This is a genomic window from Kocuria soli, from assembly GCF_003797835.1.
Classification (GTDB): Bacteria; Actinomycetota; Actinomycetes; order Actinomycetales; family Micrococcaceae; genus Kocuria; species Kocuria soli.
The window spans coordinates 173,015-346,156 of the sequence record NZ_RKMF01000001.1; the positions used below are offsets into that span (position 1 = coordinate 173,015).

152 protein-coding genes, 3 tRNA genes, 1 other RNA gene, 2 pseudogenes and 3 riboswitches (1 of these 161 running past the window's edge) are annotated in these 173,142 nt (G+C 67.2%); of the genes and pseudogenes, 93 read left to right on the top strand and 65 right to left on the bottom strand.

Features of this window, described 5'->3' with window-relative positions; translation table 11 throughout:
• On the top strand, window positions 1–785 hold the end of the coding sequence (locus EDL96_RS00770) for a helix-turn-helix transcriptional regulator (protein WP_233568576.1). It extends 2,071 nt beyond the left edge of the window; the window shows 785 of its 2,856 coding nt (coding positions 2,072–2,856); its start codon lies beyond the left edge, outside the window; the stop codon is at window positions 783–785.
• A 51-nt stretch (window positions 786–836) separates the two neighbouring features.
• Here EDL96_RS00770 and EDL96_RS00775 read toward each other — a convergent pair whose 3' ends face one another.
• Genes EDL96_RS00775 through EDL96_RS00785 form a run of 3 tightly spaced genes read right to left on the bottom strand, consistent with a single transcriptional unit; the run spans window position 837 to window position 4,649 of the window.
• On the bottom strand, window positions 837–1,937 hold the full coding sequence (locus tag EDL96_RS00775; protein WP_123823550.1) for a mandelate racemase/muconate lactonizing enzyme family protein: 1,101 nt from the start codon (window positions 1,935–1,937) through the stop codon (window positions 837–839).
• Window positions 1,938–1,973: 36 nt separating this feature from the next.
• The gene (locus EDL96_RS00780; protein WP_123823551.1) at window positions 1,974–2,891 is read right to left on the bottom strand and encodes a LysR substrate-binding domain-containing protein; all 918 of its coding nucleotides are present in this window, start codon (window positions 2,889–2,891) and stop codon (window positions 1,974–1,976) included.
• Window positions 2,892–2,903: 12 nt separating this feature from the next.
• On the bottom strand, window positions 2,904–4,649 hold the full coding sequence (locus tag EDL96_RS00785; RefSeq protein WP_123823552.1) for a long-chain-fatty-acid--CoA ligase: 1,746 nt from the start codon (window positions 4,647–4,649) through the stop codon (window positions 2,904–2,906).
• Window positions 4,650–4,928: 279 nt separating this feature from the next.
• Here EDL96_RS00785 and EDL96_RS00790 point away from each other — a divergent pair, with 279 nt between their 5' ends.
• From EDL96_RS00790 to EDL96_RS00805, 4 genes are all read left to right on the top strand, one after another.
• Window positions 4,929–5,645, top strand: a complete 717-nt coding sequence (locus EDL96_RS00790; protein WP_123823553.1) for a LuxR C-terminal-related transcriptional regulator — start codon at window positions 4,929–4,931, stop codon at window positions 5,643–5,645.
• A gap of 53 nt (window positions 5,646–5,698) precedes the next feature.
• Window positions 5,699–7,000, top strand: coding sequence for a sensor histidine kinase (locus EDL96_RS00795; protein WP_123823554.1), 1,302 nt, complete (start codon window positions 5,699–5,701; stop codon window positions 6,998–7,000).
• Between the two features lie 97 nt (window positions 7,001–7,097).
• Window positions 7,098–8,081 (top strand): hypothetical protein, encoded by a 984-nt coding sequence (locus tag EDL96_RS00800; protein ID WP_123823555.1) that lies wholly within the window; start codon window positions 7,098–7,100, stop codon window positions 8,079–8,081.
• Window positions 8,082–8,200: 119 nt separating this feature from the next.
• The gene (locus tag EDL96_RS00805; protein WP_123823556.1) at window positions 8,201–8,821 is read left to right on the top strand and encodes a DNA-3-methyladenine glycosylase I; all 621 of its coding nucleotides are present in this window, start codon (window positions 8,201–8,203) and stop codon (window positions 8,819–8,821) included.
• Window positions 8,822–8,906: 85 nt separating this feature from the next.
• On the opposite strand, the gene EDL96_RS00810 is transcribed toward EDL96_RS00805, so the two are convergent.
• The 4 genes from EDL96_RS00810 to hisC form a co-directional block, all read right to left on the bottom strand.
• Complete coding sequence (locus EDL96_RS00810) at window positions 8,907–10,460, bottom strand: dihydrolipoamide acetyltransferase family protein (protein WP_123823557.1); 1,554 nt, start codon at window positions 10,458–10,460, stop codon at window positions 8,907–8,909.
• A gap of 81 nt (window positions 10,461–10,541) precedes the next feature.
• Window positions 10,542–11,540: an alpha-ketoacid dehydrogenase subunit beta gene (locus tag EDL96_RS00815; protein WP_123823558.1), complete on the bottom strand. Its 999-nt coding sequence runs from the start codon at window positions 11,538–11,540 to the stop codon at window positions 10,542–10,544.
• Window positions 11,537–12,802 (bottom strand): thiamine pyrophosphate-dependent enzyme, encoded by a 1,266-nt coding sequence (locus tag EDL96_RS00820; protein WP_233568577.1) that lies wholly within the window; start codon window positions 12,800–12,802, stop codon window positions 11,537–11,539. Before EDL96_RS00820 ends, EDL96_RS00815 begins: the two co-directional genes overlap by 4 nt.
• Before the next feature lie 101 nt (window positions 12,803–12,903).
• Window positions 12,904–14,019 (bottom strand): histidinol-phosphate transaminase, encoded by a 1,116-nt coding sequence (gene hisC, locus EDL96_RS00825; RefSeq protein ID WP_123823560.1) that lies wholly within the window; start codon window positions 14,017–14,019, stop codon window positions 12,904–12,906.
• A gap of 132 nt (window positions 14,020–14,151) precedes the next feature.
• On the opposite strand from hisC, the gene purB reads away from it, so the two are divergent.
• Window positions 14,152–15,594, top strand: coding sequence for an adenylosuccinate lyase (gene purB, locus EDL96_RS00830; protein ID WP_199732497.1), 1,443 nt, complete (start codon window positions 14,152–14,154; stop codon window positions 15,592–15,594).
• A gap of 22 nt (window positions 15,595–15,616) precedes the next feature.
• Here purB and EDL96_RS00835 read toward each other — a convergent pair whose 3' ends face one another.
• From EDL96_RS00835 to EDL96_RS00850, 4 genes are all read right to left on the bottom strand, one after another.
• Window positions 15,617–16,513: an FAD:protein FMN transferase gene (locus EDL96_RS00835; RefSeq protein WP_123823561.1), complete on the bottom strand. Its 897-nt coding sequence runs from the start codon at window positions 16,511–16,513 to the stop codon at window positions 15,617–15,619.
• A gap of 397 nt (window positions 16,514–16,910) precedes the next feature.
• Entirely contained in the window at window positions 16,911–17,729 is an 819-nt protein-coding gene (locus EDL96_RS00840; protein ID WP_199732498.1) for a di- and tripeptidase, read from the bottom strand.
• Window positions 17,719–18,621 carry a pyruvate kinase gene (locus EDL96_RS00845; RefSeq protein ID WP_123823562.1) on the bottom strand — a complete coding sequence of 301 codons (903 nt, stop codon included), beginning with the start codon at window positions 18,619–18,621 and terminating at the stop codon, window positions 17,719–17,721. Before EDL96_RS00845 ends, EDL96_RS00840 begins: the two co-directional genes overlap by 11 nt.
• Entirely contained in the window at window positions 18,618–19,778 is a 1,161-nt protein-coding gene (locus EDL96_RS00850) for a pyruvate kinase (RefSeq protein WP_123823563.1), read from the bottom strand. Before EDL96_RS00850 ends, EDL96_RS00845 begins: the two co-directional genes overlap by 4 nt.
• 191 nt (window positions 19,779–19,969) lie before the next feature.
• On the opposite strand from EDL96_RS00850, the gene EDL96_RS00855 reads away from it, so the two are divergent.
• On the top strand, window positions 19,970–20,806 hold the full coding sequence (locus tag EDL96_RS00855; RefSeq protein ID WP_123823564.1) for a spermidine synthase: 837 nt from the start codon (window positions 19,970–19,972) through the stop codon (window positions 20,804–20,806).
• On the opposite strand, the gene EDL96_RS13925 is transcribed toward EDL96_RS00855, so the two are convergent.
• From EDL96_RS13925 to EDL96_RS00870, 3 genes are all read right to left on the bottom strand, one after another.
• On the bottom strand, window positions 20,803–21,264 hold the full coding sequence (locus tag EDL96_RS13925) for an acylphosphatase (RefSeq protein WP_325049520.1): 462 nt from the start codon (window positions 21,262–21,264) through the stop codon (window positions 20,803–20,805). The genes EDL96_RS00855 and EDL96_RS13925 overlap by 4 nt on opposite strands.
• A gap of 6 nt (window positions 21,265–21,270) precedes the next feature.
• On the bottom strand, window positions 21,271–22,209 hold the full coding sequence (locus EDL96_RS00865) for a DsbA family protein (RefSeq protein WP_123823565.1): 939 nt from the start codon (window positions 22,207–22,209) through the stop codon (window positions 21,271–21,273).
• 212 nt (window positions 22,210–22,421) lie between these two features.
• Window positions 22,422–22,961 (bottom strand): type 1 glutamine amidotransferase domain-containing protein, encoded by a 540-nt coding sequence (locus EDL96_RS00870; RefSeq protein ID WP_123823566.1) that lies wholly within the window; start codon window positions 22,959–22,961, stop codon window positions 22,422–22,424.
• A gap of 172 nt (window positions 22,962–23,133) precedes the next feature.
• Between EDL96_RS00870 and EDL96_RS00875 the strand changes: the two genes are divergently transcribed.
• Window positions 23,134–23,316 (top strand): hypothetical protein, encoded by a 183-nt coding sequence (locus EDL96_RS00875; RefSeq protein ID WP_123823567.1) that lies wholly within the window; start codon window positions 23,134–23,136, stop codon window positions 23,314–23,316.
• 12 nt (window positions 23,317–23,328) lie between these two features.
• On the opposite strand, the gene EDL96_RS00880 is transcribed toward EDL96_RS00875, so the two are convergent.
• From EDL96_RS00880 to manA, 3 genes are all read right to left on the bottom strand, one after another.
• The gene (locus EDL96_RS00880; protein ID WP_123823568.1) at window positions 23,329–24,435 is read right to left on the bottom strand and encodes a hypothetical protein; all 1,107 of its coding nucleotides are present in this window, start codon (window positions 24,433–24,435) and stop codon (window positions 23,329–23,331) included.
• A 152-nt stretch (window positions 24,436–24,587) separates the two neighbouring features.
• Window positions 24,588–25,463: a shikimate dehydrogenase gene (locus tag EDL96_RS00885; protein WP_123823569.1), complete on the bottom strand. Its 876-nt coding sequence runs from the start codon at window positions 25,461–25,463 to the stop codon at window positions 24,588–24,590.
• A gap of 118 nt (window positions 25,464–25,581) precedes the next feature.
• Window positions 25,582–26,751, bottom strand: a complete 1,170-nt coding sequence (gene manA / locus EDL96_RS00890; RefSeq protein WP_123823570.1) for a mannose-6-phosphate isomerase, class I — start codon at window positions 26,749–26,751, stop codon at window positions 25,582–25,584.
• 144 nt (window positions 26,752–26,895) lie between these two features.
• Here manA and EDL96_RS00895 point away from each other — a divergent pair, with 144 nt between their 5' ends.
• A complete protein-coding gene (locus EDL96_RS00895; RefSeq protein WP_123823571.1) occupies window positions 26,896–28,293 on the top strand; it encodes a phosphomannomutase/phosphoglucomutase in 1,398 nt (465 codons plus the stop codon).
• A 105-nt stretch (window positions 28,294–28,398) separates the two neighbouring features.
• On the opposite strand, the gene EDL96_RS00900 is transcribed toward EDL96_RS00895, so the two are convergent.
• The gene (locus EDL96_RS00900) at window positions 28,399–30,258 is read right to left on the bottom strand and encodes a phosphoenolpyruvate carboxykinase (GTP) (RefSeq protein WP_123823572.1); all 1,860 of its coding nucleotides are present in this window, start codon (window positions 30,256–30,258) and stop codon (window positions 28,399–28,401) included.
• Between the two features lie 466 nt (window positions 30,259–30,724).
• Here EDL96_RS00900 and EDL96_RS00905 point away from each other — a divergent pair, with 466 nt between their 5' ends.
• The 6 genes from EDL96_RS00905 (at window position 30,725) to EDL96_RS00930 (ending at window position 35,959) form a co-directional block, all read left to right on the top strand.
• Complete coding sequence (locus EDL96_RS00905) at window positions 30,725–31,843, top strand: iron-siderophore ABC transporter substrate-binding protein (protein ID WP_199732499.1); 1,119 nt, start codon at window positions 30,725–30,727, stop codon at window positions 31,841–31,843.
• Entirely contained in the window at window positions 31,840–32,877 is a 1,038-nt protein-coding gene (locus EDL96_RS00910) for a FecCD family ABC transporter permease (protein ID WP_123823573.1), read from the top strand. Before EDL96_RS00905 ends, EDL96_RS00910 begins: the two co-directional genes overlap by 4 nt.
• Window positions 32,874–33,917, top strand: a complete 1,044-nt coding sequence (locus EDL96_RS00915) for a FecCD family ABC transporter permease (RefSeq protein ID WP_233568578.1) — start codon at window positions 32,874–32,876, stop codon at window positions 33,915–33,917. Before EDL96_RS00910 ends, EDL96_RS00915 begins: the two co-directional genes overlap by 4 nt.
• Window positions 33,914–34,801 (top strand): ABC transporter ATP-binding protein, encoded by an 888-nt coding sequence (locus EDL96_RS00920; RefSeq protein WP_123823574.1) that lies wholly within the window; start codon window positions 33,914–33,916, stop codon window positions 34,799–34,801. The genes EDL96_RS00915 and EDL96_RS00920 overlap by 4 nt, the downstream gene beginning before the upstream one ends.
• Window positions 34,798–35,766: a siderophore-interacting protein gene (locus EDL96_RS00925; protein WP_123823575.1), complete on the top strand. Its 969-nt coding sequence runs from the start codon at window positions 34,798–34,800 to the stop codon at window positions 35,764–35,766. The genes EDL96_RS00920 and EDL96_RS00925 overlap by 4 nt, the downstream gene beginning before the upstream one ends.
• A 120-nt stretch (window positions 35,767–35,886) precedes the next feature.
• Window positions 35,887–35,959 (top strand) — tRNA-Arg (locus EDL96_RS00930).
• A 78-nt stretch (window positions 35,960–36,037) separates the two neighbouring features.
• On the opposite strand, the gene EDL96_RS00935 is transcribed toward EDL96_RS00930, so the two are convergent.
• The 4 genes from EDL96_RS00935 to upp form a co-directional block, all read right to left on the bottom strand.
• Entirely contained in the window at window positions 36,038–37,033 is a 996-nt protein-coding gene (locus EDL96_RS00935) for an aldo/keto reductase (protein WP_123823576.1), read from the bottom strand.
• Window positions 37,034–37,041: 8 nt separating this feature from the next.
• Window positions 37,042–37,593 (bottom strand): SixA phosphatase family protein, encoded by a 552-nt coding sequence (locus EDL96_RS00940; protein ID WP_123823577.1) that lies wholly within the window; start codon window positions 37,591–37,593, stop codon window positions 37,042–37,044.
• 83 nt (window positions 37,594–37,676) lie between these two features.
• On the bottom strand, window positions 37,677–38,489 hold the full coding sequence (locus EDL96_RS00945; RefSeq protein WP_123823578.1) for a winged helix-turn-helix domain-containing protein: 813 nt from the start codon (window positions 38,487–38,489) through the stop codon (window positions 37,677–37,679).
• A 610-nt stretch (window positions 38,490–39,099) separates the two neighbouring features.
• Window positions 39,100–39,735 (bottom strand): uracil phosphoribosyltransferase, encoded by a 636-nt coding sequence (gene upp / locus EDL96_RS00950; RefSeq protein WP_123823579.1) that lies wholly within the window; start codon window positions 39,733–39,735, stop codon window positions 39,100–39,102.
• A gap of 105 nt (window positions 39,736–39,840) precedes the next feature.
• Between upp and tadA the strand changes: the two genes are divergently transcribed.
• From tadA to EDL96_RS00980, 6 genes are all read left to right on the top strand, one after another.
• Window positions 39,841–40,323 carry a tRNA adenosine(34) deaminase TadA gene (gene tadA / locus EDL96_RS00955; RefSeq protein WP_123823716.1) on the top strand — a complete coding sequence of 161 codons (483 nt, stop codon included), beginning with the start codon at window positions 39,841–39,843 and terminating at the stop codon, window positions 40,321–40,323.
• Window positions 40,324–40,372: 49 nt separating this feature from the next.
• A tRNA-Ser gene (locus EDL96_RS00960) sits at window positions 40,373–40,462 on the top strand.
• A 194-nt stretch (window positions 40,463–40,656) separates the two neighbouring features.
• Entirely contained in the window at window positions 40,657–40,989 is a 333-nt protein-coding gene (locus EDL96_RS00965; protein WP_123823580.1) for a 2Fe-2S iron-sulfur cluster-binding protein, read from the top strand.
• Window positions 40,986–43,877, top strand: coding sequence for an FAD-binding and (Fe-S)-binding domain-containing protein (locus EDL96_RS00970; RefSeq protein ID WP_233568579.1), 2,892 nt, complete (start codon window positions 40,986–40,988; stop codon window positions 43,875–43,877). Before EDL96_RS00965 ends, EDL96_RS00970 begins: the two co-directional genes overlap by 4 nt.
• A gap of 230 nt (window positions 43,878–44,107) precedes the next feature.
• Window positions 44,108–44,899 (top strand): DUF4232 domain-containing protein, encoded by a 792-nt coding sequence (locus tag EDL96_RS00975; RefSeq protein ID WP_123823582.1) that lies wholly within the window; start codon window positions 44,108–44,110, stop codon window positions 44,897–44,899.
• Complete coding sequence (locus tag EDL96_RS00980) at window positions 44,892–49,763, top strand: ATP-dependent helicase (protein WP_123823583.1); 4,872 nt, start codon at window positions 44,892–44,894, stop codon at window positions 49,761–49,763. Before EDL96_RS00975 ends, EDL96_RS00980 begins: the two co-directional genes overlap by 8 nt.
• 31 nt (window positions 49,764–49,794) lie before the next feature.
• Here EDL96_RS00980 and idi read toward each other — a convergent pair whose 3' ends face one another.
• Entirely contained in the window at window positions 49,795–50,364 is a 570-nt protein-coding gene (gene idi, locus EDL96_RS00985) for an isopentenyl-diphosphate Delta-isomerase (RefSeq protein ID WP_123823584.1), read from the bottom strand.
• A 131-nt stretch (window positions 50,365–50,495) separates the two neighbouring features.
• Between idi and EDL96_RS00990 the strand changes: the two genes are divergently transcribed.
• The 3 genes from EDL96_RS00990 to EDL96_RS01000 all read left to right on the top strand — a co-directional run bounded on the left by EDL96_RS00990 (window position 50,496) and on the right by EDL96_RS01000 (window position 53,341).
• Window positions 50,496–51,452 (top strand): pseudouridine synthase, encoded by a 957-nt coding sequence (locus tag EDL96_RS00990; RefSeq protein WP_233568580.1) that lies wholly within the window; start codon window positions 50,496–50,498, stop codon window positions 51,450–51,452.
• Window positions 51,453–51,518: 66 nt separating this feature from the next.
• Window positions 51,519–52,727 (top strand): glycoside hydrolase family 76 protein, encoded by a 1,209-nt coding sequence (locus EDL96_RS00995; RefSeq protein ID WP_123823586.1) that lies wholly within the window; start codon window positions 51,519–51,521, stop codon window positions 52,725–52,727.
• Window positions 52,728–52,798: 71 nt separating this feature from the next.
• Window positions 52,799–53,341: an NUDIX hydrolase family protein gene (locus tag EDL96_RS01000; RefSeq protein WP_123823587.1), complete on the top strand. Its 543-nt coding sequence runs from the start codon at window positions 52,799–52,801 to the stop codon at window positions 53,339–53,341.
• Here the strand turns inward: EDL96_RS01000 and EDL96_RS01005 are convergent.
• Window positions 53,338–54,417 carry an FUSC family protein gene (locus EDL96_RS01005; protein WP_123823588.1) on the bottom strand — a complete coding sequence of 360 codons (1,080 nt, stop codon included), beginning with the start codon at window positions 54,415–54,417 and terminating at the stop codon, window positions 53,338–53,340. The two genes, EDL96_RS01000 and EDL96_RS01005, sit on opposite strands and share 4 nt — an antisense overlap.
• Window positions 54,418–54,493: 76 nt before the next feature.
• Between EDL96_RS01005 and tgt the strand changes: the two genes are divergently transcribed.
• Genes tgt through EDL96_RS01020 form a run of 3 tightly spaced genes read left to right on the top strand, consistent with a single transcriptional unit; the run spans window position 54,494 to window position 57,153 of the window.
• On the top strand, window positions 54,494–55,828 hold the full coding sequence (gene tgt / locus EDL96_RS01010; protein WP_123823589.1) for a tRNA guanosine(34) transglycosylase Tgt: 1,335 nt from the start codon (window positions 54,494–54,496) through the stop codon (window positions 55,826–55,828).
• A gap of 9 nt (window positions 55,829–55,837) precedes the next feature.
• Window positions 55,838–56,338, top strand: a complete 501-nt coding sequence (locus tag EDL96_RS01015; protein ID WP_123823590.1) for an SRPBCC family protein — start codon at window positions 55,838–55,840, stop codon at window positions 56,336–56,338.
• Entirely contained in the window at window positions 56,335–57,153 is an 819-nt protein-coding gene (locus EDL96_RS01020) for an MBL fold metallo-hydrolase (RefSeq protein WP_325049521.1), read from the top strand. Before EDL96_RS01015 ends, EDL96_RS01020 begins: the two co-directional genes overlap by 4 nt.
• A 73-nt stretch (window positions 57,154–57,226) precedes the next feature.
• Here the strand turns inward: EDL96_RS01020 and EDL96_RS01025 are convergent, their stop codons facing one another.
• Window positions 57,227–57,847, bottom strand: a complete 621-nt coding sequence (locus EDL96_RS01025; protein ID WP_123823591.1) for a DUF4126 domain-containing protein — start codon at window positions 57,845–57,847, stop codon at window positions 57,227–57,229.
• 36 nt (window positions 57,848–57,883) lie between these two features.
• Window positions 57,884–58,666 (bottom strand): queuosine precursor transporter, encoded by a 783-nt coding sequence (locus EDL96_RS01030; RefSeq protein WP_123823592.1) that lies wholly within the window; start codon window positions 58,664–58,666, stop codon window positions 57,884–57,886.
• Between the two features lie 102 nt (window positions 58,667–58,768).
• Between EDL96_RS01030 and EDL96_RS01035 the strand changes: the two genes are divergently transcribed.
• Together EDL96_RS01035 and EDL96_RS01040 are read left to right on the top strand one after the other, a co-directional pair.
• Window positions 58,769–59,599, top strand: a complete 831-nt coding sequence (locus EDL96_RS01035; RefSeq protein WP_123823593.1) for a hydroxymethylpyrimidine/phosphomethylpyrimidine kinase — start codon at window positions 58,769–58,771, stop codon at window positions 59,597–59,599.
• Between the two features lie 52 nt (window positions 59,600–59,651).
• Window positions 59,652–60,320: a TetR/AcrR family transcriptional regulator gene (locus EDL96_RS01040; protein ID WP_123823594.1), complete on the top strand. Its 669-nt coding sequence runs from the start codon at window positions 59,652–59,654 to the stop codon at window positions 60,318–60,320.
• Between the two features lie 4 nt (window positions 60,321–60,324).
• Here EDL96_RS01040 and EDL96_RS01045 read toward each other — a convergent pair whose 3' ends face one another.
• From EDL96_RS01045 to EDL96_RS01055, 3 genes are all read right to left on the bottom strand, one after another.
• Window positions 60,325–62,223, bottom strand: a complete 1,899-nt coding sequence (locus tag EDL96_RS01045; protein WP_123823595.1) for an LTA synthase family protein — start codon at window positions 62,221–62,223, stop codon at window positions 60,325–60,327.
• A gap of 72 nt (window positions 62,224–62,295) precedes the next feature.
• A complete protein-coding gene (locus EDL96_RS01050) occupies window positions 62,296–63,738 on the bottom strand; it encodes a hypothetical protein (RefSeq protein ID WP_123823596.1) in 1,443 nt (480 codons plus the stop codon).
• Between the two features lie 136 nt (window positions 63,739–63,874).
• Window positions 63,875–63,959, bottom strand: a tRNA-Ser gene (locus EDL96_RS01055).
• A gap of 176 nt (window positions 63,960–64,135) precedes the next feature.
• Here EDL96_RS01055 and ffs point away from each other — a divergent pair.
• From ffs to EDL96_RS01120, 13 genes are all read left to right on the top strand, one after another.
• Window positions 64,136–64,232, top strand: an RNA gene (gene ffs / locus EDL96_RS01060) — signal recognition particle sRNA small type.
• 73 nt (window positions 64,233–64,305) lie between these two features.
• Window positions 64,306–66,999 (top strand): DNA polymerase III subunit gamma and tau, encoded by a 2,694-nt coding sequence (locus tag EDL96_RS01065; protein WP_123823597.1) that lies wholly within the window; start codon window positions 64,306–64,308, stop codon window positions 66,997–66,999.
• A gap of 37 nt (window positions 67,000–67,036) precedes the next feature.
• A complete protein-coding gene (gene recR, locus EDL96_RS01070; protein WP_123823598.1) occupies window positions 67,037–67,633 on the top strand; it encodes a recombination mediator RecR in 597 nt (198 codons plus the stop codon).
• Between the two features lie 105 nt (window positions 67,634–67,738).
• Window positions 67,739–69,031, top strand: coding sequence for an aspartate kinase (locus EDL96_RS01075; RefSeq protein WP_123823599.1), 1,293 nt, complete (start codon window positions 67,739–67,741; stop codon window positions 69,029–69,031).
• Between the two features lie 9 nt (window positions 69,032–69,040).
• The gene (locus tag EDL96_RS01080) at window positions 69,041–70,000 is read left to right on the top strand and encodes a 3-methyladenine DNA glycosylase (RefSeq protein ID WP_233568581.1); all 960 of its coding nucleotides are present in this window, start codon (window positions 69,041–69,043) and stop codon (window positions 69,998–70,000) included.
• Window positions 69,997–70,347 (top strand): Rieske 2Fe-2S domain-containing protein, encoded by a 351-nt coding sequence (locus EDL96_RS01085; RefSeq protein WP_123823600.1) that lies wholly within the window; start codon window positions 69,997–69,999, stop codon window positions 70,345–70,347. The genes EDL96_RS01080 and EDL96_RS01085 overlap by 4 nt, the downstream gene beginning before the upstream one ends.
• Before the next feature lie 152 nt (window positions 70,348–70,499).
• Window positions 70,500–70,769: a phosphoribosylformylglycinamidine synthase subunit PurS gene (gene purS / locus EDL96_RS01090; RefSeq protein ID WP_123823601.1), complete on the top strand. Its 270-nt coding sequence runs from the start codon at window positions 70,500–70,502 to the stop codon at window positions 70,767–70,769.
• 31 nt (window positions 70,770–70,800) lie between these two features.
• On the top strand, window positions 70,801–71,574 hold the full coding sequence (gene purQ, locus EDL96_RS01095) for a phosphoribosylformylglycinamidine synthase subunit PurQ (RefSeq protein ID WP_233568599.1): 774 nt from the start codon (window positions 70,801–70,803) through the stop codon (window positions 71,572–71,574).
• Window positions 71,571–73,874, top strand: coding sequence for a phosphoribosylformylglycinamidine synthase subunit PurL (gene purL, locus EDL96_RS01100; protein WP_123823603.1), 2,304 nt, complete (start codon window positions 71,571–71,573; stop codon window positions 73,872–73,874). Before purQ ends, purL begins: the two co-directional genes overlap by 4 nt.
• 36 nt (window positions 73,875–73,910) lie before the next feature.
• Window positions 73,911–74,426, top strand: a complete 516-nt coding sequence (locus tag EDL96_RS01105) for a GNAT family N-acetyltransferase (RefSeq protein WP_123823604.1) — start codon at window positions 73,911–73,913, stop codon at window positions 74,424–74,426.
• Window positions 74,427–74,690: 264 nt separating this feature from the next.
• Complete coding sequence (locus EDL96_RS01110; RefSeq protein WP_233568582.1) at window positions 74,691–75,359, top strand: succinate dehydrogenase cytochrome b subunit; 669 nt, start codon at window positions 74,691–74,693, stop codon at window positions 75,357–75,359.
• Between the two features lie 206 nt (window positions 75,360–75,565).
• Window positions 75,566–77,509, top strand: a complete 1,944-nt coding sequence (locus tag EDL96_RS01115) for a fumarate reductase/succinate dehydrogenase flavoprotein subunit (RefSeq protein ID WP_233568600.1) — start codon at window positions 75,566–75,568, stop codon at window positions 77,507–77,509.
• Between the two features lie 31 nt (window positions 77,510–77,540).
• Complete coding sequence (locus EDL96_RS01120) at window positions 77,541–78,293, top strand: succinate dehydrogenase/fumarate reductase iron-sulfur subunit (RefSeq protein ID WP_123823606.1); 753 nt, start codon at window positions 77,541–77,543, stop codon at window positions 78,291–78,293.
• A 92-nt stretch (window positions 78,294–78,385) separates the two neighbouring features.
• On the opposite strand, the gene EDL96_RS01125 is transcribed toward EDL96_RS01120, so the two are convergent.
• The gene (locus EDL96_RS01125; protein ID WP_123823607.1) at window positions 78,386–79,861 is read right to left on the bottom strand and encodes an anion permease; all 1,476 of its coding nucleotides are present in this window, start codon (window positions 79,859–79,861) and stop codon (window positions 78,386–78,388) included.
• A 232-nt stretch (window positions 79,862–80,093) separates the two neighbouring features.
• On the opposite strand from EDL96_RS01125, the gene EDL96_RS01130 reads away from it, so the two are divergent.
• The 5 genes from EDL96_RS01130 to EDL96_RS01150 all read left to right on the top strand — a co-directional run bounded on the left by EDL96_RS01130 (window position 80,094) and on the right by EDL96_RS01150 (window position 84,099).
• Window positions 80,094–80,480, top strand: a complete 387-nt coding sequence (locus EDL96_RS01130) for a hypothetical protein (RefSeq protein ID WP_123823608.1) — start codon at window positions 80,094–80,096, stop codon at window positions 80,478–80,480.
• Between the two features lie 98 nt (window positions 80,481–80,578).
• A complete protein-coding gene (locus EDL96_RS01135; protein WP_123823609.1) occupies window positions 80,579–82,111 on the top strand; it encodes a glycosyltransferase family 39 protein in 1,533 nt (510 codons plus the stop codon).
• A gap of 10 nt (window positions 82,112–82,121) precedes the next feature.
• Window positions 82,122–82,835 carry a succinate dehydrogenase gene (locus tag EDL96_RS01140; protein ID WP_123823610.1) on the top strand — a complete coding sequence of 238 codons (714 nt, stop codon included), beginning with the start codon at window positions 82,122–82,124 and terminating at the stop codon, window positions 82,833–82,835.
• Between the two features lie 65 nt (window positions 82,836–82,900).
• Window positions 82,901–83,602, top strand: a complete 702-nt coding sequence (locus EDL96_RS01145) for a 2Fe-2S iron-sulfur cluster-binding protein (protein ID WP_123823611.1) — start codon at window positions 82,901–82,903, stop codon at window positions 83,600–83,602.
• A 71-nt stretch (window positions 83,603–83,673) separates the two neighbouring features.
• On the top strand, window positions 83,674–84,099 hold the full coding sequence (locus EDL96_RS01150; protein ID WP_123823612.1) for a hypothetical protein: 426 nt from the start codon (window positions 83,674–83,676) through the stop codon (window positions 84,097–84,099).
• Between the two features lie 82 nt (window positions 84,100–84,181).
• Here the strand turns inward: EDL96_RS01150 and EDL96_RS01155 are convergent, their stop codons facing one another.
• The gene (locus EDL96_RS01155) at window positions 84,182–85,660 is read right to left on the bottom strand and encodes an alanine/glycine:cation symporter family protein (protein WP_123823613.1); all 1,479 of its coding nucleotides are present in this window, start codon (window positions 85,658–85,660) and stop codon (window positions 84,182–84,184) included.
• A 167-nt stretch (window positions 85,661–85,827) separates the two neighbouring features.
• Window positions 85,828–85,939: riboswitch (SAM riboswitch) on the top strand.
• 29 nt (window positions 85,940–85,968) lie between these two features.
• Here EDL96_RS01155 and EDL96_RS01160 point away from each other — a divergent pair.
• A complete protein-coding gene (locus EDL96_RS01160) occupies window positions 85,969–86,505 on the top strand; it encodes a hypothetical protein (protein WP_123823614.1) in 537 nt (178 codons plus the stop codon).
• 88 nt (window positions 86,506–86,593) lie between these two features.
• Here the strand turns inward: EDL96_RS01160 and ilvD are convergent, their stop codons facing one another.
• Entirely contained in the window at window positions 86,594–88,432 is a 1,839-nt protein-coding gene (gene ilvD / locus EDL96_RS01165; RefSeq protein WP_123823615.1) for a dihydroxy-acid dehydratase, read from the bottom strand.
• A gap of 131 nt (window positions 88,433–88,563) precedes the next feature.
• On the opposite strand from ilvD, the gene EDL96_RS01170 reads away from it, so the two are divergent.
• The 11 genes and pseudogenes from EDL96_RS01170 to EDL96_RS01220 all read left to right on the top strand — a co-directional run bounded on the left by EDL96_RS01170 (window position 88,564) and on the right by EDL96_RS01220 (window position 101,839).
• Entirely contained in the window at window positions 88,564–89,292 is a 729-nt protein-coding gene (locus tag EDL96_RS01170) for a hypothetical protein (protein ID WP_123823616.1), read from the top strand.
• A 98-nt stretch (window positions 89,293–89,390) separates the two neighbouring features.
• Window positions 89,391–90,302: a hypothetical protein gene (locus EDL96_RS01175; protein WP_123823617.1), complete on the top strand. Its 912-nt coding sequence runs from the start codon at window positions 89,391–89,393 to the stop codon at window positions 90,300–90,302.
• A 157-nt stretch (window positions 90,303–90,459) separates the two neighbouring features.
• Complete coding sequence (locus EDL96_RS01180; RefSeq protein WP_199732500.1) at window positions 90,460–91,992, top strand: gluconokinase; 1,533 nt, start codon at window positions 90,460–90,462, stop codon at window positions 91,990–91,992.
• Window positions 91,993–92,007: 15 nt separating this feature from the next.
• The gene (locus EDL96_RS01185) at window positions 92,008–92,583 is read left to right on the top strand and encodes a TetR family transcriptional regulator (RefSeq protein WP_123823619.1); all 576 of its coding nucleotides are present in this window, start codon (window positions 92,008–92,010) and stop codon (window positions 92,581–92,583) included.
• Between the two features lie 241 nt (window positions 92,584–92,824).
• A complete protein-coding gene (locus tag EDL96_RS01190; protein WP_325049523.1) occupies window positions 92,825–94,366 on the top strand; it encodes an amino acid permease in 1,542 nt (513 codons plus the stop codon).
• Between the two features lie 87 nt (window positions 94,367–94,453).
• A riboswitch (SAM riboswitch) is annotated at window positions 94,454–94,559 on the top strand.
• Between the two features lie 16 nt (window positions 94,560–94,575).
• On the top strand, window positions 94,576–95,784 hold the full coding sequence (locus EDL96_RS01195; protein WP_123823620.1) for a cobalamin-independent methionine synthase II family protein: 1,209 nt from the start codon (window positions 94,576–94,578) through the stop codon (window positions 95,782–95,784).
• Window positions 95,785–95,794: 10 nt separating this feature from the next.
• Window positions 95,795–96,989: pseudogene (locus tag EDL96_RS01200) on the top strand (cobalamin-independent methionine synthase II family protein).
• A 236-nt stretch (window positions 96,990–97,225) separates the two neighbouring features.
• Window positions 97,226–98,668: an MFS transporter gene (locus EDL96_RS01205; protein WP_123823621.1), complete on the top strand. Its 1,443-nt coding sequence runs from the start codon at window positions 97,226–97,228 to the stop codon at window positions 98,666–98,668.
• Window positions 98,669–98,962: 294 nt separating this feature from the next.
• Window positions 98,963–100,177 (top strand): thiolase family protein, encoded by a 1,215-nt coding sequence (locus EDL96_RS01210; RefSeq protein ID WP_123823726.1) that lies wholly within the window; start codon window positions 98,963–98,965, stop codon window positions 100,175–100,177.
• 4 nt (window positions 100,178–100,181) lie between these two features.
• Window positions 100,182–100,961, top strand: coding sequence for an enoyl-CoA hydratase/isomerase family protein (locus tag EDL96_RS01215; RefSeq protein ID WP_199732501.1), 780 nt, complete (start codon window positions 100,182–100,184; stop codon window positions 100,959–100,961).
• 14 nt (window positions 100,962–100,975) lie between these two features.
• A complete protein-coding gene (locus EDL96_RS01220; RefSeq protein WP_123823622.1) occupies window positions 100,976–101,839 on the top strand; it encodes a 3-hydroxyacyl-CoA dehydrogenase family protein in 864 nt (287 codons plus the stop codon).
• Window positions 101,840–101,963: 124 nt separating this feature from the next.
• Here EDL96_RS01220 and EDL96_RS01225 read toward each other — a convergent pair whose 3' ends face one another.
• Genes EDL96_RS01225 through pdhA form a run of 3 tightly spaced genes read right to left on the bottom strand, consistent with a single transcriptional unit; the run spans window position 101,964 to window position 105,719 of the window.
• Window positions 101,964–103,436, bottom strand: coding sequence for a dihydrolipoamide acetyltransferase family protein (locus tag EDL96_RS01225; protein WP_123823623.1), 1,473 nt, complete (start codon window positions 103,434–103,436; stop codon window positions 101,964–101,966).
• Window position 103,437: 1 nt separating this feature from the next.
• Window positions 103,438–104,481, bottom strand: a complete 1,044-nt coding sequence (locus EDL96_RS01230) for an alpha-ketoacid dehydrogenase subunit beta (RefSeq protein WP_123823624.1) — start codon at window positions 104,479–104,481, stop codon at window positions 103,438–103,440.
• The gene (gene pdhA / locus EDL96_RS01235) at window positions 104,478–105,719 is read right to left on the bottom strand and encodes a pyruvate dehydrogenase (acetyl-transferring) E1 component subunit alpha (protein WP_407656883.1); all 1,242 of its coding nucleotides are present in this window, start codon (window positions 105,717–105,719) and stop codon (window positions 104,478–104,480) included. Before pdhA ends, EDL96_RS01230 begins: the two co-directional genes overlap by 4 nt.
• 248 nt (window positions 105,720–105,967) lie before the next feature.
• Here pdhA and EDL96_RS01240 point away from each other — a divergent pair, with 248 nt between their 5' ends.
• Window positions 105,968–106,462, top strand: coding sequence for an Lrp/AsnC family transcriptional regulator (locus EDL96_RS01240; RefSeq protein WP_123823625.1), 495 nt, complete (start codon window positions 105,968–105,970; stop codon window positions 106,460–106,462).
• A gap of 92 nt (window positions 106,463–106,554) precedes the next feature.
• Here EDL96_RS01240 and EDL96_RS01245 read toward each other — a convergent pair whose 3' ends face one another.
• Entirely contained in the window at window positions 106,555–106,914 is a 360-nt protein-coding gene (locus tag EDL96_RS01245; RefSeq protein WP_123823732.1) for a PaaI family thioesterase, read from the bottom strand.
• A gap of 214 nt (window positions 106,915–107,128) precedes the next feature.
• Here EDL96_RS01245 and paaZ point away from each other — a divergent pair, with 214 nt between their 5' ends.
• Window positions 107,129–109,264 (top strand): phenylacetic acid degradation bifunctional protein PaaZ, encoded by a 2,136-nt coding sequence (paaZ, locus tag EDL96_RS01250; protein ID WP_233568583.1) that lies wholly within the window; start codon window positions 107,129–107,131, stop codon window positions 109,262–109,264.
• A 32-nt stretch (window positions 109,265–109,296) separates the two neighbouring features.
• Here paaZ and EDL96_RS01255 read toward each other — a convergent pair whose 3' ends face one another.
• The 4 genes from EDL96_RS01255 to paaI all read right to left on the bottom strand — a co-directional run bounded on the left by EDL96_RS01255 (window position 109,297) and on the right by paaI (window position 113,245).
• Window positions 109,297–110,577 (bottom strand): cytochrome P450, encoded by a 1,281-nt coding sequence (locus tag EDL96_RS01255; RefSeq protein ID WP_123823626.1) that lies wholly within the window; start codon window positions 110,575–110,577, stop codon window positions 109,297–109,299.
• Between the two features lie 7 nt (window positions 110,578–110,584).
• Window positions 110,585–111,199, bottom strand: a complete 615-nt coding sequence (locus tag EDL96_RS01260; RefSeq protein ID WP_123823627.1) for a TetR/AcrR family transcriptional regulator — start codon at window positions 111,197–111,199, stop codon at window positions 110,585–110,587.
• Window positions 111,200–111,479: 280 nt separating this feature from the next.
• Window positions 111,480–112,826, bottom strand: a complete 1,347-nt coding sequence (locus EDL96_RS01265; RefSeq protein ID WP_123823628.1) for a phenylacetate--CoA ligase family protein — start codon at window positions 112,824–112,826, stop codon at window positions 111,480–111,482.
• 11 nt (window positions 112,827–112,837) lie between these two features.
• Window positions 112,838–113,245, bottom strand: coding sequence for a hydroxyphenylacetyl-CoA thioesterase PaaI (paaI, locus tag EDL96_RS01270; RefSeq protein ID WP_233568584.1), 408 nt, complete (start codon window positions 113,243–113,245; stop codon window positions 112,838–112,840).
• A gap of 240 nt (window positions 113,246–113,485) precedes the next feature.
• Between paaI and paaA the strand changes: the two genes are divergently transcribed.
• From paaA to EDL96_RS01300, 6 genes are all read left to right on the top strand, one after another.
• Entirely contained in the window at window positions 113,486–114,460 is a 975-nt protein-coding gene (paaA, locus tag EDL96_RS01275; protein WP_123823629.1) for a 1,2-phenylacetyl-CoA epoxidase subunit PaaA, read from the top strand.
• A 140-nt stretch (window positions 114,461–114,600) separates the two neighbouring features.
• Window positions 114,601–114,867: a 1,2-phenylacetyl-CoA epoxidase subunit PaaB gene (gene paaB, locus EDL96_RS01280; RefSeq protein WP_233568601.1), complete on the top strand. Its 267-nt coding sequence runs from the start codon at window positions 114,601–114,603 to the stop codon at window positions 114,865–114,867.
• Complete coding sequence (gene paaC / locus EDL96_RS01285) at window positions 114,864–115,691, top strand: 1,2-phenylacetyl-CoA epoxidase subunit PaaC (RefSeq protein ID WP_123823631.1); 828 nt, start codon at window positions 114,864–114,866, stop codon at window positions 115,689–115,691. Before paaB ends, paaC begins: the two co-directional genes overlap by 4 nt.
• A gap of 8 nt (window positions 115,692–115,699) precedes the next feature.
• Window positions 115,700–116,308 carry a 1,2-phenylacetyl-CoA epoxidase subunit PaaD gene (paaD, locus tag EDL96_RS01290; protein ID WP_233568585.1) on the top strand — a complete coding sequence of 203 codons (609 nt, stop codon included), beginning with the start codon at window positions 115,700–115,702 and terminating at the stop codon, window positions 116,306–116,308.
• Entirely contained in the window at window positions 116,308–117,507 is a 1,200-nt protein-coding gene (gene paaE, locus EDL96_RS01295; RefSeq protein WP_123823632.1) for a 1,2-phenylacetyl-CoA epoxidase subunit PaaE, read from the top strand. The genes paaD and paaE overlap by 1 nt, the downstream gene beginning before the upstream one ends.
• 10 nt (window positions 117,508–117,517) lie before the next feature.
• The gene (locus EDL96_RS01300) at window positions 117,518–118,291 is read left to right on the top strand and encodes an enoyl-CoA hydratase/isomerase family protein (RefSeq protein ID WP_123823633.1); all 774 of its coding nucleotides are present in this window, start codon (window positions 117,518–117,520) and stop codon (window positions 118,289–118,291) included.
• 81 nt (window positions 118,292–118,372) lie between these two features.
• Here EDL96_RS01300 and EDL96_RS01305 read toward each other — a convergent pair whose 3' ends face one another.
• Entirely contained in the window at window positions 118,373–118,942 is a 570-nt protein-coding gene (locus EDL96_RS01305) for a hotdog fold thioesterase (protein WP_325049524.1), read from the bottom strand.
• Between the two features lie 201 nt (window positions 118,943–119,143).
• Between EDL96_RS01305 and EDL96_RS01310 the strand changes: the two are divergent.
• The 5 genes and pseudogenes from EDL96_RS01310 (at window position 119,144) to EDL96_RS01330 (ending at window position 123,154) form a co-directional block, all read left to right on the top strand.
• Window positions 119,144–119,692 (top strand): annotated as a pseudogene (locus EDL96_RS01310) (NADPH-dependent FMN reductase).
• Between the two features lie 122 nt (window positions 119,693–119,814).
• Window positions 119,815–121,890 carry a M13 family metallopeptidase gene (locus EDL96_RS01315; RefSeq protein ID WP_123823634.1) on the top strand — a complete coding sequence of 692 codons (2,076 nt, stop codon included), beginning with the start codon at window positions 119,815–119,817 and terminating at the stop codon, window positions 121,888–121,890.
• Window positions 121,891–121,953: 63 nt separating this feature from the next.
• A complete protein-coding gene (locus EDL96_RS01320; RefSeq protein ID WP_233568588.1) occupies window positions 121,954–122,358 on the top strand; it encodes a VOC family protein in 405 nt (134 codons plus the stop codon).
• Window positions 122,359–122,423: 65 nt separating this feature from the next.
• Window positions 122,424–122,831: a YidH family protein gene (locus EDL96_RS01325; RefSeq protein ID WP_123823635.1), complete on the top strand. Its 408-nt coding sequence runs from the start codon at window positions 122,424–122,426 to the stop codon at window positions 122,829–122,831.
• Window positions 122,828–123,154 (top strand): DUF202 domain-containing protein, encoded by a 327-nt coding sequence (locus tag EDL96_RS01330; RefSeq protein ID WP_123823636.1) that lies wholly within the window; start codon window positions 122,828–122,830, stop codon window positions 123,152–123,154. The genes EDL96_RS01325 and EDL96_RS01330 overlap by 4 nt, the downstream gene beginning before the upstream one ends.
• Window positions 123,155–123,194: 40 nt before the next feature.
• Here EDL96_RS01330 and EDL96_RS01335 read toward each other — a convergent pair whose 3' ends face one another.
• Window positions 123,195–124,685 carry an amino acid permease gene (locus EDL96_RS01335; RefSeq protein WP_233568589.1) on the bottom strand — a complete coding sequence of 497 codons (1,491 nt, stop codon included), beginning with the start codon at window positions 124,683–124,685 and terminating at the stop codon, window positions 123,195–123,197.
• Between the two features lie 321 nt (window positions 124,686–125,006).
• Here EDL96_RS01335 and EDL96_RS13405 point away from each other — a divergent pair, with 321 nt between their 5' ends.
• From EDL96_RS13405 to EDL96_RS01360, 5 genes are all read left to right on the top strand, one after another.
• Window positions 125,007–125,354: a hypothetical protein gene (locus EDL96_RS13405; protein WP_199732502.1), complete on the top strand. Its 348-nt coding sequence runs from the start codon at window positions 125,007–125,009 to the stop codon at window positions 125,352–125,354.
• 66 nt (window positions 125,355–125,420) lie between these two features.
• Window positions 125,421–125,741 carry a hypothetical protein gene (locus EDL96_RS01345; protein ID WP_123823637.1) on the top strand — a complete coding sequence of 107 codons (321 nt, stop codon included), beginning with the start codon at window positions 125,421–125,423 and terminating at the stop codon, window positions 125,739–125,741.
• Between the two features lie 6 nt (window positions 125,742–125,747).
• Window positions 125,748–126,392 (top strand): hypothetical protein, encoded by a 645-nt coding sequence (locus tag EDL96_RS01350; RefSeq protein WP_123823638.1) that lies wholly within the window; start codon window positions 125,748–125,750, stop codon window positions 126,390–126,392.
• A gap of 17 nt (window positions 126,393–126,409) precedes the next feature.
• Entirely contained in the window at window positions 126,410–127,228 is an 819-nt protein-coding gene (locus EDL96_RS01355) for an ABC transporter ATP-binding protein (protein WP_158609454.1), read from the top strand.
• Entirely contained in the window at window positions 127,225–128,694 is a 1,470-nt protein-coding gene (locus tag EDL96_RS01360) for a hypothetical protein (protein ID WP_123823640.1), read from the top strand. The genes EDL96_RS01355 and EDL96_RS01360 overlap by 4 nt, the downstream gene beginning before the upstream one ends.
• Before the next feature lie 59 nt (window positions 128,695–128,753).
• Here EDL96_RS01360 and EDL96_RS01365 read toward each other — a convergent pair whose 3' ends face one another.
• Window positions 128,754–129,482, bottom strand: a complete 729-nt coding sequence (locus tag EDL96_RS01365) for a response regulator transcription factor (protein WP_123823641.1) — start codon at window positions 129,480–129,482, stop codon at window positions 128,754–128,756.
• A gap of 199 nt (window positions 129,483–129,681) precedes the next feature.
• Here EDL96_RS01365 and EDL96_RS13330 point away from each other — a divergent pair, with 199 nt between their 5' ends.
• A complete protein-coding gene (locus EDL96_RS13330; RefSeq protein ID WP_158609456.1) occupies window positions 129,682–129,834 on the top strand; it encodes a hypothetical protein in 153 nt (50 codons plus the stop codon).
• 196 nt (window positions 129,835–130,030) lie between these two features.
• Window positions 130,031–131,125 carry a sensor histidine kinase gene (locus EDL96_RS01370; RefSeq protein WP_123823642.1) on the top strand — a complete coding sequence of 365 codons (1,095 nt, stop codon included), beginning with the start codon at window positions 130,031–130,033 and terminating at the stop codon, window positions 131,123–131,125.
• A gap of 1 nt (window position 131,126) precedes the next feature.
• Here the strand turns inward: EDL96_RS01370 and EDL96_RS01375 are convergent, their stop codons facing one another.
• Complete coding sequence (locus tag EDL96_RS01375) at window positions 131,127–132,413, bottom strand: adenylosuccinate synthase (protein ID WP_123823643.1); 1,287 nt, start codon at window positions 132,411–132,413, stop codon at window positions 131,127–131,129.
• Window positions 132,414–132,565: 152 nt separating this feature from the next.
• A riboswitch (SAM riboswitch) is annotated at window positions 132,566–132,658 on the top strand.
• 106 nt (window positions 132,659–132,764) lie between these two features.
• Between EDL96_RS01375 and metE the strand changes: the two genes are divergently transcribed.
• Window positions 132,765–136,226: a 5-methyltetrahydropteroyltriglutamate--homocysteine S-methyltransferase gene (gene metE, locus EDL96_RS01380; RefSeq protein WP_123823644.1), complete on the top strand. Its 3,462-nt coding sequence runs from the start codon at window positions 132,765–132,767 to the stop codon at window positions 136,224–136,226.
• Here the strand turns inward: metE and EDL96_RS01385 are convergent.
• Window positions 136,200–136,619 carry a DUF3151 domain-containing protein gene (locus tag EDL96_RS01385; RefSeq protein ID WP_123823645.1) on the bottom strand — a complete coding sequence of 140 codons (420 nt, stop codon included), beginning with the start codon at window positions 136,617–136,619 and terminating at the stop codon, window positions 136,200–136,202. The genes metE and EDL96_RS01385 overlap by 27 nt on opposite strands.
• A gap of 233 nt (window positions 136,620–136,852) precedes the next feature.
• Here EDL96_RS01385 and EDL96_RS01390 point away from each other — a divergent pair, with 233 nt between their 5' ends.
• From EDL96_RS01390 to EDL96_RS01415, 6 genes are all read left to right on the top strand, one after another.
• Window positions 136,853–138,103, top strand: coding sequence for an FUSC family protein (locus EDL96_RS01390; protein ID WP_123823646.1), 1,251 nt, complete (start codon window positions 136,853–136,855; stop codon window positions 138,101–138,103).
• Window positions 138,104–138,159: 56 nt separating this feature from the next.
• Complete coding sequence (locus EDL96_RS01395; protein ID WP_123823647.1) at window positions 138,160–139,554, top strand: galactokinase; 1,395 nt, start codon at window positions 138,160–138,162, stop codon at window positions 139,552–139,554.
• A gap of 111 nt (window positions 139,555–139,665) precedes the next feature.
• Window positions 139,666–140,403 carry a GntR family transcriptional regulator gene (locus tag EDL96_RS01400; RefSeq protein ID WP_123823648.1) on the top strand — a complete coding sequence of 246 codons (738 nt, stop codon included), beginning with the start codon at window positions 139,666–139,668 and terminating at the stop codon, window positions 140,401–140,403.
• A gap of 25 nt (window positions 140,404–140,428) precedes the next feature.
• A complete protein-coding gene (iolB, locus tag EDL96_RS01405) occupies window positions 140,429–141,382 on the top strand; it encodes a 5-deoxy-glucuronate isomerase (RefSeq protein WP_123823649.1) in 954 nt (317 codons plus the stop codon).
• A gap of 58 nt (window positions 141,383–141,440) precedes the next feature.
• On the top strand, window positions 141,441–142,466 hold the full coding sequence (locus EDL96_RS01410) for a Gfo/Idh/MocA family protein (protein WP_123823650.1): 1,026 nt from the start codon (window positions 141,441–141,443) through the stop codon (window positions 142,464–142,466).
• A 14-nt stretch (window positions 142,467–142,480) separates the two neighbouring features.
• A complete protein-coding gene (locus tag EDL96_RS01415; protein WP_123823651.1) occupies window positions 142,481–143,479 on the top strand; it encodes a sugar phosphate isomerase/epimerase family protein in 999 nt (332 codons plus the stop codon).
• 70 nt (window positions 143,480–143,549) lie between these two features.
• On the opposite strand, the gene EDL96_RS01420 is transcribed toward EDL96_RS01415, so the two are convergent.
• From EDL96_RS01420 to EDL96_RS01470, 11 genes are all read right to left on the bottom strand, one after another.
• A complete protein-coding gene (locus tag EDL96_RS01420; protein ID WP_123823652.1) occupies window positions 143,550–144,794 on the bottom strand; it encodes an MFS transporter in 1,245 nt (414 codons plus the stop codon).
• On the bottom strand, window positions 144,791–146,005 hold the full coding sequence (locus EDL96_RS01425) for a Gfo/Idh/MocA family protein (RefSeq protein WP_123823653.1): 1,215 nt from the start codon (window positions 146,003–146,005) through the stop codon (window positions 144,791–144,793). The genes EDL96_RS01420 and EDL96_RS01425 overlap by 4 nt, the downstream gene beginning before the upstream one ends.
• 70 nt (window positions 146,006–146,075) lie before the next feature.
• The gene (locus EDL96_RS01430; protein ID WP_123823654.1) at window positions 146,076–147,533 is read right to left on the bottom strand and encodes a sugar porter family MFS transporter; all 1,458 of its coding nucleotides are present in this window, start codon (window positions 147,531–147,533) and stop codon (window positions 146,076–146,078) included.
• Between the two features lie 160 nt (window positions 147,534–147,693).
• Window positions 147,694–148,569 carry a sugar phosphate isomerase/epimerase family protein gene (locus tag EDL96_RS01435; RefSeq protein WP_123823655.1) on the bottom strand — a complete coding sequence of 292 codons (876 nt, stop codon included), beginning with the start codon at window positions 148,567–148,569 and terminating at the stop codon, window positions 147,694–147,696.
• A gap of 51 nt (window positions 148,570–148,620) precedes the next feature.
• Window positions 148,621–149,643: a Gfo/Idh/MocA family protein gene (locus EDL96_RS01440; protein ID WP_123823656.1), complete on the bottom strand. Its 1,023-nt coding sequence runs from the start codon at window positions 149,641–149,643 to the stop codon at window positions 148,621–148,623.
• Between the two features lie 188 nt (window positions 149,644–149,831).
• Complete coding sequence (locus EDL96_RS01445) at window positions 149,832–151,337, bottom strand: CoA-acylating methylmalonate-semialdehyde dehydrogenase (protein WP_123823657.1); 1,506 nt, start codon at window positions 151,335–151,337, stop codon at window positions 149,832–149,834.
• 174 nt (window positions 151,338–151,511) lie between these two features.
• Complete coding sequence (locus tag EDL96_RS01450; RefSeq protein WP_233568590.1) at window positions 151,512–153,494, bottom strand: 3D-(3,5/4)-trihydroxycyclohexane-1,2-dione acylhydrolase (decyclizing); 1,983 nt, start codon at window positions 153,492–153,494, stop codon at window positions 151,512–151,514.
• Window positions 153,491–154,450, bottom strand: a complete 960-nt coding sequence (locus EDL96_RS01455) for a Cgl0159 family (beta/alpha)8-fold protein (RefSeq protein WP_123823658.1) — start codon at window positions 154,448–154,450, stop codon at window positions 153,491–153,493. Before EDL96_RS01455 ends, EDL96_RS01450 begins: the two co-directional genes overlap by 4 nt.
• A gap of 8 nt (window positions 154,451–154,458) precedes the next feature.
• Entirely contained in the window at window positions 154,459–155,457 is a 999-nt protein-coding gene (gene iolC / locus EDL96_RS01460; protein ID WP_123823659.1) for a 5-dehydro-2-deoxygluconokinase, read from the bottom strand.
• A 51-nt stretch (window positions 155,458–155,508) separates the two neighbouring features.
• Window positions 155,509–156,465 (bottom strand): sugar phosphate isomerase/epimerase family protein, encoded by a 957-nt coding sequence (locus EDL96_RS01465; RefSeq protein WP_123823660.1) that lies wholly within the window; start codon window positions 156,463–156,465, stop codon window positions 155,509–155,511.
• 300 nt (window positions 156,466–156,765) lie between these two features.
• Window positions 156,766–157,425 (bottom strand): SDR family oxidoreductase, encoded by a 660-nt coding sequence (locus tag EDL96_RS01470; RefSeq protein WP_123823661.1) that lies wholly within the window; start codon window positions 157,423–157,425, stop codon window positions 156,766–156,768.
• Between the two features lie 214 nt (window positions 157,426–157,639).
• Between EDL96_RS01470 and EDL96_RS01475 the strand changes: the two genes are divergently transcribed.
• Together EDL96_RS01475 and EDL96_RS01480 are read left to right on the top strand one after the other, a co-directional pair.
• Window positions 157,640–158,107 (top strand): SRPBCC family protein, encoded by a 468-nt coding sequence (locus EDL96_RS01475; protein WP_123823662.1) that lies wholly within the window; start codon window positions 157,640–157,642, stop codon window positions 158,105–158,107.
• A gap of 29 nt (window positions 158,108–158,136) precedes the next feature.
• Entirely contained in the window at window positions 158,137–159,744 is a 1,608-nt protein-coding gene (locus EDL96_RS01480) for a helicase HerA-like domain-containing protein (protein ID WP_123823663.1), read from the top strand.
• Window positions 159,745–159,758: 14 nt separating this feature from the next.
• Here the strand turns inward: EDL96_RS01480 and EDL96_RS01485 are convergent, their stop codons facing one another.
• Window positions 159,759–160,361 carry a hypothetical protein gene (locus tag EDL96_RS01485; RefSeq protein WP_123823664.1) on the bottom strand — a complete coding sequence of 201 codons (603 nt, stop codon included), beginning with the start codon at window positions 160,359–160,361 and terminating at the stop codon, window positions 159,759–159,761.
• A gap of 822 nt (window positions 160,362–161,183) precedes the next feature.
• Between EDL96_RS01485 and EDL96_RS01490 the strand changes: the two genes are divergently transcribed.
• Together EDL96_RS01490 and EDL96_RS01495 are read left to right on the top strand one after the other, a co-directional pair.
• Window positions 161,184–161,390: a cold-shock protein gene (locus EDL96_RS01490; protein WP_047691429.1), complete on the top strand. Its 207-nt coding sequence runs from the start codon at window positions 161,184–161,186 to the stop codon at window positions 161,388–161,390.
• A gap of 191 nt (window positions 161,391–161,581) precedes the next feature.
• Window positions 161,582–161,935, top strand: a complete 354-nt coding sequence (locus tag EDL96_RS01495) for a hypothetical protein (protein WP_123823665.1) — start codon at window positions 161,582–161,584, stop codon at window positions 161,933–161,935.
• A 94-nt stretch (window positions 161,936–162,029) separates the two neighbouring features.
• Here the strand turns inward: EDL96_RS01495 and EDL96_RS01500 are convergent, their stop codons facing one another.
• The 6 genes from EDL96_RS01500 to EDL96_RS01525 all read right to left on the bottom strand — a co-directional run bounded on the left by EDL96_RS01500 (window position 162,030) and on the right by EDL96_RS01525 (window position 167,769).
• Complete coding sequence (locus EDL96_RS01500) at window positions 162,030–163,283, bottom strand: phospholipase D-like domain-containing protein (RefSeq protein ID WP_166835095.1); 1,254 nt, start codon at window positions 163,281–163,283, stop codon at window positions 162,030–162,032.
• A gap of 3 nt (window positions 163,284–163,286) precedes the next feature.
• Window positions 163,287–164,309, bottom strand: a complete 1,023-nt coding sequence (locus EDL96_RS13865; RefSeq protein WP_123823666.1) for an AI-2E family transporter — start codon at window positions 164,307–164,309, stop codon at window positions 163,287–163,289.
• Between the two features lie 86 nt (window positions 164,310–164,395).
• A complete protein-coding gene (locus EDL96_RS01510) occupies window positions 164,396–164,866 on the bottom strand; it encodes a hypothetical protein (protein WP_123823667.1) in 471 nt (156 codons plus the stop codon).
• A gap of 117 nt (window positions 164,867–164,983) precedes the next feature.
• Window positions 164,984–165,550 (bottom strand): hypothetical protein, encoded by a 567-nt coding sequence (locus EDL96_RS01515; protein ID WP_123823668.1) that lies wholly within the window; start codon window positions 165,548–165,550, stop codon window positions 164,984–164,986.
• 99 nt (window positions 165,551–165,649) lie between these two features.
• Window positions 165,650–166,933, bottom strand: coding sequence for an ABC transporter permease (locus tag EDL96_RS01520; RefSeq protein WP_123823669.1), 1,284 nt, complete (start codon window positions 166,931–166,933; stop codon window positions 165,650–165,652).
• A complete protein-coding gene (locus EDL96_RS01525) occupies window positions 166,930–167,769 on the bottom strand; it encodes an ABC transporter ATP-binding protein (protein WP_233568591.1) in 840 nt (279 codons plus the stop codon). Before EDL96_RS01525 ends, EDL96_RS01520 begins: the two co-directional genes overlap by 4 nt.
• Before the next feature lie 199 nt (window positions 167,770–167,968).
• Here EDL96_RS01525 and EDL96_RS01530 point away from each other — a divergent pair, with 199 nt between their 5' ends.
• Window positions 167,969–169,018: a TOPRIM nucleotidyl transferase/hydrolase domain-containing protein gene (locus tag EDL96_RS01530; RefSeq protein WP_123823670.1), complete on the top strand. Its 1,050-nt coding sequence runs from the start codon at window positions 167,969–167,971 to the stop codon at window positions 169,016–169,018.
• Between the two features lie 58 nt (window positions 169,019–169,076).
• Window positions 169,077–169,997 (top strand): PhzF family phenazine biosynthesis protein, encoded by a 921-nt coding sequence (locus EDL96_RS01535; protein ID WP_158609458.1) that lies wholly within the window; start codon window positions 169,077–169,079, stop codon window positions 169,995–169,997.
• 114 nt (window positions 169,998–170,111) lie between these two features.
• On the opposite strand, the gene EDL96_RS01540 is transcribed toward EDL96_RS01535, so the two are convergent.
• Complete coding sequence (locus EDL96_RS01540) at window positions 170,112–171,821, bottom strand: MDR family MFS transporter (RefSeq protein ID WP_123823672.1); 1,710 nt, start codon at window positions 171,819–171,821, stop codon at window positions 170,112–170,114.
• A complete protein-coding gene (locus tag EDL96_RS13525) occupies window positions 171,818–172,435 on the bottom strand; it encodes a TetR/AcrR family transcriptional regulator (RefSeq protein WP_233568603.1) in 618 nt (205 codons plus the stop codon). The genes EDL96_RS01540 and EDL96_RS13525 overlap by 4 nt, the downstream gene beginning before the upstream one ends.
• Before the next feature lie 129 nt (window positions 172,436–172,564).
• Here EDL96_RS13525 and EDL96_RS01550 point away from each other — a divergent pair, with 129 nt between their 5' ends.
• Window positions 172,565–173,032, top strand: a complete 468-nt coding sequence (locus EDL96_RS01550) for a Gfo/Idh/MocA family protein (RefSeq protein WP_123823673.1) — start codon at window positions 172,565–172,567, stop codon at window positions 173,030–173,032.
• Window positions 173,033–173,142: the final 110 nt, after the last annotated feature.

Below are 173,142 nucleotides of genomic sequence, written 5' to 3' on the forward strand. Positions count from 1 at the left end.
GCGCCATGGCAGTCCCCGCGGCGCTGGCCCGCGCCCGGTATCACGAGGCCCGGGCGGACTACGAAAGCGCCTACGAGGCCATTCACCCGTTGTTGACCTCCGACCCTCAGACGCACGAGCGCTCGTCGTTCTGGCCGTGGCAGGACACGATGGTCAACGTCTTGGTCATGACCGACCGGCTGGAGGCTGCGCAGGAGTTCTTGGGTTCGATCGAGGCCGCATCTCCGGAAACACAGTCGGATACCGACAAAGCACGTCTTGCCTGGGCCCGGGGTCGGTTGCTGGCAGCCCAAGGCGATGCCGACGAGGCGCGTGAACACTTCGAAAGAGCCCTCGAGTACCTGCACCCGCACCACCGGCCCTACCTCAAGGCCAGGATCTGCTTCGCCTTCGGGCAGAGCATGCGCCGGGCCGGCAAACGCCGACTGGCCTCCTCGGTGCTGCGGACGGCCCGGGAGTTGTACGTCGCACTCGGCGCCAAGACCTACGTCGCGCGCTGCGATCGGGAGCTCAAGGCCGCCGGTGTCGACACCGATGCCGGAGTCCTGGCCCAGGAACTCGGTGCCGACGGCCCTCGATTGTCGCAACGCCCGGACACCGTGTCCTTGACGCCCCAGGAGCAGGCGGTTGCGCAGTTCGTGGCGAAGGGCGCGACGAACAAGGAGGTGGCACGGGCGCTGTTCATCGCCGAGAAGACGGTGCAGTACCACCTGACGCGCATCTACGGGAAGTACGGCATCCGCTCACGCAGCGAACTCGCGGCGCTCTACCGGCCGCAACAGTGACACCCGCGTTGGGCCGGTCCGCGGCGGTGACCGCCGCGGGCAGCCCTGCCGTCAGCGCAGCCGGTACTTCTCGAGTTTGTCGGGATCGATCTGCGTCCCCACCCCGGCGACCTCCGGGACCCGGATGGCCCCGTCCTTGATGGTCAGGGGCTCTGCCAGCAGGTCGTCGGTCATGTCCAGGAAGTTGGACAGTTCACCGGCCCGGCGCGCGGTGTGGGCTAAGGCCGCCCCGAAGACGACGGAGGCCACGGTGCCGACCTGGGTGTCGATCTGGTTGCCCACGTAGACGTCCACACCGGCGGCTTCGGCGAAGGCCACGACCTTCGCGGACTCCGTGAAACCGGTCCGAGCGGTCTTCACCGCAAGCATGTTCGCCCCACCCGTGAGAATCTCCCGGGCGGCCTCCCCCATGTTCGGAGCCGATTCGTCCGCGGTGATGGGGATCCGGGACTGGGTGACCAGACGACGGCGACCGAGCACCTCGCGGGCGTCGTCGGGCTCCTCCAGGAACGTGAGGCCGAGGTCATCGGTGCGCCGCAGCACCTCCGCCGCGTCGTTGGCGGACCAGCCGCGGTTGGCGTCCATGTAGATCTCGACGTCCTCCCCCAGGCCTTCGCGCAGGACCCGCGCAGCCTCAACGTCCAGACCGATGGGGTGACGTCCGGTCTTGAGCTTGAACGTGGTGATGCCGTACCGCTCGCGGAACCCCAGGGCCAACTCCAGCAGTTCCTCTGCCGGTTTGAACCCGAGCATGTGTGACACGCGCATGTGATCGGTGAAACCACCGAGCAGGCGGCTCACGGGCTGTCCCAGAATCTTGCCGATGCAGTCCCACATGGCGATGTCCACGGCACCCTTGGCGCATTCGTTGTGAATCGTCCGGGCCATGATCCGCTGGGCCTTTTCGCGGTCGAAGACCGAGAGTCCGACCAATTCGGGCGCGAAGACGTCTTCGACTACGGCCACGATCGAGCGCTGGGTCTCCCCGTAGGTATACGGGCGCGGCGGGGCATCGGCCCAACCAACCACTCCGCCCTCCGTGGTCACCTTGACCAGGACGTGGTCGGCCTCGTGCACCGCACCGGAGGCAAAATGCAACGGCGTGCGGTACGGAATGGAATAGGAAATTGCCTCCACGGCCACGATCTTCATCGGTGAAGCGGCCTTTCATTCAGAGCTGTCGTCAGCTTATTGTTCTGGATTAAATACTGAATCCCCACCAACATCTAGGTTAGGCATATCAGTTGTTACCAGTGTGACGAAATTCGCCAGAAGTTGCGAGCGTTCTTCACGCCTCCAGGCAATTGCCAGCTCGACTTCCGGGGCCTCTTCCAACTGCCGGTAGTGCACTGAACGCAGTTGCACGGCGGCGACGCTGGCCGGAACCACCGCGACTCCCGCTCCCGCCGCCACGAAGGACAGGATCGTGGAGGTCTCCTGGGCAATGTGGGCAACTCGGTGCCGGAACCCGGCCTGCCTGCACAGTTCGACGGTCTGCCGATAGACGACCGAGTCGGGCGGGTAGGTCACGAACTGCTGGTCGGTGAGTTCCTGCATGGCCACGGGCCGGTCCTCGGCCAGGGGACTGTGGGACGGGATGGCCACGATCAGCGGCTCCCGCTGAATGATGCGGTACTCGATGTCCTGGCTGGTCACGGGCGGGCGCAGAATGGCCGCGTCCAGGCTCCGGTCCAACAGTGCGGCCTCCATGGCCGGCGTGAGCATCTCACCGTGGAGGTCCAGGTTGAGACCCGGGTACGACTCCCCGGCCAGACGGACCATGCTCGGCATCACGCTGTAGGTCGCCGACCCTGAGAACCCCACGCGCAGGACGCCCGTGGCGCCCGCGCCCACCTGGTAGACGTCGGCCTTGAGGGACTCGACCTCGTTGACGATGGCGCGGCCGCGTTCCAGCAGCAGCTCCCCCGCCGCCGTGAGATCGACCCGACGGGTGGTCCGGTCGAAGAGCCTGACGCCCAGTTGCTCCTCAAGCTGGCGGATCTGTTGGGACAGGGGCGGCTGGGCGATGTGCAACCGCTTGGCTGCGCGCCCGAAATGACGCTCCTCGGCCACCGCAATGAAGTAGTTCAGCTGCCGCAGTTCCATGTCCCCTGCCCCTCAGCCCTTGTGGCCCAGGTCGATCTCACGACCCTGCAGATCCTCCCTGACCAGACGGCGCTGGATCTTGCCCAGCATGGTCCGGGGAAGGTCGTCGACCGAGACAATGCGCCGCGGCACCTTGTATCGGGTGACCTTGGAATAGCAGTGCTCCCGCAGGGCGTGTTCGTCGAACTCGTGACCAGGAGTGGGAATCACGGCGGCCACCACGACCTCGGTGCCGTCATCAGCGCGCAGGCCCACGACGGCGGCGTCCTCGACCGTGTCGTTCATGCGCAGAGCCGCCTCGACCTCGCTCGGTGCCACATTGAAACCACCCGTGATGATGATTTCCTTGAGCCGGTCGACCACCTCGATGAAGCCGTCGTCGTCGATCTTCACGATGTCGCCGGTCCGCAGCCAGCCGTCGACCAAGGACTCGGCGGTGGCGTCCGGTCGCTTCCAGTAGCCCTGGAAGACCTGGGGGCCGGAGACCCACAGCTCGCCCTCCTCGCCCCTGGCGACGTCCTCGTGCGTCTCGGGGTTCACCGTGCGCAGGTCGGTCGACGGGAAGGCGATCCCGATCGTGCCGGCCTTACGCAGTCCGCTGAGCGGGTTGCAGGAGACCAACGGAGAACACTCCGTGAGGCCGTAGCCCTCCACGAGCATGCCGTGCGTCCGGGTCTCCCATTCGTTGACCAGGTGCACGGGCAGCGCCATCGCCCCGGAGACTCCAACCTTGACTCCTTCCAGGGATGCACCCTTCCGGTCCGCGAGCTCCATGACCTTCTGGTACACAGGCGGCACCGCCGGCAGCACCGTGGCCTGGCGCTTCTTCATGGCCCCCACGATCAGATCGGGTCGAGGGGTTGGGAAGAGAACCAGAGTCGCGCCCAATGACATCGCCAGGGTCATGCCCAAGGTCAGACCGAAGGCATGGAACAACGGCAATGCACCGTAGAAGACCTCCTCCGAACTCGCGTGGAGCCATTGGGAGCCCATGGCCGCGTTGGACTCGAGGTTGCGGTGGGTCAGCATCGCACCCTTGGGCAACCCCGTGGTCCCCGACGTGTACTGCAGGACCGCGAGGTCGTGGGCACCGGGATAGGGGTGGTCGTGAGCAATGGGTTCGTGGTCCAGTAGCTCCTTCCACGGGGTGGTGCCGGGCGCGACGGCTGTGAGACTCGCGCGCTGCTCACGAAGCTTCTTGACCGGCAGCCGAAGGGCCGCCCGCATCCGGCGGGGCATGGCCGCGGTGATGTCCACGGAGATGATGTGTTCCAGCTCGATGTCCTTGGGCAAGGACTGCACAGCAGCCGCCGCCTTGTCCCATACGATCGCGACTCGGGCACCGTGGTCCTCGAACTGGTGGCGCAGCTCCGGTGCCGTGTACAGGGGGTTGTGTTCGACGACGATCGCTCCCAGTCGCATGACCGCATAGAACGCCACGATGTGTTGGGGGCTGTTCGGCAACACAAGAGCGACCCGGTCGCCGGCCTTGACACCGAGCTCCCGAAGCCCCTCGGCAACCCGCTCCACGTCCCTGCCCAGGGAGTCGTAGGAGACGTCCGCCCCGAAGAAACTGACGGCCGCCTTGGGTCCGAACTGGGCAACGGACTTCTCGAACATGTGGCTCAGGGAGGTTTCGGGCAGGTCGAGGTCACGCGCCACGCCGTCGTCGTAGCTCTTGGTCCAGGGCCTCGTGGCCAGGAACTCGCGGGATGAGCCGGAAGCCGCGGAGTGGGGGGCGCTGTGGTGCTCAGACATGGGCACGAGCCTACCGCCGCAGTCGCCGACGAGCCCGCTTGCATGTCATCCAGATCGCCGACGCAGGTCAAACCCGATTTTGTGACAACTTCATCTATATGAAGGTATCAGCAGGTCATCGCACATCTGTGCGTCGTATAGTGAGCCCTATCCACGAGATCGGATCCAACCGTTTGGGAGACGGAGGGAACCGTGGGGGCTCGATGGAGTCGAGGTCCTCGGCACCACCGGGGCTCCGCACGTGCCGCTCGGCCTCCCCCAATCGACCCGAGGTGCAACATGCCATCCACCCTCGTTGCCGTCGTTGACGACCACGAAGTCGTTCGCGAAGGCATCCGCCTTGTCTCCATGACCTCCCAGGCGGACGTCAAGTTGGTGGGCGCTGCAGCCACCGTCCCGGCGTTGCTCGACCAGCTGGGGCGAGACCCGGAGAACGCCGCACTGACCGCCTACGGCGCCAAGCGCATCGAGTGTGAAGTGGTGTTGTTGGACCTCTCCCTCACTGACCGCTCACGCCCGTCCGAGAACGTAGAGAAGCTGCGCCAGGCCGGGATGAAGGTCCTGATCTTCTCCGTCGGGGAGAATGCCGCTCTGATTCGTGAGGCGTTGCGGGCCGGGGCCCTGGGGCTGGTCCGGAAGTCCGAACCACTCGAGCACGCCATCGAAGAGGCTCGGAACATCGCTGAGGGCAAACCAGTGATCACCAAAGAACTCGCGGCAGCCATTGACGGTGACATCGAGTTCGCCCGCGCGAACCTCTCGCCGCGCGAACAGGAGACACTGCGGCTCTACGCATCGGGCTTCGCCCAGGTACAGGTCGCGCGACGGATGGGGATCAAGCAGTCCGCGGTCAAGACGAACATCGACCGCATCCGCGAGAAGTACGCCCGCATCGGGCGCCCTGCACCGACCAAGATCGACCTTCGGATCCGGGCGATCGAAGACGGACTCGTGGAACCCGAGGCTGACATCAACACGTTAGAAATTCGCCACTGACCGTTCACGGATACGGAGAGGCATCCCCTTTCCGAACCGAGACAGCCGCCCACGTGAGTCATTCCAGCAGTCCTCCCCAGCTCAATTACAAACGGGTCCCGTCGCGACTTCGGCGTTCCGGCCTGCCCTCCACCACCTCGCCTGCAGCCCTGGGCCCGTACGCCTATCGCCTGTTCTGGTTGGCTGAGATCTGCGTCGCCGGGTTCTCGTTCAGCTTGATCATCGGGAGCCTGCCGCGGCTGCACCAGACAGGCGCCGGAGCCTCGTCCTGGAGTCTGGCGTTCCTCCTGGCCCACCTGGTGAACACCGTGGTCATGTTGTTCTTCGGCGTGCAACGCAAAGTGGTGGTCTGGCCGTTGACCGTGATCGCCACGTTGTCGTTGCTGGCCGTGCTCCTCATGCCGGTCACGGTCCCGCACGACGCAGCAGCCCTGCAGCCCTGGCTTCCCTCGTTCTTCATGGTCGCGTCGATGGCTGTGGTCTTCGTGTGGGGCCTGACCACTGCGCTGGTGTACGCCGCGGTGTCCACGGGCTTGTACGTGGTGTTCAGGATCGCCCTCACCGATCAGTTCGCCGATGTCCATTCCGTCGCGCAGCTGATCGCGCGATTGGGGTTCATGGTCGTTGCGATTGCGCTCATGGCCACCATCCGCCGGGTGGCCGACAACGCCGACGAGGCGTACAACGATGCATTGGCTCAGGCCACCGCCCTCAAGCGGTCGCACAGCCAGGCCGAGGACCAGGAGCGGCTGGACCGCCTGATCCACGACAACGTCATGGCGGCATTGCTCGATGCCTCCCGGACCACCGGGGTGGTCTCACGGCAGACGAAAGAGTTGGCTCAGCGTGCTCTCGGCGTGCTCGCCTTCGAGGAGAAGCGGGCCTCGGGCACCGCGACCACTTTGGTCCATCTCCTCGAGGACGAATTGCTCGAGGCCCTGACACCGTGGCGGGCCCGGGTGCGTTTCACCTCGCTCACCCTGAGCATCCGGCCGGACGGTCAGCCCCGCGCCTTCCTCTCGACCGAGATCGCCCAGGCCCTGGTCCAGGCCGTGACGGAGGCAGTGGCCAACAGTGCGCGGCACTCGGGTTCCGAGATCACCTACGTGACCATGGGCGGCAGTTCCTGCCCGCCGACCCGCTTGAACCCTCAGGGCTTCTACCTCAATTTCGAGGTCCAGGACAACGGGCGGGGATTCCAGATGCGCGCCATGGACGAACGTCGCCTGGGCGTCCGGGTCTCCATCATCGGCAACGTCCAGAACGTCGGTGGCGCCGTCCAGATTCATTCGCTCCCGCACCGCGGGACCCGTGTCTCCATCACCTGGCCTCGCGATGCCAAGCTCCCGCAGTGACTCACACAGGCGTGGAGGTCTGCGCCAACGGATCCAGCGCAGGTGGGAGCGCCGCCGAGCAGGCAGCGGTTTCGATGCGGCCTTCGAACAACCGTGGATGTATGCCGCGGCCGCCCTGCTCTTCTTCCCGCCGATCGCGGTGGGGGTGACCGAGATCCACACGGCTTTCAACCCGGCCGCCCAGGTGGCGGCGGTCGTCTGCTACTGTCTGAGCGTGCTCCTCGCGGCCACCCGTCCGGGACCACGCCAGATGGGCGATCTGGCGGTCGTGACGTCGTCGTTGTTGATGGTGCTCTGCGTGTGTCTGTCCTACGAGGCCTCTCCGTCCGCAATGCAGGACTGGAACGCGCCGTGGTACTCGCTGGGAATCCACTCGTACCTGGCCACTCTGGTGGTCCGCAAAAGAGCCGGGTGGGCCTGGGTGACCTTGTGCGTGGCACTCGCCTTCGCGGCGACCTACGGTGCCCGCACGGAGCGCGGTCCGTTGTACGGCGCACTGACCCTGGTGTCTCTGGTCGGTCTCCTGGCGGCCGCCCAGATCTTGACCTCCGAGATGGAGCGGCTGTTCACCCGGCGCAGGGAGGCCTGGTGCTTGGGGGCCTCGGCCAAGACCACGGACGAGGAGAACCAGGACCTGGTCAACGCCTCGATCCGCAGGATCCAGGAGGTCCGGCGTATGGCCGGCGGGTTGCTCGAGCGCATCGCGCAGGACAGCTCTCCCGTGACCGACTACGACATCAGCCAGTTCCGGTTGACCGAGGCCCAGCTGCGAGATTCGATCCGCGGGCGTTCCATCGCCAATCCCCGGTTGTTGGAGGTCACGCGCAACGCCCGTGCCCGCGGGGTCACCGTGGACATTCTCGACGAACGCGGGGTCCCAGTACCGCCGCACATCATGGAGATCGTGACGGACCAGGCGGTCGACGTGCTCGACGCAGCGCAGGCCGGTGCCGTGACCATCCGAGCCTTCCCGGAGGACGACCCCACCGCGGTGTTCATCGTTCACGACCCGGGTGACGAGGACTCGGATGCCGTCGCCATTGAAATCGCCCAAGGCACTGGCGAGGTCTCCGTGTTCTAGGCGGCCACGGTGGCACGAGTGGCTCCACAGGTCGCCATTGCCCTGAACCACCCGCACCTCCGTCCACATCCGAACTGTCCCGAGCCTTCTGTGCCGATTCCCGACCGTAATCTCCGGTCATGAACACACCCGAGCCGGGCACCGCCGACCTCCTGCGGACCGCACTCCCCGAAGACCCCTGGCCGACGTCGACCGCGGAGGGCCACCGCGTGCTGGATTATCCGGTCGTCTGCGCCGACACGCTCAGCCGATGCCCCTGGGCTCTCACCGGCCCGTCGGTTCTGCGTGACCACGACGAGCGCTGGGGCGACCGGCCGCGCGGCTCCCGGGAGTGGTTCGAGTCCTTGTGCTTGGAGATCTTCCAATCCGGGTTGGCCCCTGGAACCGCGGTCGCCAAGCACGGGGCGCTCAAGGAAGCGCTGCGGGACTTCCACCCGGACCAAACGGCGTTGTTGCAGGACGACGACGTGGACGAGCTACTGCTGGACCGGGGCCTGATTCGCAACCGAGCCAAGTTCGTGGCCGTGATCCAGGCGGCTCGCGTCCTGCAGGGGTGGGACACGGAGAATTGGGAGGAACTCACCGACTCCGCCGTGCGGGACACCGAGAATCCGGCTGCCCACGTGGCACAACGGCTGCGCGACCTGGGACTGAGCCACGTGGGCGAAGGAACCGCTGCGCGGTTCCTTGCCCGCACCGGCGCAACGGTGGCCCACGTCGAGGGATGTTTCCGCAGCTGACCCGGCCCCACCGAGGTCGGTCTGGAGGGAACGCAACGGCGCCCCGGTTGGTACCGGGGCGCCGTCGGGCAAGTCCAGCAGCAGGTCAGTCCAGCAACAGGGCGGGTTCCTCCAAGATCTTCGCCACGTCAGCCATGAAACGCGCCGACAGGTCACCGTCGACCACCCGGTGATCGAAGGATCCGCCGAGGGTCGTGATCCACCGCGGAATGATCTCCCCGTCGACCACCCAGGGCTTCTGCTTGATGGTGCCGAATGCCACGATCGCGACCTCGCCCGGGTTGATGATCGGGGTACCGATGTCGATTCCCAGCGAACCGATGTTCGTGATGGAGATGGTTCCGTTCTGCATGTCACCGGGCTGGGTCTTGCCGGCCCGCGCGGTCTTGGTCAGATCGTCCAGTGCAACGGCCAGTTCGCGCAGGTTCATGTCCTGGGCGTCCTTGATGTTGGGCACCATCAGGCCTCGGGGCGTGGCCGCGGCGATACCCAGGTTCATGTAGCGCTTGACGATGATCTCGTTGTCCGTCCAGGTCGCATTGACCTGGGGGTTGCGCGCGGTGGCCCAGATGATGGCCTTCGCCAGGATGAGTAGCGGGGTGACCTTGACGCCGTCGAAGTAGTCGGCCTGCTTGAGCCGCTTGACGAACTCCATGGTGCGAGAAGCGTCCACGTCCACGAAGATCGAGACGTGCGGCGCGCTGAAGGCGCTCTTGACCATGTTCTGGGCGGTCAGCTTCCGCACACCCTTCACGGGGATCCGCTGTGTACGGTCCCCAGCCCCCGGCGCGTTCGCCGAGACCCAGAACGAGTCCGGGCCGTCGGGGATCTCCCGCAGGTGGGCGGCATAGGCCAACAGATCGCGTTTGGTAATCTGCCCCGAGTCCCCGGTGCCCGTGACCTCCGCCAGGTCGATACCCATCTCCTTGGCGACCTTGCGCACGGGAGGTTTGGCCAGAGCGGGGGGCTTGGGTGCCTCGTCGGTTCGCGGCGTCTCCGCGGTCTCGCCACGGCGTCCACCCAGCCATGCGGGGCGGTCCGCGGCACCTTGGCCGCGTCTGGTCCGGGACAGCAGGTCGGCAATGCCTTCACCGAACGACGAGCGTCCGGCCACCGCCTCCGACCGATCGGCCTGCGACTGAGCCGCCTCCTGCGACTCGACGGGGCTCTGGGTCTGATCCCCGGTCCCCGGACGAGCGCGACGACGTCGTCGGACCACGGGATCCGCCTTGGGGCCGGATCCGACCAGCGCCTGGCTCCCGGCGCTCCCGGTCCCCTCCACCTGCTGTTGGTGGGATCCGGCCTTGCCGTCCTGGTTGTCACCGGATCGTTCGGAAGCCCGGGAGGCGGCGTCCACCTCGCCCGTGTAGCCGGGGTCGGGGACGTTGCCCGGGGCCTCGGCGCTGTCGCCGATGACGATCAAGGGAGTCCCGACTTCCACGGTCCGTCCCTCGTCGACCAACAGGTCCAGGACGGTGCCGTCCCAGGGGGAGGGCAGTTCGACCAGGGACTTGGCGGTCTCGATCTCCACCAGGACCTGGTCGACCACCACTTCCTGGCCGGCGCTGACCTTCCAACTGACGATTTCTGCCTCGGTGAGTCCCTCACCGACATCGGGCAGTGCGAAAACCTCAGACATTCAAGGCTCCTTCCGGACCACAGATTGCATCGCCACAGGCGACGGCCCGCAACACATCAACACGCGTCATGAGCACGGTCATCAGTACGCGAACGCTCGGTCGATCGCATCCAGGATGCGATCGAGATCGGGAACGTATTCCTCTTCGACTCCGGCCGGCGGGTACGGCAGGTGGTACCCACCGACCCGCTGCACCGGGGCTTCCAGGCTGTAGAAGCACCGGTCGGTGATCCTGGAGGCGATTTCCCCACCCAGGCCGCCGAAGACGGGGGCTTCGTGTGCGATCACCATGCGGCCCGTGTGGTTCACGGAGGCCTCCAAGGTGTCAAAGTCGACCGGTGACAACGACCTGAGATCCACGACCTCCACGGACCGCCCGTCCTGAGAGGCGGCTTCCGCCGCGGCCATGGCCACGGGCACCAGCGGCCCCCAGGCGACCAACGTCAGCTGTTCGCCTTCGCGGACCACCTGCGCGCTGAACGGGTCCGGCGTGTTCGGTTGGAGCAGGTTCACTTCGCCCTTGAGCCAGTAGCGGCGCTTGGGTTCCAGGAAAATCACGGGGTCGGGGCAAGCGATCGACTGTTGGATCATCCAGTAGGCGTCCTGCGGGGTCGACGGCGTCACGATGCGCAGGCCGGCCGTGTGGGCGAACAACGCCTCCGGGGATTCGGAGTGGTGCTCGACCGACCCGATCACGCCGCCGTTCGGGATCCTGATCGTGACCGGAACCGCGACGTCACCGTTGGTGCGAGCGTGCATCTTGGCCAGTTGGGTGGTGATCTGGTTGAACGCGGGGAACGTGAAACCGTCGAACTGGATCTCGCACACGGGCCGGTAGCCGCGCATGGCCATGCCGATCGCCGTGCCCACGATCCCGGCTTCGCCCAGCGGGGTGTCCCGCACCCGGTGCGCGCCGAAGTCGGCTTTGAGGCCTTCGGTCACCCGGTACACGCCGCCCAGGGACCCGATGTCCTCTCCCATGAGCAGAACGGACCGGTCCTCCGACATGGCCCGCCGCATTCCAAGGGTCAGGGCTTTGGCCATCGTCGTGCGCAATGTCGACTCCTTGGTGTCGCTCATGCCTGTTCCTCCCGCCCGAGTCCCCGGGGACCGGATGCGTCCGCGGCGTCGTCGTTGTCCTCCTCGACGAAGGAGTCCTGGTATTCGCGGTACCACCCGCGTTCCTCCGCCACGAGCGGGTGATCCGTCGCGTAGACGACGTCGAATCGCTGCTCGAGATCCACCGGCCCACCGGCCAGGATCCCGGCGCGCGTGGCCTTGATCCACTCGGAGGTTTCGTCCTCCACGCCCTGGAACCACACGTCCTCGGCACCGTACTCGCGTTCGAGCAGGTTCCGGGTGCGCAACAGCGGGTCCCGCGGGGCCCATAGCTGTTCCTCGTCCGTGCGACGGTACTTGGTGGGGTCATCGGCCGTGGTGTGCGCTCCGAGCCGGAAGGTTTCGGCCTCGATCATCACCGGGCCACGCCCCTGGCGGGCTTCCGCGAGGGCCCACCGGGTGACGGCCAGGACGGCCAGGGGGTCGTTGCCGTCCACGCGCACACCTTCGAATCCGTAGCCGGCGGCGCGGGTGGCCAATGGCACGCGGGACTGGGTGGAGAACGGCACGGAGATCGCCCACTGGTTGTTCTGGACGAAGAAGACCACGGGGGCGTCGTAGGAGGCTGCGAAGACCATGGATTCGTGCACCTCGCCCTCCGTGGACGCACCGTCGCCGTAGTAGACCAGCACGGCCGCCTCGGGCGGCGGGTTCTGCCCCTCCTCCGCGGCGAGCTTCTGGTCCTGGGTGATACCCATGGCATAACCCACGGCGTGCGGGACCTGGGCTCCCAGGACCAACGAATAGATCTGGGTCCGCGTCTCCGAGGGCTTCCAGCTCGAGGCCGTGTGTCCACGGAACTGCGTCATCATCTCCTCGGCCGGGATCCCCCGTTCCAGGATCACGGCGTGCTCCCGGTAGGACGGGAACACGTAGTCCTCGGTTCCGAGCGCCCGGGCGGATGCCACCTGCGCAGCTTCCTGCCCTCTCAGCGGCGGCCAGAGGACCATCTGCCCTTGACGCTGCAAGGACGTGGCCATCTCGTCCAGTCGCCGCGCGCGCAGCATAGAACGGTAGATCTCTTCGATCTCCTGCCGCCCGAGGTCCTCTATCCACGGGGAGAACCGGGAGTCCTGGACCCGGGCACCCGTCTCGTCCAACAACCCGACCACGGGCAACGTGGACTCAACGGTCGCGGGGTGCGCGCCGGTCCCCGCCGTTGCCCTCGCATCGTGGGGATCCGTGGGCTCGGGCTTCCCGGAGGTGTTCTCGGTTGGTGTCACAGGTGACTCCCGTTGGTGTGACGGTTGGATGGTCATGGCCGGTGCCACGCTTCGACCGAGCCGCAGTGGACCCGACCTGGACTTTCAGTGTGCATCGGAGCTTACGGGACGGCCACGGCCGGCGCGGACGGCAGGGGTGAGAACGCGGAACACACGGCGAGGAACCGGTCATTGGCCTCGGGCTCTCCGATGGTGACTCGCACGCCCTCGCCCGCGAAGGCACGGACCGCGAGCGCCTGAGCGGCACAGGCACGGGCGAACCTGTCCGTCTCGGCACCCAGTGCGAGCCAGACGAAGTTCGCCTGGGTGGCGGGAACCCAGCAACCCATGCGTTCGAGTTCGGCCTGGACCCTGTCCCGTTCGGAGGTGATCCGGTCCACGCGTTCCTGGACCTGATCGGGGTTGCGCAACGTGGCCACTGCCGCTGCTTGGGCCAGTTCGGTCACGGCGAAGGGGACGGTGACCTTGCGCAGTTGTTCCGTGACGGGCTGCTGGGCGAGGCAGAACCCCACGCGCAAACCGGCCAGGCCGTGGGCCTTGGAGAAGGTGCGCAGCGCCACGACGTTCGGGTGGGACCGGTAGGTGCGGATCCCGTCCACGACCTCCGGGTCGGACTGGAATTCCCGGTAGGCCTCGTCCACGACCACGACGACGTCCTCGGGAACCTCGGCCAGGAAGTCGTCCACGGCCGCCTGGGTCAGGGAGGGGCCGGTGGGGTTGTTGGGTGAGCACAGCAGGATCACCCGCGTGCGGTCCGTGACCGCGGCCAACATGGCCTGGAGGTCGTGAGACCCGTCCGGCAGGTTGGGCACCTGGACGTTTCTGGCCCCGGCGGTGGTCACCAGAATGGGATAGGCCTCGAACGAGCGCCACGCGTAGAGGACTTCGTCCCCGGCGCCGTCCTCGTCAGTTCCTGCGAACGCTGCCAGGATCTGGGCGAGGGCTCCCAGGCTCCCGGCGCCCGTGACGATGTCCTCGACGGGAACCTCGAGCGATTCGGCGATCTGCGCACGTAGTTTCACGGTGGCGGGATCGGGATAGCGGTGCACCCCGGCGGCCGCTTCGGCAATAGCTTGCTGCGCGGCGGGGACCGGTCCCCAGGGGTTCTCGTTGGAGGACAGCTTGTAGGGGGTCAGACCTTCGACGGGGGTCGGTGGCTTCCCCGCGGCATAGGCGGGCAGCGCTCCGAGGGCGGTGCGGGGGCGGATCGGGCTCATGGGCTCACTGTAGCCGTGCCCGGTGCCGCGTAACCCGTCACGGAACTTCAGATTCCTGCGCTCTTCGTGGGCCGGCCGTCACGAGGTGGCGCCATGACCGCCGACGCTGCCCGGGATGGAACAATGTCGACCATGGCCGAGACCTCACCTGCTTCCGTCCCCAGCCGTCGCCCGTTGGCTCAAGCCGATCCGCCCATTGCCCTGGGCGCTCTCGACGGGCGTTACCGCCCCGCCGTGGCACCTCTGGTGGAGCACCTGTCGGAAGCAGCGCTGAACCGCAACCGCATACACGTCGAGGTCGAGTGGTTCATCCACCTGTGTGCGCGGCAGGTTCTTCCCGGCCTGTCACCGCTGAGCTCCGAGCAAATCGAGGGCCTGCGCAGGATCGTGGCCGATTTCGACGCCGCCGCCGTGGCCGAACTGGCCGAGATCGAAGCGGTCACGGTGCACGACGTGAAGGCCGTGGAGTACTTCATCGGGCGGCGGCTGGCGGACCTGGGCCTGGAGCACCTCAAGCCCCTGGTGCACTTCGCCTGCACCTCGGAGGACATCAACAACCTGGCCTACGCCGTGGGCGTGCGCGACGCCGTCGTGGGGGTCTGGGCCCCGGCCGCCCAGGAACTGGTCGGGCAGATCAGGAACATGGCCGAGACGTCGTCCCAGGTCTCCATGCTGTCCCGGACCCACGGGCAGCCGGCCACGCCCACGACGCTTGGCAAGGAACTCGCGGTCTTCACGCACCGCCTGGGCCGGCAGCTCGAACGGGTGCGCGCCACTCAGTTCCTGGGAAAGATCAACGGCGCCACCGGCACCTACGCCGCCCATGTCTCAGCGGCCCCAACCGCGGACTGGCAGGACATCTCCCGGACGTTCGTGGAGGGCCTCGGACTCACCTGGAACCCCCTGACCACCCAGATCGAGTCGCACGACTGGCAGGCCGAGCTGTACGCAGACGTTGCACGGTTCAATCGGATCCTGCACAACCTGTGCACGGACATCTGGTCCTACATCTCCATCGGGTTCTTCCGCCAGGTGCCGGTCGCGGGAGCCACGGGCTCGTCGACCATGCCGCACAAGGTCAACCCCATCCGGTTCGAGAACGCGGAGGCCAACCTGGAGATCTCCTGCTCCCTGCTCGACACCCTGGGCGCCACGCTGGTGACCTCGCGGTGGCAGCGCGACCTCACGGACTCCTCCTCGCAACGCAACATCGGCACTGCCTTCGGACACTCCCTCCTGGCTATCTCCAACGTCGCCAAGGGTCTGGACCGGTTGGACGTCGCGGAAGACGTCATGGCCGCGGACCTCGAGGTCAACTGGGAAGTCCTCGGCGAGGCGATCCAGACCGTCATGCGGGCGGAAGCCATCGCGGGAACCGCGGGCATGGACGACCCCTACGAACGTCTCAAGGAACTCACCCGTGGGCACCGCGTGGACAAGCAACGGATGCAGGCGTTCGTTGCGGAGCTCGGGTTGAGCCCGGAGGCCGAGCAGCGTCTGGCCGAGCTGACCCCGGCGACGTACACCGGGTTGGCCTCGACCCTGGTGGGGCACGTGCGCGCCGACAAGTCCTGATCGGAGTGGGGAAGCCGGCGGCTCAGCTCGCCTTGGGCACCCACCCCGGGGTGCGCAGCAGTCGAAGGCGGGTTTCGGCACCGACGTACCCCTGGAATTCGGCCTCGGCTCCGCCGTCCACGATGTAGTCGAAGGCCTCCCCACCCAGGCGTTCCGCCATCATGGCGAAGGTCAGCGCCCGTACGGCGTCGTCTGCACCCACAACGGCGCTGTCCCACCAGCGGCCGTGAACAACGGCGCTTTCCGCGCGGACCGCGCCGGTAACCGCGTCGGGGGTCAGTGCTCGCGGGCTCGTGATTCGAGCGGTGGAGCCGAGGACGGCGAAGGACCGCAGGCCGCAGCGCAACGGCAGGTGCAAGGACGAGAATTCCTGCCCCAAGGCGTCGACGATCTCCCAGGCCGCACCGACCGACACGACCGCAGGCCCCACCACTGCCGCGAGCGCGGCGGCAGGGTCCGCCTGGAGAACACGGGAGACGATCTCTTCGGCCGCCCAGGCGCAACCGATGTCCCACAAATCCAGAACGGTGCCGCGGCGCAGGTAGAGGCGCCTCGTTGCGGCGTCGTAGGCGAACGGTTCATCCGGGTGCAACAGGTGGACCGCTCCCCCGGACTCCGTCGGGGCCATTTCGACGACGGGGTGGACCAGGCCGCCGCTGAGCCTGGACGCTTCCTGTGCGCGCTCCAGGATGGCCGCGAAGGCGCCGGACACCTCCATGACCACGTCGTCGTGATCCGCGAAGGCGTGAAACATGGTGAGTTCGGAATCCGCCCGGTCCGTTCCGACGGCGCGCGAGAGTTCGTCGAACACTGAATCCGCCACACCGCAGGCGATCAGATGCGTGAGCGGCTCGGTGGCGTGGACAGCTGGGGTCGCCGATTCCGGACCGCGGCTGCGGCAGGTGGCGGGGACGGTCATCGTGGCCCTCTATCAGCGACGGTGGAAGTCGGGGTGGACGGGGTCACCTGGCGGCACGTCCCGTTGACGCATCGCTCCGACCACACCTGCCGGCCATTCCCCCAGCCCCGTGTACTACGACGAGTTAGAATCTACCGAACTTGGAACTTCCTGGGAACCCCATAACCTACCCATCGGTATGTGATGTAACCAACTCGTAGGTATACCCGCTCAATACCGGTGTGACCTGCGCAGATACATGCATTTGATACCTATGCGTAGTCCCAGAGTAGTTTCTGGGCACTATTAAGTAGTTCTTCCAGTACCTCGTCGCAAACTAGGGTGCACGCCCTACACAAAAGGCGGGCGGCACCCGTGGGTGCCGCCCGCCTGACGTTCAGTGAACTCTCAGTGACATTCAGCCCTGCTTCTGTTCCCCACTCCCGAGTTCAGCGGTCTGTTCCTGCTGGGCGTCTTCCGACTGACCCTTCTCCTTGCCGTCCTTGAACTTCGGCGCACGGTCCACCTCCGCGAGCGCCTCCGGGAACGTCGGCCCCAGTTCGCCGAAGGCCTGATGGGTGGCCTTGACCACGGTGCGAGCAAGGGCGTAGTTCGCGCCCCCACCCACCACGGCCCCGATGCCGAAAGGCAACGCACGGCCCAGGATCGCGCCGGACTGGCGCTTGAGGAACCGCTTGATGAACATGTTGCGCAACGTGCGGCTCATCGAGGCGCCCTGCCCGCCGCCGCTGCCCAGGGCCATGCCCCAGTTCGAGTTCAAGGCCCCGGCCTTGCCCCCGTTGGCCAGCACCTGGGTCATGAGCGCCTCGCCGTCGTCACCGAGCATGAGAGCCATGACCATCGCGCGGGTCTTCTCCGGGTCCTCCGTGGAAACGCCGTGGAGCTCAGCGATGGCTTGGGCGAACAGCGCCGTCATCTCCAGGTAGGCACCCACGGAAGCGGCCGAGACGCCCAGGGAAGTCACCGTGCCGATGCCGGGAACCATGGCCAGCCCACCGGTCGCCCCACCACCTGCGGTGGTCGCGCGGATGTACTGCTTCTCCAGTCGCTTGGCGATCTGCGTGGGGGTCTCCTCCGGGTGCTCACGGCGGAGCCGCTTGACCCACCGCAGGACCACCGGTCGCTGGACACGCAACGTGGTGTCCATGAAGTTGGTGGTCGCCTCCGTGGGCTTACCGGAGTCGTCGAATGCGTGCTTGAGGGGATTAAGAACCACGAAGTACTCCTCGTCTTGGGATCACCTGGTCGGTGAGCACAACTCTGACTGTAGTCTCGCCGCAGGATCGGGACGCAGGAAACCACGCTACGGCAGAAACAATCAGCCCACTTGGTGGTTCGCGACTAGCGGAGTTGCGGATCCCAGGACTCCAGGCGGCGCAGCAGGTCGGCCTTCTTGGACAGGTGGCCGTCCATCCGTCCCAGGATCGAGTCAAGGGTCGCGATGGCTCCAGAAATGAAGGGCCCTTGTTGAGCATGACGCACTCTGCCCGTTGACCGGCACCCGCATCGGTCACCTCGGCGCGGGAGGGCAGACCGGAACGGGCCTGACTCTCCAGGACCTGCGTAGCCCAGACCACCGGGACACGCGCCGCCTCGCACAGCCAGATGATCTCCTCCTGCAGTTCCACCAGGCGTTCGAAGCCGGCTTCCACTGCCAGGTCGCCGCGAGCGATCATCACGGCGCACCCGGTCCTGCCCAGCATGCGCAGGAGCATTTGCGGCAGTGACTGGAATCCGCTCACCGTCTCGATCTTCAGGACGACATCGATCTCCGCCCCCTGGATGCGGGCCAATGCCTCCAGAAGATCATCGATGTCCTGTGGCGACCGGGCGAAGGACAGTTGGAGGATGTCGGCGTGCTCCGCGACGAACGGAAGTTTTTCGCGGTCCTGCGGCGAAAGGGCGGACAACCGCAATGACGTGTCGGGGAAGTTCAACCCCTTCTCCGCCTTGAGTTTGACCCCGCCAGGCCGGCACCGCGTGACCTCCACGACCATCCGATCGGGGTCGACCGAACGAATCACGGTGCCCAGTTTCCCGTCGTCGATCAGCACGCGCTGCCCGACCTCGGCGTCGTCGAAAGCCTCCGGGAGGGAGCAGCCGATCACGACAGGCGCGCCGTCGGCGGCATCGGTGGGGACGTGTCCCGGGTGAGGGTGATCAGGTCACCCTCACGGACCCTGAAGGACATCTCGGCAGCGGGTAGTTCGTCCACGATCGCGACGGCGCCCCTGACGTCCGTGAGCTCCAGGCCGGTGGCGAAGGAGACGGACTTCCGGGATTCGACCAGCACCCGGTCGGCGTGGACCGCCAGGACTCGGAGCCGACGTCGTGACCCGCGTGCCTCACGAATACTGACGTCCTCGCCGTCTCGGAGACCCTGCAGCCACAAGACGTCATTCAGCTGAATGCTCGACAGGTCCCCGTCCAGTGCCGCCGGGGTGGGATCGGTCGGGTGATCCCGGGGCACCAGCCAGGCGCGCGCCGGTTCCACGACCGCGCCACTGACGTCACGCCGTGGTTTGATCCGACGCACGCGCGGGCCGGGCAGGATCGGGCCCGTGCGCAGTTTCGGACCACCCAGGTCCATCGCAATCTTGACCCCACGACCGGCCGCTTCCCCCGCCGCCCGGCCGTTCCGGATCATCCGGGACCACCGATCGGGCCCGTCGTGGGCACAGTTGATCCGGGCGACGTCCATGCCCGATGTGACGTAGTCGCGGACCAGGTCGGGGTCCTCGGCCGCCTCGCTCGGCAGGGTCACCATGATCCTGGTGTTCCGGTGGGCCGAGGCCGGGCCGAAGATCTCCTCCGTGTTCTTGGCGAGCAACGCGGTTCCCGGACTGACCGATGGCACCGGGTCCACGGACACCGAGTCGGGCGCTGCCGAGGAGCTGCGCGTTCCGGCTTCCAGCTGACCGGTCGGCCGCTCGTCCGAGCCGTCCTGGGCGAGGACGGCGGCCAGCGTGGCACGGACCGCCACAAGGTGCTCCATGACATCGGATTCCATGGGCCCCAGGGAGGAGACCCCCAGGCTCGCCAACCCCCGTTGGAGGTCGCGGATGTCCAGTCCGCGCACCGCGACGTAATCCACCAGGTTCACGGCGGAGGCTGCGGCCCCGCCGGTGGCCCCTTGCAGATCGGTGAGAGACCGGCGGCGGGAGTCCCGGAGGTGCTCGATCAGGTCCCCGACCACCTCGTACAGTTCACCGGCCAGTTCCGTCCGGGTGGGCGGCGCGGGCATCGACGCGTTCGGCGCGGTCATCGCGAGATCGTCGATCCTGGCCTGGATCGCTGCCCGACCTGGCGTGCCGGACGTGGCCTCCTCTGCGGGCCTCGGTGCGGTATCCGGCGTGTTCTGCTGCGGGGGTTTGCGCACGCTGTCCTCTCACACGTGGAAGTCTTGGCACCAGCTTCGGGCAATGACATGAACAGGAGGTGGCCTTCGTGGAGCGCATGGGGCCAAAGCCCGCCCGCCGATTCCTGACTGCCGCCGACGCCTGGGCGGAGCTGACCCAGGACGAGGAGACCGAGGGGTGGATCCTGAGCATCGACGGCGCGGAGCAGTCCCACGTGGATGCCCGCAATCCCCGCCGGGTGTTCTACGAGTACCTCCGGCGCATCGCCAACGTGATCGACTGCGCCGCCCCAGCGGGGCACCCCTTGAAGGCAGTGCACCTGGGTGGAGGCGCCATGACCCTGCCGCGGTACGTCGCCGCGACCAGACCCGGCTCACAGCAGCTGGTCGTGGAACTGGCGCGTGAGTTGCCCGACTTCGTCCTGTCCCACATCCCGTGGCCTGAGGGTGCCGCCGTCGAGGTGATGCACGGGGACGCACGGGAGGCATTGCCCCGCATTGCGCAGAGCCGGGCGGCCCCGGCCGACGTCGTCGTTCTGGATGTCTTCGCCGGGGCTGACGCGCCACTCCACCTACGTGAACGAGCGTTCTACGAACAGGTACGGGACACCATGGCACCGGGTGGGGTCCTGCTGGTGAATGTCGGGGACGATCCCGGACTCAAGTTCTTCGCCGAGCAGGTCGAGGTCTTGGGCTCCCCCGACCGCAGCGGTGGGGAGCCCGTGTTCTCCGACCTGTGGTGCCTGACCGAACAGTCGATGCTGACGGGCCGGAACCCGGGAAACCTGATCCTGGTTGCCCGGGACCGGGCCGTACCGGATTCGTGGCGGGACGCTCTGGTTGCGGCCGGTCCCCATCCAGCGGCCGTGCTGGACAGGTGGGAACTGGAGGACTGGGTCCGCTCCCTCCGGAATCCGCGAGGGCCCGGGCACTAACCGGTCGTGAAACCGTTGAGCCCGCCCCGAGCGTCTTCGTAGTGGGCGTCCACCTTGAACACGGCCCCGGGGGCGTCCGGACCCTGGATTTCACGCAGGAGGTCGCGAACTGCCCACCGTGGCCCCTCGGCGACAACCTCGACGGAGCCGTCGTGACGGTTGACCGCCGAGCCCACCAGCCCTAACTTCTCGGACTGTCGCCAGGTCCAATACCTGAACCCCACGCCCTGGACCGTGCCCTGGACGAGCGCGGTGACACGGATCTGTTCATCGGTGTTCATGGCAACTCCCTGGTCGGCCAGGCGTGGGGCCTCGGCGGCGGAAGCATTGTTCCCACGCTTGACGGCGAAGACGGAATGTCCCGGGTGTTGGAGCGGGGCGGGACGCGGGCGTCGTCCGGTGAGGCGCGCAAGCCAAGCCATGACTCCGCGCCCTTCGGGTGTGTCTGCGTTGCCCATGGTGATTCAGTCCTCCGCGGGTGCCGTGGGAGCCGCCGTGCCACCGGCCGGCGTGCGGGCATCCTCCGGGGCGTCCTTCGTGGCGTCCCGGAAGGCGTTGGCCAGATCGTCGGCGGTCTGGACGTCATCGAGGTTGATGGACTCCTCACCGACGACGAAGCTCGGGGTGCCTTCCAGTTCCAAGTCCTCCGCCTGCGAGGCGTGCTCGTCCACGATCGACGCAACGGCACCCGAGCTGTAATCCTTGGAGAACTGGTCGGCGTCCAGTTCCTGTTCCTCGGCGGTCGTCTTGAAGTATTCGTCGAGCTCACTGCCGGAGAGTTCCGTCCAGTCATCCGGATTCTCGTACAGTGCGCTCGCGTAGTCGTCCGCTTCGTCCTGCATCGCCGCCGCTTCGACAGCGCGTGCGGCGGGCACGGCGTTGTCGTGCATGGGCAGCGGGAAGTTCTTGACCACCACGGTGACCTCGCCGTCCAGGCTGTCGGCCGCCTCCTCCACGAGCGGGTGGGCCGACTGACAAGCAGGGCATTCGTAGTCGGTGTACATGGTGACGACGGGAAGGTCGCCGACCTCGTTGAGGGCGTACCCGGCGCTCACCGCGTTCTGGACGTACTGCGCACCCTGGGAGGCGTCGGTCATCCCACTGTCCGCCGCGCCGGATTCCGAGGCTCCCGCGGATGCGGATTCGGAAGGTGAGGCCTCGCTCGAACCGGATTCGGAAGGCGATGCGGACTCCGTGCCCGACGCGGACTCACTGCTGGTCGCAGAGCCCGACTCCGCACCCGTGGCGGCCGCGCTCGTGGACTGCCCCGCCTCCTCGGAGGCCGACGAATCAGGCGAGTCACCACCGCCACAACCCGTCAGCAGCAGGGCCGAGGCACCGGCCGCTGCCGTGACGATCTGGAGACGCCGAGCCATGCTCAGGGGGCGACGGGGGATGGACATGAAGCTTCCTTTCGTCAACCGCATACGGCCTGTCAAAACCGCTGCACGGGCCCGGGGTGTCGGGCCGCGGTCCTACGGGTCACTGTCGCGACCTCTCCCGGAAGTCAACCACGGGCAGGCGCCCGGGTCAGGGCTGTTGCCGTCGGTGGCTTGGCTGTGGGTGGCGTGCCGGTCCGTTCGTCCCGACGGGCCAGCCACCCGGAGCCGGCACGTCAGTCCGCGGTCAGTCGCACCAGCTCACGGTTGAAAGCTTCAAGGTCGCCCGGATTGCGCGAGGTGATCAGGTTTCCGTCCACGACGACTTCCCGGTTGACCCATTGCGCACCGGCGTTACGCAGATCGGTGGCCACGGACTCGTAGGAAGTCATGGTCCGCCCGCGCACCAGGTCGGCTTCGACCAGGATCCACGGGGCGTGGCAGATCGCGGCAATCGGCTTCTGCGCTGCGTCGAACTCTTTGGCCAACCGCAAGGCTTCCTTGTCGAGCCGCATGGCATCGGCATTGAGTGTGCCGCCGGGAAGGACCAACGCGTCGAAGTCGGCAGCTTCGACCGTTTCCAGGGCTTCGTCGACGTCGTAGCTGCCGGAATGGTCCCAGTCCCCGCGCATGGCGGTGATCCTGCCCTTCCGGGTGGACAGGAGCACGGGCGTTCCACCGGCTTCCCGGACTGCGGCCCAGGGCTCGGTCAGCTCGGGCTCCTCCACACCGTCACCGGCGATGAATGCGATCTTCTTGCCGTTCAAGGACGTCATGGCCACTCCTGATTCGTGCGTCGGATCTGATTTCCTTCCCCACACTACGACGGCGTGGCGGGCTCGTCACCGGATCAGCCCTGGGCACAGCTGCTTGCCCTGGGTGAACTGCGGTGGTTGACTTCGGTGCTGCACGCGCACGCGGCAACGTCCCACATCACCAGGAGCCCCTTTGACACCCGTGATTCCCTTGCAGATCGGTCTGATCGTCGTGGGTCTGCTGGTGGTCGTTCTGGGCGTGGCTGTGCACGACGGGCTGCTCCTGCTCATCGGCGGGCTCATGACCGCGGTGGCCGTGACCGGCCTGGGCTTCGCTTTGCGGGCGCGCGGGCGATCCGAGCACAGGAGACCTTGAGCCGGAAATACCTCAGCTGTCCAACGGCGCCGGAGCGCCCAGGACCTTGTGGTCGAGCTGCAGTCCCAGCTCGCCGAGTGAAGTCTCGAGATCTCCCACCCGGGCGTCGGTGTCCGGGACCTTGGCGGGAGTCGCGCTGCGTGTACGGACTTTGAGCACAGGTCTGCCCTGCTTGTCCGTGGTGATCGACGCACTGACCTCTTTCACGTCGTCGGTTCTGCTCAGCTCCGCCAGGTCCTCAAGCACCTCGTCCGAGAGGTCGTCCTGCTGACCGGGCGCGTACGTCAGGGTCAACCCGTCGTCGGTGACCACGACCCTGTCCTGCCGGACCACCGGTTCCGTCGTGGCCTGGATCTTGGTGGATTCGGCCATGGCGGCAGCGACGTCGTCGGGGAAGCCGGCGGCGGTCACGTCGGCATCCAGGTAGGTGCTGAGGGTGAACTCCTCACCGACCTCCACGCTCCACCGGGACCCGGAGTCCGTCTGACGCAACTGGTCCAGAACGTGGATGCCTTCCACGGTGAGCGTTTCCGCCCCTCCCGCGGTCAGACCTTCGGCCGGGCCCTTCACGGAGGACCCGTCCGTGAGGATGATCGTGATGCCGTCCACCACCAGGCCTTGGGCCGGCAATCCTTGCTCGGTCGCTGCCGTGATCGCCGCCTGCCGCACGGCGCGCATGTTCTCCTCGGAAGTCTCGGAGTCCATGACCACCCCGATGTCCATGGCACCTGTCCGGATGTCGTCGACCTCGTCGTACTGACCCGCTGCCGAGGCCGACTGCACGCCGCTCAGGTTGCACAGGACGTCTTCGACCGCCGGCGCGTAGAACTGCACACCGCGGTCTCCGGCCAGTGGATCGGGTTCCACGAGTCCGGCCGAATCGGCAACCGGCCGCGGCTGGTCGCAAGTGGCGCTGTATCCCCAGGAGGGGAGTTCGACGTCGTCGCCCAGGACGAGCTGCGGCGATTCCTGGTTGGGCGGGCCCGCGATCTCGTTGGTTGTCGGACCGTCCTCGTGGTCCCTGCACCCCGCCACGCCCAGCGGCAAACTCGCCGCAAGCACCAGGGCGCCCCAGCGACGCAAACGCGGGGCGGTGGTGGTGCGGGGCGGGCGGCTCATGGACCGGACCTGACCTCTCCAGGCCCCGTGGGCCCTGCTGTGCGGACGGCTCGACGAACGACGACAGCGGGTGTTCGAGCACACCCGTTGCGAGGCGGGTCCGTCCCGCCCTCCGTGGCCTTCAGGATAGTGCTCCGCGACGCAGTGGACCGTCAGGGCTGTTGGTCCGCCAGCATCTCCAGGAAGTGAACCCTCATGCGCTGCCGGTCGGGTTCGACGCCGGTGATCAGGCGGAAGGCATCCACGGCTTGCCCCACGGCCATGGCCCCGCCGTCCAGGACCTGGCAGCCGAGTTCTCGCGCGCGGGTGACAAGAGGGGTGTCAACGGGCAGGTAAATCACGTCTGCAACCCAGTGCTCGGCCGTGATCAGTTCCAGGTCGATCGGTGCCCCCGGGTGGTGGTGCATGCCGATCGGGGTGCAGTTGACCACCCCGTTCGCCTGCTCGACAGCTGGTTCGAGTCCCGCGGCGTCGGTCGCCCCCACGCGAGCGGAGGGGAAGTGAGGCGCCAGAGCGGCTGCGCGCTCCTTCGCCCGGTCCAGATCGAGATCGAACAACGTGAGGTCCTGCACCCCGGAATCCAGGAGGGCGTAGGCGACGGCCGAACCTGCCCCACCCGTGCCCAGCTGAACCACCTTGTCCTTCGCCGCATCCGGGAGCTCGGCGGCCAAGGCAGAGGCGAACCCGCTCTGGTCGGTGTTCTCGCCGATGAACTTCCCGTCGCGAATCAGGACCGTGTTGACCGCCTGCAGAGCGGCTGCACGTTCCGGAATCTCGTCCAGATGCTCGAGGACGATTTGCTTGCACGGGTGCGTGATGTTGAACGCGTTGAAGCCGAGATCGCGGCCGGCCCGCATGAGCTCGCCGACGTCCTCCCCGGACCGCCCGATCAAGGCCAGGTCCACGGGGCGGTACAGGTAGTGGAGTCCCTGTGCGGCAGCTTCGGCTTCATGCATGGGTGGCGTCAGGCTGGCGGTGATGCCGTCCCCGATCAGACCGATCAGATAGGACTCCTGTGTTGTGCTCATGGCTTGGGGTGACCTCGGCTCATTCCCTCGACGTTGCGGGCAGGCCCACACGGTATGGCCTGGGTCACGTGTCACGTGGATCGGTTGCACGCTGTTCCACGCGAGCCCCATGGCACCCTCAGCCGACGAGCCCCACCGCGTAGACGGTGCCTTCTCCCGTGACGCTCACGGGAGCGCCGTCGGTGCGGCACCACACGGAATGTCCCGCGGACAATTCGTGAGAGACATCAGGGTCCGTCTGCAGTTCCACGGAGCCCTCCGTGCACAACACCACGGTTGTGTCCTCCGGCAACTGCGCGGGGCGACCGGCGGCGGCTGTCGCGGACACCAACGTCAGCCGGTCGTCCCACAACGGGTAGTGGCGGAGCCCGTATGCCCCCGCGGTGGGCTGGATCGGGTCGCTGTCGGCCTGTTCGGGGGTCACGATCTTGAGCAACTCGTCCACGTCGATGTGTTTGGGGGTCAGCCCGGCACGTAGCACGTTGTCCGAACAGGCCATGAGTTCCACCGCCGTCCCCCGGAGGTAGGCGTGCAGCTGGCCGGCCGGCGTGAAGATCGCTTCCCCCGGTTCCAACACCACGTGGTTCATGCACAGCGCCACGAGCAGGCCGCGATCGCCCGGGTGACGTCCTGAGATGTAGCGCAGTAGAGCACCGAGTTCGTCGTGGGTGGGCAACCGTTCGACCGCGGCCAGGAGGTCGGCAAGCGCCACCTGAGCCTGCTCATCGCTCATGCGCAGGACGGCGGGCAGCACGGGTTCTCCGGAGGCCAGGATTTCTCGCAACCATTGCTGGTCAAGGGCCTCGGCCAGAACCGCCAACTCAGCTTCCCCACGCACACCGCTCAAGGATTCGACGCGCGTGACGGCCACTCCGATCTCGGGTTTGGGCTGCCGGTCCTTGTAGTTGCGCCCGGCCGCCGAGACGTCCACACCCGCGGCCTCTTCCCGCTGCCAGCCCTCTTCCGCCTGCTCCGGCGAAGGATGGACCTGGATGGAAAGGGGTGCGTCGATGGCCAGGATCTTCAACAGGAAGGGCAGGTCCCCGTCGTGCAACACGTCGGCCCGCCGGCCCACCAGGCGCTTCGGGTCCTCAGCCAGCAGGTCGATGATCGACCGTTCCTGCCCGTCAACGGTCAGCACGGACGGACCCGACGGGTGGGAGCCGACCCACAGCTCCGCCTCGGGATCCACGGACGGAACCTCCCGAGACTGCATGCGCGCCAGCACGGAACGCGAACCCCACGCATAGTTCTGAATAGGGTCCGTCGTCGAAAAGAACTCAGCCATGTCTCCATGGAAGCACAACGGCTTGAACGAGCGGCCCGGGGCACGGTGGTTGCCCGGTTTTGTCCCCCCACCTGCGCGCCGATGCCCTGCGCGCCAGGCGCTGTCGCACGGATCGGACAGCTGGGGTGAACTAAGGTTCCGACTATGACAATTGAGCTTTCCGAGTCCTTCAAGGCCTACGACGTACGCGGAATCGTCGGGGAGACCATCACCGCAGACACGGTTCGCGCCACCGGTGCCGCCTTCGTGGACGCCCTGGAGCTGGCGGGATCCACGGTGTTGGTCGGTGGCGACATGCGCCCGTCATCCCCTGAGTTCATGACCGCGTTCGCGGAGGGTGCCACCGCCCGTGGGGCCGACGTGGTCAAGATCGGTCTGATCTCCACGGACGAGCTGTACTTCGCGTGCGGCGTCATGAACGCGGCAGGTGTGACCTTCACTGCGAGCCACAACCCGGCGGCTTACAACGGGATGAAGATGTCCAAGGCGGGTGCCGTCCCGGTGTCCTCGGAGACGGGTCTCTACGACATCCGTGACCGCGCGCAGGACTACCTGGCAAACGGCATTCCGGCCGTGGAGGCCGTCGGCACCGTGACTGAACGCGACGTCCTCAAGGACTACGCGGAGTTCCTGCGGGGGCTCGTGGACCTCTCGGGTATCCGCCCGCTCAAGGTCGTCGTCGACGCCGGCAACGGCATGGGCGGCAAGACCACCCCTGCCGTGCTGGGCGACACCGTCCTTCCCGGCCTCCCGCTGGAGATCGTGCCCCTGTACTTCGAGCTCGACGGCACCTTCCCGAACCACCCCGCGAACCCGCTGGAGCCGGAGAACCTGGTGGACCTGCAGAAGGCCGTGGTAGAGCACGGGGCGGACATCGGTCTGGCCTTCGACGGCGACGCGGACCGCTGCTTCGTGATCGACGACAACGGCGATCCCGTGACCCCTTCCGCCATTGCGGCGTTGGTCGCCGAGCGTGAGATCGCCCGAGCCCAGGCCGACGGCGAGCAGGAGCCCGTGGTGATCTACAACCTGATCACCTCAAAGGCCGTCCCCGAGCTGGTGGAGGCCCGTGGCGGGCGCCCGGTCAAGACTCGCGTGGGTCATTCCTTCATCAAGGCCGTGATGGCCTCCGAGGGCGGCGTCTTCGGCGGCGAGCACTCGGCGCACTACTACTTCCGAGACTTCTTCAACGCGGACACCGGAATGCTGGCGGCCATGCACGTCCTGGCCGCGCTCGGGGAGCAGGATCAGCCGCTGAGCCAGCTCATGGACAGCTACTCGCCGTACGTCGCCTCCGGGGAGATCAACTCGGAGATCGAGGACAAGGCCGCGGCCGTGGACCGGGTCCGGGCCGCGTACGCCGATCAGGACGTCATCGTCGAGGACTCCGACGGGACGACCTTCACCTCCGCGAGTGAAGGATGGTGGTTCAACCTTCGTCCGTCCAACACGGAGCCCTTCCTGCGGCTCAACGTCGAGGCCGCTGACCAGGCGTCCATGGAAGGCGTGCGCGACCACGTTCTCGGGCTCATTCGCGCCTGAGATCGGGCAACCGAGTCAGGTCCGGGGCATGCTCCGGACCTGACGGAAACGTCGAAGGGGGCGTCCGCATTTCTGCGGACGCCCCCTTCGACGTTTCCAGTCCGGTCAGCCTTGGGCGTTCAGCCGCTCGCTCAGGCCGGCTTCCTCCTCGGCAAGCGCGACCGGGACGTCACCGAGCTTCCCGAACCACTCGTGGATGCCGGGCAGTTCCGCCCGCCACTCGTCGGCATTGACCGCCAGCGCCGCCTGGATCTCCTCGTCCGTGATCTCCAGACCGTCGAGGTTCAGGTCCTCGGGCGCGGGGACCACACCGACGGCGGTTTCCACGCCCCCGGCCGTACCGTCCACGCGGCGGCAGATCCAGTCCACCACGCGGCTGTTCTCGCCGAAGCCCGGCCAGGCGAAACCGCCGTCGGGAGTACGACGGAACCAGTTCACGTAGAACACCTTGGGCATGTTGGCGGAACCGTGGTTCTCGCCCAGGTCCAGCCAGTGCTGCAGGTAGTCGTTGGCGTTGTAGCCGATGAAGGGCAGCATGGCCATGGGGTCGCGCCGCACCACGCCCACGGCACCCTTGGCCGCGGCGGTGGTCTCCGAGGACAAGCTGGCACCCAGGAACACACCGTGCTCCCAGCCGAAGGACTCGGCGACCAGGGGGACCGTGGTCTTGCGGCGTCCGCCGAAGATGATCGCCGAGAGCGGGACGCCGTTGGGGTCGTCGTACTCCGGTGCCAGGATCTCGGCCTGCTTGATGGGCGTGCAGAACCGGGAGTTGGGGTGTGCCGCCGGGCGACCGGAGTCGGGGGTCCAGTCGTTGCCCTTCCAGTCCACCAAGTGAGCGGGAACCTCATCGGTCATGCCCTCCCACCACACGCCGCCGTCGTCGGTCAGGGCCACGTTGGTGAAGATCGTGTTGCCCTTGGCGATCGCCTTCATGGCGTTGGGGTTGGTCGACCACCCGGTGCCGGGCGCGACGCCGAACAGGCCTGCTTCCGGGTTGACGACGTACGCCTGTTCACCACGGAACCGGATCCACGCGATGTCATCGCCGACCATCTCCGCCTTCCAACCGGGGATGGTCGGTTCGATCATGGCGAAGTTGGTCTTGCCGCAGGCCGAGGGGAAGGCCGCCGCGATGTACTTGGTCGAGGCATTGGGGTCCGTGACCTTCAGGATGAGCATGTGCTCGGCCAGCCAGCCCTCGTCGTGGGCGATCGCGGAGGCGATGCGCAGCGCGTAGCACTTCTTGCCGAGCAGTGCGTTGCCGCCGTAGCCCGAGCCGAAGGACCAGATGGCGCGGTCCTCGGGGAAATGCACGATATACTTGGTCGGGCTGCAGGGCCACGGAACGTCTTCCTGCCCCGGTGCCAGTGGCGCACCGAGCGAGTGCAGGCACTCCACGAAGAAGGCGTCAGCGGCTTCCATCTTCTTGAGGACGTCGGAGCCGATCGTGGCCATGATGCGCATGGAGCACACGACGTAGGGCGAATCGGAGATTTCCACGCCGTACTTGGGGTCGTCGGCGTCCAGGTGACCCATGACGAAGGGGATGACGTACATGGTGCGTCCACGCATCGACCCGCGGAAGTGCTCCGTGAGGATGCCTTTCATCTCCTCCGGGTCCTCCCAGTTGTTGGTGGGACCGGCGCCGTACTTCGTCTCGGTGCAGATAAAGGTCCGTTCCTCGACCCGGGCCACGTCGTCGGGGTCGGAGAACGCCGCGAAGGAGTTCGGGAACTTGTCATCGGCAAGGCGGACCAAGGTGCCCGCCTCGACCATCTCGTCGGTCAGGGTCTTCCACTCGTCCGCGGACCCGTCGACCCAGTGAATGCGCTCCGGCAGGGTCAGGCGGGCCACTTCGCTCACCCATTCCAGCAGGTGCTGGTGGGTCGTGGGGGCTTGCTCGATCCCCCGCTGAGCCTCGGCGGAGAGTTCATTCAATGTGTCTGTGGGTTTCTGAGCCATGGACGTGTCTCCTCGTTGAGGCCGTGCATTACTTCTGACCACCGACTTCTCGGCCACCTCCGGAACCTCACCGTTGAGGTCCCTGCCCAGCTGAACACCGCCTGGTTGCTCCGATCACATGAGGATCACCTGAGGTGTAAGCCGAGGCGGAGCTGGCCGATCTTGTGGTGTGGTCTAAGTCTACCTGTTCCGTTGGTCACGACCCCGGGCAAGGGTGGCCAGAATCACACGATCATGACGGGCGGCGTACGTCACGAGCGGGCGCCATCACCGGAAGTCACCAGGATGTGGCCAACCTCACGAATTAGCACATGTTCACTTTGCGTATGTGCTCCATCACCCCCTACAGTGATCACGCGGATAATTAGGGCAGCCTAACCTTGCATGACTCGCATCATCCTGGGCCGGCGGTCGCTTCCGCCGGCACACAGCCGCCGATCCGATTCGAGACATCACAGGGGTAGACATGACCGTTCCTCGCCGCAGCCCGAGCACCGACAGCTTCCTGACGGGATCCCTGTCCCGGCGAAGCGCCCTCACCGGCATGGCCGCTTTCGGGGCCCTCGCTCTGGCGGGCTGCCAGACCGGCTCCGGCTCCCCGGAGGACGGCGGCAGCGAGTCCTCGGAGGGTTTCCCCCGCACCATTGGCCACGCCTACGGTTCGACGACGATCGACGAAGCCCCCAAGCGCGTGGCCACGATCGCCTGGGTCAACCAGGACGTGGTCCTGGCGCTGGGAGTGGTGCCGGTCGGCATTGCCGAGACCGACTTCGGCGGCAACGAGAACAAGTCGACGGACTGGTTCGACGACGCCCTGGCGGAAAAGGGCGGGGAGCAGCCCACCAAGTGGTCCGAGACCGACGGTCTGGACTTCCAGGCCATCGCGGCAGCTGAACCCGATCTGATCATCGGCGTCTACTCCGGCATGACGCAGGAGGACTACGACAAACTCTCCGAGATCGCCAACACCGTTGCACCGCCGGCAGACACCGCACCGTTCGGCACCCCGTGGGAGGAAACCACTCGCTTGATCGGCGAGGCGCTCGGGCGTGACCAGGAGGCAGAGGACCTGGTGTCCTCCGTCGAGGAGAAGATCTCCAAGGCCGCAGAGGAGAACCCCGATCTGGCGGGCAAGACCTTCATCTACGGCACCGTGGACCCGTCCGCCGAGGAGCAGATCAGCATCTACACCTCCGTCGACAACCGGCCGCGTCTCATGACCGCGCTGGGCATGGAGCAGGCTCCGGTCGTCGTGGAAGCCGAGGGCGACGATCCGACCGAGTTCTTCATCGGCTGGTCCCCCGAACGCGCCGACGAACTGGAGTCGGATGTCCTGATCACCTGGGCGGCCGATGAATCCGTGCGCGAGGACATCGAGTCGGACGACCTGCTCAACAAGATTCCGGCGGTGGCCGATGGCCACATGGTCCTGCAGACCGACGGCCAAGAGACCCTTTCAGTCTCCGCCGCCTCGCCCCTGAGCATCCCGTGGGCCCTGGAGAACGTGATCCCGCAGATCTCCGAAGCGGTCGGGGGCAGCGGGTCCACGGGCGAGGCATCGGCCACGGAATCCGCCGCAGCATGAGCCGGTCCCTACGGGTCACCCCGTGGGTCACGTTGGCCGTCGCAGTGATCCTCCTGATCGCCGCGACGGCCGCGTCGCTGTTCTGGGGCAGTCGATCCATCGACCCCGGCACCGTGGCGACGGTGCTCGGGAGGCTGCCGGGCATTCTGACGGGGCAGGACTCCGGTGCCGGCGCCGACATGGACACGGCAGTGGTCCTCAACCGCATTCCGCGAACCGTGACCGCGGTCCTGGTGGGCGCAGCACTGGCCGCCGCGGGCGCGGGCATGCAGGGGGTCAGCCGTAACCCACTCGGTGACCCGGGTTTGCTGGGGCTGTCCTCCGGAGCTGCAGCCGGCGTCGTGCTCGCCCTGGGGTGGCTCGGGGCGCACAGCAGCTGGCAGATCGCCCTGGCGGCACTGATCGGCTGCACCGTCGCGGCCGGACTCGTCTTCGGCCTCTCCCAAATCGGAGGGGGCGCGCCGACGCCCATCGGACTGACGCTCTCCGGCGCGGCGGTCAACGCCGGATTCGTCGCCGTGACCTCCGCCGTCGTCCTGACCAACCAAGCCGTCCTGGAGCGGTACCGGTACTGGAACGTGGGATCCGTGTCCCGTACGGACACCGGCGACCTGGCCACGGCGGCACCGTTGGTCCTGATCGGAGTTGCGCTGCTGCTGGCCGGGGCATCGGGACTCAACGCCATGGCCCTGGGCGATGAACTCGCCCACGGTCTGGGTGTCGACCTCGGTGTCCAGAGGGGCCTGGTCTTCGTGGGGATCGTGGTTCTGGCGGGCTCGGCGACAGCGATTGCCGGCCCGATCGCTTTCGTGGGACTGCTGGTCCCCCACGCCATCCGCCGCGTCGTGGGGGGAGACTACCGCTGGTTGATCGTCCTGAGCCTCCTCCTGGGCCCGGCCCTGCTGCTGGTGGCGGACACTCTCGGCCGCGTGGTGGCGCCGCCCCAGGAGATCTACGTGGGGATCACCACGGTGGTCCTGGGGGTTCCCGTGTTGCTGGCCCTTCTTCGTCGACGACGGGGGGTCACGCTGTGAAGGCCGCTTCCGTCCAGACCATCCGCCGCAGGCAGTCCCACCGGGGCCGCCTGCTGCTCGCGTCCCTGCTGATCGCGGTGCTGGTCATGATGGGCGTGCGGGTGTTGCTGGGTCAGTACACCGTCACCCTCCCGGACTTCTTTCGCATCCTGGCGGGCGAGCGCATCCCCGGAGCCACGTTCATCGTAATGCAGGACAAGCTGCCGCGCGCCCTGCTGGGTGCCGCCGCGGGACTGGCTTTCGGCATGGCCGGTGCCCTCTTCCGCACCGTGTTGCGCAATCCCCTGGCCAGCCCGGACGTCCTGGGCATCAACGCGGGCGCGGCGGCCGGGGCTGTGGCATCCATCTACTTCCTGGGGACCTCGGGCGCAGGCGTGGCCTGGGCGGCGCTGGTCGGGGCACTGGTCGCCGCCGGTCTGATCGCTGCGGCCTCCACCTCCTTGCACGCCGGGGCGGGCGCATCCGGGATCGTCGGTGAACGCTTCCTGCTGGCCGGGATCGGCGTCGGAGCACTGGGGCAGGCCGTCGTGGTCGGCGTCATGGCCCGACTGTCCACGCAGAACGCCCAGGGGGCCGCGGTATGGACCGCCGGTTCCCTCAATTCGTCCACCTGGGACCGTCTGGTCCTGGTCCTGGCGGTGCTCGTGGTCGCGGTTCCCCTCGCGGTGATCCTGCACCGGGCCATGGAACCCGCGTCCCTGGGCAAAGAGCTCGCCGTCGGCCTGGGGTCCCGCCCGGGCCTGATCCAAACGGGAACCCTGGGCGTGGGCGTGCTGCTCGCCGCCGTCGCAACGGCCTCAACGGGACCGTTGTCCTTCGTCGCACTGCTCGCCACCCCCATCGCAGCGGCACTGCACGGTGGACGGATCTCAGTGCCTGCCAGTGGCGCCGTCGGTGCCCTGATCGTCGTGTCCGCGGACATGGTGGGAGCCGAAATGTTCGGCGACGCACGGCTCCCCGCCGGAGTGATCACCGGAGCGATCGGTGCCCCCGTGATGTTGTGGCTGCTCGTGAAGCAGCGGAGAGGAGCTCAGTCATGAGTGACCTGCAGAGCACCCCGGTGTTCCGGACCGAAGGCCTGTCCCTCGGGTACGGGCCCCGGACCGCCGTGTCCGACGTCGACCTGGTCATCAATCCCGGGGAGACAACAGTGCTGATCGGGGCCAACGGATCGGGCAAGTCCACCCTGTTCAAGGGGCTGTCCCGGCAGCTGCCCCCTCGTTCCGGAAGGATTCAGTTCCGGTCCCAGGACCTGGGGCAACTGCGCCCCAAGCCCTATGCCCGCCAGGTCGCCCTGCTGCCCCAGTCCCCCGTGGTGCCCGAAGGCCTCACGGTTGCCGAGTTGGTGGCGCGGGGGCGGCATCCGCACCGGCGGTGGTGGGGTGCGCCCTCCCCCGGCGACGACGAGGCGATCGCTCGCGCCCTGTCCATGGTGGATCTGGAGCAGTTGGCCGAGCGCCCCGTGGACGAACTCTCCGGTGGCCAACGGCAGCGCGTGTGGATCGCGCTGGTCCTGGCACAGGACACACCCACCGTGCTCTTGGACGAACCCACCGCAGCGTTGGACCTGGCCCACCAGGTGGAGCTGCTGGACCTGATGCGCTCCCTGCGCCGCCCGGACGGCAGCCGGACCACCGTGGTGGCCGTCCTGCACGAACTGAACCTGGCCGCGCGCGTGGCCGACCGGGTGATTGCACTCAAGGAGGGAGGGGTGCAGGCGGTCGGGACGCCGGACGAGGTGTTCACCGAGCAGACTCTCTGGGAGGTCTTCGACCTGGAGGCCGAAATCGTACGGGACCCCACGGAGGGGCATCCCGTGGTGCTCCCGCGTGGCCGTCGCCGCGCAGCCGCGGAGCCGGAAGGCGCGCGCACCGAGCCGGGCGAGTCCACCGTCGAGGTTCCCGTGGGGATGGAGGCATCATGAGCGCCGCAGCTCAGCCAGTACCCGTGATCGCCTGTGCCGAGGTAGAGGTCACCGGAGTCGAAGACCTCTCACCGACGTTCCGTCGCGTCCGCCTGGCCGGCCCGGAGTTGGCCGAGTTCTCTCGAGATCTCATCGGCGACGGTGATCCCGTGGCGTGCCGCGACGCCTACCTCAAACTCCTGCTGCCGCCGGAGGGCACCGAGCCGACTCGCCCCGACCTGAGCATGGGGTACCGCGGGTGGTTCGCGCTGCCCCAGGAGCAGCGCGGCTATCTCCGTACGTACACCGCCCGATCGGCACGGTGGGTGGAACTCAGGGGTCAAGTGGTACCGGAGGTCACCCTGGACTTCGTCCTGCACGCAGCGGATCAGGGCCCCGGCGGACGCTGGGCCGCAAACGCCCGCCCCGGCGACCGGACCTACCTGTTGGGGCCCGGCCCCGGAGAATCACCGTGGTCCGCCTGGGGTTCCGGTCGCGCCCGACGGATCGTGGCTGTCGGGGACGAGACCGCTGTGCCGGCACTGCTGTCGATCGTCGAAGAACTCCAGGCCGAAGAGCAGCCCATCGATGCGGACGTCATCATGGAAGTGCCGCTGGCCGAGGACCTTCCGCTCGCGGAGTCCTCACCTTCGGTCCGCGTGCACGCCCTCCCCCGTTCAGAAACCGGTGCCCACGGGACGGGTTCCGTCCGCGAGTTGGCACACGTGCTGGATCTGCCGACCTTCTGCGTGGCGGACGTCCTCGCGGGTCGACGCCCGGAACGCGCCGTCGAGGCCACCGCGACGGAGGCGACCCCCCTCTGGGAAATCGCCGATCCCCGATCCGAGCGGGACACCTACGTCTTCCTGGCCGGTGAGGCGGCCAGCGTCAAGGCGTGGCGGCGGCTGTGCGTGGACGCCGCGGGCATCCCCAAGCAGAACGTGTCCTTCATGGGCTACTGGCGGCGCGGGCAGGCCGAGTCCTGAGCGGTTCCCGCGTGATCGGGCGAACAGCCGTGCGATTTGCGCAATGGACCGCGGTCCGCGTAATGTAATCCACTGTTCGCGAGCCCGGCAGGGCGGCGAACATCGGTCTGTGAGACCGGCGCGCCACTAGCTCAACGGATAGAGCATCTGACTACGGATCAGAAGGTTGGGGGTTCGAATCCCTCGTGGCGCACTTTTCATGAGCGGCCTGACTTGGAGGATCCAGGTCAGGCCGCTTTGCTGTGCGCGGGCAGCCCCGAAGAGCGCTCGGTCAGTACCTCGATCCGGCCACCGGCAGGTGCTCGAGCAATGCCAGGTCCTCGTCGTCCAACTCGACCTCCACGGCCCGAGCGTTCTCGGCCAGGTGTTCCAGGGAGCTCGTCCCCGGGATCGGCAGGGACACGCCCCCGGCACGGGCGGGCAGCATGGTCCAGGCAATCGCCACGGCTGCCATCGGAACACCGTGCTTTGCCGCCACGCTCCGGATCGGCGGCAGTACCACGTCGTCGTTGGTGGCCCTGGCCTCATCCGTGAACCGTGGATTGCGCGCACGGAAATCCCCCGCCGGGAACTGACGTCCACCCAGTGCGCCGGTGAGGTACCCGCGGCCCACCGGTGAGAAGGGAACGAACACCGCGCCGTTGTCCCGGCACCAGCCGATCACGTCGCCGGCAGGGTCACCGTCCGAGGTGTGGCCGGACCCGTCGGGGTCGCGGGTCCAGAGGGAGTATTCGGACTGGACCGCGGCCACGGGGTGGATCGCCTGGGCGCGCTGCAACTGCTCCACGGAGACCTCGGAGAGCCCGATGCTGCGCACCTTCCCCGATGTCACAAGTTCCGTCATGGCACCCCAGGTGTCCTCGAGCGGCACCTCCGGATCGATGCGGTGCACGTAGTAGAGGTCGATGACCTCTGCCCGCAGTCGCCTCAGGCTGTCGTCGATCGCGGTGCGGATGTATTCCGGGTCGCCGCAGCGTTCGGTCTTGGGCGGCTCCAACTGCTCGGCACGCAGTGCGACCTTGGAGCACAGGAACGTGCTGTCGCGGCGGTCGCGCAGAGCCGCCCCCACGAGTTCTTCGTTCGCCCCGCCGCCGTACAGGGTCGCGGTGTCCACGAAGTTCATCCCGGAATCCACCGCCTCGCGCACGACGTCCAGCTTGGCGCGCTCGGTCAGATCCGTCCGGTCCAGCACCCAGCTCAGGCCCATGGCCCCGTAGCCGACGGCCCCCACCCGATCACCGGTGGGGGTGAAAACGACTTCTCTCATGTCTCTCCTCAGATCCGTTCCGCGCGCGGGACGGTGAAATCGGTCAATCGTGCATCTGCTCCGTCCAGCAGGCCCCAGCCGCGGGTGGTCCTGAGGACCGCCAGACCGCTCGTCGGATAGCCCCCGGACAGGTCCATGACCGCGTCCATCTCCGAATCGGCGCCCGCCAGTCGCATGGCAAGGTCCTGGACGGCGGGTTGGTGGCAGATCACCATGAGCACCCGAACCGAATCCGGCACCGCGTTGATCTCCGCCAGCACCTGGGCCGCCGACGCCTCGTAGAGGCGCTCGGAAAGATTGGCCGTCGGCGCCTTGTCCCCCAGCTCGGAGGACACCCATGTGCAGGTCTGTCGGGTACGCAGGGCGGAGGAGCACAGGATCATCTCCGGTGCCAGCCCCGCCTCGAGCAGCCAGCGCCCGGCCAACGGCGCATCTGCTTCACCCGTGGAGCTCAGGGAGCGTTCGTGATCGTCCACTCCCCACCCCGCCCCTGCGGCGGCGTGGCGCATGAGGATCAGCACCCGTTCGTCATGGCGGTCTTCCGTACGCGCTGCACACATGGCGTCATGTTCTCACGAACGGACGACGGCGCCTTCCCCGGCCGAGCGGGGAAGGCGCCGTCGTGAATCGGCGGGAGCGCCGGTCAGATCGAGTATTCGGGGGCGGCCCAGACAACCACCTCGGGGTGGTCGTAGAACCGGTAGCCCTGGCCCCGCACCGTGCGCACGGTGTTCGCCAGACGACCGAGCTTGGAGCGCAGGCGCCGGATGTGTACGTCGATCGTGCGTTCGTTGGGAGTCTCCTCGGCGTCGCACCAGAGACTGCCGATGAGTTCCCCGCGCCCGACCGTGCGGGAGCCGTTCTCCACCAGGTAGTTGAGCAGCTCGAACTCTTTGTACGTGAGGTTCAGGATGTCGCCGTCGAGCAGAACTTCCCGGCGGGACAAGTCGATGAGAACGCCTGCCGACTGCGAGGCACGGGTTTCAGGATTCTGGCGAACCAGCGGCGGTGCCGGTTCTGTGCGCTGTTCACCCGAGGTTGGATCGCCGAGCGCGTTCCGCACGACCTCAAGATCGGTTCCGAGGGCACCGGTCTGGGCCAGTGCGACGGCGGCGTAGGTTTCTGCCTGGGGCGAGAGCTCCCCCACTGCGCGACGGAGATGCTGGACGACCTCGACCAGCGTGGTTCCGTCCTGAGCGGCTTTGGTCTCGTCCAGACCCACGTAGAGCACGAACCCCCGGGCTTCACTACCGGGAGTGGCACCGGTGGACTCCTGCGGGGCGAGTCGGCGGTCGGCATGCACGTCTCCGGGCTGTCCGTTGACCGCAGAACGCACGGTGGGGCGTGCAACCGGGCGTTGACCCGGCACAGCACCTTCGGCGAGAGCACTCTGATGGCGAACCGCAGCCGCCCTGTTTCGCTGCGAAATATGCACGTAGCCGGGGGCACCCGCCATAACTGCTCCTCGAATCCTTCGGGGCTCACGGAGCCCACCACCGACAAGAAGGTCAAGCCGGTATGCCGCTGCTCGTCTGCCTCAAGTCGCCCTAGCTCTCCCACAAGCAAGACGTTCGCCTCAGCACCGAAACCTGGGTACACACTGAAAGCGGCACGGACATCTTCCCGCGATTCACCCAGATAGATCAAGTAACAATCGTGTCAACGTCTCACATAATGAGACTTTGAGCTGAAAATCGACACTTTGGTCGCATCAGTCATCAAAGGCTGGTTTATCCGGGTCGCTCGGTATCGCCTTTCTGGGGGCATTTGCACTGAAAGCCAGCGATTCTCCGACTGAATTGGCGGACTAGCAAACACTTGATCTGAAGTCAACGAGTTGCCGAGTGGACCATGCGCATCTCACTATTCGAGATACGCATGAGTAGGTTTGCTCACTCACCACCTCTTGTGGTCGCCAGGCTGAACCCAGCGATGGCAGCACAAAGGCCGCCCCTCGGTGTCGAGAGACGGCCTTCCCCGCAGCGTGTGCTCGCCCGGGCCTGCAGGGGACCATGGCCCCCAGCGGGCCCGGTCCGTTCATCCGTTGCCCAGAGTGCGAGCGGCGCTCAGTCGACCACTCCGTAGAGCCGGTCCCCCGCATCACCCAGGCCCGGAATGATGTAGGCCTTCTCGTCGAGCTTTTCGTCCACGGCAGCCAGGACGACGTGCACGTCGTCGTCGTCCAGCTTGGCCTCCAGGGCTTCCAGTCCTTCAGGAGCAGCGAGCAGGCAGAGGCAGGTGACTTCGGCCGCCCCGCGCGTGCGCAGGAACTTGATGGCCTCCACCAGGGTGCCGCCCGTGGCCAGCATCGGATCCAGGACGTAGACCTGGCGGCCGGTGAGGTCCTCCGGCAGCCGCTCCGCGTAGGTCACGATGTCCAGGGTCTCTTCGTTGCGGGCCATCCCCAGGAATCCGACCTCAGCCGTGGGGACCAGCCGCGTCATGCCCTCCAACATGCCCAGACCGGCGCGGAGGATGGGGACGACCAACGGGCGCGGGGTGCTCAGCGCGGTGCCCGTGGCGGTGGCGACTGGGGTGGTGACCTCGACCGGCTCCACACGGACCTCCCGCGTGGCCTCGTACGCAATGAGGGTCACCAGTTCCTCGACCAACTGTCGGAATACGGGTGACGGTGTCTTCCGGTCGCGGAGGACGGTGAGCTTGTGGGCAACGAGAGGGTGGTCCAGGACTGTGACGCGCATGCCGCAAAATTAGCAGAGCACTGCCACCCCGGACCCCCGCCAGGTCAACCGCCCCACTGAGACTCCACCACCGCCACTTCACGAAGAAGGTGACCCATGGCCCCGATGCCACCGCACCACGGGATGCACTCCGCCCACGCACAGTGGATGAGGACGGCCCTTCACGTGGCCGAAGGGGCGAGAGACTCAGGGGACGTACCCATCGGCGCCGTCGTGGTCCGCAACAACGACGGCGAGGTGGTCGGCCGCGGGTACAACCGACGGGAAGCCGACCACGATCCCACGGCCCACGCCGAAGTGATCGCACTCCGGGAGGCCGCGGGTCGGCTCGGCCGGTGGCGGTTGGAGGACTGCACGCTGGTGGTCACGCTCGAACCCTGCGCCATGTGTGCCGGCGCCGCTGTGCTCGCGCGGGTGCCTCGGATCGTGCTGGGCGCCTGGGACCCGAAGGCCGGGGCGTGCGGTTCCGTCATGGACGTGGTTCGGCACCCCTCGTTGAATCATTGGACCGAGGTGCACGGCGGCGTACTCGCAGAGGAGTGCGCCGAACCCATCCGGGCATTCTTCCGCGAACACAGGGGCGCATGAGGCCCCAGATTTTGATGCTCCCAGCCCGCTCGGCTACGATTCTCGCGCTGGTGACGTGTCCGAGCGGCCGAAGGTGCATCACTCGAAATGATGTTTGGTGTAAAAGCCAACGAGGGTTCAAATCCCTCCGTCACCGCCAGCCACGAAGGCCCCTGCAGCCCCGGAAAGACGGGAAAGCGGGGGCCTTCGTCATGCCCCGACCTGGTTGAGTTCCGGGGGCCGTGCAATCCGGAGAAACCCTGAACGAACCGGCACCCGGAGGGGTCCTAGAATGGCCGCGAACCAAATCCCCACACCGCGGACCCGCCAGGGAACGCCAGGAGGAACACGCCCATGAGCAGCATCACCGTGAACGTCATCGACCGCGACGGCACCCGCACCGAGGGGGTCGAATGGAACAGCAGCGAGTCCCTCATGGAGGCGTTGACCCGCAACAAGTTCCCCATTCTGGCCACCTGTGGCGGCAACGCATCGTGCTCCACCTGCCACTGCTACCTGGGTGCTTCCGCCGCCACGGCCACCGCGAACTCGCCGATCGGTGACGAGGAAGAGGATGTCCTGGACATGCTCGACGACACCCGGCACGAGGACTCCCGGCTGACCTGCCAGGTCGAGTGGTCGGAGGAGCTGAACGGCGCCGAAGTCACCATCGCGCCGGAGTGGTGAGCAGCACGGCCTTGCTGCGCGAGGACCTGACGACCCGCGCGGCCTACATCTCGGACGCCTCGATCTACCGGCGGATGCCGGCTGCCGTGGCCGAGCCACGTTCGGTCGAGGAGATCCGTGAGTTGTTGGCCCTGGCCCGGGAGAAGGGCTGGCCCGTGGTCTCCCGCGGCGGCGGGACGTCCGTGGCGGGCAACGCGATCGGTGACGGCCTGGTCATCGACACGTCCCGCCACTTCAACCGCATCCTGTCGATCGACCCGGAAACCGCCACCGCGGTGATCGAACCCGGCGTGATCTGCGATCAGCTCCGCGACGCCGCGGCGGAACACGGTCTGACCTACGGGCCGGACCCGTCCACCCACAGCCGCTGCACGATCGGCGGCATGGTGGCCAACAACGCGTGCGGATCACACTCGGTGGCCTGGGGCACCTCGGCCGAGAACCTGGTCGCCGTCACCGTCATGCTCGCCGACGGTCGCGAGGTCGAGCTGAAGGCCGGAGGCTCCAGCGAGCAGGCCCTGACCGAAGCGCTCACCGGGATCCGGGACAACCACCGGGCCATGTTGCGCACCGAGCTCGGCCAGTTCCCCCGGCAGGTCTCCGGCTACGGACTCCACTACCTCCTGGAGGAAAACGGCTTCGACGTCGCCAAGGCCTTCGCCGGAACCGAAGGCACCTGCGGCGTGATCACCCGCATGACCGTGCAGCTCGTACGCAAGCCCGCCCAGACGGCCCTGGCAGTGCTCAGCTTCGACGATTCGTTCGACGCCGCGAGCGCCGCCCCGGCTCTGCGCGTCCGGGACGTGGCAACCATCGAAGGCATGGGCGGTGACCTGCTCGACGCGCTGCGGATGCGCCCCGGGCAGGAGGACGCCGGCCAGGAGCTGCCCGAGGGTGGTGGTTGGTTGTACTGCGAGGTCGGCGGCGAGACCCTCGAGGCGGCCGAGGCCCGCGCACACGAAATCCGCGGCATCGTGGACGCGGCAGGCAAGGTCACGGTGCGCAACGCCGTCGTCGTCACGGATCCGGCCGAGGTCCGCGCCCTGTGGCGGATCCGCGAGGCCAGCGCGGGAATCGTGACCCGGTTGCCCGACGGCGGTGAGGCGTGGCCCGGGTGGGAGGACTCCGCTGTACCCCCCGAGCACCTGGGTGACTACCTGCGGGACCTGTACGCCCTACTGGCCGACCTAGACCTGCGGGGTATCCCGTTCGGGCACTTCGGCGAGGGATGCGTGCACATCCGCATCTCCTTCGACTTCGCCACGGAGTCCGGGGTCGAGGTCTACCGGACGTTCATCGACCGTGCGGCCAAGCTGGTCCACCGCTACGGCGGCTCGGTGTCCGGTGAACACGGCGACGGTCGAGCCCGATCGGCCCTGCTGTCCACGATCTACTCGCCGGAAGCCCTACAGGCCTTCCGCGAATTCAAGCGCGTGTTCGACCCGGACGGCCTGTTCAACCCGGGGGTTGTGGTGGATCCCGAACCCATCGACCAGGGCATCCGCCCCGGGCCCGGCGCGCGGAAGTTCGACCTGACTCCGGTGCACGCGTTCTCCCACGACGGCGGGTCGGTGGCCGGGGCGCTGAACCGTTGCGTGGGCGTGGGTGCCTGCCGGTCCGACGTCGGTGCCATGTGCCCGTCGTTCGTGGCCACCAAGGACGAGGTTCACTCGACCCGTGGACGCATGCGTTCCCTGGCGGAGATGTTGCGCGGTGAAAACCTCAAGGACGGCTGGAAGTCCAAGGAGACCCTCGAGGCCCTGGATCTCTGCCTGTCCTGCAAGGCCTGCGCCACGGAATGCCCCGTCAACGTGGACATGGCCACGTACAAGTCCGAATTCCTGCACCATCACTACGGTGAAGGGTTGCGTAGCTTCGTGGGCCGTAACCGCCGCCCCATGGCCCACGCCGTCATGGGCTGGCTGCCCGTGCTGGCGCGGTTGATGAACCTGGTGCCTGGAGTCCCCACGCTGGCCAACGCCGCCATGAGCGTCAAACCCCTGCAGAAGACCGTCATGAAGCTCGGCGGGGTGGAGACCCAGCGGGACATGATCACCTTCGCGGACAAGCCGCTGGCCTCCTGGTTCAGGAAGCGCGCCAAGGCAGCCGGTGACGACCTGCGCCCCGGGGAGGACCCCCAGGGCCGCCCGTCCGTGGTGCTGTGGCCGGACTCCTGGACGAACTTCATGAGCGACGGCCCCGGCAAGGCGGCCGTGGAAGTTCTGGAAGCCATGGGGTACCGCGTGCTCATGCCCATGGGCGACGTGTGCTGCGGGATGACCTGGCACTCGACCGGTCAGCTGGACGCCCTCAAACGAGAGGTCGCACGGACGCTGGGAGTGATGGAGCCCCTGCTGGAAGCGGGCTACCCCGTGGTGGGCCTGGAACCCTCCTGCACCGTGATGCTCCAGGACGAGATCACCGAGCTGTTGCCCGGGGATCCGCGGGCCAAGACCCTGTCGGAACGGACCGTGACCCTGGGTAAGTTCGTGGCCGATCACCTGGATGCCGGTGGCCAGTGGCCCTTCGGCACCCTGGAGGTCGAGGGACACTCCGCCGAGGCCGTGTGCCAGGTGCACTGCCACCAGAAGTCCATGCTCGGTTACGACCCCGAGCTCAAGGTGCTGGACAAGCTGGGAGTGGACGTGGACGTGGTCGGCGGCGGGTGCTGCGGGCTGGCCGGCAACTTCGGGTTCGAACCCGGGCACCTGGAGGTCTCCCGCACCCTCGGCGAGCGCGAACTATTCCCCAAGATCCGCGCGGCCGCCGACGGAACGCTGATCCTGGCCGACGGCTTCTCCTGCCGCACCCAGATCAGTCAGGGCACGGAAGCCGAAGGCCTGACCCTGGCGGAAGTCCTGCGGTCGGCCCTGTCCACCGGGACCTGACCGGGGCACCGATCGGGACTCGCCACGACCACCCGGGAGCCGACCACCCGGGAGCCGAAGACGCGCGGTCGGCTCCCGGGTGTCCTGTAGCCGTGGCCCTGTCTGCAACTGCGGTTGCGGGAATCGCCCCCTGAGCTGTCGGTGGGCCGTCCTACGATGAGGTCAAGCGCACGTACCGTTGCGCCGAACCCCACCGGGTCACCTCCGGTCCTGTCCCCCGCAGGAGTGCCATGTCCGTCCACAAACACCGAGCAGCGTTGTCCGTCCTGGCCCTGGCCGGTGCCTTGGTGCTGGCCGGATGCGGTGGATCCGACGACGGTGGCAGCTCCTCCGCCCCCGAGGTGAGCGGCCAACCGAGCACCGCAACCTCCTCCCCGGAGGCCACGTCCGGGCAGACAGGTGAGGCAACGCCGAGCTCGACGGGTTCCCCGGCCACTGATTCCCCGTCGGCCCCTGCCCCCGCGACAGCCTCCGAACCAACCACTGCCACCGAGTCGGACTCCGTGTCCGAACCGCCGGCTGCGGCCGAGCCGACGGGCACGGCGTCGCCGTCGTCGTCTGAACCGTCCCACCCGGCCGCGGGTGAACAGCCAGGCGGATCCGTGGCGTCCGTAGAGGCCTGCCGGGCCACCGACCTCTCCGGTGCGGTCAGCCCGCAGCAGGGGGCCGCGGGCTCCGTGATCCTGGACCTCACCCTGACCAACGACGGCGACCAGGCCTGCGAGCTCTCCGGTTACCCCGGTGTGTCCTTCGCCGATGCCTCCGGTGAGATCATCGGTGTCCCCGCCACCAGGTCGGGAACCTCCGGGTCGGCGGTCACGGTATTGCCGGGTGAGTCCGCCACGGCGCAGCTCAAGCAGAGCAACGCCCGGAACCACGGGCAGGTCTGCAATCCGCACACCACGGCGGCGTTGGTGGTCTACCCGCCGGAGAGCTACACGTCGTTGAGCATCCCGTACGAAACCCAGGCCTGTGGGAACCCCAAGATCGCACAGTTGGAGGTCCAGGGCTTCGGTGTCTGATCCAGCAGTACACGGCACCGCCCTCGGCAGGTTCTCGGAACCCACCAGGGCTTGGTTCACGGGTGCGTTCACCGCGCCCACCCGCGCCCAGGAGGGTGCCTGGAACGCCATCGCGGACGGGCAGCACACCCTGGTGGTAGCCCCCACGGGTTCGGGCAAGACCCTCTCCGCCTTCCTGTGGGGCATCGACAGGCTGATGACCCGGCGGGAGGGAGACTCGGCAGAGCCGACCCGAGGGACCAAGGTGCTCTACATCTCCCCGCTGAAGGCTCTGGGCGTGGACGTGGAACGCAACCTGCGTTCTCCGCTGATCGGCATCACCCAGACCGCCCGCCGCATGGGGATCGAACCGCCCGAGGTGTCCACGGGCGTGCGCTCGGGTGACACACCACAAGCGATCAGGCGGGCCCTGATCGCCTCTCCCCCGGACATCCTGATCACCACCCCCGAGTCGTTGTACCTGATGCTCACGTCCAAGGCCCGCAAGGCCCTGGAACACGTGGAGACCGTGATCATCGACGAGATCCACGCGGTGGCGGGAACCAAACGGGGCGCGCATCTTGCGCTGTCCCTGGAACGCCTGGACGACTTGCTGGACAAGCCCGTGCAGCGCATCGGGCTGTCCGCGACGGTGGAACCGGTGGAGACCGTGACCCGGTTCCTGGGCGGACGGGAGCCCGTGAGCGTGGTCCGCCCGGAGTCCGAGAAGCGGTGGGACCTCACGGTCAGCGTTCCGGTGCCGGACATGACCGTCCTGGGCGGGCCCAGCGCGTCGTCGTCCCTGGACGGGGCCGCCTTCGGGGACGCCGCCGTGGAGGACGAACCCGCCAACGTGGCCTCGATCTGGCCCCACGTGGAGGAGCGGGTGGTCGACCTGGTGGAGGCGCACCGTTCGACCATCGTGTTCGCCAATTCACGCGGCTTGGCGGAGAAACTGACCGCGCGCCTCAACGAGATCCACGCCTTCCGCGTGGAACACACCCCCGGAAACGACGACGGTGGGGCCCCCGGGGAGGACGGTCCCGGGCCCGCCCGACAGACCGGCCGGTACGAAGGTGCCGCCCCGGTGCTGGCGAGGGCACACCACGGTTCGGTCTCCAAGGACCAACGCACTCTGATCGAAGAGGACCTCAAGAGCGGACAGCTGCGGTGCGTGGTGGCCACCAGCTCCTTGGAACTGGGCATCGACATGGGTGCCGTGGACCTGGTGGTGCAGATCGAGTCCCCGCCCTCGGCCGCCTCGGGTCTGCAACGCGTGGGACGCGCCGGACACCAGGTGGGCGAAGTCTCGGTCGGGAAGCTGTTCCCCAAACACCGCGGTGACCTGCTGGACGCGGCCGTGACCGTGGAGCAGATGGTGGCCGGCAACGTGGAATCCCTGCACGTCCCCGCCAATCCCCTGGACGTCCTGTGTCAGCAGACGGTGGCCGCCTGCGCCCTGGAACCCGTGAACGTGGAGGACTGGTGGGACACCGTCCGCCGCGCGGCTCCCTTCCTGGGGCTGCCGCGCGGGGCCTTCGACGCCGTCCTGGACCTGGTGTCGGGGCGTTACCCGTCCGACGACTTCGCCCAGTTGCGCCCACGCGTGGTCTGGGACCGTGAGGAAGGCACGTTGACGGCCCGGCCGGGGGCGCAACGCCTGGCCGTGACCTCCGGCGGGACCATCCCGGACCGGGGCCTGTTCCCCGTCCACCTGGTGGGCGGGGCGGACGAGAAGGCGCCCAAACGCGTGGGTGAGCTGGACGAGGAGATGGTCTACGAATCCCGGACCGGGGACGTCATCGCGCTCGGTGCGTCGTCGTGGCGGATCGAGGAGATCACCCACGACCGCGTCACGGTCACCCCTGCCCCCGGTCAGGCGGGGAAACTGCCGTTCTGGCACGGCGACGGTCTGGGCCGCCCGGCGGAACTGGGCCGCGCCCAGGGTGCCTTCCTGCGCGAGATGGCCGGGGCCGCTCCGGAGGACTTCGCCCAGCGGCTGGAGGCCGACGGTCTGGACGAATGGGCACAGGACAACTTGCGTGCCTACCTGGCCGAGATGCGCGAGAACGTGGGTCACGTGCCCACGGACAGGATGCTGGTCCTCGAGCGCTTCCACGACGAGCTCGGGGACTGGCGCGTGGTGCTGCACTCCCCGTTCGGGTTGCAGGTCCACGCCCCGTGGGCGTTGGCCGTCGGGGCGCGAATCGAGGAGCGTTGGGGCCTGGACGGTGCTGCCCAGGCCTCCGACGACGGAATCGTGCTGCGCATCCCCCTCACCGAGGACGAACCTCCCGGGGCGGAGCTGTTCCTGTTCGACCCGGAGGAACTCGAGCAGATCGTGACCGAACAGGTGGGCTCCTCCGCCCTGTTCGCCTCGCGGTTCCGGGAATGCGCAGCCCGGGCCTTGCTCCTTCCGCGCCGCGATCCCGGCCGCCGAACGCCGCTGTGGCAGCAGCGGCAGCGATCCGCGCAGCTGTTGGACGTCGCACGCAGGTTCCCCCAGTTCCCGATCGTCCTGGAAACCATCCGCGAATGCCTCCAGGACATCTACGACCTGCCCGCGCTGCAGGAGCTGCACCGGGAAATCTCGCGGCGGACCATCCGGGTGGTGGAAACCACCACGGAGACTCCCTCGGCCTTCGCCAAGACCCTGCTGTTCGGCTACCTGGGCCAGTTCATCTACGAAGGCGACTCCCCACTGGCCGAGCGCAAGGCCGCGATCCTTTCCCTGGACACGGACCTGCTGGCCGAACTGCTGGGCCGCGCCCAGCTCCGGGAGCTGCTGGACCCGGAGGTCATCGCCCGGACCGAGGCCGAGTTGCAGCACCTCACCCCAGATCGACGCCTGAAGGGACCGGAGGGGCTCGCGGATCTCCTGCGGCTGCTCGGCCCGCTGACCCTGGAACAAGCCGCCTTGCGCCTGCGCGACCCGGATCGCGAACCCGGTGTTGACGACGACGACGGCGCCACCGCCCAGGCGAACGGCGGCCTGCCCGTCGACACCGTGTCGCCCTGGGCCGAGGACCTGATCCGGGACCGCAGGGCGTTCACCGTCAGGATCGGCGGTGAGACCAAGCTCGCCGCGGTCGAAGACGCCGCCCGGCTGCGCGACGGCTTGGGCGCTCCCGTTCCGCACGGCGTCCCGGTCGCCTTCCTGGACCCGGTCGCCGATCCCGTGGGGGACCTGGTCGGCCGCTTCGCCCGCACCCACGGCCCGTTCACCGCCGCCGAGGCGGCCACCGGCACGGGCCTGGGCGTTGCCGTGGTGCAGGCCGCACTCGAGCACCTGTCGACACAGCGGCGCGTGGTGGAAGGCGAGTTCCGTCCGGTCGAGGCCGCGCCGTCCATCGCATCGACCAACGGGGAAACCGCGGGTGTGGCCGCCGGTTCCCCCGCTCCCGGGACGGTCCGCCGTCAGGAGACGGAATGGTGCGAGAAGGACGTGCTGCACCGGATCCGTCGTCGTTCCCTGGCCGCGATGCGGGAGCAGGTGGAACCTGTGGCGGCCGAGGTGTACGCGCGTTTCCTGCCACCCTGGCAGTACGTGGGCCCGGACGCGCAGGTGCGCGGAACCGACGGGTTGCTGACCGTCATCGACCAGCTCGGTGGCCTGCCGCTACCGGCCAGCGCCTTGGAACCGTTGATTCTGCGCTCGCGCATCGCGGACTACTCCCCCGAGCTGCTGGACGAGCAGTTGGCCGCGGGGGAAGTCGTGTGGTCCGGGGCCGGTTCCCTCAGTGGCGACGACGGCTGGTTGGCACTGCATCTGGCCGAGTCCCAGGAACTGACCTTGCCGCCCCTCCCCGAGTTGAAGGCCAGAGCGGCCGGGGCCGCGGACGAGCTGCAAGCCGCTGTCCTGTCCGTCCTCTCCGACGGCGCCGCGCGTTTCAGCCACCAGCTGGTCACCGCGCTGAGTGACCGTGGACAGGCTGCGGCGATGCCGGATCTGACGGCCGCCCTGTGGGACCTGGTCTGGGCCGGGCTGATCACCAACGACACGTTCACGCCGGTCCGGGCCCTGGTCTCCGGTGGTGGTGGTGCGCACAAACAACGCGCCCGGACACCGAACACCCGCTCGTCGGCACGGCGCGGCGCGGCCCGTCTGCGCCGCGGGGCACCGGCGACCGCAGCGCACGGCCCGCGGGCCACCGCAGACCTGCAGGCCTCCGGTCGTTGGTCCCTGTTGGCTCCCCAACCGCTCGAACCCACCGTGCGGGCGGGAGCCACCGCCGAACTCCTCCTGGACCGTTACGGAGTCCTGACCCGGGGCGCCGTGGAGGCCGAAGACCTGCCGGGAGGCTTCGCGGGGATCTACCGCGTGCTGTCGACCCTCGAGGATGCCGGGCAGACCCGCCGCGGGTACTTCATCGAGGGAATGGGCGCCGCCCAGTTCGCCCAGTCGGCAACGGTGGACAGGCTGCGCAGCTTCGCCGACGACGAGCAGGCCCGCACCAGACCCCGGGATCCCGTGGTCCTGGCCCTTGCCGCCACCGATCCCGCCAACCCGTGGGGCGCGACCCTGCCGTGGCCGGACGTACTGAGGGCGGACGTGTCCGGCCCGGACCAGCCGAACAGTCGGCATCGTCCGGGCCGCAAGGCAGGCGCCGTCGTGGTCTCCGTGGACGGTTCACCGATGCTGTACTTCGAACGTGGGGGCCGCACCGTCCTGGTGTTCGACGACGACCCCGCGCGCATCCGGTTGAGCGCCCCCGCCGTGGCGGACCTGGTGCACGCCGGTGCTGCGGAGAAGTTGACCGTGGAGAAGGTCAACGGGCACGAGATCCTCGGCCCCGGGGCGTTGGAGACCACGGTGAGGGAGGCTCTGGTGCTGGCGGGGTTCTCCACCACTCCCAAGGGTCTGCGACTGCACCGGCGCGTCTGAGCGGCTGCTCGTTGGAGGCGTGCTGCGGCGGTCAGCCTCCGGTGATTCCGAGCGCCGTCTGGAGTCGGGGCTCTGCGATCTCCTCCACCAACCAGGGGCTGAACACCCGCGGCAGGCCACGGGCCGCCGTGAGCAGGTCCCCGGCGTCGGACCAGGTGATCTCCGCGATCTCCGAGGGCTGCGGCTCGGGGGACGACGCGGCTCGGGCGATCCAGACGGGGCAGAACTCGTTTTCCACGATGCCCGAGGCGTCCACGGCACGGTAGGAGAACTCCGGCAGGACTTCCGTCAGCTCGGTGATCCGCATGCCCAGTTCCTGCGCGGCCCGGCGGGTGATCGCCTCCGGGAAGGCCTCACCGGGTGCAGGGTGGCCGCAGAACGAGTTGGTCCAGACCCCGGGCCAGGTCTTCTTGCCCAGGGCGCGGCGGGTGAGCAGGACGCGGCCGTCGTCGTCCAGGATCCAGCAGGAGAAGGCGAGGTGCAGCGGGGTCTCGGTCGTGTGCACGGTGGCCTTGGGTGCCGTACCGATCGGGTGGTGCGCAGCGTCCAGCAGCACGACCTGCTCGACCGTCTGGGACCGACCGCTGGGTGCCTTTGACATCCGTTGCCTGCCCTTCCGAAGGATTCCGGGCACCGCCGTCCGGGCCCCCGTCCAGGATGCCCGAGTGGAGGCGTCCGCGCATCTTTGCCTCTCTCCGACCCCGTCCACTGGAGATCTGGCAGGATCGAGCCGTGCCCCGCCGTCGCCCTCCGCAGTCCCCGTTGCCGCCGCGCGCCGGTGTGGACGCGGTTCGGGTGCGACTAGCCGATTCCTCCGAATCCGTGGTGGATCACTTGGAGGCCCGGTTCCCCGGCTCCGAGGTCCATCTGGAGGAACTGTTGCGGACCGGGGGCATCGTGTTCGGGGACGGCTCTCCGGTGCACGCCGCGGACCCCTGTGCGGGTCGCTCCGTCTGGTACCACCGGCCGCTGCCCCAGGAGCCGGAGCTCCCCAAGGACGTCCCGGTGCTCCACGAGGACGAGTGGTTGTTGGCCGTCGACAAGCCGCACGGGCTCCCCACCACACCGCGCGGAGCCTTCGTGACCCAGACGGCGCTCACGGTCCTGCGCCGCACCCGCGGCGAACACTCTCTGGCTCCTGCCCACCGCCTGGACCGGGACACGGCGGGGGTACTTCTGTTCACCCGGGACCCGGGTGTTCGGGGCGCCATGCAGCGTCAGTTCCAGGACCGACGGACGGCCAAGACTTACGAGGCGGTCGTCGGGCTTCCGCCCGGATGGACCTCGCTGCACGGCCTGCCCGGCTCCCGATCCAGCCGGATCGTCAAGGACCGGGGCGTGCTCCAGGCCAGGGAGGTCGAGGGCCCGGCCAACGCGGTGACCGGCATCGAGCCGCTGCTGCCCGACCCGTGGACGGACGACGACGGCGCCTGGGCGGCGCTGCGCCTGACCCCCACAACGGGCCAGACCCATCAACTACGCGTCCACCTCAACGCGCTCGGGATGCCGATCCGCTGGGATCCGCTGTACCCGGTCGTCGTCGAACGGGACGCCGGCGACACCTCCCGCCCCTTGCAGCTGCTGGCCCGCACCCTGTCCGTGGTCCACCCCGTCACGGGAGAGCACCTCGAGTTCACCAGCCGCCGTCGGCTGACTACGCTGATCTCGCCGGGACCGTCGCCGCTCTGATCCGCCACCGGATCCAGGAGACCGGCGGTACCGGAGCTTTCAGCACGCGCTCAGCCGAGGAGACCCATGAGCCAGGACGCCGCGGAATCCTTCGTTCCCCACGCAGCCACCGACCGCCGGGTCCGGGCCGCGCTGGCCGCGCGAACGGTCCAGCAACTGTTCGGTCGGCGGCTGTTCGGCATCCCCGGAACCTGGATCGGGTCCGTGGCCTTTCCCCACCCCACGCAGTTCTCCAACGCGTGGCACTACTGGTGGCAGGCGCATCTGCTGGACGCCCTGGTCGACGCCGCTCACCGGCAGGAGGAGACCGGCCAGGACTCGGAAGCCACCCGCAAGCGAGCACACCAACTCCTGCGGGCGGTCACTCTGCGCAGCGGTGGACGCGTGGTGTTCAACAACTACTACGACGACATGTCCTGGCTCATGCTGGCACTGGGGCGGCTACGGGACTTGGAAGAGTCCGTGGGCGGTGACACCAAGCGGGTCACGACGGCGGGTGCGCGCCTGCTCAAGGACATTCGGGCCGCCCACACCACCGACCTGGACGGCGGCATGTTCTGGACCCGCGAGCGCAAGTACAAGAACACCGCGACCACGGGCCCGGCGGCGTTGATCGCCTGCCGTACCAGTGCGCCCCAGGAGTCGGCGAACCTGTTGACCTGGTTGCGGGAGAAGCTCTGGGACCCGGAGAAGTGCGTGTTCCACGACGGTCTCAACATCATCACCACCGACGACGGGAAGCCCGGCACCAAGCTGGAGAAGGCGGTCTACAGCTACAACTCGGGACCCGCGCTCGGGGCGGCCGTGGAGCTCGCGGAAGGCTCCGAGGGCGAGGAAGGTGCCGAGTGGGCGGCCTTCGGCGCCGAGATCGTGGCGGGTGCCGATCGGGAGTTCGGCAGGGACGCGGGCGATCGTCGTGTCCTGCGCACCCACGGTTCGGGTGACGCCGGACTGTTCACGGGCATCCTGGCCCGCTACCTGGCGGAGGCCGCTGAGTCCCCGGCCCTGGACGAAAACACCCGCCGGACGGCGCGACGTCTGGTCCTGGACACCGCCGATGCCCTGTGGGAAGGCCGCAGGGAGTTCGACCCGGAGTTGGACTTCAACGATCCGCAGGCGAGGCCCGATCCGGAGCGCATGCAGGTGATCTTCTCCCCCGACCCGCTCAAGCACGCCAACGAGGCGCAGCCGGCCGGGAAGACCGTGGAACTGGGCACCCAGATCCAGGCCTGGACCACGTTGGAGGCGGCGGCGCGGTTGGATCCGATCGTCTGACGAGCGTGCGCTGACCGCTGAACGCGGCCCTTGCCCTCCCCACCACTGCGCCCATGAGGTAGAAAACAACCATGAGTTCAGTACGCACCCCGGATCCCAACCCAGGCTGGCTCGACGAGGACGACCTCCGCGAGGCCCGGCGTCGTCTACCGATGGTCTACGTCCAGGCCGTGCCGGTGCAGCTGGACCCGTTGGGGTGCGTGACCGACGTGGGGTTGTTGCTCCAGCCCAATGAGACGGGCGAGTTGGAGCGCAGCCTGGTCTCCGGCCGGGTGCTGTACCGGGAGACCATTCGGGCCGCGCTCCTGCGGCACCTGGAGAAGGACCTGGGTCCGCTGGCCATGCCCCAGCTCCCGGCCTCCACGGTGCCGTTCTCCGTGACCGAATACTTCCCGCACCCCTCCGAAACCGGGTACACGGACGACCGTCAACACGCGGTCGCCCTAAACTACGTGGTTGCGGTCCGCGGCGAGTGTTCCCCGCGCGCCGACGCCCTCCAGCTGTCCTGGCTGACCCCGGAGGAAGTCCTCGGGGCGGACGTCCAGGCGGAATTCACGGGTGGCCGGGGCCGCTTGGTCGAACAGGCCCTGGCCCACGTGGGCTGGGGACGCTAGGCCTCCTCCGCATCGGATTCCATGGCCCTACGCAGAACCGGCAGGGCCTGGGTATCGGCACGGCGTTCCTTCTCGTTGCGCCACAGGTACACCACCAACAGACCGGCCGCCGCACCGACGACGGTCTCCACCGCCCGCGCCTGCAACAGGTCGGCCGCCGGCAGCGGATGGACCAGCTGGGTCATCAACAGGGCCAGCGGGGTGACGAACAGCAGCGCCACGACGTAGTTGCGGCCGATGAACAGTTCCGCCAGGAACTGGCAGGTGATCGCAACCACCACCATGTGCCAGGTCTCCAGCGGCAGGGCGAGGACGAAGCCCGTCACCGCGACCCCACCCAGGGTTCCCACCACGCGGTGGATCCCACGCTGCAGGCGGGCTGCCGTGGTGGGGGCGGCGATCGGTGCCACTGCTGCCACCTGGGACCAGTAGTTGTGGGAGTCGGCCACCGCCAGGCTCAGGAGCCCACCCAGTCCGGCGGCCAGGAAGAACCGTCCACCGTGGGCCCAGACCTGCGCCGTCGTCGCACCGTGCGAAGGCAGGACGTCGGAGACGTGCCCGGTCACGCCCTCACCGAACACGACCCACACGAGGCCCAGGAGGACTGAGAAGGCCGCTGCTCCCCCGGCCACCAGCGCCACGGTCGGCAGGGGCGCCACGAACGAGGCGCCCAGGGACCCGACGGCCCCCGTGGCGAACACCATGAACAGCGAACCGGCTGGTTTCAGCAGCCACACGGCTGCCAGGACGGCTCCGAGCGCCGCAACGATCGTGGTCACGGCCAGGACCCACCCCACAGGCGCGTCGATCGAGGACAGCACGGCGCCGATCAGGACCGACGCCGTGCACAGCAACCCCGCGAGCGCTTGGTGCCGGAACCTGGCCCAAACCGGTTCCTGCCGCGCGTACACGGCGGTGAACGCCCCGAAGGCCGCGTACATGCTCAGGTCGAGGCGGTCCATCGCCAACAGCAGGAGCAGCGGCACCGCGACGGACAGGGCGATCCGCGCGGCCGGAAGGTGATCGGCCCGGGCCGGACCCAGCTCGACCATGCTGCGGAGCGCGGACGTGGGCATTCTGGGATCCTCCTGGGGGACGGAGCGGCGTGGGACGGTGGCCCGGAACAGGCCGGGCGTCAGTCAGAATATGGGGATGACCTCCGATGCCCCGCCTGAATCCTCCCGGCCTGACCAAGATCACACTGTCGAGCCCGCCCAGGTCGGGTGGGAGGAGGCCCGGGCGTCGTTCTCCTTCCGCGTCCACGACCGGCTGGCCGACACCACCCCCGACCCGGGATCGGGCCCGTGGTTGGGGCGTACGGGGACCATCACCACCCCGCACGGTCAGATCCAGACCCCGGCCTTCATTCCCGTGGCCACCGCGGCCACCGTGAAGGCCGTGCTGCCCGAGGCCATGAAGGACCTGGGCGCCCAGGCGTTGTTGGCCAACGCCTACCACCTCTACCTGCGGCCCGGTCACGACCTCCTGGACGCAGCCGGTGGCCTGGGGGCCTTCATGAACTGGGACGGCCCCACCTTCACGGATTCCGGGGGCTTCCAGGTCATGTCCTTGGGCTCCGGGTTCAAGAAGGTCATCAACATGTCCACCTCGGCCGCCGCCGGAATGGTCGGGGACGACGACGTCGCCGAGGGCAAGGAACGCCTGGCCACCGTGGACGACGACGGCGTCACGTTCACCTCCCATCTCAACGGTGACCGACACCGTTTCACCCCTGAGGTCTCCATGCAGGTCCAGCACGGGATCGGGGCGGACATCATGTTCGCCTTTGACGAGCTGACCACGCTTCACAACTCGCGTGGCTACCAGGAAGAGGCCTTGGAACGCACCCGTCGATGGGCGCTGCGCTGCATCGAGGAACACCGCCGGCTGACGGAAGAACGCTCGCATCGCCCGTACCAGGCGCTGTTCGGGGTGATCCAGGGGGCGCAGTACGAGGATCTGCGCCGCAAGGCCTGCGGTGACCTGGGGGCCATGGACTTCGACGGTTTCGGCATCGGCGGTGCTCTGGAGAAGGAGAACCTGGGCACGATCGTGGGCTGGTGCGCGGAAGAACTCCCCGAGGACAAACCTCGCCACCTGTTGGGCATCTCCGAACCCAACGACATCTTCGTGGCCCTGGAGGCGGGCGCGGACACCTTCGACTGTGTCTCCCCCACGCGGGTGGCCCGTACCGGTGCGCTCTACCACCCGGACGGACGGTTCAACATCACGGGCGCCCGGTTCAAGCGCGACTTCACGCCGGTCGACGAGGGCTGCGACTGCTACACGTGCAGCCACTACACCCGCGCCTACGTCCACCACCTGTTCAAGGCCAAGGAACGTCTGGCGGCCACCTTGGCCTCGATCCACAACGAACGCTTCACCGTGCGATTGGTGGACCGCGCGCGGGAGGCCATGGCCGACGGCACCTACCTCGAGTACCGGGACCGCACCCTGGGCGCGTACTACGGCGGCAACCACCCGTAAGCTCGTGGCATGTCCGCTCTTGACCCCGTACCCGCCGACCAGATCTGGACCCTGACGCGTGATTTCGCGCATCCCGTGGCGTCGGTGTTCCATGCCCTCACTGACGCCGACGCGATCACGCGGTGGTACGGCCCCGCGGGCTGGTCGGTCGTACCCGACAGCGTCGAGGTCGACCCGAGCGAAGGCGGCAACCGTTCCCTGCGTCTGGCCCTGGACGAGGATCCGTCGCAGGAGGCCCCGGTCCATGCCCGGCATCAGGAAGTCGTCCCGGGGCGGCTTCTGGAGATCCACGAGTTCCTGCCGGACCACGAAGGTCGGCCCAGCGAGCATGTGATCGTCCTGCGCTGCGAGCTGCGCCCCATGGCCGTGGAGAGTCCCGACGGCGGCCGGTACGCCACGCGCGTCACGCTCACCCAGGGTCCGCTTCCGGAGCAGGTCCACGACCACGCGCGCGCGGCCTGGGCCAGTTCATTGGAGCGCCTGGCCGGGTTCTTGAGGGATCAGTCGTGAGTTCTCTGCCCGTCCCCCAGCCCTGGCTCTCCACAGTCACGGATCAGGCGTCCGTGATCCTCGCGGACAACCCGAGCGCCATGACCTTGGAGGGCACCAACACGTGGGTGCTGCGGGCTCCGGGGCACCCGGGCGCGGTCGTGGTTGATCCCGGGCCGGCGCTTGCGGAGCACGTGGAGCGGCAGGTCATCACGGGGCCGGTGGAACTGGTCCTGATCACGCACCGCCACGGGGACCACACGGATGCGATCGACGCGCTGCACGATCGCACCGGTGCCCCCGTGCGGGCCTACGCCCCCGAGCACTGCCGTGAGGCGGAGCCGTTGGTCGGCGGTGAGGTCCTGCACGCGGGTGGTGTCCAGCTCCAGGTGATTCACGCGCCGGGCCACACCTCTGATTCTTTGTGCTTCGTCCTGACAGAAGACACCGACGACGGCGCCGCCAAGACCCTGGTTCTGACCGGTGACACCGTCCTGGGCCGGGGAACCACCATGATCGATCACCCGGACGGGACCCTGGCTGACTACCTTCAGACCCTTGAGCGGCTGGAGGTCCTGGCCGACAGCCCCGGCCCGACCATGGGGCTCCCGGGACATGGACCCGTGATTCCCAACCTGGCCGCCACCTGCCGCGACCTGCGCGCCCACCGTGCGGACCGACTTCGGGAGGTCCGCACCGCACTGGGCGCGCTGGGCACCGACGCCACCGTGGAGCAACTCACCGAGCACATCTATCCGGACGTCCCGGACGGCGCCCGCCGGGCCGCGGAACATTCCGTTCGGGCGCAGCTGGCGTATCTGAACGATCGGCCCTGACGGCTGGAACCTGCGGTAGGCGAAGAGCCCCGGATTCACGCTGAATCCGGGGCTCTCGTGGCTGTTGGAAGAGCTAGGCCGCGTACACCGGCGGGCCCGACGGTCGCCGTCGTCGGAGGAGCCACCAGGTTCCGAATACCAACCCGACCAGGCCGAGCAGGACCAGGATCGGCAGGAACACTGCCAGCAGAGATATGACCACGGCAACGACGTCCTCGGCGGTGGAGAGCACCGGAGCTGCGGCACCGGCGGACGCCGTGTTGGCCACCGGACGGGTCAAGGCCTTGACACCGTGAACCACCAGCGCCAGGACCACGCCGATCACGATCGGCACCCACGTCCCGGAGGTCACGAACTGCTCGGGGTCGGTGACGGTGGCCGTCTCCCCGCCCAGGGTGAGCCCGGCAATGTCCGAGGTCATGGAGGACCCGAACACGATGCCGCCGGAGGTGGGGCGCACCACGGTCTGGATCACGTCGTTGACCGAGTCGATCGCGGGAACCTTGTCCGCCACGACCTCCAGCGCCAGGAGCACCGCGAAGATCGCCAGCACCCACCCGTTCGAGAGCCACGCGAAATTGGGTCCGAGGTCCACGAATTCGGTGTATCGATCCAGGAGACCCAGCACCAACAACGGGATCCAGGCGTTGAGGCCGGCCGAAGATGACAGACCGAGGCCCGTTAAGACGTCCATAGCGCCGATCCTAGTGGCAAACGTGAATTCCGGGCGTCAGAGGGCAACCCGTCGTTGCTCGTCACCCCAGTAGGGCTCGGTCTTCTTGAGCCGCGCGACGACGACGTAGGTCACCGGCAGCACCAGAACCTCCACCAGGCACTTCCACACGTACCCCACCACGACGTAGTTCACGAACTGCCCTGCGGTCTGAATGCCGATGATGGGCGCTGCGACCGCGCAGAAGATCACGGTGTCCACGAGCTCCCCCACCAGGGTGGACGAGATCAGCCGGGCCCACAGGTGCTTTTCCCGGGTCTTCGACTTGAGCCTGACCAGGACCCAGGAGTTCAGCAGTTGGCCGACCAGGAACCCGAGTAGTGAGCCCGCGACGATCAGCGGAACGGGGCCCAGGACCTGGACGAAGGCCTCCTGCCCCTCGTAGAAGGAGGCCGCGGGCAACGCAATGATGATCCAAAAACAGATGCTCGCGAACAGGGCCGCTGCGAAGGACGTGATGATCGCGCGGCGGGCCGCGCGGAAGCCCCACACCTCGGAGACGACGTCCCCCAGGACGTAGGCGATGGGGAAGAGGAAGAAGCCGCCGTCGGTGAGCACCGGACCGATCTGCACACCCTTGGTGGCACCGATGTTGGAGAGGATCAGCACCACCGCGTAGGCGGCCACGAACAAGTCGAACGTGGTGCGGGTCCGGGGGGCGAAATGGGGTGCGGAGGCGCTGTCGGAGGTGTTGTCTGAGGTGTTCGCGGTTGCCGGAGCGGCAACCGCGTGCCCAGAGGCGGGCTCGGCGGAGGTTTCGGAGGAGGACTCGGAGGTCATCGGGATTCACTTCCTGAAGCTCGGGTGGCGCCTGCATGGCGCCGGTGACGAAAAGCGGCGGCTCGTCTTGGTGACGAAACGCCCGGAGAGCACAATAAGCCCATGACTACAACCACGAATCCCCCGTTCGCCCTGACCGTTGCCGGGAACGAGGCGACCGGAGGTGCCGGCGCCCAGGCCGACCTCAAGACGTTCCAGGAGCTCGGGGTCTTCGGCTCTCTGGCCCTGACCTGCATTGTTTCCTTCGATCCGAAGAACGACTGGGGTCACCGCTTCGTCCCCGTGGACCCGCAGGTCATCGCGGACCAGCTCGAAGCCGCAACCACTGCCTACGACCTGGACGCGGTCAAGTTGGGCATGTTGGGCACCCCGGCGACCATCGACGTCGTCGCCGAAGCCATGACGAACCTCAAGCCCAAGAACCTGGTCCTGGACCCCGTGCTGATCTGCAAGGGCCAGGAGCCCGGCGCGGCCCTGGACACGGACGAGGCCCTCAAGGCAAAGATCCTCCCCCAGGCGACGTTCGTGACCCCCAACCACTTCGAGTCGATCTCCCTGTCCGGCATGCAGGACATCACCACGGTCGAGGAACTGGAAGAGGCCGCCAAGCGTATCCACGAACGCTCGGGTGCGGTGGTGCTGGCCAAGGGCGGCATCCGCATCGAGGGCCCGGAGGCCGTGGACGTCTACTACGACGGCGAAACCACGGAAATCCTGGCCGCCCCCAAGGTGGAAGGTGTTGCAGTGGCCGGAGCCGGTTGCACCATGGCCGCGGCCGTCACCGCCGAACTGGCAAAGGGCCTGACCCCGCTGGAGGCTGCACGGGCGGCCAAGGAATTCGTGACCGCCGGTATCCGCGAGCGCGTCACCTCCCACGCCCCGTTCGACGCGCTGTGGCAGAAGGGTCTGGCCACCGAACGCGCTGTCGGGTGACGTCCACCGCACACCCAGGTTTTTTACTGACAGAGCGGGCTAGTATGTCGTCATGCCCAAAATCCAGGCGGCGTCCAACGCCGAACAGCGCGAGCACACCAAGCGCGCGATTCTCGAGTCCTTCGGACGGCTTCTGTACTCCCAGGGGTTGACCGGACTGACCATGACCCACGTGGCCAAGAACGCCGGTGTCGGTCGCACCGCGGTCTACAACTACTTCGCGGACATGGGCGAGTTGCTGGTGGCCTACACCCTGGACGAGACCGAACGGTTCATGACGGAACTGCGCGGCGACCTCGAGGGCGTGGAGAACCCCGTCGACAAGTTGGCGATCTACATCCGGGCGCAGATCGACGACCTCTCCCGCCGTCACCTGCCCCCGGGGCCCGCCATGCGCTCCGTGCTCTCCCCGGAGGACTTCGCCAAGCTCGGCGAGCACGTCGGGGCGCTGCGCGGAATGCTGACCACCATCCTCCAGGAGGCCGTGGACGACGGGTGGTTGCCCGCCGGCGACCTGGAAGAGATGGGCCGCCTGGTGCACAGTTCCCTGACCGCGACCGCCGATCGTGAGGCGGTGTCGGAGGAGGCCAGGGAGGCCCACGAACGCCACGTCAAGGCCACTGTCCTGTTCGCGCTGCGCGGCCTGGGTGCCCAGTTCGACGCCGAGGGCAACCCGGTGCGGTCGCGGATCGAGCCCGCTGCGTTGAGCGTCGCGGTCTGACCCGTCACTCGTTCTTGGCCTGTGGCCACATCTTGTCCACGGCGTACCGGTCTCCGATCGAGAAGTCGTACTGGACGGCCCGTAGGTCATCCAGGCGTCCTTGCGCTTCGGGATCCAGGGCGTTCGTGTCGACCTCGTTGCCCTCGGGGTCCAGCATCCTGCCCTGCTGGATGACCGGCGTCTCCTTCTTTACGTCGTCCAACAGTGCGATGTAGGGCGGCACCTTGGCGTCGGCGACGTCGTAGACGGCGGGCATCAGCATGGCGGGGGTGATTGCTCCCCCGGCCTTGTACTCGTTGGTCTTGCTGCTCCACACGAAGTACGGCGTCCGCATGCTGGCGTCGGGTTCGTTGGCCGCAAGGATGTCTTGGCTGTAGACACCGGGGTGGTGGTCGCCGTAGAACACCACGATGGTCTCCTCGTCCCGGGTCTGGAGGTCGTCCAGGAACTGGGACATGGCCTCGTCCGAGTAGGACAGCCCGCGGGTGTACTGTCCGAGCTCACCGGACTGGGACGTTCCCTCGGCGTCGTATCCGATGGGGTCCTTGTAGTACCCGGGGTACGGACCGTGGTTCTGCATGGTCACCAGGTTCATGAACAGCGGATCCTCTTGGGTGTCCACCTGGTGCACGACGTCGGAGAACGCCGAGGCGTCGCTGATGTACGGGCTGTTCTCCAAGTGCTCCTTGGACTGCATCGCGGAGTCGTCGATTACCTCGTCGAATCCCAGGGTCTTGTACACCTCGGACCGCTTGTACATGTGCAGGTTGTACGCGTGCATGGCCACTGTGTGGTGACCGTCGGCCTCGAAGGCCCCGACGGCGGAGGGGTAGCTCTTGTAGTCGCTCACGAACATCTGGTACGGCGAGGTCACCTGTGGCTGGAAGAGCCCGATGGGCTGCCCGGTCAGTGACTCGAACTCCATGGTGGAGGTGCCGCCGCCGTAGGCGCTGGCGTAGCTCTGCCCGGACGTGGTCTCGGACATGATCTGCTGGGTGTTGGGGATCGGGTTCTCGTCCAGTTCGAAACCCTCCATCCAGGACGGGTCCGTGAAGGATTCGGAGAGCACGACCACGACGTTGACGTCCTTGATCGACTTCTCCCGGTCCTTGTTGATCTCGTCCGCACGGCCCTGGTACCGCTGTGCGATCTCATCCATGGACTCTTGGCTGTAGCCCTCCGGTGTGGGCATGGCCTGGATCGGCATGTTGTAGAGGAACCCGCCCAGGAAACCGTTGGCACGGTAGTTCCACAGCTGGCTCGAGTTACCCCATTCGGCACCGCGGGCGTCGTACATGGCGCGCCACATGTTGGGAGGGCCGTTGAAGTTCCCCGCGTGCACGAGGAGCCCGCTCGCAACGGCGAAGGTCAGCAACCGTGCCGCCAGCACTCGACGGTTCCAGCCCTGACCACAACGATGAATCCGGGGACGCGGGAACCAGTGCCCCAGGATCTTCCCGACCAGGAAGATGACCAGAACGATTCCGATCAGTGCCCCGATCGTGAGAGCGACGGTGCTCTTGCTCACCATGGAGAACACGAATCCGGCTTCGCTCAGGAAGTCCAGGTCGCTGGGGAACACCGGCTCCTGGCGCAGCTTGACCTTGTTGATGTTGACGCCGGCCAAGAGGAACGAAAGCCCGCCGACCAAGCCCACGGACCACCAGAGGCGCCCGAGTAGTGCCCAGACGAACGCGATGACCACGCAGATCAGCAGGACATCCAGTGGCGAGGTGGTGGCCAGGACGTGCCCAATGCCGTCCTTCTTGACTCGGATCGAGTACTGCAGAACGAACGCGCAGACACAAGCCGCCGCCAAGACCACGACGGCGCCGCCGATGAGGGAACGCCACGGCGCCCGCGACTTCTGGGCGGGCGAATCTGACGGCAAAGAACTGTTCACGGAAAGTACACTATCTAGAACAGTGCCCAATCCTGCAGTGTTGCGGGTGTGATGCTATCGTGCCGGGCACCCTCAATCGGTCACAAGACCGCTCTGAGCAGGGATCTTCACGCCCTCCACGGTGACATCCTGATTGCGGTAGTTGACCCAGACCTGGCGTCCGTCGGAGAGGTCACGACGCCAGACGGTGTAGTCGAACCATGTGGACTTCTTCCCAACGGCGTTCACCCCCGGGTCCTCGAGGACCTCACGCAGTTGCCGGACGTCCGGGTCGGATTCGTCCACGGAGACATCGGTGACCTTCTCGTACAGGCCTGGATTCGAGGCTGCGGTCTCCTGGCACTGTGGCTGAGCCTGCACGACCGACATGTCCAGGTTCGCGCCCTCTTCCTTGGCCGTGAGCACGGTGGCCAGGCTGAGAGTCATGTCCTGCTGACGTCGCTGGTCGACCTGCCCCATGAGTCGTGACGCGTCCGGAGTCGAATCCGTCAGGCACGAACCCCCAACGGTTCCGGTGAGGTTCGGGTCCGTCGTCGCCTTGACCGCGAACTGATGCATGACCACGGGCGTGGAACGGGACAGTGTGCCCAAGACAGCGGCGTTCTGTTCGACGGCGTAGAAAGCACCGAACTGGTCGCCCTTCGGGCCACCGATCACGAATTCGCGCATCATCCAGTCCAGGTCCCGACTGCCCGCCAGACGCTGCGCCAGCTCCACCTGGCTGGAGTCGTCCGAGTAGATGCCGAGGTTGCCGGCCAGAGTCTTCCCGCTGCCGTCGTCATCCATCGCGTCCGAAATCGTCCCGACGGTACGCAGCACCGCTTGCCCATAGGCGTCGTCGGAGCCCCACGGCCCCCAGGTCCCCACGTCATCCATGTTCTGACCGTGGGCCGGAGACATGGCCATGTCGTCCAGGAACACGCCGTCGAACCGCACGGGGGCGGCTCCGGTGGACCCTCGAACTGAATCCGTGGTGACCAGGTCCACGGCGCGCTCACCGCAGGCCTGGGCATAGGAGGCCGACTGGTCCGCGATGGTGATGTAGTCGAAGGCGGGGTAAACGGCGTTCCCCTTGTCGTTGGTGGCAACCGCGGAATTACCGGGCTTCACCGCGTACTGCTCGCCGTCTTCCGGGCGCACACACGTGGGGAAGAAGGGTTCCTTGTCCCACTCGGTGACGCCCTGCATGCCACCGATGTTCAGGTACGCCAGGAATTCGGTGTCTGGGTTGGCGGCCTTCATGTCCGCCAAGGTGCAATCACCCTTGGCCAGCGTGCCGCCGGCAACCAGAGGGGCCACGATCGCGGTGTCCACCGCCCCGACCATCGACCCACCGGGGCACAACGCCTGGGACTGTTGGTAGCCGTGCAGATAGGCCACGCGCCCCGCACCCGTGTTTCCCGCTGCACCGTCGTCAGGTGCAGCGACGGCGGGGACTGCAGCCGTCGCGAGCACAGTGGCCGTGGTCAGTACGGTGGCCGCGGCTGAGCGGGCGATCCGTGCGGAGGGCTTCATGGGAGATCCCCGTTCCATGAGTCGATGTCGGTTCCGACCGAGGTGCGGTCGTCACGAGGGAGGACCCTACAGTGCCATGACCTGCGATGACATGAAAAAGGCCCGTGACCTGCAATGACAGGTCACGGGCCGTTCGCGGAGGATGGGGGATTTGAACCCCCGAGGGCGTTAACCCAACACGCGTTCCAGGCGTGCGCCATAGGCCGCTAGGCGAATCCTCCAGATTGCACATGGTTCCCGCCGGCTCGGAAACACCGGGGGCGCGAACGTGCACACGACAGCCTAGACGATCCGGGCCGGAGAGGAAAATGCGGTCCGTGCTGAGGGGCGCGATCCCTGAGAGCGGGGCGCCGTCGTCGTCGGTTTCCACCCGGCCGCGCGGTCGGCTAGGGTTGTCGTCAGCCCCTCGTGTGGCGTCATCCTGCGGAACTCCCCCAGGGCCGGAAGGCAGCAAGGGTACGTGGGCTCTGGCGGGTGCACGAGGGGTCTTCACATGGTCGTTCTCGGCCGCTCCACAGCCGGACCGGTGGCCCCTACACTGTCCGAATCACTCGTTAGGGTGTCTGTGTGACCACCGCCTTGTACCGCCGCTACCGCCCCGAAACGTTCCAGGACGTCATTGGGCAGTCGCACGTGACCGATCCTCTGATGACGGCGCTGCGCAAGAACAAGGTCAGCCACGCCTACCTGTTCTCGGGCCCCCGAGGTTGCGGCAAGACGACGTCCGCGCGCATCCTGGCGCGCTGCCTCAACTGCGCAGAGGGACCCACGCCGAATCCGTGCGGCACCTGCGAATCCTGCGTGGACCTCTCCCGTGACGGCACCGGGTCCTTGGACGTCATCGAGATGGACGCCGCCTCCCACGGTGGCGTGGACGACGCCCGGCAGCTGCGCGAACGCGCGACCTTCGCCCCCGTGCGGGACCGGTACAAGATCTTCATCATCGACGAAGCGCACATGGTCACGCGCGACGGCTTCAACGCCCTGCTCAAGATCGTCGAGGAGCCGCCCGAACACATCAAGTTCATCTTCGCGACCACTGAGCCCAACAAGGTGCTGCCCACGATTCGGTCGCGCACGCACCACTACCCGTTCCGCCTGGTCCCGCCCGAGCCGCTCATGGACTACCTGCAGCAGCTGTGCGACCAGGAGTCCGTGGGCGTGGAGCCGGGTGTCCTGGCCATGGTGGTGCGGGCCGGCGGAGGTTCCGTCCGCGACTCCCTCTCGGTCCTGGACCAGCTCATGGCCGGCACGGACGCGGAACAGATCGGGTACGACCTCGCCGTCTCCCTCCTGGGTTACACCCACGGTGCCCTGCTCGACGACGTCGTGGACGCCTTCGCCTCCGGGGACGCGGCCACGGTCTTCCGCGCCGTCGACCGTGTGATCCAGACGGGGCAGGACCCGCGACGGTTCGTGGAGGACCTCCTGGAGCGCTTCCGCGACCTGGTGATCGTGGACGCGGTCCCGGAGTCTGCGGCCAACATCCTGCACGGAATGCCCGAGGACCAGGTCGCTCGCCTCCGGAACCAGGCCCAGCTCATGGGTGCCGCCGAGCTCTCCCGGGCGGCGGACATCACCAACGAAGCCCTCACGGAGATGACCGGGGCCACCTCCCCCCAGTTGCACCTCGAGTTGCTGTGCGCCCGCCTGCTGCTGCCCTCAGCGGAGAACACGACGCGTGGCGCCGGGGCCCGCATCGACCGTTTGGAGCGGCGCCTCAACATGGGGCGCACCGGCGCGCCCACGGGCCCGCTCGTCGACGTCCCCCAGGCCGCACCCGCCCCGGGTTCTGGCGACCGCAGGACGACGGAGGGTCCGACCTCCGGCACATCTGCGCAGGCTCCGCAGGCGGCTTCCAGCCCGGGCGCCGTTGCTGGCCAAGAAGTCGATGAGCCCACACGGGACCGGTCGCGGCAAACAGCCCCGGACTCGACGCCTCAGTCGTCGAACGGTGCCGCCGCGGAGGCGGACAACTCGCAGAGCCGTGACCGCCAGGAGGACGTGCCGGCGGCCGAGCCGCACGCGACCCCAGCGCCGCGCGTTGCCGCCCACTCGGCACAGGGCCCGTCCAGCGGTGGTGGCATCGACATGATCCGCGGGTCCTGGACCGAAGTGGTCAACGCCCTGGCCGACATCCACCGCGTCTCCTGGATGACCGTCATGCGCGGGACTCCGGCGGCCTTCGACGGCTCCGTGCTCCAGCTGGTCTTCGACGGGGCCGGGGACCGCAAGAACTTCCCGCGGTTCGAACCCAACCTGGTCGCTGCGATCCAGCAGGTGCTCGGCGTCTCCTGCCGGGTCGAGGCTGTTGGCCCCGGTGAGGCCGGTGGCGGAACGACCGGCCCGTCAACGCCCGGTGGGCGTGGCCCGGCAGGCGTCCCGGAAAGCTCGGGCGGCTCAGACCGCCCGAATCGGCCGGAACCGCAGGGTCCGCCCCGGCCAACGGGATCGGCGGCCGGACCGGATCAGGGTCAGTCCGCACCCCGAACGCAGTCCGCCACCGATCAGCCGTCCCACGCGCGGGACACTGCGCCCGTTCACGACGCGGGTCCCGTGGACTCGTGGGCCGTGGCCAAGATCCCGACGGGCACCGAGGGCACCGCGACGGATCAGGACGAGGACGCAGAACGGGCCCCTGACCCCGCTCCGACGACCGACCACCCCGCCGTCGGTGCCGAACCGGCCCCCGCCGCCGCGTCGGCGAACCGGGACAATGTGGTCGCGCGCCCCCGTGAGAGCTCTTCCACGACGCTGGAAGAACCCCCGACCGAAGTGGGCAACGGAAGCAGCGACGGCGACACCCAGGCACCCGCCAACGATCCCTATCAGGACATTCCCTGGCCGGACGAGCCTCCGCCCGAGGACGATGTGCCGCCCGAACAGTGGCGACCTTCTCCCGGAGGACGCGGCACCCGCGCACCCGCACGACCAGAGCCCACCCCGCACCCGGCACCTCAGCCGACCCCGGCGCACCCGTCGTCGGTGTCCACGTTGAAAACCGAACCGACCCGCGACCCTGCCGCGCCCACCCGCAAAGCGAGCTTCCGGGAACGGCACGCGGCGCACTTTGCCGCCGCGCAGGCCGAAAGCGCCCGTTCGGCGAGCCCCACCGCTGATGACTCGCAGGGTGACGAGGAGTTCGTCCCCAGCGACGACGACCTGTCCGTGGAGAACTCGGGGCTGCAGGGGCGGGCGATGATCGAGAAGATCCTGGGTGGCCGCCTGATCGAAGAACGCCCCCACGAACCCCGGATCTGACGACCCCCATAAAAGACGCGAATGAAGTGAGTGACCTGTGTACGAAGGTGCCGTTCAGGACCTGATCGACGAACTCGGGAGACTTCCGGGAGTCGGCCCCAAGTCGGCCCAGCGCATTGCGTTCTTCCTGTTGGATGCGGACAAGGACGACGTTCAGCGCCTGTCCGAAGCCATGATCGCGATCAAGGAGAAGGTCAAGCACTGCCGCATCTGCGGCAACGTGGCCGAACAGGACGAGTGCGCGATCTGCCGCGACGCCCGCAGGGACCAGAGCGTGATCTGCGTGGTAGAGGAGTCCAAAGACGTCATGGCCATCGAGCGCACCAAGTCCTACCGCGGCCTGTACCACGTGCTCGGCGGGTCCATCAATCCCATTGCGGGTGTCGGCCCGGACCAGCTGCGGATCCGCGAACTCATGACCCGGCTCTCGGACGAAACCGTCGAGGAGATCGTGCTGGCCACGGATCCCAACCTTGAAGGTGAGGCCACCGCCACCTACCTGGCCCGCATGCTCAACACGCTCGGCATCAAGGTCACCCGGCTCGCCTCCGGTCTGCCGGTCGGCGGCGACCTCGAATACGCGGACGAGGTCACACTCGGCCGGGCCTTCGAAGGGCGGACCGCGGTCACCTGAGGCCGCCGGTACGATGGACCGAGCCCTGACACCGCAACCCGCGGCAGCCCGAGACCGCCGGACGCAGGGCCCACAACGCAACGCAACACTGGGGAGCCAGAGCACATGAGCTTGATCGTGCAGAAGTTCGGTGGATCGTCGGTCGCGGATGCGGCCAGCATCCGCCGCGTCGCACGCCGGATCGTCGAAACCAAGAACGCGGGCAACGACGTCGTGGTGGTGGTCTCCGCCATGGGCGACACCACCGATGAACTGATCGACCTGGCCACCGAGGTCGCCGCGCATCCTCCCGCCCGCGAGATGGACATGCTGTTGACCTCGGGTGAGCGGATCTCCATGTCGCTGCTGGCCATGGCCATCAACGACCTCGGCGCCCCCGCCCAGTCCTTCACGGGTTCCCAGGCGGGCATGATCACCGATGGTGACCACGGCGCGGCCTCGCTCGTGGAGGTCACCCCGTCCCGTATCCAGGATTCGGTGAAGGCCGGGAACATCGCGATCATCGCGGGCTTCCAAGGTGTTCACCGCACCACCAAGGACATCACCACGCTGGGTCGCGGGGGGTCCGACACCACCGCCGTCGCCCTCGCCGCCGCGATGGACGCGGACGTGTGCGAAATCTATTCCGACGTGGACGGCGTGTTCACCGCCGACCCGCGGATCGCGCCCAAGGCCCACAAGCTCGACCAGATCTCGAGCGAGGAAATGCTGGAGATGGCGGCCAACGGCGCCAAGATCCTGCACCTGCGGTGTGTGGAGTACGCGCGCCGTTTCGGCGTGAAACTGCACGTCCGTTCGTCGTTCACCCGCGCCGAAGGCACCTGGGTGATCCCCAGCTCCGATGACACCACTTTCTCCACGTCCATGAAGGAGATTCCCTTGGAACAGCCGCTGATCGCCGGTATCGCCCACGACCGCAGTCAGGTCAAGATCACGGTCGTGGGGGTCCCGGACCAGCCCGGGATCGCGTCGACCATCTTCCGTCTGCTGGCAGACGCCAAGGTCAACGTGGACATGATCGTCCAGAACGTCTCCGTGGCCGACGAACCGACCACGGACCTCTCCGTGACCGTCCCGGAGAGCCAGGGCGAACTGGCCATGAACCTGCTGCGCGCCGCGGAGGAGAAGATCGGTTACGCGGGCCTGGAGTACGACGACAAGGTCGGCAAGTTGTCCCTGGTGGGCGCCGGCATGAAGTCCAACCCGGGGGTCTCGTTCACGTTCTTCGAGGCCCTGGCCGCCAACGGCATCAACATCGACATGATCTCCACCTCGGAGGTCCGGATCTCCGTGATCACCGCGGCCGACCGCCTGGACGACGCAGTCCGTGCCGTGCACAACGCGTTCAACCTGGACTCGGACCAGGACGCCACGGTGTACGCGGGGACGGGTCGCTGAGCGGACGTCGTGCCGATCGATCAGGCCACGCACGCCATTGCTCAGGTCCTGGAACCCGAGCAGTGGCGTGCCGCGCAATCCGCCCATGAGGCACGCGCCCGGGAGTGGACTCAACCGTTCCGGGAGCGCCGCAGCCTGGGACTCAAGCACCCCGTCAACGACTTCCTGTTCACCTACTACTCCTTCTCCCCGGCCAAGCTGGAACGTTGGACGCCGGGGGTCGGCGTGGTGCTGCTGGGGGCGGCCCAGGACTTCGGACACCAGAAGTTCTGGCGCCCCGTGACCTCCGCCGAGGCCCTGGCCCTGGGGATCTCCGACGACGACGGCGCGGTGACCCTGGATGTGGAGGCATTTCGGGCCGCCCGCGGCTCCGCCGCACAGTTCGTGGAGATGCTCGTGCGGCGCACGGCCGGGAGGCCCGGCCTGTTCGGGTGCTTCGGCATGCACGAATGGGCGATGGCGTACCGGTCACGTCTGAACGGTGTCCGACACGAGCAGCTGCCGTTGCGCCTGGGAGCCAAGAGGACGGACGCCGTCGTCGAATCCCACAAGCTGCGGTGCACGCACATCGACGCCTTCCGGTTCTTCGCCCCTCAAGCCGTGGCCCTCAACGAAACCCACCCCACCCGTGAGACCCAACGGGACATGGAGCAACCGGGCTGTCTGCACGCCAACATGGACCTCTACAAGTGGGCCTACAAGCTCTCGCCCGCGGTCCCGGCCGAGCTGATCGCGGATTCATTCGAGCTGGCCCTGGAAATCCGCGCGACGGACATGGAGGCCTCCCCCTACGACCTCTCCGACTGGGGTTACGGAGTGGTCGCGGTGGAGACCCCGGAGGGAAAGGCCGAGTACGTGCGTCGGCAGAAGTCCTTCAGCGAGCGCGCCCAGCGGATCCGTGAACGGCTGTTGTCCGTCATCAAGGTTCTGGTGGCCGAGGCGCCGCTGGCCGGAGGGCGAGTCGAATGACCGGGACCCGTGTGGTCGAGGCGTCGGCCATTCCCCACCCCGGCGATTTCATCACCGTGCGCGTGGACGCCACCCCGTACCTGGTCACCCACGACGCGAACGGGCAGGTCCACGTGCTGGTCAACACGTGCACGCACCAGGCGGCAACCGTGTGCCGCGCGACCTCAGGGAACGCCGATTCCTTCGAATGCCCCAATCATTTCTGGGTCTACCGCAACGACGGCACGTTCGTGGGCTCTCGGTTGGCGCTGGCAACCGGCCGAGAGGCCCCGGCAGATCCCAGCAAGAACCTGGCCTCCGTCCCGTTCACCGTGGCCGACGGCTGGATTGTGGCCCACACGGACTAGCTTTCTCCGCCGAACCCTCTCGAAGCTCGTCCATCAGGGGCTGATCAGCAAGTTTGGCGAGGGTTCGGCACGCTCGAGGGTCGGTAGGTACCGGTCAGGACAGCGGATAGAATCGGCGTGATTCTTCGCATCGTCCTCCAGAAGGAGCGCTCGTGGCCCGCATTGTTGTTGACGTCATGCCCAAACCGGAGATTTTGGACCCGCAAGGAAAGGCCATCGTCCGCGCGCTGCCGCACCAGGGCATCACGGCCTTCACGGGGGTCCGCCAGGGCAAGCGCTTCGAACTCGAAGTGGACGGAGAAGTCACCGAACAGGTCCTGGCCACGGCTCGCGAAGCCGCGGAGACCATGCTCTCCAACCCGGTCATCGAGGACGTGGTCAACGTCACCGTGATCAACGACGCCACGTCCACCGAGGCCTGAGCCCGTGGCTTCCAACACGTTCGAAGCGCCACTGGTCGCTGACCTGAGCTCCCCCTCCCCCGACGGCACCTTGGTCGACGTCCGGGTGGGCATCGTGACCTTCCCGGGCACCCTGGACGACCGCGACGCCGCACGCGCAATCGACATCGCGGGAGGTACCTCCGTGCCGCTGTGGTACGCCGACGACGACCTCCAAGGGGTCGACGCCGTCATCCTCCCCGGGGGATTCTCCTACGGGGACTATCTGCGAGCCGGCGCCATTTCCCGCTTTGCGCCCCTGATGTCACGGATCGTGGACGCCGCCAACAGCGATGCGGCAATGCCCGTCCTGGGCATCTGCAACGGATTCCAGATCCTGACGGAGGCCCATCTGCTCCCGGGCTCCATGATCCGCAACGACCACCTCAAGTTCGTGTGCCGCGACCAGCGCCTGCGCGTGGAGAACACGGAGACGGCTTGGACCGCCCTATACACGGCCGGCCAGGAGATCGTGGTCCCGCTCAAGAACAACGACGGCCAGTACGTGTGTGACCAGGCGACTCTGGACATGCTGGAGGCCGAGGGCCGCGTGGCCTTCCGCTACGTGGGCCACAACCCGAACGGTTCGCTCAACGACATCGCGGGTGTGACCAACGCCCGCGGCAACGTCGTCGGGCTGATGCCGCACCCCGAACACGCCGTCGAACCCGGGTTCGGCCCCGACTCCACGGGGCAGGGGCCCGTCACCATGGGGGACGGCACGGACGGACTCGACATCTTCATCTCGGCACTCAAGACCGTGGTCAACGGAGGCACCCGCGCATGAGCGACCAGCAGTTCCACCTGGACACCGTCGAACACGCGAGCCAGACTCCCCAGACCGAACTCCCGTGGGCCGAGCTGGGCCTCAAGCGTGAAGAATTCGACCGGATCGCGGAGATCCTTGGCCGCCGGCCGACCGCCGCGGAACTGGCCATGTACTCCGTCATGTGGTCCGAGCACTGCTCGTACAAGTCCTCCAAGGTCCACCTGCGCCAGTTCGGCGAGAAGGTCTCCGAGGAGATGACCAAGGACCTGATGGTCGGCATGGGCGAGAACGCCGGTGTCACGGACATCGGTGACGGCTGGGCCGTGACCTTCAAGATCGAGTCCCACAACCACCCGTCCTACGTCGAGCCCTACCAGGGGGCTGCCACGGGCGTAGGCGGCATCGTGCGCGACATCATCTCCATGGGTGCGCGCCCGGTGGCCGTCATGGACCCGCTGCGTTTCGGCGCGATCGATCACCCGGACACCCAGCGCGTGGTACACGGGATCGTGGCCGGCGTGGGTGGTTACGGCAACTGCCTGGGGCTGCCGAACATCGGCGGTGAGGTCGAGTTCGACCCCTGCTACCAGGCCAACCCGCTGGTGAACGCACTCGCCGTGGGCGTCCTGCGGCACGAGGACCTGCGCCTGGCCAACGCGACCGGCACCGGCAACAAGGTCGTGCTCTTCGGCGCGCGGACCGGTGGCGACGGCATCGGCGGCGCGTCCGTGCTGGCCTCCGAGTCCTTCGACGACTCCAAACCCTCCAAGCGCCCCGCCGTTCAGGTCGGTGACCCGTTCGCGGAGAAGGTTCTCATCGAGTGCTGCCTGGAACTCTTCCACGCGGGCCTGGTGGAGGGCATCCAGGACTTGGGCGCCGCCGGCATCTCCTGCGCCACCTCCGAACTGGCCTCCAACGGTGACGGCGGCATGCACGTGGACCTGTCCTCGGTGTTGCTGCGCGATCCCTCCTTGACTCCGGGCGAGATCCTCATGTCCGAGTCCCAGGAACGCATGATGGCCGTCGTCACGCCGGAGAAGGTGGCCGACTTCGAAGCTGTCCTGGACAAGTGGGAGGTCGAGTACTCCTGGATCGGTGAGGTCACGGACACGGGCCGCCTGGTCATCGACTGGCAGGGCGAGGTGATCGTCGACGTCGATCCCCGGACCGTTGCGCACGACGGTCCCGTCTACGAACGCCCCTACCACCGCCCGGAGCGCCAGGACGAGGTCCAGGCAGATCATTTCACGGGGTCCGCGGCGGACACCGGACGCCCCGACGGCGAGGCCCTCAAGGACGCAGTCCTGGAACTCATGGCCTCCCCCAACCTGTGCTCGAAGGCATGGGTCACAGACCAGTACGACCGTTACGTCCAGGGCAACACCGCCATGGCCATGCCCGACGACGCCGGCGTGATCCGCGTGGACGAAGAAGCCGGCCTGGGCGTGGCCCTGTCCACGGACTGCAACGGCCGCTACGCGTACCTGGACCCGTACAACGGTGCCAAGCTCGCTCTCGCGGAGGCCTACCGCAACGTCGCCACCGCCGGGGCCCGTCCGGCAGCGGTCTCCGACTGCCTCAACTTCGGCTCTCCGGAAGACCCCGAGGTCATGTGGCAGTTCGCGGAGGCGGTGCGCGGCCTGGCAGACGGGTGCCTGGAGATCGGCGTCCCCGTCACGGGCGGCAACGTCTCCCTGTACAACCAGACCGGTCAGGAAGCCATCCACCCCACCCCCGTGGTCGCGCTCATGGGCGTCCTCGACGACGTTCGTCGCCGCACCCCCTCGGGTTGGGATGTCAACGCTGACGGGCAGGCGATCTACCTGCTCGGGAGCACCGCGGACGAACTCGACGGTTCGGAATGGGCTCGGCTGCGCGGCCACCTGGGCGGCCTTCCGCCCACCGTGGATCTCGGCCAGGAGAAGCTGCTCGCGGACCTGCTGATCAACATGTCCCGGGACGGAATGATCGATTCCGCCCATGACGTCTCCGAAGGCGGCCTGGCGGCCACCCTGTCCGAAATGTGCCTTCGATTCGGCACGGGGGCACGGATCGGCATGGGTGAGGTCTGCGAACGCGACGGCCTGGACTTGTTCACCATGCTGTTCTCGGAAACCCAGGGCCGGGCTGTCGTTGCCGTTCCGCGTTCCGAGGAAGTACGTTTCAAGGACATGTGCACGATGCGCAACTACCCCTTTGCGCGCATCGGCGTGGTTGACGCCGTCAACGACGCCCTCGATCTCATGGGAGCCACGCGGATTCCTCTGCCGGAACTGCGCCAGGCCCACGAATCCACCCTCCCCACGTATTTCGGCTGACCGAAACACTCAGCCGCACGGACGATCGAGGTCATCATGATCGATTTGCCGTTGGAGCCGCCCCAGGCCCACGAGGTCCGAACCGAGCGTCTGGTCATGCGCCCGTTCACCGAGGACGAGATCACCGCCGTGATCGACGGCGTCCACCTGGACCATTTCGCGGAAGAGTTTCCGATTCCGGAAACGGTGGACCAGCTCAGGGACGTCGCGCAGGCGGGCGGGTACTACTTCACGGAGACGCTGTACTCCCCGCTGGCCTGCATCGAACTCGAATCCGAGAAGGTCATCGGCTCGACCGGTTTCGCGTCAGCTCCCATCGACGGTGCCTTGGAGATCGTGGGTTTCCTGGTTCCGGACCGACGGCGGATGGGTTTTGCCGCGGAAGGTCTGCGGTCACTGATCACCCTTGCTTTCGAGGATCCTGAGGTGTCCGTGGTTCGGGCCTCCGTCCCGGAGGACAGCGCGCACATCGAGGATTTGTTGAAGGCAGCAGGCTTCACTGTCGCCGAGACAGTGGGCCCGGAAACGGAATACCGGTGCGAACGGCCTTGAGCTGAGCGGACACCGGGTGGGCAATTACCGACAAAGGCTTACGCGCGCGGCTCCGCAGCCACTCCCCTGGCAACAGTGCAACTCTTTTCCCGCCTCAAAATGGTTTCCATAGGATGATTCTGGGCGTCGGGATTTCCCGGGCCGCCCGGACCGAACCGGCGCCTGCATTTCATGCCAGGAGCCGCCATGTCTGCGCCAGCCCATTCCCGATCCGCGTCAACACCGTCCACGCCACACGCCGGACACAAAGGTGGCCTGCCGTCGGTGTACGCCAAATTGATCATGGCCGCCACGGGAGCGATCTTCGCGATCTTCGTCCTGGTCCACATGATCGGCAACCTCAAGATCTACATGGGCGCCGAGGCTTTCAATTCCTACGCCCACTGGCTCCGCATGGCCTTCTACCCCGTGCTGCCGTACGAGGGCTTGCTGTGGATCATGCGCGTGGTGCTCTCTGTGTGCCTGGTGGCGCACGTCTACTGCGCCCTGCTCCTGCGCCGCAGGGGCGCCACGGCTCGCGGGCGGTGGAAGCGACGCGGCCTCGGTCTGGACGTCTTCGCCGCGCGAACCATGATGGTCACCGGCGTGGTCCTGCTGTTGTTCATCGTCTTCCACATCCTCGACCTGACCTTGGGGATGTCACCCGCGGGACCTGACGGGTTCCAACACGCGACCCACGAGGCCTCCTACGCCTACTCGAACCTGGTGGCATCCTTCAACCGCCTGCCCGTCGCGTTGTTCTACATCCTCGCCATGGGGTGCCTGGCCCTTCACCTGGCGCACGGCGTGGTCAGCGCCGTCGTCGATTTCGGGGTGGGTGTCCGTCCTCGGGTGTTCTCCGCGTTGGCCGGGCTCGGGCTGCTCTTCGGACTGGTCATCGCGATCGGCAACATCACCATTCCCGTGGCCGTCCTGACAGGAGTGCTCCAGTGAACACCTTCCGCACCATCGGTTCCAGAATCCGCTCCGTGGTCGGTTCGTCGGAGGGGGTGCCCCGTCCGCAGCAGGACTCCCCGGACCCGGCTGCACCGCAGGAGGAGGCGGCCACTTCCGCCCCCGAGAGCACGGGCAACGCGAAGAAGCCCTTGAGCGGACCAGCGGCGTTGAAGCGCCAAGGGCCAAAGGGCACGCAGGGCTTCGTGACCTATGCCGATGAGCCGTTGAACGGCAACGTGCCCACCGGCGACCCTCTGACGGCCTGGTCCCGCCGCAAGCTCGACTACAAGCTGGTCAGCCCGCTGAACCGTCGCAAGTTCAAGGTCATCGTGGTGGGGACCGGCCTGGCCGGTGCCGGTTGCGCCGCGGCCCTGGGCGAGCTCGGATACAACGTGGTCTCCTACACGTTCCACGACGCCGCCCGCCGCGCGCACTCGGTGGCCGCCCAGGGCGGCATCAACTCCGCGCGTGCCAAGAAGGTGGACAACGACTCCCTCGAACGATTCGTCAAGGACACGGTCAAGGGTGGGGACTTCCGGGCCAGGGAGGCCGACTGCTTCCGACTGGGTGAGGAATCCGTGCGGGTGATCGACCACATGGACGCGATCGGTGCCCCGTTCGCCCGCGAGTACGGCGGGGAGCTGCGCACGCGTTCCTTCGGCGGTGTCCAGGTGTCCCGCACCTACTACACGCGGGGCCAGACCGGCCAACAGCTGCAGGTGGCCGCGGCCCGTGCGCTGCAGCGGCAAGTGGGGCTGGGCACCGTTGACCTGCGCACCCACCGCGAGGTCCTGGACCTGGTGGTCGACGACGGTCGCGCCAAGGGCGTTGTGGTCCGCGATCTCTACACGGGCGAGATCGAGGCGGAGACTGCCCACGCCGTCGTCCTGTGCACCGGCGGTTACGGCAACGTCTACTTCCGCTCCACGCTGGCCCACAACTCCAACGTGACCGCCGCGTGGCGGGCACACCGTCGCGGTGCGTACTTCGCGTCGCCGTCGTACATCCAGTTCCACCCGACCGCCCTGCCCGTGAGTTCGCACTGGCAGTCCAAGACCACGCTCATGAGTGAGTCGCTGCGCAACGACGGGCGCATCTGGGTCCCCAAGGCCCCGGGGGACGACCGCCCCGCCAACCAGATCCCGGAGGAGGAACGCGACTACTACCTGGAGCGCAAGTACCCGTCCTACGGCAACCTCTCCCCGCGCGACATCTCCTCCCGTGCCGCACGGGAGCAGATCGAAGCGGGCCACGGCGTGGGGCCGCTGCGCAACAGCGTGTACCTGGACTTCCGGGACGCCATCGGCCGGCTGGGCAAGAAGACCATCGAGGAGCGTTACGGCAACCTCTTCGAGATGTACTTCGACGCCACGGGCGAGGACCCGTACACCGAACCCATGCGCATCGCCCCGGGTGCCCACTTCGCCATGGGCGGCTTGTGGAGCGACTACGACATGATGACCTCGATCGAGGGTCTGTTCGTGGGCGGTGAGGCCGGCTGGGGCTACCACGGGGCCAACCGCCTGGGCGCCAACTCGCTGCTCTCGGCCTGCGTGGACGGGTGGTTCACCCTGCCCTACTCGGTGCCGAACTTCCTGGCCAACCACCTGGGTGAGGCTCCGCTGCCCGCGGACCACCCCGCCGTCGAACGCACCGTGGCCGAGGTCCGGGAGCGGACCGACCGCCTGCTGTCCATCGGCGGGACCAAGGGTGCGGATCACTTCCACCGGGCGCTCGGGGACGTGCTGTACTCCGGGTGCGGCGTGGCCCGCACGGAGGCCGGTCTGAAGAACGCGCTCAAGGAGATCCGGGCGCTGCGAGAAGAGTTCTGGCGCGACCTGCGGATTCCGGGCAGCGGCCGCGAACTCAACCAGGAACTTGAACGGGCCGGACGGATCGCGGACTACCTGGAGATGGCCGAACTGATGTGCCTGGACGCGCTGGACCGGGACGAGTCCTGTGGAGCGCACTTCCGGGAGGAGCACCAAACCCCGGACGGGGAGGCGCTGCGCGATGACGACGACTGGTGCTTCGTCTCGGCATGGGAACACACCCCGGGCAAGGGGGCCCACCCGGGCAAGCCCGTCCGCCACGCCGAACCGTTGGACTTCCAGGCGGTTCCGCTACAGACCAGGAACTACGCGTGAGCTCCGGCTCACGCGTGATGAGGAGAAGACCATGAAACTGACCATCGAGGTCTGGCGTCAGGAAGACACAACCACCAAGGGCCGGTTCGTGACGTACCAGGTGGACGACGCGACGCCCGAGATGTCCCTGCCCGAGCTCCTGGACCGGCTCAACGACCAACTGGTCACGGCCGGGGAGGAGCCCATCGCATTCGACACGGACTGCCGCGAAGGCATCTGCGGCACGTGCGGCATCACGGTCAACGGCGTCCCCCACGGCAAGGTGCCCAACACCCCCACCTGCCGTCAGAACCTGCGCAGTTACGACGACGGCGAGCATCTGAAGCTCGAGCCCTTCCGCGCGGCCTCCTTCCCCGTGGTGAGGGATCTTGTGGTGGACCGCTCGGCGCTGGACCGCGTGATCGCCTCCGGTGGCTACGTGTCCGTGGACGCGGGCACCGCCCCCGACGCGGACACCCGGCAGATCCCGTTCAAGGTGGCCGAGCAAGCCCTGGACTTCTCGGCCTGCATCGGCTGCGGGGCGTGTATCGCGGCCTGCCCGAACGGGGCCGCACATCTGTTCGCCGGTGCGTTGCTCTCCCACATGTCCACGCTGCCGCAGGGCAAGCCGGAGCGCTCCAAGCGGGCCCGCGGCGTGGTGGCCACCACCGAGGAGGAGTTCGGCCCGTGCTCGGTGTACGCCGAATGCGTGGAGGTGTGCCCGGCCGGTATCCCGATCTCCGCGATCAGCGCGGTGAACCGGGAGGCGGCACGCGCTGCAATCAGGCGCAACAAAGACAACTGACAGGGGACGCTCCCGTCGCCACGCACAGAACGGTTCGGGGCCTGCACACCGAAAGGTGTGCAGGCCCCGTCGTCGTCAGGTGACGGTTCCGGTCACCACATGCCCAGGACGGCCATCCAGCCCATGCCGACCACGGCCCAGATCACGAAGGTGACCACCGAAATGATCAGGCCCACGCGGAACCATTCGGGTGTCTTGACGTACCCGGATCCGAAGATCACACCGGCCGGACCGGAGGAGTAGTGCATGAGGCCACCGAACAGGTTGCCGATGAAGCCGAGGAAGAGCGCGGCAATCATCGGAGGTGTGCCCACGCCGATCGCGGCGGCCAGGAACACGGCGTACATGGCCACGATCTGCGCGGTGTTCGACGCGAAGAAGTAGTGCACGTAGAAGTAGACGACCGCCAGAATCGCGAAGGCAAACACCCATGGCAGGCCACCGACGGCACCCGAGACGGAGTCACCGATCCAGGTGATCACGCCCAGCGTGTTGAGGTGCCCGGCCATGCCGACCAGCACGCCGAAGAAGATCAGCGTGGACCATGCACCACCGTTGGCGGCCATGATCTTCCAGTTCAGCACCCCGGTGACCAGCAGGATCCCGATACCCACGAAGGCGGTTGCGGTCGCGTTGATCCCCAGCGAGCCACCCACGGACCACATGAGCAGCAGCAGGACGAACGTAGCGGCCATGATCGCTTCCGGACGGGTCAGCTTGCCGAGCTGCTTGAGCTCCTCACGGGCCTGACCCGGAGCATCCGGGGTCTTCTTGAGGGTGGGCGGGTAGACCTTGGAGAGCACCCAGGGAACCACGACCAGGGAGACCAGGCCCGGCACGATCGCAGCGAGCGCCCAGTTGGTCCAGGTGATCTCCACCCCGGCCTCTCCCGCGAACTGCTGGGCCAGCGGGTTGCCGGCCATGGCGGTCAGGAACATGGCCGAGGTGATGGTGTTGACCTGCACCGTGGACATGGACAGGAACGCGCCCAGGCGACGGCGTGATTCGTCGGTCTCCGGGGTGGACCCCTGCACAACCGCCAGGGACTGGACGATGGGGAACACCACGCCGCCGGCGCGGGCGGTGTTCGACGGTGTCGCGGGAGCCATCAGCAGGTCCGTGGCGGCCATGCCGTAGGCCAGGCCCAAGGAGGACTTGCCGAGCTTGGTCACGAACCACAACGCGATGCGTCGGCCGAGTCCCGTGATGAGGAAGCCGTCGGCGATGAAGAACGCCGCCACGATCAGCCACACCGCGCTGGAGGCGAAGCCTGTGAGAGCTTCATCCTCACCCACGTCCATGGTGCCTGTGATCATGGCCACCGCCAGTCCGATCAGGGAGACCGCAGCGGTGGGCAGGGGCTGGAGCACCAGACCGAGGATGGTACCCACGAAGATCGCCGCCATGTGCATGCCGCGTGGATCCACGCCGTCTGGCGGCGGAATGAACCAGATGGCCAGAACCGACGCCAGGATGATCGCAACCTTGATGATCATGGAGCGGTTCGGTGAGTGGCCGGTGGTGTCGGCTGGTGCCTCGGGGGTTGAGGATGGGGCCGAGGTAGTCATGACGAGATTCTCTGTTCCTTCTGAGTGCCGGCACCGTCGCAGTCAAACTGTGGCCTGACCACGGTGCGGTTGTCAGGCTACTCGCACCTGTATCCCAGGTCATGGAGTTGCCGCAATTACCGCCGTCGTGGGCACCGGGGTGAGCGCGATACGGGTTTCGGTCACGCAACAATCCCTCCATCCGCACCCTCCCGTGTGGCGAACCACGCCACCTCAGGCCATGATGAGACCTATGACACCTCTGCCGCGGGACCTTCATCCGTCGAACGGCCGCCGTGTGCCCGGATCCTCCGGGGACGTGGTGGTGCCGCTGTCGGCGGCCGGCGGCAGGTCGAGCGCGACTCCCGAGGAGCCGTTGCCCCACCAACTCGTGGGAACGTCGGACGCCTTGGGCCGGACGGACGACGGCCTGACAGAGGCGGAGGAGCCTTATCCCTCGGAGCTCCAGCACAGCATCCTCGAGATGCTCTCTTCCGGTGGGGACGACGAGATGATTGCCCGCCGTCTGGGCCTGGACCTGAACGGCTACCGTGCGCTCGTCGCCGAAATGGCCGCCACCGCAGGGGCGTGCAACCGTTTTCAGTTGGCGCTCAAGGCCAGGGAACTGGGCTGGCTCTGACCCCCACCCGTGCGGCGTAATCCGGTCGTCGGCTGAGGTCGCAGAGATTCGTGGAACGCGCTCTCCCACGGGCATACTGATGTCTCCGAAGGAGAGTGATGACCCCCAGTTCCACAGATTTGCGCCGGGAAGATGCTGCCACCCGGCCCCCGCTGCCGTGGTGGCCGGCCGTGTTCGGCGCACTCCTGACCGGCGCGGTCGCGTTCTGGGGATTGGCCACACCGCAGTACTGGTTCGACGAGGCCGCTTCCGTGTCCGCCGTCGATCGACCGTTCGGTTCCCTGATCGCCATGGTGCAGAAGGTGGATGCCGTCCACGCGCTGTACTACGTGGTCATGTATCCGTGGGCCGCGCTGTTCGGCACCTCCGAGCTGGCCATGCGCACTCCATCAGCCTTGGCACTGGTGGTCATGTCGGTGTTCCTCACCCGGATCGGCATGGCCTACGCGCGACGGTACATGCCTGAGCGCACCGTCTTCGTGGGCGTCATGGTCGCTGTCCTGGGTGCGGTTCTGCCCGGTCTGAGCTGGACGGGGCAGGAAGCCCGCGGGTACGCGATGGGTGCCATGAGTCTGACCATCGCGTGGTGGTTCTTCGAGCGCTTCCGGGAGCACCGGCACACACCGTCCCTCGTGGGGTTCGCCCTGTTCATGGCGGCCGGGGTCGGATTCTCGTTGTACGTGGCCATGCTGCTGCCGCTGTTTTTCGCCCGCTCCCTTCGGTGGGGGCGCCGCAACACGGTGAAGGTCCTGGTCGCGTGCCTGGTTGCCGGATCCGTGTGCATTCCGCTGGTCATCGTCGCGGCGGAACAGAGCGGGCAGGTGTCCTGGATCGATGCCACCACGCGCGAGGTGCTCAGACGCATGGCCCTCATGGTGTTCTTCCTGAGCCCCCGCAACCGGTTCGGGGCCTACAACGGACCCGTCGAGCAGATCGCACCTTGGCTCGGTCTGTTCACCATCCTGGTTGTGGCCCTCGGCCTGATCCGGAGCCGTGCCCGGTGGATCATGCTCTGGCTCCTGAGCCTGGTCCTACTGCCGTTCGTCGTCATCCTCGTGGCACAACTGTTGGGCAAGCAGTACTTCCAGGAGCGCTACCTGACCTTCACGGCGCCGGTGTTGGTCGTGGCACTGGCCCTGGGGCTGGCCGCAATCCCGTGGCGTCCCGTGGGTGCGCTCGGTCTGGCATTGTTCACCCTTCTGTCCTTCCCGTCCTTCCTGGGGCAGAACGGCGAATTCGCCAAGAAGGACGGGTACAAAACGGCGGCCGTGGCGGCGGCCCAGGCCGACACGGTCATCTTCATGGATGACGAAGCTCGCGGAATTTTCGTGGCCTACCCACCGGATCATCCCGTCAAGGACCCGATGCTTGCCCAGAACAAGGAGGACTCGGCCACGCTCTGGGGGCAGAGCCACCCTGGTTGGTGGTCCTGGCAACTGGACGAAACCGGCAAGGTTTCGGTCGTCGCCTTCAAACCGAACCCCTACTACGGGGCCGTCCTGCAACACCTGGACTCCATCGGCTGCACGATAACCGACGAGAACCTGGAGTCCCGCTTCCGAGTGACCAATCTGAAATGCCCCGACACACTCGCCCAGCCGGCCAGGACGCCGGTAGAGCCGGGCACCTAAGCTGCATGGCATGACCATTTCGGACAGTGCGGGCGCTCTCAAGACCGCTGATCTCAAACTGGCCATGGCCGCCAGCGGGACCGTCTTCTCGGCTTTCACGGTGGCTCACATGGCCGGCAACCTCCAGGTGTACCTGGGCCGGGACCGGTTCGACGGCTACGCGCGGTTCCTGCGCACCATGGGCGTCCCGGTCCTGCCAGAATCAACAGTGCTGTGGGTCTTTCGTTCCGGGCTGCTGGCCTGCGCGGTGACGCACGTGTCCTGCGCGAGCCTGCTGACCGTTCGCGCCTGGCGGGCCGGTGACCGCCCGGCCGGTGGCGTGCGTCGCAGTCGCCCGCGCGGTCGACGACGTCGCGTGTGGGAAATCGCCAAACGCTCCATGCGCTCCACGGGAGTTGTCCTGGGCCTGTTCACCGCCCACCACATCGCCGATCTGACACTCGGCGTGCGCCCCGCCGCGACCGAGCACGCCAAGGGTGCTGCGTACGACAACCTGGTGCGTTCCCTGCAGCGGCCGCAGGTCGCCGGGCTGTACCTGGCGGCCATGCTGGCCCTTGCCGCTCACACTTCCCAGGGCATCGTCCAGGTCGGCAACGACACCGGGCTGTCGGGCGACCGTCGTGTCCGAGAAGCCCTGAGCATCGCGGGGCGGGTCATCGGCACCGGTGTGGCGCTGGGCAACGCGAGCATCCCACTGGCTGTGCAAACCCGCCTGGTCCGCTGAACGTCCCACCGGGTGTGTACCGAGTGCGACCGCATTTCCCGCAGAATCACGAGGGGTCATCGACCATGAAGATCACGCGAACCGTGTCCGTCGAAGTCTGGCGTCAGACCGATGCCGAGGCCCACGGACGCTTTGTCACCTACGACGTGCAAGGCGTCTCACCCGAGACCACGGTCCTGGAGCTCCTGGACCTGCTCAACGAGCAACTCCCGGACGGTGATTCACCGGTGACTTTCGACGACGGCTGCAGGGAGGGCAGTTGCGGCAAGTGCGGCGTCACGGTCGACGGCGTACCTCACGGCCCCGAGTACAACCGGGCCTCCTGTCAGCAGCACGTGCGCGCCTTCCGCGACGGCGACCGGGTACGGCTCGAACCATTGCGGGCATCGGCCTTCCCCGTTCTCTCGGATCTGACGGTCGACAAGAAGAAGGCCCTGCGCACCGTGGTCAAGGCGTCTCGCGGGCCGGCGGGTCTGAAGGCGCTGACCAATGCCGGGTGCATCAGCTGCGGGGCCTGCGTGGCCGCCTGTCCCAACGGCTCCGCGCAGCTGTTCGTCGGCTCCCTGCTTACGGAACTGCCGCCGCTGATGAAGGACGACGACGAACGCCGGGACCGCACCGCGCAGGTCATCGAGACGGCGGACGAGACGTTCGGACCGTGCTCCACCTACGGGGACTGCACGGAGGTGTGCCCGGCCGGACTCCCCCTGGAGAACCTCTCCGCGGTGGCCCGGGAGCATCTGAGGAATCAACGCCAAACCAAGTAATTCGCAGTTGCAAATGTGCTCGGGTCGGTTTAGATTTGCAGTAGCAACTCTCCCGAACCCAAGGAGTCACGATGTACGCCTACGCACCGCAACCGCCCATGATGCAGACCGCACCGCTCTACCGCGCCACCCCTGCACCCGCTCCCGGAGTGGCCGTGACCGCTCTAGTGGTCAGCATCATCATCTTCGCGCTCGCCCTCCTGGCATCCCCGGTGACCGTGATCTTCTCTGCCGCCATGGGCGCCACGGCGACCGACCCCACTTCGCACTACACGAACGCCGACCTGGTGGCCTCCGCCGTGATCGCCTTCCTTCCGCTGGGCATCTCCGGAATCCTGGGAATGCTGTGCTGCTTCGTCCCGCACCTGAGCATGGGTGCCTCCGAGTTCAGGGGCTCCGGCGTCAAGACGGCCTCCACGGTCTTCCTGTTCCTCCACCTGGCGTTCGTGGCCGCCGCGGCACTGTTCGCCCTCTGGCCCCTGACGGCCCTCTCCTGATCGCTCCGAGCCGCGAACGACGTCGGTCCGCACCCTGGCAGGGTGCGGACCGACGTCGTTCGCGGCTTATCAGGCCGAGGTGTCAGCGCTTGACTGTCTTGAGCTGCTGGGTCCAGAAAGCACCCGTGGTGATGACATCGCTGCCGTCCCAGGCGTCCAAGCCCTTGAGTTCGGGGATGTCGGAGCCGGTGAACACGGGCTCCTCACCGCGGCGACGCTGTGCCTCGTAGTGCTTGAGCACCTTCACGGCCACACCGGAGAGGAGGACGATGGCAATCAGGTTGGTGGTGGCCATGAACGCCATGAACACGTCCGCCAACGCCCAGACCAGATCCAGTGCGACCACGGCGCCCAGCATCACGAAGGCCAGAGTCACCAGACGGAATGCCAGCATGGCCTTCCGGGAACCGGTCAGGAAGAGGATGTTCGCCTCTCCGTAAAAGTAGTTGCCGATCACGGACGAGTAGGCGAACAAGAAGATCGCCACGCTCAGGAAGTGAATGGCCCAGGTTCCCAATTGGTCGGCCAGTGCCGTCTGGGTCAGGGCAGCGCCCTGGGTGGTGCCGTATTCGGGATTGGAGAGCAACACGATGAATGCAGTCATCGAGCAGATCAGCAAGGTGTCGAAGTAGACACCCAAGGACTGCACGTAACCCTGCTTGGCCGGGTGCGAGATCGACGCCGTGGCACCGGCGTTCGGGGCAGAACCCATACCTGCCTCGTTGGAGAACAGACCACGACGCAGACCCATCATGAAGGCCGCGGCAAAGCCACCCGAGACGAACTCTCGGATGCCGAAGGCGCCTTCGATGATGTGCATGAACATGGCGGGCACCTCGGTGATGTTCATGACAATCACGATGACGCCCAAAGCGATGTAGAGCAGCGCCATCGCGGGAACCAGGGCCTGAGTGACTGCAGAGATCCGGCGGATACCGCCGAAGATGATCAACGACGTCAGGATCACCAGCAGGAGACCGACGACGACCTTGAAGGCCATTCCGTTGCCCGGTGTGACATCGACCCCGAACGAGCTGGACATCGAGTCCACGATCGCATTGGCCTGCACCGAGTTGAACACGAAGGCGTAGGTGATGGTGATGATCACCGCGAACCAGGCGCCCATCCACTTGGCATTCAAACCGTGCGTCATGTAGTAGGCAGGGCCGCCGTAGTACCCGTGGTGTCCGGTGCGCTTGTAGAGCTGACCAAGCAGGGATTCGACGAACGCCGATGCCCCGCCGATGGCCGCGATCATCCACATCCAGAAGACAGCCCCCGGACCACCCGTGCTGATGGCGATGGCCACACCGGCGATGTTGCCCGTTCCCACGCGGGATGCGGCGGAGACGGTGAAGGCCCGGAAGGATGAAATGCCCTTCTTGCCGTCGGGGTCTTCACCGGGAGGGTCCCCCAGAACCCGGAACATCTCCGGGATCGAACGCCATTGCACGGCACGCGTGCGAACGGTCAGGAAGAGACCGGTCCCTACCAGCACGACGAAGACGACGTACCAGATCCAGTTGCCGACGGTGCCGACGAGTTCGGTGAGCTGTTCCACGGTTGCTCCAATGGTGTGAGGGAGACAGACAAGGGGCACAGACCGCGGTAACCAGCTTCCGCAACACGCCCCGATCGGGGCACTGTACATCACCGCCGTCACGCACAGATCTCGTATCCTGCCCCGACCACAGCTGTGTCGGCCCCTGAAGGTAGAGTTCTGAGCACGTTCAAGAGTCGCGGCCCAGGGACTGGCCGGCCGCGCGGCAACCCGACATCGACCGGGTGCCCCCAGATCAAGAACGGGCTCACCGGCACAGGTCGTGAGCAAGATTCGATACGGGGCTCCGCCCCGGGAAGGTGGCTCACATGCCGTCCTCGTCCTCCTCTCCCGCCTTCGGTGAGAACACCGATTCCAACCGTGCCGCACATCGGTTCGAGACCTTCCGCCCACGCGAGGTACCGGACCGAGAGATCACTGTCCGCAGCGAGCATTGGCTCGGATTCACGCCGACCGAAGCACACCAGTGGGCGGGCGTCCTTTTCCTGTTCCCGCAGTTCCCGTCCGGAGCCACGGTTCTGGCTGCCGCCAGTCAGACCTGGCGCTCCGGAGGGGTCCCCCATCTCCTAGGCGCCTCTGACGTTGCAAAGGCGGCCCGCAGGATCGGTTTCACGCCCCAGGACCTGTGGCAACTACGCGTTTGCCTGGACCAGATCGATCCCGAAGGCCACCCGGCGCATCCGTTCCACCAGCGGGCTGTCGCCGGATTCGACGGTTTCGTGCCTTTCGACTCCGAACTATGGCGAGGATGGCCGCAGCGGGTCCGGCGAGGTGAGGCCCCGGAGACTGTGACCCGGAGCCTGCTTCGTGCTGCCACTCAGGGCTCCGGACCCGGCACCGACTGACCGGTTCCGCCCCAGACAGACTGAAAAGTGCCGTGCCCACCATCATTGGTAACGATGGTGGGCACGGCACGCGGGGGCCTTCTTCAGGTCACTCCGGGACCACGCGCACAGCACCCTTGTCAGCGGAGGTCACCATGGAGGCGTAGGCCCGCAGGGCCGCGGAGACCTTGCGCTCGCGCTCCTTGGCGGGCTTCCAGGGCAGGGCTCCCTTGGATTCGCGGCGGCGATGCAGTTCGGCGTCGTCGACATCGACCTTGAGCACGCGGTTCTCGACGTCGATCACGATCGGGTCGCCCGTCTCGATCAGAGCGATCGCGCCACCGGCGGCCGCCTCCGGGGACATGTGCCCGATCGACAGCCCTGAGGTACCGCCGGAGAAGCGGCCGTCCGTGATGAGCGCGCAGGCCTTCCCCAGGCCCAGACCCTTGAGGTAGGAGGTCGGGTACAGCATTTCCTGCATGCCCGGCCCTCCCTTGGGCCCCTCATACCGGATGACGACGACGTCGCCCTCCTTCACGTTCTTGGACAGGATTTCGAACACCGCCTCGTCCTGGGACTCGACGACGAACGCCTTGCCCTCGAAGTGGAACAGCTCGGGATCGATGCCCGCGGTCTTGATGATCGCCCCGTCCTCGGCGATGTTGCCGAACAGGACACACAGCCCACCCTCGGCCGTGTACGCGTGTTCGACGTCGCGGATACAGCCTTCGGCAGCGTCAACGTCATGGGATTCGTACAGGTTGGCCTGGGAGAAGGCCTGCGTGGTCCGCACCCCGCCGGGTGCGGCCAGGAAGTGCGCCTTGGCGTCCTCGGAGGCCTTGCCCGACCGGATGTCCCAGGTATCCAGCCATTCACCCAGGGTCTCGGAATGGACCGTGTGCACCGTTTCGTCCAGCAGCCCGCCGCGGCGCAGCTCTCCCAGGATCGCGGGGATGCCGCCGGCGCGGTGGACATGCTCGATGTGGTACTTCGTCGAGTTGGGTGCGACCTTGGCCAGGCACGGAACCTTGCGGGACAGGGCGTCGATGTCGGACATCGTGAACTCGACTTCGGCCTCCTGGGCGGCGGCCAGGATGTGCAGAACCGTGTTGGTGGAACCACCCATGGCGATGTCCAGGGCCATGGCGTTCGTGAAGGCGTTCTGGGTCGCGATCGAGCGCGGGAGGACCGAGTCGTCGTCGTCCTCGTAGTACCGCTTGGCGGATTCCACGATGCGCCGACCGGCCTCCTCGAAGAGCCGCTTGCGATTGGCGTGCGTGGCAAGCGTGGTGCCGTTACCCGGCAGGGACAGCCCCAATGCCTCGGTGAGGCAGTTCATGGAGTTCGCGGTGAACATGCCCGAGCAGGAACCGCACGTGGGGCAGGCGCTCTCCTCGATCAGGGCCAGCTGCGCATCGGTCACGGATTCGTCCACGGCCATGACCATGGCGTCCACCAGGTCCACCCGGTGCTCGACGACGCCTTCGACGCCCTCCCCGGACTCCATGGGGCCCCCGGAGACGAAAATCGTGGGGATGTTCAGACGCATGGCCGCCATGAGCATTCCGGGCGTGATCTTGTCGCAGTTGGAGATGCAGACCAGGGCGTCGGCACAGTGCGCGTTGACCATGTACTCGACCGAATCGGCGATGATGTCGCGGCTGGGCAGCGAGTAGAGCATGCCATCGTGGCCCATGGCGATGCCGTCGTCCACCGCGATGGTGTTGAACTCCTTGGCCACACCACCCGCTTCCTGCACGGCAGCCGCGACGAGTTGCCCCATGTCTTTCAGGTGTACGTGCCCGGGAACGAACTGGGTGAAGGAGTTGGCGATCGCGATGATCGGTTTGCCGAAATCCTCGCTCCCCATACCGGTGGCACGCCACAGGGCGCGGGCTCCGGCCATGTTGCGGCCCGTGGTGGATGTGGCAGAACGCAGCTGCGGCACGACAACTCCTCAAGACGAAACAGCGCGAGACGAAACAATCTGTGAGTCTCGCAGTCAACAGTGGCACGAACCAGAGGCTCGGGCTAATCTGGCCGTGACATTTGCGAACGAAAATCTGGGGGAGGCTGTACGTGACCCACCACCACCCGTCACACCAGTCCGGTTCATCCGGCTATCAGGGTGCCCCGCAGTACGTCCGCCCGCCCGCCTACGACAGATCTGCCTACCACACCCCGGGGAGTTCGTACGGCCCCTCCGCTCCCGCCAACGGGACACCGCCCTATGCGTCTGCCGGTGGCCCGAACGGGTCCTGGCCGGCGCAAGGCCCGGTCAAGGGTTCGCCTCCGCTGTGGGTGGGGATCCTCGCCCTGGCATTGAGCCCCGTCCTGGCCGTCGGTGGAATCATCCTGTCCCTGGTCTTCGGCAGCCAGGAGCTCGACCGGGAACTCGCAGCCGCTCAACCGGGCGTCACGGAGGAGCTTGACGCGAGCACCATGCACACCCTGTACGCGCCCGCCGGCGAGTCCGTGGTCGCCTCGGACTGTCAGGTCTACGGACCAGAGTACGACCCGATCTACGTGAGCGACAGCTACAGCACCAGCACGGAAGAACGTGCCGGTGAGAGCTATCAGGAGATCGGGGAGTTCACCACCACGGACGCCGGAAGGTACCGGGTCAGTTGCGAGGGCAGCAGCGATCTGCTGGCCATCGAAGGCAACGGATACGTGTGGATCGGGCTGGGGTCGCTGTTCTCGGTCCTCGGTGCCGGAGTCCTGGGAGTCCTCGGGGTCGTGTTGATCGTGGTCAACCGGATCTCGGCCTCGCAACGTCGCCAGTCCGCCTGGGGAGGTCGCTACTGAACCCTGCCCTCCCATCACCTCCGCGCCATCAGCGCACTACCAACGCACCACGACGGCCCCACGGCCCGACCCCAGCCCCATCTGAAAGGACCTGACCCTTGAGCACTCCCACCAACGGCACGCCCACCCCGAACGACCCGCAGGACAACGGAGACCTCGGCAAGGACGCCACGTCCGGTGACCACTCGCCGTCGACCTCCGACGGCAACTACTCGGCCCCTCAATTCGGCGGCGCCGCGTCCACGAATGCCCCCGGTCCCCAGGGACAGCAGGGTTCCGATGCCCCGCGTGACCAATCGGGTTCCTCGGCACCCCAGTTCCGTCCCGCCGGTGGCCAGGACTGGCAGCAGCAACCCGCCCAGGGCGGAGGCTACGGCGGCCCCGGCGGTATGCAGAACCAGAATCCCTACCAGTCCGGCGGCCAGAATGCCTACGGCTCCGGCAAGGGCTTCCAACCACAGGGGGATCGCAAGTCCATCAAGGGCACTCCCCCGTTGTGGCTGGGCATCACCCTGGCCGTCCTGGGCCCGGTCCTGGGTCTGATCATGATCATCGTGTCCTTCGTAACGCTAGGCGGAACGGTCACAGACTTTGCGAATGCGCCATCCGGTTCCACCCAGTCCCTCGAGGCGGACACGGACTACTGGATCATGTCGGGTGACGGCACGACGTTCGTGAGCTCCTGCTCCGTCTACGACCCCGAGTCCAACTCGATCGACGTGGACGTGACACCCAGCAGCTCGGCCTCCACGGAAACCCAGGACTCTTCGATGAACCTGGTGGGCACGTTCACCTCCCAGGACGCGGGCGATTACAGCGTCTACTGCTCGGACCTGGCAGGTTCGGACACGTACGTGGTCGAGGGCAATATCGGTGGGATCCTGGGCGGTGCCGCGGGAATCATCGGCGGCATCCTGTTGGGCTTGCTCCTCCTGGTCATTGGCATCGTGCTGATCATCATCAACCGCGTCACCGCCTCGCGGCGGCGCCGGGCTGCCGGATTCAACTGATCGGCGGCAATTTCTCCCATCGCGATCCATCCTGATGCCGCAACAACGGCTCACGCGGATAGCATGGACTCCACGACCGGGGGCCGGGTCGACCACGAGCGTCGGCCCGGCCCCTCGGCCGTGTTCCTGACCTCCGATCGCCCGAAGGACCGCGCCCGTGGCCAAGTCCGCCCCACCCGTACCGAAGCCCGATGACGGGTCCGAATTCTCGGTCCCACTGGTCAAGGCAGTCGATCCCCTGGTCCTTGCGCTGGACGTCGGGTCGACGGCAAGCCGTGGAAGCCTGCACGACGCCCACGGGGTTCCGGTCCGTGGTTATCGCCACAAGATCCCCCACGCCTTCACGGCCAAGTCGGACGGGACGAGCATCATCGACCCGGACTCCGTGGTCGAGGAGCTCGGGACGATCATCGACGTCGTCGTCGGCAGCCGCAAGGAACTGATCGGGCGGCTCAAGGGCGTCGCGATCGACACCTTCGCGTCTTCGCTGGTGGGTGTGGACGCGAATCGCAAGGCCACGACCCCGTGCTACACGTACGCGGATTCACGCGCCACGCCCCAACTGGCCGGGCTACGGGAACAGGTCGACGAGCCGGAGCTCCAACAGTTGACCGGGGCTCGTCTGCACACCTCCTACCTTGCGCCGCGGTTCCTCTGGTTGCGGGAAAACGAACCCGATCTGGTGGCCGACACCAAGCGCTGGGTGTCCCTGGGTGAGTACTTCCACATCAGGTTGCTCGGGAAGGCCCGAGCGGGTACAGCCGTCGCCGCCTGGACGGGGCTGCTCAATCGCCACACGGGTGACTGGTCCGACCGCATGCTGGATCTGGCGCAGATCGACCGGACCAAGCTGTCGCTGATCGCCCGGCCGAACCAACCGATCCTCGAGGTTCCTTCGGGGGTCGTCCAGCGCTGGCCCGCCCTGCGGGATGCCCGGTGGTTCGCACCGATCGCGGACGGGTTGGCCCAGAACATCGGCTCCGGTGGTCGCGACGCATCCACGATGGTGACGTCGATGTCCACTTCGGGTGCCATGAGGGTTCTGGTCCACAGCGTCCCCCAGGAGATCCCCTACGGGCTGTGGTGCTACCGCATCGACGACTCGCGCAGCCTGCTGGGCGGCGCCGTCAACGATGTCGGACGTGCCCTGGACTGGGCATCGAGAACCTTCGCACTGCCCGAGGACACGGGCATGCCCGAGATCGCGACCCAGCCGTACCGCCCGGACCTGCCGCTGTTGCTCCCCTACCTCACCGGCGAACGCTCCACGGGCTGGGCGGGAGGAGCCCAGGCTCACGCGCTGGACATCACCGCCGCCACGGGCCCCGAGGCTCTGGCCCGGGGAGTCATGGAGGGCGTTGTACTCAGCCTGGGGCGGGTAGCCTCCCAACTCAAGGAGGTGGCGGGCGACGTCGAGCGTCTGGTGTCCACGGGTGGGGTGTCCCAGAACGTCCCCGGAATCCAGCAGCTGTTGGCCGACTACCTGGGGCGGGAAACCGTCCAGGCCACGTTCAAACGCTCGACCCTGCGCGGAACCGCGATCCTGGCGCAGGAGGTCCTGGCCCCCGGCGTGGAACCGGCGGAGGCACCCGCCACCCGAACCTTCAAGCCCAAGGAGAAGCACCGCGAGCACTGGGACCGGTTGGCCGAGCGCTACGAAGTCGCCTACCGGCGCCTGATCGCCCCGTGAATCAGGTCCGATGACATGGCGTTGACCCGCGACCAGATCGTGGACGCCGCGCTCGAGGTGGCCGGCGACTACGGCCTCGGAGACCTGTCCATGCGCCGTGTGGCCGCTGAACTCGGGGTCCAGGCCGGGGCCCTGTACTGGCACGTGGCCAACAAGCAGGAACTGCTGATCGCACTGTCCCGCCGGATCCTGGACCCGGCCTCGGGGGCCCACGCCTGGCCGACGGAGCCCCGAGAGATCCTTCGTGACTTCCGCTCCCGACTCCTGGCCCTGCGCGACGGTGCCGAGATCGTGGCCGTCGCCCACGCCGATTCCCCGGAGGAACTGGCCCCCGTACCCCAACTGGCAGCGGGCCTGGAGGACGAGCACGGCGCGCCGGCCATGGCCCGAGCCAAGGTCCTGGTCCGATGGGCCATCGGCTCCGTCCTGGCCCAACAGACCGCCCAGTCGCTGACAGCCGCGACACCATCCGGGGAAGCCGTAGCAACCGCCGTCGAGGCACAGTTCGAGCTGGACTTCCAGCAGGGTCTGACCTGCCTGCTCCCCGTCGCAGCCGGAACTCAGGAACAACCGAGCCCGGAATCTGCTTAGATTTCCGCTGGACACCATCCGAGCGCAGGCCCTGCTCCGTGGACACTCCACGTCATTTCACCTGGTGCTGGGCCGTTTTCGTCCGGTCATCCCACGATTCGGCCACCAAACGGTCTGCGAATGACCAATCTGGCCTACGTTGTCCCGAGCGGCCGATCATGTGATCCACGACACGGGCCGGCCGGGGTGAGGCGCCGGATGGCACGGCGCCCACCGCATCAAACCTGCACGGAGGCACGACATGGCAGACGCACCCGATCCGACCGCACGAGTCCGGACCCCGGAACCCAGCGGCACCCAGTTGCCCCGCACGGCGCAGGACGCCCAGTTGAAGGCCCACATGAAGGGCCGCCACCTGGTGATGATGAGCCTGGGCTCCGCCATCGGCGCGGGGTTGTTCGTGGGTTCCGGTGTGGGCATCCAGGCCGCGGGACCTGCGGTTTTGATCTCCTACGCGATCGCCGGGGTCATGATCGTGCTGATCATGCGCATGCTGGGGGAAATGGTGGCCGACCGGCCGACCTCCGGCGCGTTTTCCGTGTACGCGGGGCGGGCCATGGGACCCGCCACGGGATTCGCCGTCGGCTGGTTGTGGTGGGTGCAGCTCATCATCGTGATCGCCGCCGAGGCCACCGCAGCCGCCCAGATCCTCTCGGCCACCTGGCCGATCGCCCCACAGTGGGTCCTGGCGCTGATCTTCATGTGTGTCTTCACGGCCATCAACCTGAGCGGCGTCGGACGTTTCGGTGAATTCGAGTTCTGGTTCTCACTCCTGAAGGTCGTGGCCGTACTCGCCTTCCTGGTGATCGGCGTGCTGTTCATCGCAGATCTCCTGCCCACGGCCTCCCCCGGGACGACCAATCTGACCGAGCACGGCGGGTTCATGCCCCAGGGCATCGGTGGCGTGGCTGCGGGCCTGCTGATCGTGGCCTTCGCCTTCGGAGGCATCGAAATCGTGGCGGTCGCCGCTGCGGAGACCGAGGACCCTCAACGCAACGTGGGTCGGGCCATCCGAACGATCATGTGGCGCATCCTGGTCTTCTACATGGGCTCCGTGCTGATCATGGTCCTCGCCATGCCCTGGAACTCGGAGGACCTGGGCGCCTCACCGTTCGTGGCGGTGCTGCAGACCGCCGGCCTGCCCGCCGTCGCGACCACCATGGCCGTCGTCGTCACCGTGGCCCTCCTGTCCTCCCTGAACGCAAATCTCTACGGCGCATCGCGCATGATCTACTCCCTGTCTCACCGCGAGTTGGCCCCGGCCGGGCTGCAGAGCACGAACAAGCACGGAGTCCCGGTGGCGGCGGTGCTGGCCTCCGTGGCCTTCGGCTTCGTGACCGTGGCCCTGAACTACCTGTGGGCCGAGGAGATCCTGGGCATCCTCATCAACATCGTCGGTTCCACCCTGATCTTCATCTGGACCACGACGATCCTTTCGCACCTGATCCTGCGCCGTCAGGCGGAGCGCAAAGGCCGCGAACTCACGCTCAAGGCCTGGGGATACCCGTGGCTGTCCGTGCTGACCCTGATCGCCATGGCGGCGGTCATCGTCCTGGGCATGACCATGCCGGAGGTGCGCCAGCAGATCCTGCTGACCGGCGCCTTGTTCGCGATTCTGTGGGTCATCGGCGCCATCCTTGCGCGGCGACGCGGTGTGGTGCGCTTCCGTTCTCCCGAGGAGGTCGACGCCGGGGCCACCGGGCGCACACGCGCGAATCCGGTGGTCCAGCCGGGCACAGAAGATTCAGACGCCACGCGTCCCACGCGATCCACCGGCGACTGACCGGCCGCACCGTCGCCCCGCCTCGTGACGCAGGACGTCCCCGACGTTTTGGCGTCCACGGTGGTCGTCGTGCCAAGATGTGACGCGTAACCATCCAGAGCGACCGAGAGACCTGGCTCGTCGACGTCGCAGCAACCCCGGTTGGCAGCTCACGCAGCGCAACCCCCGGTGCTCCCGCCAGGACCGATGGAAAGGACGTGTCTTCGCGCATGCTGAATTCTGACCGGATCCGTACCACCCACGTGGGCTCCCTGCCCCGCACCCCGGAACTCCTGTCCGCCAACGAGGCCTTCCAGGACGGCAAGATCTCCTGGGACGAGCTGGTGGCCACCATGCAGCGCGGCGTCGTGGACATCGTGGCCAAACAGCGCGAGCTGGGCATCGACGTGGTCAACGACGGCGAGTACGGCCACACCATGTCCTCCTCCGTGGACTACGGGGCGTGGTGGAACTACTCCTTCTCGCGCCTCGGCGGACTGACCCCGTCGGACGAGGACCGGTGGGCGGACACGGAACAGCGCCGCTCCTCTCCCGGCAACATCGTGCTGACCACCTTCTCCGACCGGCGGGACCGCGAGCGCTTCCGCGAGGCCTACGAAGACCCGTCCTCGGGAATCCTCACGGCCCGCAAATCCGTCAAGCAGCCCAAGATCACCGGGCCCCTGACCTACACGGGACAGGAGGCCGTGGCCGCGGACATCGCGAACCTCAAGGCCGCGATGGAACAGACCGGGGCCACCGAGGGCTTCGTCGCCGCGCTCTCGCCCGGGTCCTGCGCCCGCGTGACCAACGAGTACTACAAGACCGACGAGGAACTGGTCTACGCCTGCGCCGACGCCATGCGTGAGGAGTACAAGGCGATCACGGACGCAGGGCTGATCGTACAGATCGACGACCCCTCCATCGCCGAGTCCTGGGACCAGATCAACCCCGAGCCCTCGGTCGAGGACTACCTGGGTTTCATCCAACTGCGGATCGAAGCCCTGAACCACGCTCTGGAAGGCCTCCCGCCTGAGCAGGTCCGGTTCCACCTCTGCTGGGGCTCCTGGCACGGTCCGCACACCACGGATCTGGAGCTCAAGCACCTGATCAAGCCGCTGCTGTCCATCAACGCGGGCGGCTACTCCTTCGAGGCCGCCAACGTCCGCCACGCCCACGAGTGGAAGCTGTGGAAGGACGCGGGTCTGCCGGAGGACAAGGTCATCATCCCCGGCGTGGTCTCACATTCGACCAACGTGGTGGAGCACCCGGAACTGGTCGCGGACCGGATCGAGAACTTCGCCTCCGCCGTGGGGCGAGAGCGCGTGATTGCCTCGACCGACTGTGGACTGGGCGGACGCCTGCACCCGCAGATCGCCCTGGCCAAGCTCGAGTCCCTGACCGCCGGTGCCGCCCTGGCCACCGATCGACTGTTCTGAGGGGGCAGCCGTGCAGCGTTCCGAGAACCACATCCTGACCACTCACGCGGGCTCCCTGCCGCGCACCCGCGACCTGATCGAGGCCGCCCGTGCCCGCGTGGCGGGTGAGGACTACGACCGGCTCCTGTCCACCGCGGTGGACGACGTGGTGACACAGCAGCGCACCACCGGCATCGACGTCGTCAACGACGGCGAATACGGCCACGCGATGGCCGAGGACGTCGACTACGGCGCCTGGTGGCACTACATCTTCGCCCGTCTGGACGGACTGGCCCCGGGCGAGCGCACGCTGGCCGACCAGCCCGTCCAGCGGTCGGCACCCGGGGACGTTCGCCTCACGAGTTTCGGCGACCGCCGGGACTGGGGGGAAGTTCGCGGAGGCCTACCAGGATCCGTCGTCGGGGATCTTCACGGGCAAACCCGCACCGTTCCCGGTTTTCAGCGGCCCGATCAGTTATGTCGGCCAGGAGGCCGTGGCGCGTGACATCGCGAATCTGAAGGCCGCGATGGCCAAGACCGGGGCGCAGGAGGGGTATCTTGCCGCGCTGTCCCCCGGGTCTTGCGCTCGACTCGAGGACACCTATTACGGCAACGAGGACGACGTCCTGGCAGCGTGCACCGAGGCCATGCGCCAGGAATACAAGGCCATCACGGACGCGGGGCTGATCGTGCAGATCGACGACCCGTCGATCGCCGAGAACTGGGACCAGATCAACCCCGAGCCCTCGGTCGAGGACTACCTTGCCTTCACACGGCGGCGCGTGGACGCGATCAATGCCGCGTTGGACGGCATTCCGCCCGAGCAGGTCCGTTTCCACCTGTGCTGGGGATCGTGGCACGGCCCGCACACCACGGACATCGAGTTCCGCCACATCGCTGAACTCATGCTCGAGATCAACGCGGGGGCCTACTCCTTCGAGGCCGCCAACGTGCGTCACGAACACGAATGGAAGATCTGGCAGGAGGTGGCCCTGCCCGCCGACAAGGTGATCATCCCCGGCGTGGTGTCGCACGCGACCAACGTGGTGGAACACCCTGAGCTGGTGGCCGAACGGATCGAACGCTTCGCCTCCGTGGTCGGCCCCGAACGGGTCATCGCCTCGACCGACTGCGGACTGGGCGGACGCGTCCACCCGCAGATCGCTCAGGCCAAGCTCGAAACCCTCGCGGAAGGTGCACGCATCGCCTCCGAACGTCTCTTCTGAGCGGTCGAACTCACGGCGCACGACGACGGCGGCCCTCCCCTCGGCGGGGAGGGCCGCCGTCGTCGTCGCGATGCTCAGGCCGTGACCGGCGATTATGTAGTTCGCTAAAGAGAATCGTATCTGATTGCCCGAAAACTGGTGACACGGCTCACATACTGCCCCTAGTATGCGTAACTACCGACCAATCGGTAAGTAAATCAGGGCGACCACGTCCCCGACCCTCACGGGAGACTTCCATGAGTGCAAACACCGCCACGGCCACGCAGGGCCATGAGATGACTCGCGAGGAGAAGAAGGTCCTCGCGGGCACGCTCGTCGGCACCACCATCGAGTGGTACGACTTCTTCATCTACGCGCAGGCAGCCGGCTTCATCCTGGCCACCCACTTCTTCAACCCGCTGGGCGAAGACAGCGCGGCACTGGCCCAGGTCGTGTCCTGGGCTTCACTGGGCATCAGCTTCCTGTTCCGACCCCTCGGTGCCATTGCCGCCGGTCACGTCGGAGACAAGTTCGGCCGCAAAGTGGTCCTGGTCCTCACCCTGGTTGGAATGGGTGGCGCCACAACATTGATCGGCCTGCTCCCCACCTATGCCACGATCGGCATCTGGGCGCCGATCATCCTGGTGGTACTGCGCATCCTGCAGGGCTTTTCTGCCGGCGGTGAATGGGGCGGCGCGGCCCTCATGTCCGTGGAACACGCACCGAACCACAAGCGCGGCCTGTTCGGCGCCTACCCCCAGATCGGTGTGCCGCTGGGCATGCTGCTGGCCACGGCGTTCATGTTCGTGATGACTTCCGCCCTGACCCCGGAACAGTTCGAGTCCTGGGGCTGGCGCGTGCCGTTCCTGTCCTCCGTGATCCTGATCGTGGTCGGCTATCTCATCCGCATGACCGTGGACGAGTCCCCGGTGTTCAAGGAGATGCAGCTGCGCCAGACCGAGTCCTCGGCTCCGCTGGGGCAGCTCATGAAGAACAACAAGCGCGAGGTCCTGCTCGCGGCCCTGATCTTCGCGGGCAACAACGCCGTCGGGTACATGGTGATCGCCTTCTTCGCCTCCTACGGCGCCAAGGTCCTCGACATGCCGCGCACGGACACCCTGATCGCCTCCTTGATCGGCGGTCTCGGCTGGTTGATCTTCACGATGTTCGGCGGCTGGATCTCTGACCGCATCGGACGGCGCCTGACGTTCCAGATCGGCTACGTCCTGCTGATCCTGTGGTCCATCCCCATGTGGTTCCTGCTGAACACGGCATCCCTGCCGCTGTTCGCGGCCGCGATCTTCCTGCTGACCGTAGGCCTCGGTCCCTCGTACGGCCCGCAGTCCGCGATGTACGCCGAGATGTTCCCGGCCCGCGTGCGGTACTCCGGGGTGTCGATCGGCTACGCCTTCGGCTCCATCATCGGTGGCGCCTTCGCCCCGATGATCGCCCAGCTGATCCTCAACAGGACCGGCCAGGGTTGGATGATCGGCATCTACATGGCCGCCATCAGCCTGCTCTCGCTGATCGCGGTGTCCTTCGTTCGCAAGTCCGACCAGGGTCGCGACCTGCACGTGGAAGAGGTGCACCAGGAGTACCTTTCGGAGCACCCGGAGTTCGTGGAGCAGAACCCGACCGCGGCCCACATGATCCTGGACGAAGGAGCTGCCCGGGGGCCCGCCAGCGGCCGCAAGCACTGACGGGCCCGAACACCCGGACGTCCTGATTCCTTGCCCCCGAGCGGGCGCGCGGTCACCGATCCCCCGATCGGCCCGCGCGCCCGCTCGTCGTTTGCCCCCGTCACCCCCACCCCAGGACGCCCAGCCCGCAGACCGCTGGGCCGGGGGCCAGTGGACTGCGGGGCCGACGTCGTCGAAAAGTGAATGCCCATTGACCGCGGGCGTGAGCCATGTCATGTTTATGTGAACGATCGGTCGGTAATTGTCCGCCGTCGAATCGTGTCAAGGCCACGTCAAGGAGGACCCGTGACCCAGATGCCCCAAGCTTTCCTCGTCGGAGGCGCCCGCACCCCCGTGGGCCGCTACGGAGGTGCTCTCTCGAGCGTCCGTCCGGACGACCTCGCCGCCCTGTGCATCCGCCGGGTGATCGAGGCCGCTGGGCTGGATCCCGCGGTCGTGGACGAGGTCATCCTGGGCAACGCCAACGGCGCCGGGGAGGAGAACCGCAACGTGGCCCGCATGGCGTGGCTGCTCAACGGCTACCCGGACACCGTCCCCGGCATCACCGTGAACCGGCTGTGCGCGTCAGGCATGTCCGCGATCACCATGGCTCAGCAGATGGTGGCCTCCGGCGCGGCCGAGGTCGTCGTCGCCGGTGGTGTGGAGTCCATGTCCCGCGCCCCCTGGGTACAGGCCAAGCCCACCACGGCCTTCGCCAAGCCCGGCGAGTCCTTCGACACCTCGATCGGCTGGCGGTTCGTCAACCCCGCCTTTGCCGCCGGGGAGCTCAGCCGCGACGGGAAGATGACCTTCTCCATGCCCGAGACGGCCGAGGAGGTCGCCCGGGTGGACAGCATCTCCCGCGAGGACTGCGACGCCTTCGCCGCCCAGTCCCACGAAAAGGCACTGGCCGCCATCCGGGCGGGCAAGTTCGACGCCGAGATCGTCCCCGTCACCGTGCGCGACCGCAAGGGCCGCGAGACCGTGGTCGACACTGACGAGGGCCCCCGCGAGGGATCCACCACGGAGGTCCTGGCCAAGCTGCATCCGGTCGTGGCCGGAGGTTCTGTGGTCACCGCCGGCAACTCCTCCTCACTCAACGACGGCGCATCGGCCGTCATCGTGGCCTCCGAGGCCGCGGTCGAGAAGTACGCGCTGCACGCCCGGGCGCGCGTCGTCCTGGGCGCTTCCGCGGGTCTTGCCCCCGAGATCATGGGACTGGGCCCCGTTCCCGCGTCCCAGAAGGCGCTCGAGCGTGCCGGGTGGACCGTGGAGGACCTGGGCGCGGTTGAGCTCAACGAGGCCTTCGCCACCCAGTCGCTGGGCTCCATGCGACGGCTGGGCCTGGACCCGGAGATCGTCAACCGCTGGGGCGGTGCCATCGCCCTGGGTCACCCGCTCGGATCCTCCGGATCGCGCATCGCGATCACGCTGCTCAACCGCATGGAGGACGAAAACGTCTCCCGCGGTCTGGCCACCATGTGCATCGGCGTGGGACAGGGTGCCGCCCTGTTGCTGGAGAGGGTGTGATCGCGTGAGCACCGAGTTCACCGAGCAGGCCGGGGCTTTCGAAGCGTTGACCGTCACCCCCGGTCAGGACCGGCTGAAGGTTCAGCTCAACCGGCCGGAGGTCCGCAACGCGATCGACGCGACCATGGTCGAGGAGCTGCACGCCGTGTGTGCCCACCTCGAGCGCGAGCCCAAGATCCTGATCCTGGCCGGGACTGAGGTCAACGGCAAGGGCGTCTTCGCCTCGGGCGCGGACATCGCGCAGCTGCGGGAACGACGACGCGCCGATGCCCTGCGCGGGGTCAACTCGCAGCTGTTCAACCGCATCGCCAAGTTGCCCATGCCGGTCATCGCCGCCCTGGACGGGTACGCGTTGGGCGGCGGGGCAGAACTGGCGTGGGCCGCGGACTTCCGCCTGGGTACGCCCGGGCTCAAGATCGGCCAGCCGGAGACCGGGCTGGGGATCATCGCCGCCGCCGGTGCGCTCTGGCGGATCAAGGAACTGGCCGGTGAGGCCGTGGCCAAGGAGATCCTGCTGGCCGGACGCATCCTCTCGGCCGAGGAGTCCCTGACCGCCGGCCTGATCTCCGAGATCCACGAACCCGCCGAGCTCGACGCCGCCGCGGACGCCCTGGCCGATCGGATCGGCAAGCAGGACCCGCTGGCGGTGCAGATCAGCAAGAAGGTCTTCCACATGCCGCGGGAGGCCCACCCCCACGTCGACGAACTGGCCCAGGCGATCCTCTTCGAATCCGAGGCCAAGTTCGATCGCATGCAGGCGTTCCTGGACCGTAAGAAGAAATAGCGAGGCAGACAGACATGACTGAACATCACGAACGCACGGTTCCGGCCACCGTCGGAGTGCTCGGTGGCGGACGGATGGGCGCCGGTATCGCCCACGGCTTCCTGATCTCGGGGGCGCGGGTCGTCGTCGTCGAGGTCTCCGCGGAGGCCGCCGTGACTGCCAAGGAACGGATCGAGTCCGACCTGGCCAAGTCCCTGGAGCGGGGCAAGCTCGACGGCAACTTGGACGAATGGGCCGAGCGTCTGACGGTGTCCGTGGACTACTCGGCCTTCCAGCCCTGCGAGCTGGTGGTCGAAGCCGTTCCGGAGCTGTGGGACCTCAAGGTCTCCAGCCTCAAGGCGATCGAGGAGAACATCGGGGAGTCGGCGTGGTTGGCATCGAACACGTCGTCGCTGTCCATCAACGGACTGGCCGGTGAGCTGCAGCGGCCCAAGCGCTTCTGCGGGCTGCACTTCTTCAACCCCGTGCCGGCTTCCAAGCTGGTCGAAGTCGTTCTGGGTGAGAAGACCTCCGAGGAACTCGCCGCCCTGGCGCTGACCTGGGTCCAGGGCCTGAACAAGACCCCGGTGACGGTCAACGACGCCCCGGGCTTCGCATCGTCCCGGTTGGGTGTGGCCATCGCGCTGGAGGCCATCCGCATGGTGGAGGACGGTGTGGCCTCCCCCGAGGACATCGACAACGCCATGGTCCTGGGCTACAAGTTCCCGGTGGGGCCGCTGGCGCTCACCGACATCGTGGGACTGGACGTACGGCTCGGCATCGCCGAGTACCTGGCCTCCGAGCTGGGCGAGCGCTTCGAGCCGCCGCAGCTCATGCGGGACATGGTGGCCCGCGGTGAGCTGGGCCGGAAATCCGGAAAGGGCTTTTACAGCTACTGACCTCCTACTCCCCCTCCCCTCTGCGCCGAGTTCGGGGTTGTTCCGCTTATTCGGTCGAATAGGCGGAACAACTCCGAACTCGACGGTGATGGTGAGGCGGTGGCGGTAACGGGGGGCGGGGTTGTCAGAGCATGGTGATGGCTGTTTCCGGGTCCTCCGCGCAGTCGGCGACGAAGCGGAGGAAGCCGCCGGCCGAGCCGCCGTCGCACACGCGGTGGTCGAAGGCCAGGGTCAACACCATGACTTTCCGGACGGCCAGCTCCTCGTCCACCACCCACGGTTTGGAGATCACTCGTCCCATCCCGAGGATCGCAGCCTCCGGGTGGTTGATGATCGGGGTGGCGCCGTCGGTTCCGAACACGCCGTAGTTGTTGATCGTGAAGGTCGAGCCGGAGAGCTCGGCCGTGGAGGCCCTCCCCGCGCGAGCCGTCTCGACCAGGTCCCCGAATGCTCCCTGCAGCGCTTCCACGCCCATGCCCTGGGCGTTGCGCACCACGGGAACCACCAGCCCGCGGTCGGTCTGCGCCGCAAACCCCAGGTTGACGTCCGCGAACCGCACGATCTCCTGCCCGTCCGGCCCCTCGTCCACACGCACGTTGAGCTCGGGGTGACGCATCAGGCCCGCCAACGCGAAGCGAGCCATGAACGCCATGAGCCCCGGCGCGCGACCGTTGCGTTCCTTGAGGCGCTCCCGCAACTCCACCAGCGGTGTGACGTCCACGTCCACCCAGATGGTGGCCTCCGGGATCTCCTGGCGGGAGCGCGTCATGGCCTGGCCGATGGTCTTCCGGATCCCCTTGACGGGCTGCCGTTCGGCAACGGTCAGACCCGTGCGGGCGTCCACGGTGTCACCGTATTCGGTCCGGGGCAGGGCTTGGTCGGTGCCACCAGCGGCCGACGCGGCATCGGCTGCAGCACCCGCAGCACTCACGGCATCGACGGCGGGCTGCGACTCGATCGCCCCGAGGATGTCCCGGCGCATGATCAGACCGCCCGGGCCGCTGCCGGCCAGGTCGCCCACCTCCACTCCGTGTTCACGGGCGAGCTTGCGTACCAGCGGGGAAGTCACCTTGGGAGCCAGGCGCGGGGCGTGGTTCATGGTGTCGTGGGTCTTCTGCGCACTGGTCTCGGTTCCGGTGGCCCAGCGACGACGTCGCCGGCGCCGCCCCGAACCCTCCGAGGTCCCGTAGCCGATCAAGACGTTCCCGGAGCCTTCTGACTCGTCGGAGGCATCGTCTGATGCAGCAGCGGTCTGCTCACCGGGGTCCTGGGGCTCCGCGGGAACTGCCCCGGCCCGTTCCTCCTCGCGGTAGGACAGGGCGCCGTCGTCGTTGCCGTTGGCCGAGGAGGGTCCGTCCTCGCCGGTGTCCACGGAGATCAGGGGTTTGCCGACCTCCAGGGTTTCGCCGGTTCCACCGTGCAGCGTGGTGACCACGCCCGCCCAGGGGCAGGGGACCTCGACCAGCGACTTGGCGGTCTCGACCTCGGCGATGGGCTGGTCGATCGCAACGGTGTCCCCTTCGGCGACGAGCCAGCGGACCAGGTCGGCCTCCGTGAGGCCTTCACCGAGGTCGGGGAGCAGGAATGTGCGGGGCATGTCAGTCCTCCCACTGCATGTCGTCAATGACGTCCAGGATGCGGTCCACGGAGGGCAGGTGATGCTCCTCCAGCTTGGGCGCGGGGTACGGGATGTCGAAGCCCGTCACGCGCCGCACGGGTGAGGCCAGCGAGTGGAAACACCGCTCTTGGATCCGCGCCACGAGCTCCGAAGCCACGGACGCAAAGCCCTGCGCCTCTGCCACCACCAACGCCCGACCGGTCTTCTCGACGGAGGCGCACACCGTGTCGTCGTCCAACGGGACGATGCTGCGCAGGTCGACCACCTCCACGCTGACACCGTCCTCCGCGGCGGCCTCGGCGGCCTTGAGCGCGGTCGGGAGGGAGGGCCCGTAGGTCACCAGGGTCACGTCGGTCCCCTGACGGGCGACGACGGCGGAGCCCTCCCGGCGCTCGCCGCTCTCGTAGGTGGCGCGCAGGTCCTCCAGGTCAAGGTCGGCCTTGGACCAGTAGAGCTTCTTCGGTTCGAAGAACACCACCGGGTCCGGGCTGTCGATGGCTTCGCGGAGCATGAGGTAGGCGTCCTCGACCGTGCCGGGGACGTACACCTTGAGCCCCGGCGTGTGCGCGTAGTAGCCCTCCGAGGAGTCGCAGTGGTGCTCCACACCGCCCACTCCACCGCCGTAGGGGATGCGGACGGCCACGGGCAGCTCCACGCGGCCGCGGGTGCGGTTGTGCATCTTGGCCAGGTGGGAGGCCACCTGTTCGAAGGCCGGGTAGGCAAAGGCGTCGAACTGCATTTCGACCACGGGGCGCATGCCGTTGAGGGCCATGCCGACCGCGGTGCCCATGATTCCGGACTCGGCCAGAGGGGTGTCGAAGCACCGGTCGGTTCCGTAGCGGGCGGCCAGGCCGTCCGTCACGCGGAACACCCCGCCCAAGGTGCCGACGTCCTCCCCGAAGACCACGACGTCCTGGCGGGCCTCCAAGGAATGGGCCAGCGCGGCGTTGAGAGCCCCCGCGAACGTCAGCTTGGCGGGCTTTGCCGACTGTGCCGCCGGCTTGGTTTCGGTCACCGTGGTCATCGCGCACCCTCCTTGGCTGCCTGGTCGGCACGTCCCTCAGCGGCTTCGGCGGCCAGTTCCTCCGCCAGCCAGTCCCGCTGTTCCCTCAACTGCTGCGTGGGTTCGGAGAAGACGTGGTCGAACATCTCCAGCGGATCCGGGTTGACGTCCGCGTTCATCGCATCTCGCAAGGAAGCCGCGACGGTTTCGCAGTGCTCCGAGACTCGCGCGGCCGCAGCCTCGTCCAGCACGCCCTTGTCCCGCAGGTAGGTCTCCATGCGCAGGACCGGGTCCTTGGCGGCCCACTCCTTGACCTCTTCGCGTTCGCGGTAGCGGGTGTCGTCGTCGGCGTTGGTGTGGGCCTGCATGCGGTAGGTGTGCGCTTCGACCAGCAGCGGGATGCGCTCGGTGCGGGCCAGGTCGACGGCGCGGCGAAGGGCGGCCATGAGCGCCACCAGGTCGTTGCCGTCCACCCGCTCCCCGGCCATTCCGTAGCCCACAGCCTTGTGCGCCAGGGTAGGTGCGGCCGACTGACGGGCCAGCGGGACGGAGATCGCGTAGCCGTTGTTCTGCACGAAGAACACGACCGGCAGGCGGAACACGGCGGCGAAGTTCAGGGCCTCGTGGAAGTCGCCTTCGGAGGTGGCGCCGTCGCCGCACATCGCCAGGACCACGGTGTCCTCGCCGCGCAGAACTGCCGCGTGCGCGGCACCGACGGCGTGGAGCAACTGCGTGGTCAACGGGGTGGCCTGCGCGGCCGTCTTGTGTTCCTTGGGGTCGTAGCCGCAGTGCCAGTCACCGCGGAAGGAGACCATCACGTCCAGGGGGTCCACGCCCTTGGAGATCACGGCCACGGTGTCCCGGTAGGTGGGGAACAGCCAGTCGTTGTCCTCGAGGCACATGGCGGCGGCGACCTGGCAGGCCTCCTGCCCGTGGCTGGACGGGTAGACGGCGAGGCGGCCCTGGCGGACCAGCGCGGTGTTCTGGTCGTTGACCCGACGCCCGACCATCAGCCGCTCGTAGGCCTCCAGCAGGACCTCGTCGGAGGGGATCGGGTACTCGTGTCCGGGGCCCGTGCCCTGCTGCTCGGCGGGGAGGAGAGTGCCCTCCGGGCTGAGCATGCGGATCTCACGCTCGGCCGGAAGCATGTAGTCCTCGGGGCTGATCCCCATCTGGGAACTGACCCGTTCCACCAGGGTCAGTTCTTGCCGGGCCGGTGGGATCGGGGGCCCGACGGGGGTGTCGATCGACTCGGACACGGTCTCCTCCTGGACGTTTCGGCCACCCGAGGGCGGCGGGATGCTGATGCTCTCCGTCCAGGGAGTCTGAGGTACGACGACGAACCGTCTCCATCTTTTTTGTGATTGCAGGACGTTCTGGACCTATAGAGGTCTCTCGATGGACACTCTGTATGGAGTGACCCGCATCACCCACCTGATGTCCACGGACCCACCGGCCACCCGTCCGCACTGTCCCCGCCCCATCGCCCACCCGAGGAGTGCCACCCATGCCGCCCACCCGCCGTCGTCCACCGGCCGACCATTCACGGAACCCGAACCTGGACGAGGTCGACCGGCAGCTCCTGGACGAACTGGCGCGCGACGGCAGGCAGTCCATCACCACGTTGGCCGGGGCGGTGCACATCTCACGCGCCCAGGCCTACGAACGCGTGGCCCGACTCCGCGACGGCGGAATCCTCAAGGGCTTCACGACCGTGGTGGATCCGCCGCGCGCAGGACTGGGCACGTCGGCCTACCTGACGGTCAAGCTCAAACAGAACTCCTGGCGAGAGCTCGAGCAGGCCCTGGACGCGGTCCCCGCGGTGGAGCACGTGGCGCTGGTGGGCGGGCAGTTCGACGTCGTCGTGCTGGTGCGCGCGCGGGACTCCCGGGAGCTACGGGACGTGGTCTTCGAACACATCCAACCCCTGCCGTTCGTCCTGGAGACCCAGACGCACCTGGTCTTCGAAGAACGCCAGTACCCCAGGAAACTGACCCGCTGACCGCCCGCCCCTCCTGCCCGCCCCCGCCGAACCCTCTCGAAACTCGCCCATCAGGCCCTGATCCGGGAGTTTCGCGAGGGTTCGGCGGGAGATCAGGCCGGGATCTCGCCCTTCTTCAGGAAGTTCGTGATGCGGGCGGTGCACAGGCGGGTGCCGTCCTCGTGGGTGAGGATCACCTCGTGCGTGGTGGTGGAGCCACCCAGGTGAATGGCGGTGGCGGTGACCGTGACCGTGCCGGAACGTCGCGACTGGTGGTGGGTCGCGTTGATCTCCAGTCCCACCGCGACCTTGCCCATAGTGGAGCCGTGAATCACGGCGGCCCAGGACCCGGCGGCCTCGGCCAGCGCGACCATTGCCCCGCCGTGCAGGAGGCCGAAGGACTGCCGATTGCCTTCGATCGGTGCGGTGATGACCACCCGTTCAGCCGACTGTTCAAGGACCTTCACGCCCATGCGTTCATCCAGCTCACCGAGCTTGATGGTCCAGGGCTGCGGCTGGTCAGAGGCTGGGGACACGGCTTCTCCTGACAACTTGGCTCCCTCGGTAGAGCGGGTGCGATCAACGGAGCTCAGCACACAAGGGTGTGGCCCAGCTCTCAGGATCAGGTTATAGTCACAATAACTGACCGAACAGTCAGAATATCGTGATCCGTCGGAAGGAGCTCCCGTGAGCCAGTCTGTGTCCGAGAGCGCAACCGCTGCCGCCCATTCCCCCAGCATCCTGCCCAGCTACCTCCAGGGCACCTGGTGGGCCCCGGAGAACCCGCAGCGCACCACCGACGTTCTGGACGCGGTCACGGGGGAGGTCGTCACCCGGGTCAGCACGGAAGGCATGGACCTCCCGGGCGCGATCGAGCACGCACGTACGGTCGGTCAGCGCAGTCTTGGGGAGCTGACCATCCATGAGCGTGCCCTCAAGCTCAAGGAACTCGCGCTGTTCCTCTCGGAGCACAAGAAGGAGCTGTACCAGATCTCCTTCCGCACCGGCGCCACGCAGCGCGACCACTACATCGACATCGACGGCGGCATCGGCACCCTGTTCACGTTCTCGTCCAAGGGCCGGCGCGAACTGCCCAACGCAAACGTGATCGTCGACGGCCAGGTGGAGCCGCTGTCCCCCGACGGCACGTTCATCGGCGGGCACATCTACACGCGCCTGCCGGGTGTGGCGGTGCAGATCAACGCCTTCAACTTCCCGGTCTGGGGCATGCTCGAGAAGTTCGCGCCGTCGTTCATCGCCGGGATGCCCACGATCGTGAAGCCGGCCACCCCCACGGGTTACGTCACGGAGGCCTGCGTACGCCTCATGGTCGATTCCGGAGTGCTCCCGGAGGGTTCGATCCAGTTGGTCTCCGGCTCGGCCCGCGACCTCCTGGACCACCTGGACTACCGCGACCACGTGGCGTTCACCGGTTCCGCGGGCACCGCCCAGACCCTGCGCGAGCACCCGAACGTCCTGCAGAACGGGGTCCGCTTCACCGCGGAGACCGATTCGCTGAACGCCGCGATCCTGGGCCCGGACGCCACCCCGGAGACCCCCGAGTTCGACGCCTTCATCAAGTCGGTGGTCCTGGAGATCACCGCCAAGGCCGGTCAGAAGTGCACGGCCATCCGCCGGACGATCGTGCCGAACGCGCAGGTCGACGCCGTCGTCGAAGCCCTCAACGCGCGTATCACCGAGCGCGCGGTCCTGGGCGACCCCTCGGAGAAGACGACGACGGTCGGCGCCCTGGCATCCTTCGACCAGCAGGCGGAGGTCGGCAAGGCCGTGGACCGGTTGATCTCCGCGGGCGGCACCGTTCGGCTGGGTGGCCCTGATGGGCCCAAGCCCGAGCGGGGAGCCTACTTCCCGGTCACGGTGCTGTCCTTCGACGACGCCCGTACCCCCGAGGTCCATTCGGTCGAGGCCTTCGGCCCCGTGACCTCCGTGCTGGGCTACGGCAGCGTGGAGGAAGCCATCGAGCTGGCTGCGCTGGGTTCCGGCTCCCTGGTGGCCACCGTCTGCACCCATGATCCCGAGCTCGCTCGGCAGTTCGCCGTCGGCATCGGCGCGCACCACGGCCGCCTGCTGTTCCTGGACCGCGACGACGCCAAGACCTCCACCGGTCACGGCTCGCCCATGCCGCACCTGGTCCACGGTGGCCCGGGGCGTGCCGGCGGCGGTGAGGAACTCGGCGGCATCCGCGCGGTCAAGCACTACATGCAGCGCACTGCCGTGCAGGGTTCCCCCGACCTGCTGACCGGCGTCACGGGTGTGTGGCACCAGGGTGCCGCGGCGAACGTGGCCACGCGCGCCGCCGTCGAGGCCGGGGAGGCCGAACACCCGTTCCGCAAGTCCCTGGAGACGCTGCGGATCGGTGACCAGTTCGCCTCCGACCTGCGGACCGTGACGCTGCAGGACATCACGGACTTCGCCAACGAGACGGGCGACACCTTCTACGCCCACACCGACGAGGAGGCCGCCACGGCCAACCCGTTCTTCCCGCGGCGCGTGGCCCACGGCTATCTGCTGGTCTCCTGGGCAGCCGGCCTGTTCGTCGAGCCGGCCCCGGGGCCCGTGCTGGCCAACTACGGGCTGGAGAACCTGCGGTTCATCACCCCGGTCACCTACGACGACGCCATCCGCGTGACCCTGACCGCCAAGCAGATCACCCCGCGCGTCACCGACGAATACGGCGAGGTCCGCTGGGACGCCGTGTTGCACAACCAGAACGACGAGATCGTGGCCCAGTACGACGTCCTGACCCTGGTGGCCAAGACCTGGCCGATGCCGGAGGTCGAGGAGGCAGACGCCACGGCCTGAGCCGACGAGCACCTGCCCGCGGGCACTGCGGTTCAGGCCGTGGTAGCGGCTTCGCGGGGAGCCGTGAGCAGGAGTCCGCGCACCGCGTACCCGGCCACCACGTCCTCCCACTCGATCCGCGGGGTGGACATCATGCTGACGTTGCGCCGGAAGAGACGTTCCAGGAAGATCTCCGATTCCAGAATGGCTATCGAGTTCCCGGGGCAGCGGTGCACCCCGTCCCCGAAGGACATGACCTCGGGGCGCACGCCGCGGGACAGGTCGCGTCCGGGGCACAGCGATTCGGCGTCGTCTCCGAGTTGCCCGGCATCCGAGTTCGCCTGACGGACGTAGAGCTGCAGGCGCGCTCCCGCGGGGATCACGTGTTCCGTGCCTGCCGAGTCCACCAACCGGAGTTCGTCCTGGGCGCGGCGGTAGAGGTGGCCGACCACCGGTTCCAGGCGCAGGATCTCGTGGAGGATCGCGCGCCGCCCGGCGGAATCCGTCGAGAGGAACCGCCGCCGCAGGTCGTCCTTCTCCACGAGGTGCCACGTGGCCATCTGCAGGAACTCACGGGTGGTCACCATGCCTGCGGCACCGTAGGTCAGGCACTCCATGAGGATCTCCAGGTCGGAGTAGCCCTCACCGATCAGGTGGGTGATCACGTCGTCGGGGGGTTCCGCACCACCCTGCGTCGCCGCTTTCAACGCGTCGCGGTGGGAGCGGATGGCCGGGCGCACGTCCTTGAGGAAGAACCATCCCAGTTTCGCCACCTGCTGCGCCGTCTCCGGGGCTGTCTTCACACGAGCCCACCAGCCCGCGCGCAGTTCGCCGAGCATGGAGTCGGGCTGGTCGAAGAAGGCCGCCAACCGCCAGGCCATGCGCTCCTGGTCCGAGGCCGTCAGCCCGATGACGCGGGCGGCCACCTGGGTGGAGAAGTGCAGCGCGATGTCGCCCAGGTCGTGGGCGTGTCCGTCGTCGAACTGCGTCAGGAAGGCCTCTGCCCTCCGGGTAACCAGGTCCCGGTAGTCTCGGTCGACCACCGCCGGGGCGAAGAACCGCGTGATCTTGCTGCGCTGTTCCCGATGAGCGGGTCCGTCCGCGTAGAGCACGGGCCACCGCTTGAGCGGGAGGGACTGCGTGGCCACTTCGACGGCGAACCCGGACTGCTTGGTGGCCCCACCTGCGCGGAGGATCTCGCGCACCAACGCAAGGGAGCGGACGTGCCACCGCCCGTCCCGCTCCTCGATGTCGGGCAAGGGCGTCTCACCGGCGGGCAGCGCCTTGCGGTCTCCGGCGTCTTGCGGAGCGCGCGAATGGGGACACGCGGTCACGACGGGCTCACCGGCTGTCGGTCGGGCCGCGCAACCCGTCCAGGGCGATCTTGGCCACGGTGTCCGCCACGACGTCCGCACTGCCGATCGTCGTGGGGCGGTACCAGTCCACCAGGGAGTTGACCATGCCCAGCAGTAGACGCGGAGCCGCCACGGCGCTCACGTCCTGGCGGATCTGACCGTCCTCCTGCGCCCGGGTGATCAGTTCCCCGAGTTGGCGGGTGAATTGGCGCCGACGCTGCAGGGCCGCCATCTCGACCTCCGAGTTCCCGCGCAACCGCAGCAGCAGGGTCACGTACGGCATCTGCTCCACCAAGACCCGCACCGTCCCGCGCAGCACGGCCTCCAACTGGTCGACGGCGTCCAGCTTCTGGTCCTGAACCCGCTGGTACTCCGCCTCCAAGGCGTCCAGGGCCCGGTTGAGCGCCAGCTCGAGCAACTCCTCCTTGGAAGCCACGTGATGGTAGATCGCGGACTTGGTGATTCCGAGCTCTTCGGCGAGTTTCCCCATCGACGTCGCGTCGTAGCCGTGTTCGTTGAACACCTGGACGCAGACCTGCAACAACTGTTCGCGGTCATACCCGGGCCGCCCACGGCGGACGGGACTGTGCGTGCTTGTCATGTCGTTGTACGGCTCTCGGTCGACGGGTCTGCGGCGGTGGGTGAACCATGGAGCAGACGGGAGAATGTGGCGGGAACCCACCCGGGTGTCGGGTGCGGACCGCCGGAAAGGTGGTAGCCAGCCTACGCGTCGGAGCACGCCGAGCGGGCGCCGCGGGGACATTTGGCGCAACAACGGGCGCCCCGAGCCATGCCGTCCCTGACCAGGGACAAGGCATCGCTCGGGGCGCCCGTGGCACCCGTGGGTTCCGCGTACCTGCCGCAAGGAGCCCACGGTGGGGTCACTTGTTGCGTTCGTCGAAGATCCGGCGGATCTTGCCAGAGGACCGCTGGAGGGACCCGGGTTCCTCGATCGTGATGGTGCAGGAGGAACCGATCTTGGTCTTGATCTCCTGCTTGAGGTGCTTGGCAGCCTCCTCCGCGTTCTCCCGGGACGCGTCCTCACGGCGTTCGATCCGCACGGTCATCTGATCCATACGACCCGGACGGGTCAGGACGAGCTGGAAGTGGGGCGAAAGGGTGGGCTCCTGCAGTGCCAGTTCCTCGATCTGGGACGGGAACAGGTTGACGCCGCGCAGGATGATCATGTCGTCCGAACGCCCCGTGATGCGCCCCATGCGCCGGTGACCCGGGCGTGCCGTTCCGGGCAGCAACCGGGTGAGGTCGTGGGTCCGGTAACGGATGATCGGCAACGCTTCCTTGGTCAGCGCCGTGAACACGAGTTCACCCGGGCGACCGAGCTCCATGACCTCGTCCGTCATGGGATCGATGATCTCCGGGCGGAAGTGGTCCTCCCAGATGTGCGAACCGTCCTTGCTCTCCGCGGACTCGCCGGCCACGCCGGGGCCCATGACCTCGGAGAGGCCGTAGATGTCGGCGGCGGTGATGCCGAAGGTCTGCTCGATCTCCCGGCGCATCTCCTCCGTCCAGGGCTCGGCACCCAGGACGGCGTGCTTGAGGGAGGTTTCCTTGGGGTCCAGGCCCTGTGCGCGGAATCCGTCCGCAATGGTCAGCAGGTAGGTCGGTGTGGACAGGATCGCCTGGGGTTCGAAGTCCCGAATCAGCTGGACCTGCTTCTCCGTCTGGCCGCCGGACATGGGGATGACGGCGCAACCCAGTCGCTCGGCCCCGTAGTGCGCGCCCAACCCGCCCGTGAACAGGCCGTAGCCGTATGCGTTGTGCACCTTGTCCCCGGGGCGGATCCCGGAGAGCCGGAAGCAGCGGGCGACCAGCGTGCCCCAGGTCTGCAGTTCGTTCTCCGTGTAGGCCACCACGGTGGGCTGGCCGGTGGTTCCGGAGGAGGCGTGGATGCGCCGGATCTCGGACATGTCAACCGCGAAGGCCTTGAACGGGTAGGCCTTCCGGAGGAATTCCTTGTCCGTGTAGGGGAACAGCTTGAGGTCTTCGAGTTCCTTGAAGTCGTTCGGGTGCACGCCGTGGGCGTCGTAGAGCTCCCGGTAGGCGTCCACGCGCTCGTAGGCGTAGTGCAGGCTCCACCGCAGGCGCTCGAACTGCAACGCCTCGATCTGGTCCCGGCTCATCATCTCCTCGGGGTCCGGCTGAGACCGGTCCGCAGGGGGCGCGCTGGGGGTGTAGGGATTCTTCACGGCATCGGTGATGTCGGTCATGACAAGTCCTCTCAGGCTTCCTTGGGCGCAGGGATCGTGCGGTAGCGACCGCGGAACAACACGACCACGGTCTGCTCGTGGCGCACGGTGATGTCGCAGATTCCGCTTCGTCCGTTCTGCTGCAGAAGGTGACCCTCCGCTTCCAGGACGTCCCCGGCCCGGGTGGGTGCCAGGAAATTGATGTCCACACCGGTTGCAACGGTCACGGTGCCGTCGTCGTCGGTGGGGTGATTGCACGTGAGCGCAAAGCACGTGTCGGCCAGGGTGAAGACCATGCCGCCGTGACTGATGCCGAACCCGTTGACCATCTCCTCGCGCACCGTCATCTGTACGACGGCGTGGCCGTGTTCGGCTGCAACGACCTCAATACCCATCCACCGGGTAGCGGCGTCGTTGGCCAGGATCTTGTGCTCTCCCACGCAACCTCCCAAAAATGACCGATCGGTCAGTAATGACCACAGAGAACCATTGCGCCGCCGTTGTGTCAAGACTCACAAAACGGCATTGACGACGACGGCACCGTACGCCTATCCTGACCGAACGGTCAGTAAATGCCGTGAGCTGTTCACCGCCCCATCACACCGATCCGACCGCCGATCAACTCATCGACAGTGGGCAAGCAGCATGAGCCAGGGACATGAGCCAGGGAAGGGACAGTCATGACCGACCAAGAAGCCACTCAGCAGGAAACCACCGGCCAGGAGTACTTCGACCACCTCATCGAGCAGGACTCCCGCGTGGAACCGCGCGACTGGATGCCGGAGGCCTACCGCAAGACCCTGACCCGCCAGGTGTCCCAGCACGCGCACTCCGAGATCATCGGCATGCAGCCGGAAGCCAACTGGATCACCCGTGCGCCGTCGTTGAAGCGCAAGGCCATCCTGATGGCCAAGGTGCAGGACGAAGCCGGCCACGGCCTCTACCTCTACTCGGCGGCCGAGACGCTGGGCACCCCGCGCGACGTGCTCAACCAACAGTTGCTGGACGGCAAGGCCAAGTACTCCTCGATCTTCAACTACCCCGCCCGCACCTGGGCGGACATCGGCGCCATCGGTTGGCTGGTCGACGGGGCCGCGATCTGCAATCAGGTCCCGCTGTGCCGCGCCTCCTACGGGCCCTACGGACGCGCCATGGTCCGGATCTGCAAGGAGGAGTCCTTCCACCAGCGCCAGGGCTGGGAGATCCTCTACGAGCTCTCCAACGGAACCCCCGAGCAGAAGCAGATGGCGCAGGACGCCGTGAACCGCTTCTACGGTCCGGCCCTGCAGATGTTCGGCCCGCCGGATGCCGATTCCCCGCACTCCCAGCAGTCCATGGACTGGAAGATCAAGCGGTTCTCCAACGACGACCTGCGTCAGCGCTTCGTGGACATGATCGTGCCGCAGGTCGAGGCCCTGGGCCTGACCCTGCCCGACCCGGACCTCAAGTGGAACGAGGACCGCGGCCATTACGACTACGGCGAGCTCGACTGGGAGGAGTTCTTCGCGGTCATCAAGGGCCAGGGGCCGTGCAACCGGCAGCGCATGCAGCGTCGTCGTGAAGCCCACCGTGAAGGCGCCTGGGTCCGCGAGGCCGCAGCAGCGTACGCAGAAAAGACCAGCCAGACCGCCGCATCGGCACTGATCGGAGCCTGAGACACATGAGCGACAACACTTCGGAGCAGAACACCGGCATCGGCGGCGCAGAGGCCACGGGGTCCCAGCCCACCCCCATCTCGGACGCCCAGAGCCACCCGAGCAACAGCGGGTCCAAGGCGGGCTCGGAGGCCTGGCCCATGTGGGAGGTGTTCGTGCGTTCCTCGCGCGGCCTGTCCCACGTCCACGCCGGCTCCCTGCACGCCCCGGACGCCACCATGGCCGTGCGCAACGCCCGTGACCTGTACACCCGCCGCAACGAAGGCACCTCCGTGTGGGTGGTTCCCTCCGAGGCCGTGACCTCCTCCGACCCCGACTCCAAGGGCGGGTACTTCGAATCCGCTGCGGGCAAGGCCTACCGCCACGCCACGTACTACACCAAGAGCGAAGGGGTGAAGCACCTGTGAGCTTCGCAGCCACCGAATCGGCCACCACGCAGTCGGCCGGCGACGCCATCACCCCCGAGGACCTCACCGCACAGGGGGTCAAGGCCGACGAGGCCGTGGCCCGCTACGCGATGATGCTCGGCGACGACTCCCTGATGCTCGCCCAGCGCCTGGGCCACTGGATCTCCCGCGCGCCGGAACTCGAGGAGGACATCGCCCTGGGCAACATCGCCCTGGACCTCCTGGGCCACGCCCGCTTCTTCCTGACCTACGCGGGGACCGCGTGGGGCAAGACCGAGGACGACCTGGCCTACTTCCGCGACGAGGAGGAGTTCCGCTCCTGCCGTCTGGTCGAGCAGGAGAACGGCGACTTCGGTCGCACGATCGCCCGCCAGCTGGTCTTCAGCTACTACCAGTACGAGCTCTACCGCCGCCTGGTGAACTCGACCGACCGGACCCTCGCCGCCATCGCGGCCAAGGCACTCAAGGAGGTCGAGTACCACCAGGACCACGCCACCCAGTGGACGCTGCGCCTCGGCCTGGGCACTGAGGAGTCCAACCGTCGGCTCCAGGAGGGCTTCGACGTCGTCTGGCCCTACATCGACGAGTTGTTCCTGGACGTCGAGCAGGTCGCAGAACTCGGCAACCGGGCGGTCCTGCCGTCGTCCTTGCGCGAGGACACCATGGCCCGTGTGACCAAGGCCCTCGAGGAAGCGCACCTCACGGTCCCGGATGTCAAGCCGGCCTTCGGTTCCGACCGCACGGGACGGTTCTCCGAGCAGCGGGGTTACATCCTGGCCGAGATGCAGGTGCTCGCCCGCCAGCATCCCGGCGCCACGTGGTGAGGTGCACCGTGACTGCGTCCCAGATGCCCGGCGGCCCCGAGATCCCGCGGATGGATTTCGAGCAGGACCCGAACGCCGTTCCGCGTCCGGTGGGTCAGGCCGTGCCCGTTCGCGACGACGAACTGCGTCCCGCGGATCCCGTCGCGGCGCGGATCTGGGACGTGGCCGCGACGGTCAACGACCCGGAGATCCCCGTCCTGTCCGTTGCCGACCTGGGCATCCTGCGGGAGGCCCGGGCGGATGGTGAGGGTGGCGCCGTCGTCGTCATCACCCCCACCTACTCCGGGTGCCCCGCGATGGAAACCATCACGGCGGACCTGCGGGCGGCCCTGGGCGACGACGGTTTCTCGCCGGTGCGCGTGGAAACCGTCCTGGAGCCCGCCTGGACAACCGACTGGATGACGGAGGACGGGTGCCGCAAGCTCAACGAGTACGGCATCGCCCCGCCCACCGGGCGCGCCGCAGCGGGCCCCGTGACGCTGACCCTGGGTGTGAAGTGCCCGCGGTGCAACTCCCTGTCCACGCGAGAGATGACCCATTTCGGCTCGACCTCCTGCAAATCCCTGTGGGTCTGCAACGACTGCCTAGAACCCTTCGACCACTTCAAGGTGCACTGATGAGCGAAACGATTGACACCGACGTCACCGGTACCGACGCCGAAGCCACCCCCGGCCGCCGTCGGGCCACCTTCCACACGCTGCGTGTGTCCGAGGTCCGCCCGCTGACCGCGGAATCCGTGGAGGTCACCTTCCACGTGCCCGACGAACTGGCGGGCGACTACGACTACGCGCCGGGCCAGTACGTTGCTCTGCGCGCGCAGATCGACGGGCAGGAGGTCCGCCGGTCGTACTCGATCTGCGCCGAGCCCGTACGCGGTCAGGTCAAGGTGGCCATCAAGAAGACCCTGGGCGGCGTCTTCTCCACCTGGGCCAACGAGAACCTCAAGGTCGGTGACGAACTGGAGGTCATGAACCCGCAGGGTGCGTTCACGTCGACCCATTCGGTCAACATCACCTCCATGAACGACGCCGAACGACTGGCCGCGGCCGAGGTTGCCAAGAACGCGCACGTTCACCTGGTGGCCTTTGCCGCCGGGTCCGGCATCACACCGATCATGGCGATCACCCGGGCAGTCCTCAATGCCTCCGCGAACTCCTCCGTGGACCTGGTGTACGCCAACAAGTCGGCCTCCGACGTGATGTTCGCCGAGGAACTGGGGGATCTGAAGGACCGCTACCCCTCCCGGTTCGCGATCCACCACGTGCTCTCCCGCGAGCAGCGCATCAACCCGCTCATGTCCGGGCGTATCGACCACGAAAAGCTGGGCGAGCTGCTGGACCACGTGATCCAGGTGGACCGGACCGACGAATGGTTCCTGTGCGGGCCGTTCGAGCTGGTGCAGCTGTGCCGGGACACCCTGGCCGACCGTGGTGTTCCCGCGGAGAACATCCGCTTCGAACTGTTCACCACGGGCAACCCAGCGGATCCGCAGGGTCAGACCGGCCGCGTGGTCCACGTGGATCCCAAGGGCGACAACGTGGAGATCACGTTCACGCTGGACGGGCTGACCGGCGAGGTGGCCTCGCCCGTCGCGGCCCGCGAAACCGTGCTGAACGCGGCCCTGCGCGCCCGGCCCGACGTCCCGTTCGCCTGTGCGGGCGGAGTGTGCGGAACGTGCCGCGCCAAGGTGGTCGAGGGCGAGTACGAGATGGCCGAGAACTTCGCGCTGGAGCCGGACGAGGTGGAGAAGGGCTACGTCCTGACCTGCCAGACCCGGGCACAGGGCAAGACCTTGACCGTGGACTACGACGCCTGAGGAGGCCCGCGTGATCGAACTTGCGATCGACAACGCCGTCGCGGAGGTCACCCTCAACGCGCCGCAGAAGATGAACGCCCTGGACGAAGCGGCCATCACCGAGTTGGGCGAGGCCTACGACCAGGCGGCCTCCGCCGGGGTGCGCGCCATGGTCCTGCGCGGTGAGGGCCGCGGGTTCTGCGCGGGCCGTGACATCTCGGGCGTGGACCCTGCCACCGACGACGTGCACGCCTACCTGTCCGAGGCACTGACCCCGGTGCTGCGCCGCATGGCCGAGTTCCCTGCGCCGACCTTCGCCGCCGTCCAGGGCCCGTGCCTGGGCGTGGGTCTGGGACTAGCCATCGCGACCGACGTCGTCTACGTGGCCGAGGACGCCAAGATCGGATCGCCGTTTGCCAACCTGGGTGCCACGCTGGACTCCGGCGGGCACGCGTTGTTCGTCGAGCGACTGGGTGCCCATCGGACGCTGGACCTGATCTACACCGCCGAGTTGATCAGCGGGTCGGAGGCGGTGCGTTCCGGACTGTTCTCCCGTGCTCTCCCGTCCGAGGACCTTCTGGAGTTCACCCGTTCAACGGCCACCCGCGTGGCCTCCGGGGCAACCCAGGCGTTCCTGGCGTCCAAGAAGCTCGTGGCCCAGCTGCGCGATGAACGCATCGGGTTGTGGGAGTCCTTGGCCCAGGAGAACGACCTCCAGGCGGCGCTGTGTTCTTCGGCCGACTACGCGGAGGGCTTCAAGGCCTTCCAGGAGAAGCGCAAACCGACGTTCACGGGCCGCGCCTGAGCCCTTCCCATTCCGTCGAACCCTCGCGAAACTCGCGCATCAGGGGCTGATGGGCGAGTTTCGCGAGGGTTCGGCGGGTAGCTACTTCAGGAAGCACGTGATGCGGGCGGTGCAGACCCGCTGGCCGGCGTCGTCGACGACGACGATCTCGTGGCTGGTGGCCGTCCGGCCCAGGCGGATGGGCGTGGCCGTGGCGGTCACGTGGCCGCTGGTCGCCGACTTGTGGTGCGTGGCGTTGACGTCCACTCCCACGGCGGCCTGCCCGGTTCGAGAGGCGTGGATGAAGGCCCCGATCGACGCGACCGACTCGCACAGTGCGATGGTGGACCCTCCGTGCAACAGCCCCATGGGCTGCCGATTGCCCTCGACCGGCATCCGCGCCACCACCCGCTCCGTCGAGGCCTCCAGGTAGGTCACCCCCAGGCGCTGGTCCAGCTGACCGGGGCGGGAGTTGAGCAGGGCCACCGGATCTTCCGCCTTCGCGAGTTCGGCGGCGCTGGCTGCGGTCTGGGTGGTGGTCTCCTCGGATGGCATGGCACCGGCGAGCCTGGGCGCCCGGTAGTCGGCGGGCGCAGGGTCCTCACGCAACCAGCGGTCGGAGTCGGCTGCGGTGGGGTCCTCGTGCATGTGCGGGGATCCTGGCTGGTTCACGGGTGCTCCTCGGGTCGCGGATTCGTCATGCCGTTGTGTTCTGCATCATCTGTCATCAACCGCCGGGATCGCTACACTCACCAATAAGCGTGTCACGTCACGTAAATCATGGGGTGGTGGCCCCGGTTGCTCCCGGCGCGCCGACAAGCCCCGAGGCCCCGCACCGACCAGCAAACGCAACAGCAACAGCTAGGAGCAGTCATGAAGATCGGCATCATCATCGGATCTACCCGTGAAGGCCGCAACGGCGAAGCCGTCGGCAAGTGGGTCGAGGAGCACGCTCGCGCCAAGGGCGCCGCGGACTAGGAACTGATCGACCTCAAGAGCTTCGACCTGCCGTTGTTCACCTCCCAGACGCTGCCGATGATGGCCAACAAGCAGTACGACTCGGAGGCCGTCACCGCATGGTCCCAGGCCATCGACGCCTGCGACGGCTACGTCTTCATCACCCCCGAGTACAACCACGGCGTCCCGGCCGCGCTCAAGAACGCGGTGGACTCCCTGGGCAGCGAGTGGTCCAACAAGTCCAGCGCGCTGGTCGGCTACGGCGCCGTGGGTGGCGTGCGCGCCGTCGAGCAGTGGCGTCAGATCCTGCCGAACTTCTCCCAGCACGTCGTGCGCGGCGCCGTGGACCTGAGCCCGTTCACCGACTTCGCCGAGGACGGCGTCAAGAGCAGCGACGTCAAGGTCCAGGGCCTCAACGGCATGCTCGACGAACTACAGGCGGCCATCCGTCGTCAAGGCGCCTGACCCCTCGGCCCCAGGCCATCACCCACGGCATCGCCCTCGGCACCGCCCACCGCTGCAGCCCTCGGGTTACGCGGTGGGCGATGCACACTCCGCCGTCGCGCGGTCCCGCTTAGTCTTTCGGCATGACCCACCATGACGTGAACCACGACGCGACCAACGACGACGGCGCCCTGACGGTGCTCACGCCCTCGACCTTCGACACCGCAACCCGGCCGCAGGAGGACCTGTTCCGCCACGTCCACGGGCCCTGGTTGGACTCGACCGAGATTCCGGACGACAAGCCGCTGACCGGTTCGTTCATGGTTCTGCGCGACCGCGCGGAGGAAGCCGTCCGGGAGATCATCACCGGCGTGGAAGCGGGCGAGCCGGGGTCGGTCGAGTCCAAGGTCGCCGATCTGTACGCGTCCTTCATGGATCAGGAGCACGTGGAGTCGTTGGGCGCCGAGCCCTTGGCCCCGGACTTCCGGGCCGTGGACGCCGTCCAGGACGTGACCGGGTTGCAGCAGCTGTTCGGCACCCTCCTAGCCCGCGGGCTGGGCTCCGTCCTGGGTGTGGACACGGACGCGGATCCGGGCGATCCCACCCGCAATCTGGTCTTCGTGGGCCAGGCGGGCCTGGGGCTTCCGGACGAGGAGTACTACCGGGAGGAATCCCACGCCGAGATCCGCGAGCAGTACCGCGGGCACGTCGAGCGCATGTTCACCCACGCCGGCTTCAAGGATGCAGCCGAGCAGGCGCAACGCGTGTTCGACCTGGAGACCGCCATCGCCTCCCATCACTGGGACAAGGTCGAGGTCCGCGATCTGACCAAGATGTACAACCCCTTCACATGGGCCGAGTTGAAGGAATCCGGTGAGGTCTTCGACTGGAACGCCGTCGTCGTCGACGGTCTGGGGCTTCCTGCCACCGCGGTGGAGACGGTGGTCAATGCGCAGCCGTCGTTCTTCACGGGACTCGAGGACCTGCTGACGGCCGAGCGTCTGGAGGAATGGAAGTCCTGGGCGCGGTGGCGCGTGATCACGGGACGTGCGGCGTACCTGTCCAACCCGTTCGTGCAGGAGGACTTCGCCTTCTACGGGACCGTGCTCTCCGGGACTCCCGAGCTCAAGGAGCGGTGGAAGCGCGGCGTGGGGCTGGTCAACGGCGTGCTGGGTGAGGCCGTGGGCAAGCTGTACGTGGAGCGGCATTTCTCGCCGACCGCCAAGGCCCGGATGGACGATCTGGTGGCCAACCTGCTGGCGGCGTACAAGTCGTCGATCGAGACGCTGGACTGGATGACCGACGAGACCCGCGCGGAAGCGCTCAAGAAGCTCGCGGCCTTCACCCCCAAGATCGGGTTCCCGGACAAGTGGAAGGACTACTCCTCCCTGGAGATCCGCGCGGAGGACCTGGTGGGCAACATCGTGCGGACCTCCGAGTTCGAGCTGGCCGAGCTGATCCGCAAGGCGGGCAAGCCCGTGGAGAAGCACGAGTGGCTCATGACCCCGCAGACGGTCAACGCCTACTACCACCCGCTGCGCAACGAAATCGTGTTCCCCGCGGCCATCCTTCAGCCGCCGTTCTTCGACGAATCCGCGGAGGATGCCGTGAACTACGGCGGCATCGGCGCGGTGATCGGTCACGAGATCGGGCACGGGTTCGACGACAAGGGTTCGACCTGCGACGGCGACGGTCGCCTGCGCAACTGGTGGACCGACGCCGACCGCGCGGCCTTCGAGGAGCGCACCGGCAAGTTGGTGGAGCAGTACGACGGCCTGGTGCCCGAGCAGCTGTCCGGCTCCTCCGATGCCCCGTCTGTCAACGGACGCATGACCCTGGGCGAGAACATCGGCGACCTGGGCGGACTGTCGATCACGTACAAGGCCTGGGAGCACTCGCGCGGTGTGGCCGACCCGGCACCGGCTTCCGATGCGGTGGCCGACGCCGCTCCTGCCGCCGCGGATCCCGCGGCGTTCTCCGCCACCGACGACGACGGGCTGACCCCCGCGCAGAAACTCTTCTTGTCCTGGGCGTTCGTGTGGCAGCAGAAGGCCCGCGACGAGGCCGTGGCCCAGCGCCTGGCCGTGGACGTGCACTCCCCCAACGAGTTCCGCGCCAACCAGACCGCCCGGAACATCGACGCGTTCCACGAGGCGTTCGGCGTGACGGAATCGGACCCGATGTGGCTGGCCCCGGAGGATCGCGTGCGGATCTGGTGAGGCGGGGCTGAGAAGGGCTTAGACTCTCCTGCACCCCAACCGGTAACCGTCCAAGGAGTCTCCGTGTCCAACCAGTTCCTGACCGTGTACCTGAACTTCCGTGGCGAGGCAGCGGAGGCCCTGAACTTCTACGCCTCGGTCCTGGGCGGGGAACCGCAGATCATGCGCCACGGCGAGATGGGCGCCGAAGGCCCCGACGCGGATCTGGTCATGCACGGTCAGTTGGACGCCCCCAACGGCATGCGCATCATGGCCTCGGACATCCCCTCCTTCATGGAGGCCCCCACGGGCGGCGCAGGCGGGGTCTCCCTGTGCCTGCACGGCGACGACGACGCCCTCCGCGGCTACTTCACCGCCCTGTCCGAAGGCGGCACGGTCGGTATGCCGCTCGAGAAGCAGATGTGGGGCGCCGAGTACGGCGACCTGGTGGACAAGTTCGGTATCCGCTGGAGCGTGAACATCGGCTGAGGACCGACCGCTCAGGTCCAGGACGCGCTCAGGTCCAGGACGCCAGGCCCGTTAGCATCGGAGGCATGGCCGACCAGGAGCCGCACTCCCCCACCACCCCGCCGACAACCGGACGCACCGGGCTCTCCGCGCGCTTGCTGGGCGGCGGCATCGAACCCGACCCGCGATTCACCCTGGCCAACGAGCGCACGTTCCTGGCGTGGATCCGTACGGCCCTGGCCTTCCTGGCCGGCGGCGTGGCGTTGGAGGCCTTTGCCGGGGACGTCTTCCCCACGGTGGTGCGCACCGGCCTGGCGATCACCCTGCTGCTGGTCGGCATGGTGATCGCCGCCGGAGCCACCACCCGATGGATTCGCGTGGAACGCGCGATGCGCCATTCCCTGCCGTTGCCGTTGCCCTGGATCGCCCCGGTTCTGGCCACGGGCGCGGCGATTGCCACGGGCATCATGCTCGGGGTGTTGATCTTCCGATGAACGCGCGGCACTCCGCGGTGGTGGATCCCGGCCTCCAACCAGAGCGCACCACGTTGGCCTGGTCCCGGACGCTCATGGCCTTCGTGACCGTGGCGGCGCTGTTCCTGCGCTGGGGTGGCGAGCACGGCGCCGTCGTCGTGCTGCTCTTCGGTGGCGCCATCGCCGTGGCGCTGGCCATCGGCGCCACCCAACGACGGCGCTACACGCACCGCGCGCAGGCCATGGGTCAGCCCACGGGACAACCCAAGGTGGGCCCCGCCGTGGCCCTGTCGGCCGCGGTGGTCCTGCTGGGCGCGGCCGGCCTGGCGGTCATCCTGATCTGAGCGGTCAGCTCGCCCGGAGAGGGCGGAGGAACGACGGCGCTCAGGCCACTTCGTCCTCACGGTTGCGGGAGAGATCCGCTTGGGCAGGCTCCACTCGCTTGGAGCCGGTCACCAGTTTGTGGCCCCACCAGAACGCCAGGAACAGGGGCAGTCCCAGGTAGGAGGACAGCAGCGACACGGGGGTGATCGTCCCGTTGATGAACGCCTCGTAGCTCTGGCCCACGATCACCAGGAGGCACATGGCCAGGGCGATGAGCGGTCCGGCGGGGAAGAACTTCGCCCGGAACGGCAGTTCGCTCACGGAGCGCCCCTGGGCCTTGAAGGCCTTGCGGAAGTTGTAGTGCGTCCAGGCGATTCCGGCCCAGACGATGAACCCGGCAAGCGCGGACGCGTTGATCAACCACGTGTAGACCGCGCCGTTGCCGAACCACGTGGTACCGAAGGCCAACAGCCCGAAGGCTGCGGTGGCCCACAGCGCATTCATGGGCACCCCACGGCGGTTGAGTTTGCGCAGGAACCGTGGCGCCTTGCCCTCCATGGCCAGCGACCAGAGCATGCGCGTGGAGGCGTACAGACCGGAGTTGCCCGCCGAGAGGATGGCCGTCAGGATCACGGCGTTCATGACCGAGGCCGCGAAGGCGACACCCGCGTTCTGCAGCACCAGGGTGAACGGGGACATGGCCACGTCAGCTTCACCGGAGGCCAGCAGGTTGGGGTGCGTGTAGGGCAGCAAGAATCCGATCACGGAGATCGCGCCGACGTAGAACAGCAGGATGCGGAAGAAAACGGTGCGGATGGCCTTGGGGACGGTGGTCTCCGGGTCCTGGGCCTCACCCGCGGCAACACCCACCAGTTCGGTCCCCTGGAAGGAGAACCCGGCCACCATGAAAATCGCCAGGATGGTGATGGGGCCGCCCACGAACGGGGCTTCCTCCGTGGTCCAGTTGCCGAAGCCCGGGCTTTCCCCGCCCAGGATCCCGGCAATCATCAGCACGCCCAGCACCAGGAAGACGATCACGGCGGTGACCTTGATGGCCGAGAGCCAGAACTCACCTTCGCCGTACGTGCGGGTGGACAGCGCGTTGAGTCCGAAGACGATGGCCAGGAACAGGGCCGACCAGATCCAGGCCGGGGTATCCGGGAACCAGAACTGCATGATGATCGCCGCCGCCACGAGTTCCGCGGCCACGGTGATCGCCCAGTTGAACCAGTAGTTCCACCCGATCGCGAATCCGAACGACGGCGACACGTACCGTCCCGCGTGATCGCCGAAGGAACCCGAGGTCGGTCGCCACGCGGACATCTCGCCCAGGGACTGCATGAGCAGGTAGACCATGAGCCCGATCAGGACGTAGGCCACCAGCGCACCACCCGGGCCGGCCGTGGCGATCGAGTTGCCCGAGGCCACGAACAGGCCCGTCCCGATGGCACCGCCCATGGCGATCATGGTCATGTGACGGGTGTGCAGGCTGCGTCGCAGGCCTTCGCCTTCGGCCTTGCTGCTCACCTGTGCTGCTCGCTCAGTGGACACGGGTGTGCCTCTCGCTCGGTGGTGCTGGATCCTGGCAACCACCGCTGTGAGACGAGTCGAGACACGGAGGTGGCGTCATCCCGGGAGCGTACCGGACCGATCCGCCCAAGCGGGCCACATCACGACGACGTCGGGACGTGGCCGCGGTGCCGAGTGCCGCGCCCTCGGTGTCGTTGTGGCGTGGACCCTCCCCGTCTTTCGTCGACTCCCGCCCCGCTGATTCGTGGCCGATGGTCCATACCGTGAGGTGAACCCTCGTTCCTAGCGTGGAGATCGTCAGCGGGGGCAGCCCAGCCACCGCAACGATCAGAGGAGAACATCATGACCGCGACACTCACCGCACCCAAGTCGGTCGACGAACAGCGCTCGAGCTCCACACCTCGTGACGCCGCCGGTGCCCTCCGGACACCAACGATGATCGAACGCACCCTCGCCATGTTGCTGTGGCTCAACGCTGCCCCTGCGAACGCGCAAGCCAACCTGCAGGAGCGGCGTCGCAACGGCGCTGGCCCCGTGGTGGTGATCTTCGTGGTCGCCATCGCCGTGCTCCTGGTGTTGGCCGCAGCGGTGTCAGCTGCTGTCGTCATCTACTGCGCCAACAAGGGCATGAACTTCGAGTGGTACGTCAAGACCAGCTGGTTCGAAGTCAAGGTCGCCTGCAGCAAGTGACCCAGCCATGGGTTGCACCTGGACACCTATTTGTGCGCCGCGCAGGCGCCAAGAACGGGAGATGACATGACTGCCTGGAACCTCGAACACTCACAAAACCCCTCTCGCCGGGGGCTGAACCGAACCGTACTGCTCACCGCACTCGGCGCCGTCGCGGGACTCCTCGTCGGCGTGGTCCTGACCGTGGGCGTCGTGATCTGGGGAATGTCACAGGTCGTCGAACAGGGTGGAACGGTGTCCTTGCAGCCCATCATCGAGTTGCAGCAAGCAGCCAACGGCGATGTCACCGCCCATTCCGGAAACGGGGTCTTGACCCTGGCCATGATCGGTCTCCTCGTCGGAGCCGTTGCGGGGGCCCTGACCGGTCACTTCACCCGGAAGAGCTGAAGTGCAATGACACGCACCGCTGAGTCCGCGCCGTCCTCTGGGCAGCCAAATCTCCCGCTCCGGCTTGAGCGCGGCATGGGAGAAGGCCCGTTCCGGCTTCGGCGCGGACTCAGCGGCGTGTTCCTCGCCGTTGTTCCACCTGCTCTGCGACTCACCACCGCATTCGCGGTTCCCTTCGTGTCCGCGGCCTGGTTACTGGCCCCGTTCCTGGGTGCAACGCCCGCCGTACTGTGCGCAGTGTCTGTTCTGATCTGCCCGGCGGCGTTCGTGGCCCACGAACTTGCCCACGCGGCCGTTTACACCATCCTGGCTCCGGCTGACGCACCCGAGGCGAAGGGGCACAGCACTGTCTGGACCGCCCATGTCGAACGCGGAGCCCTCCCCGCAGCACAGGATGTGCTGGTCACTCTCGCAGGCCCTCTCGTCGGTCTTGCCGTGGCTGTGCTCCCTCAGCTGAGCGCATGGGTCGTGGGAGCTTCACTGGAAATCCATGTGGCCCTTGTGCCTTCTTCCACCTTCGCTCTCCAACACCTCGGCTCGATCTTGCCTGGAACCGACGATTTCACGGCTCTGATCGAGGCCTTGCGAGAGAGCAGGACCGTGGCCTCTCCCAGCAAGGAGCAGGCCCCCGGAACTGAATCGACCCGATGAATCGAAAGGACTCCACTGTGTCCACCGAGAATCAGACCCAGGCAACACCCGAGCCGCCTGCTGGAGACGGTTTGACGGTGACCCGTCTGACCAGCGGTTACCGGCGCGGTTCGGATGTCGTGAAGGACGTTTCGATGCGTGCGACGGCGGGGCGAATAACAGCCCTGGTGGGTCCCAACGGGTCCGGCAAGTCCACGTTGTTGCACACCGTTCTGGGGCTGATCCGGCCCCGCGACGGGGAAGTCCTGCTCGACGGCACACCCATGGTTGACCAGATGAGTTCCAGGGTGGGGTTCTGTGCGGATGACCTCCCCGTCCCCGAGTTGCTCACGGGACTCGAGTACGTCGAGACCATGGCTCTGCTCCGCTCCGTCGCCGTCGACCGGGCCGAAATCCTCGAGTACTTCGCGGCTCTGCGCATGGCCGATGCCGCCGGTGATCTCGTGGGCTCCTACAGCCACGGCATGAAGCGAAAGGTGCAATTGGTGGCCAACGTATTGCACCGGCCGTCCTTGTTGATCCTGGACGAACCCTTCCGGGGCCTCGATCCGGAAACGGCCGCGCTCCTGCGCAGAGTGCTCACAGAGACCGCGGCGAACGGCCGGGCCATCCTGGTGTCCACCCATGACTTGGGTGCCGTGGAGTCCTTTTGCCACGACGTCGTCGTGCTTTCGCGAGGGCAGGTCGTCCTGGACGATCGGGTCGAGACACTCCGAGCAGCCGCCCAAGGCAGCGACACCTTCCTCGAGGACGCATTCTTGGACGTCACCGGCCTACGCGACAACGTCGAAGAGTCCGCGCAGCGGGCGGCCACATTGATCGGAGGACGGTCATGAGTTCCGTCGGCACGTTGGTCCGCGCCGAGAACAAGGCCTTGTTCCACCACCTCGATCGGCAACTGGGCGGACCAGCGGTAAAAGTTGCATTGCTGGCCGCTGTGGTGATCGCCGGGCTGGTTCTCAACGGTTTGGTCGCCGTGGTGCTGGGGCAGATTCTCGACGGCGCGCGGGAAACCCTCACCCAAGCAGGTGCCTCCTCGGAGACCACGACCCGCACGTTGAGGCAGGCCACCGCCGTCCTGCCCTACGCCTTGGCCCTCGGGCCGGCGGCCGCCGTCCTACTGCTGCACCTGGTCATGCCCCCAGGTTCCCCGTTGCTCCTGCATGCCCGAATGGTCGGCACGAGCCGATGGACTTGTGGTTCCGCTCGCTACCTCGGGCAACTGATCTGGGGCCTGGTGTTGGGAACGAGCATGCTGGCCGGTGGAGCCTGGGCCTTGTCCACCAGTCTCTCGGAACGGCCGATACGCGCCATGATCGGTGTGATCCTATTGGGGGCGGTCGTGGCTGCGTCGTCCACTACCGTGTTGACTGCCGCCCAGTCCTTTCTGCACCCCGTACTGCGGTCCTACGAGTCCGCGCGTGCCGTGGGGCTGCTCACCGTCTGCACCGGCATCGCCTTGGTGTTCTCGGACATCCTGCGGGGAGCATCCGGTGGCCCCTCCGCCCTGGGCAGCCTCTCCCGGGCCTGGGGTGGGCTGCTCCCGGACTCTCTTGCAGCGCATGGATTGCTGCTCCTCATGCTGCTCACGGCAATCATTCTGGGCCTGGCCGCCGCGCGTTCCGATGCCTCCGGCGGCGCGCTGTCCGTACACGGTCGAGCCCGAACCCTTCCGACCACCCGGTGGCCAACCCTGGATCTGGTCACCCGTGAACTTGCCCAGGTTCTGCGGGACCCCGTGGTCCGGGTCGCCATGATTACCTCGGTGGTGCTGGCAGGTCTCCTCGCCGCAGGGGTCCACACGGTAGGACTGCACCCCGGAATCGCGGTCATGGTCATCGTGCTCATCTCCGCCATGGGGGCAGAAACCGTCCACGGCCGGACACGGGAGACGGCCTGGATCCTGCGTTTGGCGGGACTCTCCCCGCTCTCGATCGCTTTGTTGCGGACCCTGCCCTATCTCGGGTTGCAACTTTCCGTGCTGGTCCTCTTCCTAGCACCTGTGGCGCTGCCGTTCGGCGGCCCGCTTGCCTGGGCTGAGGCTCTGAGCTTGTTCGCGCTCACCTTCACTGTCGCGTTGCTGGCCGGCACCTTGGTCCCTTACGACCGTCAGGCGCCCACAGCGGTAGCGGTGACCTCGGTGTTGACGCTGTCTCTGGAGATCCTGGCCCTGGGACTGATCACATGGGCCTTCAGTCTCCAAGGTTGGACCTTGATCCTCGTGGATCTGGCACTGGCCGCTGCGTTGTTCACGGTGGCTGTGCGGTTCATGACCCGCAGTGTCTCCACGTGCTTGGGCTGACGCAACCTGTGACCATGGAGCACATCGGTCCGGTCCGTCTTACTCCGTCTTACTCCGTCTTACTCCGGCAGAGCCGGAGTAACCAGGCGCATCTGTGTGGCGCGGATGAGCAATTGAACCCGGTCGCGCACCTGCAACTTGGTGCAGCTGGAGCCCAAGTACGCCTTGACCGCACCGACGGACACGTGCATGGCCGTCGCAATCTCCTGGTTGGACATCCCTTCCGCCAACCTGGCCAGACACTCCAATTCGCGATCTGTCAGCTGAGCCGCCAAAACATCGCTTCGTGGCCGGTCCGGGCCGTCGAGACCTTGGCGGGGGACCCCGTCAAGGGTCATGGCCCTGCGACCGGGTAGGTGGTCAACCACCCAGGCAGTGAGCGCGCGGGCGGCCTCCGGGGACAACGGCATGCCGTCCTCCAGCACAGCTTGCACCGCGGGGACGAGGTCCGTGGCAGCACGGTCCTTGACGAGGTATCCGCTGGCACCTGCTCCCATCGCTTCCAACACCAGGTCCTCCGTGCTGAAAGTCGTCAAGGCCAGGACCGGTAAGTGCGGGTCCTGCGCGTGTAACTCCCTGATGGCCTCGACGCCGGACAGGTGGGGCATTCGAAGGTCCATGAGGACGATGTCCGGGCTGACCGCAGCACACACCACCAATGCCTCTTCGCCGTTTCCGGCAACCTCGATGCTCGACACGTCAAGTTCGTCACTTGCCTGCAACAGTGCACAGATTCCTTGCCGTACCAACGGTTCGTCGTCCACGACCACAATCGAGGGTCCAGTCATGGGCTCAACCCTACGGGAGAGCGTTTGACGGTTCATCCGCCGGATCCATTGTGACAACGGCGGTGCCGAGCGCCGGAACACCGGAATCGTAGACAAAAGTCCATGGGCTCCTCTGGGCTCCGGGTACCACCATGGGTGTCACGCCATGGGCTGAACCGTGGTGGTTTAGCCCCTTTGATGGAAGCCAAGGAGTTCACGAATGTCACGTCGCACCCGTATCACAGCAGCGAGCCTGGTCATCAGCAGTCTGTTCCTGGGCACGGCCCCGGCGCAGGCACTTCCTTCCGCCGGTGGTTATCAAACCGGTGCGGACCGCTTCTTCTGCGAACTGCTCCGCCTAGACTGCGACTGACCCGAGGGCGGAACCGGCTCGATCAACCGCCCTTTCGGCGAGCCAGCGCGAACCAATGCGACAGGGAAGAGGTTGATCGGCCATTCCACATCGACTCCTCCCAGCACACCGACCTGGTCAGATCCAGGCGCGGGAAGCCGTCAGGCCTGTCTCCATTCCCCGGGCCGGGCTGGTGGCTCTGGCGACCTTGGCGATCGTGTCCACGGTCGATGACCTGCGATTCTCGGCTGAGGACCCGTGGAAGGTCGCCGTTCTGCTCACCGGTTGTGCCGCCGTCACTCTCGCGGGTATCCGCCCTCTGCTCGCACTTGTCTTGACCTGGGTAATGCTGGTGTTGGGCTGGCAGGCGGGCTCCGTGACAGCTTTGCTGCTGCCCTTGTGGCTGACCACCGCTGTGGTCCACGCCATCGTTGAGCGCAGGATCGGCATGATCCACGCTGTGACCGCGATCGTGGCCTTGACCGCGCTCGTGATCAGCCACACGACGTTCAGCGTGACTGCCGGGTTCTGGGGATGCACCATGCTGATCTTCACTGCCGTGGCGCTGGGCGAGATCCTGCGCTGGGCTTTGGAGGCGCGAGAACAATCACACCGGGCGGAAGAGACACGACGGCAGGAGGCCGTTGAGCACGAGCAGCGCCTGGCGAGGGCTCGCGACGACGAGCGTTCGGCCCTTGCTCGAGCTCTGCACGACGTGGTGGCCAGCCAGCTCACCATCATCGCGACCACGGTTGCGGCCGCCAGAACCAGCTCACAACCTCAGGCATTGCACGACGCATTGGACGTGGTGGACTCCTCCACGCAGACCGCGTTGGTCGAGATGCGTGAACTGCTTCAGGTCCTGGACCGGGCCGAGACCAGAGGTGACTCGGCCCGGCCGGCAACCCGGGTCACGGACCCACCCTCCGCCCGCATCTCCCATTTGGCCAGGACCCTCACGCGGTTGGGACGCGAGGTCACGATGGATCTCGACACCCATGCTCTGGACACGGTCAACGCAGCGACGGCCGATGCTGCCGTCCGGGTTGTCCGAGAATCGCTGACCAACGCCGTGCGCTACGCGGGTGACGGCCCGACCTCCGTGAGCGTTCAAGCTGTGGACCGTTGGCTGGAGGTGCGTGTACGAACGCCGCAGATCGGGCAGCAGGCACCGGACCGACTCCGTTCGATGGGCTCGGGCCGCGGTTTGGAGGGGTTGGCCACCACGGTGAACGAAGTTGGTGGCAGTTTGCGTGCGGGTCCCGATCACAGCCATTGGTTGGTCGAGGCGCAGCTTCCCCTCAGTCGATGAGTCAGTCGATGAGGTCGCGCACCTCGATGGTGTGCTCGCGGTCCGGACCCACGCCGATCGCGGAGATCCTGGTCCCGGACATGGCCTCGAGTTCGCGCACATAGGTCTGCGCGTTCGCGGGCAGGTCCTCGATCGAGCGGGCACCGGAGATGTCCTCGGTCCACCCGGGGAAGTCCTCGAAGATCGGCTTGGCGTGGTGGAACTCGGTCTGGGTCATGGGCATCTCGTTGTGCCGCACGCCGTCGACGTCGTAGGCCACGCACACGGGAATGGAGTCGATCCCGGTGAGCACGTCCAGCTTGGTCAGGAAGTAGTCCGTGAACCCGTTGATGCGGGAGGCGTGGCGAGCCATGACGGCGTCGTACCACCCGGTGCGGCGCGGCCGCCCGGTGTTCACGCCGAACTCGCCACCCACGGTGCGCAGCCGTTCGCCCCAGGAGTCGAAGAGTTCGGTGGGGAACGGGCCCGCACCCACACGCGTGGTGTAGGCCTTGATGATGCCGACGGAACGGGTCATGCGCGTGGGGCCGATACCCGCGCCCACACAGGCCCCACCCGTGGACGGGTTGGAGGAGGTCACGAACGGGTAGGTGCCGTGGTCGACGTCCAGGAACGTTGCCTGACCACCTTCCAACAGCACGGTCTTGCCGGCGTCCAGGCCGTCGTTGAGCAGCCGGGTGGAGTCCACGATCATGGGCGCCAACCGATCGGCGTAGCCCAGGAAGTAGTCGACGATCTCCTGCGTCTCGATGGCCCGACGGTTGTAGAGCTTGACCAGCAGTTCGTTCTTCTGCCGCAGGGCGCCTTCGATCTTCTGCGCCAGGATGGATTCGTCCAGGACGTCCTGGACGCGGATGCCTAAACGCCCCACCTTGTCCATGTAGGCCGGGCCGATGCCGCGTCCCGTGGTGCCGATCGCGCGCTTGCCCAGGAAACGTTCCGTGACCTGATCCATGGTCTGGTGGTACGGGGCCACCAGGTGCGCGTTGGCGGAGATCCGCAGCTTGGAGGTGTCCGCACCCCGGGCCTCCAGTCCGTCGATCTCCTCGAACAGAGCCTGCGGATTGACCACCACGCCGTTGCCGATCACGGGGGTGGCCTGCTCGGAGAGGATGCCGGCGGGAAGGAGCTTCAGCTCGAACTTCTCACCGCCCACGACCACCGTGTGACCTGCGTTGTTGCCGCCGTTGGGTTTGACCACGAAGTCCACTCGGCCGCCCAGAATGTCCGTGGCCTTGCCCTTGCCTTCGTCGCCCCACTGGGCACCGACGATCGAGATCGCTGGCATATCAGATGCGCTCCTGAGTTCGGCGCGAATGGCACCGGTCTGCGGTCGTGTACCCGCCGAGTCTACCGCGCCCGGCAGACGTCGCTCCTGGGCGAATACCTCAACGGTGAGCCGTTGCGAGGCCCGGGAAAGCCCGGATATAACTGTCTCGCTATCTATCCAGAGCGGCTGAGAGACCTGGCTCGTCGACGCCGCAGCAACCATCCTGTTCGCAGGAACGGTGCTCCCGCCAGGACCGATGGAGCGATCTGTGTTCCGTGGTCCACCGGACCGTCGTCGTTGTCACGACGCACGGCCGTGGAGTCTCGCGTGCACCCTCTGTCGGGGGTACATGGAAGGAGACCCACGAACGTGACCGACCCCCACACCGAACGCCCGCGCACCCCGGCGTTGTCCTACGAACTCTTCCCGCCGAGGAGCGAGGCCAGCCGGGAGTCGCTGCTGGCCACCCTCGACGAGCTGGCCCCCACGGCCCCGGACCACGTGTCCGTGACCACGGGCGCCGATGCCCTACGACGACGACGGTCGTTGTCACTGCTGCACCACCTGGTCCACGAGACCCCGTTCCGACCCCTGGCCCACGTGCTCTGCGTGGGCCCCACGGAGGCCGAACTGACCGCCCTGATCAGTGATCTCCTGGACGTGGGGGTGCGCGGCATCCTGGCGTTGCGCGGTGACCGACCGGCGGGCGTCACGGAGGCCCGCGAGGACGAGTTGCCCTTCGCCCGTCACCTGGTGGACCTGATCCGCAGGGTCGAACGCGACAGCGCCCACCGACTGTGCGGCGGGCGGGTGTCCGTGGGTGTGGCGGCATACCCCGTCAAGCACCCCGAGTCCACGAGCGTGAGTCAGGACCTGGAGGTCCTGTTGGCCAAACAGCGCGCGGGTGCCGACTTCGCGATCACCCAGGTCTACCCGCAGGCGGAGGACTACGAGAAGTTCGTGGCTCGCGCCCGCAAGTCCGGTGTGGAACTGCCGATCGTCCCCGGAATCCTGCCCGTGACGGGCCTGCGCCGTTACCTCACCGTGTGCCGGATGGCCGGCGTGGACCCGGATCCTCGGCTGGCCCACGAGCTCGAGACCGCCGGATCGGACCGCCTACGGCATCAGGCCGGTGTGAAGGCTGCGGTCCGCCTGGCTCGCACAGCCCTGGACGCGGGCGCCCCGGGCCTGCACCTCTACACCTTCAACGAACACCATGCCGCCTTGGACGTCCTGGAGCAGCTGGATCTGCCCCGGCCCGTCCCGCCCACGACCGACGACATCACCCAGCCCCTTCCACTGACACCCGAACCGACCGCTGTACCGAACCCTGAACCGACCCGCACGAACCGCGAGGAGACCACCGTGACCAGCCCCAACCAGCCCAACACCGCGCAGTACGCCTCCGACCAGTCCGCCCCGGCGAAGGACGCGGCCGCGTTCCCCGCCGCAACGATCCTCGGCTACCCGCGCCTGGGCCCCCGGCGCGAGCTCAAGTCCGCACTCGAGTCCTACTGGGCGGGGCGCTCCACCGCCGCGGACCTGGACCGGTCGGCCACTGAACTGCGCGACTCCACCGTCGCCCACATCACGGAACGGGGCCTGGAGGGTGACAGTGCGGTTCCGGCGGGTCACGCGCTCTACGACCAGGTCCTGGACACCCTGGTGGCCGTGGGCGCGGTGCCCGAACGATTCAGCGACCTGCGCGTCGGCCAGGGACCTGCCGCCGGATCCGTTGACCGCGACGGGTCCTTCGTCCTGGCCCGCGGGGACGCCGCCCGCCAGCCGCTGGAGATGACCAAGTGGTTCGACACCAACTACCACTACCTGGTCCCGGAGATCGGGCCCACGACCACGTTCACCGCCACCCCCTACGAACTGATCGACGCGGTGACCCGGGCTGCGGCCGACGGACGCACACTCCGCCCGAGCATCGTGGGTCCGGTGACCTTCCTGGCCCTGGCCAAGGACGACGGCACCTCGCCCACCCCGGTCCGTCCGCTCGACCGGCTGGAGGACCTGCTCCCCGTCTACGCCGACATCCTGGCCGCTCTCCGCACCGCGGGGGCGCAGTGGGTCCAGATCGAGGAACCCGCCCTGGTCGCCGACTTCGCGCACGTCACCGGCAACGAGTTGCGTGACGCCGTCGAACGCGCCGCCGGGTACCTGGCGGAGCTGGACGACCGGCCGAAGATCCTGGTGACCACCCCGTACGGCGACGCCGGGGATCTGCTTGCCCCGCTGGTCGCCTCCGGCGTGGAGGCCGTGCACGTGGACCTGGTCCGCGGGGGGCTTTCGGCCGAGCAGGTCGCCCTGTTCACGGGTGAGGGCGCGCCGACCCTGGTCGCGGGCGTCGTGAACGGTCGCAACATCTGGCGCACGGACCTGGACGCGGTCCTGACCAGGCTCGAGTCGCTGCGATCCGCCGGGGCGACGGTCAGCGTGGCCACCTCGACGTCGTTGATCCACGTCCCGCACACGCTCGAGGGCGAGGACGACCTCGATCCCACGGTGCGCAGCTGGCTGGCCTTCGCCGACGAGAAGATCACCGAGGTCGTGACCCTGGCCCGCGGGCTGGCCGAAGGGCGGGAGGCGATCGCCACCGCGTTGGAGGAATCGGCAGCTGCCCTCACCTCACGCGTGACAGCGCCGGGGGTGGTCGATCCGGGCGTGCGCGAACGTGCGGCCCGACAGACTCCCGCCGACACCCGGCAAACACCGGCACACGTCCGGAGGGAGGCCCAGTCCCGGCGACGGTTCGGCTCCGCCCAGCTGCCACCGCTGCCGACCACGACCATCGGTTCCTTCCCGCAGACCGGGGAGGTCCGGAAGGCCAGGGCGGACTTCCGACTGGGACGGATCGACCGGGAACAGTACGAACAGTTCCTGCGCGCGGAGATCACGCGGGTGGTTGAGCTGCAGGAGGACCTGGGCCTGGACGTCCTGGTTCACGGCGAGCCCGAACGCAACGACATGGTGCAGTACTTCGCCGAGAACTTCGACGGTTTCGCGGTCACGAGCAACGGCTGGGTCCAGTCCTACGGATCCCGCGCCACACGCCCGTCGATCCTGTGGGGCGACGTCTCACGGGCCGGTGAAGGACTGGAGGGCGATGCCTTCACGGTGCCGTGGATCGAGTTCGCCCAATCCCTGACCCAGCACCCGGTCAAGGGCATGCTCACGGGCCCCGTGACCATCCTGGCGTGGTCCTTCGTGCGGGAGGACCAGCCCCTGGGGCACACCGCGGACCAGGTGGCGTTGGCCCTGCGGGACGAGATCGCCGACCTGGAGGCCGCCGGCATCGGCATCATCCAGGTCGACGAACCGGCCCTGCGCGAACTCCTGCCGCTGCGCCGGGTCGACCGCACCGCCTACCTGGACTGGGCCGTGGACGCCTTCCGGCGAGCCACCGCCGGTGCCGCTGACGACACCCAGATCCACACCCACCTGTGCTACTCGGAGTTCGGTGACGTGATCGAAGGCGTGGACGCCCTGGACGCGGACGTGACCTCGATCGAAGCCGCCCGCTCACGCATGGAAGTCCTGGCCGACGTGCGCTCGGTCGGCTTCTCCCGCGGACTGGGCCCCGGCGTGTGGGACATCCACTCCCCGCGGGTCCCATCCGTGGACGAGATCGAGTCCCTGTTGATCAGCGCCCTCGAGTACGTGGACGCGGACCTGCTGTGGGCCAACCCGGACTGCGGCCTCAAGACCCGCGGCTACCGCGAGACCGAGGAGAGCCTGCGCAACCTGGTGGCGGCCACGGCAAGGGTGCGCGAGCGCCTCAGGGGTGCACGGCTGAATTCAGGACTGGAGCTGCTCGGCCGCTGAGGGATCGGAGTCGTTGAGGAACTTCTGGATGCGCTCGGCCTCGTCCAGCTCGCCGATGGCGGCTGCGGCCTGGCCGAGCGCGGCCAGGGCCCGAAGGAACCCACGGTTCGGCTCGTGCGAGAACGGCACGGGTCCGTGCCCCTTCCAGCCGTTGCGACGCAGGGCGTCGAGCCCGCGGTGGTAACCGACCCGCGCGTAGGCGTAGCCCTCCAGGGTGCGCCCGTCGGTCAGTGCCTCCTCGGCCAGGATCGCCCAGGGCAGCTGCTCCTTGGGGAAGGCACGGGCCAGGTCCTCGGCCTCGTCCCCGGCGTCGAACCGGGCGACCAGTTCCGGGTTCTCCTCGAGCAACGTGGGGTCGGGTTCTCCCAGGAGGTTCTTTCCGAGCTGGCTCATGTTCGTCCTTCCGACGGGTGCCGTCCGGGACGGCGCGTTGTCCTGCTGTGTTTGCTTCCCGCCAGCCTAACGACGGCGTCGTCGGGAATCAGCCGACGGACAACGCACAGGGGGCGCCGACCGCGTGAAAGAAATCATGATTCGGCCGAGAAATCGACTCCTCCCAACCCATCGACTCGGCCCGTCCGTAACTAATACGCTGGCGCACGCACACCGCATGACGAAGGAGTTCCGTGCGCATTCTCAGCCGTTCGTCGGCACCGGCAGTACCCGACGACGACGATTCGTTGATCCGCCCCTGGCACCAGGGCGCGATCACCCCGCCGCGCCTCTTGCTGGCCCTCAAGGCCGCGACCGCCTGCACCATCGCGTGGGTCGTGGCTCCGTACATGCCAGGGGTCGTGGCCGAGTACCCGTTCTACGCCCCGCTGGGCGCTCTCTCCGTCATGTACCCCACGTTGCTGGGTTCGATGCGCACGGGCTTGCAGACGATCATCGGTCTGGCGTTGGGCATGGCCCTCGCGTTGATCGTCCTGGTGACGGATCTGAACACGATCATCACGTTGTTCATCGTGATCGCACTGGGCACCATCCTGGCGGGGGTGCGCAAACTGGGGGTGGGCGCCGACTACATCCCCATGACGGCATTGTTCGTCCTGGTGATCGGCGGTCCGAACGCCGACGCGTACTCGATGGGCTACCTGGTGCAGATGACCACGGGCGCCCTGATCGGACTGGCGGTGCACCTGTTGGTGGCACCACCGGTGGACATCCGTTCGGCGTCGCTCGAGCTCGGCCGCGCGGAGAAGCTGCTCATGCACTACCTGCGCGACGTGGCCACGGAGGTCCGCGCGCCGGGTTCGACCACGCGCCGGGACTGGCTCGAGATCAACCAGCAGCTCGCGCAGATGACCATGGAGGTGCGCGGGATCGTCCAGGAGCAGGCCACGGCCATGAAGGGCAACCCGCGCATGCTCCTGCCGAACAGCAAGAACCAGGACCCCGGGCTGGCCCGCCTGCTGCGCGTGGAACACGTCGCGTTCTACATGCGCAACCTCACGGACGTGCTGCGTCGGCTCTTCGCCACGGATGGTTCGCACATGGTGGTGCCCGCGGAGGTGTCCAAGGAGCTCGAACGCGCCCTGCGCGCCGTCGCCGAAGTCATGCGCGTGGCCTGGCGAGTGGACACGGCCTCACTCACCGCGTTGACCACCGCACTCACGATCGTCCCGTTGAACCTCGACGACGAGGAGAAGGACGAGGTCGCCATACTGGCCAAGCGCGCCCGTTCGCGGATCGCTGATCTCTCCGACCAGCTGGAGAACCTGGAGATGCGCAACACCTGGGACCACTGGTGGCTGGTCGCCGTGAGCACTGACCTGGAACGCATCCTCCAGACCGTCACCACCCACGGCGCCTCCAACCCGCCACCGCCGGCCAGACGGACGAAGGTCAGGGCACTGCCCCTCCCCATCCGGCGCTGACTCCTCGGGTACTCGGGCTAGGCTTCATTGCACTGCCCGCCCCCAGGAGGCCCCCCTTGACCACGTACCGTTCACCCTTCCCTGGCCTCGACGCGCCCGCGTCCGGCCCGGGCGGTGCACCGGAGGGACTCAAGCCCATCTGGATCGAGCACCCGGATCTGGAAGCCATGGGCCGCAGAGGCTTCCGGCGCTTCCGCAACGAATTCGACCGGGAACCCGAGGGGATCTGGATGGCCCCGGGCCGCGCGAACCTCAACGGCGAGCACATCGACTTCCTGGGCGGCCGTTGCCTCCCCATGGCGCTGCCCTACGGGACGCTGGTGGCCGCGGCGCCGCGAACGGACGGGCTGCTGCGGATGCGCACGCTGGAGCCCACCCTGGATTCAGGGATCGTGGAGGTCCCGGTCGATTCGATCGTACCCGGTACACCGGAAGGGTGGACCGGGTACGTGGCCGGGGCCCTCTGGGCGCTGCGCATTGCCGCCGAGAGTCATCCGGAGCTCGCCGTTCCCGAGAACTTCGGTGCAGATCTGCTGATCCGCTCCACTTTGCCCGTGGGAGGTGGGCTGTCCTCCTCCGCCGCGCTCGAATGCGCGGCCATCCTGGCTTTCGTGGGCATGATCACGGGACCCCGGGACCTGGACGACGACACCCGGGCCGTCCTGGCCCACGCGTGCATGATGGCCGAGGTCCAGGTGGTCGGGGCGGCCACGGGTGGGCTGGACCAGACCGCCAGTCTGCGCTCCCTGCCCGGCCACGTCCTCTCCCTGGACTGCCGGGACTTCTCAATCACCCACCACCCGATCGCGCCCCTGGTCGAAGGTCATCGTCTGGTCGGCGTGGACACCAGCACCCCGCACTGGCTGGGCGGCGACGACTTCAGTTCCCGCCGCAAGGACGCCGAGGCCGCGGCCCGCTTCCTCGGTGCCGAAAGGCTGCGGGACCTTCTGCCCGAATCCCCGGACGCGGAGGACGTGGAGGCGGTGCTCGCACGTTGGGACGCCGCCGACCCCCGCCCCGCGGACCTCGACGGGCGCGACGTGGCGGGCTGCCGCCGTCGTCTGCGGCACGCCCTGACCGAGATGCTGCGTTCCGAGCGGATCGACGCCCTGCTGCGCCACGGGGCACCGGACTCGGTCCCGGGTGGGGCTCCGGGGGAACTCGGACGCATCCTCACCGAGGGCCACGCCTCGATGCGCGACGACGCCGAAGCCTCCTTCGCCACCGCGGATCTGATCGTGGAAACGGCCCTGGCGCACTCGGCGGCCGGCGCCCGCCTGATCGGTGGTGGCTTCGGCGGCTCGGTCCTGGCCCTGCTCCCGATGAACAAGGTCGACGCCGTCGTGCAGGCCGTGGACCGGGCGGTCCTGGCGGAGGGCCTGCCCCGGCCCCGGTTCCTGTGCATCGAGGCCAGCGCCCCCGGTGCCCAGCTCTGCCGCAACTGCGACTGACGTTCCGACCGGGCTCGGTGCCCTAAGACTGAGAACCGGGGGAAACACCTCCCCCCTTCCCCTACCGTATTTGTCATGACAAAATGACATAGATCACCCGAAGGAGCTCTCATGGCCACTGACGTACAGGTAGCGCTGGACCGGTCATCCCCGGTCCCGCTGTACCACCAGGTGGCGACCGCATTCGAGACAGCCATCCGGGACGGTTCGCTGCCGCCCGGGACGCGCCTGGACAATGAGATCGACCTGGCCAAACGTTTCAACCTGTCCCGGCCCACCATGCGTCAGGCCCTGGACCAGCTCGTCCAGGCGGGGCTCGTGGTTCGCCGCCGCGGGATCGGCACCCAAGTCGTCGAACCGCCCGTCCGACGGCCGCTTCAGCTGTCGTCCCTCTACGACGACCTGATCGAGCAGGGCTCCACGCCGACCACCGAGATCCTCGAGCTGACGCCGGTCGCCGCCGACCAGGACCGTGCGGAGTTGCTCAGCATCAAGGAAGGCACCCCGCTGCAGCACCTGCGTCGCGTGCGGTCCATCGACGGCACTCCCCTGGCGATCATGGAGAACTGGGTTCCGACCGACGTCCTGGAACTGGACCGGGCGCAACTGGGCGACCACGGTCTCTACGACCTCATGCGCGGCGCCGGTATCGACTTCCGACTGGCGCACCAGCGCATGGGCGCCACCGTGGCAGACAAGGAACAGGCCGCTCTGCTGGACGTCGACCCCGGCGCGCCGCTGGTGCAGATGGAGCGCGTTGCGCGGGATTCCAGCGGACGGGCCGTCGACGGCGGCCACCACCTGTACCGCGCCGACCTCTACTCCTTCGAGATGACGCTCGTGAAATGACCTCCTCCCCGTGCAAAGGAGCACCATGACCACCGCAGCTTCCAACTGGTTCCACCCGGCGGGCTCCACCGCCCACGACGACTGGTGGCTCGACCTGGGCACCCCCGACTCCCGCGTCCAGGCTCCGGGCTGGACGCACACCGGGCTCCGGGTGGCCGAACTCGCTCCGGGCGCTTCCGTGGACCTGCCCGCGCAGAACGAGGAACGCATCGTGGTTCCGTTGTCGGGTTCCTTCACGGTCACGGTCGGGGCACAGAACGACGTCGACACCAACGACGACGCGGGCGAAGTCCGCTACGAGCTGGCCGGGCGGCCCTCGGTCTTCGCGGGCCCCACGGACGTGCTCTACACGGGAATCAACCGCGGGTGCACCATTTCCTCGGCCTCCGGTGGCCGAGTGGCCGTGGCCTCCGCTCCCGCGAAGCACGACTACCCCGCCCGCCACGTGCTGCCCGAGGACGTGCCCGTGGAATTGCGCGGAGCCGGCCAGTGCTCCCGGCAGGTCCACAACTTCGGCAACCCGGCCATCCTGGAGGCCGATCGCTTCATCGTGTGCGAGGTCCTCACCCCGGCCGGCAACTGGTCCTCCTACCCTCCGCACAAGCACGACGAGGAGAAGGAAGGCGAGACCGCACTCGAGGAGATCTACTACTTCGAGATGCAGACCGCCAAGGACATGCCGGTCCCGACAGCCGAGGAAGGCGGCCCGGACGCCATGGGCTACCAGCGCGTCTACGCCTCCGACGACCGCGAGATCGACGTGACGGCGGAAGTCCGAACGGGCGACGTCGTGCTGGTTCCCTACGGCTGGCACGGACCGGCCATGACGCCCCCCGGCCACGACATGTACTACCTGAACGTCATGGCGGGCCCCGGCCCCGTCCGGGAGTGGCTCATCAGCGACGACCCCCACCACGGGTGGATCCGTCGGACCTGGGAGCAGGCCGAGATCGACTCGCGTCTACCCTTCACCGGCTGACTCCTGCCACCCACCCCTACGCTCGGCAGGCAACGGAGCCTGTCAGAAAGGTGGAGTCGTGTCCACTGTCCTCGGGCTCATCGGCGTGGGGCGCATCGGCGCCATGCACGCCGCCAATCTGGTCGCCGTACGGGACGGCGACGACGAGCACCCACCGGTTGACCTCGACATCGCCCTGGCCGACGTGGCCGTGGACCGGGCGCAGGCCCTGGCAGAGGCGCTCGGCGTCCGGGCGGCCGATTCGGTGGACGAATTGTTCGACGAGCGACCGGACGGTGTGCTGATCGCCGTCGGGACCGCGCAGCACGCCCCGCTGCTCCTTCGCGCGTTGGAGGCGGGGATCCCGGTGTTCTGCGAGAAACCCGTGGCCTCGAGCGTGGCGGAGGCCCTACCGGTCCTGGAGGCCGCTGAACGTACGGGAGTCCCGGTGCACATCGGGCACCAACGCCGTCTGGACCCCGGACATCTGGAGGCCCGGCGTGCCTTCCTGGCCGGGGAACTCGGCTGGCTGCACACGTTTCGCGCCATCACGGCCGACCAGGCCCCACCGCCGGTGGCCTTCCTGGCGACCTCCGGTGGCCTGTTCCGGGACTGCTCGGTTCACGACTTCGACACCCTGCGCTGGATCACCGGACGGGAGATCGTGGAGGTGGATGCACGCGGCTCCAACAACGGCGATCCCGAGATCGGCCGGGTGGGCGACGTGGACACCGCCGTTGCCCTGGTCACCTTCGACGACGGGGTGGTGGGCACCGTGTCCGCCACCCGCTACAACGGGGCGGGACACGACGTCCGTCTGGAGTTGCAGGGCTCTGCCGGGACCGTCCAGGTCGGCCTGGACGAGCACTACGCGGGCCGCTCTGCCGAACCCGGGGTCACGTTCCCGACCGGCACCCCGTGGTTGACCTTCCACGAACGATTCGCGGAGGCCTACGTGGCCGAAATGCGCGCTTTCGTGGAGATGGTGCACGGCGAGCGCGAGTCCCCGTGCACTCCCGCGGACTCCGTGGCCGCGTCCAAGGTGGCCGATGCCGCCCAGGAATCCCTGATCACCGGAACCCCGGTCCGCGTGGACCTGGCCTGAGGAAGGAGCACACCATGCACCTCGGGCTCTACACAGCACCGCTTCACGACCGTTCCCTGCCGGAAGCCTTGGAGGTCGTGGCCGGTCTGGGGCTGAACGCGGTCGAATTGAACACCGGAGGGTTCCTGCCACCCGTGCACGTCCCGGTTGACGAGATCGACGCCGAGCCTGCCACAGCTCAGCGGTACCTGGAAACCTTCAAGGGCACCGGGGTGAGCCTGCAGGGCCTGAACTGCAACGGCAATCCCCTGCACCCCGATCCGAACTTCGGTGCGGTGCACGCGGAGGACCTGCGCCGCAGCATCCGCGTGGCGGGGGCCTTGGGCCAGACCCGCGTGGTGACCATGTCCGGTCTACCCGCGGGCGAGGACGGCGGGAGGATCGCCCCCTGGGTGGTCAACGCCTGGTCCTCCGGGCATCTGGACGTCATCGAACGTCAGTGGGAGGTCGCGGTGCCCTTCTGGCAGGAGATCGACCAGCTGGCCGGGGAACACGGGGTCAAGGTGGCGCTGGAGCTGCACCCGCAGAACGTGGTCTTCAACCCGCCGTCGTTCCTGGAACTGATCGAACGCACGGGTGCCACCAACATCGGTGTGGAGCTGGATGCAAGCCACCTGTTCTGGCAGCAAATGGACCCGGTGCAGGTGGTTCGGCGCCTGGGCGCACACGTGGTGCACGCCGCCGCCAAGGACGTGCGCATCAACCCGGAGGCGGCGTGGTGCGGTGTCCTGGACAACTCGTTCCGCCGCCTGTCACCGGAGGAAAACCGCGTCAACCTGGGCGGTGACGAATACGTCAACGAATGGCCGAAGGACTCCGCCTGGGACTTCGTGGCCCTGGGCCGCGGACACGACGCCACCTACTGGGCCGAGTTCATCACGGCTCTTCACGAGGTGGACCCGGACATGGCTCTGCACATCGAGCACGAGGACACGTCGCTGGGCCCGGTGGAGGGTGTGTCGGAGGCCGCGGGAGTTCTGTTGGAGGCGGCCAGGATCGCCGGAGTCCGCTGAGATCCGGCAAGCACGTGACCGGGCGTGTGGTCGGCCGTGTGGTCGCCGAACCGCCCGGTCACGGGCGTGCTCAGGTGAGCAGTTCGTCGTCGATGTAACCGCCGTTGGCCACCCTGGAACCGAAGTAGGCCAACGCGAACGAGGACGCGAGCAGCAACAGGAGCGGAACGGTCCAGCTGCCGGTCCACCCGTGGATCAGGCCGATCAGCAACGGCCCGGCGCCGGCCATGAGATACCCGGCGGGTTGGATGAAGCCAGAGACCCGCGCTGTGACGGCGGGATCGCGGGTTCGGGCCGTGATCAACGCCAAGGCGGTGGGGAAGGCCAACGACCCCAGGCCCAGTAGGAGTGCCCACAGGAGCGGAACGGTGGCGGGCGCCAGGAGCAGTCCCCCGTAGCCCAGGACCATGCACGCGCCCATGCCGATGATCCATCCGGCCAGATGTCGGGAGTTGGAGACCATCCAGGACGTGGCGAAGCCACCGGGAACACCCAGGAAGGCAATCATTCCCACCAGGACCGACGCCGTGCCCAGGCTCAGCCCCGCGTCCCGATAGATCTGGGACATCCACCCGAACTGGATGTAGGCGTTCGTGGACTGCAGTCCGAAGAACAGTGCCAGGGCCACCGCCGTACGCGATCGCCACACGGGCCGACCGTGTGCGGCAACCTGCGCGGATTCCTGTGACGTGGCGGCACCGGGACCGGCCGCGGGGCGGGCCGATGCGACCCGGCCCAGTCGGCCTGCCGAACGAGCCATGAGCACGCCCCACACGACGGCGGCCATCAGGGAGAACAGTCCCCAAGTTGCCAGCGCGGGCTGCCATCCACCGGTGGCCGCCAAGAGCAGTCCGGCCACCAACAGCGGAGCGGCACCGCCCACGGCCAATCCGGTGGAGTAGATCCCCGCCAGGAACGCCGGTTTGTCCCGCCCGAAGATCCGGATGACCGCGGGCACCAGGACGTTGCCAACGGCCATGCCGATCAAGGCCAGGGCGCTGAGGAGCACGAACAGTCCGGCCGACCCGACGTACGGGCGCGCCAACAGGCAGGCTGCGGTCAACAGGAGGCCGGTCCCGATGGTCGCACCCACGCCCAGGCGTCGGGACAGCGGGACGGCGGCCACACCTCCCAGGGCGAACATGAAGCCGGGAAGCGCTGTGACCAGGCCCGCCGTGCCGCTGGAAAGACCGAGCCCGGTGCTGATCTCGGCGAGCACGGGGCCCACCGAGGTCGCACCGGGCCTCAGGGTCATGGCCGCGGCCAGGATCGCGACGGCAACAAGGGTCATCGCGGGGCCACGGGAAGATCTCATTGAGCGATCGTAACCTCACGCCCCTGGTCGGTCGCGGACTGCGCGATGGCCGCGATGAGGCGCATGTTGTGCACCCCGTCGTCGAAGGTCGCGTTGCGCGGCCAGGACTCCGCTTCGGGCAGGCCCGCGACCTCCTCCAGGAAGGCGCGCGCCTGGAACACGAATCCGTCGTTCTGACCGAAGCCGATCCCGGGAGCGGCCATGGGGAACCCCTCCCCCACGTACGGGTGCCCGGGGCCCAGGATCACGGTGCGGAATCCGTTGCGGTGCTCCGACTCCCCGTCCGGTTCGCGGACCATGAGCTGGATCTCGGCGGGGCGTTCCTGGTCCCAGACCGCGGCCCCGTGTTCGCAGGTGACCTCCAGCCGAAGACCGTTCGGGTGACCCGCCGAGACCCTGGATGCCTCGAAGATCCCGTCTGCTTCGCCGAACCGCGCGGTCCAGCCCGCCCAGTCGTCGTTGGTCACCGGCTCGGTCTCCTCGGAGACCTCCACCCGACCGTGGCCCACGGTGGAGCCCAGGGGCAGGGGCCGGTCCTTGACCACGGTCCGGAAGCGTGCCCCGGAGACCGCTTGCGTGGGACCGGCCAGGAACTCGGCGGCGTACAGGAGGTGACTCCCGACGTCGGCCAGCGCGCCGGAGCCAGGCTCCCCACGGAACCGCCAGGTCATGGGCACCGTGGGAGAGCACGCGTAATCGGCCAGGTAGCGGCCGTACAGGTGCACCACGGGTCCAAGAGTTCCGTCCTGGACCAGGTCCCGCAGCGTCGCCAGGCCCGGGGCCCGGCGGAAGGTGAAACCGATCCTGATGACCGAGTCCGCACTGCGGGCGACCTCGGCCATGGCCTGAGCGTCCTCGAGGGTGTCACTCAACGGTTTCTCGCACAGCACGTGCTTTCCGGCCGCGGCCAGTTCCTCCACGATCTGCCGGTGGAGGTGATTGGCGACGACGACGGAGACCACGTCCACGTCCTCGGCGTCCTTCAGTGCACGCCAGTCGGTCTCCACGCGTTCGTAGCCGTAGCGTCCGGCGGTCTGTTGAGCCAGGGGCTCTGCGATGTCCGCGATCGCCACGAGCTTGACCGGGACGGAGAACGGCGACCGGGTGGTGGTGGCCGCGCGCCATGCCGCGGCGTGGGCCGCCCCGGCCATGCCGGCGCCGATCACGGCGATCCCCAAGGGACGGTCGGGTCCGTAACTGGTGGTGTCCATCATCCGTACTCCCTTCCTACAGGTGCCTGAGCTTGCTGCAGACACTTCGGCTTGCTGCAGCAACCTCAGGTCAGTTGGTGGATTCCGCTTTCTTGCGGACCTGGAAGATCGCACCGGTGGTGACGTCCTCCTCGACCTTCTCCAGGGTCCGTCCGCGGGTCTCGGGGAGGAACTTGAACATGACCAGGACGGCGATGGCGTTGACCGCGGCGAAGCCGAAGAACGTACCGGTCAGGCTGAAGGCGTCCACGATGTTCAGGAAGAAGCGGGACAGCGCTGCGTTGGTGATCCACATGCAGAACACCGAGATGCCCATTCCCACGGCCCGCATGTGCAGCGGGAAGATCTCGCTGAGCAGCACCCAGGTGGCCACGTTCAGGAAGGTCTGCATGGAGCCGACGAACGCCACGATCAGGATCAGCAGGACGTACGGGCGAATGGCCGCGCCTTCCGGAATCGCCAGGGAGGAGATACCGATCAGCAGGTGACAGACGGCGGTGAGCGTGTAGCCGGTGATCACCGTGGTGCGGCGGTTGATCTTCTCCATCATCCACAGGGCGATGAAGGCGCCGACCACGCCGATGATGCCGGGCGCGATGTTGGCGATCAGCGCACCCTGGCGACCGAATCCGGCTTCGCCCAGGACGATCGTCCCGTAGTACATGATCGAGTTGATGCCGGTGAGCTGCTGGAACACCGCAAGCGCGATGCCGATGAGCAGGATGCGCAGCAGCCACTTGTTCTTCAGGACGCTGGAGATTCCGGTCTCGTGTGCCTTCTGCTCCTGGTTGACCAGGGCCCGGACTTCAGCGAGTTCGGCTTCGGCACGGTCCTCCGAGCGGATGGTCTTCAGCACGGCCAGGGCCTCGTCGTAACGACCCTTGGACATGAGCCACCGGGGTGATTCCGGCATGCGCAGCATGCCGACGAACAGCGCGACGGCGGGGATCGCGGCCATGGCCAGCATGATGCGCCACACCCCGTCCACGTGTCCCAGGATGCTGCCCAGGATCGCGTTCATCACGAAGGCGGCAAGCTGACCGACCACGATCATGAGCTCGTTGCGCCCCGACAGGGAACCGCGGATCTCGTACGGGGCCAGTTCGGCCAGGAACACGGGGACCACGGTCGAGGCGCCGCCCACGGCCAGGCCGAGCAGGACACGTCCGACAAGCAGGACCCCCAGACCGGGAGCGATCACGCACAGCATGGCGCCCACGAAGAACAGGATCGAGAGCAGGATAATGGTCCGGCGTCGGCCCCAACCGTCCGAGAGCCGCCCGATGGTGGCCGCGCCGATCGCCGCGCCGACCAGCAGGGAGCTGGTCACCAGGCCTTCGTTGTCGATCGTCAGCCCGAGTTCCTCGGACATGGGCTCGAGCGCACCGTTGATCACGCCCGTGTCGTAACCGAACAGCAGGCCACCCAAGGTGGCCACCAGGGCCACCAGACCGAGTCGCTTGCTGTGCGGTCCGTCGGTCAGGGGTGGCAACGGTACTTTGCTGGCTTTCTCCGCCGTGCCGCTCATGGTGACTCCTTCGTCAAGGGATGCGGACTCCAGTTCCGCGGGGAGGGTGAATGGGGTGCACGGTGCCCCGACGGGCGTTCGTGCGGGTGGCGGGTCCGACGTCGTCGTCGGTGCGAATCCCGCGAAGTGCAGAAGCAATCCTGGTACACCCGGGAGGGTGTCAGGACCGCGCCTTCTGCACGCGCTGCGTCATCTGCTCGAGCTGGTAGCGCGAGACCTCATGAGCATTCTCGTTCTCCGCGAAGACGCTCGTGACCATCACGGACTCCTCGCGGTCGTAGAAGCCGTTCCGGTGGAGTTCACCGAAGAACGCGTCCCAGTCGACGTCGCCGTCGCCGATCTTGAGGTGCTGGTGGACCCTCGCGGGGGTGCCGGGAGGGTTGGTGATGTAGCGCAGGCCGTTGGACCGGTGGTGGTCCATGGTGTCTGCGACGTGCACCACCCGCAGACGGTCACCCACCGCGTCCAGGATCTCCGGCATGGGGTCCTCCAGGTGGAACGTGTGAGGAGCCACGTACACGAACCCCAGGTTCGGGGAGTTCACGCCGCGGACCACCCGCCACCCCGCCAGTCCCTGTTCCACGAAGTCGTCCGGGTGGGGATCGATCGAGACGTTGATGCCCTCGGACTCGATGATGGGCACCAGCTCCTCCATGGAACGGTAGAAGGCCCGCTCGGACTCCTCGGCCAGTTCGGGGCGACCCGAGAACTCGGTGTTCATCTGCTGAACGCCCAGGTCGACGGTGATCTGGATGGCCCGCTTCCAGTACCGGACGGCGGCCTCACGCGCGTCCGGGTCCGGTGAGGACCAGCGCAGGACGGGCAGCACGGAGGCCACCCCCACGCCCGCGGACTCGCATTCCTTCCGGAACCGTGCCACCAGGTCGTCGTCGGCCTTGGGGTGGTTGAAGAAGGGAATGAAGTCGGCATGCGGGGTCAACTGCAGCCATTCGAAGCCGAGCTCCGCGGCCAGGCGCGGGAACTCGAGCAGGGAATGGGTGTGGTGGAACGGGGTGGGATCCAAGGCGATCTTCACGGCGGGTCCTCTCTGTCCTGGGCGTGTTGCTGGGCTGGCCTGAGGGGCCCGTCAGCGGTAGAGCGCGGGTCGTTCGGCCAACTGGACGGGTTCGATGGCACCGGATTCCTGGGAGGCCACACCGGCGGCGCAGCACGCCGCGGTCGCGTATCCGTCCCAGGCGCTCGGTCCGGCGGGTTCACCCGTGAGCACGGAGTCCACCCACTCCTGGACCTCGAGGTCGTAGGCGTCCTTGAATCGCGTCTCGAAGCTGGCGTCGATGGGCCGTCCCTTGGTCCGGTCCGCGGTGAGTTCCAGCGCTGCGGCACCGGACACGGAGGCCACACCGCGTTCGAACGAGGCCTGGGTGTCCACCTGGTAGCCGAGCTGGGCGCACACGAAGATCTCGACGTCGGCCAGGACACCGGAGGCGGTCTCGATCATGACCCGCTGCGGATCGTTCAATCCCTCCGGCGCCAGCGAGGTCGACTTCCCGCGTCGGACCTGCACGGACACGATCTCCTCACCGGTCAGGAAGCGCACGGCGTCGAATTCGTGGACCACGGAGTCGTGGATGATCATCTGGTTGGTGAACCCCGGAGGGACGTCTGCGTTGCGGTGCTGGTGGTGCAGAAGCAACAGCTCTCCCTGGTCCCCGCCGGCAATCAGCTCGCGGAGGGCCCGGTAACCGGCGTCGTAGCGGCGCATGAATCCCACCTGGATCAAGCGGCGCCCCGCCGCAGCCTCTGCCTCCACCACGCGCAATGCTGACTCTGGGTCCGGCGTCAGCGGCTTTTCGCACAGGACGGGGATGCCGCGTTCGATCAGGGGCAGCAGGGCCTCTTCGTGCAGGAACCCGGGGGTGGCCAGGATGACCGCGTCCACACCGGCCGCCAATGCGTCCTCGATCGTGGTGTAGGCGGAGGCACCGTCGATGTGCGCCACTGCCGCCTGTGCACGGGCCTCGTCGACGTCGACGACGGCGGTGACCTCCGCGCGTCGAGTCACGGTGTGCAGACGTTCGATGTGATCGGCGCCCATGCGTCCGGCGCCGACGACGGCCACACGAAGCGAGGTGGTTGGGTTGGAAGTCACGTCACTGTCTCCAGTTCTCTTGGCGTTCCGTCGCGCTACTGTGCGTACACGGAAGCCGTGGTGGATCCGCCCGGATCCGTGTGATGGGTGCCACAGTAGGGACACCCATCACACTTTGTCCAGACATTCTGACTATGTTGCTGAGTGGGTTGCCCAAGCCGGGCGGCCTCAACTTGGTGGTTGCTCGCTCAGTCGTTGGTGGACGGGAAGTTCATGGAGGCGCCCGAGTGGTCGTTGGCCTCGGGCCAGCGCTGGGTCACCGCCTTGCCGCGGGTGTAGAAGCGCACTCCGTCGGGGCCGTACATGTGGTGCTCGCCGAACAACGAGTCCTTCCACCCGCCGAAGGAGTGCCAGGCCACGGGAACGGGAACCGGAACGTTGATGCCGATCATGCCGACGGTCACCTTGCGCTGGAACGTGCGGGCAGCGTTGCCGGATCCGGTGAAGATCGCGGTGCCGTTGCCGTAGGGGTTGGAGTTGATCAGTTCGATGGCTTCGTCCAGGGAGCCGACCCGGACCACGGCCAGGACCGGTCCGAAGATCTCCTCCGTGTAGGCGCTCATCTCCAGGCCGACCTGATCCAGGAGCGTGGGCCCCACGAAATAGCCGTTCTCGTGCCCCTCGACCACCAGGTCGCGTCCGTCGACCACCACGGCCGCACCCGCCTGCTCCGCCTCACCCACGATGCGCTTGACCCGCTCCTGGGCCGCGGCGGTGATCACCGGGCCCATCTCCGAGTCCTCGTGCGTACCGTTGCCGACCTTGATGGCGTGGGCACGTTCCTTGACCTTTTCGACGACGGCGTCCGCGGCGTCACCGACCGCCACGGCCACGGAGATCGCCATGCACCGCTCGCCGGCGGACCCGTAGGCCGCGGCGGAGAGGTGGTCGGCAGCAAGGTCCATGTCCGCGTCGGGCATGACGACGGCGTGGTTCTTGGCCCCGCCGAGCGCCTGGACGCGCTTGCCGTGGGCCACCCCGGTCTCGTAGACGTACTTGGCGATCGGGGTGGAGCCCACGAAGGAGACTCCGTCCACCAAGGAGTGGGTCAGCAGGCCGTCGACCATCTCCTTGTCACCGTGCAGGACCTGGAACACGCCGTCCGGCAGCCCTGCCTGCTTCCAGTAGTCGGCGATCAGCATCGATGCGGAGGGGTCACGCTCGGAAGGCTTGAGGATGAACGCGTTGCCGGTGGCGATCGCCATGGGGCTCATCCACAGCGGGATCATGGCGGGGAAGTTGAACGGGGTGATCCCCGCGATCACGCCCAACGGCTGGCGGAAGGAGAACACGTCGAACCCCGTGGAAACCTGGTCCGAGTACTCGCCCTTGAGCAGCTGCGGCATCCCGCAGGCGTATTCCACGACTTCCAGGCCACGGGCCACCTCTCCTGCGGCGTCCGAGACCACCTTGCCGTGTTCGGCCGTGATGGCCTCCGCGATCGTGTTCACGTTGGCAGCGATCAGCTCACGGAACTTGAACAGCACGGCCATGCGCTTGGCCATGGACATCTCGCCCCAGCTGTCGGCGGCGGCACGTGCCGCTGTTACGGCCGCTTCGAGTTCCTGGGCGGAACCCAGGTGCAGCGTCGCCGAGACCTCGCCCGTGGCCGGGTTGTAGACGTCCTGGGTGCGTTCTCCCGATCCACGGGTCAGCGAGCCGTTGATCCAGTGTTCGATGTGCTTCTCGGTCATGTCGTGATCCTTTCGGTGCGTACTCGGTGACTCCGGTTGCGGGTGGCTCCGTACCGGCGTCACGGTCCAAGTCGATGGAGTTCTGGGTGGTGGGGTTCGGGCAGGTGGGGTTCTGGCAGGTGGAGTTCTGGGCAGTGCGGTCCCGGGTAGTGGGGTTCAGGCGGATGCGGCGGGTCACCCGACGTGGGGGCGTTGCCTGGCCTTGTGCTCCGCGTAGGTCCGGTAGGCCTCCTGCGTGGATTCGAGCTCGGACACAGGGGTCACGGGCACGTCCCACCAGGATTCGGAGCTGGGCGCGTCCGCGTAGAGGTCCGATTCGACGTACACGACCACCGGGCCCGATCCCTCGGGTCGTGCCTTGGCCTCGGCCACGGCCTGCCCCAGCCGGTCGATCACGTCGGGGCCCTGCTCCACCCGGATGACATGGGCCCCCAGGGACTCGGCGTTGGTGGCCAGATCGATCGGGAGGGTTTCGGCGTCGTCGAAGGTGTGCGCCTCCTGGTCCAGGTAGCGGTACTTGGTGCCGAAACGCTGCGACCCCAGGGATTCGGAGAGGGCCCCGATCGAGGCGTAGCCGTGGTTCTGGATCAGCACGGTGATGAGCTTGAGACCCTCGGCCACCGCCGTGACCAACTCCGTGTGCATCATCAGGTAGGAGCCGTCACCGACCATCACGACGACGTCTCGCGGACGGCTCACCCCTGCACCCGTGGCGTTCGCGGCCGCTGCGTCCGGCCCGATACCCGCTTCGGCGAGCGCCGCACGCTTGATGCCAAGGCCACCGGCGATCTCGTAGCCCATGCAGGAGTAGGCGTACTCGACGTGGTAGCCCCAGGGGTCCTTGACGCGCCACATCTTGTGAAGGTCACCGGGTAAGGATCCGGCAGCGCAGATCAGGACGTCCTGGTCGTCCATGGCCGCGTTGACGGCGCCGATGATCTCGTTCTGCGCCGGCAGCGGCTGCAGCCGGGTGGTGAAGGCCTGGTCGACGATCCCGTCCCAGCGGACCTTCTCCCGGGCCACGATCTCGGCGATGCCCTCCGGCACCCGCCACCCTTCCAGGGCCTGCGTCAGTGCCACCAGGGCCTTGCCCGCGTCGGCTACCAGGGGCACGGAGGCGCTCATCTTGAAGGCGTCGAACGATGCGACGTTGATGTTGACGAACGTGACGCCGGGGTGCTGGAAAGCGGTCCGGGAGGCGGTGGTGAAGTCCTCGTAGCGGGTTCCGATGCCGATGATCAGGTCCGCTTCGGCCACGTAGGCATTGGAGGCCGTGGACCCCGTGGAACCGACGGCGCCCAGGCACAGTTCGTGATCCCAGTCCAGGACACCCACGCCGGCCTGGGTGTAGGCCACCGGGATGCCCGTCGCTTCGGCGAACGTCCGCAGCTTGTCGTGCGCGAACGCATAGTGCACGCCACCTCCCGCGATGATCACGGGCCGCTGGGCACCGCGAATCGCCTGGACGGCCTCGCGCAGCTCCTCGGCCTCCGGCTCCGGGCGACGGATGCGCCACTGCCGGGGTGTCAGGAACTCCTCGGGAACCTCGATCCGCTCGGCCTGCACGTCCTGCGGCAGGGCGATCGTGACGGCGCCGGTCTCCACGGGGTCCGTCAACACGCGCATGGCGTTGAGCAGCGCGGAGAAGGTCTGTTCGGGGCGCCAGACGCGGTCGAAGTAGCGGCTCACGGGCCGGAAGACGTCGTTGACCGTGACGTCGTACGCATCCGGGCGTTCGAGTTGCTGGAGCACGGGGTCCGGGACCCGCGTGGCGAACACGTCGGAGGGCAGCAACAGCGCCGGCAGACGGTTGGTCGTGGCCAGTGCCGCGCCGGTCACCATGTTGGAGGAGCCCGGGCCGATGGAAGCGGTCACGGCGTAGGTCTGGCGTCGCCGGGAGTGGCGCGCGTAGCCGACGGCCTGGTGGACCATGCCCTGCTCATTGCGCCCCTGGTAGTAGGGCATGAGTCCGGGGGCGTGGACCTGGGCCTGTTTGAGCGCCTGTCCCACACCGGCCACGTTCCCGTGGCCGAAGATCCCGAAAGTCCCGGGGACGGTGCGCACCTCCGTGCGGACGCCGTCGATGGTGTCCACGGTCCATTGGTTGCCCAGGAACTCTACGACCGCCTGGGCCACAGACATCTCGCGGGTGCTCATCGTGCGATCTCACTTCCATCCGTTGCGGGTGTCTGGTTCTCCCCGTGCCCGTTGAGCAGGGAGGCTGCGGCGGCCACTGCCGCTGCGACGTCGTTGTCCTGCGGGTAGAGCAGGGTCCTGCCGACGGTGAGGCCTTGGACGCCGGGCAGCGCCAGCGCCTCCCGCCAGGTCTCGAAGACTTCGTCGGGGCTGCCCGAGGGGTCTCCACCGAGCAGCACGGTGGGCAGGGTGGTCGAGGCCATGACCCGCTGCATGTCGGGAACCACGGGCAGCTTCATCCAGGTGCGCGCGGAGCTGGCCCCGAGGCCTTGGGCGATCGCCACGGAGCGGATGACGGCATCCGCGGACAGGTCGTTGGAGACCCGAGGGCCGTGAGGGTCGGTGTGGACGCGGGAGATGAACGGTTCGACCATGGCGATCAACCCGTGCGCGTGCAGGTCGTCCACCGCGTGCGCGGTGTTCTCCAGCACCGAGGTGGTGTTGGGGTCCTCGAAGCAGATGCGGGTGAGCATCTTTCCGCCGTCGGCACCGAGCGCGTCCAGGACTGCCGCGGTGTGACCGGTGAACCGGTCGTCGATCTCGTTGACCAGTCCGGGCAACCCGGCGCGGTTCATGGAACCGAACACCAGTTTCCCGTCCAGGGCCCCCAGCAGGAGCAGGTCGTCCAGGATGTCAGGGGAGCCCAGCACACCGTCCACGCGGGGGTCCGCCAGGGCGATCTGCAGGCGGTCCAGCAGGTCCAGTCGATCGGCCATGGCCTGGGGCTGGTCCCCCACCCCCAGGGAACCTCGGGCCGGATGGTCGGCGGCGATCACGAAGTTCTGTCGACCGTAGGTCGGCCCGGGGTGACGACGACGATTGGCGGCCGCCCGTGCGACGGCGTCGGGATCCTCCAGACGCATCCTGGTGAGGGATTCGTAGCGCCGGGGATCCGTGTTCAGCGGTTGATACGGCATGGCTGCTCCTAGGCGTTACGGGTCCGGGCGGTCTGGCCGGGGACGTCGCGGCCTCGTTCACGCAGCAACTCAAGGGCTTCCTGCGTGGTGGGCATGTCCTCGGAACAGGCCAACCGGGAAGCGACGATCGCGCCACAGGCGTTGGCGAAGTCCAGGGTCTGTTCCAGCGGCCAGCCGGCCAGGAGTCCGTGGCAGAAGGCTCCGCCGAAGGAGTCGCCCGCACCCAGCCCGTTGACGGTCTCCACGGGCAGTGGTGCCGACACCACGCGCTCCTCGGGCGTGGCCGCCATGACGCCCTGCGAACCGAGCTTGACCACGGCGATCTGCACGCCCGCCTCCAGCAGCCGGTCGGCTTGCGCGTCAGGGCTGCCGTGCCCCACGGCCACTGCGCATTCGGTCTCGTTCCCGATGGCGACCGTGACGTACGGCAGGATCCTGGCGACCTCTTCCCGTGCGTGTTCCTCCGAGTCCCAGAACATCGGGCGGTGGTCCAGGTCCAGGATCGTGTGCTGGCCGGGCGCCAGGGATTCACGCGGCCGGGCCTCGTGGGCTGCGATCTGCGCCGATCGGCTGGGCTCCTGCGCCAGCCCCGTGACCGTGGACCAGAACAGCGTGGCGTCACGGATTCCCGCCAGGTCCAGCTCCCCGGGCTCGATGGCCCAGTCGGGCGCGGTGGGGGTGCGGCCGTAGAAGTACAGCGGGAAGTCCTCGGGCGGACGGATGGCGCAGAAGGTCACGGGCGTCTGCAGGCCTTCGACGGCGGTGGCCCACCGGGGGTCCACGCCGTAACGCTCGAGTTCGGATCGCAGGTAGTCCCCGAAGGGGTCCGGCCCGGTCCGGGTGATCACTGCGGTGTTCCGGCCGTGCCGGGCCGCGGCAACGGCAACGTTGGTGGGTGAACCGCCCAGGTACTTTCCGAACGTCTGGACGTCCTCGAGTCCGACGCCGATGTCCTGCGGGTACACGTCCACACTGATGCGGCCCATGGTGACGAGATCGTGGGTCATGGTCTTGCGCCTCTCCTTCGGGATCCGGCAGTTGGGGACAGCTCGGCCGGCTCAGGCGACGCGCGTGCGCGAACCGCAGCCGCACAGGTAGCGGCGGGTCCGGGTGGCGATGGGCAGCGGCACGTCGAACGAGGACACGGGGTACATGTCCTGTTCCACGATGCCGAAGATCGGGCGGTTGAGGCCTTCGACCAGTTCGATGACCTCGGCCAGATCCGGGGCGCCGGCGGGCGGCTCGACCATCACACCGGCCAGGTTGGCTGCGGCCCAGGTGAGGTTCTCCTCCCGGACCGTCTTCATGATCTCCGGGCTGATCTGCTTGAGGTGCAGGTAGCCGATGCGTTCCGGGTACCGCCGGATGAGTTCCGCCGAGGATGCTCCTCCGTATTCGGCGTGGCCGGTGTCCAGGCACAGCGTGACCAGCTCCGGATCGGTTCCTTCCAGGAAGGTCTCGATCTCTTGCATGCTGCACACGTGCGAGTCCGCGTGGGAGTGGAACTGCTGCTTGAGTCCGTATTCGTCGCGCAGGACCTTGCCGAGTTCGTTGTGGCCCGCGAACAGCTCGTTGAGTTGATCCTTGTCCAGGGTGCCGTTCTCGACCGGCTCGCCCGTGACGTCGTCGCGCCACATCGCGGGGATGACCACGATGTGCTCACCGCCCATGGCTGCGGTCAGTTCCGCCACGCGACGCGCGGGCTCCCAAGCGGCTTTGGACTCGTCCTTGCCGCGGTGAAAGGCGGTGAAGACCGTGCCGGCGCTGACCTTGAGAGCGCGGGCGTTGAGTTCATCGGCCAACCGCGACGGATCCGGCGGGAGGTACCCGTACGGCCCGAGTTCGATCCACTTGTAACCGGCGGCCACCACCTCGTCCAGGAAACGTTCCCAGGGGGTCTGTTTGGGGTCGTCCGGGAACCAGACGCCCCAGGAATCGGGGGCGGTGCCGATGATGAACGTGTTCTCCGTGGTCGCTGCGGTGTTCTGCTCGGACCCTGGCGTGGTGGCCGTCATGACTTCGGCAACTCCTCGTGTCAACGTGCTGCGATGTCCGCGTGCTGCGGTGAGGCTGGTGACCGCAACCCGCTCCGGGCCTCCGCGATCTCATACTCTTCGATGTGATGCCCCCCACGGTCCCAGTATTTGTGTCCTAATGTCAAGACAAAGTTGGCCAGTATCCGCTGCACCTCGCGTCACCACCGGTCCTGGTACGACGACGGGGGCGCAGCCCAGTGGCTGCGCCCCCGTCACTACAGGGTGCCTTCGTCCCGATTCTCGGTGTTCAGCGCTCCGTGTTCAGCATTCGGCGGTCGCTCAGCTCTGCCCGAAGACGTCTTCGACGGGCTGGTCACCGTCGGTGTAGTTGATCGTGCGCCCCACCGAGTTGTCCGAGTGAACCGCGGCCACGATGGTGCGGGCGACGTTCCCGCGGGAGGTCTCGGCGCGCTCGGGCTCCTCCCCGGGCTCGTACACTGCGATCTTGCCGGTGGGTTCCTCGAGCGTGAGGGTCCCCGGGCCCAGAATCGTCCAGCGCAAGGAGGACTCCCGCAGGTGCGCGTCCGCTTCGGCCTTGGACTGCGCGTAGGCGAAGAAGGAGTTGTCCTCCGGTATCCCGTGATCGGGTCCCGCTCCGATGTAGGAGACCATGACGTAGCGCCCGACTCCGGCCTTCTCGGCCGCGTCCATGGTCCGGATCGCCGCATCGCGGTCGACCGCCCAGGTGCGCTCCGGGTCACCGCCGCCGGCGCCTGCCGACCAGACGACGACGTCGATCCCCTCGAAGGCGGTGGTCAGCTCTTCCGTCGAGGCATGCTGGACGTCTAGAACGACGGCGCGGGCGCCCGTGGCCTCCACATCTGCGGCATGCTCCGGGTTGCGGATCCATGAGCTCACTTCGTCCCCGGCCTCAATCAACAAGGGCGCGGCAAGCAGCGCAACCTTTCCGTGCCCACCAATCAGTGCAACATTCGTCATGGCGTTCCTCCTTGGTCCGATTCTGTGGCTCCCTGGGGTGGACAGCCCCGGGGCGGTTCACGAGTAACGCTTTCACCCTGAGACCCTTGCGGCCAGTAGTGTTCACGCACAGCTGGAATCAAGACGCCGGGCGTCACCAAGGGACTTGAAGTCGCAGGTCAGCCCCGGTCAGTCTATTCTTTGGCATTGAATTTGATCAGTCCCGTGGAGCAACATGCGTCCCCCTAAGCCGTACTCCTGTTCACATTCCGTGGACGTACCCGCCGCGCCGACCGAAGTCGGGGCGTTCATGGAGGACGCTGAAAAGTTTCTCGCCTTCTGGGCTTCCCCCGGCGGCCGCACTTCGTCGTCCACCCGATTGATGGCGCCCGGAACGGTGTTGGAGTACCCGCTCTCCCTGGGGCCGTTCACTCCGTCGTGGATCGCGGTGGTTTCCCACTTCAACCCGCTGGAACAGATCGTGCTCCGTTCAACCAACGGCCCCGTGGACGCCCGGACCACGGTGGCCTGGGCCCCCGGCCCGGCCGGTCACGAATCGTCCAGGATCACCCTCAACGTGGACGGACGACCGGCCCGCCGCTGGAGCAGGTTTCCTGGACTGCTCACCGTGGTCACACAGCGTTACCTGGTGGCCACCGGGACACGCCTTCTAGAGACCATGGAACGCACCACGGGTCGATGACCTCGGGCGGCCGGATGTGCCATGCCCCTATGGGTGGACCCGGCGGTACACTCGGCGCCGTGAGCGAAAACACGCAGAACGACGCACAGTTGGACGCCATCCGCACGGGCTACGCCTTCGAGGGCGCGACCTTGAATCTGGGAGCAGCCGTGTCAGATGGCACCGCCGTCGCCGATGTCCAGGTCGGCCTGCCTCTGGCGACGATGAACCGGCACGGATTGATCGCGGGAGCCACGGGTACGGGCAAGACCAAGACCCTTCAGATGATGGCCGAACAGCTCTCCGCCGCGGGTGTGCCCGTGTTCCTGGCGGACATGAAGGGCGACCTCTCGGGTCTGGCCACGGAAGGGCAGCCCAACGAGAAGTTGACCGAACGCACCCAGACGATCGGTCAGGACTGGCAGCCCAAGGCCGCACCGGTGGACTTCCTGACGTTGGGCGGCCAGGGCAAGGGCGCCCCCATCCGCACCACCGTGACGGACTTCGGTCCGATGCTGCTGGCAAAGGTCCTGGGCCTGAACGAGACTCAGGAATCCGCGCTGAGCCTGATCTTCCACTACGCCGACCAGGCTGGTTTGGCGCTTTTGGACCTCAAGGACTTGCGCGAGGTCATCATGTTCCTGACCTCCGACGAGGGCAAGGGCGAACTCAAGAACATCGGCGGGGTGTCACCACAGACCGCAGGAGTCATCCTCCGCGAACTCACGACCTTCGCCAACAACGGCGCGGAGGTGTTCTTCGGGGAACCGGAGTTCGACACCGCCGACCTCCTGCGCGTCGGCGACGACGGTCGCGGAGTCATCTCCAACCTTCAACTGCCCGGTGTGGCCTCCCGCCCCGAACTCTTCTCAACCTTCCTCATGTGGCTGCTCGCGGACTTGTTCCACGACCTCCCGGAAGTCGGGGACGTCGACAAGCCCAAGCTGGTGTTCTTCTTCGACGAAGCCCATTTGCTGTTCAAGGACGCATCCAAGGAGTTCCTGTCCTCGATCGAACAGACCGTTCGACTGATTCGTTCCAAGGGCGTCGGCGTCTTCTTCATCACCCAGACGCCCAAGGACGTGCCGGCTGAGGTCCTGGGGCAGTTGGGCAACCGTGTGCAGCACGCCCTGCGCGCCTTCACCCCGGACGACGCCAAGGCACTCAAGGCAACAGCCCGGACCTACCCGTCCTCCGAGTACGACCTGGAGCAGCTCCTGACGCAGCTCGGCACGGGTGAGGCCGTGGTGACGGTCCTCTCCGAATCCGGCGCCCCGACGCCCGTCGCCTGGACCCGGATGCGAGCCCCTGAAACCTTGATGGACATCGCCCCGGATGCGGTCTTCGACGCCGTGATCGCTGCATCACCGCTGACCGCCAAGTACAGCGAGCCGGTGGACCGCGAATCTGCCTACGAGGTCCTCAAGGAACGTCTGGAGAAGGGCGCCGAGCAGCAGGGCGAACAGGCCCCCTCGGAAGGTTCGGGATCCCCGGAGGCTGCCGAGAAGGAACCGGCGGCCAAGAAGGAGCGGGCCAAGAAGGAGTCCGGCGGGTTCTTCGACAACCCGGCCGTCAAGTCGATGATGCGCTCTGCCGGTTCGGCATTGGGACGCGAGATCACGCGATCACTGTTCGGCACCGCTCGTCGTCGTCGCTGACCGGACCGCCCCGGTTACCTTCGCGGGGCCCCTTCGAGGAACGCGACGAAGTCCCCGGTCGGCTCCAGCCGCACCCGTTCCTCCTGGGGGTCCCCCGCGTACAAGACGACGTCGATGTGCTGGACCTCGGGTGCCAGCACGACGGCGAACATGTCCCGCACTGCTGCAATACCCTCCGCGCCTTGTGACCAGTCCCAGAGATCCGCCGACAAGCGTGCGGCAGGGTACCCGGGCAGGGACACTTCCATTCTCGACCGCATGCCCTCCGGGCCCGGATCCGGCCTGATCATCAGGCCCTCCCCGTGACCATCCGCGGCCATCGCCGTGGCGCGCAGGAGTGCGATAAGTTCGGCCGACGCTTCGCCCAACAAGGATTCGACGGCGGCATTCCAGGTTTCTTTGGGGGTGAGCCACCGGGTGAATCGGTGCCTCCGATCCCGGATGTCGAACCACAGCGCATAGTTGCCGTGCTCCAGAGCGGAGTACCCGACAGCAAGGTCGTTGCCACCGACCTCCTGACCGGATTCGAGGGCTCCGAGTGAGGCCACCAGGCAATGCCGGAACACCTCTCGAACGCCCGCGAAGGATCGCTGGAGGTACTCGCTCGGAACCTCCACCGGACTCCCACCAGGACCGCGTGCATGGATGCGCGCTCGCCAAGCGCTCGTGCTCCCGACGTCTGGAAGCCCGCCGACCTGTGTCTCTGCGTCGGCCTCGCCACCGACTGGTACCACGTCGCCCACCCTGTCCCATCTCCACAGATCACCCGTGATTGATACGGGCCGGACAAGTACTGAGTAGGCAGCAGGCTACCTGCAAACGCAGTAGGCAGCAGGCTACCTGCAAACGCATGCAATCGACCTGGGACGGCGAGCAGAAAATGGTTGACGACACAAAAATTAAGAGAGAGCCGCCCGCCACTCAGGGGTCAAGTGGCAAGCGGCTCTCTTCTGTCCCCCTCCTGCAGCAAGGCTCTTGATGACGACGCACCACCACCGTCATCGTTGCCACAGGAAGCTCAGCAGATCCGAACCCTCCAGTCGGAGCTGCCGCCCTCTGTTCGAGGTAGTGACTACTTAACCGTGCCTGCCTGGCACGCGGCTGGAACAGGCTTGGCATTTGCCCCGAGAAGACCTCCACGTTTCCTGGACGCGGATTTCCGTGTAACCGCATCAAATTTCGCGGATTCCGCCCGGCACATCGCCCTACCGAGCCAAAACCTCGACCAATATTTGGCACGGAAGCGACCTGGGGCCCATCCCTCGTGTACCGTCGTGGGCAGTTGTCGTATGCAATCCCGCACTGGCGGGACCCCCCGCCGTTCGCGGCCGACTGTCCACCGGAACCAAACCGGGACCAAGTCGTGTGGTGCACGACGACGGCTATCGGTCGCCGAAGGTCGGCGCCCGTTACCGTTCCGGAAGGATCGACCAGCAATAATGCAGACCGGCACTGTCAAGTGGTTCAACGCCGACAAGGGCTTCGGCTTCATCAGCCCCGATGATTCTCAGCAGGACGTGTTCGCGCACTTCTCCGCGATCAACGGCAACGGCTACCGTTCCCTGGAAGAGAACCAGCGCGTCGAGTTCGAGGTTCAGGAAGGCCCCAAGGGTCTCCAGGCCGCGAACATCACCGTGATCGACTGATCATTCCAGACTTCCAATCGTGCCCGGCACCCCTGGTGTCGGGCACGATTGCATGTCCGGGCGTATTGCCGAGCGCGCGCGAACGCTCCCGGCCGCTGACGTGTGTCACGTCATGGCCGTATGTTTGGACCAACGGTTCCCGCGCGGTACCGAGAACACCATGCAGGACTCACTCAGCTCAGGAGACAGCCATGCCGCACAACGCAATTCCCGGCCATGACCAGCACGAGACCGACGTCGACACTGCGGACTCCACGGCAGGGCAGGCTCAGGCCCTGGGGAACGAGAACAAGATCGACAACGCGGGCAAGGACCGGCACACGGCTGCCCGGCGTGCAGCCGGCCAGGGCCATGCCTCGGCGGGCGACACCACGGGTGGGGTTCCCGTGCGCGGAAACACCTGGGCTCGTAAGCCCAAGACGGAATCCGAACACAGCCAGAAGAACAACCCGTGGTACGCGGACGACCGGATCGGCCTGGTGGCGGCCGCGCTGGTCATCGTGGGCGTTCTGGTCGTGGCACGCGTGGTCCACCGGAACGACTGACCGGGACGGAGGCCGGTGTGGTGCGATCTGCTGGGTCACACGACACCGGTCGGCTTTCCTGGCCCCGAGGCCGCCTCGCGCCCTGACAAAGCCCTTACAGCAGGGGTCTCAGCGGGGCCAAGGCGGCCTCGGCCACCCACGCCAGGGGGTGGCGCGCTTGCCACTCCTCGAGAGTGAGGCGATGGCAGTTCGAGCTGTCGACCTCGAAAACACGTTCCATGACCGCGGCCAGATCGTTGTCGATGATCTCCAGATTGACCTCGTAGTTGAAGGACAGGGAGAGGCGGTCGATGTTGGCCGTCCCGACCGTTGACCACATGCCGTCGATCGTGGCGGTCTTGGCGTGGATCATGGCGTCCTTGTAGAGCAACAGCGTGACGCCTGCTTTGAGCAGCGTCACGTAGAAGCCTCGGGAGCCCCAGTCGGCCAACACGTGGTTGGAGTCCATGGGCACCATGATCCGAACGTCGACCCCGCGTGCCTGCGCTCGGATCAGCGCGTCCAGAATCTGCTGGTCCGGGATGAAGTAGGGCGTGGAGATGTAGATGTGGTCGGTGGCCCGGTCGATCGCCTGCAGATACATGCCGCGGATGGGGTAGACCCGGGTCACGGGGAGGTTCGACCAGCACCGGACTCGCGAGTCCCACTCGGGAGGATCCAGACGTGGGATCTCATCGGCACGCCCGGCCACGGTGTTCCACACGGTCACGAAGGACTGCCGTAGGACCCAGGAGTCCGGCCCGTTGACCTTCAGGTGGGTATCCCGCCACTCCGTGGCATAGGTCGACCCCAGGTTGTAGCCGCCGATGTAACCCACCCGGTCGTCGACGATCAGCAGCTTGCGGTGAGTGAATCCCGAGGCCCGCAGCGGTGTGATGAGCAGCCTCGGCCGGAATACCGGGAAGCGGAAGTACTTGACGCGTTCGTCGAACCGGTAGAAATCATTGGGCACCACCAAGTTCCCGAAGCCGTCGTAGACCACGCGGACGTCCACGCCGCGTTGAGCGGCACGGTTGACGGCATCCATGAACCTCTGACCGTACGCGTCGCCCTTCCAGATGAAAGTCTCCAGGAACACGCTGTGCTCCGCGTTGTCGATCTGTTCGAGCATGTCGTCGTACAGATCGGCGCCGAAGGTGAACACGTCGACGTCGGAATTGGCCACGTCCGTGCCGTAGTGGCCGGGTTTGGGAAATCCGGAACGCACCTTGCGGTGCTTCTTGGTGAAGGCGTCGTAACCGACCAGGCCACCAATGGTGGCCGCCTGAACCCCAACCACGCCGACGGCGGCGCGTACCACCGCTTTACGAACGAAGGACCGAACCGGAGACAATTCCTCGGCAAGCATGTCTCAAGCGTACGGGACCGGGTAGGGGCCGGACCGGCGAGGTTTCTCCCACGTTCGGATCGCGACGACGACCCACGCGATGTTGACGCCCACGAAACCCAGAATTCCCAGGACCAGCACAATGCCAAAGGCACCGTAGCGCCCGACCGTGAAGAAGTCGGCCAGCATCATCAAGGACCCGATCCCGGCGAAGACGAACCCGAGGATCCGAGCCCAATTCTTCCCGAGCGTGAGCGGGAAGAGGACGAGGGCGTACAGCGCCAGGACGATTGCCGTGACGATGAGGATCCCGAGGTAAAAACCGGAGGTCTCGGCTGCTCCCGACAGCATTTCCCAACTCGTGTAGTACCGGTCCCGGTAGGCCGGTACCAGCTGACCGATGATGCCCAGGAAGCGGGTACCGAGGAACAGCACCGCGGACAGGATCACCAACAGGTAGAGCGGCTTGGTGAAGAGATCCTTCTTGCTGAAATTCCGGGGACGGGACGGACCGCCGTTGGGGTCGTACCACTGCGCGTACCGGTTCGGACCCTGCTGATTCGGTGGGTACTGGTTGGGCGCGTACTGGTTCTGTCCGTACTGGTTCTGTCCGTATTGGTTCTGGCTGTACTGGTTCTGGCTGTACTGACCCTGCCCGTACTGGTTTTGTGGGTACTGACCCTGCGGGTACTGGTTCTGTGAGTACTGACCAGGCCCGTACGGATTCTGGCTCTGACTCGGTGCCTGATTCGGTGCCTGCGGCGAGTACGGACCCGGCTGGTACGGGTTCTGATTCTGTACGGGCTGCCCCTGCGGCTGGGAGTACTGGCCACCGGCATAGGGTTGACGGCCGGGACCGTTCGAGGAGTTCGGGCCCTGTGGACCGGGGACGTACCGCGGCGCTGATGACGCACTCGACCCGTTCGGACCGCCCGGCTGCTGGCCAGGCCAGCCTGGCTCGGTGGACCCGTCATTCCGGCTCTCCGGGTTCTGCGGCGCCTGGTTCTGTGGCTCCTGGCCGTACGGGTTCTGGGGGCCTTGCGACACGGAGGGTCCTTTCGGGTGCGGAGGCGGCACGTCGCGGGCTCTTCACGGGCGTGGCGGCCGGTGCTGTCGACGGTACGACTAGTGCATCACACTCGACGCCGGAACCACGCCGTCACCGCCGGATTGAACCCGACCAGAAGCCAGGCCAGATTCACCACCAGGAACAATGCGGCGATCGTTACGGACATGGGTTGGTAGATGGTCCCCGTGGGAGAGGGATCTCCCCCCGGTACCAGAACCCAGACGTTCCAGAGGGCGAAGGCCGCGGCCAGCCCCAGCCCACCCCACCGGGCCCAGTCCGCGCGGTTCAGTATGCCGAGCAGCACGATCACGAAGGCGCTCGTGATCAGCAACCCCAGGACCACGTTGCCGAGCGTCGCCGTGACCAGTGACTTCCGCAGGGAATCGTTGTCCATCAACTCGGCGGGGACTCCCTGGCTGGCCAACCGATCCCTGACCGATTCCAGCATGGGGGTGCTCAGCAGGGCGGCAATGCTGACGACCGACCCCGACACGTGGAGCAAGAGGGACAGCACCGTCAGCTGTGTCAAGAACATCACCGACCGTGGCCGCTCACCCGGTTCGCGCTTGGAGCTGGGAACAGCATCGCCCGAATCGCGCTGCTCACGCGATTCGGGCGGTTGCTGGTGAGGATCGATCAATCGAGTCCGTCCTCAATTACGGCGGGCAAACCATGCGCCGACCTTGCCGTTGAAGGCAAGGACGAGCCAGTAGACGTTGACCAGCACGAACAAGACGTCCAACACCAACACGAGGATGCCGAGTCCGCCCGCCATCGGCGTACCGGAGAACAATGCGATGCCCACGAACAGGACGCCCAGGATCGCCAGGACGATCCCGAGGATCCGGGCCCATCCCCAGCGCTTCTTGATGCCGACCAGCACCAGGATGTAGAGCACAAGGGCCACTGCCATGAGGAGGACGGAAACCACCGTGGCGCTGATGGCGCCGGCCATGAGGGCGTCGTCAACGCTCAGGCCACCCAGGTCCTGGCCCTCGAGTTGCTGCTGCATGTCTTCCCGACCGGAGCCCGAGAAGATGTAGATGATCCCCAGCACCCCGGAGAGCAGGTAGATGGCCATGGACGCGAGCGTCATCTGACGCAGCCGATCAACCTGCGGGGGCTTGGACATCTCGAAGTTCTGGTTGGGGTCGTACCCGCTGGTGCCGTACTTGTTGCCGGGCTCCGGGTACTGAGGATTCTGCGGTGCGTTCGTCACGGTGATCTCCTCCTGTGGATGAATGACGAGTGTGGTCTCAGGACTGTGATGGGACTACAGGGGGCATCTCCAGTGTCCCCCGAGTAGGCCACCTGCGCGCTATTCGTAACGCAACGCTTCGATCGGATCCTTTCTGGCTGCACGCGCCGCGGGAAGGGTTCCGGCGATGAAGGCGATGAGCATGATCAGCAGGACGATGCCCACCAGCTGCAAGGGCGCGATCCCGTAGAGGCTCAGGCCCGCGACGTTGCTCAGGGCGCCGCCTTCCCCTGTCAGCAAGGCATTGGCCACCGTGCCGACGACGACGCCGACGCCCACGCCGATCACGGATCCCAACAGACCGATCAGAACGGCCTCACTCGAGAACAGGCCGAAAATCTTGCCAGGGGACATGCCCAAGGCCTTCATCAGGCCAATCTCACGGGTTCGTTCCTGCACGGACATCAACAGCGTGTTGACGATGCCGAAGGCCGCAGCCAACAGAGCGATCAACGCGAACCCATTGAGGATCCAGGTGACGGCGTTGATGATGCCGCGGATCGTGCCGATCTGGTCTTCGACCGTCATGCCCAGCATGCCGTCCTCGGTCAAGGACTTCTTGACCTCACTCTGCTTGCCCAGGTCCGGTACGTCGGCCACGGCCATGGCGTAGCCATCGGTCTGGGCGCCCTCGGGCAGGCCCTCCTGCTGGTAGTCGTACAACCGGTCGTTGAACGCCGAGGACGGTGTGGGTTGTGCGCCCTGGTTGGAGAGCATGATTTCGGTGACGCCGCTGATCGTGGCCTCGAACGTCTTCTCCTCACCGGTGACATTGGACACCGCGATCTTGACCTTTCCACCCACGGCGTCTTCCGGCTTGTCGTAACCCAGGGAGTCGGCCCACGTGGTGGGAATGGTGATCTCGTCCTTGTCGTGGCCGGGGGCTTCACCGGCGGCGTATTCATAGCTGTTCACGTCAGAGGGGTAGCCCAACTGGACCTGGAACTGGTCACCGTTCTCGCCCTCCAGATAGGACGGGGAGACCGCAACCACGGGTTCGACGGATTCGACGCCGTCGATGTTGCCGATCTGCTCGATGTCTTTCTCGCTCAAGAGGGACATGCCGAACTGGCCTTGCTTGTCAGCGCCCTTCTCCGGGTCGTAGGCCTGCGGTTCGTTCGCGTTGCCCGATTGCTGCGAGCTTGTCTTCTGGACGTAGAGCTGTTGCTGGTCACCGAAGCCTTGCACCAGGCGGTCGATGTAGCTGTTGATCCCCACCCCGAGACCCGAGGTCAGGGTCAGGGTGAAGGCGCCGATGAAGATGGCGATGACGGTCAGGAAGGTACGCGCCTTGGAGCGCATCGTGTTCCCGAGGGCGGTGGTGACGACGTCGACGGCCTTCATCGGTTGCCTTCCTTTCCGAGCTCGGATGCGCGGGACGCGGTGCTTCCGCCACCCGCCCAGGGTTCAGTGGCTTCCTGCCCGGAAGGTGCGGGCTCACCCGACGAGGCAGCCTCCGACCGGGCGGTGTTGCTCTGCTCGGGGGCCACGATCAGACCGTCCTTGAGGTAGATCTGTCGGTCGCACTTGGCCGCCAGGTCGTCGTCGTGGGTCACGATGACCAACGTGATGCCACGATCGCGCTGCAGGCCGAAGAGGATGTTCTCGACGACCTCGGAGGTCTTGGAGTCCAGGTTGCCCGTCGGTTCGTCCGCGAAGATCACCGACGGGTTGGTCACCAGGGCGCGGGCAATACACGCGCGCTGTTTCTGACCACCGGAAAGATCAGTCGCCTTGTTCTTGGCCTTGTCGGCCATTTCCAACAGTTCCAGGGCCTCCAATCCACGACGATTGCGCTCACGCTTGGAGAGACCGGCGATCTTGAGCGGGAGCACCACGTTTTCCAACACTGTCTGGTTCGGGTTCAGGAAGAACTGCTGGAAAACGAAACCGAAACTTTCGTTGCGCAGCTTGTGTATTTCCTTGTTCTTGAGCTCGGAGACCGGGCGCCCGTTGAGGGCGACCACTCCCTGGCTGGGGCGATCCAGCAGCGCCATGAGGTGCATGAGCGTGGACTTGCCAGAACCCGACTTCCCGATCACCGCAACGGACTCGCCGCGTTTGATGTCAAGGGTCAGCCCCTTCAATGCATCGAATCTGTTGGCTCCGCGTCCGTAGACTTTGACCAGATTTTCGGTCTCGAGGACCGCCGGTTCCATCGTCTTTTCCTCCTGCGTCATGGGTCAGGCCCTTTCTGAGCCTCTGTCCCCATGTTGTCCGATCACGGTGGGCAGGACATCCACCGAGAGAATGAATCGCCGAACTTCACCGGATGTTTCCTCGGTTTCGCCCCGGACCTTGCTCAGACTTATGGACGATGCCGACACCCGATGGGCGCACCGTCACCGCTCGGGAAGGCAGGGCTCCTAGGCTGATCACGTGTCACAGCACCCAGCAGCGCCGCCTCCCTTCACGGTGGCGGTGTATGCGGGCTGGCCCTCCGAGGCGGCCGCCCGCGCGGCCCAGGACCGCACGGTGCGAGCGATCGGCGACCACGGGACCGTCGTCGTTGATCGCAGGACAGTTGATCGCACGGCAACGGACGATGACCCTGGCCGCGGTGCAACCGCCAGAGAACTCAGGGCGGAGTTGGACAGTGCCCGGCGCGCGGGTGCCGACGGTCTTGTCGACCACGTCCTTTATGTTCCGGGGCCGCGGGACCCCGTCCCCGGGCAGTGGCTGCCACATCTGGCTCGCGTCACGCCTCAGGGCCGCTTCCAGGTTGACCTCGTGGAGCTCGCCACCACGCTCGGTCGGTCCCGCAACGGAGTCTTCCGTGAGCTCAGCTCCACCAACCCTGCCGCTCTTGCCGAACTCCTTCGCTCGACGCGGGTCCTACTGGTGGAAGGTGTCACCGACCGCGCGGTACTGGAAGTTCTCGTCGGCCGATGGGGCATCGGCGACCTCACCGTCGTCCCCGCGGGCAGCAAGGTCCGTTTGGCAGGCATGGCCGCACTGGCCCGGCAGTTGGGGATCCCCACGTACGTGGTCTTCGACGGCGACGGCGGCACCCCGCCCACCGCCACCTCGAAGGCCCATCGGATGCAACGTTCCCGACAACAGCAGACCGAGGCCCTACTCCGTACCCTCGCCGTCTTCACTCCCGCCGTCGACTGGAAGTTCGGGGACCCCACGGTCGTCGGACCGTACTGGTGCGCGTGGGGAACGACGCTGGAGGCGGAGCTCTCCGCCTGGGGCGGCTTCATCTCTGCTGCGTGGCGCCGTGTGGCGGAATCTCCTGGCACGGGACCTCTGCCCGAGGACCCACTCCCCAAGAACGGAGCATTCCTGCGCGACGCCACGCGCCGTGCTGATCTGGAGGACCTTCCGAACTCCTTCCGTCGTCTGCTGCACCGTCTGGTGGACTTCCCCCCGGGCACAGTGATTCCACGTCTACGCATCGAGTCGTCCGCTTTTGAAGGGTCATGACTGCTCGAGCCGGGATCCAAGGCCGTTCTCGCAGACCATAGGCCCTAACCTCATGGTCATGACTGATCTCCCCCACGTCGATCTCGCGCCGGACCGTGCGCCCGATCTCGCCGTCGGCCACGCTGCCGATCTCCCGAACGTCCTCCCCCACGTCGTCGTCGACGTCTTTGCCGACGGGCCGTTCAGGGGAAGCCCCATCGCCGTCGTGCTGGATGCCGACTCCCTCGAGACCGAGGAGATGACGGCGATCGCCGCGTGGTCAGACTTCACCGAAGTCGCCTTCGTGCTCTCCCCCCAGGATCCGGAGTCCGACTACCGAATCCGCGTGTTCAGCCCGTCCACGGAAGTCCGCTTCGCCGGGCTGTCCACCTTGGCCGCGTGCCGGGCCTGGCTGGACCATGGCCACCAACCGAAAGTCCCCACCCAGGTTTTGCAGGAGTGTGGGGCCGGAACCGTACAGATCTCCGTGGCCGCGGAGGACCACCTGCAGTTCACCGCTCCGCCCATCTACGACCGCGGCGGCCCTGACCACCTGACCGTGGAAATCGCCCGCGAGGTCCTCGGGCTGGACGCCGATCAGATCAAGGCCACCACATGGCTGGACAACGGGCCCGGCTTTCTGGGCCTCCTGGTCTCCGATGCCGACACCGTCATCGCCATGGACCCGAACATCCCCGAGCTCGGCCAGCTGTGTGTGGGGGTCATGGGTGCCTACCCGGAGGGTGGTCCTGCCGACTTCGAGATGCGCTCCTTCGCTCCTTCCATGGGCGTCGCGGAATACCCCGCCGCAGCTGCCCTCAGCGCAAGCTTTGCCACGTGGCTGGTACCCAACGACATCGCACCCGCCTCCTACACCGTCTCCCAGGGAACGGTGCTCGGCCGGTCGGCCAAGGTCCACGTCCAGATGCATGGGGACGAGGTCTGGGTGGGCGGCCCGGTGACCACCAGGGTTCGCGGGGAACTCACGCTCAGCGCCTGAGCGAACCGGGCCCGGACTTTGGCCCTGGCTGCACAGCAAGACAAATGCGAACGCCGCGCTCCATCCAGGAGCGCGGCGTTCTGCGTGTCAGAAGAGGCGTCAGAACCGTGGCCGTCAGGACTTCGACGCGGTCCGGGACGCGGCCTCGGACTTCGCCTGCGGTTTGGCCTCCACCTTGGGGATGTTGGAGGTGCGCAGCGGGGTCTCCGGCACGAAGAACATCAGGATCGCACCGATGACCACCAACGGCACCAACCACAGGTAGATCGGAACCAGGGCGTCGTTGTAGGCCCCCAGGACCACCGTTCGGATCTGCTCCGGCAGATCACCCACGACGGCGGGCGTGAGGCTCGCGGACATGTCCGAGTTTCCGGCTCCGGCCATCGCCTGCGGTGGCATGCGCTCCGTCAGCAGGTCCACCAACCGGGTGGCGAACACTCCACCGACCACGGCCGAGCCCAACGTGGCACCGACCTGGCGGAAGAAGTTGTTGCCGGCCGTGGCCGTTCCCACCATGGACGTGGGGAACACGTTCTGGACGGCCAGCACCAGGATCTGCATGCTCAGGCCGAGGCCCACCCCGAGGACGCCCAAGGAGGTGCACACGAACCAGAGTGGCGTTGAGACCTTGAGCAGGGAGAGCATGACCATGGCCACGGCGATCAGCGTCATGCCCACGATGGGGTACTTCTTGTACTTCCCGGACTTGGTCACGGCCTGACCAGAAACTGTCGAGGTGATCAGCATGGCACCCATCATGGGGATCATGAGCAAGCCGGAGGCCGTTGCACTGGCGCCGTGCACCATCTGGAGGTAGGTGGGCATGTAGCCCAGGGCACCGAACATGGCGACGCCGACGAACAACCCGGCGACGGTGCTCAGGACGAAGGTCCGGTTGGCGAACAAGGCCGGCGGGAGAACGGGTTCCTCCACCTTGCGCTCGACCACCACGAAGATGGCGACCAGTACGACGGCGGCGCCGATCAGGCCCAGGATCCGAGGTGAATCCCAGGCGTACTGGTGACCACCCCAGGTGGCGACCAGAATCACGGCCACCGTGGCCGCGGCCAACAGCATCATGCCGAGCACGTCGATCTTGACGGGCCCCCGATGGCGCGGGAGTTTCAGGAAGCCAGCAACACCGGCGAAGGCGAGCAAACCGAGCGGAAGGCTCATCCAGAAAGCCCAGCGCCATCCCGGTCCTTCCGTGATCCATCCACCGAGCAAGGGCCCCGCGACGGAGGCCAGCGCGAAGACGCCACCCATGATGCCCATGTACCGGCCACGCTGACGCGGGGGCACCACGTCGGCGATCACCGTCTGCGACAGGATCATCAGGCCACCACCGCCGATGCCTTGAATCACGCGGGCCACGATGAGCCAGGTGATGTCAGGTGCCAGAGCACCCACCACGGAACCGGCCACGAACACGACGATCGCGCCCAGGAGCAGGTTCTTTCGGCCCAAGAGGTCTCCGAGCTTGCCGTAAACGGGCATCATGACGGTCGAGGCCAGGATGTAACCCGTGATGACCCACTGCATCTGGTGCACACCATCGAGTTCACCCACGATGGTGGGCAGAGCCGTGGACAGCACCGTCTGGTTCAGCGCGGCCAACAGCATGGCCAGCATCAGACCCGCAAAGATCGGCAGCAGTCGCTGCTGAGGCTTCTCGGAGTCCCGCGGACGGGCAGCCGAGGGAGTGACGATCTCCGTTTCGTGGGTCCAGGGTGATGCCCCGGAGGCCGAAGTCGCCGAACCCACCAGGGTGTGGGCACCGGTCTCCGGCTGAGGCTCTCGGACCGGAGAGGTTGAAGAGTTCACGCAAAGTCCGTTCTGTTCAAGTGTTTGTAAAGGGCGACGGCGCGTTCGACGTCGTCTTCCGTAGGTTCTGTGCCCGGTTCCCGGTGAGGATCCGTCCAGACGTAACGCAAGATGGCGCTGGCGATCATGACCAGCAGTCGGACACGTTCAGCGATCGGGTGTTCCGCGTCCTCGACCAAGGTCCCGCCTCTGGCCCGGTCCGCCACACGGTCCAGCAAAGCGACGCGAACCTTGTCCTCGGCTACAGCGAGGTTGTGTTTGTGCAGACCGACCAGTTCACGGTGTTCCCGCAGGACGCTCAGACGCAGGCTGCGGTCCTTGGCCGGCACCGATGACCGCAGCGTCCGGTTCAGGACGTCGACCACCTGGGCCAACAGGTCCGGGCCCGCAGTCAGTTCCGCCAGCGCACCCTCGTCGATCACCGGTTCACGCAGCCCCAGGACGGCATGATCCTTGGTGGGGAAGTAGTTGAAGAACGTCCGCGGCGAGATACCGACCGCTGCGGCAATCTGCTCCACGGTGACCGCGCCCAGGCCACGTGCCAGCACGGCACGGGCGGCGGCGTGGTGGATCGCCTCCCAGGTCTGGGCCTTCTTGCGCTCCCGCAATGTCATTTCTTGCACTCGTGCAATTTTTGCAGGGCCAGATTTTTTGCACAACTGCAATTAGGATGATTCGTGACACATCCCGCACAGGCGCAGCTGCGGACACCTGCGACCGGGCACCGGGCCTAATCTGGTGCCATGCGCATCGCGACCATCGGGACCAGCTCCATCGGCTCCACGTTCGCCCGGGCCATCGGGGCGGTGGACGGTGTGGAACACGTGGCGGTCATGTCACGAGACCGCTCCCGCGGGGAAGCGTTTGCGGCTGAGACGAACCGTTTGACGGGAGACCGGGCGCGGGTGGTCACCTCGCTCGAAGAGCTGGCCAACGCGAGCGACGTCGACGCGGTGTACATCGCCAGCCCGAACGCCTTGCACTTCCCGCAGGCCAACACCCTTCTCCGAGCGGGCAAGCACGTCCTGCTGGAGAAGTCCGCAGCATGTGACCGGCGGCAGTTCCAAGAACTGGTGGACACCGCCGAGTCCACGGGGGTGGTCGTCCTGGAGGCCATGCGCTCGGTCCACGATCCGGGGTTCGCCCGAATCCGGGAGCTCCTGCCGCAGCTCGGCCCGTTGCGTCGCGCCGAGCTAGCCGAGGTTCTGTAAACGCACCTACCTCTCGATGAGAGCTAGGAAGGCGGTGGCTGAGATGAGCCACGATCAGCAGGAACGAACCGCAGGCAATGAGCCGAACGACCAGGCGACGGCGCAGGCGT

Bases quoted from the DNA above. Each gene is read 5' to 3' on its own strand.
- EDL96_RS00775 (WP_123823550.1), bottom strand. From the start codon at position 1,937: ATGAAGATCGTGGCCGTGGAGGCAATTTCCTATTCCATTCCGTACCGC.
- EDL96_RS00780 (WP_123823551.1), bottom strand. From the start codon at position 2,891: ATGGAACTGCGGCAGCTGAACTACTTCATTGCGGTGGCCGAGGAGCGT.
- EDL96_RS00785 (WP_123823552.1), bottom strand. From the start codon at position 4,649: ATGTCTGAGCACCACAGCGCCCCCCACTCCGCGGCTTCCGGCTCATCC.
- EDL96_RS00790 (WP_123823553.1), top strand. From the start codon at position 4,929: ATGCCATCCACCCTCGTTGCCGTCGTTGACGACCACGAAGTCGTTCGC.
- EDL96_RS00800 (WP_123823555.1), top strand. From the start codon at position 7,098: ATGTATGCCGCGGCCGCCCTGCTCTTCTTCCCGCCGATCGCGGTGGGG.
- EDL96_RS00805 (WP_123823556.1), top strand. From the start codon at position 8,201: ATGAACACACCCGAGCCGGGCACCGCCGACCTCCTGCGGACCGCACTC.
- EDL96_RS00810 (WP_123823557.1), bottom strand. From the start codon at position 10,460: ATGTCTGAGGTTTTCGCACTGCCCGATGTCGGTGAGGGACTCACCGAG.
- EDL96_RS00815 (WP_123823558.1), bottom strand. From the start codon at position 11,540: ATGAGCGACACCAAGGAGTCGACATTGCGCACGACGATGGCCAAAGCC.
- hisC (WP_123823560.1), bottom strand. From the start codon at position 14,019: ATGAGCCCGATCCGCCCCCGCACCGCCCTCGGAGCGCTGCCCGCCTAT.
- purB (WP_199732497.1), top strand. From the start codon at position 14,152: ATGGCCGAGACCTCACCTGCTTCCGTCCCCAGCCGTCGCCCGTTGGCT.
- EDL96_RS00835 (WP_123823561.1), bottom strand. From the start codon at position 16,513: ATGACCGTCCCCGCCACCTGCCGCAGCCGCGGTCCGGAATCGGCGACC.
- EDL96_RS00850 (WP_123823563.1), bottom strand. From the start codon at position 19,778: ATGACCGCGCCGAACGCGTCGATGCCCGCGCCGCCCACCCGGACGGAA.
- EDL96_RS00855 (WP_123823564.1), top strand. From the start codon at position 19,970: ATGGGGCCAAAGCCCGCCCGCCGATTCCTGACTGCCGCCGACGCCTGG.
- EDL96_RS13925 (WP_325049520.1), bottom strand. From the start codon at position 21,264: ATGGGCAACGCAGACACACCCGAAGGGCGCGGAGTCATGGCTTGGCTT.
- EDL96_RS00865 (WP_123823565.1), bottom strand. From the start codon at position 22,209: ATGTCCATCCCCCGTCGCCCCCTGAGCATGGCTCGGCGTCTCCAGATC.
- EDL96_RS00870 (WP_123823566.1), bottom strand. From the start codon at position 22,961: ATGACGTCCTTGAACGGCAAGAAGATCGCATTCATCGCCGGTGACGGT.
- EDL96_RS00880 (WP_123823568.1), bottom strand. From the start codon at position 24,435: ATGAGCCGCCCGCCCCGCACCACCACCGCCCCGCGTTTGCGTCGCTGG.
- EDL96_RS00885 (WP_123823569.1), bottom strand. From the start codon at position 25,463: ATGAGCACAACACAGGAGTCCTATCTGATCGGTCTGATCGGGGACGGC.
- manA (WP_123823570.1), bottom strand. From the start codon at position 26,751: ATGGCTGAGTTCTTTTCGACGACGGACCCTATTCAGAACTATGCGTGG.
- EDL96_RS00895 (WP_123823571.1), top strand. From the start codon at position 26,896: ATGACAATTGAGCTTTCCGAGTCCTTCAAGGCCTACGACGTACGCGGA.
- EDL96_RS00900 (WP_123823572.1), bottom strand. From the start codon at position 30,258: ATGGCTCAGAAACCCACAGACACATTGAATGAACTCTCCGCCGAGGCT.
- EDL96_RS00905 (WP_199732499.1), top strand. From the start codon at position 30,725: ATGACCGTTCCTCGCCGCAGCCCGAGCACCGACAGCTTCCTGACGGGA.
- EDL96_RS00910 (WP_123823573.1), top strand. From the start codon at position 31,840: ATGAGCCGGTCCCTACGGGTCACCCCGTGGGTCACGTTGGCCGTCGCA.
- EDL96_RS00920 (WP_123823574.1), top strand. From the start codon at position 33,914: ATGAGTGACCTGCAGAGCACCCCGGTGTTCCGGACCGAAGGCCTGTCC.
- EDL96_RS00925 (WP_123823575.1), top strand. From the start codon at position 34,798: ATGAGCGCCGCAGCTCAGCCAGTACCCGTGATCGCCTGTGCCGAGGTA.
- EDL96_RS00935 (WP_123823576.1), bottom strand. From the start codon at position 37,033: ATGAGAGAAGTCGTTTTCACCCCCACCGGTGATCGGGTGGGGGCCGTC.
- EDL96_RS00940 (WP_123823577.1), bottom strand. From the start codon at position 37,593: ATGTGTGCAGCGCGTACGGAAGACCGCCATGACGAACGGGTGCTGATC.
- EDL96_RS00945 (WP_123823578.1), bottom strand. From the start codon at position 38,489: ATGGCGGGTGCCCCCGGCTACGTGCATATTTCGCAGCGAAACAGGGCG.
- upp (WP_123823579.1), bottom strand. From the start codon at position 39,735: ATGCGCGTCACAGTCCTGGACCACCCTCTCGTTGCCCACAAGCTCACC.
- tadA (WP_123823716.1), top strand. From the start codon at position 39,841: ATGCCACCGCACCACGGGATGCACTCCGCCCACGCACAGTGGATGAGG.
- EDL96_RS00965 (WP_123823580.1), top strand. From the start codon at position 40,657: ATGAGCAGCATCACCGTGAACGTCATCGACCGCGACGGCACCCGCACC.
- EDL96_RS00975 (WP_123823582.1), top strand. From the start codon at position 44,108: ATGTCCGTCCACAAACACCGAGCAGCGTTGTCCGTCCTGGCCCTGGCC.
- idi (WP_123823584.1), bottom strand. From the start codon at position 50,364: ATGTCAAAGGCACCCAGCGGTCGGTCCCAGACGGTCGAGCAGGTCGTG.
- EDL96_RS00995 (WP_123823586.1), top strand. From the start codon at position 51,519: ATGAGCCAGGACGCCGCGGAATCCTTCGTTCCCCACGCAGCCACCGAC.
- EDL96_RS01000 (WP_123823587.1), top strand. From the start codon at position 52,799: ATGAGTTCAGTACGCACCCCGGATCCCAACCCAGGCTGGCTCGACGAG.
- EDL96_RS01005 (WP_123823588.1), bottom strand. From the start codon at position 54,417: ATGCCCACGTCCGCGCTCCGCAGCATGGTCGAGCTGGGTCCGGCCCGG.
- tgt (WP_123823589.1), top strand. From the start codon at position 54,494: ATGACCTCCGATGCCCCGCCTGAATCCTCCCGGCCTGACCAAGATCAC.
- EDL96_RS01015 (WP_123823590.1), top strand. From the start codon at position 55,838: ATGTCCGCTCTTGACCCCGTACCCGCCGACCAGATCTGGACCCTGACG.
- EDL96_RS01025 (WP_123823591.1), bottom strand. From the start codon at position 57,847: ATGGACGTCTTAACGGGCCTCGGTCTGTCATCTTCGGCCGGCCTCAAC.
- EDL96_RS01030 (WP_123823592.1), bottom strand. From the start codon at position 58,666: ATGACCTCCGAGTCCTCCTCCGAAACCTCCGCCGAGCCCGCCTCTGGG.
- EDL96_RS01035 (WP_123823593.1), top strand. From the start codon at position 58,769: ATGACTACAACCACGAATCCCCCGTTCGCCCTGACCGTTGCCGGGAAC.
- EDL96_RS01040 (WP_123823594.1), top strand. From the start codon at position 59,652: ATGCCCAAAATCCAGGCGGCGTCCAACGCCGAACAGCGCGAGCACACC.
- EDL96_RS01050 (WP_123823596.1), bottom strand. From the start codon at position 63,738: ATGAAGCCCTCCGCACGGATCGCCCGCTCAGCCGCGGCCACCGTACTG.
- EDL96_RS01075 (WP_123823599.1), top strand. From the start codon at position 67,739: ATGAGCTTGATCGTGCAGAAGTTCGGTGGATCGTCGGTCGCGGATGCG.
- EDL96_RS01085 (WP_123823600.1), top strand. From the start codon at position 69,997: ATGACCGGGACCCGTGTGGTCGAGGCGTCGGCCATTCCCCACCCCGGC.
- purL (WP_123823603.1), top strand. From the start codon at position 71,571: ATGAGCGACCAGCAGTTCCACCTGGACACCGTCGAACACGCGAGCCAG.
- EDL96_RS01105 (WP_123823604.1), top strand. From the start codon at position 73,911: ATGATCGATTTGCCGTTGGAGCCGCCCCAGGCCCACGAGGTCCGAACC.
- EDL96_RS01120 (WP_123823606.1), top strand. From the start codon at position 77,541: ATGAAACTGACCATCGAGGTCTGGCGTCAGGAAGACACAACCACCAAG.
- EDL96_RS01125 (WP_123823607.1), bottom strand. From the start codon at position 79,861: ATGACTACCTCGGCCCCATCCTCAACCCCCGAGGCACCAGCCGACACC.
- EDL96_RS01130 (WP_123823608.1), top strand. From the start codon at position 80,094: ATGACACCTCTGCCGCGGGACCTTCATCCGTCGAACGGCCGCCGTGTG.
- EDL96_RS01135 (WP_123823609.1), top strand. From the start codon at position 80,579: ATGACCCCCAGTTCCACAGATTTGCGCCGGGAAGATGCTGCCACCCGG.
- EDL96_RS01140 (WP_123823610.1), top strand. From the start codon at position 82,122: ATGACCATTTCGGACAGTGCGGGCGCTCTCAAGACCGCTGATCTCAAA.
- EDL96_RS01145 (WP_123823611.1), top strand. From the start codon at position 82,901: ATGAAGATCACGCGAACCGTGTCCGTCGAAGTCTGGCGTCAGACCGAT.
- EDL96_RS01150 (WP_123823612.1), top strand. From the start codon at position 83,674: ATGTACGCCTACGCACCGCAACCGCCCATGATGCAGACCGCACCGCTC.
- EDL96_RS01160 (WP_123823614.1), top strand. From the start codon at position 85,969: ATGCCGTCCTCGTCCTCCTCTCCCGCCTTCGGTGAGAACACCGATTCC.
- EDL96_RS01185 (WP_123823619.1), top strand. From the start codon at position 92,008: ATGGCGTTGACCCGCGACCAGATCGTGGACGCCGCGCTCGAGGTGGCC.
- EDL96_RS01190 (WP_325049523.1), top strand. From the start codon at position 92,825: ATGGCAGACGCACCCGATCCGACCGCACGAGTCCGGACCCCGGAACCC.
- EDL96_RS01195 (WP_123823620.1), top strand. From the start codon at position 94,576: ATGCTGAATTCTGACCGGATCCGTACCACCCACGTGGGCTCCCTGCCC.
- EDL96_RS01205 (WP_123823621.1), top strand. From the start codon at position 97,226: ATGAGTGCAAACACCGCCACGGCCACGCAGGGCCATGAGATGACTCGC.
- EDL96_RS01210 (WP_123823726.1), top strand. From the start codon at position 98,963: ATGCCCCAAGCTTTCCTCGTCGGAGGCGCCCGCACCCCCGTGGGCCGC.
- EDL96_RS01220 (WP_123823622.1), top strand. From the start codon at position 100,976: ATGACTGAACATCACGAACGCACGGTTCCGGCCACCGTCGGAGTGCTC.
- EDL96_RS01225 (WP_123823623.1), bottom strand. From the start codon at position 103,436: ATGCCCCGCACATTCCTGCTCCCCGACCTCGGTGAAGGCCTCACGGAG.
- EDL96_RS01230 (WP_123823624.1), bottom strand. From the start codon at position 104,481: ATGACCACGGTGACCGAAACCAAGCCGGCGGCACAGTCGGCAAAGCCC.
- EDL96_RS01240 (WP_123823625.1), top strand. From the start codon at position 105,968: ATGCCGCCCACCCGCCGTCGTCCACCGGCCGACCATTCACGGAACCCG.
- EDL96_RS01245 (WP_123823732.1), bottom strand. From the start codon at position 106,914: ATGGGCGTGAAGGTCCTTGAACAGTCGGCTGAACGGGTGGTCATCACC.
- EDL96_RS01260 (WP_123823627.1), bottom strand. From the start codon at position 111,199: ATGACAAGCACGCACAGTCCCGTCCGCCGTGGGCGGCCCGGGTATGAC.
- EDL96_RS01265 (WP_123823628.1), bottom strand. From the start codon at position 112,826: ATGACCGACATCACCGATGCCGTGAAGAATCCCTACACCCCCAGCGCG.
- paaA (WP_123823629.1), top strand. From the start codon at position 113,486: ATGACCGACCAAGAAGCCACTCAGCAGGAAACCACCGGCCAGGAGTAC.
- paaB (WP_233568601.1), top strand. From the start codon at position 114,601: ATGTGGGAGGTGTTCGTGCGTTCCTCGCGCGGCCTGTCCCACGTCCAC.
- paaE (WP_123823632.1), top strand. From the start codon at position 116,308: ATGAGCGAAACGATTGACACCGACGTCACCGGTACCGACGCCGAAGCC.
- EDL96_RS01315 (WP_123823634.1), top strand. From the start codon at position 119,815: ATGACCCACCATGACGTGAACCACGACGCGACCAACGACGACGGCGCC.
- EDL96_RS01325 (WP_123823635.1), top strand. From the start codon at position 122,424: ATGGCCGACCAGGAGCCGCACTCCCCCACCACCCCGCCGACAACCGGA.
- EDL96_RS01330 (WP_123823636.1), top strand. From the start codon at position 122,828: ATGAACGCGCGGCACTCCGCGGTGGTGGATCCCGGCCTCCAACCAGAG.
- EDL96_RS13405 (WP_199732502.1), top strand. From the start codon at position 125,007: ATGACCGCGACACTCACCGCACCCAAGTCGGTCGACGAACAGCGCTCG.
- EDL96_RS01345 (WP_123823637.1), top strand. From the start codon at position 125,421: ATGACTGCCTGGAACCTCGAACACTCACAAAACCCCTCTCGCCGGGGG.
- EDL96_RS01350 (WP_123823638.1), top strand. From the start codon at position 125,748: ATGACACGCACCGCTGAGTCCGCGCCGTCCTCTGGGCAGCCAAATCTC.
- EDL96_RS01360 (WP_123823640.1), top strand. From the start codon at position 127,225: ATGAGTTCCGTCGGCACGTTGGTCCGCGCCGAGAACAAGGCCTTGTTC.
- EDL96_RS01365 (WP_123823641.1), bottom strand. From the start codon at position 129,482: ATGACTGGACCCTCGATTGTGGTCGTGGACGACGAACCGTTGGTACGG.
- EDL96_RS13330 (WP_158609456.1), top strand. From the start codon at position 129,682: ATGTCACGTCGCACCCGTATCACAGCAGCGAGCCTGGTCATCAGCAGT.
- EDL96_RS01375 (WP_123823643.1), bottom strand. From the start codon at position 132,413: ATGCCAGCGATCTCGATCGTCGGTGCCCAGTGGGGCGACGAAGGCAAG.
- EDL96_RS01385 (WP_123823645.1), bottom strand. From the start codon at position 136,619: ATGAGCCAGCTCGGAAAGAACCTCCTGGGAGAACCCGACCCCACGTTG.
- EDL96_RS01400 (WP_123823648.1), top strand. From the start codon at position 139,666: ATGGCCACTGACGTACAGGTAGCGCTGGACCGGTCATCCCCGGTCCCG.
- iolB (WP_123823649.1), top strand. From the start codon at position 140,429: ATGACCACCGCAGCTTCCAACTGGTTCCACCCGGCGGGCTCCACCGCC.
- EDL96_RS01415 (WP_123823651.1), top strand. From the start codon at position 142,481: ATGCACCTCGGGCTCTACACAGCACCGCTTCACGACCGTTCCCTGCCG.
- EDL96_RS01420 (WP_123823652.1), bottom strand. From the start codon at position 144,794: ATGAGATCTTCCCGTGGCCCCGCGATGACCCTTGTTGCCGTCGCGATC.
- EDL96_RS01425 (WP_123823653.1), bottom strand. From the start codon at position 146,005: ATGGACACCACCAGTTACGGACCCGACCGTCCCTTGGGGATCGCCGTG.
- EDL96_RS01430 (WP_123823654.1), bottom strand. From the start codon at position 147,533: ATGAGCGGCACGGCGGAGAAAGCCAGCAAAGTACCGTTGCCACCCCTG.
- EDL96_RS01445 (WP_123823657.1), bottom strand. From the start codon at position 151,337: ATGACCGAGAAGCACATCGAACACTGGATCAACGGCTCGCTGACCCGT.
- EDL96_RS01450 (WP_233568590.1), bottom strand. From the start codon at position 153,494: ATGAGCACCCGCGAGATGTCTGTGGCCCAGGCGGTCGTAGAGTTCCTG.
- EDL96_RS01455 (WP_123823658.1), bottom strand. From the start codon at position 154,450: ATGCCGTATCAACCGCTGAACACGGATCCCCGGCGCTACGAATCCCTC.
- iolC (WP_123823659.1), bottom strand. From the start codon at position 155,457: ATGACCCACGATCTCGTCACCATGGGCCGCATCAGTGTGGACGTGTAC.
- EDL96_RS01465 (WP_123823660.1), bottom strand. From the start codon at position 156,465: ATGACGGCCACCACGCCAGGGTCCGAGCAGAACACCGCAGCGACCACG.
- EDL96_RS01470 (WP_123823661.1), bottom strand. From the start codon at position 157,425: ATGACGAATGTTGCACTGATTGGTGGGCACGGAAAGGTTGCGCTGCTT.
- EDL96_RS01475 (WP_123823662.1), top strand. From the start codon at position 157,640: ATGCGTCCCCCTAAGCCGTACTCCTGTTCACATTCCGTGGACGTACCC.
- EDL96_RS01480 (WP_123823663.1), top strand. From the start codon at position 158,137: ATGGGTGGACCCGGCGGTACACTCGGCGCCGTGAGCGAAAACACGCAG.
- EDL96_RS01490 (WP_047691429.1), top strand. From the start codon at position 161,184: ATGCAGACCGGCACTGTCAAGTGGTTCAACGCCGACAAGGGCTTCGGC.
- EDL96_RS01495 (WP_123823665.1), top strand. From the start codon at position 161,582: ATGCCGCACAACGCAATTCCCGGCCATGACCAGCACGAGACCGACGTC.
- EDL96_RS01500 (WP_166835095.1), bottom strand. From the start codon at position 163,283: ATGCTTGCCGAGGAATTGTCTCCGGTTCGGTCCTTCGTTCGTAAAGCG.
- EDL96_RS01510 (WP_123823667.1), bottom strand. From the start codon at position 164,866: ATGTTCTTGACACAGCTGACGGTGCTGTCCCTCTTGCTCCACGTGTCG.
- EDL96_RS01520 (WP_123823669.1), bottom strand. From the start codon at position 166,933: ATGAAGGCCGTCGACGTCGTCACCACCGCCCTCGGGAACACGATGCGC.
- EDL96_RS01525 (WP_233568591.1), bottom strand. From the start codon at position 167,769: ATGACGCAGGAGGAAAAGACGATGGAACCGGCGGTCCTCGAGACCGAA.
- EDL96_RS01535 (WP_158609458.1), top strand. From the start codon at position 169,077: ATGACTGATCTCCCCCACGTCGATCTCGCGCCGGACCGTGCGCCCGAT.
- EDL96_RS13525 (WP_233568603.1), bottom strand. From the start codon at position 172,435: ATGACATTGCGGGAGCGCAAGAAGGCCCAGACCTGGGAGGCGATCCAC.
- EDL96_RS01550 (WP_123823673.1), top strand. From the start codon at position 172,565: ATGCGCATCGCGACCATCGGGACCAGCTCCATCGGCTCCACGTTCGCC.